Here is a 170,229-nt window from a genome sequence, read left to right as displayed (position 1 = left end):
GGGGGGCGGGGGGCGGGGGGCGGGGTTTGGTTGCTCGCGGAGAGCCAGGCTAGATCCAGGGCTTGGCCGGGCGGGTGGGACTGCGCAGGAGACGCTGCAAGTACGTCCATGTAAGCTCGATCGCCGCATCCATGCGGCTCACGCCCCTGCGCAGCCCCACCCACCCGGCCTCTGACACAGTCCGGCGGCTCCGCCCGCCACGGAAAGAAAAAAGAAGAGCAAGAGCAAAGGCAAAAGCTGCATTCCGGGTTGCTGCTGGCTGGACCAACCCCTACCCCACTTCGAACAGAGATATCTCATCCACGCATGGCGTGGATCTACCGCGTCGACCAAGGTCGACACCCACCGGGAATCGCGATTTACCCACCGTCACCGGGAAACTGTCGAAGGCGGGGAGGTGTGGGTTGGCAGGACCGTTGGCGCCATGGATGGCGCCATCGAGCCCCCAGGGGTGAGGGCGCTTTGCTTGCGAAGCACTGCTTCGCAAGCACCCGAACGCACAGCCGCCAGCGGCTGGGCCGGTCTGGGGGTTCACGGCGTGTCCTGCCAACCCACACCGCCCCGCCCAACCCGCAGAAACCCAGAGCCGCTTTGGCTTTGGACTTGCCGGCCAGCGACCGGCACTACCGTGGGTGCAGGGTGCAACCCTGCAAAGACAAAGGCCGCCTTTCGGCGGCCTCACTTTTCTTTACTTCAGCTTGATCTCGCGCAGGCGCTCCTCGAGGAAGCCGTGGGCGGTGATCGGCTCCGGGTACCGGCTCGGATTCTCCGGGGTGATGCACGAGGGCAGCACGTCGATCAGGAAATCCGGGTTCGGGTGCAGGAAGAACGGCACCGAGTAACGCGGCTGGCGGGCCAGCTCGCCCGGGGGGTTGACCACGCGATGGATCGTCGACGGGTACACATGGTTGGTCAGGCGCTGCAGCATGTCGCCGATGTTGACCACGATGGTGTCCGCGTCCGAGGTGAACGGCACCCACTCGCCCTCATGCGACTGCACCTCCAGCCCCGCGGCGCTGGCGCCGACCAGCAGGGTGATGAAGTTGATGTCGCCATGCGCGCCGGCACGCACGTTCGGGATGTCGTCGGTGGTGATCGGCGGGTAGTGGATCGGGCGCAGGATCGAGTTGCCGAAGTTGGTCTTGTCGGCGAAGAAGTCTTCCGGCAGGCCGATGTGCAGGGCCAGCGCGGACAGCACGCGCGAACCCAGGTTGTCCAGCGCTTGGTACAGGCCGTAGCCGCGCTCACGGAAGCCCTCGACCTCGGTCGGCCACAGGTTCGGTGCCATCACATCGCGGTACTTGGAGTCGTCGGCGATTTCACGACCGATGTGCCAGAACTCCTTCAGGTCGAAGTGCTTGGAGCCCTTGGCGGTTTCCACGCCGAACGGGGTATAGCCGCGGGCGCCGCCGCTGCCGGCCACGTGGTACTTGCGCTTGACCTCTTCCGGCAGGGCGAAGAAGGCCTTGAAGGCATCGTAGGCCGCGTCGATGTCGGCCTGCGGAATGCCGTGGTTGCGGATGCCCGCGAATCCCCATTGGCGGTAGGCCGCGCCCAGCTCGGCCACGAAGGCCTCGCGGTCGCTGTCGAAACGGGTGATGTCGAGGGTGGGGATCTGGCTCACAGCAATTCCTGGCTTGTCATTGGGTCTGGGGGGCCTGCGCATTCATGGCCCGCCTGAACATTGTGACAGATCACCCGGCGGACGCTACTCGATCCTCGGAAACAAATCGATACAATGCGCGACCTGCGCACAATTTAACGAATCCATCACGTTGGCAGCGCAAGCCCCGACCGCGCCTCCCCGACCCGACGCACCATGCCCGACGCCCCAGCCGCCATCGCCCTTCCCTCTGCGGGCCCTGCCCTTCGCTGGCGCCGGCTTGCGTGGTGGTCCCTGTTCGTCCTGGGAAATGCGCTGCTGGCGACGATGATCACCCTCGGCAACGTGCCGCTGTACGACAACCCGGGCGGCCACCAGGGCCTGGCCTATCTCGCGATTGCCCTGCCCGGGCACCTGCTCGCCTTCGGCGCGCTGGCCGGCGCGCTGCCACTGCTGCTGGGCCTGTGGCCGCGCAGCGCGCGCACGCTGAGCATCAGTGCGGTACTGCTGCAGGGCTTGTGGTTGTGCCTGCTGCTGGTCGACGCCAAGGTGTTCACCCTGTACCGCTTCCACCTCAATGCCATGGTCCTGAACATGGTGTTCGGCGGCGCCCTGCAGGACCAGGTTGCGTTGTCGTGGAAGACCTGGGTGCAGGTCGGCCTGCTGGTGGCGGCCATTTTCACCGCCGAGGGCATCCTGGCCTGGGCGTGCTGGAAGCTGCTGCCGGCCGCGCCCCGCCGGCGCACGGTGCTGCAGGCCTGGGCGGTGGTCGCCCTGCTGATGGCGAGCGGCCAGGTGGCCACCGCCTACTACGACGCACGCGGCGACCGTGACGTGATTGCCCAGTGGAACTACCTGCCCTGGGCCCAGCCGATCACCGCCAAGAGCTTCATGCGCAGGCTGGGCGTGGTCAGTGAACAGCAGGTCGGCCTGCCCGATCCTCGCCATGCGCAGCTGCTGTATCCGCTGCAGCCACTGCGCTGCCAGAGCCCACAGCGGCCCAATGTACTGATGGTCGTGCTGGAATCGCTGCGCCACGATGCGCTTACTCCGCAGATCATGCCGAACACCTCGGCACTGGCGGCCTCCGCTCGTGTCTACGACCGCCATTTCAGCACGGGCAACGCCACCCGCTATGGCCTGTTCGGCCTGCTCTACGGCCTGCCGGGCGGCTACTGGCAAAGCATGCTTGACGAACAGCGCGGCTCACAGCTGTTCAAGGTGCTGGGCCAGCAGGGGTACGACCTGCATCTGTACGGCAGCGCGCCGATGTACAGCCCGGAATTCGACCGCACTGCATTTGCGGACGTCCGCGACCAGCTGCACCAGGGCCCGCCCGGCCTGGGTTCGGAAGGCCGTGACAGCAGCATCGTAGCCTCGCTTCAGAAGGACATCCGTGCAAGCCAGGCAGCGCACACGCCGTGGTTCGGCTTCGTCTTCCTCGATTCCACCCATGCGCCCTACCACATGCCCGCAGGCTACCCGCCGCTGGCGACCCCGATGGCGCAGGAAATCGACTTCCTCAGGTTCGGTCCGGACCACGACCCGGCCCCGGAACTGAACCGTTACCGGACCGCCGTGCATTACGCCGACAGCCTCGTCGGCACCCTGCTGGACGATCTGCGCGCGCAGGGCCTGGATCAGAACACCATCGTCCTGGTCACCGGCGACCACGCCGAGGAGTTCAACGACCTGAAGCTGAACTACTGGGGCCACAACGGCAACTTCTCCGACTACCAGCTGCAGGTACCGTTCGTGCTGCACTGGCCCGGCCAGGCCAGCGGCCGTGAGACACGCACCAGTTCACATGAGGACTGGGTGCCGACGTTGATGCGCCACGCCCTGGGCTGCGAGAACGCACTGAGCGACTTCAGCACCGGCCAGGATCTGCTGGCCGAACCCGCAGGCGAGCGCGCACTGGTGGTGGAAAGCTGGTCACAACGCGCCGTCCGCCATGGCGGTGCCATCTACGTGTTCGACAAGTTCGGCAACGCCACCGCGCTCGACCGGCACTACCGCCCGCTGCCGCGCCAAGCCCCGGATGCCGGCGCCGTCCGTACCGCATGGGAAGCGCTGACCCGCTTCCGCAACCGCTGACCACAGAGGATGGATTCCATGAAACGCTCGCTGCGGATCCTGCATACCGAAGCTGCCCGGGGAATGGGCGGCCAGGAGATCTACATCTTCCGCCACATGCAGGTGATGCGTGCGCGTGGGCACCAGGTGTCGCTGCTGTGCCAGCCCGATGCCCGCCTGGCCCAACTCGCGCGCGACGATGGGTTCACTGTGCATACCCTGCGCATGGGCGGCCTGGCACGGCTGCTGCGCGGCATCTGGTCGGTGTCACGCCTGGTACGCCGCGAACGCTACGACGTGGTCAACACCACCAGCCGCCGCGACGCACTGATCGCCGCGGCCGGCGCACGCCTGGGCGGCACGCCACTGGTGGTGCGCTCGCGCCACCTGATGAGTCCGGTCAATTCGTTGCTGACCTATACCGGTCTTCCGCACCGGATCATCACCGTCAGCGATTTCGTCAAGCGGCTGCTGGTCGACCGCGGCATTGCCGCCGAGCACATCGGCATCGTGCCCCCCATGGCGACGCCGCCGCGCTGGGGCATGACCGAGCAGGGCGATCCCTGGGAGAACCTGCAGGCCACCCGCGCACAGGTCCGCGCCGAACTCGGTTTCGCCGAGCGCGACATCGTGGTCGGCTGCGTGGCCGTGCTGCGCGAGCCCAAGGGCCATGCCGAGCTGCTGCGCGCCATGGCGCCACTATGCAAGACCAATCCCGACCTGCACCTGGCCGTGGTCGGCGACGGCGAGCCGGTCATGGGCCGCCTGCAGGCCCTGCGCAGCGAACTCGGGCTGGAGCGCCAGGTGCACCTGCTCGGCTTCCGCAGCGACGCACACCGGCTGATGGCCGGTTTCGACATCTTCGCCCTGGCCACCCACAAGGAAGCCTCGGGGACCGTGTTCCTCGAGGCGGCGCAGGCGGCACTGCCGATCGTCTCGCATCGCGTTGGCGGTGTGCCTGAAATGCTGGTGGAAGGCAGCAATGCCATCCTCACCCGGCTGGGTGATGACGCCGCCCTCACTGGTGCGTTGCGGCTGCTGGTGGATGATCAGGAACGTCGCCGGCAGATGGGCCGCGCCGGTTGGGACTGGATCCGCAGCGCCAAGCAGTTCAGCGCGGCCGGTCACGGAGAGGCCACTGAAAACTACTACCTCCAATGGTTGAAGGAGCTGGGTCATGGCTAACGCCAGAACCGTACCGGTGCTGATGCACCACCATGTCAGCAACTCGCCGGGAATGATCACCGTATCCCCGGAGAACTTCGAGAGCCAGATCGCCTGGCTCGCACGGACCGGCTGGACCTCGCTGACGCTGGACCAGTACGCCGGCTTTCTCGCCGGGAAGCCGGTGCCGCGCAAATCGATCGTGATCACGTTCGACGACGGCTACCTGGACAACTGGGTCTACGCCCATCCGATCCTGCAGAAATACGGCATGCATGCGGTGGTCTTCGTGGTCACCGGCTGGATGCACGAAGGTCCGATCCGCCCGCATGCAGGCATCGAAGGCGCCGAGCTGCCGGCCACGCCGGAACATCGCGCCTGCGAGGACCTGATCTACAAGCAGGGCCGCAGCGACGAAGTGATGATGCGCTGGAGCGAAGCGCGTGCGGCAATCGAAGCCGGCACGTTCGAGGTCCACTGCCATACCCACAGCCACACCCGTTGGCTCAAGCGCGATGACCTGGACCGTGCGCAGCGCCGCGAAGGCATCAGCGGCGACCTGGCCATGGCGAAGCAGACGCTGCTGGAGAAGCTCGGCGAAGTCTCCGATACGCTGTGCTGGCCCTATGGTGACTTCGACGATGACTACATCGAAGTGGCACGCGAACAGGGCTTCCGCTACCTGCACACCACCCATCCCTTCGGCCGCAACGTGATTGGCGGCGATCCGGAGCGGATCTATCGCTTCGCGATCCGCAACCGGCCGGCCAGCTGGCTGCGCAAGCGCATCGCATGGAGCTACAACCCGTTGATCGCGCCGATCTTCAACGGCTTCAAGGCGCGGCAGAAGAAGATGGTGCCTGGCCCGTAGGAGGCCACGTTCATCTTGATCGCGGCAACACCCGGTTTTCGAATGGACTCAAAGGGACAGTGAAGGCAATGAACGTACTGGTGACCGGCGGTGCTGGCTACATCGGCTCGCATGCATGCGTGGAGCTGCAGCAGCAGGGGCACGGCGTGGTCATCGTGGACTCGCTGTGCAACAGCGACGCCAGCGTGGTCGAGCGCATCGGACGGATCACCGGCACGGCACCGGTGTTCGTGCAGGCTGACATCCGGGACCGGCCGCGCATGGCCGCCTTGATGCAGGAGCACGCGATCGATGCCGTACTGCACTTCGCAGCGCTCAAGTCCGTGGGCGAATCCCAGAAGATTCCACTGCAGTACTTCGACAGCAACATCAGCGGTTCGATTGCCCTGCTCGGTGCCATGCAGGATGCAGGCGTGCAGTTGCTGGTCTTCAGCTCTTCGGCAACGGTGTACGGCAACCAGGACCACTGCCCGGTGGCCGAGACCGCTTCAACCTGTGCGATGACGCCCTATGGGCGCACCAAGCTGGTGGTCGAGCAGCTGCTTGCCGACCTGGCGGCAACCGGCCAGGACCTGCATATTGCGACGCTGCGCTACTTCAACCCGGTCGGCGCCCACGCCAGCGCGCTGATCGGCGAGCTGCCGCATGGCACGCCGAGCAACCTGATGCCCTACATCGCGCAGGTCGCCGCCGGGCTGCTGCCGGAGGTCCAGGTCTTCGGGGACGACTATCCGACCCATGATGGTACCGGCGTGCGCGACTACATCCATGTGCAGGACGTCGCCAGCGCCCACGTGCTGGCCCTGCAGTTCCTTCGCGACCAGCGGCGCAGCATCACCCTCAACCTTGGCACCGGCCAGGGCCACAGCGTGCTGGAACTGATCCAGGCCTTCGAGCTCACCACCGGCGTGCGGGTTCCGTTCCGCATCGTACCGCGGCGCGATGGCGACATCGCGGTCAGCTTCGCCGATGCCTCGCTGGCGCTGCGCGAGCTGGGCTGGAAGGCGCGTCACGATCTCACCGACATGTGCCGGGACACCTGGAAGTGGCAGCGGGCGATGTCACGCGCCGCGCAAGGTGCAATGCCAGAGCACCTGCCCGCGCGCTGATGCGGGCAGGACCCAGCGGTCGGAAACGCCCGTACACGACGCGTCACAAGGTGCACAGCCGCAGCTGAACGCGATCGCGGGTCGCGCACGGTTGAGCCCCCCCCTACCAGAAAAGAACATGGCCGCAAACGCGGCCATGTCGGGTGCAATACGCGGTATTGCCACGCTGCTCAGGCAGCGGCTTCGCGCACCGCAGCGGACAAGCGATCGAGTGTCTCCTGCATCAGCGTGGCGTCATCGGCTTCGACGGTAACCCGCACCACCGGCTCGGTACCCGACGGGCGCAGGAACGCGCGACCGCGGCCGGCCACCGACTGCTGCGCGGCAGCCAGCGCGGCCTGCACACTGGCGGCCTGCACCGTGGCCTTGGCCGAGACATTGCCCAACCGCACGTTGACCGTTTTCTGCGGCACCCGCTCCAAACCCTTCAGCGCCTGGCGCAGGGTCTGGCCGCCGTTGCGCAGTGCCACCAGTACCTGCAGGGCACTGACAATACCGTCGCCGGTGGTCGCCCGGTCCAGGCACAGCAGGTGGCCCGAGGCCTCACCGCCAAGCACGCCCCCGCCTTCGACCAGCGCCTGGTGCACGTATCGATCACCAACGTTGCTGCGCACGAACGGGATCTGCAGATCGGCGAAAGCTTTCTCCACGCCGTAGTTGCTCATCAGCGTGCCGACCACCGGGCCGCGCAGGCGGCCTTCGTCCTTCCAGGCGCGGGCCAGGATGTACAGCAGGTCATCGCCGTCGACCGGGTTGCCCTGGTCGTCGGCCATCAGCACTCGGTCGCCATCACCATCGAAGGCGATGCCGAGATCGGCGCGGGTCTCGCGGACTTTGGCCGCCAGGTTGTCGATATGGGTGGAACCCACACCGGCGTTGATGTTGACGCCGTTGGGCTCGGCACCGATGCCGATCACCTCGGCGCCAAGTTCGCGGAACAGCAGCGGTGCGATCTGGTAGGTGGCACCGTGCGCGCAATCCAGCACCAGGCGCACGCCACGCAGGTCGAACGCGCGCGGCACGCTGGCCTTGCAGAACTCGATGTAGCGGCCGACCGCTTCGCGCGCGCGCGAAGCCTTGCCCAGCTTCTCCGACTCGGCGGTGGTGAACGGAACGTCCAGCGCCGCTTCCAGGGCCAGTTCGGTGGCGTCGTCGAGCTTCTCGCCCTGGGCGGAGAAGAACTTGATGCCGTTGTCGTAATGCGGGTTGTGCGAAGCGCTGATGACGATGCCGGCGTCCACGCCCAGCGTGCGGGTCAGGAACGCCACCGCCGGGGTCGGCATCGGCCCCAGCAGCTGTACGTCGGCGCCGGCAGCGACCAGGCCGGCTTCCAGCGCCGCTTCGAACATGTAGCCGGAAATGCGGGTGTCCTTGCCGATCACCACGATCGGCCGGCGCCCGTCCTGGCCGCGCTGGGCGACCAGGACACGGCCCAGGGCGTTGCCCAGGCGCAGCACGAAGTCGGCCGAGATCACGCCTTGGCCGACCCGCCCACGGATGCCGTCAGTACCGAAGTACTTGCGGCCTCCCATCAAGCCACCTCCGGCGCCGGCTGACGGCCCAGCATTGCCAGCAGATCGGACAGGCGGTCGCGCATCTCGCGACGGTCACAGATCTGGTCGATGGCACCGTGCTCCAGCAGGAACTCCGAACGCTGGAAGCCTTCCGGCAGCTTCTCGCGCACGGTCTGCTCAATCACGCGCGGACCCGCAAACCCGATCAGCGCCTGCGGCTCGGCGATATTGATGTCGCCCAGCATCGCGAACGAGGCCGACACGCCACCGGTGGTCGGGTGGGTCAGCACCGAGATGTACGGCAGGCCCGCTTCACGCAGCTTGCCCAGTGCGGCCGAGGTCTTGGCCATCTGCATCAGCGAGAACAGGCCTTCCTGCATGCGCGCGCCGCCACTCTGCGAGAAGCACACGTAGGGGGCACCGATTTCGACTGCGGTTTCGGCGGCCAGCGCGAAACGCTCACCCACCACCGAGCCCATCGAGCCGCCCATGAAGGCGAAGTCGAACGACGAGGCCACCAGTGCACGGCCCTTGAGCAGACCGCGCATGGCGATCAGCGCGTCGTACTCACCCGTGTTCTTCTGCGCGATCTTGATGCGCTCGCTGTACTTCTTCTGGTCCTTGAACTTGAGCAGGTCGGTCGGGCCCAGGCGCGCACCGATCTCGGTAGTGCTGTCGGCGTCGAACAGGGCGGCCAGGCGCGCACGCGCGCGGATCGCCATGTGGTGGCCGCACTTCGGGCAGACCTCCAGGTTCTCTTCCAGTTCCGGACGGTACAACGCGCTGCCGCAGTTGCTGCACTTTTCCCACAGGCCCTCGGGGACACTGCGCTTCTTGCTGGGGGTGTTGTCGGTGCGGATGCCGGACGGCATCAACTTGCTGAGCCAACTCATGCGGGAGGACACTTCCGTTCAGGGCGGCCCGAGGGCCGCAAAGGCGGACAGTCTAGCTCCGCTTTCCCTGCCCGTGCACCCCCTTGCCGGCCACGGAGCCGCCGGAAAAAACCATGCTGGGACGTACGTTTAGGTGCTGGGTCATGCCGGCCGCTGGCCGGCAGCCCGTACATGCAGACCCATGGGTAGTGCCGGCCGCTGGCCGGCAGCCCCCTACGTGCAGACCCATGGGTAGTGCCGGCCGCTGGCCGGCAGCACTTGCATGTGGCCGTCAAGCAGATGCCGGCCAGCGGCCGGCACGACCGTTACGCGTCCAGCGCCTGCCGCAGCGGGGCCAGGAAAGCTCCAGCGCGCTGCGCGGCCTCTTCAGCCGAGCCCGCTTCGGCCAGCACCGCCACCAATGCACTGCCGACCACCACGCCATCGGCCTGGCGCGCCATCGCCGCCGCACTGGCGGCGTCCTTGATGCCGAAGCCAGCAACCACCGGCACTGAAGCGCGCGCGCGCAGGGCCTGCAGGCGGGCACTGGCGGCATCGCTGTCCAGGCGTTCGGACGCGCCGGTGACACCGGCAAAGCTGACGTAGTAGAGGTAGCCACGGGCCAGCGCCAGCAGCTTGTCGGCCCGCGCTTCGCTGGTGGTCGGCGACGCCAGCAGGACCAGTGCCAGGCCGGCTGCATCGAAGGCCTGCTGCGCTTCAACCGCTTCTTCCGGCGGCAGGTCGACCAGCAGTACGCCGTCCACGCCCGCGTCGACGGCGGCCTTGGCGAAGGCCGCGTAGCCATGGATCTCCACCGGGTTGAGGTAGCCCATCAGCACCACCGGGGTCTGCGCGTCGCGCTCGCGGAACTGCGCCACGGCCTGCAGGACGTAGCGGCTGCCAGCCCCCCGTGCCAGCGCGCGCTCGGAGCTGCGCTGGATGGTCGGGCCATCGGCCATCGGGTCGGAGAACGGCACGCCCAGCTCGATCACATCGGCACCGGCCTCAACCAGCGCGTGCATGACCGGCACGGTGGCCTCCAGCGAGGGATCACCGGCAGTGATGAAGGGAATCAGCGCCTTGCGCTGCTGCTCGCGCAGGCGCTGGAAACAGGCATCGAGTCGGGATACAGGCATCTCAGGCACATCCTTCAATCAGTTCAATCGCATCACTGGTCCCCCAGTACATCCGGGTGACCTTCCCTTCAAACAGTTCCAGGCGGATGCCCAGGTCCGAACCCGGGTCCTGCCAGGTGAGGTACTCGCCCTGCTCACCATCGTAGGCATGCGGGCTGGACACAGGCGGCTTCGGGAACCGGGCAATCGCCTGGGCGCGGGTCATGCCGACGCGCAGGCCGAATGGCCCCGGCTGTTCAACCGGCAGTTCCGGCTCATCGCCCGGCTTCAGATCAAAACGGACCACGCGGTCGTCGTCGGTCATCATCGACACGCCCGGCGGCAGCCCCTTGCCGTCGTAGTACTCGCAGTCGCCTTCGAAGAACTCCTTCGCGCCCTGCGCCTTCCAGGGACCCAGCGCCTTCAGGTCAGTCATGTGCTGGCCAACCAGCACGTCACCGGCATGATCCAGCGCCACCGAAACCACCGCGGGCGCGTCATCGCCGCTCGTCCCTTCTTCGGAGGGGGCATCGACAATGGGCGTACGCGCCATCGGGTCAAGATCATCGTTGGCGGCCTGCTGCGCCGGCTGCATGGTGGCCTTGGCGGCCGGCGCCAGTACCGGTGGCTCCGGCGGCTGGCACGCGGCCAGCCCAAGCGCCAGCAGCAGCACGCCGCTGTTCCGCAGCCGCGCGCTCACAGCACCAGCCCTTCGCGCGCAGCGATGGTGTGCACGTCCTTGTCGCCACGGCCGGATAGATTGCAGAGCACGATCTGGTCACGCGGTCGCTCACGCGCCAGCTTGATCGCCTGCGCCAGCGCATGGCTGGACTCCAGTGCCGGCAGGATGCCTTCGGTATGCGCCAGCAGATGGAAAGCCTGCAGCGCTTCCTCGTCGGTGATGCCGAGGTAGCGTGCGCGACCGGTATCGGCCAGGAACGCGTGCTCCGGGCCGACGCCCGGATAGTCCAGGCCGGCTGATACCGAGTGGGTCTCGATGATCTGGCCGTCGTCGTCGCACAGCACATAGGTGCGGTTGCCGTGCAGCACACCGGGGCGACCGGCAGCGATCGAAGCGGCGTGACGGCCGGTGTTGATGCCATCACCGGCGGCTTCGGCACCGACGATTTCGACCTGGCGATCGTTGAGGAAGGCATGGAACAGGCCGATGGCATTGCTGCCGCCGCCCACGCAGGCGGTGATCGCATCGGGCAGGCGGCCGTACTCGGCCAGCATCTGCTCGCGCGCCTCACGGCCGACGATGGCATTGAAGTCACGGACCATGCGCGGATACGGATCCGGACCGGCGACCGTACCGATGATGTAGAAGGTGTCCTGCACGTTGGTCACCCAGTCGCGCATGGCTTCGTTGAGTGCGTCCTTCAGGGTGGCCGAGCCGGAAGTGACCGGCACCACCGTCGCGCCCAGCAGCTTCATGCGGTAAACATTGATCTTCTGCCGCTCGATGTCGGTGGCGCCCATGTACACCACGCATTCCAGGCCCAGCCGCGCGGCAACCGTGGCACTGGCCACGCCATGCTGGCCGGCCCCGGTCTCGGCAATGATGCGCTTCTTGCCCATCCGCGCGGCCAGCAAGGCCTGGCCGATGGTGTTGTTGATCTTGTGCGCGCCGGTGTGGTTCAGGTCCTCGCGCTTGAGCAGGATCTGCGCGCCACCGACGTGATCGCTCAGGCGCTGGGCGTGATAAATCGGGCTCGGCCGGCCCACGTAGTGCGCCAGATCGCGGTCATAGGCCAGCTGGAATGCGGGATCCTGGCGCGCCTGGTCATAGGCTTGGGCCAGTTCCTGCAGCGGACCGACCAGGGTTTCGGCAACGAAACTGCCGCCATAGCGGCCGAAGTGGCCCTGGGCATCCGGGAAGGCGTGATAGTCGGCAATGGGGGAGGCAGACATGGATACGACCGGTGGTTCAGACAGGTGGATACTCTAGCGCACGGGTCATGACCGGAAAATGGATATTATCTGGCGCATATCGTCAGGAAATCTCACATGAGCCGTTCCCTGCTGCCTCCCCTCAATGCGCTGCGCGCGTTCGAAGCGACGGCCCGCCTTGGCGGCGTTGGGCGCGCCGCGCAGGACCTGCACGTCACCCACGGCGCGGTCAGTCGGCAGTTGAAGCTGCTGGAGGATCACCTTGGCCTGGCGTTGTTCCAGCGGGCCGGCCGTGGCCTGCGCCTGACCGCTGCGGGCACGCGGCTGCAGGCAGCATGCAGCGAGGCCTTCAGCGACATCGAAGACTGCGTGCGCGAACTGCGGCGGCCGACAGCAGCCCCGGCGCTGGTACTGGGCTGCAGTGGCAGCGTGCTGGCGCGCTGGATGATTCCACGACTGCCAGCATTGCAGGCTGCCCTGTCCGGCGTGCGCCTGCAGTGGTCGGCACTGGATGGCAGTTTCACCGAAGCGCAGGCGGCGCTGGACGCGGTGCTGCTGCTGGCGCAGGGCCCGTGGCCACGAGGCTGGCAGGTACGCGAGCTGGCGCCGGAACGGGTCGGCGTGGTGGTGGCGCCGTCGCATCCGGCCGCGCAGCGCCTGCGGCATGCACCGCCGTCGGCGCTGCTGCAGGAGTCGCTGCTGCACACCAGCTCACGGCCGCAGGCATGGCCGGCATGGGCACAGGCGCACGATCTGGACGTGTCGAAGCTGCAGCTGGGCACCGCCTTCGAGCACCTGTACTACCTGCTGGAAGCCGCGGTAGCCGGGCTGGGCCCGGCGATCGCACCGGAGCCGCTGGTGGCCGAAGATCTGGCAGCAGGCCGGCTGGTCGCACCGTGGGGATTTACCGCCACCGGCGGCTTCTGGGTGCTGGCGCGGCCGGATGGCCCGGCCGATGCACGGGTGGACGCCTTGGCCGACTGGGCAGCAGCACAGCTGCGATGAGACAAGGCTCCGGGTGGCGTTCGCCCCCGAAGCCGGCAACACAAGCCTCAGCGACCGCCCATCGCGACCCGCTGCTGCTCCTCATGCACCTGCTGCTGGTGCGACGGATCTGCCAGCAGCTTGGCACTGGTCTGCTCCAGCGGCGGTGGCGCCTGAGCCAGATCGACGGCGGTGCGGAAGCCCGGCGTCGTGCCCATCACGAATGCCTTGCCATCCTGCACCGTGATGCTCTGCAGCTTGTCGGCCGCATCGATACCGTGATTACCTTCCGTTGGAAAACACGTCGAGCACGTCCGCACTGACCCAGCCCTGCGCGCAGTTCCCGGCGTAACGTCCCGGCGCCGCCACATGGCAGGCCTCGCCCCCCGTGTTCGCCAGGCCAGTGATCGGCCTGTCGCCATAGGTGTCACACAACGTGTTGCCCTTGCACTTGCCGACCGTTGCTGCGGGAACCGCCACGACGTAATAGAACAGCGGATTCTGTCCGGTACGCCCGATGCCCTGCACGCAGACCAGCTGCCCCTTCGACAGCTTTGCGGTCACGCTGGCCTTGCTGCCGGTGGATGGCACCGCATTCAACGTCTCCACGCCCTTGGCGTCGGCTACGCCCGCGAAGAAGCCCTGGTCGCCACAGTCCGGCGACAGTTCAACATCGTAGAAATCACCGCTGTCCACATCGCCGGCCGTGCAGCCGCTGCCCGTATTGGCGTTGCTGCATTTCACGCCACTGGCCTGGATCAGCGCCGCCAGGCCGTCGGCAGCCGGTGCTGCCGCCGGAACCGTCGCCGGTGCTGTGGCGGCTGCGCCTGCCGGTGTGGCAGCGGCCGGTGCCGATGCAGTCGGGGCGGACGAGTCACCGCCCGCACACGCGCCCAATGCAAGCAGCAGGCCGGGCATGATCGTCAGGCGGGCCAGGCGGATACGGTGGGAAGAGAGATGGGGCATATCCATTGCGTCCTCGTTCGAAAGCCAAGGCGCATCTCAGGGGTGCGGCCAGCGACACGCACACCGCATCGCACCCAGCCAGGTCAGGCCGGGCCCATTGTGTCCGATCAGATGCTCGGGGGTGTCGACTTCCTGGCGCTGGATCCTGAATTACCCGAAAGTGGGATGCTCACCGCATTCAGTAGACGTCCGCCTTCATGGCACGGCACGCGACAGGCAAGAACACAGACCCGGCGGAATGCACCGTCGGCGATGACGTTCCGGGTGCGCCCTCAGGGGGCGCGGATCACTCCAGGACCGTGCAGTCCGCGCGGCGCACTTCCTCGACGAAGGTGCGCATCCTGTAGCCGTCCTTGATACCCGGCTCCAGTTCGATGCCGCTGGACACGTCCACGCCCCAGGGAAGCGTGGCCAGCACAGCGTCGTAGACGTTTTCCGGGTTCAGGCCACCGGCCAGCAGGAACGGCCGGTGCAGGCCGGTCGGGATACGGCCCCAGTCGAAGGCCACGCCGGTACCGCCGCCGCCGCCGGGAGCGTGGCTGTCGAACAGGAACCCCGCCGCGCTCGGGTAACGCAGCTGCAACGTGCGCGCATTGACCTCTTCCCGGCCCCCCATGGCGATTGCCTTCAGATAGGGCATGTTGAAGCTGCGGCAGAAGCTCTCGTCTTCCTCGCCATGGAACTGCAGCAGGGTTGGCCGCACCGTGCGCAGCACCTCACGCACCTCTTCCTTGCTGTTGTTGCGGAACAGGGCCACCACATCGACCATCGGCGCGATCGCCTGGCGCATCGCGCGTGCTTCGGCAGGAGCAACCCTGCGGCTGCTCTCGCGGGCAAAGATGAAACCCACTGCGTCCACGCCCAGCTCACCGGCCAGGCGGACATCGCCGGCACGGGTCATGCCACAGAACTTGATGCGCGTGCGGTAGTAGGAGCGGCTCATAGCGTGACCTCGGCGGGCAGATGCCAGTTGTCGGGGTACAGGGGCCCAAGGAACACCAGGCCCTGCGGCGGTGCGGTGGGACCGGCTACGGTGCGATCGCGCCCGGCCAGCAGTTCGGCGATCCATTCCACCGGTTTTTCACCGCTGCCCACCAGGATCAACGAACCGACGATATTGCGGACCATGTGATGAAGGAATGCATTGCCCTGCACGGCCACTTCAATCACTTCGCCCTGGCGGCTGACCTGCAGTGATTGCAGCTCACGCCGCGCATGCAGCGCCTGGCACTGCACGGAGCGGAACGCGCTGAAGTCATTTTCGCCGATCAGGGCCTGGCCGGCGGCGTGCATCAGCGTCTCGTCCAGCGCCCGGCGCTCCCAGCTGAGGGTCTGCCGGTCCAGCGCCGGCCGCACCTCGCGGTTGAGCAGGCGGTAGCGGTAGCGGCGCGCGCGTGCCGAGAAGCGGGCGTGGAAATCGTCGGCCACCGGCACGCACCAGCGCACCGCGATCGAGCGCGGCAGGCGGGTGGTGGTGCCCAGCATCCAGGCGCGCGGATCGCGCACCACGTCGGTATCGAAATGGACGACCTGGCACTGGCCATGCACGCCGGCATCGGTGCGGCCGGCGCAGACCACCTGCAGCGGCGAATCGGCAACCGACGACAGGGCCTGCTCAAGGCTGGCCTGCACGCTGGGACCGCCCTCGCCCAGGTTCTGCCAGCCCCTGAAATCGCTGCCGTCGTATTCGACGCCAAGCGCGTAACGCATGTGCTACCTCGATATTGCGTATGGGGCGGCGCTCAGGCCGGATCGCGTTCGGACCAGACCGCCAGTTCGTTGCCACCGGGCTCGACGAACTGGAAGCGGCTGCCACCGGGGAAGGAAAATACCGGGCGCACGATCTCGCCGCCGGCGTCGCGCACGGCGGCCTCGACCGGTGCCAGTGCGTCGGCATACAGCACCAGCAGCGGTGCGCCGCTGTCGCTGGCCCGCTGCGGCTGGCCGCGGAAGAAGCCGCCCTGCAGGCGGCCATCGTCGAACGCCGTGTAGTCGCTGCCGTAATCGACGAACGACCAGCCGAACACCTTCTCGAAGAAGGCGCGGCTTGCGGCCGGGTCGCTGGAAGCGAATTCAACGTAGTCGATGCGACGCTCGCGGCTCATGGCAGGGTCCTTGTCGGCAGGTTCGGTCACGGCAGGCGGGCCAGCAGTTCGCGGGCCTGGGCCTGGCTGTGCAGGTCACCGCCTTCGGCGACTTCCAGCAACAGGGTGCGCGCAGTCTGCGCGTCGCCCAGATCGAGGTAGGCAATGGCCAGTTCCAGGCGCTCCTGGCCGGCACGCGGCGACCAGCCCGCGTCGCCGGCGGGCGCGGCCGCGCTCGGCGCGATATCGTCGGAATAAGAAGCGTCGACGCTGCCGTGGTCGATGCTGTCGATGGCCTCGGGATGTACGGTATCCGCCGGAGCCTCGTTCTCATGCGCATCAGCCGGCAGATCGAACACTCCGCGGAACTGCGGCTGCTGTTCGGCATGCAGTGCGTAGTCCGGCACCGCCACTTCGGCCGGCGCCTGCGGTACAACGCGTTCGTCCTGCAGCGGCTCGGCGACGACAACCTCGTCGCCGGTGGTTGCGGAATCGTCCCAGCGCGGCAGATCGGTCACCGCTTCGGGCAATGCCACCGCGTCCTCGTCGCGCAGTGTCTCGGCCTGCCATTCGGCCCGCACCGCGTGCTCGGCGACGGGTTCGGCGACCACCACTTCGTGTACTTCGGTTTCGGTCGCCCAGGCAGGCATCGCCGGTTCTTGGCGACCATTGTCGGCAACAGCCGACGACCACGAGGACTGCTCGGCCAGCGTATCCAGCGCCGCACCTGCCGGCACCGCAGCGGCCAGGCCGGCGGCATCGTCTTCCTCACGCAGCGGCGGCAGCGGCGACGGCTTGCGACGACGCAGCAGCCAGGCCGCGCCCGCCGCCAACAGCAGCACCGGCAGCCCCAGCCAGTACCACGGCGTTGCCGCATCACGGGAACCCGGCGCCTGTGCCAGGCGCTGCTGCGCGGCAGCCAGGTCGTTGTCCTTCATCGCGATCAACGACTGCTGCTGCTCCTTCAGCTTCTCCAGATCAGCCACGCGCTGCTTCAGTTCACCGATCTCGGCATCGCGGGTGGCGATGTCCTCACGCGCCTGTCGCAGTTGTTCGTTGCCCAGCATGTCACCCTCGCTGCCGGCAGCGGTGCCGGTGGTTGTGCCCGCGTGCGCGGCGTCGGACGCCAGCGCCGGAGCGATCTCAAGTCGTGCCCCGTTGGCGGCAGCCGGGGAAGAAGCGTTCGCGGTTGCCGCCTTGGCGGCCGGCGCGACCGCACCCGCCGGTTGCGGCACGGTGCGCGCCTGCCGCCATTGCGCGGCGTGCTCGCGTACCAGCGCGGTGGCCTCGGCGGCATCGACAGCGGCAAGCGCATCGCTGCCCGGCACGCGCAGCACCGCGCCCTGCTTGAGCAGATTGACGTTGCCACGGATGAAGGCTTCGGGATTGGCGCGCAGCAGGGCGATCATCGCGCGGTCGCGGCTGACCTGGTTGCCACGCGCCACCGCGCTGGCGATCTGCGACAGGGTCTGACCGCGCTGTACGGTGACGCTGCCATCGGCCGCCGGTGCAGCGACCGGCGCGGAGGCCGCACGCGGGCGTGCCGGTGCAGGCGCCACCGCAGGTGGCGGCGTAGTGGGCGCCTCTGCCGCTGGCACCGTTGCCGAAGCCGGTGCAGGTTCGCGCACGATGGTATTGGAGAGCGTGCCTGCCGGCGCGACGATCTCCGGCTCGGCCACGGCCAGCGCGCTGGACGGCGCGTCGACCAGCGCGGAGTACTCGCGCACCAGGCGGCCCTGGCCCCAGTCAGCTTCGATCAGGAAGCTCAGCGATGGCGTCTCCACCGGGGCCTGCGAGGTGACGCGCACCACCGCCCTGCCCTGCGCATTGCGGGTCAGCTCGAACTGCAGCTCGCTGACCAGCCCGGCCGGCCGTTGCAGGCCGACGCGTTCGAAGGTGACCGGCGAGGCCAGCGCCACGCGCAGGTTTTCCAGTTCGGACGGGTCCGCCGACACCACCGGGATTTCGGCCAGCAATGGCTGCCCCGGCTTGGACAGGACACGGATGTCTCCCAGGCCCAATGCGAGTGCCGAACTGCTGGCCAGGGCCAGCAGCACGGTGGAAAGATAGAGGAGCGGGCGCTTTGCGCCCCTGGCCCGTTTATTCATGGGCGACACTATAAAGCGTGCGGACCGGGGTCCGCACCCACCGGAAAGACCCTTGAGGTAGTGCCGGCCGCTGGCCGGCATGCACTCCGGCACATGGATCACGGCAATGCCGGCCAGCGGCCGGCACTACCGGTGAGGCAACCGCTGTGATCAGCGCTGCTCGGCGGCGACCAGCTCGGCCAGCTGCACGGCATTCAACGCCGCGCCCTTGCGCACGTTGTCCGACACGATCCACAGGTTCAGGCCGCGCGGGTGCGAGAGGTCCTCGCGGATGCGGCCGACGTACACCGCGTCCGTGCCCGAGGCGTGGGTGACCGGGGTTGGGTAACCACCGGCTTCGTGACGATCCACCACTTCGATGCCCGGCGACTGCTCCAGCAGCGCGCGCGCTTCGGCGACGGTGACCTTGTCGCGGGTCTCGATCGCCACCGACTCGGAGTGGCCGTAGAACACCGGCACGCGCACCGCAGTCGGGTTCACCAGGATGCTGTCGTCGCCGAGGATCTTGCGGGTTTCCCAGATCAGCTTCATTTCTTCCTTGGTGAAGCCATTGTCCTGGAAGTCGTCGATGTGCGGGATCAGGTTGAAGGCGATCTGCACCGGGAAGCGCTGCGGATCGATTTCCTGGAAGCTCAGCAGCTGGCCGGTCTGCTTGCCCAGTTCCTCGGTAGCCGAACGGCCGCCGCCGGACACCGATTGGTAGGTGGAGACGTTGATACGTTCGATGCCGTACTTGCGGTGCAGTGGCGCCAGCGCCACCAGCATCTGCATGGTCGAGCAGTTCGGGTTGGCGATGATGCCGCGCGGACGGTTGGCCACCTGTTCCGGATTGACCTCGGACACCACCAGCGGCACGTCATCCTCGTAACGGAAGGCCGAAGAGTTGTCGATCACCACCGCACCGGCAGCGGCGAACTTCGGTGCGTATTCCTTGGACACGCTGCCACCGGCCGAGAACAGCGCGATCTCGACGCCGCTCGGATCGAAGGTGGCCAGGTCCTGGACCGTGACCTTCTGGCCGTTGAATTCGATCTCGCCGCCGGCCGAACGCTCGGAAGCCAGGACGCTCAGGGTACCGACCGGGAAACCACGCTCGGCCAGGATCGACAACATGGTCTCGCCGACCGCACCGGTGGCACCGACGACGGCGACGTGGAAACTGCGCTGTGCATTGCTCATGGGGGAACTCTCACGAAAACGGGAATGGGGAAGAAACACGCACGACAGCTGGGTTCGGGGAACCTCCTCAAGCGGGGCGCGCGGAGGTTCCCTATCGTTTCCCGGTTTTTTTGCCCAGCGTCACGCGCGCGGCCATCGCCGCATCAGCGTTGATCGCGCTCGGCATGCGCGACGGGCCGCCGTCCAGGCCGAGCCCGGCAACCAGATTATCGACGGCCAGCTGTACCATCGCCGTGCGCGTGGCCAGCGAGGCGCTGCCGATGTGCGGCGTGAGCACGACATTGCGCAGCGCCAGCAGTTCGGGGCGCACCGCCGGCTCACCCTCGTAGACATCCAGGCCGGCAGCGGCCAGACGGCCTCGGGCAAGCGCGTCGGCCAACGCCAGTTCGTCGACGATGCCGCCGCGGGCGATGTTCACCAGGGTGGCTGAGGGCCTCATCTTCGCCAGCGCAGCCGCATCGATGATGTGATGCGAGGCCGGCGTGTAGGGCAGCACGGTGACCAGGTGGTCGGACTGCGCCAGCAGCGTGCCCAGGTCCACGTAGGTCGCGCCGAGCGCAGCCTCGGTCTCGGCCGGAAGGCGCGAACGGTTGTGGTACAGCACCTTCATGCCGAAACCATGCGCGCCGCGGTGGGCGATGCCCTGGCCGATGCGGCCCATGCCGAGGATGCCCAGCGTGCTGCCATGGATGTCTGCGCCGAGCATGGTCTGGAACGACCATTGCTGCCACTGGCCTTCGCGCAGCCAGCGCTCGGATTCGGTGATCCGGCGCGCGGTCGCCATCAACAGGGCGAAACCGAGATCGGCGGTGGTTTCGGTCAGGACGTCCGGCGTGTTGCTGGCGAGGATGCCGGCTGCGCTGAGCGCATCGACATCCAGGTTGTTGTAGCCGACGCCGACATTGGCGATCACCTGCAGCTGCGCGGCGTCGGCCACCTGGGCCGCACCGATGCGCTCGTTGAGGGTGATGATCGCGCCGTCGACGCCGGCCAGCTGTTCGGCGATCTGGTCGGGCGACCAGGCGGTGACCGCATCGGTGCTGCGCAGCTGCACGCGATCGCGCAGCGGCGCGATGGCCGCGTCGATCAGCGGCTGGCTCACCCACACGGTCGGCCGCGTGTCAGCCATCGATCTGCCCGGGAATGCGCGGGGTGATCGTGCCGACATCGCCGCACTGCGCGCGATGGCGCAGCGCCTGGTCCATCAGCACCATCGCCACCATCGCCTCGGCGATCGGGGTGGCGCGGATGCCGACGCAGGGATCGTGGCGACCGGTGGTGACCACCTCGACCACGTTGCCGGCGGTGTCCAGCGACGGGCCCGGCAGGCGCAGGCTGGAGGTCGGCTTCAGGGCGATCGAGGCAACCACCGGCTGGCCGGTGGAGATGCCACCGAGGATGCCGCCGGCGTGATTGCTGGCGAAGCCCTGCGGGGTCAGCAGGTCACGGTGTTCGGTGCCCTTCTGTGCGGCGCTGGCGAAACCGTCACCGATCTCAACGCCCTTCACCGCGTTGATGCTCATCAGCGCGGCGGCCAGTTCGCCATCGAGCTTGCCGTAGATCGGCTCGCCCCAGCCCGGCGGCACGCTGTCGGCGACCACGTCCACGCGCGCACCGACCGAATCACCGGACTTGCGCAGCGCATCCATGTACGCCTCCAGCTCGGGCACCTGCGCGGCATGCGGCCAGAAGAACGGATTGTCTTCCACCGCCGACCAGTCGAAACCAGCCGGAGTGATGTCGCCCAGCTGCGACAGGTAGCCGCGCACGGTGACGCCGAAGCGTTCGGCCAGCCACTTCTTGGCGACCACGCCGGCGGCCACGCGCATGGTGGTCTCGCGCGCCGAGGAACGGCCGCCACCGCGCGGGTCGCGGATGCCGTACTTGTGCCAGTAGCTGTAGTCGGCATGACCTGGCCGGAACTGCTGGCCGATGTTCACGTAATCCTTGCTGCGCTGGTCGGTGTTGCGGATCAGCAGCGCGATCGGCGTGCCGGTGGTCAGGCCCTCGTACACGCCGGACAGGATCTCGACCTCATCGGCCTCGCGGCGGGCCGAGGTGTGCCGGCTCTTGCCGGTCGCGCGACGCTGCAGGTCATGGGCGAATTCGGCCGCGTCCAGCGCCAGCCCCGGAGGGCAGCCATCGATCACGCAGCCGATGGCCGGCCCGTGCGACTCGCCGAACGTGGTGACGGTGAACAGCTTGCCGAACGAATTGGAGCTCACGGGCGCTGCGCCGCCAGTTCGGTGATGCGCGCGCTGTGGGCGATCAGCTCGCGGCACTCGACCGCGAAGATGCCCATCTGGCCGACCTTGAACTCGATCCAGGCGAAGTCGACTTCCGGCAGCAGCTTGATCAGGTGCTGCTCGGATTCGCCCACTTCGCAGATCAGCAGGCCGTCCTCGCTCAGGTGCAGCGGGGCGTCACGCAGGATCTTCAGCACCAGATCCAGGCCGTCGTCGCCGGCACGCAGGCCCATTTCCGGCTCGTAGGAGTATTCCTGCGGCAGGGCATCGGTTTCGTCGTTGGTGACGTACGGCGGATTGGTGACGATCAGGTCGTAGTGGCGGCCGGTCAGGCCGTTGAACAGGTCCGACTTGAGCAGAGTGACGTTGTGCGCCTGCAGGCGCTCCTTGTTTTCTTCGGCCAGCGACAGTGCATCGTCGCTCAGGTCGACGCCGTCCACTTCCCAGTTCGGGTAGTAGTGACCCATGGCAATGGCGATGCAGCCCGAGCCGGTGCACAGGTCCAGCGCACGGCTGACATCGCGGCCGGCCAGCCACGGCTCGAAGCCGCATTCGATCAGTTCGGCGATCGGCGAGCGCGGCACCAGGGCGCGCTTGTCGCTCTTGAAGCTCAGGCCGGCGAACCAGGCCTCACCGGTCAGGTAGGCGGCCGGGATGCGTTCGTCGATGCGACGCTGGAACAGCTCCAGCACGCGCAGCTTCTCGGCCTGCAGCAGGCGCGCCTGGCCATAGGCCGGGCCGAGGTCGTGCGGCAGGTGCAGGCTGTGCAGCACCAGCTGGGTGGCCTCGTCCAGCGCATTGTCGTAGCTGTGCCCGAAGGTCAGTCCGGCTTCGTTGAAACGGCTGGTGCCGTAGCGGATCAGATCGATGATCGTGTGGAGTTCGGCGGCCGTTTCAGCGGTCATGGCGGTACTGCGGGCAAAGTGGCCCCCGATTATAGGGGCTGGCGCCCGTGGCGGCATCCGTTGCGGCGGAAACGATTCGGGCCACAGCCGGTATGATGGGGCCCACTTCGCGCGGGAGCCCCCATGTTCAATCGCAACGCCGGCATCATCCTGCTGATCGCCCTGGCGGCGGGTCTCGGCCTGCTGGCCGCCCAGCAGCTGTTCGCGCCGAAGCCGCCGGCCAATGCCCCGGCCACCGAAGCGATCACGCTGTACCCGCAGCCGCGCGAACTGCCCGACTTCAACCTGGCCCAGTCCGACGGCACCCGCCTGATCCCGGGCGAACTGAAGGGCCACTGGACCCTGGTATTCCTGGGCTTCACCTTCTGCCCGGACGTCTGCCCGACCACCCTGGCCGAGCTGGCCGGCGCGCAGAACCAGTGGGAAGCCCTGCCCGACAGCCTGCGCCCACGCGTGTTGTTCATCTCGGTCGACCCCGACCGCGACAGCGCCACCCGCCTCGGCGAGTACGTGCACGGCTTCCACAAGGACACCCTGGCCGCCACCGCTGACGTTCCCTCACTGGAGCGCTTCGCCACCTCGTTGGGCTTCGTGTTCCAGAAGGTGCCGGGCAAGCATTTTGACGAGAACCCCGAGGATTACACCGTCGAGCATTCGGCCAGCCTGGCCGTGCTCGACCCGCAGGGCCGCCTTGCCGGCCTGGTACGCCCCCCGTTCAACGCGCCGGCCATTGCCCGCGACCTGCAGAAGCTGACCGAGAAAACCGCCCCATGAGCCTCACCACCGCCCTGACGTACGCCCTGCCACACCGCCTGCTGTCCTCGATGGCGCGTTCGCTGGCGTACTCGGACGATCCGCGCGTATCGCGCTGGCTGATCGACACGGTCACCCGCAAGTTCAACGTCAACCTGGACGAAGCGGCCAACCCGGACCCGCGCAGCTATGCGACCTTCAACCAGTTCTTCACCCGTGCGCTGAAGCCGGGTGCGCGCGTGGCTGACGCCGATCCGCGCAGCCTGGTGATGCCGGCCGACGGCCGCATCAGCCAGCTGGGGAAGATCGAGGCCGGCCGCATCTTCCAGGCCAAGGGCCAGTCGTTCACCGCTGCCGAACTGCTGGGCAGTGACGAGGACGCCAAGCCATACAACGATGGCCTCTACGCCACGGTGTACCTGTCGCCGCGCGATTACCACCGCGTGCACATGCCGTGGACCGGCACCCTGCGTGAGACCGTGCACGTGCCGGGGCGCCTGTTCAGCGTTGGTCCGGCGGCAGTGAACGGCGTACCGCGCCTGTTCGCCCGCAACGAGCGCCTGGTCTGCCACTTCGACACCAGCTTCGGCCCGATGGTCAGCGTGATGGTCGGTGCGCTGCTGGTGTCCGGGGTGGAAACCGTGTGGAGCGGCGAGGAGATTCCGCACTATGGCGACCGCATCACCCGCAAGGACTACCGCGGCCAGGGCATCAGGCTGGAGCGCTTTGCCGAGATGGCGCGCTTCAACTACGGCTCCACCGTGATCGTGCTGCTGCCGCCAGGCGTGGCTGACTTCGCCCCGCAGTTGGGCGCTGAAAGCCCGGTGCAGCTGGGCCAGGCGCTGGCGAAGCTGCGCTGAGGCTTCGGTAGTGCCGGCCGCTGGCCGGCATCTCCGCTGATCCAACGCGTCGAGCATTGCCGGCCAGCGGCCGGCACTACTACCGGTACGCGCGTTACTGCAGGGACGGGGCCGGACCGACGTCCATGCCGTCGTAGTCTTCCACGCCCTTCTCCGCGGCCAGCGCTGCGAATTCCTGGTTGCGGCGGTCAAGCGAGGCTTCGTCGTGGATCTCCACGCGCTCCACATGCAGCACGTGGAACGGCGCGCCGCCCTCTTCCGGATCCTGTTCGAACAATTCCACGAAGGTGTAACCCTGCGCCTGCAGGTGCTGCGCCAGTGCCTGCAACGGCTCGGCAGTGGAGTGCACGAAGAAGTACCCCCACAGCAACGGGCCGGTGATGTCCCAGTCGGTGTTTTCGCGGAGGTTGGCGAACAGGTTGCGGGTGTCTTCGAGGTCCATGCGGATTCCAGGGTCGGGGGGGATTACTTGTCGCAGCCCTGCAGCTTCAGCGTCTGGCCGTGGCGCAGGCTGTAGGCCGGGGCCTTCAGGCCATTGGCGCGGGCCAGGGTGGGCACGTCGCACTGGAACTTGGCCGCGATGGCACCCAGGGTTTCACCGCGGCCCACCTTGTGGCTGCGCACCGGCTTCGGGCGCGCCGCCGGGCGCGGCGTGGCCACCGGAGCAACCGGCGTGGTCGGCACGCTGGTGGACGCGGCCGCATCGGCCACCGGCACCACGCCGCCCACGGCCACGCTTCCGGTGTAGCTGGTCGCGGCCGGGCGCTTGATTGCTGCGTTCAGATCGGCGGTGATCAGCGTCCGGGCCAGGTCGGCACGCGGGCCACTGACGCAGTTGCGCTGGTACAGGCCGGCGATGCGGGTGGTGGCATTGATCAGCGTGCCGGCCGGGATCCAGCCATCGGCCTCATAGCGCGGGTTGAGGTTGCGCAGCGCGCGCATGTAGCCATCGCGGGTGCCGTGGCTGCCCAGGCAGATGGTCAGTTCGTAGATGGTGGTCGACTTGGCCAGGCGCAGCGTGGCCGGCTGCGCGCTGATCTTCGGGAACTCCACGCCGTACTGCTGCGGGTGCAGGAAGATCCAGGCCGCGGCGATCACCATCGGCACGTAGTCCTTGGTCTCGCCGGGGAACTGGTTGTAGACGCTGTCGGTCCAGAAGCTCTGCCCGGCGCTCTGCTTGAACACGCGCGCGGCGCGGCCTTCGCCACCATTGTAGGCGGCCACCGACATTTCCACGTTGTTGTTCAGTTCGCGCAGGCGTTCGTTGAGGTAGCTGGCGCTGGCCTCGGCCGCACTGCGTGCATCGAAGCGGGTGTCAAAGCCGGTGCCATCCGGGCCGAGGCCGAAGCGGCGGCCGGTGGCCGGCATGAACTGCATCAACCCGGCGGCGCCAGCGCGCGATGAAGCATGCACGCGGCCATTGGACTCCTTGGCCATGATGCCGAACAGCAGCGCTTCAGGCAGGCCACGCTTCTCCCACTCCGGCCACATCACCGCACGCAGGTTCTGGTAGTTCTCGTAGCTGGTCAGCAACGCCGGGCGCATGTCGGTCAGCCAGCGGCGGATGCCGGCCTGCACCGCCGGGTTGTATTCGACCATGCTGTCGAAGGCGTGCCGCTTGTCGTTCAGCAGCGCGGCAGCGCGCGCGGCCTCCGGTACGTCGGCGGTAAGCGGGCCGATGTGGTCGGGGTCGGCTTCCAGGCGGTCACCGCCCTCGTCGGCCACGTCATCGCTGGCGGCCGCGTCGGCGTCGTGCTTGAGCAGGCGCTTGTAGCTGGCCAGCAGGGTGCCCATCTGGCAGCCCTTCTGCTTCACGCAGTCGTTGAGGACATCTTCCATGTCCTCCAGCGCGGCGTCGGCTTCGTTGCTGCCCTTGGGGTCGGCATTGGCGACCAGCAGCAGCGCATCGCTGTAACGCTTCTCGGCGACGGTCATGCGCTGCTGCAGCGCATCCACCTTCACCTTGTCCCGGGCCGAAACCCGCTGCGCATGGGCGTCGGGCGCCAGGGAAACCAGGCCGGCCAGGGCCAGCAGCGGCCAACCGCGGGAAATCAGGACAGGAACGGGCATTGATGGCACTGTGTGCGAAACAGGCAGGCAGAGTAGCGGCGCCGCCAAGGTCCGGGCAAGCCGACCTTCGGACCGTCACCGCCGGCGGTTAACATTGGGCTATTCACCACAAGGGCTGGACCATGGATCCGATTCTGCTCGGCAAAGGCATCACCGACGATGTGGCCGTCACCCTGCTGCCGAAACTCGGCAACCGCCACGGCCTGGTGGCCGGCGCCACCGGTACCGGCAAGACCGTGACCCTGATGACCCTGGCCGAGGGCTTCTCGCGGCTGGGCGTGCCGGTGTTCCTGGCCGATGTGAAGGGCGATGTGTCCGGCCTGGCGGTGCCCGGCACCGGCGCCGAGAACCTGCTCAAGCGCGCCGCCGAGATCGGCGTGGCCGACTACGCACCGGCCGCCAGCCCGACCATTTTCTGGGACCTGTACGGCAAGCTGGGTCACCCGGTGCGCACCACGGTCAGCGAGATGGGCCCGACCCTGCTGGCGCGCATCCTCGAGTTGAACGACACCCAGTCCGGCGTGCTCGACATCGTGTTCAAGCTGGCCGACGACCGTGGCCTGCTGCTGCTGGACATGGACGACCTGCGCGCGCTGCTCGGCCTGGTGGCCGAGGAGCGCAAGGACATCTCCACCGAGTACGGCCTAGTCAGCGCGCAGTCCATCGCTGCGATCCAGCGGTCGGTGCTGCGCCTGGCGCAGGATGGCGGCGAGAACTTCTTCGGTGAGCCGGCCCTGGAACTGGCCGACATCATGCGGGTCAATCACGACGGCCGCGGCATGATCGGCATCCTTGCCGCCGACCAGCTGGTGCTCAAGCCGAAGCTGTATTCCACCTTCCTGTTGTGGCTGCTGTCGGAGCTGTTCGAGCAGCTGCCGGAGGTGGGCGACCTGGACAAGCCGAAGCTGGTCTTCATCTTCGACGAAGCGCACCTGCTGTTCGACGATGCACCGCCGTCGCTGGTGCAGCGCATCGAGCAGGTGGTGCGACTGATCCGCTCCAAGGGCGTGGGCGTTTACTTCTGCTCGCAGTTCCCTGATGACGTGCCGGGCAACATCCTCGGCCAGCTCGGCAATCGCGTGCAGCATGCGCTGCGTGCATTCACCCCGCGCGACCAGAAGGCAGTGAAGACTGCTGCCGAAACCTTCGTGCCGAACCCGAAGCTGGACGTGGCCAAGGTGCTCAGCCAGCTCGGTACCGGCGAAGCGCTGGTGTCCACGCTGCAGGACAAGGGTGTGCCGATGCCGGTGCAGCAGACGATGATCGCGCCGCCGCGCTGCCGGATGGGGCCGATCACCGACGCCGAGCGTGCCCAGGTGCGTGCCGGCAGCCCGGTCGGCAGCCGCTACGACACCGCGATCAACCGCGAATCGGCCGCCGAACTGCTGGCCCAGCGTGCGCAGAAGACCGTCGAACAGGCGCAGGCACCGGCCGCGCGCAGCCGCGAGCAGGACGAAGCGCAGGAAGGCGGTTTCGGCCAGGCGATCAAGGACGCGATCTTCGGCACCAAGCGCCGCCAGGGCATGATCGAAACCATGGCCAAGCAGACCACGCGCACCGTCGGCACCAAACTGGGCAACCAGATCGTGCGTGGCATCCTGGGTGGCATCTTCGGCGGCAAGCGCTGATCTGCCACTACTGGGGTCGGATCCCTTTCCTGCGGAAAGGATCCGACCCCATCGTTCCCCTGAAAAGAAGTCGCACCACATGTCGCGTTGGCGTCCCCCTGCAGAAAAGAGTACCGCCCTGATCACCGCCTCCGGCCACGCCCGGCTGAAGGCCGAACTGGATGACCTGTGGCGTGTGCGCCGCCCCGAGGTGGTGAAGGCACTGGCCGCGGCTGCTGCGGAAGGCGACCGTTCGGAAAACGCCGAGTACACCTATCGCAAGAAGCAGCTGGGCGAGATCGACCGTCGTGTGCGCTACCTGACCAAGCGGTTGGAATCGCTACGCGTGGTCGATACCACGCCGACCGATCCGCTGGCGGTGTTCTTTGGCGCATGGGTGGAACTGGAGAACGTGGACAGCGGTGAGACCAGCCGCTATCGCATTGTCGGCCCGGATGAGACCGATGCTGGGCTGGGTTGGATCAGCATCGATTCCCCCCTGGCGCGTGCGCTGCTGAAGAAGCGGCTGGATGATGAGTTCTCGGTGGAGCTGCCCGGCGGCCAGTTCACCTTTGCGGTGATCGGAGTGGAATACGAGCCGTTGTAGCGTCGACTGTCAGTCGACTACCGCGCCAAGCGCGGCACAAACCTCCGCAGCCGGACGGTAAACGCACCGCGCTCCTCATCGCGGTTGATGACTCGCCGAAGCCATCTGTCGGGCGTTCACGGCCTCGGAACGAAGAGCAGTCGACTGACAGTCGACTCTACATAGCCCTGTGCAGCGGCGGCGGGTACTGGCGGCCGGCCCGCAGCGGGCGGAAGTACGCGGCATCTGCATAGAAGGCGGCATCCTGTCCTTGGTGCCAGCCCGGGATTCCCGCCAGCGGCAGCGGACGCAACTGCAGGGGATCGGTCACTGCCCTGCCCTCGGCGATGGCCGCGGTCACTGCGTCAACGCAGGCATCATCGACTTCACCGTGCACCACCACGCACTTGCCGACCAGCAGGCGCCCCGGTAGCAGCGCCTGCTCCATCAGCGCGTGCCCGAATATCGCAGCGATAGCGATGTCACCACTCTGCCAGCGCGCAGGCTCGAACAACGCCGGCCAATCATGCACGTCCCATGCGGCCAACACGTCCTCATCGCGCACACGCACGATCACACCGGTTTCGTCGAACTGGGTCAGCGCGGCCTGCGCGCGATTGCGCTGCCCCGGCGGCATGGATGCGATATGCCTGCACTGCTGCACATTGAGCACCTGCTTGAGCTGCGGGTAACGGGCCCACACCAGTGCATTGAACAGGTCATGCCAGTTGTCGGCGCGGGTGGCGATGCGCCCCTGTGCGATGCGGGCTTCGTAGTGCAGGCCGTCGGCCAGCAGCGCGGCATCCTGCTCGACCAGGTGCTTGCCGGGCAGCGTGAGGCGTGTCTCGAGCGCTGCAATGGACGGCCACTCAGGGCTGGCCAGCAGGTCATGGACGTCGCGCAACCCGGCAAACACCGGGTGCGCGAACACCTGCGGATCGACCGCCGCACGCGGCGGCGGCACGAAGCGGCGCACACCGCTGCCGTCACCGGCGGCGGTCGTCGCTGCGGTCACAGCATCTTGAGATCGAATGCCGGGCGGGTAGCGGCCGGCAGCGCATCACCGTACAGGTCGTGCTCATCGCTCTCGGTGATTTCCACGTCGACGAACTCACCCACGCGCAGCGGCACCTGGTCGGCATTCTGGATGTGCACCAGGCCGTCGATCTCCGGCGCGTCGGCCTTGGAACGGGCCACGGCGATGTCACCTTCGATGGCATCGACCAGGCACTGCTGCACGGTACCGATCTTGGCTTCCAGGCGCGCGGCGGAAATCTGCGCCTGCTTCTCCATGAAACGGGCCAGGCGTTCCTGCTTCACTTCTTCCGGCACCGCATCGGGCAGATCGTTGGCGGTGGCACCTTCGACCGGTGAGTAGGCAAACGCACCGACGCGATCCAGCTGTGCCTCGTCGAGGAACGACAGCAGTTCTTCGAACTCGGCCTCGGTCTCGCCGGGGAAGCCAACGATGAAAGTCGAACGCACAGTGATGTCCGGGGCGATGCGGCGCCAGTTCTGCACACGCTCCAGGGTCTTCTCGACCGCACCCGGACGCTTCATCAGGCGCAGGATGCGCGGGCTGGCATGCTGGAACGGAATGTCCAGGTACGGCAGGATGCGGTTCTCGGCCATCAGCGGCACCACTTCGTCCACGTGCGGGTACGGGTAGACGTAGTGCATGCGCACCCAGGCATCGAGCTCGGACAGGCCTTCGCACAGCGCCTTCAGGCGGGTCTGGTAGGCCTTGTTGCGCCACATCCTCTCGGCGTACTTCACGTCCACGCCATAGGCCGAGGTGTCCTGCGACACCACCAGCAGCTCGCGCACGCCACCACGCACCAGGCGCTCGGCCTCACGCAGCACCTCGTCGACCGGGCGCGAGACCAGCTTGCCGCGCATCGACGGGATGATGCAGAAGCTGCACTTGTGGTTGCAGCCTTCGGAGATCTTCAGGTAAGCGTAGTGGCGCGGAGTCAGCTTGATGCCATAGTCAGGCACCAGGTCCACGAACGGATCGTGCTTGGGCGGCAGTGCTTCATGCACCGCTTCCATCACGCTCTGGTAGTCCTGCGGGCCGGACACCGCCAGCACGTTCGGATACGCCTCGCGGATCTGCTCCGGGCGCTTGCCCAGGCAGCCGGTGACGATGACCTTGCCGTTCTGGTTCATCGCCTCGCCAATCGCGTCCAGCGACTCGGTCACCGCCGAATCGATGAAGCCGCAGGTGTTGACCACCACCACGTCAGCCGAATCGTAGGACGGGACGATGTCGTAACCTTCCGAGCGGAGCTGGGTAAGGATGCGCTCGGAATCGACAAGGGCCTTCGGGCAGCCAAGGCTGACGAAGCCGACTTTGGGGTTCAGCTGGGACATGGAATCGCGGGACTCTGGGGGCCTGGGCCCCTGCCGTCGTGGCAGGGGTTCCTGGGGGCCGGGGCCTGAAAGGGCGCCAGTATACCGGGGTTGGCGGCCGGGCTCTGAACGGCCAGCCGCCCGATCGCGCACAGCCGCTGACACCGCGCTAACCGGCGCAGCACCGACAATGCAGTCCTGTCCCTGCAACGAGAGTAGATGACGATGGCCGAGTGGATCACCCTGGATACGCACCACGGCGCGGTACGGGCCTGGCAGGCACTCCCCGAGGGCGCCGCGCGAGGCGGGCTGGTGGTGGTGCAGGAAATCTTCGGCGCCAACCCGCACATCCGCAGCGTGGCCGAGCGCTTCGCCGCCGAGGGCTATGCGGTGCTGGCACCGTCGTTCTTTGACCTGGTCGATGGCCCCGATGCCGACCCGGATGCCCTGCCCTACGACGCCGACGGCGTGAAGCAGGGCCTGGAACGGGTCAGCGCGCTGGGCATGGAGAAGGCGCTGGAAGTGGTTCGCGCGGCAGCCACCCGGCTGGCCCCCTACGGCAAGGTCGGCACCGTCGGCTACTGCTGGGGCGGTACGGTAGCGATGCTGTCCGCAGTGCGCCTGGGCCTGCCCTCTGTCAGCTACTACGGTGCGCGCAACGTCCAGTTCCTCGATGAGACACCGAAGGCGCCGGTGATCTTCCACTTCGGCGCCCAGGACCGCAGCATCCCGCCGGAAGCGGTCCAGGCCCATCGCGAGAAGCTGCCGCAGATGGCCACCTTCGTCTATCCGGCCGACCACGCCTTCAACCGGGAGGTCGGACATGCGTATGATCCAGACAGCGCCGCCTGGCGCTGCAACGCACTCTGGACTTCTTCTCGGAGCATCTTGGATGAGCGAATTCGAACTCGATTCACGCCTGGCCACCGATAGCGTGCTGGTGGCCGAAGGACCGTTGTCGCAAGTGCGGCTGATGAACGACGAACGATTCCCGTGGCTGGTACTGGTACCGCGCCTGGCCGGGGTCACCGAGTGGATCGAGCTGGACGGCGAGCAGCAGGACAAGCTGCGCACCGAGCTCAACCGCGCCTGCAAGGCCCTGAAGGGCGCCGACGGGGTGGAGAAGATCAACATCGGCGCACTGGGCAACATCGTGCGCCAGCTGCACTTCCACGTGATCGGCCGCCATGACGGTGATCCGGCCTGGCCGGGCCCGGTCTGGGGCAGCGGTCCCGCGCACCGCTACGAAGCGGCCGCACTGGACCAGCATGTCGCCTACTGGAAGGAACGGCTAGGATATCCGGCCCACACCTGAGCCTTCGCCGACCCGATGCGATTCAACCTCGTTGCCGCCATCCTGCTGATCCTGATCGGCCTGTTCATGCTCGCCAGCAACCTCGGCTGGACGCACCTGAACCTGTCCAAGCTGCTGCTGACCTGGTGGCCGGTGGCGCTGGTGGGTGTCGGGATCGCGATGCTGTTCGGGCGCGGAAAATAACGAAGGCGGCGCATTGCGCCGCCCTCGTTCATGCAGAGCCGAGCCATGCTCGGCTGCCCCGCCTTGAAGCCGAGCATGGCTCGGCTTCACAAACCGCCTGCAATCTTCAGGTCCGCGGCAGGGTCACACCGGTCTGGCCCTGGTACTTGCCGCCACGATCGCGGTACGACGTCTCGCAGATGTCATCGGCCGCGGCCTGGAAGAACAGCATCTGTGCAACGCCTTCGTTGGCATAGATGCGAGCCGGCAGCGGCGTGGTGTTGCTGAATTCCAGGGTGACGTGGCCTTCCCATTCCGGCTCCAGCGGCGTCACGTTGACGATGATGCCGCAGCGCGCATAGGTGCTCTTGCCCAGGCACACCACCAGGGTATCGCGGGGGATGCGGAAATACTCCACGGTACGCGCCAGCGCGAAGCTGTTCGGCGGAATGATGCACTCGTCGGCGGTGATGTCGACGAAGCTGCCCGAGTCGAAATGCTTGGGATCGACGATGGTCGAGTTGATGTTGGTGAACACCTTGAACTCGCGCGAGCAGCGCACGTCGTAGCCATAGCTGGACGTGCCGTAGCTGACGATGCGCTCGCCGTTGGCCTGCTTGACCTGCCCTGCCTCGAACGGCTCGATCATGCCGTGCTGCTCGGACATGCGGCGGATCCAACGGTCACTCTTGATGCTCATGCTCTGTCCTGTTGAACGAGGGGGAATGGGGCTGCGCCCGAGGCGGCGATTCTACAGGTGGGTCGACTGTGCCGGCGATGCTTGCCCCTCGGTCCCGAGAGCCACTTCACGGCACCGCGCCCAAGACCGACGCCTCACAACAATGAATAACAAATGAGACTTATCGTCGCATTGCAGTTCAATTAGCATACATTTGTGTCACTTTAAATCATCTCGCCAGACACGAAACAAACCGAAACAAAAAATAAAATATCTTTTAATTCAATAACCTGAGAGGATTTTTCGACACCTCGCGCTTCATGAGCGCCAGATGAACATTGCGCAGGAAAGGCTTCATCGTTACGGTTTCATTCATCCTGAACAATTCGTTCAGGTCCGTTTGAATTGAACCGCTTCCCCTCTGCAACCGCAAAGGAACACGATGAATCTGAACTTCAATGGACGCGTCCTGAAGCGCACCGCTCTCGCGGTTGTCCTGGGCGCCCTGGCCGGCACCAGCTATGCCCAGAGCACTGCCGGTGACATCGTCGGTACGGCGTCCTCCGCCGACAAGGTCCAGGTCAAGAGTCTGGCCTCGGGTGCGACCCGCGAAACCAACGTCAGCAGCGACGGGCGCTTCCGCCTCTCCCAGCTGCCGACCGGCACCTATGAGGTGATCAGCTACAGCGGCGGCACCCAAGTAGGCAGCACCCGCGTCAATGTCGTCGCCGGTCAGACGGCCACGGCCACCTTTGCCGCTGGCAGCGCCACCTCGCTGGATACCGTCAATGTACGCGCGGCCGCCGTTGCTCCGATCGACCTGAGCAGCGTGGAAACCCGCACCACTTTCACCGCCGAGCAGCTCAACTCGCTGCCGGTTGGCCGCGATGTGACGAGCGTTTCGCTGCTGACGCCGGGCACCGTCTCCTCCAGCGGCTACTTCGGCCCGGCATCGTTCGGCGGTGCCTCGGCAGCAGAGAACAGCTACTACGTCAACGGTTTCAATGTCACCAACCTGTATGACAGCCTGTCCTTCTCGGAAATCCCCTACCAGGCGATCGACCAGCTGGACGTGCAGACCGGCGGCTATGGCGCGAAGTACGGCTTCTCCACCGGCGGCGTGACCAGCGTCAACGTCAAGCGCGGCACCAACGAATGGAAGGGCGGTTTCTCCTGGACCGGTGCGCCATCGTGGGGGCGTGACCACCTCCCGAACTCGCACCGCAATGACGGCGAGATCTTCCGCGATTACAGCCAGGCCGACAGCTCCTCCAACGTCTACTCGGCCTGGGCCGGTGGTCCACTGATCGAAGACAAGCTGTTCGTGTTCGCCATGGGCCAGTTCAGCAACTCCAAGAGCTCGGTCTATGGCGGGCGCTCGGAGTACACCGACGCTGCTACCGGCGGCACCTCGTACGATTACCAGGTCAAGACGCCCTACTGGCTGCTGAAGGTCGACTGGTACCTCAACGAGAACAATCACCTGGAATACACCGGGTTCGACAACGGCAACCGCTATACCTACGACTACTACAACAATGTCTATGACGTGGAAGCCGAACGTTCCAACCGGACCAGCTACAAGGGTCAGCTGATCGGCAAGCGCGGCGGCCAGACCGACATCTTCAAGTGGACCAGCTACCTCACCGACAACCTGACCGCCTCGCTGCAGTACGGCCAGATGCGCAATACCGCCTCTGAGTTCACCGTCGACCGCAATGGCGTGATGAGCTACTACAACGGCGACGTCCACTCCCCGGACGGTGCCTGCCCGTACGTCGTCTACAACGGCAACCCGATCGGTTGCTCGGTCGCCTCGTCGGTCGACATGATGGGCGGCAAGAACGAGCGCAAGGGCGGCAAGCTGGACTTCGAATGGCAGCTCGGCAACCACCGCCTGGCATTCGGCTACAGCGACGAGAAGTGGGAGTCCACCCAGGGCACGGCTTACTCCTCCGGTGCCTACTGGGTCGTTCGCCCGACGCGCGCGCGCCCTGACGCATACCGGATCAACTACCGCACCGGCGGCAGCGTCAGCATCGACCAGAAGTCGTGGTATGTGCAGGACAACTGGCAGATCACGGACAACTTCATGCTCTACCTGGGCATGCGCAATGATTCGTTCAACAACAAGAACACCGACGGCGTGAGCTTCGTCAAGCAGGACGACATCTGGCAGCCGCGCCTGGGCTTCTCGTGGGATGTCACCGGCGACGGCCGCAGCAAGCTGTTCGGTTCACTGGGCCGCTACTCGCTGCCGGTCGCGGCGAACGTCTCCCTGCGCGCTGCCAGCCCGTCGTACTACACCGTCGACTACTACGACTACCTGGGTTCCTACGACCCGGTTTCGGGCAAGCCCAATGTCGCAGCCACGCCTTACAACAGCCTGGTCTACAACGGCGAAAACGGCTCAACTCCGGACCCCAAGGCCGTCGCCAGCCGTGGCCTGAAGCCGTACACGCAGGATGAAGCCATCCTGGGCTACCAGTACCAGCTGTCCAGCGCCAATGATTTCTTCAATGACTGGACGGTCGGCATCAAGGCCACCTACCGCAAGATCCACAACGTCATCGACGATACCTGCGACTCCCGCGCCATCTACAACGCCGCCGTGGCCGCTGGCTACGACGTGTCGAGCTGGGACAGCGAATGGAGCGTGCCGGGCAGTCTGCCGGGCTGCTACCTGTTCAATCCGGGCCAGGATCTGAACATCTCCCTGGACGTCAACGGCGATGGCACTCCGGAAGACATCCACGTGCCGGGCAACGTGCTGGGGCCGAAGGCCAAGCGCACGTACAAGGCACTGACACTGAGCGCGGACAAGCGCACCGATCGCTGGTACGCCAGCCTGTCGTATACCTGGTCCAAGCTCGATGGCAACTATGAAGGCCTGGTCAAGAGCGCCAATGGCCAGGACGATACCGGCACCACGTCGGACTTCGACTTCGCCGAGATCATGTACGGCGCGGACGGCTACCTGTTCAATGACCACCGTCATTCGATCAAGCTGTTCGGTTCGTATGATTTCACGCCCGAGTGGCAGCTGGGCCTGAACATCCAGGCACAGTCCGGTTCCCCGATCAGCTGCTTCGGCGGCGGCACCGGCACCTTCGACACCGAGTACGGCTACGGCGCCGCCTTCCACTATTGCAATGGACAGTTGTCGCCGCAGGGCACCACCGGTCGCACGCCGTGGACGCTGAATGTCAGCCCGAGCCTGACCTATCGTCCGAACTGGCTGTCGGGCCTGAGCATCCAGGCATCGGTGCTCAATGCCTTCAACAGCATCAAGCCGCTGCAGGTCTATGAGGTGACCCGCGACGAAGACTACGACCGCACCTACAACAACGTGGGCGTGGGCAAGTACTACACCACTCCTCGCTACGTCCGCTTCCAGGTCCAGTACGACTGGTAAACGGTTCCCTCTCCAGGAACTCCTCGGATTGCCGCCGGCCTCGCGCCGGCGGCTTTTTCTTTGCGGCCGCGGTCAGAGCAGCGACGACAGGATCGGAATCGACGCCCGCGGGCGCTTGCCCACTTCCTCGATCAGGCGCTGCGCGGCATGGCGGTAGGCCTGCGCCGGCACCGAATCGGGCTGCGCCACGGTGATCGGGGTACCGCTATCGCCCTGCTCGCGGATGCCGATCTGCAGCGGCAGCGATCCCAGCAGCGGCACGCCGTACTGCGCGGCCATGCGCTCGCCACCGCCCTCGCCGAACAGATGCTCGACATGCCCGCAGTGGCTGCAGGTGTGCACGGCCATGTTCTCGACAATGCCCAGCACCGGCACCTCGACCTTCTCGAACATCTTCAGCGCCTTCTTCGCATCCAGCGTCGCGATGTCCTGCGGCGTGGTGACGATCACCGCACCGGCCAGCGGGATCTTCTGGGTCAGAGTCAGCTGGATGTCGCCGGTGCCCGGCGGCAGGTCGATCAGCAGGAAATCCAGGTCATCCCACAGCGTGTCGTTGAACAGCTGGGTCATTGCCGAGGTGGCCATCGGACCGCGCCAGATCATCGGCGTGTCCTCTTCGATCAGGTAGCCGATCGACATCGTGTCCACGCCGAACGCGCGCAGGGGTTCGATGCTCTTGTTGTCGGGGCTTTCCGGCCGCCCGGACAAGCCCAGCATGGCAGGCACGCTGGGGCCGTAGATGTCCGCGTCCAGCACGCCAACACGTGCACCCAGCTGCTGCAGCGCCACGGCCAGATTGACCGAGGTCGTCGACTTGCCCACGCCGCCCTTGCCGGAGCCGACCGCGATGACATTGCGGATGCGGGCATGTGGCGTCAGTCCCTTCTGGACCTGGCTGGCATGGGGGCGGCGGGGGGAACTGTTCACAACGGGCACCAGCTGTATCAGGGGGAATAACCCAACATCATACAAGCTGGACGTAGCCTGACTGAAATTCAGGATTGCTACAGATTCGTGCACAGATTGTTAAGTTCATGTTACGTTCCTGAAGCACTGTTTTGGGCTGCGAAGCTGGTTCCCAGCGCGCACGATGGCGCATGCGCAGTGCCGTTTTTGTTTTTGCTCTCTATTGGAACTACATGAAATACGCAAGCAACACCGCACGTCGCAACACGCTCGCCGTCGCCCTGATTTCCGCCCTGATGGCCGCCGCCCCGGCAATGGCCCAGGACAAGGCGACCAACCTGGACAAGATCACCGTCACCGGTTCGCTGATCCCGCAGACCCAGGTTGAAACCCAGACCCCGGTGATGTCCATCACCTCCGAAGACATCCAGGCACGCGGCTTCACCAGCGTGGCCGAAGTGCTGCAGCAGTCCTCGCTGACCACCGGCGGCCTGCAGGGTGGCCAGACCTCGGGTGCCTTCACCCAGGGCGCCGAAGCTTCCGGCATGTTCGGCCTGAACCCGGGTTACACCAAGTACCTGATCAACGGCCGCCCGATGCTCTCGTATCCGGCGCTGTACAACGGCAGCGAATCGTTCAACAACCTCAGCGGCATTCCGGTCGACATCGTCGAGCGCATTGAAGTGCTGCCGGGCGGCCAGTCCTCGCTGTACGGTTCGGACGCCATCGCCGGCGTCGTCAACATCATCCTGAAGGAGCGCATGGACGGCGGCACGATGACCGTCCGCGGCGGCACCTACACCGAAGGTGGTGGCAGCAACCTGCGCATCAGCGGCGCGCATGGCTTCACTGCCGTCGACGGGCGCTTCAACGCACTGGTCAACGTCCAGTACGAAAAGGGCAACCCGATCTGGGGCTACCAGCGCGACATCACCCGCCAGACCAACCCGGTCGGCTTCACCCCGCAGGCTCCGTCCAATGACTTCCTGGTCACCGGTGGCGGCAAGTACTACATGATGGACCCGAGCCGCTGCGCCAATGTCGCCGGCCTGTACGACGGCACCACCACCGTCGGCTTCCGTGAAGGCAAGGGCGAGTCCTGCGGCTCGATCTACAGCGCGGGCTACAAGACGCTGAAGAACTCCAAGGACAGCGGTCAGTTCTACTCGACCATGACCTTCGACGTGAACGACAACCTGCAGCTGTTCGCCGACGTGCTGTACAGCAAGGAAAAAACCGAGTTCACCTCCGGCTCCAGCGCCCTGTGGTGGGGCACGCAGTCGGGCATGGGCGGCTTCTACGACCAGGGCCTGGGCAAGGTCGTGAACCTGCAGCGCGCCTTCGCGCCGGAAGAAATCGGCGTCGGCGACTACAACAACATCCTCAATGCCGACCGCAGCCGTTCCTACCAGGTCACCCTGGGTGCGAAGGGCATGTTCGGTGACTGGGACTACAGCGCCAGCTTCACCCGTGGCGAATACCGCCTGGACCAGGACCGCTTCGTACGCTGGAAGGACAAGATCAACGGCTTCTTCGCCGATCGCGTCCTCGGCCAGCAGCTGGGCACCTACACCGACCCGAAGACCGGTGGCCAGTTCGGCATCTACAACCCGAACTATGCTGCGTTCTACTCGCCGATCACCCCGGAAGAGTTCGGCAGCTTCACCGGCTACGGCACCCACCACAGCAAGACCTGGCAGAACCTGGGCCGCGTGCAGCTGACCAACGGTTCGCTGTTCAGCCTGCCGGGCGGTGACGCCGGCCTGGCCGTGGTCCTGGAAGGCGGCAGCGAAGGCTGGAACTACTCGCCGAACCAGTCGTTCATCGACGGCAATGTGTGGGGCACCACCGCCGTGGCCGGCGCCGGCCACCGCAGCAGCTACGCGGTGACCTCCGAGCTGCGCATGCCGCTGCACGAAATGGTGACGGTCAGCGCTTCGGGCCGCTACGACGCCTTCAAGATCGCCGACAGCACCGTCGACAAGGCCACCTACAGCATCGGCGTCGAGTTCCGCCCGCTGGAAAGCCTGCTGTTCCGCGGCAAGTACGGCACCGCCTTCCGTGCACCGACCCTGTCCGACGCCTTCCAGGGCATGAGCGGTTCGTACGCGTCCAGCCAGAATGACTACTACCGCTGCAACCAAGCGGGCTTCGCGCTGAACGACGACCTCTGCCCGTACTACAAGAACACCTCGGTCTACAGCGAAAAGTCCGGCAACCCGGACCTGAAGCCGATCACCGCCGACGTGTGGAGCGCGGGCGTTGTGTGGGCACCGGTCAGCAACTTCTCGCTGTCGGTTGACTACTACAACTGGAAGATCAAGAACGAGGTCAAGACCCTGAGCAGCGACCAGCTGCTGATGGCCGAGTACGCCTGCGCCACCGGTGCCGTGAACAACACCTCGGCCAGCTGCCAAGATGTTGCCAACTGGATCACCCGTGACAACGCCGGTGCGATCACCCGCGTCTACACCCCGAAGCTGAACGTCGCCAGCCAGAACCTGGAAGCGGTCGCCGTCAGCGCCAAGTACCAGCAGGACATCGGCCGCTTCGGCTCGCTGAACTTCTCCGGCAACTACACCAACATGCTGAAGCGCGAGCTGCAGCCGCTGCCGGGTGCCCAGAAGATCGACCTGCTGAGCGATCCGTACAACATGTACTACTACGACAACTACGCCAAGGTGCGTGGTGACCTGTCGGTGGCCTGGAACATCGACAAGTTCACCACCACGGTGTACGCGAACTACGTCGGCAGCACGCCGAACTACGTCGCCTACCTGGGTCGCAGCTACGACTACACCAACCGCTACGGCGCCAAGGCCGGCAAGTGGGGCTCGTACACCACGTACAACCTGAGCTTCGCCTACCGCGCACAGGAAGACCTGACCCTGTCGCTGATGGTCAACAACGTCTTCAACAAGATGCCGACCGGCCAGCGCTACAGCTACGAGGGTACCGATGGCACCCCGTACAACAGCGCCTTCTACAGCATCTACGGCCGCTCCATCCAGGCCCAGATGAAGTACGACTTCGGCAAGTAATCCCGTCGTTTCCCGGACTTCGTGTCTGGATCAGGCCCCGCTTCGGCGGGGCCTTTTTTTTGGGACTGCGTCAGGCCGGCCGGAATCATTCAGCATCCAGACATGTTCAGCGGAACCCGAACAAAACAATAAAAATCAATAGGTTGTATCAATTTAGATCGAAACACACGGAGAGCAAAGAGGCTCCTGACCACAGCTTGATGACTCCCTTATGAACGTTTGACAGCATCAGTTAATGTCGTGTTAATCTCGAGTTACCGGCAGGTGAAGCCGGTAACGCCGGGAGGCGGCAGGGTACTGCCGGGACCGGGCACGGGGCACACGGAGACGCCCGCAAGGCAAGTCCCCGGTGTACGACGCAATCATTGGATTCAAGGGGATTTCAGATGATCAATCGCAAGTCGCTCGGCCGGCATCCGCTGAGCTTTGCCCTCGCTACCGCCGTGCTGCTCGCCGCAGCGGCGCCGGCGATCGCCCAGGATGGCGCCGCGACGCAGACCGCTGAGGAAGCGGCCAAGTCGAAGGCAACCAACCTGGACACGGTGACCGTCACCGGCTCGCGCATCAGCCGCGACGTGTTCAACTCGGTGTCCCCGGTCCAGGTCGTGACCCGTGAGGAAACCACGCTGGCCGGCTTCAACTCGACCACCGCCGCACTGCAGAGCACCGCGGTGACCGCAGGTGCATCGCAGATCAACAACGCCTACGGTGGCTACGTCACCGACGGCGGCCCCGGCGCCAACACCCTCGGCCTGCGCGGCCTCGGCCCGACTCGCACCCTGATCCTGCTCAACGGCCGCCGCGTCTCGCCGGCCGGTTCGCGCGGCTCGGTCGGCTCGACCGACCTGAACGTGCTGCCGAACTCGATCGTCGACCGCGTCGAAATCCTGAAGGACGGCGCCTCCTCGATCTACGGCTCCGACGCGGTCGCGGGCGTGATCAACATCATCACCAAGAAGAAGGTCGACGGCGTCACCTTCGAAGGCCAGCACAATGCGACCGACGGCGGCGGCGGCGACGAACGTCGCTATGCGCTGACCTTCGGCACCACCGGCGAGCGTTCGCACTTCTCCGGTTCGTACGAGTACACAGTGCGCAACGCACTTAACCTGGGCGACCGCGACTGGACCCGCTGCGCCACCGACAAGTATCGCGACATCGACGCCGGCGACTACTGGGGCAGCGGCGACTTCATCGATCCGCTGACCGGCAAGTCCAAGTGCTACACCCTCGACGGCGGCGGCGTGACCATCAACACGCTTGGCACCAACACCCGTACCGGCGTCGCCGCGCCGGGGGGCAGCGGCACCCGCTTCAACCGCTGGCGCCCGAATTCGTCGGTCACCACCGGCCTGGTTGGCTACGAAGGCGTGGGTGCGCTGAACCGCGACACCTTCGACCCGCAGATGCTCAACCAGTCGCTGATCTCGCCGGTCAAGACCCACACGGCCTACTTCCAGGGCGGCTTCGACCTCAACGCACTGGGCGACGCTGAGCTGTACTACGAGTTCCTCGGCAACCACCGCAAGTCGACCCAGACCGGCTATCGCCAGCTGACCCTGGACTATGCAGTGGGTAATCCGCTTATCCCGGCCAACCTCCGCGACAGCGTTGCGGGCCCGGCCACCGACCAAACCAATGGCGTGCCGATGGGCGTACGTGCCTTCATTGGTTTCGGCAACGACCAGAGCAAGCAGAAGGTCGACTTCCTGCGCTTCAACGCCGGCCTTCGCGGCCACCTGAGCTCGGAATGGAATTACGACTTCAACATCATGCATTCGCGCAGCGATGCGGACTACACCTTCCAGAGCTTCCTGACCAGCCGCCTGGCGCAGAGCCTGGACGTGGTCTCCAACGGCGCCGGTGGCTTCGTCTGCCGTGACGCCTCCAACGGCTGCGTCGCCGCCCCCCCGGTGAACAACAATACCATCGGCGGCCGCCTGCCGCAGGACTGGAAGGACTGGGTGTTCGTCCCGGTCACCGGCAACACGCTGTACAAGGAAACCACGGTCAACTTCAACGTCAATGGCCCGCTGTTCGACATGCCGTATGGCTCGGCCGGCGGCGCGTTCGGTGTGGAGTACCGCAAGGCCCGCATCGACGACAGCCCGTCGCAGTACTCCATTGACCAGGACCTGTACAACCTGACCGCTTCCTCGCCGACCCGCGGCAGCGACTCGGTGTTCGAAGCCTACGGCGAATTGGAACTGCCGCTGCTGTCCGGTGTTACCGGCGCTGAGGAGCTGTCGGTCAACCTGTCCGGCCGCTATACCGACTACAAGTCCTATGGTTCCGACGAGACCTACAAGATCGGCACCCTGTGGACCCCGGTGAAGTGGCTGTCGTTCCGTGCATCCTACGGCACCTCGTACCGCGCACCCGCCCTGTTCGAGCAGTTCCTGGGCGCCACCACCGGCTTCCTGCCGCAGTCGTCCGACCCCTGCGACAACTACATTGAGGCCCGCCCGGAATCGATGCGCTACCAGAACTGCGCGTCGCTGGGCCTGGATCCGGAGTTCACCCAGCTGCAGGGCATCACCGTCTACACCCAGGGCGGCGCGGAAAACAACCTGAAGGCTGAAACCTCCACCGCCAAGACCTTCGGCGTGGTGCTGCAGCCGGAGTTCGGCCCAGCCTTCGGCGATCTGTCGCTGGCCCTGGACTACTTCGACATCAAGGTCGAGAACGGTGTGCAGGACGCAGGCGGCGCCGCCATCCTGCGCAACTGCTACGGCAGCTCCACCGCAGACTTCACTGCGGGCAACGGCCTGTGCCGCCTGATCCAGCGCAACCCGCAGACCAACCAGCTGACGGTCACCAACGGCTTCATCAACGTCTCCACCAACAAGGTGCGCGGCCTGGACTTCACCCTGCGCTATGTGCGTGACATCGGCCCGGGCGAGTTCCGTGCCACGCTGCAGGGCACGCACTACTTCGAGCAGACCAGCCAGCTGTTCTCGGACGATCCGAAGGTCGACTCGGCCGGCATGATCGGCTCGCCGGAAAACACCGCCACCCTGGACCTGAACTACAAGTGGAAGAACTGGCGCGTCCGTTACGGTCTGGACTGGATCGACAACATGGACAGCTACGCCTACTACGAGGAGCGCAACCCGGGCCTGTTCGATCCGGCCACCAGCCAGTACAAAATGTACACCCCGAACTACTTCATCCAGGCAGCCTCGCTGCAGTATGAAGCGGACAAGTGGTCGGTCACCGGCGGCGTGCGCAACCTTGCCAACAAGAAGCCGCCGACCATTTCGCAGGGCGTGCTGAGCACGGTTGGCAACGCGCCCCTGTACAGCGGCTTCGATTACTTCGGCCGCACGTACTTCGTGAACATCACACGTTCGTTCTGATCCTGACGTTACCCACCGCCGCCCTTCGGGGCGGCGGTTTCGTTTCCGGCCCCGGCCTTGCGCCGGGATCGCCCTGAGATCGAGGCAAGCAATGAAGCGAACCCTGTTGCTGGCAGCCCTGGCCAGCATGTCCCCCTGGCTGCATGCCAAGCCTGTCGCCCCCACCGTCGAACAGCTGGCGGCCTTCCCTGCCATCTCCAGCCTGTCGCTGTCTCCGGACGGGCAGCACATCGCCGGCCTGCGCGCCAACGGCGAAGAACGCGTGATCGTGGTCTGGCGCACCGATGCGCTGGACAAGGCGCCCACGGTGATCGGTGCCAACCGGATGAAGTTCCAGAGCGTGTCGTTCATCAAGAACGGGCAGCTCGCCGTGGTGCTGTGGCAACCTTTCGACCTGCGCGCCGACCGTGTCACCAAGACCTTCGTCAGCAAGTTCTTCATCACCGACATCGAGGGCAAGCAGTGGAAGGAGCCCATTACGCCGCCGCGTGCCAGCAGCCGCAGCGAGGAACTCGAGCAGGCGCTGTCCAACCCGACGGTGCTGGACACGCTCCCCAATGATCCGGACCACATCCTGGTGATCAACGGCAGTGGCGGCAGCTCCGGCGATGTCTACAAGGTCGACCTGCGCAGCTTCACCTCGCAGCGCGTGCAGAAGACCGAAGAGCGTGTGGCCGGCTATGTCACCGACCTGGACAGCGAACTGCGTGCACGCCTGCGCCAGGACGTGGACGGTACCGGCGCCTATGTCGCCACCGAGTTCCGCAACACCGGCAGCGGTGCGTGGGAAGAGCACTTCCGCTCCTATGTGAAGAACCGCGACATCAACCAGGTGATCGGCTTTGCCGATGACCCGAACATCGCCTTCGTGCTGAGCAACGTCGGCCGTGACAAGGCGATCGTGTACGAGTACGACATCGCCGCACGCAAGCAGAAGGAAGTGCTGTACGAACACAAGCTGTTCAACGCCAGCTCGATGTCGATCAACCGCTATCGCAACGGCGCGATTCCGTTCGGCGAGATCCTCGGCATCCGCTATGCGGGCCCGCGCGGTGACGACCTGCAGTGGACGTCGCCGCGGATGAAGGCGCTGGACCAGGGCCTTCGCCAGGCTTTGGGCATCCAGCAGCAACCGCTGGAAATGGTCGACACCGCCAATGGCCAGCGCTTCACCACCAATTACGACACTGGCCGCAGCTACCAGGTGGTGGACTACACCCCCGACCTGTCCACCGTGCTGGTGGCCACGTCGGGCCCGTCCAACCCGCCCGAGTACCACCTGCTGCGCAACGGCAAGCTGACCCTGCTGGCCAAGACCTATCCGGACATCCAGCCTGCGGCCCTGGGCGATACGAAGCTGGTCTATTACAAGGCCCGCGACGGGCTGGACATTCCGGCATTCCTGACCACGCCCAACACCGAACTGTGTGGCGCCGGTCCCTGGAGGGCGGTCGTGCACCCGCATGGCGGTCCGTGGGCCCGCGATGGCATGGACTTCGATGGCTCGATGTGGGTGCCGCTGATGGCATCGCGATGCATGGCCGTACTGCGCCCGCAGTTCCGCGGCTCGGCTGACTGGGGCCGCAAGCTGTGGATGGCGGGTGACGCCGAATGGGGCCAGAAGATGCAGGACGACAAGGATGATGGCGCGCAGTGGATGGTCGACCAGAAGATCGCCCGGCCTGGTCACATCGCCATGTTCGGCTTCTCCTATGGTGGATACTCGGCGTTTGCCGCCTCGGTTCGCCCGAACGGCCTGTACAAGTGCGCGATTGCCGGCGCCGGCGTCTCGGACATCAAGAAAATCTGGTCGCGCTTCTACACCAATCCGTTCTTCCGCCAGGCGCAGGCGCCGACCGTTGCAGGCCTTAACCCGCTGGACAAGGCGGGCGAGATGAAGATTCCGTTGATGGTCTACCACGGTGACCGCGACCGTACCGTGCCCATCGAGCAATCGGAGTGGTTCGTGACCAAGGCCAAGAGCTCGGGGCAGCCGGTCGAGTTCCATGCCATCGCCGACTATGCGCACGGTCCGGCCTGGACTCGGAAGATCATGGCCGACCAGCTGCACCTGATCGACGACTATCTCGGCAAGGGCTGCGGCGGCGACGGCCTGTAATCGGTGCGTTACCCAAGCAAGGGCGCCCCACCGGGCGCCCTTGCTCGTTCTGGCCCTTGCGCCCGGCCATGACCTTCGACACCCTTGCGGGGCAGGCCGGCGGCGTATCGTTCGGCCCACGGCCGTCCCCGCGGCCCTTCCCTGACTCACTCGGCCTGGAGGCCATCAAAGTGACCCGTACTCCCAAGATCGTGCTGCTGACCCTGGCCGTTTCGGCCGCGCTGGTTGGCTGCGGCAAGAACGAAACCCCGGCCAAGGACGCCACCGCCTCCACGCCGGCTGCGGCCGAAGCCACCCAGTACACCCTGGACGAGAGCAAGCTGCCGGCCTACAACGCCTTCCAGCCTAGCGACCTCGATACCAGCAAGGACGCCTGCGGCGCCTTCGGCGACTACGTCAACAGCAAGTGGCTGGCCGCCAATGAAATCCCGGGCGACCGCACCAGCTGGGGCGCCTTCACCATCCTCGACGAGCGCTCGGTGGCCGTGCAGCACCAGCTGGCCGAGCAGGTGGCACAGGTGAAGACTCCGAACCACATCGAGAAGATCGTCGGCGACCTGTGGGCCACCGGCATGGACGAGGCCAAGATCAACGCCCAGGGCATCGAGCCGCTGAAGGCCGACCTGACCGCGATCGATGGCCTGCAGGACAAGGCGGCCATCGCTAATTACCTGCGCTCCAGCGCCGCCAAGGGTGACAACGTTCTGTTCGGCTTCGGCGCCGAAGCCGACTTCAAGAACTCGGCCGTGAACATGGCCTACGCCAGCCAGGGCGGCCTGGGCCTGCCGGACAGCACCTACTACACCGATGCCAAGAACGCCGACAAACTGAAGGCCTACCAGGCGCACGTCGCCAAGGTGCTGGAGCTGTCCGGCGTCGCTGCTGCCGACGCTGCCAAGCAGGCCGAGGACGTGGTCAAGTTCGAGACCCGCCTGGCCAAGGCGTCCAAGTCGCGCGTCGAACTGTCGCGCAACGTCGAGCTGTACTACAACCCGGTCACCGTGGCCGACGCGGACAAGCTGACCCCGAACTTCAGCTGGACCGAGTTCTTCAAGTCGCAGGGCGTGGCCGCACCGGAGAAGTTCTCGCTGGCCATGCCGGCCTTCCATGAGGAAGTGAGCAAGGCGCTGGGCGACACCGATCCGTCGGTGTGGCGTGCCTACCTGCGCTTCCACACCGTGGACAGCGCCTCGCCGTACCTGGCCGATGCCTTCGTGCAGGAGAACTACGAGTTCTACGGCAAGACCCTCAACGGCCAGAAGGAGCAGAAGCCGCGCTGGAAGCGTGTGCTGGGCACCATCGAGAATGACGCCGGTGAAGCCTTCGGCCAGCTGTACGTGAAGGTGGCCTTCTCGCCGGAAGCCAAGGCGAAGATGGAAGAACTGGTGAAGAACCTGGCCGCCTCGCTGAAGGACCGCATCCAGGGCCTGAGCTGGATGAGCGATGAAACCAAGGCCAAGGCCATCGCCAAGTGGGAAACCTTCACCCCGAAGATCGGCTACCCGGACAAGTGGCGTGACTGGTCGGGCCTGCAGACCCAGCGCGACAGCTTCCTGGGCAACGTGCGCGCGGCCAACGAATTCAACTACAAGTTCAACCTGTCCAAGATCGGCAAGCCGGTGGACAAGACCGAGTGGGGCATGACCCCGCAGACGGTCAATGCCTACTACAACCCGCTGCAGAACGAGATCGTGTTCCCGGCCGCCATCCTGCAGCCGCCGTTCTTCGATCCGAAGGCCGACGACGCACTGAACTACGGCGGCATCGGCGCGGTGATCGGCCACGAAATGACCCACGGCTACGACGACCAGGGCGCACGTTTCGGGCCGACCGGCAACATGGAAGACTGGTGGACCGCCGCTGACAAGAAGAACTTCGAAGGCCTGACCGGCAAGCTGGTCAAGCAGTTCGACCAGTACAAGGTCGACGGCCAGGCGGTGAACGGCCACCTGACCCTGGGTGAGAACATCGCCGACCTGGGCGGCCTGGCTACCGCCTACGATGCCCTGCAGAAGGCCAGCGCCGGCAAGGAAGACCCGAAGGTGGACGGCTTCACCCGCGACCAGCGCTTCTTCTTCAACTGGGCCACCGTGTGGCGCACCAAGTACACCCCGGAGAACGCCAAGGTCCGCCTGGCGACCGACCCGCACGCCCCGGCGCAGTTCCGCGCCATGGGTGCGCCGTCGAACCTGCCGACCTTCGCCGCCGCGTTCCAGTGCAAGGCCGGTTCGCCGATGGCCCGCAGCGGCGACCAGCAGGTGGTGATCTGGTAAGCCACGGCTGACGCCGCGGCAGACCTGCAGAGGCCCGGGAATTCCCGGGCCTTTGTTTTTCGGGGGTGTTTTTCGTCCACGCATGGTGTGGATCCAATGATCTCGGCGCTCCCCGCTAGCGGCCGACCCTGGTCGGCGAAAGCAGCGTGATGCGTGCATGCCGCGTCGATGCGCGGCTTGCTATAGTGCGCGCGCCCTCAATCCATCACGGATTCGTTCCACATGCCCAATTTCCGTCCGCTTGCCATCGCCCTGGGCATCAGCCTGGCGACCCTGGTCCCGACCCATGATGCGTTCGCCGCCGCCAAGAAGAAGGCCGCGCGCGCCCCGGCCGTCAGCGCCCAGTGCAGCGACTTCTATGACGCCACCAACGCAGGCTGGCTGAAGGCCAACCCGGTGCCACAGACCGGTGCCACCACCGCGCTGGGCCAGCTGGTCGACCGCAGCCGTCAGCAGCAGCGTGAACTGCTCGACGCAGCGATGAAGGCGCCGCAGGGCAACGTGCAGAAACTGCTGGGCGACTTCTGGGCCAGCGGCCTGGACGAAGCCGCCGTGGAAGCCGACGGATCCAATCCGATCGCCCCGCTGCTGACCCGCATCAACGCGATCAAGAAGGCCAAGGATGTGCCGGCCTCGATCGCCGCGTTGCACCAGGTCGGCATCCCGGTGGCCTTCAACTTCGGCCCGGACGTGGACCTGAAGGCGCTGGACCGCCACATCGGTTACTTCATGCAGGGCGGCATGGGCCTGCCGGACCCGGCGTTCTACACCCGCACCGACGCCGACACCGTGGCGCTGATGGGCCGCTACCGCGCCTACGTCAAGCAGATCCTGGCGCTGACCGGCACCCCGGCCGCCAAGCTGGATGCCGAGTCGCAGGCGGTGATCGCGCTGGAAACCGAACTGGCGCGCAATGCGCAGTCGCTGGCCGGCATCAACAACCCGTTCAACAACTACGCGCCGATCTCCACCAAGGAGCTCAACAGCCGTTACCGCAATCTGCAGCTGGATGCCTTCCTGAAGGCACAGGGCGTGGATGACGACCTGGTCTCGCTGGCCGACCCGGGCCTGTTCAAGCAGCTCGACGGCATGGTCACCAAGCTCAAGCCGGACCAGTGGAAGGCCTACCTGCGCTGGCGCGTGGGCGACTCGATGGCGCCGTACCTGTCCAAGGCCTATCGCGACGCCGAGTTCGAATTCCGTGGCCGCGTGCTGCGTGGCGAGGCCCTGCCGCCACAGCGTTGGGAAGACGTGCTCGATGCGATCAACGTGGCCGCTGGCCCGATGCTCGGCCGCGAGTACGCCGCCCGCTACCTGTCGGCCGAAGACCGTCGCCAGGCGGCGTGGATCGTCGACAAGGTGCGCGAAGTGCAGATCGAAGCGGTCAAGAACAGCAGCTGGATGAGTGCCGAGGCCAAGACCGAAGCGCAGGCCAAGCTGGCCGCGCTGAAGATCGAGATCGGCACCCCGCTGCGCGACCTCGACTACAGCGTGCAGCCGATGGGCCGCGGTTCGTTCGGCGGCAACATGCTGATTGCTTCAACCTGGCGCCATCGCGAGGAAATGAAGCGCATCGGCAAGGGCAACGCCGACCGCCGTTGGGACGTGCTGCCGCAGCAGCCTTCGCTGGCCTACGATCTGGCGCAGAACCGCCTGATCGTCACCGCTGCGATCCTGCAGGGGCCGGTGTTCAACGCCAAGGCCGACGCTGCCGACAAGTTCGGCAGCTTCGGTGGCCTGGTCGGCCACGAGCTGACCCGCGCGATCGATGCCAAGGGCGCGCTGGTCGACGCCAAGGGCGAACTGCGCAGCTGGTGGACCCCGGCCGACAAGACCGCCTGGACCCTGCTCGGCAATCGCGTGGCCGCGCAGTACAGCGCGTACGACTTCCCGGGCGTGAAGGGTGCCAAGGTCAACGGCACGCTCACCCAGGAAGAGAACCTGGCCGACATCGCCGGCCTGGAACTGGCTTGGGCCGCGTACACCGCGCAGGAGCCGAAGGCCAAGCAGGCACAGCAACAGGGCTTCTTCCGCGCGTGGTCGGCGTTGTGGGCGCAGCAGCTGTCGCCGAACGAGGCCGTGCGTCGCCTGACCGCCGACATCCGTGCACCGGGCCTATGGCGCAGCAACGGCACGCTGGCCAACCTGCCGGCGTTCGGTGCCACCTTCAGCTGCAAGGCCGGCCAGCCGATGCAGCGCAGCGAAGCCGAGCAGATCAAGGTCTGGCGCTGAGCCAACTGCTGCAACTGGCAATGCAGAGGGCGCCTTCGGGCGCCCTTCTTTTTGCGGGTGCAGCACGATCCCGGCTTAACACCGGGCGTGCTATCGCTGCGGCTTCGTCCATCGCGGAGCCCCGAAATGGCACACAAGAACACCATCTGTGTCTGGTACGACAACGGCGCGCTCGAGGCCGCCACCTTCTATGCCAGCCTCCTGCCCGACAGCGCGGTGACCGCCGTGCATCACGCACCTGGCGACTACCCCGACGGCAAGGAAGGCAATGTGCTGACCGTCGAATTCACCGTCTGCGGCATTCCCTGCGTCGGCCTCAACGGCGGCAGCGCGTTCAAGCACAGCGAAGCGTTCTCCTTCCAGATCCAGACCGAGGACCAGGCCGAGACCGACCGCCTGTGGAATGCGATCGTCGGCAACGGTGGCCAGGAGAGCCAATGCGGCTGGTGCAAGGATCGCTGGGGCATCTCCTGGCAGATCAGCCCGCGCATGCTCATCGAAGCGGTGACCAGCAAGGACAAGGCACTGGCCAAGCGCGCCTTCAACGCGATGATGCCGATGAAGAAGATCGACATCGCCACCATCGAAGCCGCGATAAAAAAAGGGGACGGAGGGTATTAAGTCGTTTCTGCCCATCGCTGCCGACCTTGTGCGAATTGCGACTTAATCCCCTCCGTCCCCTTTTTTTGAGGTGCTGATGTCCTGGGATGCAATCATCATCGGTGGTGGCCACAACGGCCTGGTCTGTGCGGCCTATCTGGCGAAGGCCGGAAAGAACGTGCTGGTCCTTGAACGGCGCGGCGTGCTCGGCGGAGCGGCGGTCACCGAGGAGTTCCATCCCGGCTTCCGCAACTCGGTGGCGTCGTACACGGTGTCGCTGTTGCAACCGAAGGTGATCGAAGACCTGCAACTGCATGCGCATGGGATGCGCATTGTCACGCGCCCGGCCAACAACTTCCTGCCATTGCCCGACGACCGCTACCTGTTGTCGGCACCTGGCCGCACCCAGGCCGAAGTCGCTGGATTCTCCGCTCGGGATGCACAGCGCCTGCCAGCGTACGAAGCACGCCTGGAGATCTTCGCCGATGTACTGCGCGCGTGGGCTCTCCGCGCGCCACCGGACATCGGCGTCGCCGGCGGCTGGCGCGGCCTGCCCGCACTTTGGCAGATGGGGAAGCTCGGCCGCGAACTGGCGGCGCTGGATGCACCGCTGCGGCAGGAGCTGCTGGACCTGTTCACGCTGTCGGCGGCGGAATACCTGGACCGCTGGTTCGAGAGCGAGCCGATCAAGGCGCTGTTCGGCTTCGATGGCATCGTCGGCAACTATGCCAGTCCATACACACCGGGCAGCGCCTACGTGTTGCTGCATCACGTGTTCGGCCAGTGCAATGGCGTGAAGGGTGCATGGGGCCATGCGATGGGTGGCATGGGCGCGATCAGCCAGGCCATCGCCAGCGCGGCGCGCGAGGCCGGGGCCGAGCTGCGCGTGGATGCCGGCGTGCGACGGGTACTGACCGAACAGGGCCGCGCCGTGGGGGTGGAACTGGCCAACGGCGAAACCCTGCGTGCACGCGCGGTGGTCGCCAACGTCAATCCGAAGCTGCTGTACGAACAGCTGCTGGAGCCGGCGCAGGTACCGGCTGCCACACGCGAACGCATGACGAACTGGCGCTGCGGTTCCGGCACCTTCCGGATGAACGTGGCGCTGTCGCGGCTGCCGGAGTTCCGCGCCCTGCCCGGTCCGGGCGATCACCTCAGTGCCGGCATCATCATGGCACCCAGCCTGGACTACATGGATCGCGCCTGGCTGGATGCGCGCCGCGACGGTTGGTCGCGCGAACCGATCGTGGAAATGCTGATACCCAGTACGCTGGACGATTCACTGGCACCGCCCGGGCAGCATGTGGCCAGCCTGTTCTGCCAGCATGTGGCGCCGGTACTTCCTGATGGGCGTCACTGGGATGACCACCGCGAGACGGTAGCCGACCTGATGATTGCCACTGTCGAGCGGTATGCGCCCGGCTTCACCGCCAGCGTGCTCGGTCGGCAGGTGCTGTCCCCGCTCGATCTGGAACGCACCTTCGGCCTGGTCGGCGGCGACATCTTCCACGGCGCACTGAGCGCCAACCAGTTGTTCTCGGCGCGGCCGATGGTTGGACAGGCCGGCTATCGCGGTGCCCTGCCCGGCCTGTACCTGTGTGGTTCGGGTACCCATCCCGGCGGTGGTGTTACCGGTGCGCCGGGGCACAATGCGGCGCAGGTGGTGCTGCGGGACCTGTAGCGGTGTGGCGACCAACGGTCGGCACCTACGGCGTCAAATGATCCTTCGGATCATTTGACGCTGCGCAGATGGTTCGGGCGCTTCGGGGGACCGGGCGGGCGACGCTTGTTGAACGGCGGCTGCCCGCGCCAGTAACGGATCAGCAACCAGCCGAACAGCATGCCGCCCAGATGCGCGAAATGGGCCACGCCCGGCTGCCAGCCGGTCATGCCCAGCACCAGCTCACCCACGCCGAACAGGATCACGAAGGTACGTGCCTTCATCGGGATCGGCGGGAACAGCAGCATCACCCGCTGGTTGGGGAACAGCATGCCGTAGGCCAGCAGCAGGCCAAACACGCCACCGGAGGCGCCCAGCACCGTCGCCGGGTTTTCCAGCAGCGTGCCCACCAGCAGCTGGCACACGCCGGCTCCGGCCACGCACACCAGGTAATAGAGCAGGAAGCGCTTCTCGCCCCAGGTCTGCTCCAGTGGCGCGCCGAACATGAAGACCGCCAGCATGTTGAAGAACAGGTGGCCGAAGCTGCCATGCAGGAAGCCATAGGTCAGCAGCTGCCACGGCTGGAAGTTGCCGCCCGGCGAGAACGCATCGAAGCCCTGCTGCAGCGGTTGCAGCATGAACGGCTCGAAGGTCTGCATGCCGAGCAGGAACGGCTGCTGCAGCAGGAACAGGATCGCATTGGCGATCAGCAGGGCCTTGGTGACGGTTGGCAGTCGCGGGAACATGGGAGTACCGGCATGGAACGGCCTCCATCATAGCCGCAGCACCGTGTCTTGTTGGCGGCCCTCAGGTCCGGCCTGTTCAGTCGCCAGCGGTGCTCATCCCGGGCCCCACACAGCGGCATCCAGTGCCGCTGCCGGATCAGCCGCCGGCATCCGCACCCGGCCGTTCTCCACCACTACGCCCTCCGCGCGCAACCGCTGTGACTGCTCGCGCCATCCGGCCGACCCTTCTTCCATGGCGATGCGCCCATCCGAGCGCAGCACGCGGTGCCAGGGCAGGTCCGGGTCGTCGTTCTGGCCCAGGATGCGCGCGGTCAGGCGTGCACGCCCGGGCAGGCCCGCGCGCATCGCTACCTGCCCATAACCCATCACCTGCCCTACGGGGATCGCGCGGATCACCGCCAGGATGCGCGCACGCGCCTGCTCCGGTGTCAGCGCCGCAGGCGGGTCACCAGCAGTACGCCGATCAGTACCAGCACGGTGCCGGCGATCTGCGCCGGCCCCATCGGTTCGTCGAGCAGCCATAGGCTCATCACGATGGTGGAAACAGGGCCCAGCATACCGACCTGCGCGGCCAGCGACGAACCCACGCGCTGCACCGCCAGCATGATCGCCAGCACCGGCAGCACCGTGCACACGGTGGCATTGACCAGCGACAGCCATTGCACTGGCGCCGGTGCCTGCCACAGGAACGGCAGCGGATGGGTCACCGCGAAATGCAGCAGCACCAGCACGCTGGCCACGCAGCTGGCATAGGCGGTCAACCGCACCGCGCCGATGCGTGCGACCACCTGCCCACTGCCGAACAGGTACAGCGCGTAGCTGAGCGCACTGCCCAGTACCAGCAGGCTGCCGACGATGATCTGCCCGCCCTCGCGCTGCAGATCGTGGCCGAAGGCGAGCAGCACGCCCAGATAGCTCAGCACCAGCGCGCCGATCTGCCACCGACCGGGCCGCTGGCGCGCCAGCAGCACGTTGATCAGCAGCACCAGGGTCGGGTTCAAGTAAAGAATCAGGCGCTCAAGGGTCACGCTGATGTACTGCAGGCCCTGGAAGTCGAGCAGACTGGACAGGTAGTAGCCGGTGAAGCCCAGCCACAACACGCGGGCACGGTCGGCCCAGGACAGCGGCTCGGCCCGGCGCGCGGCCCACAGTGCCATCAGCACGAACAGCGGTAACGCCATCAGCATGCGCAGGGCGAGCAGCGTGGTGGCATCCACGCCGTGACGCAGGCCGAGCTTGACGATGATGGCCTTGCCGGAGGCGGCGATGGCGCCGATCGCGGCCAGGCCGATGCCTCCCAGCGCGATGCGTGGGGAAGCGGTGGCGATACGGGAAGCGGGGCTGGACATCAGGACGACGGCGGGCCGCACGGGGCGGCCAGGGAAGGCGTAAGGGCGTCCATTGTCGCATGGGTGCGCCTGATGACCTGGAGAGCCGAGCATAGGCTCGGCTCTAAAACCGTCCAGCTCAGCGCATCAGCACCACTTCCTCGGCCGAGGTCGGGTGGATCGCCACGGTGTCGTCGAACTGGGCCTTGGTCGCGCCCATCTTCACCGCCACCGCAAAGCCCTGCAGGATCTCGTCGGCCGCTTCGCCCAGCAGGTGGATGCCCACCACCCGTTCTTCCGGACCGGCACAGACCATCTTGAACAGGCTGCGCTGGGTGCCATTGGCCAGCCCCTGCAGCATCGGACGGAAACGGCTGTGGTAGACGGTCACCTGATCGAACCGCGCGCGCGCCTCTTCTTCGCTCATGCCCACCGCGCCCAGCGGTGGATGCGAGAACACCACGCTGGCCACGTTCTCGTAATCCATCTTCGACTGCGGGCGGCCACCGAACAGGCGGTCCATCAGCCGCCGCGAAGCGGCCACCGCCACCGGGGTCAGGCCGACCTTGCCAGCGATGTCGCCCACCGCGTGCACGCTCGGCACACACGTGGTCTGCCATTCGTCCACCTGCACCTGCTGGTGTTCGCCGATACCGATGCCGAGCGCTTCCAGGCCCAGATCGCGGCTGTTGCCACGGCGGCCGGTGGCAAAGAACACCGCGTCGAACACGCTGTCGAGCGGGCCGTCATGGCCGAATGCACGTACGCGTTCGCCATCGCGCTGCAGTTCGCGCAGGCGATAGCCGAAATGGATGCGCACGCCCTGCTGCTTCAGGTTCTCGGCCAGCTGATCGGTCAGCTCGTAATCGAAGCGATCCAGCAGCCGCTGGCCACGCACCAGCAGGCTCACCTTGCTGCCCAGTGCCTGCAGCAGGCCGGCCAGCTCCACCGCGATGTAACCGCCACCGATGATCGCCACCTCGGCCGGTGCCGCGCGCAGATCGAAGAAATCATCGGAGACCAGGCCCAGTTCGGCACCGGGGATGTCAGGCCGCAGCGGGTGCGCGCCGGTGGCGATCAGGATGTGTTCAGCGCTGTAACGCACGCCATCGCTGCAGGCCACGGTATGCGCATCGAGCAGATGACCGCGCGCCGGAATGCGCACCACGCCGGTTTCGTCCAGGCGCTTGTGGTAGCTGGTGTGGATGTTGCTGATGTAGGCCTGGCGATGGATCACCAGCTCCTTCCACGACAATGCCGGGCGTGCCTTGACATCGAAACCCATCGCACTGGCCAGGCCGATGCGCTCGTGCAGGTCGGCCGCCAGCCACATGGCCTTCTTCGGCACGCAGCCGACGTTGACGCAGGTCCCGCCCAGTTCACCAGGCTCCAGCAGCGCCACGCGCTTGCCGTGCTGCGCGGCGCGGATCGCGCCAGCCAGGCCGGCGGAACCACCGCCAAGGACGATCAGGTCGTAATCATAGGGTGCAGTGCTCATCGGAATCGCTCGGGTCGGTAAGGGGCAGGATCGATCGCCGGCGTGCGGCCGCAGACGAGATCGGCGATCAGCTGGCCGGTGCCGGCGCTCATGCTGATGCCGAGCATGCCATGCCCCGCTGCAAGCCAGACGTGAGGATGCGCGGGCGCGCGGCCGATCAACGGCACGTCGTCCACGCTCATGGGGCGCCACCCGCACCACTGCTCCTGCAGCCGCGCACCACGTGGCGCGCGCAGGTAGTGGTCGGCGGCCTGCTGCAAGGCCTGCAGGCGGGTCGTGCGCAGCTGCGGATCGGCACCGGCGAATTCCATGGTGCCGCCCAGCCGCAGCGCTTCGCGCCAGGCGATCACGAACACGGAATGGTCCTTCAGCACGACTGGACGCTGCGGCACCTGCGCCGGTCGTGACCAGGTCAGCGAGTAGCCCTTGCCAGGTTGGATCGGCACGCGCAGATCCAGTTGCCGCGCCCAGCGCGGTGACCACGGCCCGGTCGCCAGCACCAGCTCGCGCGCCTGCAGCATGCGTTCACCGGCACGCACGCGCACACCCTGCGCGTCGGCGCTGAAATCCTCCACGTCCGACTGTTCTTCGATCACCACGCCCTGTGCGCGCAGCACGCGCGCCAGTTCGGCGGTGTAGCGGTCCGGACGCAGCTGGGCATCGCCGGGGAAGTGGATCGCACCGGCAAGGCGATCATGGAACGCCGGATTGTCGCGCGCGTAGTCGGTGCCATCGATGCGCGCCGAGGCAATGCCCTGTGCGTTCAGCGCCTCACACTCGGCAGCGTGGTGATCGAAATTGCGGGCGTCACCGAACACATAGTCCAGACCGCGCGCCTCGAACTCGCAGTCCAGCGCATGCGTCTGCACCCACTGCGCCAGGCGCAGCCGTGAATCATTCAACAATGCGCCGCGTGCCCGCGTGGCGTGCAGCCAGTCGCGTGCGTTGCAGCGCGCCCCGAACTGCAGCAGCCAGCGCCACAATGCTGGGTCCAGGCGTGTACGCACGTACAGCGGCGCACGCGGATCGAGCATCCAGCGCAGCGCGCGCAACGGCACGCCGGGCGCTGCCAGCGGTGGCGCGTGGCTGGGGGTGATGGTGCCGCAGTTGCCATGCGAGGTCGCGCCGCCGACACGCCCACGGTCGATCACGCGTACCTGCCGGCCCTGTGCACGCAGCGCGAGTGCGGCAGCCAGTCCAATGGCACCGGCGCCGACCACGATCACATCCTCGCGCGCGCCCTGCATCGATCAGCCCTGGCCGGCCTCGCGCCGCATCGGCGGCCACTGCCGATAGGTCATCGCGCGCCACAGCCATTCCATCGGCCCAAAGCGGAAGCGGCGCAGCCATACGTGCGAGATGCCCACCTGCACGGTGAACAGCAGCAGCGCGAACATCAACTGCACGCTGCGTGGCATCGTTTCGAACGCGCCCAGGCCGTAGTGGTAGAACAGCCAGGTGCACAGCAGCGACTGGCCGAGGTAATGGGTCAACGCCATGCGCCCGACCGGCGCCAGCCAGCCCAGCCGCGCGCGCCAGTGTACGATCCAGGCCAGGTAACCCAGGCACATCGGCAGGCCGCCGATCGTCACCAGCGCCATCGCCGCCGTAACCGGCAGATCGTAAGCGCCCGGCGCCAGATACGGCTTCCAGGCAACACCCAGCAGCGTGACCAGCAGGCCGAAGGGCAGCGCCCCCCAACGCAACACCGCATACAGCCGCGGGAAGCGATCCGGCGTGGCCAGCGCGCCGCTGCCGGCAAACCAGCTGCCGATCAGGAACATGCCCAGCACTTCCGGGCCGGTGATCAGCATCGCCCCCATCGACGTGCCGAACTCGCTCAGCCGCTGCGCATTGGCCTGCATCCAGCTGCCCTGCCCGTACACCAGGCGCTGCAGATCGATGCTCTGCTGCGCGTCGGTGAGCATCTTCCGCACGTCCTCCGCCGAAGCCATCGACACCATCGCGCCGACCAGCAGCATCATCGCCACACCGCCGAGATAGACCGTTACGCCCATCCACGGCAGCCAGCTGCGCGGCGCCTCGCGGCAGGCCAGCAACGGCAACGAGACCAACGCGTACATCACCAGGATGTCGCCGGACCAGACCAGCAGCGCGTGGCACAGGCCGATCAGCAGCAGGCCAGCGCTGCGGCGCAGGTAGAACGGGGTGAAGTCACGCCCGGCCGCCTCAGCGCGCTGCGCCATCACCGCGAAGCCGGCGCCGAACAGCAACGAGAACAGGGTGAAGAACTTCCCCTGCACGAATACGTAGACAAAGGCATCGGCCCAGTAGTCGATACCTTGCCAATGCACGTCGATGCCGGTGAAGGCCAGGTCCAGCGGTCCGCTGAAGGCCTCGATGTTCATCAGCAGGATGCCCAGCAACGCCGCACCACGCAGCACGTCCAGTAGGGCGATGCGTTCGCCGGAAGCCATCGGCTGCAGGGAAGGAGAAGCGGCGTTCACGGGGCATCCGTCAGGCAGGTCCGCCATTATGCCGCCGGCCCACACGCCATGGATGGCCGCGCCGTGTTCCAGAAACGCAACGGCCCGCCGAAGCGGGCCGTTGCTGCCATCACGATCGCGCTGCGATCAGTGGTGGTGGCCGCCGTCGCCGTGGACGTGGCCGTGGTCGATCTCTTCCTTGCCGGCTTCACGCACGTCAACGATTTCGACGTCGAAATGCAGGTCCTTGCCAGCCATCGGGTGGTTCAGGTCGACGTCGACGACGCTCATGCCGACCTTCTGCACGGTCACCGCACGCGGGCCGAAGTTGGTCTGCAGCACGACCTGCTGGCCGGGGGCCAGCTTGGTGTTGCCGAAGTGCTTCTTCGGCACGCGCTGGGACAGGCCCTCGCGGCGCTCGCCGTAGGCATCAGCGGCAGTGACGTCGACGCTGAAGGTCGCGCCGGCTTCCTTGTCCATCATGGCGTTTTCCAGGCCCGGGATGATGTTGCCGTGGCCGATCAGGATCGCCAGCGGCTCGCCGCGGTCCTTGGACGATTCGATCGGCTCCTGGCCGACTTCGGAAACGGTGTAGTGGAAGCGGACAACGCGGTCTTTTTCGATCTTCATGCGCAACTCTGTCTGGATCTGCCGAAGGCAGGCGGGTTGGGGCGGGTTGTCGCCCGGCGGGGACGCCGCCATCATGACGGCCAATCCCAAGGTGGCGCATTATCCGGAGAACATGCACATCACGCCAGTTTCGTCCGGCCTGCGCCGGCTCCTCGCCCCGGCCCTGCTGCTGGCCCTGCCCGTGCTGATGACCGCCTGCGGCGGCGGCAAGGCCACCCGCCCCGCTCCGCCCCCGCCGACCGCGAACTGGCCGAAGACCGTGCCGGACAACCCCGAGGCGGCCAACTCGGTGCTGATGCGTGCCATCAGCCTGGTCGGCATCCCCTACCGCTATGGCGGCAACACCCCGGATTCCGGCTTCGACTGCAGCGGCCTGGTGGCCTATGTCTATCGCGAGATGCTGGACCTGAAACTGCCGCGCACCTCGCGCGACCTGGCGGCGGTACAGGGTCCGAAGATCGATCCGCAGCGCCTGGCCACCGGCGACCTGGTGTTCTTCGGCAGCCGCGGCAGCGTCACCCATGTCGGTATCTATGTCGGTGAAGGGCGTTTCGTGCATGCGCCGAGCACCGGCGGCACCGTGCGCCTCGACTCGCTCAGCGGTCCCTACTGGAAGGACCACTACACAGGGGCGAAACGCGTCCTTCGCTAAAATGAACAGGCGATATGTTCAAAACTGTGACGAACATCACCATGCAACTAACGAATTACTAACGGAATTTTTAACTTATCCGCGCTTTTACAGGGCATGATGCCCCATCGTTTTTTTCCTGTGACCGACGCGTGACGACTGACGACCTGAAAAGCGAAGGCCAGACTTCCGTATCTTCACGTAGTGCCCGCCCGCTGTTGCTTGGCCTGGCACTGTGTCTGACCAGCCTTCCGGCCTGGTCGCAGACTTCTCCGAACCGTTCCGATGTGACCCCGGCCCCGGTGGCCGAGAGCACCGCCCGACCGGCCGCCAAGGCCGAGGCTGCCGCTACGCAACGCAGCCGCGTCGACGCCGCCGCCAGCGCTACCCTGGCCGCCCTGCTGCCTCACCTGGCCGCCAACGACACCATTCCGCTGATGGACCGCTCGGCCGTGGTGGCCGGTGACCTCAGCCGCCTCCTCGCCAACTACGACACCAGCAGCGCTGCCAATGGCAGCGTTGTCGGCACCGCGGCCGACAATGGCAAGGTGCAGTCGCTGCTGCGTCGCGCGATGACCCTGCTGGGCACCCCATACCGTTGGGGCGGCAGCAACCCGGACAGCGGCTTCGACTGCAGTGGTCTGGTCGGCTACGTGTTCCGCTCGGCCCTGGGCATTGAGCTGCCGCGCGTCTCGCGCGAAATGGCACACGACGACAACGCCGAACTGATCAACGACCGCACCGCGCTGGCCGCCGGTGACCTGGTGTTCTTCGGCCGCAAGGGCCGCGTCGATCACGTCGGCATCTATGTGGGTGATGGCCGCTTCCTGCACGCACCGAGCTCGGGCAAGGACGTGCGCGTGGACACCCTGCTCAGCGGCTACTGGGGCAACAAGTTCATGCAGGCCCGCCGGGTCGATCTCTGATCTGGCCGGTTGGCGCTACCACGCCGCCTGACACGAGAAAGCCGCTGCCCTGCAGCGGCTTTTTTGTTAAGCCCGCGCAATGGTGGGTAGCTGCCGATCTTGGTCGGCACCGCCTTCATCCACGCATGGCGTGGATCTACCGACCTCTGGTGGGTACTGACCTTTGGTGGGTTCTGACCTTTGGTGGGGCCGACCGTTGGTCGGCACCGCCTCCATCCACGCATGGCGTGGATCTACCAGGCCCGGCATGACCGCCACCGCGCCAGCCAGCTCCCAAACAAAAAGCCCGCCGTTCAGGGCGGGCCTTTCGTCTCCACACACCGTCAGCCGCGTGGCGGCGTCGGATCGGGGTCGTCCACACCCACATTGCTGGACGGATTGTCATACACCGCCTGGTCGAGCAGCCCGGTTTCCTTGGCCACGATCACCGGCACCAGCATCTGGCCGGTCACGTTCGTCATCGTGCGCATCATGTCGAGGATGCGGTCGATGGCATACAGGTAGCCGATCGTCTCCAACGGCAGGTTGGCCGCGCTCAGCACCACCGTAGCCATGATCACCGCGGTACCCGGAACACCGGCCGTACCGAAGCTGCCCAGCACCGAAGCGATCAGCACCACCACGTACTGTTCAGGGGTCAGCGGCACACCGCTGTACTGCGCGATGAACACCGCGCACAGCGCCGGGTAGATGGCACCGCAGCCGTCCATCTTGATGCTGGCGCCCAGCGGCACCGCAAACGAACCGTAGTCCTTGTTCACGCCCAGGTTGTGGGTGATCGAACGCAGTGCCACCGGCATCGCCGCGAAGCTGGAAGAGCTGACGAACGCAACCTGCATGCCCGGCGCCGCACCACGGAAGAACTTCAGCGGGTTCAGTCCGTGCGCCAACAGCAGTGCGCTGTAGACCACCACGATGTGCAGGGCGCAGGCCACGTACAGGGCCAGCACGAAATGCCCCAGCGGCAGCAGCTTCTCGAACCCGTAGCTGCCGACCAGGCCGGCGATCAGGCCAAAGGTACCGATAGGGGTGACTTCCAGCACGAAGCGGGTCACCTGGATCATGATGTCGCTCATCTGGCCGACCAGCTTGCGCGCCTCGGTCACCTTCTCGCCCAGCTTGACGATGGCGAAGCCGACCAGGCCGGCGAAGAAGATCACCGGCAGGATCGAGCCGCGACCGGCGGCCAGCACGGTCTCACCGGCCGCATTGACCTTGGTACCGATGCCGGACAGCGCGTAGAAGACATTGGCCGGCACCACGTCAAGCAGCACCTGCACCACGCTGGGCACTTCGCGCGGCACGTAATTGCTGGCCATCGTCAGCTGCAGGCCACCGGCGCCGGGCTGCAGCACGGTGCCCACGCCCAGTCCGACGCACACCGCCAACGCAGCAGTGATCACGAACCACAGGAAGGTGCGGCCACTGAGCGCGGCAACCGACTTCTGGCCGTGCAGCGACGAGATCGCATTGATCACCGCGAAGAACACCAGCGGCACGGCGATCATCTTGATCAGGGTGACGTACAGCTCGCCAAGCGGGCCGAACCACGTTTCCGCGGCCGGGCCGAGCGCCCAGCCGGCCAGCGCGCCGAGCACGAAGCCACCGACCACGCGCTGCCAGAATGGAATCCGCAGCCAGGCAGAGACCAGCTTCATAGGCAATCCAGAGGGAAGGAAGGGATGCTGGCACGATAGCCCATCAACGGCTGGGGAACGACCGCCCGACCGGCAAATCAGTGTGTCATCGGCGTGCCTTGCGAGGGCGGGCATAATGAACGTCCCGTTACAGTTTGTGAGATCCCAGCGTCCATGCGTCGTTCCGTCTCCCTGTTGGCCGCCTGCGCCACCACCCTGCTGCTGGGCGCCTGCGCCAGCACCCCCCCCGCCACTGCCCCGGCCGGCCTCAAGGTCGCCGTCGACCCCGTCGCCCACCCGGCAGGCGAGACCCCGCAGTGGTGGTACCGCAGTGGCGCCGCCCAGGCCGCCGCCAACGGTGCGATGTCCGGCAAGGCCAAGAACGTCATCCTGTTCCTCGGCGACGGCATGAGCCTGACCACCGTGGCCGCCTCGCGCATCTACGAGGGCCAGCAGAAGGGTGGCTCCGGTGAAGAGAACCTGTTGTCCTGGGAGCGCTTCCCGGCCACGGCATTCAGCAAGACCTACAACACCGATTCGCAGACGCCCGATTCGGCCGGCACCATGACCGCCATCACCACCGGCGTGAAGACCCACATGGGTGCGATCGGCGTCAGCGCCGGCAGCCGGACCGACTGTGCCGACAGCCTGTCCAAGGGCCTGCTGACCTGGCTGCAGCTGGCCGACAGCGCCGGTCTGGCTACCGGCGTGGTCTCCACCGCGCGCCTGACCCATGCCACCCCGGCCGCCACCTACGCGCACTCGCCCGAGCGCAACTGGGAAAACGACACCGACCTGACCGAAGCGGCCAAGGCGGCCGGCTGCAAGGACATCGCCCAGCAGCTGCTGTCGACCTCACGCTATGGTCGCGGCCCCCTGGTCGCCCTCGGTGGCGGCCGCGGTGAATTCACCACCGTGGAAGAGCGCGATCCGGAATACGACGACAAGGTCGGCCAGCGCCTGGATGGCCGCAGCCTGGTGCGGGAATGGCAGCAGGCGCACCCGCAGGGTGCCTACGTGTGGAACAGCAAGCAGCTGGCCGCCGCCGCCAACGCACCGGCCATCCTTGGCCTGTTCGAGCCGGACCACATGCGCTACGAGTACGAGCGCCCGCAGGATCCGGGCGGCGAGCCGAGCCTGGCCGAACTGACGGCCGCAGCGATCAAGAATCTGTCAAAGCACCAGGAAGGCTACGTGCTGATGATCGAAGGCGCGCGCATCGACCACGCCAACCACAGCGGCAATGCCTACCGTGCACTGACCGAGACCGTGGCCCTGTCCGACGCAGTGCGCGTGGCCAACGAACTGACCTCCGCCGACGACACCCTGATCATCGTCACCGCCGACCACTCGCACACGCTGAACTTCGTCGGCTACCCGGCGCGCGGCAACCCGATCCTGGGCAAGGTCAAGGACAAGGGCGGCGAAGATGGCGCCGGCAAGCTGGACTACGCGCTGGACGGCACCGGCCAGCCATACACCACGCTGAGCTACGCCAACGGCCCGGGCCACACCGGCAGCAGCAACCAGCAGCCGGCCGGCCCGAAGCGTTACCCGCACAACCCGAGCAGCTTCGAACCGGCCAACGGCCGCCCGAACCTGCGCGAGGTCGACACCGAGCATCCGGACTACATGCAGGAAGCACTGGTGCCGATGAAGTCCGAATCGCACGGCGGCGAAGACGTCGGTATCTGGGCACGCGGCCCGGGCAGCAAGGCGATCCGCGGCACGCTGGAACAGAACGCGATCTACCACATGATCGTGCAGGCCACCCCAGCCCTGCGCGAGCGCCTGTGCCAGGCCGGCACCTGCGATGACAAGGGCGTGCCGGTGCAGCTCCCGGCACCGACCGCGTTCGAGCGCAAGGCCGAGGCCAAGTGATCGCACGGCAGGCCCGCCCTGACGCTGCCAGCGGCCGCTTCGCGCGGTCGCTGGCCCTGCTTGGCATGCTGGTCAGCGCCACTGCAGCGGCACAGGCACCGGCATGCAAGCTGCTGACCGACGAGCACGGGTTGTGGCCGCTGCCCAACTGCGAGGTGATCGATCACCGGCCGAAGATCAGCGCCGACACGCTGAAGGACCTGAATTACGACGACCACGGCCTGGCAGTGGTGTACGCCGACCAGGGTTTCCACTACGTCGACCGCAAGGGCCGCAGCCTGCCGGTGCTGACCTGGGACAACGGCCCGGAAACGCCGCAGGAAGGCCTGCTGCGCGCCCGCGTAGGCAACCGCGTGGGTTACTTCGACCTGACGTTCCGCCAGGTGGTGCCCGGCACCTTCGATTTCGCATGGCCGTTCCAGGACGGCGTGGCCGAGGTCTGCAATGGTTGCCGTCGTGGTACGCCGGATGCCGATGGCCACACGCCGATGGAAGGCGGAGAGTGGTTCCGCATCGACCGTTCGGGTCGTCGGGTGAAGTAAAGTTTCGGCAGGGCTGCGCCCTGCACCTGCAGACGCCAAAGCAAGATCAAAAGCGGCTCTGGTTTTCTGTGAGTTGGGTGGGGCGATGTGGGTGGGCAGGACACGCCGTAAACCCATCCCTGGGGGCTCGATGGCGCCATCCATGGCGCCAACGGTCCTGCCCACCCACACCGCCCCACCCCCGACAGATTTCCGATGACGGTTGGACCATCCACGCCCTGCGTGGATGAAATCTGTCAAATATCGAAATAAATCGGGGTCAGATCCGTTTTCCGCAGGAAAACGGATCTGACCCCATGAGCAACCCGACAGTTCGCAGGAAACTGTCGAAGGCGGGGTGGGTCCGGTTGCGGGAGTGTCCGCGGCATGGATGCCGCGGCCAAGCCCCCAAGGACGGGTTTACGGCGTCTCCCGCAACCGGACCCACCCGGCCAACCTTCAGGAAACCAGCTTCTGCCGTTGCTGTTGCTGTTGCTCTGGCTCGTAGCGGGTGCAGGGCGCAGCCCTGCCAAGTAAACCCCACCCTATACTTGCCACCGTGACTGCCTTCCCTGCCCTTGTTCCGCTGGATGCGCCGCTGCTGGTGGGCTACAGCGGTGGTGTCGACTCCACCGTGCTGCTGCACTGGCTGTGGCGCTGCGCGCAGGCCTCCGGCAGTGCGCTACGCGCGGTGCACGTGCACCACGGCCTGCAGCCCGATGCGGATGACTGGGTGCTGCACTGCCAGCAGCAATGCGACGCCTGGGGCATTGAACTGGCCGTGCATCGTGTGCAGGTCGACAACCGCGCGGGCCTCGGCCTTGAAGGCGCGGCGCGACTGGCGCGACGCGCCGCGTTCGCGGCCGAACTGCGCGACGGCGAAACGCTGGCACTGGCGCAGCATCAGGACGACCAGGCCGAAACTCTCCTGTTGCGCGCCCTGCGCGCTTCCGGCGTCGATGGCCTGGCGGCGATGTCCACGCACAGCCGCCTTGGCGAACACCCCTTGTGGCGGCCGCTGCTGGCGGTCCCGCGCAGTGCACTGCTCGATTACGCGCGCCACCATGCGCTGCACTGGATCGAAGACCCCAGCAATGGCGACGACCAGGCGGATCGCAACTTCCTGCGCCTGCAGGTGCTGCCGCTGTTGCGCCAACGCTGGCCGCATGCCGCTGCGGCACTGGCGGGCAGCGCAGCGCATTGCGGGCAGACCCGCGAACTGCTCGATGAGGAAGACGCCGAGCTGATCGCACACCTGGAAGTCGCTCCACGCGTGCTGTCTCTGCAGCTGCTGCGCCAGGTCTCACTGGGTCGTGCCGCACGTGTACTCCGTGCCTGGGTGGCCGGCCACGGTGCGGCGCCGCTGCCGGCCACGGTGCTGCAACAGGCACTGGACGAGCTGCTGCCCGCCGGCAACGATCGTCAGGCCCGTGTGAGCTGGCACGATCACGCGATCCAGCAGTGGCGCGACCACGCCTACCTGCTGCCGGCCCGGCTACCTGCGCTTCCCCTCGAGTGGCAGGTCGAATGGGATGGACGCGCACCGCTGCCGCTGCCCGATGGCGGACAGCTGCGCCTGCAGGGCACCCCGGCCTTCGAACGCCCGCTGCAGGTCCGTGCACGCGTGGGCGGCGAGCGCATCCTGCTGCCGGGTCGCCAGCATTCGCACGCGCTGAAGGACTGCCTGCAGCGCGAGCACCTCGCCCCCTGGCGACGCGCGCAGCTGCCGCTGATCTTTGATGGCCCGCAGTTGCTGGCCGCCGCCGACGTGGTCATCGCCGCACCGCTGCAGGCCTGGTTGCAGGCGCATGACGCGCAGTTGCAGTGGCGCCCGGGCGGCTGGTGAATTGACCCCCGCGCTCGGCCCGTCCACACTTGCCGCATGGCCAAGAAGTCCCCCGAAAACGCCTCCCCCGTCGCCCAGTTCGAGCAGTCGCTCGAATCGCTGGAGCAGCTGGTGGAGCAGATGGAAACCGGCGAGCTGAGCCTGGAAGCTTCGCTCAGTGCTTACGAGCGTGGTGTCGGTCTGTACCGCCAGTGCCAGCAGGCACTGGAGCAGGCCGAACTGCGCGTGCGCCTGCTCAGTGATCCGGCGCAGCCGGAAGCCTCCGAGCCCTTCGATCCGCCCAGCCATGACGGCTGAGGTTCTGTTCGCGCGCTGGCGCGACCGTATCGAAAGCCAGCTCGATGCCGCCCTGCCCTCGCCTGCCGAGGCACCGCAGCGCCTGCATCAGGCCATGCGCTATTCGGTGCTTGGTGGCGGCAAGCGCATGCGGCCCCTGCTGGTCTACGCCAGTGGTCACCTGTTCGGTGCGCAGCCGGAAAGCCTGGATGCGGCGGCCATGTCCGTCGAGCTGATCCATGCCTATTCGCTGGTGCATGACGACCTTCCGGCGATGGATGACGACGCCCTGCGTCGCGGCAAGCCCACCACCCACATCGCCTTCGACGAAGCCACCGCGATCCTTGCTGGCGACGCCCTGCAGACCCGCGCCTTCGGCCTGCTGGCCGATGCGCCGGTGCCGGCTACCCTGCGCGTCGCCTGTCTGCAGACCCTGGCCCACGCCTCCGGCGCGTCCGGCATGTGTGGCGGCCAGGCGCTGGACATCGATGCCACCGGCCAGCAGCAGACGCTGGCGGCGCTGACCCGCATGCACGCGCTCAAGACCGGCGCGCTGATCCGCGCGGCAGTGCGCATGGGCGCGCTGTGCGGCCAGGCCCACGAACCGCAGCTGGCCCAGCTCGACAGTTTCGCCGATGCACTCGGCCTGGCCTTCCAGGTCCGCGATGACATCCTCGATGTCGAAGCCAGTTCCGAACAGCTGGGCAAGACTGCCGGCAAGGACCAGGCGCAGGACAAGAGCACCTTCCCCGCCCTGCTTGGCATGGACGGCGCAAAGGCCCAGCTGCACGAGCTCGCAGCGCGCATGCAGTCGATCCTGGCCGGGTATGGCGAGGAAGCCGACGCGCTGCGCGCGCTGGCGACGCTGGCGGTGGAACGCGATCACTGATCGCTGCACGCGGCCCGGCATTCCCCGCACACGAAAACGCCCGGCAGTGCCGGGCGTTTTCAGTTCCGCGTGCGGACGATCCTACTTGATCAGGCGCAGCGCGAACGGGTAGCGGTAGGCTTCGCCGTTGTTGGCCTTGACCGCAGCGATGATGCTGAACACCAGGCTGATGATGCCGACGATCGGGGCCAGGAACACGCCGATGATCACGATGGTGAGGATCATGCTGATGACCATGGCGATGGTCACGGTGATCTGGAAGTTCAGGGCTTCCTTGGCCTGGTCGGTCACGAAGGCCTTGCCAGCATCGTCCTTGTTGATCAGCCAGATGATCAGCGCGCCGATGAAGCCGGTGAAGATGCCCAGCAGGTGCGCGGCCAGGGCCATGGTGCGCTGGTCGGCCGGAACGTCGGCGGTGGCCGGTGGCGGCGGCGGGACGTTATCGAATTCACTCACGACAAAACTCCTTTTCATTGGGTGGTCTTGACCAACCAGCACCCAGCTGATTGCGTCAGGCGGGCATAGCTTACGCCATCGACGGCATCAATCATTGCCTGCGATGGTCATCCGCCCCAACAGGATCGAACCAGTCCGGATGTGCGAGCGGGGATCAACGTCGCTGCCGACCGCCTCGATGCTGCTGAACATCTCGCGCAGGTTGCCGGCGATGGTGATGCCGTCCACCGGGTACTGGATCTCGCCGTTCTCGACCCGGAAGCCACCCGCGCCACGCGAATAGTCGCCGGTCACGCCGTTCACGCCCTGCCCCATCAGCTCGGTCACCAGCAGGCCATCGCCCATCTGCCGCGCGATGTCCTGCAGCGGGCCGGCATTGGCGGCCAACTGCAGGTTGTGCACGCCACCGGCGTTGGCGGTGGTCTGAAGGCCCAGCTTGCGTGCCGAGTAGCTGCCCAGCACATAGCGCTGCAGCACGCCGTCGCGGACCAGAGCCGAGGCCCGGGTGGCCACGCCGTCGCCGTCGAAGGCGGCCGAGCGCAGGCCACGACGCAGGTGGGGCAGTTCCTCGATCTGCATCCAGTCCGAGAACAGCTGCTGGCCAACGCTGTCCAGCAGGAAGCTGGCCTGGCGATACAGAGCACCGCCGGACACCGCCGACAGCAGGTGCCCGACCAGGCTGCGCGCCACTTCCGGGGCGAACAGCACCGGCATGCTGCCGGTGGCCAGCGATCGTGGCTGCAGGCGGGCGACAGTACGCTCGGCGGCACGACGTCCGACCAGGCCGACGTCCTCCAGGTCCTCGCGAGCCAGCGCACTGGTGTACCAGCCGTCACGCTGCATGCCATCGCCCTGCCCGGCGATCAGCGCACAACCGACCGAATGGTGGGTGCCGCGCTCACGGCCGATGAAACCATGCGAATTGGCATAGACCGACAGGCTCTGCATGCTCGACACCGAGGCGCCGTCGGAATTGCGGATCTGCGCATCGGCCTCACGGCCTGCGGCTTCGCAAGCCAGGGCCAGGTCCACCGCCTCGTCGGCCTGCAGCGCCCACGGGTGCCAGCCGTCCAGGTCCGGGAAGTGGGTGGCCATCAGCGCCGCCTCGGCCAGGCCGGCGGCCGCATCATCTTCGGTATGCCGGGCGATGGCGCAGGCCTGCTCGACCGTGGCCGCCAGGCTGGCCTCGTTCAGGTCGCCGGTGCTGGCGCTGCCCTTGCGTTGGCCGAAATACACAGTGACGGCGATGCCGCGGTCGCGGGTGGACTGCACGGTTTCGACCTCGCCGAGGCGGACATTCACCTCCAGCCCACGGTCTTCGCTGCAGCTGACTTCAGCCTGGCTGGCGCCCAGCGCGCGGGCGCGGTCGAGCAGCTGCTGGGAGAGGTCGGCCAGCCGTTCCAGCCGGGCCGGGCTGTCGTCGCCGACGGCGGCTTCAGGGGCGATCACGTTCAATGCTTTATCCTGTACGGGTTGGGCCCGGCATCACGCCGGGCGACTTTTTTTGAAATCAGGTATGGACGATGCGCGGACGCGACGAAGAAACCGGTGAATTCCACGACAAGAGCCGCAGCCAGAACCGGCGCGACGCGCTCGACGTCCTGGCCCTGGGCGAAAAACTGGTGTCGCTGACACCGGCCCAGCTGGCGCGCCTGCCGATCCCGGAAGACCTGCTGCCGCACATCGCCGAGTGCAAGCGCATCACCGCGCACATCGCCCACAAGCGCCAGCTGGCGTTCCTGGCCAAGCACATGCGCCGCGAAGAAGAAGCCACGCTGGATGCGATCCGCGATGCGCTGGATGCCAACAGCGAAACCGGCCGCCGCGAAGTGGCGATGATGCACCGCGTGGAAGACTGGCGCGAGCGCCTGCTGGCCGAAGGTGACAAGGCGCTGGCCGCCCTGCTGGACGATTACCCGCAGGCCGACCGCCAGCAGCTGCGCACGCTGGTGCGCAATGCGCAGGCCGAGAAGGCGAAGAACAAGCCGCCGCGTGCCTATCGCGAGATCTACCAGGTGCTGCGCGCACTGATGCTGCCGGCGGCGCTCGGCCTGAAGGCCAGCGCCGAAGACGCTGGCCACGTCGAAGCCGACGAGGCCGACGAGGACTGAGTCCGCGCTGGAGCGGGCGGTGGCGCTGGCCATCGCCCGGCTCAGGCCTGGGTACCGCCGACGGTGATGCCCTCGATCAACAGCGACGGCTGGCCGACACCCACCGGCACGCTCTGCCCGTCCTTGCCACAGATACCCACGCCCTCGTCCAGGGCCAGGTCGTTGCCGACCATCCGCACCTTCTGCATGGTTTCCGGACCGTTGCCGATCAGGGTCGCCCCCTTCACCGGTGCGGTGATGCGGCCATCCTCGATCAGGTAGGCCTCGGTGGCCGAGAACACGTACTTGCCGCTGGTGATGTCGACCTGGCCGCCGCCGAAGTTCACTGCATACAGGCCCTTCTTCACCGAGCGGATCATTTCCTGCGGGTCGTGCTGGCCGGCGCGCATGTAGGTATTGGTCATGCGCGGCATGGTCAGGTGCGCGAACGATTCGCGACGCCCGTTGCCGGTCGGTGCCATGCCCATCAGGCGTGCATTGAGGCTGTCCTGCATGTAGCCGACCAGGATGCCGTCCTCGATCAGCGTGGTGCACTGGCTCGGGTGGCCTTCGTCGTCGATGTTGAGCGAACCGCGACGCCCGTCCAGGGTTCCATCGTCGACGATGGTCACGCCCGGTGCCGCCACGCGTTCGCCGATGCGGCCGGCATACACGCTGGTGCCCTTGCGGTTGAAGTCGCCTTCCAGGCCGTGGCCGACCGCTTCATGCAGCAGCACGCCGGGCCAGCCAGGTCCCAGTACCACCGGCATCACGCCGGCCGGCGCGGGCACGGCGTCCAGGTTCACCAGCGCCTGGCGCAGGGCCTCGCGCGCAAGCGCTTCCGGGCGGCCATCAGCGAACAGTTCCCCGTAGCCATAGCGGCCACCGCCACCGGCATAGCCCGACTCGCGGCGGCCGTTGTGTTCGACGATCACCTGCACGTTCAGGCGCACCAGCGGGCGCACGTCAGCGCCCAGCACGCCGTCGCTGCGCGCGATGAGCACCGTGTCCACGCCGCCGGACAGGCTCACCATCACCTGCTTCACGCGCGGGTCGGCGGCACGCAGGTAGCCGTCCAGGCGCTTCAGCACCTCGACCTTTGCCTCGTTGCCGACGCCATCGATGGGATCCAGCGCCGGATACAGCGCGCGTGAATTGCCGCGCAGCAGCGAGCGCCCGGACTGCGCGCCACCCTCGCGCGAAATCGCACGCGCCGACTGCGCCGCGGCCAGCAGCGCGTCGGCATGGATGTCGTCGGAGTAGGCGAATCCGGTCTTCTCGCCGGACATCGCCCGTACGCCCACGCCTTGCTCGATGGAATGGGCACCGTCCTTGACGATGCCGTCTTCCACGCTCCAGCTCTCGCGGCGGGCGTGCTGGAAATAGAGGTCGCCGAAGTCCACACCGGGGCCGAGCAGCTGGCCGAAGGTGCGCTCCAGGCCATCGGTATCCAGCCCGCCGGGGCGCAGCAGGCGATCTTGGGCAAGCGTCAGGGCGATATCAGTCATGGTTCTCGATCTGGGGGTGCTGGGGCGCTCAGGCAAGCCCCGTGAACAGGAGGTCCACGCTCAGCGTGAGCGTGGCAGGTCGGTAACGGGCGGCGGAACGGCCGGGGCCGGGCGCGGCGCGGGCGCTGGCGCTGGCGCTGGCGGGGTCTTGTCGCGGCTGCGTTCGATCACTTCCACCTTCGGCTCCTTCCATGGACCGGTCACCTTGTAGGTGCGGGCGCCGATCTCGCCGAGCGGTTTGGACAGTACCGCATTGGTGGCCGCGCCGAGCGCCGCGCCCACCGGGCCACCGGCCACCGCGCCGACCACCGTCAGCAGGTTGCCGGCGCGCGGGTTGACATCGATGGTCTGGTCGAACCGCTGGTTGCGCAGGTCGGCCTGGCCGCGGATGGTGATGTTCGCCGCCGGGCCTTCGATCAGTACCTTGTCGGTGCGGGCCATGCCCTGCCCGAACTGCACGCTGCCGTCGACCTGGTTGAACGCGAAGCCCTTGGAGAAGAAGTCGCGGAAGTCGAACATCAGGCGCCGCGGCAGCTGGGTCACGCTGAGCAGGCCCAGCACACGGCCAGCGCCAGGCTCCAGCTCCAGCAGCTGGCCATTACGCGCGTGCAGATCAAGGCTGCCCTGCAGATTGGCCAGCTGGAAGTCCGACGGCCCCCCGCTCCAGGAGGCCTGCAGCTGCGCCTGGCCAGAGCCGCCACGCAGCTGGCCGCCGTAGTCGAGGTTCTGCATCAGGCCGCCCAGGTCCTCGCTGCGCACCTGCGCGGTCAGCTCGGTGCGGGCACCACCGGTGCGACCCAGCCAGCGACCGCTGATGTCGATCTCCTGATCGGGCGCGCGGAAGCGCAGCTCGTCCACGTTCAGGCCATTGGCCAGCGGCCGCGTACGCAGCACCGCCTGGCCCAGCACCACCTTGCCGAACTTCAGGTCGGCGATGTCCAGCGCGAACGGCGGCAGCTTGGCCGGGTCCATGTCGTTGGCGCCGGCCTGCACCCGGGCTGGCGCGGCCGCGCCCGGCGCCGGCGGCAGCGACTGCCAGTGCACACGGTCGAGTCGGCCACTGATGGTGCCTCCTTCGGCGTTGGGTACGGTCAGGCGACCGGCCAGCGAAGGTCCATCCAGGCGCACGTCCAGCGCCTGCGGTCCCGGCTGCAGCTGCAACCGGGTCTGCTCGAAGACGCCGCCGATCAGCATCAGCTTGCCGACCTGCACGTCCACTGCACGCAGCGGCATGCCGTCATCGTCGTTGCCACCACGGGCCAGACTGATCCACTCCAGCGCATCCAGAGTCGGGCTGCGGCCATTGACGGACAGTCCGCTGGGCGGCGGCTCGCGATCGGCATGGTCGCTGCCCAGGGTGACCTGCACACCGGTGCGGTTGTTGTGGCTGCGCGCGGCCAGGGCGAGGCGCTGGCCAAAGGCCACATCGATGCGACCAGCGCCCATCGGCAGCTGCGCGGCCACCGTGGTCGCCAGCGGCTCGGTGGCCGGCTTGTCCAGCGGTGCCGGCAAGTCCAGGCGGGTTCCCACCAGATCCGAACTCAGGCGCAGTTCGCTGGGCGGTGCGGGCGCTCCCGGTGCGACTTTGGGCAAGTTGACCGCGATGGTCCAGGGCGAGTTACCCGCGATATAGGGCTTGAGCCACGCCATTTCCGGGGCGCGGTCAATCAGCACACCGGCGTCGAGGTTGGCCGTCAGCTGCGACTCGAACGCCAGCCTGCTGTCGTGCACGTAGCCGCCGGCACGCAGGCTCAAGCGGCCGTCCTGACCGAGGTGGCGCACCGCCAGTTCCTCGGCACCGAAGCCGCCATTGCTGTAGCGCGCCTGCCCATGCATGTTGTCGAAGGCCAGCTGGAAGCGCTTGTCCACCAGTTTCACACCATTGAGGTCGACCGTGCCCTGCAGGTGACCGCCGCCTTCATCGTGGTGCAGCGGCTGCAGCAGGTCGAAGGTCACATGCGCCGGGCCCGCAGCCGTGAGGTTGTCCAGGGTGTCGCCATAGTCCTTGTGCAATGGGCTCTGCCGCAGCATTGCCAGCAGTCTGCCGGCCTCGCTCTGCGCATCGGCACGCACGTACAGCGGCTGCTGCCCGAAGTCCTGGATGCCCGCCTCGAATCTCTGCACCGCTACACCGGCCAGGTCCCCGCGCCCATGCATGTCGAAGCCGGGGCCGATGAAAGCGATATCGGCGTCGACCTGGCGCATCAGCGGCCAGTCGTGCTGGAAGCGGATGTCGCCGTTGGTGATATGGCCGGTGGCCTCGAAGCGGCCATCGTTGTTGTCGAACGGCCAGTCGTCCAGGTCACCGCTGACCAGGCCGACGCCATTGCGCACCTGGCCGCCGGCCAGCGCCATGTCCAGCCAGTCGGTGGCGCCCTTGCTCATCTTGGAGTGGATCCAGAAGCGCTTGGCCGCCGTCATCGGCACATTGTCCAGCTTGGCCGCCAACTGCAGCCAGGGCCGCGTGCCGTCGCCCTGGAACCAGACACCACCGCGCACATCGGCCGCGTAGTCGGTGCCTTCCACGCGCATCGCCGCAGTGCCGATACGCCAGCCACTGGCCTCGTCACGCCAGCCCACTATCTGGCCCGCCAGGTGCAGGTCGTGCCGCACGCCGAAGCCGGTGGGCCAATCGAACTGCAGCTGCCGTTGCGGATGCAGCTGCAGGCTGAAGCCATCGGCGTCGCCCTCGAAATGTCCCCCCAGGCCGCGCAGACCCGGAGAATTGCCAACGCTGGCAAAGCCCAGCGACTGCAGCTCGCCCTGTGCCCGCAACGGGCCATCACGTTCGCCGGCCAGTTGCAGCTCTCGCACATCCAGCTGCGGTTTGGACAGGAACAACCAATGGCGCAGGCCTGGCTCGAGGCGATCACTCAGCGCCAGCGCACGCAGCGCCGTACCGGCCTGTACTTCGCCGGAACTCACCCGCAGCTGCCTGCCAACCTGCAACTGCAGGCCATCGAGCTGTTGTTCGCCGTCTTCGGTCTTCAAACGAAGGCGCGGTACCTGCAGCGCCCAACCGTCGGCCTGGCGCTGCCAGCGCAGGCGCGCCTGCAAGCGCTGCAGCTGCAACCGCGGCGTTGCCACGTCGGGCATCGGTGCACCGTCGACGCGCACGTCACGCAGGTCCGAATCGGTGGTCAGCGCCACCGGCGCGAAGTCGCGCAGGGTCAGCCACAGGTTCAGCTCACCCTTGCCTTCGCGCAGGCGCACGCCACCAGCTGCCAGCAACGGCGACCAGGCATGGAAATCAACAGGATCGGCACCCAACCAGGCCTGCCCGTTGCCGCGCGCGCGGTCCACGTCCAGCACTGCGGTCAGCGGCAGGGCATCGGTCTGCGCCCAGGCACGCACGCCCACACGCAGGCGGTCGCCATTGACGCGCAGGCGCAGATCGATACGCGGCAGGGTGGTATCGATACCCAGTCCCGGTGCATGCACACCCAGGCGGCCATCGATCACCTGCAGCTCGCCCAGCCGGCGCAGCGCGTCCAGCGGGTCACCGCCGGTGTTGGACTGTGGCAGGCCGCGCACCGACCAGCGGCCGTCCTCGCCCTGCTGCAGGTCCAGCGCCAGGCCACGCAGGCGCAGCTCGGTCAGCGAGCGACCAGGCAGCATCCCGCTGTACATTGACACCAGCACTTCGGCCTCGCCGATGGCCAGGCCCTGACCGGCGCCGATGCGCAGGCCCTTCAGCTGCAGCAGCGGACCACGCCGGGTCCAGGCCGTCTGCAGCTGGTCGAAATGCACCGGCTGGCCGGCACGCTCACTCAGCCAGGCGGCAATCCTGTCGGGGTGACGCTCGGCCAGCGGCAGCAGCTGGCTGAGGGTACCCACCAGCAGTGCCAGCCCGACCAGGCCTACCGCGCAGGCGGCAATGAAATGACGGCGGATCCTTCGCAGTCGCAGGCGCGGCGGCGCGCTCATCGGCCACCGCCGGCCTGCGGCCGGCGAGGATCAGAGCAGAACGACATCGAATTGCTCCTGCAGGTACTGCTCGTCCGCCTGGAAGCGGATGCTCTTGCCGAGGAATTCCTCCAGCTCGGCCACCGCCGAGGATTCCTCGTCGGTGATGCGCGCGACCACCTTGGTCGAGGCGATCACCAGCAGGCGTGCGGCATCGAACTGGCGCACGGCACGGGTGATCTCGCGGAAGATCTCGTAGGTCACCGTTTCGGTGGTCTTGATGCTGCCACGGCCACTGCACTGCGGGCACGTTTCCGACAGCTGGCGCTCCAGGCTTTCCACCGTGCGCTTGCGCGTCATCTCCACCAGCCCCAGCGGCGAGAAGTCGTACACCGTGGTCTTGGCATGGTCGCGGGCCAGCGCCTTTTCCAGGGTGCGCAGCACCTGGCGGCGATGCTCGGCATCGTCCATGTCGATGAAGTCGATGATGATGATGCCGCCCAGGTTGCGCAGGCGCAGCTGGCGGGCCACCGCCTGTGCCGCTTCCAGGTTGGTGCGGAACACCGTCTCTTCCAGGTTGCGCTGGCCGAGGAACGAACCGGTATTGACGTCGATGGTGGTCATCGCCTCGGTCTGGTCGATCACCAGGTAACCACCGGATTTCAGCGGCACCTGCTTGTCCAGCGCACGGCCGATCTCGTCCTCCACCCCGAACATGTCGAAGATCGGGCGATCGCCTGAATACAGTTCCAGCTTCTCGGCCAGCACCGGCATGTACTTGGCCACGAACGCCTGCAGCTGCGCGAAGGTTTCCTTCGAGTCCACCTTCACCTTGTCCACGTCCTTGCGGATCAGGTCGCGCACCGAACGCAGCGGCAGGCTCAGGTCTTCATAGATGTTGCTGCACGAGGCCGCTTCGCGGCCGCGGCGCTCGACCACGTTCCAGACCCGCGACAGGTAAGCGATGTCCTCGGCGATGGCCTCGGCCGGCTGGCCCTCGGCATTGGTACGCACGATGTAGCCGTAGCCGCCATGCTGCGCAGACAGCTCGGTCACCAGGGCCTTCAGGCGGGCGCGCTCGGCTTCATCCTCGATGCGCGCGGACACCCCCACCACCTTGGATTGCGGCAGCAGCACCATGTAGCGCGACGGAATGCTGATCTGGGTGGTCAGGCGTGCGCCCTTGGTGCCGATCGGGTCCTTCACCACCTGCACCACGATGTCCTGGCCGTCACGCAGCAGCTCGACGATGGGCACGCTGGCCGGCGGCGGCAGGGTCGTGTTCTCGGTGTCTGCACTGGCCACCGGGGCCGGGCGCACCACGTCGTTGGCGTGCAGGAACGCGGCGCGCTCCAGGCCTACCTCGACGAACGCGGCCTGCATGCCGGGCATGACCCGCTGCACCTTGCCCTTGTAGATGTTGCCGACCACACCCCGGCGCCAACCGCGCTCGATGTGCAGTTCCTGCAGCATGCCGTTCTCGATCACCGCGACCCGGGTCTCGCGCGGGGTCACATTGACCAGGATTTCCTCAGACATCGGCAGCCTCCCTGGCGGCATCGGCAGTGGGGGCCAGCACGCCACAGCGCGCCAGCAGACGATCGGTATGCAGCAATGGCAGCCCCATGACGCCGGAGTAGCTGCCGGAAAGATGTTCGATCCAGCGCTCGGCCCCGCCCTGGATGGCGTAGGCCCCGGCCTTGTCCAACGGCTCGCCGGTGGCGACATAGGCGGCGATGTCGGCGGCGGCGATCGGGGCGAAGGTCACTTCGGAAATGACCAGTTCGCTGTCCAGCCCGTCGGCGCCGACCACCACCACCGCAGTCATCACCTGGTGGGTGCGCCCGGCCAGGCGCGCCAGCATCGCGCGGGCGCCGGCGGCGTCGGCCGGCTTGCCGAACACTTCACCGTCCAGCACCACCTCGGTGTCCGAGCCGAGCACCCGCGCCTGCGGATCATCGGCCAGCACCCGGGCCAGGCCGGCGCGCGCCTTGTCGGCGGCGACCCGGCACACATACTGTTCGGCGCTTTCAGCGGGCGCGCGCTGCTCGACGACCTCCAGGTCCAGGGCCTGGAAGGGGCGTCCGAGTCGGGCCAGCAACTGGTTGCGTCGGGGGGAGCGGGAAGCAAGATAGAGCATCGGCACAGCATAACCTGAGGCCGCCACCTGAATCGTCGGCAACCCGTCCCGGAACGCGTTCAACCCCGAACGGGCTCACAGCGCGTTCATCGCTACGACACCACCCTCAACGGCACAACAAGGAGTTCTCCATGCGCCTGACCGCCACCCCGCTGCTGCTTGCCCTGTCCCTCGCCCTTGGAACCTCGATGACTGCCCATGCCGACCCGTCGTCGCCGTCGATCGCCGCCGCGGCCGAAGGCACGCTGCTGAACATTTCGGCCAATGCCGAAGCCACCCGCGTGCCGGACGTGGCCACCCTGTCGGCCGGTGTGGTCACCCAGGCCGCCGATGGCAACAGCGCCATGCGCCAGAACGCCCAGCAGATGGACAAGGTACTGGCCGCGATCAAGGCCGCCGGCATCGCCGAGCGCGACGTGCAGACCAGCGGCGTCAGCCTCAATCCGCAGTACCGCTATGCCGACAACGAAGCGCCGAAGATCACCGGCTACCAGGCCAGCAACACGGTCAGCCTGAAGGTCCGTGACATCGCCAAGCTCGGCAAGGTGCTGGACGCGCTGGCCGCTCAGGGCGCCAACCAGATCAACGGCCCCAGCTTCGAGATCGACCAGCCGGAACCGGTCTATGACGAAGCGCGCCTGGCCGCGCTGAAGAAGGCCCAGGCCCGCGCCCAGACCTATGCCAAGTCGCTCGGCCTTCAGGTGCGCCGCATCGTCAGCATCTCCGAGAATGCCGGCGGTGGTTACCGCCCGATGCCGATGATGCGGACCATGGCCGCCGGCGCGGCGATGGACAAGGCCACGCCGGTCGCCCCGGGCGAATCCACTGTCTCGGTCAACCTGGACGTGGTGTTCGAGCTGGGTCGCTGATCCCATCCGTTCCGGTAGACAGAGGCGGGTCCCGCGGGGCCCGCCTTTTTCATGGGCCAGGGCGCCTGGCTGAAGGCCAGCCCAACGATCCTGCCCCTGCCTCTAGGCAGTGGCCGGGGCCTGGCGTTAATGATTGGCTGCCAGCCGCGTGCGGCAACCCCGCCACGGGCCCTGGTGCGTTGAGGACTTCGTCACTGGCATGGAGGTGGACCATGGTTCGTACGTATCCCGTTGCATCCCCACACTTCGACCCCGCCCGCGTTACCGCCTGGAGCGCGGCCATCGCCCTGCACCTGCTCGCGTTCCTGTTGCTGCTGATCCCGGCGACCTACCAGGCCGTGCAGGTCCCGCGTGACAAGACCACGGTCAGGCTGATCGAGAAGATCCCGCCAACGCCGCCCCCACCGGTGCTGCAGGAACCGAAGGAAATCGCCCGGGTCGTGCCGAAACCGCAGGCACAGCCGGCGACACCGCCACTGCCGGCCCCAACCGCGACCGTGGAGGAAACGCAGGGCATCATGCTGCCGGCCGCCGAACAGGCCCCGCCGCAACTCGCGCCGAGCATCGACACCCATGCACCGCTGGCCGGCGCCCAGCTGCAATACCGCAGTGCCCCGCCACCGGCCTATCCGGTCGCCGCACTGCGCAACCATGAGCAGGGCACGGTGCTGCTGCGGGTGGAGGTCGACAGCAGCGGCCAGCCGGTCGCGGTCAGCATCGAGCGCAGCAGTGGCTCGCGCCACCTGGACCAGGCTGCACGCCAGCAGGTGCTCAAGCGCTGGCGCTTTGAACCGGCCCAGCGTGATGGTGTAGCGGTACCGGCCATCGGTTTGGTGCCGGTGCAGTTCTCGTTGCCGGACTGACGACCCGGGCCGGTCCGACCGCCTGTCGGACCGGCCTTCGGGACCGAACTGCCAAACTCGGCAAAGTTCCAGTTCAAACGTTACGGATTAAGCAAAATTTCACGACTTCGTCACCCGTCGGAAACCTAGATTGGCCCGTCCCGGACACTCCGGAGACAGCCCTCAACGCTACGGTTTTCCAGTTAGGAGAGAAGCTGTGAAACACCTGATCCAACGGCCCGCCAGCCGCCGCCGCTGCACCCTGGCATCGTCCATCACCCACATCCTTACCGGCGGCACATTGCTGCTGGTTGGCGCCGTGGCTTCCACCTCCGCCTTCGCGCAGGAGAAGGCCACCAACCTGGACCGCATCACGGTTACCGGTTCGAACATTCCGCGCACCAACACCGAAACACCGTCCCCGGTGCAGGTGGTGACCCGCCAGGAAATCGACCGCACCGGCAAGACCACGGTTGCCGAATACCTGCAGACCATCACCGCCAACGGCGCCGGCTCGATTCCCAAATCATTCGGCAACGGCTTCGCCGGCGGTGGCGCCGGCATCTCCCTGCGCGGCCTGGGCGCGGGCTCGACCCTGGTCCTGTTGAACGGCCGCCGCATGGCGACCTATGGCCTGGCCGATGATGGACAGAAGGTCTTCACCGACCTGAGCACCATCCCGCTCGACGCCGTTGAACGCGTGGAAGTGCTGAAGGACGGCGCCTCGGCGATCTATGGCTCCGATGCCATCGCCGGCGTGGTCAACATCATCCTGCGCAGTGATTTCCAGGGCGCCATCCTGCGTGGCTCCTATGGCGTCTCCGGCGACGGCGACGGCGATACCCGCAAGGCGACCCTGACCGCCGGTACCGGCGACATGGCCACCGACGGCTGGAACGCCTTCTTCAGCCTGGACGTCGGCAAGAGCGACGCGATCAAGATCAGCGACCGCAAGAACCGCAAGTGGATCGGCACCGGCGACACCCGCCAGTGGGGCTACGGCAACAATGCACAGTTCCTGGGCGGCGCCTTCCTCAGCGGCAGGACCCGTGGCGGTGTCGGACCGAACGGTTCGGTGTATGACGACCGCAATGTCACCGAGACCAATCCGGCGACGCTGGTACCGCTGCCGGGCTGCCAGGGCCTGACCACCATTGGTGGCCAGACCGATGCTTCGGTGGCCGCGCAGGGCTGCCTGTGGGATCCGGCGCAGCTGTACCGCGACATTTCGCCGGAAGAGAAGTACGTCAACGTGTTCGGACGTGCCAGCTTCGCCTTCGGCGAGGGCGGCGAGATCTACACCGAGATCGGCTACTCGAAGAAGGAAACCACCTTCAGCAACACGCCGTCCGGTGTTTCCGGCGGCTGGGGCTACCCGGGTGGCCCGGTCAACGCCAACAGCGGCGACGGTGCCGTGGTGCTCGGCCCGAATCATCCTGACCGGCCTGCCGGCCTGGGCAACGGCCCGTTGCGCCTGCGCTACAGCGCCTGGGATGTCGGCCCGCGCGTGACCGACAACACCAACGAGTTCAACCGCTTCCTGGTCGGCGTCAAGGGCAACTGGGGCGACTGGAGTTATGACACCGCCTACCTGCATTCGGGCACCGACCTGGTCAACGAGCGCACCGGCTTCCTGCGCTACAGCGCCGTGAAGTGCGCGCTGGGCGACGCGAACTGTGCCGGTGGCGTGTGGCGCATCGGTGACAATGCCAACCTGAACTCCAAGGCACTGTACGACTACATCTCGCCGAAGATCAGCGCACGCGCCAAGTCCAGCCTGGACATGTTCGACTTCACCGTGTCGCGCAGCCTGATGGATCTGAAGGGGGGGCCGCTGGGCCTGGCGATCGGTACCGAATGGCGCAAGACCAGCAACAGCCTGACCCCGCAGACCTACACCGACACGGGTGACATCATCGGCCTGGGCTACTCGGCCTATGACGGCACGCAGAACGTGTACGCCGGTTACGTCGAACTGTCGGCACCGGTGCTGGAGCAGTTGGAACTGTCCGCTGCACTGCGCTACGACAAGTATGAAAGCGGTGAAGGCAAGGCCACGCCGAAGCTGGGCGTGAAGTGGACGCCGGCCGACTGGATCGCCTTGCGCGCCAGCTACGCCGAAGGCTTCCGTGCACCGAACCCGGCCGAGAACGGAGACGGTGGCCTGGCCGCCTTCTCCACGGCCTCGGATCCGATCCGTTGCCCGGACGGTGAAAACCCGGCCCCGGGTGCTTCGCCGGACGACTGCGGCTCGCAGTCGGTTGCGATCATCACCCGTCCGAACAAGGACCTGAAGCCGGAAGAGTCGAAGAGCTACTCGGTGGGCATCGTATTGCAGCCCACCAGCTCCACCTCGCTGACCGTCGATGCCTGGGAAATCAAGCGCACCAACGAGATCGCCCAGGGCGATACCGATGACGCGATCCGTGCCGGCAATGTCCTGCGCGACAACAACCTGCTCAACGGCGTCGCAGGCACCGGCAGCATCCTGGCCGTCAATACCGCCTACATCAACGCCAGCTCCTCGCGCGTTCGCGGCATCGACACCGACATCCGCCAGACCTTCGACATCGGCCCGGGCCAGCTGGAGATGGATCTGCAGTGGAGCCACCTGCTGAAATTCGAGCGCACCAGCGGTGGCAGCACCGATGACTTCCTGGGCACGCACGGCAACTGCGACGTGACCAACTGCATCGGTACGCCGAAGGATCGCATCAACTTCGGTACCACCTGGAAACAGGGTCCTTGGAGCGTGAGCGGCGTTGCCAATTACATCTCCAGCATGGACAACACCGACAAGCGTGGCGGCAAGTACCAGTTCTTCTACTTCGACGGCACGCCGGTGAAGAAGATCTCCTCGTTCACCACCTTCGATCTGTCCGGCCGTTGGGCTGTTACCGACGAGTTCGAGCTGAGCGCTTCGGTCGAAAACGTGTTCGATCGCATCGCTCCGCTGGATCCGCTGACCTATGGCGGCGTGAACTACAACCCGATGCACTTCAGCGGCGCCATCGGTCGTTACTTCACTGTCGGCGCCAAGTACACCTTCAAGTAATACCGCTCAACGCACCACCGTCGAAGGCCCGGGCACCTGCCCGGGCCTTCGTCGTTGCGGCCCCTTGCGTGCATGTTCACGGGCACACCGCTACCGTGGGTCAGCGGCATCAGCGCCGCAGGGGACATCATGGCCGCGACATCACAACGCCTCGGGCTGCCCGCGTTGACCGCACTGGTGGTCGGCTCGATGGTCGGTGCCGGCATCTTTTCATTGCCGCAGAACGTAGCGCGCAGCGCCGGTCCGGCGGCGGCGCTGCTCGGCTGGGCGGTCAGCGGCGCCGGCATGCTGATGCTGGCCTTCGTGTTCCAGGCCCTGGCCAACCGCCGGCCGGATCTCGATACCGGCATCTACGCATACGCGCGCGAAGGCTTCGGCAACTACATCGGCTTCTCCGCCGCGTGGGGCTACTGGGTTGCCTCGGTGCTCGGCAACGCCAGCTTCTTCGTGCTGATCTTCAGTGGCCTCGGCCACTTCATGCCGGTCTTCGGTGAAGGCAATACCCCGGCCGCCGTGGCCGCTTCGTCGCTACTTCTCTGGACCGTGCACCTGCTGGTGCTGCGCGGCCTGCGCACCGCCGCCATCGTCAACGGCCTGGTGACGGTGGCCAAGCTGCTGCCTATCACGTTGTTCCTGATCCTGGCCGCCGGCGCCTTCCGCATGGATGTGTTCCGTGCCGATTTCCTTGGCGCGCCCGCGCTCGGCGATCTCGGCCAGCAGCTGCGCGGCATGATGCTGGTGACCGTGTGGGTATTCATCGGCATCGAAGGTGCCAGCATCTACTCGCGGCGCGCGGCCCGTCGCGCCGATGTCGGCCGCGCCACGGTGATCGGCTTCCTCGGCGTCTGGCTGCTGCTGGTGCTGGTCAGCCTGCTGTCGATGGGCGTGCTATCGCAGGCCGAACTGGCGGGGTTGCCCAATCCGTCGATGGCTTACGTGCTGCGCGCCATCGTTGGCGAGTGGGGCGCGACGGTGATCATCGTCGGCTCGATCATTTCGGTACTCGGCGCGCTGCTGGCCTGGGTGCTGCTGTGTGCCGAAGTGCTGTACGCCGCTGCAGGCGACGGCACCATGCCGGCCTTCCTGGGACGCGAGAATGCGCGCGGCGTGCCCGCCAACGCGCTGTGGCTGAGCAATGGCTTGATCCAGCTGTTCCTGCTGCTGGTGCTGGTCAACTCCGGCAGCTACACGGGCCTGGTGCTGCTGGCGGCCTCGATGAGCCTGGTGCCCTACTTCCTGTCCACCGCGTTCGGCGTGCAGCTGGCGTGGCGCGGGGACGCCTATGCGGGTGAACCGGGCGTGCGCTGGCGTGACTTCGCGGTGGCGCTGCTGGCCAGTGCCTACGCGTTGTGGCTGGTGTATGCAGGAGGCCTCGACAACCTGCTGCTGTCGGTGCTGCTGTATGTGCCCGGCGTGGTGGTGTTCGCACTGACCCGGCTGCAACGCGGTGAGCAGGTATTCACGCGTTGGGAATGGGTGTTGTTCGGCGCCATTCTGGTGGTGGCCATCGCTACGCTGGTAGCGTTCTCCAGCAGTGAGCTGGCACTGTAGAGTCGAGCGCGGGCTCGGCTCTACAACAACGCAAAAAAAAAGACCTGCATCTTGCGATGCAGGTCTCTTCAAGGTGGCGCCCGAAGTTGGACTCGAACCAACGACCCCCTGATTAACAGTCAAGTGCTCTAACCGGCTGAGCTATTCGGGCAGACGACTAGTATAACCACTCTTCACGCGCGATGGTAGGGGTGATTCGCAATCATTGCGGCGGCCCGGTACAACTGCTCGGCCACCACCAGGCGTACCAGCATGTGCGGCAGCGTCAATGGTCCAATCGACCACTTTTCGTCGGCCAGCGCGGAAACTTCCGGCGAATGCCCTTCCGGGCCACCGATCAGGAAGGCAAGGTCCCTGCCCTGCCCACGCCAATGCTCCAGCCGCTGCGCCAGCTGTTCGGAACTGAGCTGGCGGCCCGGCACATCCAGCGCCACCACATAGGCATTCTTCGGCAGTGCGGCGATCACGCGCCTGCCTTCGTCTTCGGTGGCGCGGCGCGCATCGCGGCCCTTGCCGCGCAGGCCGGGCTCGATTTCCACCAGATCGAACGGCAGCCAGTGCGACAGCCGCTTCTGGTACTCGGCGAAGCCCTGCGCCACCCAGCTGGGTGCGCGTTCGCCGGTAGCAATCAGGCGGGCTTTCATCAACGGTCCTCCAAAACGTCGACGGCGCCATCGGCGCCGTCGAAGGGATGCATCAACGTGCGGCTCAGGCCACTTCGTCGTCGCTGGACGGCGGCTGGTCGCCAACGGTCCACAGGCGCTCCAAGGCATAGAACTCACGCACGCGCGGCAGCATCACATGCACGATCACGTCGCCCAGGTCGACCAGTACCCACTCGGCTTCGCGCTCGCCTTCAACACCCAGCGGCATCACGTCGAGATTCTTGGCAAAGCGCACGACTTCATCGGCGATCGACTTGACGTGGCGGGTCGAGGTGCCCGAAACGACGATCATGTAGTCGGCAACGCTGGACCGGCCGCGCACATCGATCTCGACCAGGTCCTTGGCCTTCAGGTCTTCGGTGGCTTGGCGGACGCTGGCCAGCAGTTCCGGCACGGACGGCGGCGGGCTGGGCAGATCGACCTTGATGGTCTGGGGCTGGGTCTGGTTGCTCAAAGTGGATCGACTCGATAAACGTGGGGGCGATTATACGGGCAAGCCGGGGCGGCGGCATTCACGGCGTAGGGGAGCGGTACAGGCCATGGGCGGCCACATAGTCGGCCACGGCCGGCGGCAGCAACGCCCGCCAGGGGCCGCCGGCGGCGATCTGCGCACGCACGGCACTGGCCGATTCCTCGCGCAGCGGATGATGCAGGCGCAGGATGCGCCCGGCCGGACTGGCGAACAGGGCCTGCTCGTTGTCGGCCCAGCGCCCTTGAAGGGCGCGGCCAAGTTCGCCATCCACCGAGGCCTGAAGGGGGCTGCCCGGGCGCTCGGCCACCACGAAATGGGCCAGCCCGAACAGTGCCTCCCATTCATGCCAGCGGGTCAGGCCCAGCAGGCTGTCGGCCCCGACCAGCCAGGCCAATGGCCGGCTGGGGCCCAGCTCGCCGCGCAGTTCGCGCAGGGTGTCGACGGTGTAGGACGGGCGGCCGGGAAAGCGTATGGTGCGGTCCAGTTCACGATGGTCCAGCAGCAGGCCAGGCTCATCGCCGATGGCCAGCGAGAGCATGGTGAAGCGCTGGTCAGCGGTTGCGCCCGGCACCGCGCGATGCGGCGGATCAGCCGCCGGCAGCATGCGTACAGCGACCTGCAGTTCGTCACGGGCAGCACGCGCGATGGCGAGGTGCCCGAGGTGCACCGGATCGAAGGTGCCCCCGTAATAGATCCGCAGGCTCATCACTCAGGCCCGCGCCAGCAGGCGCACGGCACGCGGTTCGGCCACGGCCACCAGCAGGCGCTCCAGCGCCAGCCAGGCATCACCGTCGGCGCGCCCCTTGGCGATGCGGTCGACCAGTCCGGCCTCGGCCACGAAACGCTCCCAGCGCTTGCCCTCGGGGTGCCGCTGCAGCGCACGCTTGTAGGGCGCTTGTCGCGATTCCCAGATGCCGCGCGATTTCATTTCGGCGGCCAGATTGCCGCCACGCGCCTGTACCCGGGCCAGGCCGGCACCAGCCAGCAGCTCGCGGATCACCATTGGCATCAGTGCGGCCACCGCCTCGCCTTCGCCGCGCAGGCCCGCCAGCATGCGCAGCACCGCCGGCGGCTGGCCGGAGAACGTGGCTTCCAGCAGCCGGAAAACGTCATAGCGGGCGGCGTCGGCCACCAGCGATTCCATCCGTTCCACGTCCAGCGGCTGGCCGTCGGCCAGCAACGCCAGCTTGTCGATTTCCTGCGCAGCGGCCAGCAGGTTGCCCTCGACCCGCTCGGCCAGGCGCTGCACGGCGGCCGGATCGGCACGCAGGCCCTTGCCACGCAGGCGGCGCTCGATCCAGTCCGGCAGTTCGTGCGGCTTGATCGCCCACGCCACCGACAGCACGCCGATGCGATTGACTGCCTCGGCCCACTTGCCCTGGTGGGCCTTGCTCCATTCGTTGGCGGTAATCATCAGCACCACGTCCGGCGCCGGGTTGGCGCAGAACTGGCTGATCACCTCGGCCCCGTCCTTGCCCGGCTTGCCGCTGGGCAGGCGCACCTCGACCAGGCGGCGGGCACTGAACAGGCTGGGCGCGTTGAAGCTGGCGTCGAGCTGGTTCCAGTCGAAATCACGCCCATCGGCGTCGAACACTTCCCGCTCGGCGATGCCGGCGGCGCGTGCGCGTGCACGGATGGCGTCGGCCGCCTCAAGCACGCGCAGGGTTTCCGGGCCGGCAATCAGGTAGACCGGCGCCAGCGGGGTGTCAGCGCCCTGGCTGGCCAGCTGCTCCGGACGCAGTTCCATCGTCGCGACTCAGTGCTTGGCTGCGGGAACCGGCTCGACCGGCTCCGCCCCTTCGATCGGCTTGGCCTTCGGCGCCGTCAGGCTGCCGCCCTTCTCGATCTCGGCGCGCACCACGCTGTCGATGCGGCGGATGATCGACGCGGACATTTCCCGTCGCAGCTCATCGGCCAGGATTTCGCGTTCGGTGGTGGTACCGGTGGCGTCGGTCGGCGGCGACACGTAGTCGCGCGACAGTTCGATCACCTGCTGCGGCACCAGCTCGCTGCCATCCTCGCGACGGAAGATGAAGATCACCGCATAGCGCAGGCTGTACTCCTGCGCACGGCCCTGCGAGTCGATGGCGATCGGCAGGTCGCCCCAGCGTTCGGACAGCACCTGGAGCTGGGTACTGGGCCCCTTGCTGTCCTCGTCGGCCAGCTTGGCACCGGAAGCCAGCAGGCTGCGATTGAGCAGCTTGACCAGTTCGCTGTATGGCGCGGTGGAGACCACCTTCACCGGCGCCGTGTCGGTCGGCAGCATCAGCTTGTTGCGCAGATGGAAACCGCAGCCGGCAAGGCCGAGGACAAGAACGAGGGCAAGCAGGATTCGGGTCATGGAGACAGTCTGGCGGAGCCGGGCGATCACGGCAACACACAGCCTGCCCGAAGCCGCGTGAATGCAGGGCCATCAAGTGCATGGCCCCGCATCGGGAAGGTACCGGCCACCGCGTGGGTGACCGGCCCAGGATGCATCAGGCAGCGACGATGTTCACGATCTTGCCCGGCACGATGATGATCTTGCGCACGGTCAGGCCTTCCATGAACTTGGCCGCATTCGGCTCGGCCAGAGCCAGTGCTTCGACCTGCTCGCGTGCAGCATCGGCGGCCACCTCGATGGTGCCACGCAGCTTGCCGTTGACCTGCACGGCCAGGGTCAGCGCGTCGCGCACCAGCGCACCGGCGTCGGCCTGCGGGAACGGCTGGTCTTCCAGCAGCGTCTCGCCATGGCCCAGCACCTGCCACAGGGCGTGGCTGGCATGCGGGGTGATCGGGTTCAGCAGCAGCACGATGGCCTGCAGCGCTTCCTGGCGCACCGCACGGCCCTGCTCGCTGCCGTCCTCGAACTTGGCCAGCGCGTTCATCAGTTCCATCACCGCCGCGATGGCGGTGTTGAAGCTGTGGCGACGGCCATAGTCGTCACCGACCTTGCCGATGGTCTCGTGGGTCTTGCGACGCAGTGCCTTCTGGTTGGCGTCCAGCGCGGCAACGTCCAGCGCCGGGGCGGCACCGTCGGCGGCGTGCTTCTGCACCTGGGCCCACAGGCGGCGCAGGAAGCGCGCCATGCCGTCCACGCCGGCTTCGTTCCACTCCAGCGACTGTTCCGGCGGGGCGGCGAACATCGAGAACAGGCGCACGGTGTCGGCACCGTACTTGTCGACCATCGCCTGCGGGTCCACGCCGTTGTTCTTCGACTTGGACATCTTTTCAGTGCCACCGACCACCACCGGCTGGCCGTCGGCGATCAGCGTGGCGCCAGTGATGCGGCCGCGCTCGTCGCGCTGCACTTCCACATCGGCCGGATTGATCCAGTCCTTCGAGCCGTCCGGGTTCGGGCGGTAGTAGGTCTCGGCGATCACCATGCCCTGGCACAGCAGGTTGCGTGCCGGTTCGTTGCTGTCCACCATCCGCGCGTCGCGCAGCAGCTTGTGGTAGAAGCGGAAATACATCAGGTGCAGGATCGCGTGCTCGATTCCGCCGATGTACTGGTCGACCGGCAACCAGTAATTGCCGCGCTTGTCGACCGCATCACGGGCACCCGGCGAGGTGTAGCGGGCGTAGTACCAGCTCGACTCCATGAAGGTGTCGAAGGTGTCGGTCTCGCGCTCGGCCGCGCCGCCGCATTCCGGGCAGGTGGTCTTGCGCCATTCCGGATCGGTCTTGATCGGCGAACCAGTCCCCGAGAACGCCACGTCCTCCGGCAGCACCACCGGCAACTGCTCTTCCGGCACCGGCACCGCACCGCACTTGTCGCAGTAGATCACCGGAATCGGGCAACCCCAGTAGCGCTGGCGGCTCACGCCCCAGTCGCGCAGGCGATAGTTGACGCGGCGCTGGCCCTGGGCCTTGCGCTCGAAGCGTTCGGCCAGGGCTTCGAAGGCGCCCTGGAAATCCAGCCCATCGAATTCGGCCGAGTTGACCAGCTCGAAGGCACGGTTCTTGTCGCTGTACCAGTCCTGCCAGCGGGCACCATCCCAGGTGCGCTCGTCGTCGTTGCGCGGATCCTTCAGCGCGATCACCTGCTTGATCGGCAGGCCGTACTTGTTTGCCACTTCATTGTCGCGCTGGTCGTGGCCCGGAACAGCCATCACCGCACCGGTGCCGTAGCCCATCAGCACGAAGTTGGCGACCCACACCGGCACCTTTTCGCCGGTGACCGGATGGATGGCACGCAGGCCGGTGTCCATGCCGCGCTTTTCCTGGGTTTCCAGCTCGGCCTCGGACACGCCACCCTGCTTCATTTCCGACAGCAGCGCAGCCAGTTCCGGGTTGTTCTTCGCCGCATGCAGGGCCAGCGGATGTTCGGCGGCGATCGACACGAAGGTCACGCCCATCACGGTATCCGGACGGGTGGTGAACACGCGCAGCGGATCCAGCGCACTGCCGTCGACATCACGCACGTCGAACTGGATTTCCAGGCCCTCGGAGCGGCCGATCCAGTTGCGCTGCATGGTCTTGACCGAATCCGGCCAGCCGTCCAGTTCATCCAGGCCGTCCAGCAGTTCCTGGGCGTAATCGGTGATGCGCAGGAACCACTGCGGGATCTCGCGCTTCTCGACCAGCGCGCCGGAACGCCAACCACGGCCATCGATGACCTGCTCGTTGGCCAGCACGGTCTGGTCGACCGGATCCCAGTTCACCACCGCATTGCGGCGGTAGGCCAAGCCCTTGCGCATCAGGCGCGTGAACATGCGCTGTTCGTGGACATAGTAGTCCGGGCGGCAGGTGGCGAATTCGCGCGACCAGTCCACCGCATAGCCCATGGCCTTGAACTGGCCACGCATGTGCTCGATGTTCTTGTAGGTCCAGGCCGCCGGTGCGGTCTTGTTCTTGATTGCCGCGTTCTCCGCAGGCAGGCCGAACGCGTCCCAGCCCATCGGCTGCAGTACGTTGTGGCCGGTCATGCGCTTGTAGCGGCTGATCACGTCGCCGATGGTGTAATTGCGCACGTGGCCCATGTGCAGCGCACCGGACGGGTACGGAAGCATCGACAGGCAGTAGTACTTCGGCTTGTCCGAAGTCTCGTCGACTTCGAAGGCACGGGTGGCGTCCCAGTACTTCTGGGCGGCGGATTCAACCTGCTGCGGGTCGTAGGCGTTGGTTTCAGCGCTGGTCATGGAACACGCGGATGCGGCGGCAAAGCGGTACAGCGTACCGCAGTGCGGCAAACGTCTCCAATCCTGCCCGCCGACCGCCGGCGTCGCCAGCGCCCGGAGCCGATCTCAGCGCGGTCGCGACAGAGGCAGGGCCAGCGCCAGCCAGACCGCCCAGCAGGCGAATGCAAGCCGTTGTGCCAGCGGCGCCGGCAGCACGCCCTGCAGCGCAAAGGCAGCCAGCGCCGCCAGCACGCCACAGGCGAGCGCCACCCCGCCCAGGGCGCGGCCGTGCGTCTGGCGCAGCTGCGAGATGCCCAGCAACAGGGTGCCGGCGACGAAGCCCAGCACCCAGATCATCCAGGCACTGGCGTGCAGCTGGCTGGCCGGCCCGTGCAGATCGTCCACATCCAGCGGCATCAAGCCCATCGCGGTGAAGGCCAGTCCGCCCAGCAACAGCATCTGGCTGCCCACCCGCGGCGCCCAGCCAGCACTGGCCGGCAGCTGTCGGCGCAGGCACTCGGCCACTACCACCGCCAACAGGCCCGGCAGTACGAAGCCCAGCAGATTGAAGGCCAACGCGTGCGGCACGCCGTGTGCGCCCAGCAGGGCCACCGGGTGCCGCGCCTGTGCATAACCTTCCAGGCCGGTGCCGAAGCCCAGCACCGCCAGCACGAACAGCAGTGCGGCGGCGGGGCCGGACAGACGCAACAGGGAAGACGGGGAGGTCATGCAGGCTCCAGGAGCAACGGCGGCGGGAACGACGCATTGTCGGGCATTTGCCGCAGTCCGGGTTGAGACTGGCATCGATCGTCACCATAGAATCGGTCTCCAGACGCCAATCGATGCCTCCCCCATGACCGAGACGACCTACGTATTCGACGCCACCACTGCGACCTTCGAGGCCGAAGTCCTGCAGAAGTCGCTGCAGACGCCGGTGCTGGTCGACTTCTGGGCCACGTGGTGCGGCCCCTGCAAGACCCTGGGCCCGATGCTGGAAAAACTGGCCGCCGAATACAACGGTGCCTTCGAGCTGGCCAAGGTCGATGTCGACAAGGAACAGCAGATCGCCGCCGCCTTCCAGATCCGCTCGGTGCCGACCGTGTTCCTGGTCAAGGGCGGCCAGCTGGTGGACGGCTTCCCCGGCGCCATCCCGGAAGGCCAGCTGCGTGAGTTCCTGGCCCAGCACGGCATCGTGCCGGCCGACGTCGGCGACACTGCCGCCGAGGACGAAGCGCCGTTGGATCCGCAGGCACAGGTGGACGTACTGCGTGCGCAGATCGCCGCCGAGCCGGACAAGGACGAGCTGAAGCTCGACCTGGCCCTGGCCCTGCTGCAGATCGGCGGCGTGGACGAAGCCGGTACGCTGATCGACGGCCTGCCCGCCAACCTGGCCACCGACGACCGCGCCGTGCGCGCCCGCGCCCGGCTGTCCTTTGCCGCCGCCCTGAAGGACGCCCCGGCCGCCGAGGTGCTGGACGCGCGCATCGCCGCCAACGGCAATGACCTCAAGGCCCGCCACCTGCGCGGCGTGCAGCTGCTGCTCGGCGGCCATGACGAAGCCGCGCTGGCGCAGTTCCTGGAAATGCTGCGGATCGACCGGAGTTTCGAGGAAGGCCTGCCGCGCAAAGCGCTGATCGATGCCTTCAATGTGATCTCGGACGAGGACCTGGTCGGCCAGTACCGCCGCAGGATGGCCTCCCTGCTGTTCTGAACGGAAGCCGGGTTCGTTCAGAATCCCTGCACTGGACGCGGGCAATAATGCGCACGATGGCGGCCGTAGGGCCGCCACGATCCGTTCGGGGGGATGAGGTCGGGGCCATGGGGTCTTGCAGCTGCACCCCCGCATTGCCGGGATTGCAAAACTGTGACCTTCGTCCGCTCGCTGTTGTTTGCCATGCGCTTCCAGGGCGCCCTGCTCTGTGCCCTCCTTCTGCTGCCGGCCATCGCCGCCGCGCAGGACTGGAACTACCGGGTCCGCCCCGGCGACACCCTGTGGGATCTGGGTGGCGTGTATCTGAAACCCTCGGTGCGCTGGCAACAGCTCCAGCAGCACAACCGAATCGACAATCCCTACCGGCTGCCGCCCGGCCAGCTGCTGCGTTTCCCCATCAGCTGGCTGCGCATCGAACCGGCACCGGCGCGGGTGCTCTCGGTCCGCGGCAAGGTCGAACTGTCCAGTGGAGACGGCAGCGCCAGCCGCGCCATCCAGGCCGGCGAGCAGCTGCATATCGGAGACACCGTACAGACCGAGGGCGAATCCAGCGTCACGCTGGAATTTGCCGATGCGTCGCGCCTGCAGCTGCGTGAGTACTCGCGCCTGCGCCTGGACCAGCTCAGCCGCTATGGCCACACCGGCATGGTCGACACCCGCCTGCGCCTGCAGCAGGGCCGCGCCAGCAATCGGGTGACGCCCGCGCGCGGCCCGGCATCGCGCTACATCATCGACGCGCCCACCGCCACCAGCAGCGTGCGCGGCACCGTCTTCCGGGTCAGTGCCGGCGACGGTCGTGATGTCGCGGCCACCGAGGTCCTGCAGGGCAAGGTGCAGGTCGGCAACGCCCATGGCCAGCGCATGGTCCAGCCCGGACAGGCCACCCGCAGCGCCAGCGCAGACGCCGCTCCGGACGCAGTCACCGTACTGCTGCCGGCACCGCAGCTGCGCAACGATGAACTGCGCCTGGCCCCGTTGCCGACGCTGCTGGCATGGACTCCGGTCACCGGCGCCGCGCATTACCGCGTTGAAGTGGTAGAGGCAGCCACGCCGGAGATCCTGCTGTTCGCTGCCACCACCCCCGATACCCGCCTGGCCATCGGCAATCTGCCGCCGGGCCAGCTGCGCATCCTGCTGCGCGCGGTCGATGCGCAGGGTGTGGAAGGCATCGACGCCAGTGCCGACTTCGAACTCAGCGACCAGCCTCCACCGCCGCTGACCCTGGCCCCGCTGCATGGACAGACAATCAACAGCGACCGCCCGCGTTTCCGCTGGAGCCAGGCCCCCGGTGCGCGCAGCAGCGTGCTGCAGATCGCGGCTGATTCCACCTTCGTACAGCCACTGCAGGAACAGACCAGCACTGGCACCGACCTGCGCCTGGCGCAGCCATTGCCGCCGGGTCACTACTTCTGGCGGATCGCCTCCCGCGGTGCCGATGGGCACCAGGGGCGCTATGGCCAGGCCCTGCCACTGCAGCTGAGCAACGAGCCGGTCGATCCTGCGCTGCAACCGCCCGAGGCCGCGCACGGTGAACTGACCCTGCGTTGGCAGGCCGGCAGCGAAGGCCAGCGCTATCGCGTGCAGGTCGACCGCCGCGGCGACTTCAAGGCACCCCTGGTCGACGAAACCGTGGCCGAACCGCAGGTCAGCTTCAAGCGTCCGTGGCGCGGCACCCTGCATGTGCGCGTGCAGTACATCGACGATGACGGCCATGCCGGCGAGTTCTCGCCTGCCCAGCAGATCGCCCTGCCGTGTCGCCTCTGCTATGGCACCGGCGGCGGTGCCCTGCTGCTGTGGCTGCTGTTGTGAGGCGCTCGCCGCTGCCGTGGTCGAAGCGGATCCTGCTGGCCATGCTGGCCGGGATACTGACCCTCGTCGCCAGCCAGGGCCAATGGCTGTGGCGGCAGGACGAGGCCACCTACGACGCGATGGTCGGCAACTGGGACTATCGACCCGACCCGAGCGTGCTGATCGTGGCCATCGACGAAGGCAGCCTGCAACGCATCGGCCAATGGCCGTGGCCACGCTCGGTCCACGCCCGGTTGCTGGATCGCCTGACCGATGCCGGTGCCGAACGGGTCGCGCTGGATCTGATGCTGTCCGAGCCGGACCGCCGCGACAGCCGCCAGGACGAGGCGCTGGCCGCGGCCATCCGTCGCAATGGCCGGGTGGTGCTGCCGGTGCTGGCCGCACCGGCAGCCGGTGATCGCATGGCCGAGGAAATGCTGCCGGTTCCGCAGATCGCGGCCAGTGCCGCCGCCATCGGCCACACCGACGTTGAGGTGGACAGCGACGGCGTCGCCCGCGGCATCTACCTGCATGCGGGCATCGGCAAGGCGCATTGGCCGGCGCTCGGGCTGGCCCTGACCGGCCTGCCCGCGGGCGCGGTGCGCGGGCTGCCCGACCCTGATCCCGAGGTGGGCTCGCCCTATCAATGGCGGCGCAACGACTACGTGCGGGTGCGCTATGCCGGACCTCCCGAGCAGTTGCCGCAGGTTTCCTACGCAAACGTGCTCGATGGCCACGTGGACATGGCGATGCTGCATGGCCGCCGCATCATCGTCGGCATGACCGCCAGCGGCATCGCGCCGCGCCTGCTGACCCCGACCACCCGCGAGTTCTGGATGAGCGGCAGCGAGTACCAGGCCAACATCGCCTCGATGCTGCTGCAGCACAAGCAGATCGAGGTGCTGCCCCGCTTCTGGCAGCACACCATCAGCGCTGTGCTGGTGGCGCTGTGCGTGATCCTGCTCGGCCTGCGCCTGCCGTGGCTGGCGGCGCTGAGTTCGCTGCCGCTTGCCCCTCTGCTGAGCTGGTTGCTGTTGCGCACCAGCAACCTCTGGTGGGCGCCAGCCACCGCCCTGCTGGGCGTCCTGCTGGTACTGCTGGCCTGGGCGATCTGGCGGATTTCGGCCTGGCACCGGCAGGCCAACCGTGACGCACTGACCGGCCTTGGCAATCGCCTGCGTTTCGAACAGGCGCTGCAGCAGGAATGCGACGCCGCACGACGCAACGGCAAGCCACTGAGCCTGGCGCTGATTGATGTCGACCACTTCAAGCGCCACAACGACCGCCATGGCCACCAGGTCGGCGACCGCGTGCTGCGGGACGTCGCCCGGTTGATCGGCGCGCATGCGCGGCGTCCGCGCGACATGGCCGCGCGTTACGGTGGCGATGAATTCGCGCTGGTATTGCCCGATACCCCGGCCGAAGGCGCGCGGCTTGTCATCCAGGACCTGATCGACTGCGTACGTGCATTGCCGGTACACGGTGACGGCAGCGACGATCGGGTGACGCTCACCATCGGCGTGTTTACCCGGGTACCGGAAGGCGAGCTGCAACCGCATCATTTCGTCGAAGGGGCCGACACCGCGCTGTACCAGGCCAAAGCGAATGGACGCGACGGGTATGTGATCGACGGCGGCGCGTGACCGGTGCCACCGGGTGCAACATACGCATGCGAATGGTTAGACTGGACACCTCGCCCAGCGCCCCCGGATCCGCATGAACGCCCGTCTGTTCCGCTTCGGCATCAACCTCTGGCCGCCGTTCCTGTTCACCGGCATCCACGTCACCCGTATCACCCCCGACTACCGGCAGATCGATGTCGAGCTGCGCCTGCGGCCATGGAACCGCAACTACGTCGGCACCCACTTCGGCGGCAGCCTGTTCGCGATGACCGATCCGTTCTGGATGCTCGGCCTGCTGCACATCCTCGGCCGCGACTACTACGTGTGGGACCGCGCCGGCGCCATCGACTTCCTCAAGCCGGGCCGTGGCATCGTGCGGACGTCGTTCCGCATCGACGACGCGCTGCTGGATGAACTGCGCGCCGAAGCGGCCAGTGGCGAGAAGGTGCTGCGCTGGTTCAGCAACGACGTGATCGATGAAAGCGGCGATGTGGTCGCCCAAGTCCGCAAGCAGGTCTACCTGCGGTTGAAGCCACACGCACGCTGAGCGCGCCTCAATCGCGCGCCAACGCAGTCGAAGCTGGCTCCGCCTGCAGCGGCACCGACAGCCACGGGCTTTCGTCGTTGCTGCGGGACGGCGAGCGGCGTGGCACCTGTAGATGGCGGCCATCGGCGGACAGCTGCGGTGACCGCACCGGCGAGCGGAACTGTGCCGGCAACCGCTGCAGGGCATCCACCGGATCCTCCGGCTGCTGCCGCAGCCAGCGCTGTGCACCCAGCAGGCGCAGCATCGCCGCGGCGTCCTGGGTGCGCGACGAATAGGCCGGATAGACCGGACCCGCAATGTCGGTCAGCAGGCAACCCATGACGTTCGACAGGCAACCAAAGTCACGCTGCGGCGGCGCCGGTGCCGGCAACGGACGGTCCGCCTCCAGCGCAGCGGTCGCCGTCGCGCCACAGGCCCAACCGAGATTGCCGGCCGCACGGGCCAGGGTGCTGCTGCGGTCCAGTACCAGCGCGCCGCCGAATTCCCGCGCCGAGGTCTCGATCGCCACCCGGTTCATCGCATACTCGCCCTGCATCGCACGGCACAGGCTCTGCTCGTCGGCCCGCATCGGCTGCATGGCCTGTTCGCATTCGGCCGGCAGCGGGTGATCGGCAGGCAGTTCGACCAGCATGTCGGCCAGCAGCTGCGCGTTGGCCTGTACCAGGCTGGCGCCGATGATGCTTTCGACCAGATAGCTGCCACCGGGCACCAGCCGCCGGCCCAGCTGCACTCCCCGGCAGCTGCCGCGCAGGGCACCATCGATGTCACCCTGTACGAACGCCAGCGCGCGTGCGCTGGTGGCATCGACCACCAGCCCGTAGGTCGGCATCGGCACCAGGATGCCCTCGCCCTTCGGCTGGAACGGCGATACGAAGTAGTCTGCTTCGGCGAGCTGATCCAGCCGCGCGTGCAACTGCTGGTGCCCGGCATGGGCCTCCACGAAGCGTTGCGGGTCCGCGCGGACCTGGGCGAGGCAGCCGCGGGCGGCCGGCCCGCAACTGGCACCGGGCCGCGAGCGCAGCTCGGCATGGTTGGCCACCAGGTGTGTCTGGCCGCCGCTGCTGCCCCGCAGGTCGGCCTCCCAACGGCGCACGTCCTCGGCCAACGCCTGCTCGCGCTGGCGGGCATCCAGATCGTCGAACGGCAGCGTCCACAACAGGGCATAACCGTTGCGCCCGCTCGCCGGCAGCCGCGCTTCCAGCCGTTGCTGCGCCTGCAACCGCGATTCCGGCACCGGCCACATGCGTGAGGCGCACCACACCACGATGGTCAACAGCAGCAGGCCCGCCAGGGTCCAGCCCAGTCCGCGCAGAATCTTCAACACAGCTTCCCTTCCATGGCTCGTTGCCGCAGTCGATCCACCAGCGTAATCGACCGGCAGTGACCGCTACAATGCGCACATGTCGCTCGAAGCCCCCGCCCTGGTCCCCCGCCCCTCCCTGCAGCGCCTGTTCCTGACCGGCCTGCTGACCCTGCTGCCGATCTGGCTGACCTGGGTCGTGGTCAAGTTCGTGTTCGTGCTGCTGTCGGGCATTTCCAGCCCGCTGGTGGTACCGCTGTCCGAGCAGATCGCGACAAGCTTCCCGCACTACCTCGGCTGGGTCCGCGCCGAATGGATCCAGGACACCATCGCCCTGCTGGCCACCCTGCTGGTGATCCTGGCGGTGGGCGTGGCCAGCCGCCGCGTGCTCGGCCAGCGCCTGCTGCGCTGGGTGGGCGCGGTCATCAAGCGCATTCCGCTGGCCAGCATCATCTACGACAGCGCAAAGAAGCTGCTGGACATGCTGCAGACCGAACCGGGCAGCACCCAGCGCGTGGTGCTGATCGACTTCCCGCACCGCGACATGAAATCGGTCGGACTGGTCACCCGCGTGATCAAGGAACACGGCACCGACCGTGAGCTGGCCGCGGTGTATGTACCGACCACGCCGAACCCGACCTCGGGCTACCTGGAAATCGTGCCGGTGGAACTGCTGACCCCGACTGACTGGACCGTCGACCAGGCCATGAGCTTCATCATTTCCGGCGGCGCCGTCGCGCCGTCCAGCGTGCCGTTCACCCGCGCCGGCGAACGCACCGAATGACCCCGGCGCCGATCGAGCGCCCGCTGCAGGACCGCGCTGTCCTGCTGTTCATCGTGCTGGCCGCGTTCTTCTGCGGCAATGCGGTGCTGGCCGAGCTGATCGGGGTGAAGATCTTCGCGCTGGAAGACACGCTGGGCATCGCCCCGCTGAACTGGAACCTGTTCGGCCAGACCGGCTCGCTCAGCTTCACCGCCGGTACCCTGCTGTGGCCGGTGGTGTTCATCATGACCGACACCATCAACGAGTTTTTCGGCAAGCGCGGCGTGCGCTTCATCTCGTGGCTGGCGGTGGTGCTGATCGGCTACGGCTTCCTGTTCGCCTTCGCGGCCATTTCGCTGGCGCCGGCCAGCTGGTGGGTCACGTCGATGGATGGCCACGGTGTGCCCGACTACCAGGCCGCGTTCGCAGCCGTGTTCGGCCAGGGCATGTGGACCATTGCCGGTTCGCTGGTGGCCTTCCTGCTCGGCCAGCTGATCGACGTGGCGGTGTTCCACCGCATCCGCCAGGCCACCGGCGAACGCCACGTGTGGCTGCGTGCGACCGGATCGACCGCGATCTCGCAGGTGGTGGACAGCTTCGTGGTGATCTGGATCGCCTTCGTGCTGGGCCCGCAACACTGGCCGACCTCGCTGTTCCTTGCGGTCGCCAGCGTCAACTACGTGTACAAGATGGGCTTTGCGGTCGCCCTGATTCCGTTGCTGTACCTGATGCGGCGTGCCATCACCCGCTATCTGGGCGCCGATCGCGCGGCGGCACTGCGTGCCGCCGCTGCGGCTGACTGAAGCCCCAGCGCCGCCAAGCTGACTGCGTCTTCACGCTGGCCGTACGCGCGCGGATCGTGCAAGCTCCACGATCTGTGTTCCACGGAAGCTTCTTGATGCCGTATTCCCCCCGCGTCCTGGCCGCTGCCATTGCCGCGTTGTTCCTGTTCAGTGCCGTGCCGTCGGCCGAAGCAGCGAAGAAGAAGGCCAGCCGCCCTGCCGCTGCGCAGACCCGCCAGGCCGCCAAGCCCAAGGCCAGGCCCGCCCGTGCCACCGCACCGGCCCGTGGCAGTTCGGCGCGCCGCGCTGCGCCGCGTCCGGTCGCACCGGCCCGTGCCGTGCCCAAGCAGGTGCAGCTGGAACGGCTGTACGACGAATACTGGGATGCCTCGATGCGGTTGAACCCGCTGCAGGCCACGTTCCAGGGCGAACCGCGCTACAACGACCAGCTGCCCAACATCCTGTCCGCCGCCTGGCGCCAGCAGTCGCACGACTTCACCACGCAGTGGCTGGGCAAGGTCGAAAAACTCGGCAGCGATGGCCTGCAGGGCCAGGACCTGCTCAGTTACGAGATCTTCGTACGTGACGCGCGCGCCTCGCTGGCTGCCGAGCGCTACCCGAGCTGGATGATGCCGATCAGCCAGTACTACAACATCGGCAGCATCATGGCGATCCTCGGCTCCGGCGCGGGCGCGCAGCCGTTCAACACCGTGCAGGACTATGACACCTGGTCGCGCCGCTCGCTCGGCATTCCCGAACTGTTCGACCAGGCCATCGACAACATGCGCCAGGGCATGAAGGCCGGCGTGGTGCAGCCGCGCGACCTGATGGAGAAGGTGCTGCCGCAGCTGGATGCAGTGATCAAGCCGACCGCTGAAGAGAGCATCTTCTGGTCGCCGATCCGCACCATGCCGAACACAATTGCGGCCGAAGACAAGGCGCGCATCAGTGCCGAGTACAAGCGCATGATCGAACTGCGCATCATGCCCGCCTACCGCGCCCTGCGCGGCTTCATCGCCACCGAGTACCTGCCGGCCACGCGCGCCAGCAGCGGCATGGGCGCGCTGCCCGACGGCCAGGCCTGGTACGCCAACCTGATCGTGCAGACCACCGCCAGCGACCAGACCGCCGCGCAGCTGCACGCGCTGGGCGAGCAACGCGTGCAGGAACTGCAGGCACAGATAGCCACGGTGATGAAGGACGCCAAGCTGCGTGGCACGCCGGCAAAGCTGCTGCGCAGCATGCGCAACGATCGCCAGTTCCAGTACAGCGATGCCAATGCACTGATCAGCCGCTACCGCCAGGTGCAGCAGCAGGTCAACGCGCGCCTGCCGCAGGTGCTCGATACGCTGCCGAAGTCCGCGCTGGAAGTACGCGCAGTGGAACCGGAACGGGCGCTGACCGCCGCCGCTGCCGCCTACCAGCCGTCGCCGCCCGGGCAGCCCGGCGTGCTGTACATCAACACCCGCGACCTGCCCAGCCGCAAGCGCTGGAGCGTGCCGGTGCAGTACCTGCATGAAGCGATTCCCGGCCATCACGTGCAACTGGGCCTGCAGCAGGAGCTGGCCAAGCTGCCACGCTTCCGCCGCCTCGGTGGCGATCTCGCCTTCGTCGAAGGCTGGGGCCTGTACGCCGAAACGCTGGGTGAAGACCTCGGCGTCTACACCGATCCCTACGACCGTATCGGCTACCTGTACTCACGCCTGCTGCGCGCCGCGCGCGTCGTCGCCGACACCGGCGTCAATGCACAGGGCTGGAGCAAGCAGCAGGCCGTGGCCTACCTGCAGAAGACGGTGGACATGAGCAGCGATGACGCCAACGCCGAAGTCGAGCGGATCATGGCCCAGCCCGGCCAGGCACTGTCGAACGTCGCCGGCCTGACCACCATCGTTGCCTTGCGCGACAAGGCCAAGGCACGCCAGGGCGCAGCCTTCGATCTGCGCCGCTTCCATGCAGAACTGCTGAAAGACGGCTCGATGCCTCTGGACGTGCTGGACCGCAAGATGGAGCGCTGGATGGCACAGCCGGCCAGCGCTGCGCCCACACCTTCGCCCTGACGCTTCCGGAGCCACCATGCGCCCTGCCGTCGCCCTGTTCGCCGCCGTGCTGGGCCTGCTGCCTCTGGCGGGCGCCGCCGCACCGGTGCTGACCCCACCGGATGCCGGTATCGACGGCCTGATGCAGGCCTACGATGGCCAGGTGCCCGGCGCCGCAGTGCTGGTGCTGCATGACGGGCAGCCGGTGTTCCGCCGTGGCTACGGCCTTGCGGTGGTCGAAGACGGCACCCCGGTCACAGCCGCCAGCAACTTCCGGCTGGCCTCGGTCAGCAAGCAGTTCACCGCCGCGGCGGTGCTGCTGCTGGTGGAAGACGGCCGGCTCGGGCTGGACCAGCCGGCCCGGCAGTGGCTGCCCGAGCTGCCACCGGCTGCAGCGGGCATCACCCTCCGCCACCTGCTCTCGCATACCAGCGGTCTGCTCGACTACGAAGACCTGATGGACCCGGCAGACACGCGGCAGGTACACGATGCCGATGTACTGGCCCTGCTGTCGCGCCAGGACCGGCTGAACTTCGCGCCGGGCACGCAGTACCGCTACAGCAACAGCGGCTATGCACTGCTGGCACTGATCGTGGGCCGCGCATCCGGCCAGGATTTCGCCGCCTTCCTGCAACAACGCATCTTCCGCCCGCTGGGCATGACGCATACCGTGGCCCACCAGGACGGCGTGGACACGGTCGCCGCACGCGCCTATGGCTACAGCAGGATCGATGGCCGCTGGCAGCGCACCGACCAGAGCACTACCAGCGCTGTACTGGGAGACGGCGGGATCTACTCCTCGCTGGACGACCTGGCCCGCTGGGATGCGGCGCTGTACGACGACCGCCTGCTGTCGAAGGCTTCGCGCCGGGCGATGTTCAGCCCCGCCACACCGACGCCCGAACCGGATGTGCCGCACTACGGCTTCGGCTGGCGCCTGAACGGCCCGGTGCAATGGCACAGCGGCGAGAGCATCGGCTTCCGCAACGTGATCGTGCGCCACCCGGAGAAGCACCTGACCGTGATCGTGCTGACCAACCGCAACGACCCCGAACCCTATCCGCTGGCGCAGAAGATCGCCCAGCGCTGGCTGGACACCCTGCAATGACCCCCGGTTCCGACGCCCTGCTGGGCATCCACCACGCCGCACTGATCTGCAGCGACTACGCACGCTCGAAGGACTTCTACGTGCGCATCCTCGGCCTGCGCGTGCTGGCCGAGAACCACCGCGCCGCACGCGATTCCTGGAAGCTCGATCTGGCCCTGCCCGACGGCGGCCAGCTGGAACTGTTCTCCTTCCCCTCGCCGCCGCCCCGTCCCAGCCGCCCGGAGGCCCAGGGTCTGCGCCACCTCGCGTTCCGGGTGACTGCACTGGAACCCTTCATCCACCGCCTGGCCGCGCATGGTGTCGCCTGCGAACCGATCCGCGTGGACGAATACACCGGCCGACGCTTCACCTTCTTCGCCGACCCCGACGACCTGCCACTGGAGTTGTACGAGATCGCGTGAGCGATTTTCAATCGCGGAGGCCCATCCACGCATGGCGTGGATCTACGTGTCGACCAAGGTCGACACCCACCAAGAGCAGGCCGTGGCATTCCAACAGATCGCGGAGACCTGTCGAAGGCGGGGTGGGTCCGGTTGCGGGGGCGTGAGCCGCATGGGCCCGAGGCATGCCTCGGGCGGGTTGGGCAGGACGCCCAACCCCGGTCTTGCCGTGTGCGCAGGACTGCGCCCACGAGCAAGCGGCGACCGAGCTTACATGGGTGAGGGCGCTTTGCTTGCGAAGCACTGCTTCGCAAGCGCCCGAACGCACAGCCGCCAGCGGCTGGGCCGGGCCCCGGAGGGGGACTTGCAGCGCCCCCCGCAACCGGCCCCACCCCGCCATCCCACGGATAGCCCGCTGTTGCTGTTGCAGTTCCTGTTGCCCCCGCGGGTGCAGGGCGCAGCCCTGCAAAGCCCCCCTTCCCCATACCCCGCCGAATGGGTATACAGTCGACCCGTACCGGCATCGTGCCGGAATGAACCCTGGGAGGGGACCATGCGCAAGAACTTCAAGACCCTGCTGCTGGCACTGCCGCTGTGCCTGGCCGCGCTCTCGGCGCAGGCCGCCGATGGCGCCGCCGGCCGCTGGAAGACCATCGACGACAAGACCGGCAAGGTGAAGTCGATCGTCGAGATCACCCAGGCCGCCAACGGCACCCTGACCGGCAAGGTGGTCGACATCCTGCACTCGGACAAGGGCCCCAACCCGGTCTGTGACGGCTGTGAAGGCGCCAACAGGAACAAGCCGGTGAAGGGCATGACCATCCTCTGGAACCTGAAGGCCGACGGCGCCAACAAGTGGTCCGGTGGCACCATCCTCGATCCGGCCAATGGCAAGACCTACAAGTCGAAGATGGAACTGCAGCCCGGCGGCACCCGGCTGGACGTGTCCGGCTGCATCGCCTTCATCTGCCGCGCGCAGACCTGGCAGCGCGAATAAGCGCCCCGCTCCCCGCTTCATCCCCGTGACCCGGCCTCGGCCGGGTCACCTCGTTGCGGGCATGCGATACTCTGCGGTTCCCCTCGGCTTCACCCCGCGACCATGACCCGTACCGCGCTCGTCACCACCGCCCTGCCCTACGCCAACGGCCCGCTGCACCTGGGCCACCTGGTCGGCTACATCCAGGCCGACATCTGGGTGCGTGCGCGGCGAATGAGTGGCGGCAAGGCCTGGTTTGTCTGCGCCGACGATACCCATGGCACGCCGATCATGCTGGCCGCGGAAAAGGCCGGGGTCACCCCGGAAACCTTCATCGCCAACATCCAGGCCAGCCACGAACGTGACTTCGCCGCCTTCGGCGTGGCCTTCGACCACTACGACTCGACCAATTCGGCGGCCAACAAGGCGCTGACCGAGCAGTTCTACCTGAAGCTGGAAGCGGCCGGCCACATCAGCCGCCGTTCGGTGGCGCAGTTCTACGACCCGGCCAAGGGCATGTTCCTGCCCGACCGCTACGTCAAGGGCATCTGCCCGAACTGCGGCAGCCCCGACCAGTACGGCGACAACTGCGAAGTGTGCGGCGCTACCTATGCGCCGACCGACCTGAAGGAACCGCGTTCGGTCATCTCCGGTGCCACGCCGGAAATGCGCGATTCGGAGCACTTCTTCTTCGAGGTGGGCCACTTCGACGCGTTCCTGCGCGAATGGCTGGCCGGCGACGTCGCCCTGCCGGGGGTGAAGGCCAAGCTGGGTGAGTGGCTCAATGCCGAAGGTGGCCTGCGCGCGTGGGACATCTCGCGCGATGCGCCGTACTTCGGCTTCCAGATTCCCGGCCAACCGGGCAAGTACTTCTACGTCTGGCTGGATGCACCGATCGGCTACCTGTCCAGCTTCCAGACCCTGTGCGGCAGGATCGGCGAAGACTTCGAAGCGCACCTGCGCGCCGGTACCAGCACCGAGCTGCACCACTTCATCGGCAAGGACATCGTCAACTTCCACGGCCTGTTCTGGCCGGCGGTGCTGCACGGTACCGGCCACCGCGCGCCGACCCGCCTGCACGTCAACGGCTACCTGACCGTGGACGGTGCCAAGATGAGCAAGTCGCGCGGCACCTTCGTGATGGCGCGTACCTTCCTCGATGCCGGCCTGGAGCCGGAAGCGCTGCGCTACTACTACGCCGCCAAGTCCGGCGGTGGCGTCGACGATCTCGACCTGAACCTGGGTGACTTCATCGCCCGCGTCAACGCCGACCTGGTCGGCAAGTTCGTCAACCTGGCCAGCCGCTGCGCCGGCTTCATCAGCAAGCGTTTCGACGGCCAGCTGGCCGCGCAGCTGCCCGATGCAGCGCAGTACCAGCGCTTCGTCGACGGCTTGGCGCCGATCCGTGAAGCCTACGAGCGCAACGACCCGGCCGCGGCGATCCGCCTGACCATGGCCCTGGCCGACGAAGCCAACCGCTACATCGACGACGTCAAGCCGTGGGTCATCGCCAAGCAGGAAGGCGCCGACGCGCAGCTGCAGGCCGTGTGCAGCCAGGGCCTGAACCTGTTCCGCGTACTGGTCACCGCCCTGAAGCCGGTGCTGCCGGCCACCGCCGCGCAGGCCGAAGCCTTCCTGGCCGCGCCGGTGAACGACTGGACCGAACTGGCACAGCCGCTGCTGGGCCACCGCATCACCGACTACACCCCGCTGTTCACCCGTATCGACCCGAAGAAGATTGACGCCATGATCGACGCCTCCAAGGACACCCTGCAGCCGGCCGCGGCCGCCGCTGCCGCCCCCGCCGCCAGGACCGAAGCGGCCAAGCCGGCTGCACCGGCACCGGCCAAGGACGACGCAAAGAGCGCCGATGTTCCGACCTACATCGGCATCGACGATTTCGCCAAGCTCGACCTGCGCATCGGCAAGGTGCTGGTCTGTGAGTTCGTGGAAGGCTCGGACAAGCTGCTGCGCTTCGAACTGGATGCAGGTGAACTGGGCAAGCGCCAGATCTTCTCCGGTATCCGCGCCAGCTACGGCGAGCCGGAGAAGCTGGTCGGCCGCAGCGTGGTGTTCATCGCCAACCTGGCCCCGCGCAAGATGCGCTTCGGCCTGAGCGAAGGCATGATCCTGTCGGCCGGTTTCGACGGCGGTGCGCTGGCGTTGCTGGACGCCGACAGCGGCGCGCAGCCGGGCATGCCGGTCCGCTGATGCCCGCAGCGGGCGTGGCCTCGGCCGCGCCCGCCGGCAGCACCGGCCACCGGAGGCAACGCGATGGGAGGCAACGGAATGGAACTGGCGCTGTTCGACTTCGACCACACCGTGACCACCTGCGATACCTATGGCCGTTTCCTGCGCCGCGTGGCCACCGCCGAACAGCTGGCGCAGGCGTGGTGGAAGGTCGGCCCGTGGCTGCTCGCGTACAAGCTGAAGCTGATCTCGGCCGGACGCATCCGCGCGCGCGTCACCCGCCTGACCTTCAGCGACCGCCACAGTGACGACATCGCCACCCTGGCCGCCGGCTTCTCGCGTGAGTTCCTGCCCGATGTGGTGCGCCCGGAAATGCTGGAGCAGATCCGCTGGCACAAGGAACAGCAGCACACCGTGGTGATCGTGTCCGGCTCGCTGGACCTGTACCTGCGGCCGTGGTGCGAGCAGCTGGGCCTGCAGTTGATCTGCAACCGGCTGGAATGTCAGGACGGACGCCTGACCGGCCGTTACGCCGGTGGCGACTGTGGCCCGCGCAAGGTCGAGCACATCCGTCGCCAGTTCGATCTGTCGCGTTACGTGCGCATCCATGCCTACGGTGACAGTTCCGAAGACAAGCCGATGCTGGCGCTGGCCCACGAGCGCTGGTTCCGCGGCAAACCCCTGAAGTAACCCGACGCGCAGCCTTCGCCACGCATGAGCCTGATCCCACCCCTGACCGAACGCCTCGACCGCCTGTTGCCGCAGACCCAATGCGGGCAATGCGGCTACGACGGTTGCCGACCGTACGCGCAGGCGATGGCGCGCGGCGAGGCAGGCGTCGACCGCTGCCCACCCGGTGGCGATGCCGGTACACGCGCGCTGGCCCAGGTTCTGCGCGTACCGGCGATTCCTTTTGATCGTTCGCGCGGCGAGCACAAGGCGCCGCAGGTGGCGTTGATCGTGGAAGCCGACTGCATCGGCTGCACCAAGTGCATCCAGGCCTGCCCGGTGGACGCCATCGTCGGCGGCGCCAAGTACATGCACACGGTGATCGCCGATCTGTGCACCGGCTGCGAGCTGTGCATCCCGCCGTGCCCGGTCGACTGCATCGAGCTGGTGCCGGCCTAGCCACCGGACCAACCGGCAGAGCGGCGGAGCGGCGGAGCGGCGGGGTAGAGTCGACTGTTAGTCGACTGCTCTTCGTTCCGGCGGCGCAAAACCCCGCGCTGCGCGCGATAGTCGACTAACAGTCGACTCTACCCCCTCCTCCACTGCTGGGAGGTGACCTTGCCGTTACGGCACTGCCGCCGTCACCACGATCTCGACCTTCCAGTCGGCGTGGGCCAGCTTGGCCTCGACCGTGGCGCGCGCCGGGGTCGCACCTTCCACCACCCACTCATCCCATGCCTTGTTCATGCCATCGAAGTCGGCCATGTCGGCCAGGAACACTTCGGCGCGCAGCACGTGCTGGCGATCACTGGCCACCAGCGCCAGCAGCTTGTCGATCTCGGCCAGCACCTGCCGGGTCTGCCCGGTGATGTCCTGGCTGGTGTCTTCCGGAATCTGGCCGGAGAGATAGGCGACCTTGTTGTACACGGTCATTTCGGACATGCGCGGTCCGACGTCGTAACGCTCCATCATGGGCGTGGCTCCTGCGGGTGATCAGACCTGCATTGTCCTCCAAACCGGTCAACGATGGGTGCAGGGCAGCCTTCCACACATGGTCACTACCGGCTTCCGACAGCGACGCTGGTCAAATGCCAGCGACAGGCGCACGATGCGCCACGGCTGCATTGACACCGCCCTCGCCCTCCCTGACGCACCCTTGCGCCGATGACCGAAACCACCGACCCCGCCACCGCTCCCTCCACCCCGGCATGGAAGCGGGTCCTCACCATCGTCATCCCGCTGCTGATCCTTGCGCTGGCGCTGCACGGCCTGGCCAACGAGTTCGATGAGAACGGCTACCGCGCCATACGCCATGCCTTCCACCAGCTCAGTGGCACGCAGATCGCGCTTACTGTCGTGCTGGGCCTGGCCAGCTATGCCTGCCTGATCGGCTTTGATGCCATCGGCCTGCGCCGCAGCGGCATCCGCGTGCATCCGGCGCGCATCGGCATCACCGCGTTCCTGGCACACACGCTCGGCCAGACCGTGGGCTTTGCCGCGCTCACCGGCGGTGCGGTGCGCCTGCGCGGCTACCGTACCGCCGGCCTCGACCTGGCGCAGATCGGCCAGGTCGTGCTGATGAGCACGCTTGGCTTCGTGTTCGGTGCGTGGCTGCTGATCAGCGTGGCGCTGTGCATGGAACCGGCGGCAGCGGCGCTTGCCCTGCCGCTGGACCCGGATGCGGTGCGCGTGGTCGGCATCGTCGCGCTGCTGGCCTATGCGGCCACCCTGCTGCTGGTCGGCCGCGATGGACGCCAGTTCAGCGTGTTCGGCCATGCGCTGTGGCTGCCCGACCGGCGCACGATGATCGGGGTGACCGTGCTCAGCGTGATCGAGCTGGTGCTGGCCAGTGCCGCGTTCTATGTGCTGCTTCCGGACTCGACGCCGACCGGCCTGCCCGGCTTCGTCGGCCTGTACCTGGTCGCGGTGCTGGCCGGCCTGGTTTCGACCGTGCCCGCCGGCCTCGGCGTGTTCGAATGGAGCCTGCTGAAGCTGCTGCCACAGGTGGCACCGGCTGCGGTGCTGGCGGCGGCGTTGATCTACCGCGTCACCTACTACGTGCTGCCCCTGCTGCTGGCCACCCTGCTCGCGCTTGCACCCGCGCTGCGCCAGCCGCTGCAGGCCAGTGCCGGGGCAACCCGTGCCGGCTGGAACGCGCTGCGCCCATGGTTGCCGCAGATCATCGCGCTGGCGGTGTTCAGCATCGGTGCTGCGCTGGTCATCGACGGCACGTTGCCCACGCCGCGCCGTCACCTGGTCAACGCATCACTGCCGATCCTGGAAACGTCCCATCTGATCGGCAGCCTCAGCGGCGTCGCCCTGCTGCTGATCGGCCAGGGCCTGGCCCGGCGCAGCCATGCCGCATGGATGCTGGCGATGGCCGTGTGCGTGATCACCCCGTTGCCACTGTGGCTGCGCGGTGGCCAACCGTTGATCGCGGTCTCCGCCCTTCTGGTGGCGATGGCGCTGTGGGCCGCACGCCGCGAGTTCTACCGCCAGGGCGCGCTGCTCGATGAAGCATGGTCGTGGCCATGGCTGCGCAACCTCGGCCTGGTACTGGTGGCGGTCACCTGGCTGTTGTTCTTCACCTACAGCCATGTCGAGTACCAGAACGAGCTGTGGTGGCAGTTTGCGATATCCGGCAACGCACCGCGTGCGCTGCGTGCGCTGCTGGTGGTGGCGATCGCGCTCGTGATGTTCGGCCTGGCGCGGCTGCTGCACAGTACGCGCAGCCCGCTGCCAGCCGCCGACGAGGCCACGCTGCAATCATTGGCGCCGGTACTGGCCGGTGCCACCGATACCCAGGCCTGCCTGGTACTGACCGCCGACAAGGCGGTGCTGCGCGATGATGCGAAACAGGGCTTCGTGATGATGCAGCGCTACGGCGGTTCGCTGATCGCGATGGGCGATCCGGTCGGCCCGCCTGATGTGGCGCGCGCGCTGATATGGCGCTTCCGCGAGGAAGCTGACCGGCTCGGCCTGCGCCCGGTGTTCTACCAGGTGGGCGAGACCTACTGGCAGACCTATCTCGACCTGGGCCTGGGCCTGGTCAAGCTGGGCGAGGAAGCGATCGTGCCCTTGCACGACTTCAGCCTGGAAGGCCGCGAACGCGCCGATCTGCGCCAGGCCTGGAACCGTGGCAAGCGCGGGGGCCTCTCGTTCCGCGTGGCACCGGTGGAAGAGATTCCCAGCCTGCTTCCCCGCCTGCACGCGATCTCCAACGCGTGGCTGGAAGACAAGGCCGGCGACGAGAAGGGTTTCTCGCTGGGCAGCTACGATCCGGATTACCTGGCGCGCTTCCCGGTGGCACTGGTCGAAGCCGAGGGCCAGATCGTGGCATTCGCCAACCTGTGGCAGGCACCGGCCGGTGCCGAGCTGTCGGTGGACCTCATGCGCCACGTCAACGAGGCACCGAAGGGCACGATGGACTTCCTGTTCATCGAGCTGTTCCTGTGGGGCCGCGCTCAGGGCTATGCGCGCTTCTCGCTGGGCATGGCGCCGCTGTCCGGGCTGGCCCAGCATCGCCTTGCTGGTCGCTGGAACCGACTGGCCGGCCTGCTCGCGCGGCATGGCGAACGCTTCTATGGCTTCAGTGGCCTGCGCCGCTTCAAGTCGAAGTTCGACCCGCAGTGGCGACCGCGCTATCTGGCAGCACCCGGCGGCATGCATCTGCCGGCCGCGTTGCTGGATGCCACGCGCCTGATCTCTCTGGACCCGCGGCGTAACTGAAGCCCTGAGCCGCCGGGCATGGCCCGGCGCTGCAAGCCACCCGGTAGGTGTCGACCTTGGTCGACACGGCGGCGACAGCGTTCGGGCGTGGCCCGGCGCTACGCCCCGCCCTTGAGGATCACTTCGGCCAATCGGTCGTAATCACCATTGAAGTGATGGTCGCCCGGCAGCTTCACCTTCTGCACGCCGTCGTTGGCCGGCAGGCCGGGGCACAGCGCGTCGTCATCCTTGTCGCCATACACGCAGAGGGTCTTCGCCGCCGGCAGCTTCGCCACTTCCGGCGCGATCGGCAGACCATCGCCGCCACCACCCAGCCAGTTGCTGACGTGGAATTCAAAGTCGGCCTTCCTGCCTACCGACAACAGCACGATACGATCCAGCGCTGCGCGGGTATCGGCATCGAGCTGGTTGATGGTGGCCGGCAGCACGTCGGCACCCTGCGAGAAACCGATCAGCATCACCTTGTCGCGATGCCACTGCTGGCGGTAGTGATCGATGATCTTCTGCAGGTCAGTGGCAAATCCCTTCGGCGTGCGTTCGCTCCAGAAGTAGCGCAGTGAGTCGATGCCGACCACGGCCACGCCATGCTCGTTGAGCGACGATGCCACGTCCTTGTCCAGGCCGGCCCAGCCGCCATCGCCGGAAACGAACACGGCCAGCGTGTCGCCATTACCGGCAGCGGGTACTTCCACTATCGGCAGGCCCTTCAGCGCGGCTGGTGGCGGTGCCAGGCTGACGCCGGCCTGCGCGCCGATCACCCGCGCCGCCGCCACCAGGCCGGGTGAAGCATCGCCGCGCGCGGTGCGCTTGAACTCGCGTGCCATCGCCACCTGCTGCACGAAGCGACTGGCCTCGCCAACCTTGCAGCCATGGTCGCCGGCGGCGCTCAGCCACGGGGAATTCAACTCGGCAGGCTGCAGCTTGTTGTGCTTCACGCCATCGCCGCAGACCATGCGCTCGTGACTGTGATCCGGGCAGAAGCCGGTGGTCAGCAGGCCGGCGAACACCTGGGTGTCGGCCTGTGCGGCCAGCGTGTAGGCCATCTCGGCGCCTTCACCATCACCACCGACCAGCGGCAGGTGGTAGCCAGGTAGGTGCAGGGAGGCCTGCAACCAGCGCGAGAAGTTCTCGACGTCGCCGGAACCGAACGAACAGGTCGGATTCCCCTCGCGCTTGAGGACGCTGCGCAGATGCGCGATGTCCACGGCAGCCACCATCGCGCCATCGGCACGCAGGGCCTCGATCGGAAGGCGGCTGGTATCACCACCGGAGGTGGGTTCATGGAACCAGATCACCACACGCTGCGGCGTGCCAGCCGGCATGTGCACCGGAATCTGCTCGAACCGCCCGTGGCTGAACTGCTGCACGTTGGCCGCCGCCATTGCCGGCAGTGCTGCCAACGCCAGAACCACACCCATTGCCCTGCCCAGCCCTGCACGCTTCATGTCGCATCCCCGATGGAATGCGCACACGATACGCCGCCGCCGCGTGCACGGCACGTACCGGCGCAGGCCGTTGGGGATTCAGTGGGCTGCGGCCCGACGGCTGCGCCGGTACAGGGCCATCGCCAGATACAGCAGCCAGCCAACGATCACCGCGATCACCACTTTCTGTCCCAGCCCACGCGGTGGTCCACCACGCCACAGCACATGCAGCCACAGCAGCACGAAGGCCAGCCATGCCCAGCCCCAGAGCAGGCCCGCGGCGGACTGCCAACCCGGTTCGCGGCGCAGGTACCAGGCCTGCAGCAGCATGCCGACGCTGGCACACAGGAACGCGGTGTTGGCTGCCAGTCCATGGATGAACGGTGCCAGCAGCGGGGTCGCTTCAGGCAGCCAGCTGTCACCGATGGCGACCGTCGCCAGCCCCAGTGCAGAGACAGTGAACAACAGCGGCGCCGCCGCACTGCGGCGCGGACCGATGCTGCCGCGATACAGCGCAATGCCAAGCGCCGCAATGGCCAGCGCCAGCAGGCAGTAGGCAGCGCGCAATGCCAGGCTCCACGGCCCGTGCAGGTACAGGCTCAAGGTTGCGCGCACCCAGTCCAGATCACTGCGCGCGACCTGGGTCCACAGCGCGGTGGTCACGAACAGCAGCAGCGCCACCAGTGCCAGCACCGCCGCCGGACGCGCACGGCTCATGGCGTTGCCTCCGGATGCCGCGTCTTCCACTCGGCCAGCGCCTTGCGATAGCGCTGCAGCTCATCGGCATACAGATCCAGCACGCACAGCGGACAGCCGCTGCCACAGCACTCGTTGGGACCGGGCTCTTCGGGGGGCAGCGGGCGGGGGTCGGGATCAGGGACGGACACAGTGGGAAGCGACAATCGGTGAGAGCAGGCCCAAGTGTACCGGTCCAGCTCAGCGGGCCAGCTGTCGACGCAGGTTTTCCCGAGCCGCCGCATCCAGGCGCTGGTGGAAGAAGTCACTGAGGAAGATGCGCGGCGCCCGCAGCAGCCCCTGCAGGAAACGGCGACGCCCGGCGCGGTACAGGAAGCCCGGCACGACCCCTTTGTACTCTTCGGCCACGCCACGATCATAGGCGGCGAACACTGGCTCGGGCGCGGCCAGGATCGCCATGTCGCAGTCCAGGAACAGCGCGGCCTCGGCATCAACGTCGTCCGGGCCCAGATCGCCATGGCGGGCTGTCAGCAGGATCAACTGCTCGACCCGCGCGGCGTCGACGCCGGCCAGCTCCGGGGCCCGTGCGATTGCCTGCAGGGCCAGCGCCGCCGAATGCACTTCGTTGTCCTTGCGGCCCGCCACATAGATCGCGTCGTGGTAGAGCACGGCCAGATACACCTCGGCGGGCCTCTGCCAGCCCGGGCCGTCAGCCACGTCCTGGCAGTGCTGCAGCACCGCGCGTACGTGTCCGAAGTGGTGGTAGGCGCGGGGCGGCGTTGCGTAGCTGTCCTGCAGCGCCTGCCACTGCGCAGGAGCCAGCGTCAGCGGAGAGAAATCCATACCCGGATCATCCCGCCTGCGCAGCCCCGCGGCAAGCTGATGGTTTTTTCACCACATACTCACAACGCTTGCCCGGTGAGGCCTGGACGCGGTTGTCCACAGCTTTGTCGAGCGCTGGTCCACATCGGTTGTGGATGAAACGCCGTACCGGCCACGCGCCGACCAGCGGTCACTGCAGCGCGGCGCCGCCGGGTCTACACTCGCTGCAGGCGGGAGCGCCCGCCGCTGCCGGGAACTGTCATGTACCGCCCTGCCGCCCGCATCTTCGTCGTGGTCCTGGCCGCTTTGATGGCCGCGCCGCTCTGCGCACAGGACCACCCGCGCACCGATGCACTCCCGCCCATCGGAAGCGTCACCCCGGTGGAGGTCCCCTCACCGGAACAGGTCTTCGCGATTCCTCCCGCAATGCGCGCGATGCTGCAGGCGCAGGTGATCGACCGCAGTTCATCGCGCGAGCAGCGGCTGCAGGCACTGGTGGAAATGATCTTCGGCCGCCAGGGGCTGGACCTGCAGTACGACGCGAACGCGACCTACACCGTGGACGAAGTCTGGCAGCAGCGCCGCGCCAACTGCCTCGCCTTTACGCTGATGTTCGTGGCACTGGCGCGCGAGGCTGGCATCCAGGCCCGCGTTCAGGAAGTCGGCCAGGTCGTGTCCTGGTACCAGGACCAGGACGCCGGCGTGGTCTACAGTGTGGGCCACGTCAACGCGGGCGTGGAGATCGCGGGGCGTTACGCCACGGTCGACCTCGATCGCAACGTACTCTACGACCGCCACGGCCCGCAGCCGGTCAGCCGCGCGCGTGCACTGGCCCATTTCTACAACAATCGAGGTGCCGAACGCATGGCCGAAGGAGACCTCGTCGGCGCCCGCGCGTTCTTCGATGCCTCGGTCGTGCAGGATCGCGCATTCCCCTCGGTCTGGAACAACCTGGGTGTGCTCGACAACCGTGAGGGCAACACCGATGCGGCGCGGCAGGCACTGGACCGCGCCCTGCGCCTGGACGGTCGCCAGGATGCGGCGCTGACCAATGCCAGCGCGCTGTATCGGCAGCTTGGGCTGGATGCGCAGGCCAAGGCCCTGGAGCGACGCTTGAAGTCGGTGCAGCGTGAGGACCCGTTTGCGCAGTACATGCTGGGCACGCAGGCCGAGCAGGCCGGAAAGCTGGCCGAAGCCATCCGCTATTACCGGCAGGCCGTGCGCCTGTATGACACCGCGCACCAGTTCCACTTCGGGCTGGCGCGCGTGTATTTCGTGTCCGGGCAGCTTGAACGCGCCGACCGTGAACTGACCCGCGCGCAGCTTCTGGGTGGTGCAACGGAGCAGGCACGCTACCAGGCCAAGCTCGACAGCCTGGCCCGCTGGCGCGCGCAGCAGCAGGCCAGGCGCTGAGACCGATCAGGCCTTCTTGAGGAAGCAGGTCTTCAGGACCAGGCCCTTGATCTTGTCCGAGTTGCCTTCGATGTGCTCGGCATCATCTTCGACCAGGCGGATGTTGCGGATCACGGTGCCCTGCTTCAGCGGGATCGAAGACCCCTTCACCTTCAGGTCCTTGATCACGGTGACGGTGTCGCCGGCCTGCAGGGTATTGCCGTTGCTGTCACGCACGACCAGGGTCGAACCGGCACTTTCCTCGGCGGTCCATTCGAAACCGCAATCGGCGCAGATCCACAGCGCGCCATCGGCATAGGTGTTTTCCAGGGTGCACTGCGGGCAGGCGGGAACAGACGACATCGGCAAGTACCTCAAAGTGAATCAACAGCCGCCATTGTAACCGCCCGGTCCGGGGCCCCGGCTCCCTGGCAGGTGCCCGGCCGCCGCCATGACCGCGGCTGGAGCAGCCGTGACGCTGGAACTTGCAGTCGGCGACGAACTGCAGCAGAGTGCGCGGCCCCTGACCGCCCCCGGAACTCCCCATGCGCCTCGGCATCGACTTCGGTACCAGCAACTCCGCCGCCGCCATCGTGCATGAGGGGAAACTGCTGCCGATCCGTTTCGGTGACGCCGAACAGTTCCGCACCAGCGTGTACTTCCCCGGCGTGGTGCCCGACCCGGACGACTTCCAGCTCGACGACGGCCAGGAACACCAGCTGCAGCAGATGATCGATAGCGCCGCGCGTGCAGCCCGTGCCGCCGGCCAGGAACGCACCCCGCAGGCGCTGCGCCGTGAAGCCCTGCGCGCCCTGCGCCGTGAATGGATGGAGGCCCGCGCCGGCAAGGAACGCAGCGCCAGCGACCTGCTGCAGAACGCGGTCTACGGCGACGACGCGCTGGAAGCCTATTTCGAGGAACACGAAGGCAACCTGGTGCAGAGCCCGAAGTCGATGCTGGGCTACAACCTGCACCCACGCGCGAAGCAGACCATCACCGGCATCGCCGCGCACATCCTCGAACACATCCGCCTGACCGCCAGCGCCCAGCTTGGCCAGCCGCTGCGTGCCGCTCTGCTCGGCCGCCCGGTGCAGTTCCGCAGCTCGATCGGCGCGGCCGGCAATGACCAGGCACTGGATATCCTGCGCGAGGCCGCCACCCAGGCCGGCTTCGACCAGATCGACTTCCTCGAAGAACCCGCCGCGGCGGCCATGCACTACCACGCCGAAAGCCGCGAGCGGCACCAGGCGGTGATCGTCGACATCGGCGGCGGCACCACCGATATCGCGCATGCCGAAGTCGGTGGCGACGACGCCCCGCGTATCCACCGCGCGTGGGGTATCGCCCGCGGCGGTACCGACATTGATCTGGCGCTGAGCCTGTCCAGCTACATGCCGCTGTTCGGCCGCGGCATCACCCGCGTGCCCGCCCACCACTATGTGGAAGCAGCCACCGTGCAGGACATGACGCGCCAGCGCGACTTCCGCCAGCACAAATACGATCACATCGACGAGCCGTGGGGCGGGCGCCTGCAGGCCCTGCAGGACACCGGCAATACCGCCCGCCTGTACCGCGATGTCGAACGCGCCAAGATCGCCCTCAGCGCCGCCAGCGAGCACCGCAGCACGCTGGACTACATCGCCCGCGACCTGCATGCCGACAGCAGCGCCGATGGCCTGGCCGCCGCCGCCCACGGCTACCTGGAGCAGATCCGGGAACTGCTGGCCCAGGTCCGCAGCGACATCGGGGGCGACCCGGATGCGGTGTTCCTGACCGGCGGCATGTCCCGTGCCGGCTACCTGCGCCAGGCCGTGGCCGAGGCCTTTCCGGGGGCCCGCATGGTCCACGGCGAGCCCTCGCTGGGCGTGGTCCAGGGCCTGGCGTTGGCGGCAGCCAGCCAGGATTAACAAAACGTTACGCGGTCTAAGTTACTCTTGGTCGGCTAGAACCCTGCTGCACCTTCCACCGGCCACGCCGGTGTGTGTCCACGGTGCAGCCTGGCCCGCCCTGCGGGCCTAGCGGCCATGCCTTCCTGGCTCGTTCATGGTCCGCGCAGCACCTGAGCCGCCATCGAGACCCGCTTTGGGCACCCGCCAGGCCCCTGTGGCCTTACAACCTGACGCAGCACCTGCACCCATCGACTGCCGCCGTTGTGACGCGGTCTGTTGTCGTCTGCCCGTGCTGCTGCAGCCCGGCGACCACGTGCCTGGCCAGTTCCTGTCACGCGACACCCACGGCCGTGCCGTGATGGCGCGCAACGAGGAAGGCTGGTGCGCGGCGATCGATCCCTATCACCTGCGCTGCACGATCTATTCGCAGCGCCCGGCGATCTGCCGCCAGTTTTCGATGGGCGGCGATGACTGCCGCCGCGAGCGGCAGGACTACCTGCGCCAGGCCGACGCCTGGGCGCTCTCCTCCCCTTCCACCTGACAGGAGCAACCATGCCCCGCAAGGCAAAGACCCCCGCGAAGGCCAGCAACAGCATCCGCAGCGAACGCAAGGGCGCGGCCGCCAGCACCGTGGTCAGCAGCGATTCGATCGCTTCGGACCTGGCAGCGTTCCGCAAGGCCGGTGGCAAGATCGAAGTCCTCGGCACCACCTGGGCGCTGAAGAAAGCCAGCTGACCCAGTACCGACCGCGGCGGCGCTGCCGCCGCGGCCTGCCGGACCGTGCTCAGCGATCCAGGCGTACCCGCACACTGCCCGAATGCGACTGGATGCGGATGTCTCCATCGCCGCCCCCCAGACGCGTATCGAGATGGCTGCCCGGCCCGTAGCGCGGCCGCTCCACCTGACCGGCGTCGCTGTTGATCGAGCCGCTGAAGCTGTTCACCGACAGCTGTGCCGACACCGTGCGTGGCAGGCTCAGCGTGACCGAGGCACTGACCGATTCGACATTGATGCGGCCGCCGGGCGCCAACCCGGCCGCTGCCAGATCGATGCTGCCCGAAACGGTTTCCACCGCCAGTCGCTGCACGCGCCCGGCGTCGACCTCGACCCGTCCGGACACCGTCTGCGCACCGATATCACCGGACACGCCGCCGCCGGCCTCGATGCGGCCACTGACGGTGTTCACATCCAGCTTCGGCGTCTGCAGGCGTGCGCTGACGCTGCCACTGACCGTGTTGAGCTTGCTGTCGCCACTGCGGCCAGCCGCGCTCAGGCTGCCGCTGACCGTGTCGGCCTGCAGCCGTCGCACATCGATACCACTGATGTCCTGGCTGGCGCTGACCGTGCTCAGCAGCAGCTCCACCGATCGCGGCACGTTCAGCACCAGCGTTGCACCACCGCTGTTGCTGCGGCGCGGATATTCGATCTCCCAGCGCACACGGTTGGCGCTTTTTTCCTGGCGCAACTGCAGGCCGTCGCTGAGCGTGCCGGTGAGCTGCACGTCATTGCGGTCCCAGCCACGCACGGTCACCTTGCCGGCCACGTTGCTCAGCTCGATGCGACCGCCCGCAGCCAAGGTGTGGCGCTCGTCGATGCGGGTGTCGGCCAGTGCCACGGCAGGGGTCAGCAGCAGCGCGACACAGCAGGAAATCAGGGTTCGGGTCATGGGGGTCTCCTCAGGTCGTCAAGCCGGACTCGGCGGCATAGGCCGCCTGCCGGGTCAGTTCCAGCCGCAGCGCATAGGTGCGCTTGAGCTGGCCAAGCAGGTGCGGCGCACGCGGGTCCTGCGCCAGGGCGGCACGGATCTGCGCCGCGCTTTCATCCAATTCATGCAGGGCCGGCTGCCATTCCGGCGCCCGTCCATCGGGCAGCGCGGCCACGGCCTGCTGGTACTGCTCGGTCATCGCCGCGGCCTGCAGCTGCAGGGCGGACGGCGCCGGCATATCCGGCTGCGCATGCCGCCACGGCGCCACCGCATACAGTGCCAGGCTGGCAGCCAGGGCAGCGCCGGCCGGCAACCACCAGCGGCGCCGCGAACGCACCGGCAGGACCACCACGTTGTCCGTTGGCGCGGGTGCTGCCTGCGATTCACGCGGCGGCAGCCGGGCGGACAGGCGTGCCCAGCCATCGGCGGGTACATCGCGCTCGTTCGGCAGCGCGCGCAGCCGGGCCAGCAGGTCGTGATCGGAATCGTGTTCGTGTGTACTCATGTCATGTCTCCCAGCCGTGCGCGCAACAGGCCGCGCGCACGATGCAGCTGTGCCTTGGAACTGCCGACTGCCATCTGCAGCTGCTCGGCGATTTCCTGGTGTTTCCAGCCTTCGATATCGTGCAGCACCAGTACCGCACGCGCCCGTGGTGGCAGTGTCGACAATGCGCGCTCCAGGTCACGCTCGGTACCCGCGCAACGGTCATGCACCGCCAGTTCCTGCAGGCCGCCATCGACATCCTCCAGGCTGTCGTGATCCTGCCCTGCGGCGCGACCGCGCAGTTCCATCAGTGCGGCGTTGACCCCCAGCCGATGCAGCCAGGTGGACAGGCTGCTCTCGAAACGGAACCCTGGCAGGGCTTTCCAGGCCTGCAGGAAGGCCTCCTGCAACGCATCCTCGGCACGTGCCTGCTGGCCGCCACACAACCGCCACAGGACAGCGAATACACGCGGCGCGTGACGCCGGTACAGCAGTTCGTAGGCAGCGGTGTCGCCGGCGGCCGCCGCCCGCACCAGGGCGGGTTCGTCGACGGCGTCGTTGGCGGCAGGCAGCGCGGGCATGGTGGTGTCGAGCATATCGCTTGGATGCGGCGACCCGGGAAAAGGTTTAGAGCCGATCGACGGCCGATGCCATGCAACCTTTTCGACGGCTGCTGCATCCATGGAAGGTCCTTCGCGAATCTGCCGTCCGGGAGTCCTGCCATGTCCAGCCCTTCCTGCGCCGCCCTGCTGGTGATCGCTGCCTGCGTCCTGCTGCAGGCGCTGGGCCTGTCACTGCAGCTGCGCCCCGACAACGGCCGCGCCTGCCTGCAGCAGCACCGCCAGGAGCTGGTCTGCCTGGCCTGGACCCCGGCGGTCGAATCCCCCGCACGCGCCGGGTAACATCGAGGGCCGTTATTGCCACCCGTCGTCGCCCCCATGATGTTGTCGCTGAAGGATCACCTGCCGGCCTGGACCTACCCTTGGCTCCACGACGCGGGTATCGCCGTGAAGATCCTGCTCACCCTGCTGGCCGCGTGGCTGCTGCGGGTGCTGGCACGGCGCTTGATCCGCCGCTTCGCCGAGCACTACACGCTGCCACCGGAAATGGTGATGGGCGCGCGCCGGATCACCAGTTTCGTGGTCTATTTCAGCGCAGTGCTGTACATCCTCAGCCTGCTCGGCGCATCGCCGTCGGTATTGTGGACCGCGTTCACCGGCTTCGCGGCGGTGGGCGCGGTGGCCTTCTTCGCGGCCTGGAGCGTGCTCTCCAACATCTTCTGCACGCTGCTGATCTTCACCACGCGCCCGTTCCGCCTGCATGACTACATCGAGGTGCTGGAGAACGGCGAGAAACCGGGCCTGAAGGGGCGGGTGATCGACGTGAACCTGATCTACACCACGCTGCAGGAGACCGGCGACGGCCACGAGGGGACGGTGCTGCAGCTGCCGAACAACCTGTTCTTCCAGCGCACGGTGCGGCGCTGGCGCGACCCGGCGCAGGCCCCCGGCGGCATCCAGGGCGACGGCTGAGGGGGGCTTCCTTTGCAGGGCTGCGCCCTGCACCTGCAGAGGCCGAAGCCGAAGCAAGATCAAGAGCGGCATTCCGTGGGATGGCGGGGCGGTGTGGGTGGTCAGGACACGCCGTAAACCCGTCCATGGGGGCTCGATGGCGCCATCCATGGCGCCAACGGTCCTGCCCACCCACACCGCCCCACCTCTGACAGATTCCGCGCACTGTTGGTGGGTGCCGACCGTTGGTCGGCACATCTGTCAGATATCGATAGTCAAAATTGAATCCGACCCCGTGCCGACCAACGGTCGGCATCAGCAGCGGGTTCCAACAGATCGCGGAAATCTGTCAGAGGCGGGGCGGTGTCGGAGTGCGGGGTGTCCGCGGCATGGATGCCGCGGCCAAGCCCCCATGGACGGGTTCACGGCGTCCCCGCACTCCGACACCGCCCTGCCAACCCACGGAATGCCAGCCTTTGATGTTGACGTTGCTTCTGCAGGTGCAGGGCGCAGCCCTGCAATAAAACACCCCTTACCTCAGCTGGCTGTCCTTGCTGCCACGCCGGTTGTAGCCGGCATGCGCCTGTTCTTCGTCGTCATGCGCCTGCTGGCACGCCACGCACAGTCGAACACCAGGCACAGCCTGGCGCCGCGCCAACGGGATCGGCGCGTCGCATTCCTCACAGTGGTCCAGACCCGGGCCCTGCCGCAGCTGGCGCCGCGCGCGGGCGATCGCATCGTCGACGGTGGCGTCGATCTGGTCCTGGACCGCGCCGTCTCCCGCCCAACCGGTAGCCATGGCCATCCTCCGCAGGTGTGTCGCCTGATATGGGGACGATACACCCGCGCACAAAGGAGCAGACCTGTGTTGAGCCGAGCCATGCCCGGCTGATCTTCAGCAATCTGAGCAGAACGTGGAGGGCTTCAATCAGGTCGATCGCGACTTAATCCCCTCCGTCCCCTTTTCGCTTACCAGACCAGGTCGTCCGGCACCTGGAACTGGGCGTAGTAGGCGTCGTCCTCGGCGTTGCCGGTGGAGATCTCCGCGGTCGAGCCCGGCTGGCCGTGGTCGACGATGATCGCTTCCGGGGCGCGCTCACGCACCTTCTCGGCAGCAGCACGTGGCAGCAGCGCGTAACCGTCGCCGTGGGCAACGATGACCAGCACGCCCACCGACAGCGCCTTGCGCAGCTTGGGGTCGATCAGCAGGGTGCGGATCGCCGTGCCATCGCTGAAGCGGTACTCGTCATCGCCCTTGTGGGGCACGGCATGGGCCGCGATGATCTGCTTCGCCTGCGCCTTCTGTTCAGCCTGCCTGGCCTGCGCATTGCGCTCGGCGGCCAGCGCGCGGTCGCGCTCGATCTTCTCGGCGCGGACGCGTTCAGCCTCGCGCTGGACCTCGGCCGAGGTCGATTCGGCCTTGCCCTGGCGGGCCTTGGCCTGCTCGCGCGCGGCGGCGCTGGCCTGCGACTTCTTGGCCAGGCCGGCCTTGAGCAATTGTTCCTGCAGCGCGTTGGGCTTTGCCATGGTCGGTGCGTACCGCGTGTAATCTTGGATGCCCCATTCTACCGACGCCCCGCCGCCCCTGCATGGCAGTCCTGAAGTACCTCACCGGCTATCCCGAACCCCTGGTCGCCCAGGTCAGCGAACTGCTGGCGCAGGGCAAGCTCGGCCCCTGGCTGCAGCAGCGCTACCCCGACCCGCATGAAGTGCGCAGCGACCGCCAGCTGTACGACTACACCCAGGAGCTGAAGGACCGCTACCTGCGCAAGTCGGTGCCGCTCAACAAGGTCTGCTACGACAACACGCTGGAAGTGATCAAGCACGCGCTGGGCACTCATACCGCCATTTCCCGCGTGCACGGCGGCCGCCTCAAGGCCAGCCGCGAGATCCGCATCGCCACCGTGTTCCGCCAGGCACCGGCAGCGTTCCTGCGCATGATCGTGGTGCATGAGTTGGCCCACCTGAAGGAAGTCGACCACAACAAGGCCTTCTACCAGCTGTGCCAGCACATGGAGCCGGAGTACCTGCAGCTGGAGTTCGATACCCGCCTGTACCTGACCGAGCTGGCCAACCGCGGCCAGCGCTGACCGGCCGCAGCAGCTACACTGCGCGCCCCCTGCCCGACCTTGCCGCCATGGAACCGATCCGTCTCGACAAACGCCTGTCCGCCCTGCTCGGCATCCCGCGCGGCGAAGCGCGACGCTACATCGAAGGCGGCTGGGTCACGGTCAACGGCGACGTGGTGGAGCAGCCGCAGCGCCCGGTCGATGACAGCGCGGTGATCGTCGTAGCCGCGCAGGCCAGCGATGAAAAGGCCGAGCGGGTCAGCATGCTGTTGAACAAGCCGGCCGGCGTTGCCGCTGAGACCCTGTGTGCGCTGGTCAGCAGTGACAGCCGCAGCGAACTCGATGCCAGCGACATCCGTCCGCTGCAGCGTCACTTCCATGGCCTGCAGCTGGCCGCCTCGCTTCCGGCCAGCGACAGCGGCCTGGTGGTGGTCAGCCAGGATCCGGCCGCGCTGGCCCATCTGCAGCGCAATCTGGGCCGCACCGAGCAGGAATACCTGATCGAAGTGGCCGAAGGCGGCCCGGAGCGTGGGCCATGGCTGATGGCGCGTCTGCAGCAGGAGGCCGGCGGCGGCAAGGTCAGCTGGCAGAGCGAACAACGCCTGCGCTTTGCCGGCAAGGGGCTTACCGCCAAGGGCCTGCGTGCAGCGGTGACAGCCGCCGGGCTGCAGGTGACCGGGGTGCGCCGCCTGCGTATCGGACGCGTGGCGCTGGGGCCGCTGCCGCCGGGGCAGTGGCGCTACCTGGGCAGCGACGAGCGGTTCTGAGGTGTGCGGGTCAGAGCCCTTTCCTGTGGAATGGGATCCGCCCCCATCGGTGACGCCCCCTCGGGGTGGGATCCCGTGCCGAAGGCAAGGGCTCTGACCCCCTGTCGATCCTGCAGGCATTCCTTCACGCATGGCGTGGCTCTACCATCGGGGCATGAGCCTGCCCAAGCCGCTGTGGCGACGCCTGCTGCGCATCGCTGCAATCATTCTCGCTGCGCTGGTGCTGCTGGTGCTGTCCGGCCTGCTGCTGGCCGACCACCTCACGCCGCAGGCACGGGGCACGCCTTCGCATGTGCTGCCACTGCAGCCGGCGCAGACCCGCATCGACCAGCAGATCGTGCCATTGCAGGAGGCCCATCCCGGCCAGTCCGGCGTGGCCTTCCTCAGTGATGGCATGGATGCCTTCGCCGCACGCGCGATGATCACCACGCACGCAGGCCGCAGCCTGGACCTGCAGTACTACATCTGGCACGACGACCTGATCGGCCACCTGATGGCCAAGGCGCTGTATGACGCCGCCGAGCGCGGCGTGCGCGTGCGCATCCTGCTTGATGACATGAATGCCAAGGACAAGGACGCGCTGATGATGGCGCTCGATGCGCATCCGAACATCGAGATCCGCCTGTACAACCCGTTCCGCAACCGGACCGGCATCCTGCGCATGGTGGAGATGGTGCAGCGCTTCTTCAGCGTGAACCACCGCATGCACAACAAGAGCTGGATCGCCGATGGCCGCGTCGCGATCGTCGGTGGCCGCAACATCGGCGAGGAGTATTTCAGCGCGCGCACCGATGTGAACTTCCAGGATCTGGACCTGCTGGTCGCCGGCCCCGCCGTGGAGCAGGCCAACCGCATCTTCGACGACTACTGGAACAGCGAAACCGCCATTCCGGTATCCGCGCTTGCCTTCCATACCGACGCACAACTGCGCCTGCTGGTGCGCGAATCGGACCATGAGGCGCAGCGGGACGTGGCCCGGCCGTACCTGGCGCGCGTGGCCGAATCGCGCAAGCGGCAGCGCCCGAGCCCCGAGCCGCTGCGCTGGAGCGGTGCAGTGCGCATCGTGTCCGACCCGCCGATGAAGCACCGCAAGGACGATCGCGCTGCCTGGCTGGTGTCGACCCTGATCAGCGAGCTGCAGGCCGCCAGGCACAAGGCCCTGTTGATCTCGCCCTACTTCGTTCCCGGCAAGGAGGGCCTGGATGGCTTTTCGGCCATGTCCGGGCGGGGCGTGCAGGTCGGCGTGGTCACCAACTCACTGGCCGCCAATGACGTCGCCGCCGTACATGGTGGCTACATGGGCTACCGCGTGCCGTTGCTCGAAGCCGGCGTCCACCTTTACGAACTGAAGGCACAAGGGCAGTCCGGCGATGCCGGCGTGTTCGGCAGCAGCGGCGCCAGCCTGCATACCAAGGCGTTCCTGGTCGATGACCGCCGCGGTTTTGTCGGTTCGTTCAACCTCGACCCGCGCTCGGCCTATCTGAACACCGAGATGGGCGTGCTGTTCGACGACCCGGTGCTGGGCGCACAGCTGCGGGACGAGTACCTGCGCCTGGCTGATCCCAGGCACAGCTGGTGGCTGGCGCTGGATGACCGTCGCCGGTTGCGCTGGCTGGAGCGCGAACCGCCACCGCACTGGGTGGAGGCGGAGCCGGGGGCAACAGCGCGCAAACGCTGGTTGTCGCGGGTGATCAGCTGGCTGCCGGTCGAATCGCAGCTGTAGCGCTCAGGGCGTTGGACCCGCCTCTTCCTGTCCGGCCTCATCACGTGTTTCCACGCTGCGTCCATGCAGGCGCCGCCAGATCCAACGCAGGGCATGCGGCGGCGCTGAAGGCAACTGTTCGAGCAGGGCCAGCATGCGGCTCTGGCTGGCATGTCCATGCCGGCACAGCAGGCTGGCTGCCGCCGCAGCGCTGGCCAGACGCAGGCTGTCGGCGAGTGGGCCATCGGCCTCCGGCGCCAGTGCCTGGTGCACGGGCTCGGGCAGCTCCCAGGCTGCAGCCACGCGTTGTGCCAGCGGCAACGACCATTGCTGGAGCAGTTGCAGGGCCAGCGCCGGCTCCACGGTTTCGTCGCGTGCCTGCGCTTCCTGCAGCAGCTGGCGCATCACCAGCGCTGACCCCAGCCCCTGCACCAGGCCCAGCCACTGCGCAGCGAAGGCATCACCGAAGGTGACCGTGCGCGCATGATCGGCGGCCGCACGCGAAGCCAGCAGTGCGTGCTCCCAGATGATCGTGCTGAACTGCGGAAACATGCCGCACTGCACCTGCATCACCGGCTGCACCAGCACTGCGCTGATGATCTGGCGCACGCCCTCGGTACCGACCAGGGTCACCGCACGCTGCAGGCTTTCCACTGGCCGCTCATGCACCTTGTAGGCCGGGCTGTTGGCGATGCGCAGCAGATTTCCGGTCAGCACCGGGTCCTGGCCGATGATCGCCGCCATCACCCGTGCCGAGGCGGCATCGTCGTTGACGGTCTGGATCAGCTGCGGCAGCAGTTGCGGGCGCCGTGGCAGGTGCCGGGCGGCCCAGTCACGGTCCTGCAGCGCGCGCGCCACCGCTTCGCCGAGTGCCGGATCCTGCACGGGGGCAGGCTCGCCAGCCAGCCGTGGGTACAGGGCAAGTGCATGCAGGCCGCGCTGCAGGTGGGCGGCGATCTCACCGGCCTGCAGCGCCTCGCCCTGAAGGCTGGCTGCGGCAGCAGCGACCGCCTGTCGCGATACGGCCGCCAGGCGCAACGGAGCCGCCCCGGTCGAGCGCGCCAGCCAGCCGCGCAGCGATCGCCACCAGGCCGGCGTCATCGCCGCCTGCCCTGTCGTTGTGGTGCCCTTGCCGTCACTGACCGCCCTGCCTCTTCACGCGAATCCGGCCACCCGCCGTCGTCGCAGCATCGGCCGCACTTTCATCTTCTTTAACCGGAAGGGCGGCGATGTCGACGGCAGCGACCGGGGGAATGGACTAGAATGGCGCCGCGCGACCCGTCCCCCTGCACTGACGACGTCGCTTTTTTTGTTTTGGGACCCTACCGTTCACTGGCCGTTCGCTGCAGTTCGCCGCTGTTCGCGCCATCGGAGACGCCATGCTATTCGAAACCCTCGCCACCACCGGCCACGAACAAGTGGTGTTCTGCCACAACCACGATGCCGGCCTGAAGGCGATCATCGCCATCCACAACACCACCCTGGGCCCCGCCTTGGGCGGCGTGCGCATGCGCCCTTACGCCAGCACCGACGAGGCGCTGGCCGATGTGCTGCGGCTGAGCCGGACGATGACCTACAAGAATGCGCTGGCCGGGCTCAACGTGGGCGGCGGCAAGGCGGTGATCATCGGCGACCCGAAGACGGACAAGACCGAGGTACTGTTCCGCGCCTTCGGCCGCTACGTCGATTCACTGGGCGGCCGCTACATCACCGCCGAGGACGTTGGCACCGACGTCAACGACATGGAGAACATCTACCTGGAGAGCCAGTTCGTGACCGGCGTGCACCAGGTCCATGGTGGCTCCGGCGATCCGGCGCCTTTCACGGCCTACGGCGCACTGCAGGCGCTGATGGCGTCGATGCGCTTCAAGTTCGGCCATGAGGAAGTAGGCAAGACCAGCATCGCGGTGCAGGGTCTGGGCCACATCGGCATGGAACTGGTGAAACTGCTGCGTGACCGCGGTGCCAAGCTGTATGTCACCGACCTGGACAGTGCCCTGGTTGATCGTGCAGTCAGCGATTTCGGCGCCGAGGCGGTCAAGCCGGACGAGATCCACGAAGTGAACGCCGATGTGTTCGCACCGTGTGCGCTGGAAGGCGCGATCAACGCCGACACGCTGCCGCGGATCAAGGCCAAGATCATCTGCGGCACTGCCAACAACCAGCTGTCGAGCCTGGAGATCGGCGACGAACTGCATGCGCGCGGCATCCTCTACGCCCCCGACTACGCCGTCAACGCCGGCGGTGTGATGAACGTGTCGCTGGAGATCGACGGCTACAACCGCGAACGCGCGATGCGCCTGATCCGCAGCATCTACCACAACCTCACCCGCATCTTCGAACTGTCGCAGCGCGAGAACATCGCGCCGCAGCGGGCCGCCGATCGCATTGCGGAAAGCCGCATCCTGTCGATCGGCAAGCTGAAGATGCCGCTGGGCCGCAGCACTCCGCGACTGGGCAACCTGCGCGGCGGCTGAGGCTGCAGACGTCGCGCCGGGAGCCTTCCCGGCGCGACCGATTGCTCAGAACCCGGTGCTGTAGCGCAACGCAGCCTGCCGCGCGCCCTCGCCACCGATACGCTGGTCGAAACCCAGGCTCAAGCGGCCATTGCGGCCCCACCACGATTCCAGCGCGACGCCGATCAGCGCACTGCCGCGCGGCGCATTCCAGCCTGCCAGCGGCGCCCAGGCATCCACGCCGACAAAACTGGCCTGCCAATCGGCGTCACCGCCGTCCAGCCGCTGCTGCCACTCGGCGTGTCCGCGCAGGTTCCAACGCCCCCAGCCCCGCTCGCCACGGATGCCGGCCAGCATCTGGCTGCGCTGCGCGCGGGTGGCATCACCCCGCAGGCCGAAGCCGAAACCGCCCAGCTCATTGAACGCATCGGTATCGACACGCGTGGTGCTGGCACCGAGGTAGGGCGTCACCGAAGCCCCTGCGCGGCCCAGGCGATATCCGCCTTCCACGCTGGCGCTGCTGAAACGCCCGCCGTAACGCGCCGAGACACCATAGGCGCCCGCACCCAGCAGCAGCTGGCGATCCAGCGCGCGGGTGAACTGGCCACTGCCGAACTGGGCCAGCGCATAGCCACGCCCCAGGCTCCAGCCAGCGTACAACTGTGCCTGCGCCTGGCGGTCGCGCCCGCGATCACCGCCGAAGCTGCTGCCTCCATTGCTGCGGGTCTCGCCGAAGGCGACGCCCATCAGGCCGTTGCCGCCCAGAGGCAGATCCTGGCCGGCCATCCAGCCCCGGCTGTCGGCGGCGTTGCCGGCGAAGCTGCCCTGCCCCGCCTCACCCAGCGCGCTCTGCCAGCTCCCGCGCAGGCGCGGGGTGGCCTGTACACGATCGAAGCGCTCGGCAATCGCACGCCGCGACATGTCGATGCTGTCGAAGGTGGCGGCCTCGGCGCGGGCATGCGCCTGGCCGGACAGGCTCTGCAGGCTGTCGGCCAGGCCCTGCTGGCCGCCTCCGGCCCACTGCAGCGCACCGGCTGCCGCACCGAAGGGCGATCCCTGCAGGCCGGTGTTGCCGTCGAGCACTGCGAATGCGCCTTCCAGTCGCTGCGCTGCGGCTTGTGCGGAGGCGCTCAGGCCACTGGCTGCGGCGGTGACGCTGACCTGGTTCACGTTCAACCAGGCGTTGTTGCTGTCGTAGCCATACGTGGGTGCCACCAGGGTCAGCCCCTGCAGGCCGGTAGAAGTGGCTTGGGTACTGAAGGTGCCGTTCAGGCCACCCGCGGCGTGGATGAGGTCCTGGCGCGTTCCGTTCTGCGGCACATAGCCGGAGACGAAGCCGTGCACACGCACACCGCCATTGATCGTTGCGTTGCCGGTGACCTGAAGTGCGTTGGCACCGAGCGCGATCATCAGCTGCGCGCCGGGCTGCTGGGTGTAGTTGCCCTCGATGGTGCCGGTGGTGTTGCCGGTGGTGAGGAACACGCTGCCGCCGTTGACCACATCGCCGATCACCCGCGGCGTGCCACCGTTGAACTGCAGACCGGTGGAATCCGGGTCGGGCTGGGCGAGGATCGTCACATTGGAACGGATCACGCCACCGTTCTGCAGCGTCAGGATGCCGCGCTCGATGCGGGTGGCGCCGGAATAGCTGTTGTTGCCGGCCAGTACCAGCTTGCCTCCGCCCTGCTTGACCAGGCCACCGCTGCCGGTGATGTCGTTGCTCCACATCGAGTTGGTCGAGCCGGCATCAACGTTGGCAACCACATCGCCCCAGTCGAAGCGGCCGGGACCGTTGATCGCGCGACCGATGTCGAGCAGGCCATAGCCGAACACCGGATCCACGCCGGGCGCACCGATGTCCTTGGCAGTGCCCAGCAGGGTCTGCCTCACCAGATCGTTGTTGAAGTAGGGGAAGCGCTGCCAGACCAGCGCCGCCGCACCGGAGACCAGCGGCGCGGCGAACGAGGTGCCGTAGTTCCAGTAGTAGCTGCCACCGTTGGCATCCGGGTAGACCGCGCTGCCCGGCGCTGCCAGGCAGTAGCGGGCCGCCTGGCCGCAGGCATTCGAATAGCTGGCCAGCGCGCCCGGCGTAAACGGGTCCACCGCCGTGGCCACCAGCCAGCCGCGCTCCAGATCGGCCGCCGGAAGCGTGCCTGCCACGCCCTTCTGGCTGGGCAGCGCGGCCAGGCTGCTCGGCTCGCTGCGGCCGTCATTGCCGGCGGCGAACACCACCAGGCCACCGTGGTTGATCACGAACGGCCGGTATTCGGCGGCTACCTGCGCGGTGGTCGGCAGGTCGGTCCAGTACAGGCCGCCCCACGAGTTGTTCATCACCTTCACGTTGTAGCTGATCAGGTCCTGGTGGACCTGGGCCACGCCCAGCGGCCCACTGAAGGCATTGCCCTGGCCACTGCCGTCATCGGTCGGCGGCTTGTCGGAAATGATTCTTGCCGAGACGATCTGGGCGCCTGGCGCGATACCGCCCGGCCAGGTCCCCACTGCTGCGCCGGCGGCGAGGCTGGCCACGGCGGTGCCATGCCCGACCACGTCATCAACCGCCAGGTTGTTCCTGGCGGGATCGATGTAATTGAAGTTGGCCAGCACGCGACCATTCAAGGCCACCGCGTTGCGCTGCACGCCCGAATCGACGATGCCGATGCGCACGCCCTGCCCGGTCAGGCCGGCGGCCTGTGCGGCACGCGCGTTGGTGACTGAAAGATGCGCGTCAAAGGCCGGCTCCTGCGGCTTGGCCGGCGGTGGTGTCGTCGGCGGAGGCGTGGTTGGAGGGGTCGGCGTGGTCGGGGGCGGGTCGACGCGCACGTTGCTGCCGCCTCCGCCGCCTCCACCACAGGCCGTCAGCGCCATCGCCAGCGCGGTTGCCAGCACAGACCTCACCATCATCGTTCGCTCCATCGATTCCTTCCCGTGAACGTTGGCCTGCCTTCATCCCGGCAGGCGTTCGGCGCCGCACAGCGGCAGCCCTCCCCGACCCTCTATACTTGGGCCGACCCCCACGCAGTCTGCCGGGAAACCGGGGCGCATCCAACGGCCTCCGGTCTCCTTTCCGAACATTGCTTACGCATCAACGAGATTGCCATGTCCAACATCGTCATCGCCGCCGCCAAGCGCACCGCCATCGGCTCCTTCCTCGGCCAGTTCAACGGCGTGCCGACCCCGACCCTCGGCGCTGCAGCCATCGCCGCCGCGCTGGAACAATCGGGTGTCCCGGCCAGCGACGTTTCCGAAGTCCTGATGGGCTGCGTGCTGCCGGCCAACCTCGGCCAGGCGCCCGCCCGCCAGGCGGCGATCGCCGCCGGCATCCCGCTGTCGGCCGGTGCCACCACGCTGAACAAGGTGTGCGGCTCGGGCATGAAGACCATCATGCTCGGCCATGACCTGATCAAGGCCGGCTCGGCCAGCATCGTGGTCGCCGGCGGCATGGAATCGATGTCCAACGCCCCGCACATGCTGCCGAACTCCCGTACCGGCAACCGTTTCGGCAACTTCCAGGCGGTCGACCACATGGCCCACGATGGCCTGGTCAACGCCTATGACGGCAAGGCCATGGGCGAATTCGCCGAGTGCGCGGTGGACAAGTACCAGTTCAGCCGCGAAGAGCAGGACGCCTATGCGATCGAGTCGGTCAAGCGCGCGCAGGCTGCCCAGGCCAATGGTGCGTTCGCCGACGAGATCGTCGCGGTGAAGGTAGCCACCCGCAAGGGTGACGTCGAGGTCGCCACCGACGAGCAGCCGGGGCGCTCGGACATCGCCAAGATCCCGACCCTGCGTCCGGCCTTCAAGAAGGACGGCAGCGTGACCGCCGCCAGTTCCTCCAGCATCTCCGACGGTGCCGCCGCGGTGGTGCTGCTGACCGAAGAGGATGCCGCCGCGCGAGGCATCACGCCACTGGCCCGCATCGTCGGCCACGCCACCCACTCGCAGGAACCGGAGTGGTTCACCACCGCGCCGATCGGCGCGCTGCACAAGCTGCTGGGCAAGACCGGCTGGTCGCTGGACCAGGTCGATCTGTTCGAAATCAACGAAGCCTTTGCCGTGGTGGCGATGGCCCCGATGCGCGAACTGGGCATCCCTCACGACAAGCTCAACGTGAATGGCGGCGCCTGCGCACTGGGTCACCCCATCGGTGCCTCCGGCGCACGTCTTGTGGTGACCCTGGTCAACGCTCTGCGCACGCGTGGTGGCAAGCGCGGCATTGCCACCCTCTGCATCGGCGGCGGCGAAGCAACGGCAATCGCCATCGAATTGATTTAAAAAGATTTAACGATGATTTCGCAAAAATGAATGCGGGATCGCTTGACACCCAATCTTGGCTTGTCATCATGTTGTCGGCGCGCAGCATGCGCGTTGCCTAATTCTAACGACGAGGATTTACACAATGAGCATCAACAAGCTGCTGGTCGCGATGTCCCTGGCTCTGGCCCTGGCCGCCTGCTCGAAGCAGGAAGCTGCCCAGGACGCCGCTGCTTCGGCCAACGAAGCCGCCACCGAAGCCCAGGCTGCTGCCGACCAGGCCGCCGCTGCTGGCGCCCAGACCGCCGACGCTGCCCAGCAGGCCGCTGACACCGCCGCCACCGCTGCTGACGCCGCCACCGACGCCGCTGCCCAGACCGCCGGTGCTGCCACCGACGCTGCTGCCGGCGCTGCTGCTGACGCTGCCAAGGCTGCTGAAGGCACCGCTGAGAAGGCCAAGGACGCTGCTGAAGAAGCCAAGAAGTAATAACTTCTTTCTTCACGCTGTTCTGGAAAAGCCGCTGGTTCGCCAGCGGCTTTTTCTTTGCGTGGATGCCGGCGATCAAGCCCCTGCATCGCGACCCGGTCTTCACAACGGCATGAATAGGCTGGCGTCCCCATCCATTGCAGTGCCGGAGACCGCCATGAAGATTCGTCCGATCACCACCACCCTGCTGGCCGCCTCCCTGCTGCTGGCCCTGGCCGCCTGCAAGGGCCCGGAAGCCGAACAGGCCAAGCAGGACGCGCAGCAGGCGGCCGACAGCGCCGGCGCTGCCGCCCGCGACGCCGTCGACAAGGCTGCTGCCGCCACCCGCGAAGCCGCCGACAAGACCGCCGCCGCTTCCGAGCAGGCCGCCGCCGATACCCAGCAGGCGCTGGACAAGGCCGCAGACGCCACTGCCAACGCCGCCGACAAGGCCAAGGACGCCGCAACCGACGCCGCCGCGCACGCCAGCGACGCCACCGCCGACGCCGCGCAGAAGGTCGCCGACAAGGCCCGCGATGTCGCCAATGACGCCAAGGCCAACGCCGCCAAGGAAGAAGCCAAGCACTAAGCCTTACCGGCAGCCGAGCACCGGCTCGGCTCCACAGGAAAAGCCGCGGCACTGCCGCGGCTTTTCTGCTTTTCGCTCCCTGCTTCTTCTGTTGATTCCGTGGTGTGCGCCCACGGAAAGTGTCCAAGGACGCGCGGGTAGGTGGCGCAGGGGCGTAAGCGCCATGGATGGCGCGCCCCAGCCTACAAGGACGTATTCACGGCGCCCCCTGCGCGACCTACCCGCGCGGCCCACCCATCAGTATCAGCGCCCACCACGAGGGGCTCCGCCGTTGGCCGCCCCTACGGCAGCGCGCGCGCCAGCATCGCCGTCAGCTCCAGCCCCGCCGGCAGCGTCCCGAACGCCAGCCCATGCTCCCCTTCCAGCCGGCTACGCACGAACGCCTCCGCCATCGGACTGCGCGCACGCAGCAGCAGCGCCGCCTGCAGCAGCAGCGCAGTGCGCTCGCAGAACAGCCGCGCCTGCGCTTCCTCCGGTGGCGGCGCCGCTGCCCAACGCTGCAATGCTGCTGCATAGCGCGCATCACGGTCAGCCACCGACGCCAGCTCACCGCGCAACGCCGCCATCGCCTCCGGTTCACGCGCCAGCGCACGCAGCACATCCAGGCACTGGATGTTGCCGCTGCCCTCCCAGATCGAATTCAACGGTGCCTGCCGGTAAAGGCGGGGCAGCATCGACTCCTCAACGTAGCCGGCACCGCCCAGGCATTCCTGCGCTTCATTGACGAAGGCCGGCGCACGCTTGCACAGCCAGTACTTGCCCAGCGCCGTCCCCAACCGCGCCATCGCCGCTTCATTGGCATCCACACCGGCACGATCCACCGCGCGTGCGATGCGCATCGCCAACACCGTGGCTGCTTCCGACTCCAGCGCCAGATCAGCCAGCACGTTGGTCATCAGCGAGTGCTCCACCAGCAGCTTGCCGAAGGTGCGCCGATGGCGTGCATGATGCAGCGCCTGCGCCAGCGCCATGCGCATCTCCGCGGCCGCACCCAGCATGCAGTCCAGACGGGTCATCATCACCATGCCGATGATGGTCGCCACGCCACGCCCTTCTTCGCCCACGCGCCATGCCTGCGCGCCACAGAACTCGACCTCGCTGGACGCATTGGACCAGTCACCCAGCTTGTCCTTCAGCCGCATCAGCCTGAATGCATTGCGGTCGCCATCGGCCAGCCGGCGCGGCATCAGCAGACAGGTCAGCCCGCCCGGTGCCTGCGCCAGCACCAGGAAGCCATCGCACATCGGCGCGGAAAAGAACCACTTGTGGCCGACCAGGCGGTAACGTTCGCCATCGATCGGCTCGGCGCGCGTGCTGTTCGCACGTACATCCGAGCCGCCCTGCTTCTCGGTCATGCCCATGCCCAGCGTGATGCCGATCTTGTCCGCCACCGGCACGTCGCGCGGGTCATAGACCGGCGCGGCGGCCTTGCGCGCCCATTCGGCCAGGTGCGGCTGCGACTGCAGCACTGCCACCGCCGCATGGGTCATGGTCAAGGGGCAACTGGTGCCGGCTTCGGCCTGGTGGTGCAGGTAGCTCAGCGCCGCACGCGCGACGTGTGCGCTGGGCTGCGGCTCGTGCCAGGACAGACCCGCCACGCCATGCTGCTTCGCTGCGGACATCAGCTGGTGGTACGCAGGGTGGAACTCGACCGTATCAATGCGGTGGCCCTGCGCATCGTGCGTACGCAGCCGCGGGCGATCACGGTTGGCATCGAAGCCGAGCCGGTACAGCTCGTCGCCGGCCAAGGCCCCGTACACGGCCAGGCGTGGCGCTAAGGCACCGGCACCCTCGCGATGCACCGCCTCCGCCAACGCCACATCGTCGGTCCACAGCTGGCGGCCCGCGAACGGTGGCGGCTGGTTCAGCACCACATGGGTTTCAAACGGCGCGTTGCTGCTGAAGCTGGGTCCACTCATCCGGTCCATCCTGGCGGCAAGAGGTATGCGGTCCGATTGTGCCGCATGCCCCGCCAAGCCCGTGTTCAGGCCGGTTCTCACCGCCTGCACGAAGCGCAGGCCACAGTGGCCGCATGGAAGGCAATGACGATCTGGTGGTGCTGCGTCCGGAGGGGCTGTACTGCGCCGCAGGAGATTTCCACATCGATCCCTGGCGCCCGGTGCCGCGCGCGGTCATCACCCATGGCCACGGCGACCACGCGCGCCCGGGCATGGGCGAATACCACTGCAGCGAAGGAAGCCTGCCGATCCTGCGCTGGCGGCTGGGCGATGTTGGCGTGCAGGCACACGCCGAGGGGGTGCGGTTCCGCTTGGGCCGGGTGCAGGTATCGCTGCATCCGGCCGGTCATGTGCTCGGTTCGTCGCAGGTGCGCATCGACGATGGTGAACGGGTGTGGGTGGCGTCCGGCGACTACAAGCGCCAACCCGACCCGACCTGCACGCCCTTCGAAGTGGTGCCCTGCGATACGTTCATTACCGAAGCGACGTTCGCGCTGCCGATCTATCGCTGGCCGGACACCCCGGCGGTCGCCGCAGAGATCGTGGCGTGGCGCCGCGAATGCGAACAACGTGGCGAAGCGGCGATCCTGCTGTGCTATGCACTCGGCAAGGCGCAGCGGGTGCTGGCCGAGTTGTTGCCACTGGACGACCGCCCCGCGTGGCTGCACGGCGCCATCGCCAATGGCGTGTCGGTCTACCGGCAGGCCAACATCCCGATGCTGGAGACGCTCACCGTCGCCGAACAGGGGCGTCAACCCGATGCCGCCGGCCAGTTGATCCTGGCCCCACCCTCGGCCGCAGGCACGCCGTGGATGCGCCGCTTCGGGCCGCATCAACTGGGGTTCGCCTCGGGGTGGATGCAGCTGCGCGGCAACCGGCGGCGCCGCAACGTCGACCGGGGCTTCGTCATTTCCGATCACGCTGATTGGCCCGCGCTGCTGCAGACCATCGAACAGACCGGCGCGCAGCGGGTCATCGCCACCCATGGCAATACCGATGCATTGATTCCGTTCCTGCGCGAGCGCGGCGTGGCGGCTGAAGCCTTTCGCACCGACTTCGGGAGCGAGGAATGAAGGCGTTCGCCGCGCTCTACCAGCGCCTGGACCGCAGTACTGCGACGCTGGACAAGCGCGCCGCACTGGTCGACTACTTCCGCCACGCAGCGGCGCACGATGCGGCGTGGGCGCTGTACCTGCTCAGCGGCGGCAAGGTCGGCGGCACACGTCGCAGGATCGCCGCCAGTGGTGAGCTGCGCAGCTGGATTGCCGAGGAATCCGGACTGCCCGCCTGGCTGGTGGAAGACAGCTACGCTCAGGTCGGCGATCTGGCCGAAACACTGACACTGCTGCTGGATGACCCCTTGCATCCCGCCGCCGACCGGCCGTTGTCGGACTGGATCGAGCAGCATCTGCTGGCGGTGGCCAACCAGCCCGAAGTGGTGCGCCGTGCGGCGGTCGTCGCCGGCTGGCGGCAGCTGTGCAGCGGCGAGCGCCTGGTGTTCAACAAGCTGCTCACCGGCGCGCTGCGCGTGGGTGTCTCGCAACGGCTGGTGCAGCAGGCGCTGGCAGAATGGTCCGGCCTGGACATCGCGCGCATCGCCCAGCGCATGCTCGGCGAGTGGGTGCCCTCTCCCGCGTTGCTGGGGCAGCTGCTGTCGCCGGATGAACTGCCACTGGACCGGCAGCAGCCGTACCCGTTCTTCCTGGCCTCACCGCTGGAGGGCGAACCGGGCGAACGGCTGGGTCCGGTCGAAGACTGGCTGCTGGAGTGGAAGTGGGATGGAATCCGTCTGCAGCTGCTGCGCCGACGCGGTGAAGTGGCGCTGTGGTCACGTGGCGAAGAACGGCTGGATGGCCGCTTCCCGGAAATTGAACAGGCCGCGATGGCGCTGCCCGACGGCTGCGTGCTGGACGGAGAACTGCTGGCCTGGGACGAGAGCGACGACCTGCCACGCGCCTTCACCGCGCTGCAGACCCGCATCCAGCGTCGCAAGCCCGGTGCAGCGACCTTGCGCAACACCCCGGTGCGCGTGCTTGCCTACGACCTGCTTGAACGCGATGGCGAGGATCTGCGCGGGCTGCCACTGCAGCAACGGCGTGCACAGTTGGCCGAGGTCATCGGTGCCCTCGGCGATACGCGCATCCAGCTGTCGCCCGACGTACCCGCTGGAGACTGGCTGCAGGCGGCCACGTCGCGGGAGGCCGCCCGTGAGCGGGGCGTGGAAGGGTTGATGCTGAAACGCCGGACGTCCGCCTACCAGTCAGGGCGACGGCGCGGCGACTGGTGGAAATGGAAGGTCGACCCCCTGACCATCGATGCCGTGCTGCTGTATGCGCAGGCCGGCCATGGACGGCGCAGCACGCTGTACACCGATTACACCTTCGGCGTCTGGGACGGCGATACGCTGGTGCCGGTGGCCAAGGCCTATTCGGGCCTGGATGACAAGGAAATCCTGGCCCTCGATCGCTGGATCCGCGCCAACACCCGTGAACGGTTTGGCCCGGTGCGCAGCGTGCGTGCCGAACAGGTGTTTGAACTGGGCTTCGAGGCAGTCAACCGCAGCAGCCGGCACAAATCCGGCATCGCCGTGCGCTTTCCCCGCATCCTGCGCTGGCGCCACGACAAGCCCGCCGCCGAAGCCGACCAGCTGGCCACGCTGCAGGCGCTGGCGCGATGAACCGCCGCGAGGCGTTGCGCCGGCTGGAAGACTGGTTCGCTGCGCGCGGCTGGCGCTCATTGCCGTTCCAGCGCGCGATGTGGCGGCACTATCTGGCAGGCGACTCCGGGCTGCTGCACACCCCCACCGGCAGCGGCAAGACGCTGGCCATGTTCGGCGGCCCGCTGCTGCAGGCGATGCTCGATCCACCGTCGGCACCGCGCCGGGCCAGCGCGGTGCGGCCGCTGCAAGTGCTGTGGGTGACGCCGCTGCGGGCATTGGCCAGTGATACCGCACGTGCACTGCAGGCAGTGGTCGACGGGCTGGGCTTGGGCTGGCGGGTCGGCCTTCGCAGCGGCGATGCCAGCAACCGCGAGCGCCGGCAGGCCCGCGAAGGCCGCGTCGACGTACTGGTGACCACGCCGGAATCGCTGGCACTGCTGCTGAGCTATCCCGACACACTGCCACGCATGCGCCAGCTGCGCTGCGTGGTGGTGGACGAATGGCATGAACTGCTGGGCAACAAGCGCGGCGTCCTGCTGCAGCTGAACCTGGCGGTGCTGCGCGACGCCGCCCCTTCCCTGCAGCTTTGGGGACTGTCGGCCACGCTGGGCAACCTGCCGCAGGCCCGCGACGTGCTGCTGCCTGGCCAACAGGATGCACCGATCGTACAGGGCGTTCGTCCGCGCGCGATCAGCGTGCGCAGCCTGCTGCCGGAACCGGGTGAACGTTTCCCTTGGGCGGGGCATCTCGGCCTGGCGCAGCTGCCGCGCGTGCTGGACGCGCTGATGGCCGTACGCAGCAGCCTGCTGTTCACCAACACCCGCGCGCAGGCCGAGCTGTGGCACCAGGCGCTGGCTGCGGTATGGCCGGAAGACGCGGACACGCTGGCACTACATCATGGCTCGCTGGATCCAGCACTGCGCCAGCAGGTGGAAGACGGCCTGCGCGCAGGCGCGTTGCGCTGCGTGGTGGCGACCTCCAGCCTCGACCTCGGCGTGGATTTCCCGGAGGTTGAACAGGTACTGCAGCTGGGCAGCCCCAAGGGCGTGGCGCGGCTGCGCCAGCGCGCCGGGCGCGCACGCCATCGTCCCGGCGCCGGGGGGGCCATCGTCTGCATACCCAGCCACGCACTGGAACTGGCCGAATATGCAGCGGTGCGCCGCGCACTGCACGAAGGCGTGGTCGAAGCGCGTCGACCGCCGACGTTGTCACTGGACGTGCTGGCACAGCATGCGGTCAGCCGCGCCCTCGCTGGCGGCTTTGACAGTGATGCGCTGCTGGCGCAGGTGCGTCGCACCCATGCCTTCGCCACGCTGGGCGATGAACAATGGCGGGCCGTGCTGGACTTCATCGTGCAGGGTGGGCAGGCGCTGGCGCAGTACCCCGATTTCCACAAGGTCGTGCGCGATGCCGATGGCAGCTACCGCATGCACGATCGCCGCCAGGCGCTGCGGCACCGCCTGTCGATCGGCACCATCAGCAGCGATGGCAGCGTGCGCGTGCAGTTCCTGCGCGGTGGCGGGCTTGGTGCAGTGGAGGAGCAGTTCGCCAGCCGCCTGCGTCGCGGCGACCGTTTCCAGTTCGCCGGGCGCCTGCTGGAACTGGTGCAGCTGCGCGACATGACCGCTTTCGTGCGGCTGGCACGAGGGCGCGATGATGGTGTGGTGCCGCGCTGGCAGGGAGGCCAGTTGCCGCTGTCGATGCCACTCGGCCGTGAGCTGGAGTGGGTGCTGTCCGGCGCCGACGACAGTGCCGAATCCCGCTGGTTGTCACCGTTGCTGGCACTGCAGCAGCAGCTGTCGGCGCTTCCCGGCCCAGAGCACCTGCTGGTGGAAGAGGTGCGGCGCCGCGAAGGCCAGTTCATGTTCGTCTACCCCTTTGCCGGCCGCCACGTACACGAGGCACTGGCCGCGCTGTTGGCGCTGCGCTGCACCCGCCAGCAACGCAACAGCATTGGCTATGCGGTGAACGATCATGGCCTGGTGCTGGCGCCGGCGCGGCCGATCGATCTGGATGAGGCGCAATGGCGTGCGTTGTTCGGCAATGACCGGTTGCTGGCCGATCTGCGCGAGGCAGTGAACCTGGGCGAGCTGGCGCGACGTCAGTTCCGGGGCATCGCACGCGTAGCAGGCCTGCTGGTGCCCAGCCTGCCCGGTGGCATGCCACGGTCGCTGCGCCAGCTGCAGGCGTCCGCGGGCCTGCTGTACGACGTGCTGCGCGAGCACGATCCGGAACACCTGCTGCTGGCGCTGGCGGAACATGAAGTGCTGTACGACAGCCTCGACCTGCCGGGCGTGCAGCAGGTACTGGAGCGGATCGGCACGCAGCAGCTGTCGCTGCAGCGACCGTCATCACTCACGCCGCTGGGCTTTCCATTGTGGGCCGAACGCCTGCGCGGTCAGTTCAGCAATGAAGACTGGCGTATGCGCGTGCAGCGCGCGGCCGAGCAACTGGAGCGCCGCCATGACCGATGAATTGCCGCTGCTGCTCGCTGGTGAGCCCGTGGTCCTGGTGGGCGCGCGTGCGCTGTACTGGCCCGCGCGGCAGGCACTGCTGATCGCAGACCTCCACCTGGGCAAGGCCGATGTGTTCCGTCGCGCCGGCATCGCGTTGCCCAGCGGCGGCACTGGCGAAGACCTGCAACGCTTGCAGCGGCTTCTGGACCTGCATGCCTGCCGCGAGCTGTGGATCCTGGGCGACATCCTGCATGGGCCGGCGCATCGCGCTGCGTGGTACCAGCAATGGCTGGGATGGCGTGAACGCAATGCTTCGCTGGACGTGCATGTCCTGCGCGGTAATCACGACCGCCAGCTGCCGCATGCGCAGTTGCAGGTCCAGATCCACGATGAAGTACGACTGCGGCCGTTCCTGCTTCGGCATGAGCCGATGCCCGATGCGGCGCTGCATGTGATCGCCGGGCATCTGCACCCGCAGGTTGCCTTGAGGCCACTGCGACGGCGCTTCCCCGCGTTCTGGCTGCGTGACCGGATGACGGTCCTGCCGGCCTTCTCCGCATTCACTGCAGGCATCGTGCCTGCCCCCGCCCGCGGCGAACAGATGATCGCCTGCGTGGAAAGCGGCCTGGTGGAACTGCCGGTCGCCTGACTCAGGCCGGGCCAATGCCCAGCTGCGGCATCAACTGGAAATCAGGGGTGTCATTCTCACGCCGCCGCGGCAAGGCCTGGATTGCCGCCAGCATCTCCTGCGCGCAGGTACGGATGCGTGCGTGGTGTTCCGGCGACGCATGGCTGACCAGGCTGCCGACATGGAACTCGAATACATCCTCCAGTACGTCGGGCTGGTCCTCGTGCAGCATCTGCAGCAGTCCACGCAGCTTGCAGATTTCCGATTCCAGCTCTTCGACCGCGAACAACATGGCGTCCTCCTGTTCAACATCAAGCGGCACGTCCGGGCCGCAACAGGCCGCAACAACAGCGCTGCCCGGGCCACGCGCGATGTTGATCACGGAAAGGAAAACGGGCGACGCGCAGTCGCGTGCAACCTACTTCTCGCACATCCGCGGTGAGGCAACCGTTAATTCACGTGACGGCACGCTTCACGCGCCGGCCGTGATCGCGTTGCTGCGAGGTATCTCCATCGTCGTCGCCAATGCGTCGATAAAGGCCGGATCCAGCGTGAGCGAACCGAACCACCCCTGCTGCGTGCCGCTGAGCACGCGCAGCATGTGGCCACGGCCTCCGGGCAGGCGCCCCATCGGGCCCAGCAGCACGTCGCGCGTCTTCGCCCAGGCATCGCGATCGGACTGGAACAGCGGCGTCAGCCAGCGACTCCAGCGCTGGTAGACCGCCACGTGGGCCCTGCGTTGCGCCTGGTAGGCCTGCAACGCTTCGGCACCACCGCCATGCGCGCGCACCGCATCGCGCAGCGCCAGCGCATCGAGCAGCGCCATGTTCACCCCCTGCCCCAGCTGCGGGCTCATCGCGTGCGCCGCATCACCTGCCAGCACCATGCGGCCCTGGTGCCAGCGCGTCATCACTGCATCGCGATAGACCGCGCGCGCCAGCTGGCCGGCATCGCGCAGGTGGGCGAAGCGCGCACTGGCCTGCGGCCACAGCGCATGCAGCTCGTCCAGCCAGAGCGTCATGCCATCGGCCTGCCAGCGCTCGAAGTCGGTGCGTGGCAGGCTCCAGAAGAAACTCAGGCGCGGCGTGTCATCGCCGGGGCGCGTGCCGACCGGCAACAGGCCGATCATCTTGCGCGCGGCCACGTAGCGCTGCCGCAGCTCCTGCACATGCGGCCAGTCTTCGGCCGGCAACAGGCACCACAGCGCTCCCCACGGATACACGCGGTCCAGCCCGGCACCGCCGGCAATGGTGCTGCGCAGCGTAGAGGCCGCGCCATCGGCGGCCACCACCAGGTCGAACGGGCCATGCAGGCGCCCTTCGCTGTCGCGCAGGCGGCCCTGCTCGGCATCCACGGCGGCGATGGTGACGCCCGCATGCAGATTGCCTGCCCCCCCGCGCGCCTGGTCCAACAGCGAGAACAACGCCCCACGCTGCATGCCCAGGCCATGCAGGCGCGCATCCAGACCGTCGTAGCGCATGTCCATCACCGCGCGCTCGCATGGCGTGTCGCCATACAGGCGGTGCACCGGCGCGGCATGCGCGCGCACCGCATCCAGCAGGCCCATCTGCCACAGCACCTGCAGGCCGCTGGGCTGCAGCAGGAAACCGGCACCCACCGGTCCCGGCGTCGGCACGCGCTCGAATATCTCTACCTCGTGGCCGTCACGGGTGAGGAGGATGGACACTGCCTGTCCAGCGGTGCCGTAGCCGATCACGGCGATACGCAGTCGTTCCGTCATGGCCACATTGTGCCCGAGGCGGGTGGACCGCGAACCGGCCGCGGGCACGCCACGCAAAAAAAAACCCCGCCGAAGCGGGGTTTTCAACGCACTGTCGAGTGGATCACTCGGCCGGCGTGATGTTCGAAGCCTGGGCACCCTTCGGGCCCTGGGTCACGTCATAGGTGACACGCTGGCCTTCCTGCAGGCTGCGGAAGCCCTTGGAGTTGATGGCGGAGAAGTGCGCGAACACGTCGGCGCTGCCATCCTCCGGCGAGATGAAGCCAAATCCCTTGGCGTCGTTGAACCACTTGACGGTACCGTTCGGCATGGTGATGCGAGACCTTATGCAATGAATGGGTGGTGTACGCTGAACCCGCGCACAAGCTGAGTATGCAAAGCTTGCTCGGGGAAGACAATCACCCCCGCGCCAATTCGCCCACCAGTTCCGGAAGTCCGTTGCTGGCCGCCTGTACGTTGGCCAGCACTTCGGCCATCGTAATCTCCTCGCCATCACCACAGCCGGCAGCCCAGTTGGCGATGATCGCCAGGCAGGCGTAATCCAGCCCCAGTTCGCGTGCCAGCGCGGCTTCCGGCATGCCGGTCATGCCCACCAGGTCGCAGCCGTCGCGGCGCATGCGGGCGATTTCAGCGATGGTTTCCAGGCGCGGGCCCTGCGTTGCGCCGTAGCAGCCACCGTCATGGACCGTGACGCCGGTCACTTTGGCCGCCGCCAGGATCTTGCTGCGCAGCATCGGCGTGTACGGGTGGCCGAAATCGACGTGGACCACATCGGTGCCCTCTTCTTCACAGATGGTGCTGATGCGGCCCCAGGTGTAGTCGATGATCTGGTCCGGGCAGGCCAGCACGCGCGGGCCGAAGTTCTCGGTGATGCCACCGACCGTGTTCAACGCCAACACGCGCTGCGCGCCCAGCTGCTGCAGCGCGGCCAGGTTGGCGCGGTAGTTGATCTTGTGCGGCGGCAGCGAGTGGCCTTCACCATGGCGCGCCAGGAACGCCACGCGATGGCCGAGCAGCGTGCCGACGCGCACCGGACCGGACGGGCGGCCGAAGCGGGTGTCGACCTCGTGGGTCTGCACGTCGTCAAGCTTGGCCAGGTTGTAGACACCGGTACCGCCGATCACGGCCAGGGCGATCTGTTGCATTCGAAGCACTCCATGAAAAGACGAACGCCGGCACCCGAGGATGCCGGCGGCAGAAGAAGACGCGCCGCGGGCGGCTGCGCCGTTATTCCTTCATCGCGTAGATGGCCGGCACGCAGCGCAGGGTTTCGTTGACGTCCATGCCGAAGCCGAACACGTAGCGGTCCGGCAGTTCGATGCCGGCGTAGTCGGCGGTCACGTCCGGCAGCGCGCGGTCGTGCTTCTTCACCGTCATCGCGGCGATGCGCACGTCGGTTGCGCCCTGTTCCAGGCACCAGGTGCGAACGCCCTGCAGGGTGTAGCCCTCGTCAAGGATGTCGTCGACCAGCAGCACGCGGCGGCCGAACAGCGAGGTGGCCGGCTTGTGCTTCCAGACCAGGTCGCCACCGGTGGTTTCACCGCGGTAACGGGTGGCGTGCAGGTAATCGAACTGCACGTCCTGGCCGCGCGCGCCCAGTTCCAGCGCCAGCTGGCCGGCGAACGGCAGCGCGCCGTGCATGATCGACAGGAACAGCGGCACCTCGCCCTTGTAGTCGCGCGCGATGGCGTCGGCGATACCAGCGATGGCCTTGTCGATGGTGGGGCGGTCGACCAGCAGGTCAGCCTGGGCCAGGGCCTGGGAAATGGTGAGGTTGGGCATCAGACGGTTCTTCCAAGGGTTTCAAGCAGACGGGTTTGGGTGTCGCCATGGCGGGCATCGGCCAGCAGGCCATCCCAGCCAAGCGCGCCGCGGCCGATCAAGCCCAGCAGCGCAGCGGTATTGAGGGAGCGCCCCTGCACCGCGTGCAGGGCTTCATCGACCAGCTCCGGGTGGCAGACCAGCACCACGTCGCAGCCGGCGTCCAGATGGGCGTGCACGCGCGCCGGCACGCCGCCGGCGCTGTGCGAGGCGGCCATGCCGATGTCGTCGGAGAACACCACGCCACGGAAGCCGAGCTCGCCGCGCAGGATGTCCTGGATCCAGCGCGGCGAGTAACCTGCCGGTTCAGGCGCAATCTGCGGGTAGATCACGTGCGCCATCATCACCGCATCGGCACCGGCAGCGATGCCGGCCTGGAACGGCACCAGGTCCTGCGCGCGCAGCTCGTCCAGCGCGCGCGGATCGATCGCAGTATCGACGTGGGTGTCTTCCAGCACGGTGCCGTGGCCGGGGAAATGCTTGAGCGTGGCGGCCATGCCGACCGAGTGCATGCCACGCACGTAGGCGGCGGTGAACGCGGCCACCACCTGCGGGTCTTCACTGAAGGCGCGGTTGCCGATGGCACGGTTGCCACGGCCAAGGTCGACCACCGGCGCGAAGCTCAGGTCCAGGCCGCTGGCGCGTACTTCGCTGGCCATCAGCCAGGCGTGCCGTTCGGCCAATGCCAAGGCCTGCTGCGGGTCGGTGGCATACAGGGCACCAATGTCCTGCAGTGGCGGCAGATCGCTGTAACCCTCGCGGAAACGCTGTACGCGACCGCCTTCCTGGTCCACGCAGATCAGCTGCGGGCGCGGCGCGGCGGCGCGGATCGCCGCGCTCAGATCGGTCACCTGCTGGCGGGAGGCGAAGTTGCGCTTGAACAGCACCACCCCGGCCACGGCATCGTGCTGCAGCCAGTCACGTTCCTGGGCGGTCAGTTCGGTGCCGGCAACGCCGATCAGCAGCATGGTCGATCTCCACAACGCGCGCCCGCATGGCGCAGTGCCGCATTGTCGCAGAACCGGCCGACAGGCGCAGTGGTCAGAAAAAGGGGAGTGTGCGGTCAGAGGCCCTGCGGGGGGTCGGATCCCCGCAGGGGCCCTGACCCCGATCTGCTCAGACCTTGCAGCCGTCCGGGCCGCAGGCCTCGTCGTCGCCAGCCGGGGTGGCCGGAGCGCCCTGTTCGGCGGCAATCTGGCGCAGGGCGTTGGCGAAGGCCTCGGGGGGCTGCGCCCCGGAAATGGCCCACTTTCCATCGATGACGAAGGTCGGCACCGAGGAGATGCCCAGCGCATGCGCCTCCGCCAGCTTGGCTTCGACCTCGGCCAGGCCGCGGTCGGAGGCCAGCATCTGCGCGATTTCGCCGCCGTCCAGGCCGCCCGCCACACCGGCCTTGATCAACACCGCGCTGTCCGCCAGGTTCTGGCCAAGCTCGAAGTGGGCGCGGAACAGCGCCTCCCCGACCGCGTCCTGCACGCCGTGCTGGCCGGCCAGCCACAGCACCCGGTGCGCCGGCAGCGTGGTCACCCGCACCTGGCCCCGGCTGAAGTCCATCGGCAGGCCTTCCGCACGCGCCGTGGTCTGGGTCTGGCCGAGGATCTGCTCGGTGCGCTCGACGCCGCCGAACTTGCGCACATAGGCCTCACGCAGCGGCACCGGGGTTGCGTCCGCGTCCGGGTCCAGCTGGAACGGCTGCCAGTGGATATCGAGTTCAGGCGCATCGGCGCCCAGCAACTGCACGCCCTGCTGGAAACGATGCTTGCCGATCCAGCACCAGGGACAGACCACGTCGGAGTAGATGTCGATTCTCATCCCCCCGACATGGGGCCCGCCCCCGCCGAAAAAAGGGGACGGAGGAGATTAAGTCGCTTTCCGCACAGGCGGGGTAAAGACGACTTAATCCCCTCCGTCCCCTTTTCAGGGTTTCACCACTGTGAATAGGGACGACTGGCGAGCGCGACGTTGTAGTAGCGGGCGTCGTCGGTGACTTCCGCGCCGGCCCAGTCCGGCAGCTGGATGGCCTGGTCGGCGCTGTCCAGTTCCACCTCGGCCACCACCAGGCCGGCGTTGTCGCCGAGGAACTCGTCCACTTCCCAGGTCAGGCCGGCGTGCTCGACCAGATGGCGGCGCTTGTCGATCAAGCCACCCACGCACAGCGCCAGCAGCGCGCGCGCGTCCTCCACCGGAATCGGGTAATCGAATTCCTGCCGGGTGTGGCCGATGGTGCGCGACTTCAGGTTCAGCGCAGCATGGTCGCCCTCGATACGCACGCGCACCGAGGCGTTCTGGGTACCGCGATCCAGCGCGCCCATGTCGTTGATGTAGCCCTGCGCCATCGGGATCACCCGGTGCGCAGCGGATCGCCAGCCATCGTTGATGACCAGGAATTTGCGTTCGATTTCAATGCCCATGGCGCGATTATGCGCCATGGGTGATGACAGCCGCTCAGCGCTTCTCGAACACCGCGATGCTTTCCACGTGCGCGGTGTGCGGGAACATGTCCATGGCACCGGCGCTGACCAGGGTGAAGCCCTGTTCATTGACCAGATAACCGGCATCGCGTGCCAGCGAACCCGGGTGACAGCTGACATAGACGATGCGCTTGAACTGCTTCAGCGGCAGCTGCTGCAGCACTTCGATGGCGCCCGAGCGCGGCGGGTCCAGCAGCAGCTTGTCGAAGCCCTGGCGCATCCACGGCGTGCTGCGCTGGTCCTGGGTCAGGTCGGCGCTGAAGAACTGGGCGTTGGCCAGGCCGTTGCGCACGGCATTCTCACGGGCACGCGCGACCAGGCCGGCATCGCCTTCCACACCCACCACTTCGCGCACGCGGCGGGCCAGCGGCAGGGTGAAGTTGCCCAGGCCGCAGAACAGGTCAAGCACGCGTTCGTCCTCGCCCGGCTCAAGCAGGTCCAGAGCGTGGGCGATCATCTTTTCGTTGAGCTTGGCGTTGACCTGGATGAAGTCCAGCGGGCGGAACGCCAGTTCCACGTCCCAAGGCGCCAACCGGAACGACAGCGGTACCCCCTGCCCGTCCAGCGGCTGCACGGTGTCCACGCCGCCGGATTGCAGGTAGATCACGAAACCATGCTGCTGGCCAAAGGCGGCCCAGGCGGCGCGGTCGGCATCGCTGAGCGGCTGCAGGTGACGTACGGTCAGCACCACCGCCTGATCGCCGGCGATGAACTCGATCTGCGGGATGTCGCGCTTGCCATCGAGCGATTCGATGAAGGTCGACAAGGCCTCGACCTTGGTACCGATCTCCGGGATCACGGTCAGGCACTGGCTGAGATCGGCGACGAAACGCGGGTCCTGTTCACGGAAACCGACCAGGGTCTTGTCCTTCTTCTCGACCCGGCGCACCGAGAAGCGGCCCTTGCGGCGATAACCCCAGCTCTCGCCGACCAGCGGCGCCAGCACCTTGCCCGGCTTCACATGGCCGATCCGCTCCAGGTTGTCCATCAGCACGCGCTGCTTGGCGACGATCTGCTGGTCTTCGTCCAGATGCTGCAGCACGCAGCCGGCGCAGGTACCGAAATGCGGGCACTTCGGGGTCACGCGCTGGGGCGAGGCCTGCAGCACTTCCACCGTGCGCGCCTCGTCGAAATGGCGGCTGCGGGCGGTCTGTTCGGCCATGACCACCTCGCCCGGCAGGGCGCCGCTGACGAAGGTGACCTTGCCGCCCTCGCCTTCACGGCGGGCGACGCCGCGACCATCATGGCTGAGGTCGAGGATCTCGGTCTGGAACGGGGTACGGTCGATGCGGGAGCGGGATCGGGCCACGTGGCAACAGGCTGCGGGCAAAAATGGGGGCACATTGTCGCAGATCCTGACTGGCAGGGTCCGGACCCGCTTGCGCCCGCCGCCGCCGTGCTTGATGATTGCAGCAGCTGACATGGAGGCAGCCCTGATGCAGATGACCCCGCGGGCCAGCCGGCCCCGCTTCCTGCTTGTCGAGGACGACATCATCAGCCGCGGTTTTTTCAAAGCGGCGTTGGAAACGTTACCGGCGGACGTGGACACCGCAGATTCATTGGCCAGCGCGCTGGCCAGCGCCGAGCCCGGCGCGCATGACCTGTGGCTGATCGACGTCAACCTGCCGGACGGCAATGGCGCGCAGCTGCTGCGTGAACTGCGCCGTTCACACCCCGATACCCCGGCATTGGCGCATACCGCCGATGGCGACACCTCCATCCATGCCCGCCTGCGCGAAGCTGGCTTCAGCGACACGCTGGTCAAGCCGCTGGGCCGCGACCAGTTGCTGAAGGCCGTGCGCCGGGCACTGGTGAACAGCCCGGCGGGGATCTCCGTTGCCCCGGCTCCGGCAGCGGTCGAGCTGCAGGTACAGGACTGGGACGAGACCGCGGCACTGGCCGCGCTCAATGGCCAGCGCAACCACTTGATCGCGCTGCGCGAGCTGTTCCTGGCCGAGTTGCCGGGCGTACGCGATGCGGTCGAGCAGGCCGTGGACCAGCACGACGAGCGACAGCTGCGCAGCCAGCTGCACCGGTTGCAGGCGAGCTGTGGGTTTGTCGGCGCGGCACGGCTGGGACGGGCGGTGCGGCAGCTGCATCATGCGCCCGAGTCCGGGCAGGCCCAGGCGGGGTTCCGCGACGCGGTGGCGGCCCTGCTGCATTGAGGGTTGGTCGGCAGGGCTGCGCCCTGCACCCGCAGAGGCTTCAAGCCAAGGCAACAGCAAAAGCAAAAGCTGGCATTCCGTGGGGTGGCGGGGCGGTATCGGAGTGCGGGGACGCCGTAAACCCGTCCATGGGGGCTTGGCAGCCGCATCCATGCGGCTGACACCCCGCCCTCCGACACCGCCCCACCCCTGACAATTTCCCGGTGTCTGGTAGATCCACGCCGTGCGTGGATGAATCTCTGTCAGATATCGAAATCAATCTGGGGGTCGGATCCGTTTTCCTGTGGAAAACGGATCCGACCCCATGCCATTCCGACAGCTCGCAAGAATCTGTCGAAGGCGGGGTGGGTCCGGTTGAGGGGGCGTGAGCCGCATGGGCCCGAGGCATGCCTCGGGCGGGTTGGGCAGGACGCCCAACCCCGGTCTTGCCGTGTGCGCAGGACAGCGCACACGAGCAAGCGGCGACCGAGCTTACATGGGTGAGGGCGCTTTGCTTGCGAAGCACTGCTTCGCAAGCGCCCGAACGCACAGCCGCCACGGCTGGGCCGGACCCCGGAGGGGGACTTGCAGCGCCCCCCGCAACCGGACCCATCCCGCCATCCCACGGAATGCATGCTGTTGTTGTTGCTGTTGCTTTGGCCTCGGCAGGTGCAGGGCTGCAAGCCCTGCCGAACACCCCCTACCTGCGGGGCGCGAGCTGCTCGAGCATTTCCCAGGACTTCAGGCCGCGTGGCCCGAGGTGATGGGCCAGCACCCGCCGCATCGGCAGGCGCAGGCTGGCCAGGTCGGCGGCAGCGGGCTCTTCGTCGGCCGCCAACGCCAGCAGCGCCGAGCCAGTGGCCGCCGCCCGGCGTTCCCCACCACGCTCACTGAGCAGGCGCTGCGCGCCTTCCTGTGGGTCCAGCTCGTAGCGCGCGGCCGGGTCGATCGGCTGGCCGTCGCTGGCACTGTCCAGTTCGAAACCCAGGCCCAGCGCGGTCAGCAGCTCGCGCTCGAAACGACGCAGCGTCCAGGCCAGGCCGGCACCGACCGCCAGCCGTGCGCGCGCTTCGCCATAGGCCAGATACAACTCAGGCAACGGATCCTGGCGAGGTGCCAGGCGCAGGGTCAGTTCACTCAGATAGAAGCCGGCCAGCATCGCCTGGCCGACCAGGCGCGGGGCCGCATCCAGCGCTTCAGCGCCGCGCAACTGGGCCAGTTCACCGCGCTGCTGGGCGCTGAAGCGGATCCACTGCAATGGCTGCAGGGCAGCGCGCAGCACCTGGCCCTTGGCGGTTGACACACCACGCGCGAGCAGGCCGACGCGGCCATGCTGCGCGCTCAACACCTCGACCAGCAGGCTGGTCTCGCGGTAGGCCCGCGCATGCAGCACGAAGCCGGTGTCGTCCTCGATCATCATCGAAGCGACCGCAACGGCTTACTCGTAACCGAAGGCCTTCAGCGCGGCCTCGTCATCGGACCAGCCTTCACGCACGCGCACCCAGGTCTCAAGGAACACCTTGGCCCCGAACAGACGCTCCATCTGCAGGCGGGACTTGGCGCCGATCTCCTTGAGGCGGGCGCCGCCCTTGCCGATCACGATGGCCTTCTGGCCTTCGCGCTCGACCCAGATCACCGCGCCGATGCGCAACAGGTTGCCGTCCTCGGTGAAGCGCTCGATCTCAACGGTGGTAGCGTACGGCAGCTCTTCGCCGAGCTGGCGCATCAGCTGCTCGCGTACCAGCTCGCCGGCCAGGAAACGCTGGCTGCGGTCGGTGATCTCGTCCTCGCCGAACATCGGCGGCGCTTCCGGAAGCAGCTTCAGCACGTCGCGCACCAACGCTTCCAGGCCATTGCGCTTCTGCGCCGAGATCGGATGCACGGCAGCGAAATCACGGCCTTCGGTCACCTGCTGCAGGAACGGCAGCAGCGCGCCCTTTTCCTTCAGGCGATCGATCTTGTTGACCACCAGCACCACCGGAATGCCGGCATCGCGCAGCACATTGAAGGCCAGGCTGTCTTCTTCATCCCAGCGACCGGCCTCGATCACCAGCAGGCCGGCATCGACGCCCTCCAGCGAGCCGCGCGCGGCACGGTTCATCACCCGGTTCATCGCCCGCTTCTGCACCTTGTGCAGGCCGGGGGTATCAACCAGCACCAGCTGGCCTTCCGGGTAGGTGGCGATGCCCAGCAGGCGATGGCGCGTGGTCTGCGGACGGTTGGAAACGATGCTGACCTTCGCACCGACCAGGCCATTGGTCAGGGTCGACTTGCCCACGTTCGGGCGGCCGATGACGGCCACGCTGCCGCAATGATGAGGAGTTTGTTCGCTCACTTGGAATCCAGTTGTTCTAGGACGGCCGCAGCCGCCTGTTGTTCGGCAAGCCGCCGCGAGGCGCCTTCGCCCTCGGTGCTGGCGGCCGGGTCGGCTACGTTGCAGCGTACCCGGAAGTGCTTGGCATGGTCGTCACCGGATTCTGACACCAGTTCATACTGCGGCAACGCCTTCTGTCGGGCCTGCAGCCATTCCTGCAGGCGGGTCTTGGGGTCCTTCTCGGGACGGCCGGAGGCCGGCAGCGCCTCGATCGAAGCGCTGAACCAGGGCAGTACCACCGCCCGGCAGGCCTCGAAGCCGGCATCCAGGTAGATCGCAGCCACCACGGCTTCCACTGCGTCGGCCAGGATCGAGTCGCGGCGATGACCGCCGGACTTCATTTCGCCCGGGCCCAGGGTCAGCCGCTCGCCCAACTGCAGGGTGCGCGCGATCACCGCCAACGCACCTTCGCGCACCAGCTCGGCACGGGCACGGGTCATCGCCCCTTCGTCAGCCTTGGGCCAGCGTCGGTACAACGCCTCGGCCGCCATCATGTTGACGATGCTGTCGCCGAGGAACTCCAGGCGCTCGTTGTGCGGCGCACCGGCACTGCGATGCGTCAGCGCCTGCTTGAGCAGGGCCGGGTCGCTGAAGGCATGACCGATCAGGTCGCCACGTTGGATGAATTTACTGGGCACCGCTTCGTGTCAGGTCCTGGGAAGAATCGAATTTGCCAACCACATCGAGGTTGCCGATCAGCTGGCGACGCACTTCGTAGTTGACCTTGAGGGTCCAGCCATTGTCGCGACGGTCGAACTTCACGTTGGCCGGCTTCACATTGTCCGAGTAGTTGATGTACAGGCGCTTGAAGAACAGGTCCTGGATCCGCGACGGCTCCATGCTGCCCACGCCCGGCTCGTTGGCCAGGCTCTTCATCGCCGAGCGCACGGCGTAGTACTCCTGGTACATCGGGAACAGTTTCATGCCGATGTAGAGGAAGAAACCGACCACGATCAGGACCGTCAGGAACGAGGTCAGGGTCATGCCGCGCTGCGTGTTCATCGTCTTCATTGCGTTCTCCCCAGATACGCGTTGGATGTGAAGGTACTCAGTTGATGCCCGATCAGTTGATGCTCGAGCCGATCCGCGACGGCTCGAAGCCATCCTTGCAGAACCAGCCCTGGCAGTTCAGCCAGATCAGGAAGGCCTTGCCGCGCAGGTTCTCCTCCGGCAGCAGGCCCCAGAAACGGCCGTCGTCGCTGTTGTCGCGGTTGTCGCCCATCACCAGGTACTTGCCGGCCGGCACCGTCCACTGGCCCTGGCCGCGCGGGTAGTCGGTCTCCAGCACGGTGTGGGTGCGGCCCGGCAGGTGCTCGACCAGCAGGTTGGCGCCTTCGCCCTGGCCCTTGTGGCCGGCGTAGATGCCCTTGTTGTCGTACTTCAGCGGCTCGCCATTGAGGATCACGCCGTCGCCTTCGAAGACCACGGTGTCACCCGGCACGCCGATCACGCGCTTGATGAAGTTCTCGCCCTTGGCCGGGTCGTTGTCGCTGTGGCCGGGGAAGTGGAATACCACCACGTCGCCACGCGAGGGCTCGCCGAACGGCACGATCCTGGTGTTGCTGATCGGCAGGCGCAGGCCGTAGGAGAACTTGTTGACCAGGATGAAATCGCCGATCAGCAGGTTCGGCATCATCGAGCTGGACGGGATCTTGTACGGTTCGGCAATGAAGCTGCGCACGATCAGCACGATCGCCAGCACCGGGAAGAATGCACGCGAGTAATCCACCAGCACCGGCTCGGAATCGAGCAGGCCGGCGCGCTGGGCGCGACGCTTGGCGAGGTACAGCTTGTCCGCAAGCAGGATCAGGCCCGAGGCCAGGGTCAGCACGACCAGGAGGATCTCAAACAGTTTCATTCAGGGTCCTTTGCAACGTCACCGGACGACCGGCCCCGCAGGGCCGGTGCGGGATTACTTGTTGTCCATCTGCAGCACGGCCAGGAACGCTTCCTGCGGGATCTCCACGCGGCCGACCTGCTTCATGCGCTTCTTGCCTTCCTTCTGCTTTTCCAGAAGCTTCTTCTTGCGCGAAACGTCGCCACCATAGCACTTGGCCAGCACGTTCTTGCGCATGGCCTTGACCGTGGTACGGGCGATGATCTGCGAGCCGACCGCAGCCTGGATGGCGACGTCGAACATCTGGCGCGGAATCAGGTCCTTCATCTTCTCGCACAGCTCGCGGCCACGACGGTCGGCATGGCTGCGGTGCACGATCAGCGACAGTGCGTCGACCTTGTCGCCGTTGATCAGCACGTCCACGCGCACGAACGGGCCGGCGTCGAAGCGCACGAAGTGGTAGTCCAGCGAGGCGTAGCCACGGCTGACCGACTTCAGCTTGTCGAAGAAGTCCAGCACCACCTCGGCCATCGGCAGCTCATAGCTGATCTGCACCTGGCTGCCCAGGTAGTTGATGCCGATCTGGCTGCCGCGCTTTTCTTCGCACAGCTTGATGATGTTGCCGATGTACTCCTCGGGAGTGAGCACGTTGGCACGGATGATCGGCTCGCGGATCTCCTCGACCTGGTTCACCGGCGGCAGCTTCGCCGGGTTGTCCATGTTGATGATCGAGCCATCGGTCTTCAGGACTTCATACACCACCGTCGGCGCGGTGCTGATCAGGTCCAGGTTGTACTCGCGCTCCAGGCGTTCCTGCACGATTTCCATGTGCAGCATGCCCAGGAAGCCGCAGCGGAAGCCGAAGCCCATCGCCTCGGAGCTTTCCGGCTCGAAACGCAGCGCGGCATCGTTCAGGCGCAGCTTGTCCAGCGCTTCGCGCAGGTCCGGGTAATCTTCGGCATCGACCGGGAACAGACCGGCGAACACGCGCGGCTGCATTTCCTGGAAGCCCGGCAGCGGCTTCGGTGCCGGGTCGCCGGCCAGGGTCAGGGTGTCGCCGACCGGCGCACCGTGCACGTCCTTGATGCTGGCGGTGACCCAGCCCACTTCACCGGCACGCAGCGCAGGCAGCACTTTCCGCTTCGGCGTGAACACGCCGACGTTGTCGACCTGGTGATTGCGGCCGGTGGACATCACCTGCAGCTTGTCACCGGCCTTGATCTCGCCCTGCATCACGCGTACCAGCGAGACCACGCCCAGGTAGTTGTCGAACCAGGAGTCGATGATCAGCGCCTGCAGCTTCTCGGTGTCGCGCGGTGTCGGCGGCGGGATGCGATGCACGATCGCTTCCAGCACGTCCTGCACGTTCAGGCCGGTCTTGGCACTGACCGGCACGGCGTCGGAGGCGTCGATGCCGATCACGGCCTCGATCTCGGCCTTGGCGCGCTCGATGTCGGCGGTCGGCAGGTCGATCTTGTTGATCACCGGCACCACTTCCAGGCCCTGCTCCACCGCGGTGTAGCAGTTGGCCACGGACTGCGCTTCCACGCCCTGGGCCGCATCGACCACCAGCAGCGCGCCTTCGCAGGCGGCCAGCGAGCGACTGACTTCATAGGAGAAGTCGACGTGGCCGGGGGTGTCGATGAAGTTCAGATGGTAGGTCTGCCCGTCCTTGGCCAGGTACGGCAACGACACCGACTGCGCCTTGATCGTGATGCCGCGCTCGCGCTCGATCGGGTTGGAGTCGAGCACCTGCGCTTCCATCTCGCGGGCCTGCAGGCCACCACAGAGCTGGATGATGCGGTCGGCCAGCGTGGACTTGCCGTGGTCGACATGGGCGATGATGGAGAAGTTGCGGATGTTCCGCATCGAATCAGAAGACATAGGTGGCGGCGGCGCGCGGCGTCGTCAGGGTAACGGTCGATTATCGCATGCCCGGCGCCCCACCGCGAAAGCGGACTGCTCGGGCCCCGCCCGGAAAGGCCGAAGCCCCGCCAGGGCGGGGCTTCAGGGGAGACACAGGGGCCGCCGAAGCGGCCCCGGCGGGCCTTACTGGCCGGCCTTGACCGCCACGAAGGCGCTGTTGCCGTTGCCGGTGCGCACCAGCAGCATCACCACGTCGTCCTTCTTGTAGCTGGACAGCGCCCGGTTCAGGCTCTCCACGCTGCCGACCGGGGTACGGCCGACCTGCAGGATCACCATGCCCGGGGACAGGCCGGCATCACGCGCCGCCTGGCCCTTGACTCCGGTGATGCGCACGCCTTCGTTGCCATCCAGGCCGAACTGCTTGCGCTGCGGTGCGGTCAGGTCGCTCACGTCCAGCCCCAGCAGGGCATTGGCGCCGGCCTGCGGTGCCGCATCGGGCCTGGCGGCAGACGCCGCACGGGCATTGCCCTGACCGTCTTCGCTCAGCGCCGTGAGCGTGGCGCTGAGGTCGCGCGGCTTGCCGTCGCGGATCACCCCCAGCGTGACCCGGCTGCCCGGTGCCATCGCACCGATCAGCGGCGGCAGGTCGGACCAGCTGTTGACCGGGCTGCCGTTGACCGAACGCACCACGTCGCCGATCTGCACACCGGCCTTCTCTGCGGCACTGCCGGCGACGATCTGGTTGACCAGCGCGCCACGGCTGTCGGGCAGGCCCAGGCCCTGCGCCTTCAGCGCATCGATCGGCTCGACCACCGCACCCAGCTGGCCACGGGTGACCTTGCCACTCTTTTTGATCTGCTCGACCGCGCTCATCGCCAGGTCGATCGGGATCGCGAAGCTGATGCCCATGTAGCCGCCGGAGGCGGAGAAGATCTGCGAGTTGATGCCGACCACTTCGCCGCGGGTGTTCAGCAACGGACCGCCGGAGTTGCCCTGGTTGATCGCCACGTCGGTCTGGATGAACGGCACGTAGCGCTGGTCGGCGCCACCCGTGCTACGCCCCAGTGCACTGACGATACCGGCGGTGACCGAATGGTCGAGACCGAACGGCGAGCCGATCGCGACAACCCACTGGCCGGGCTTCAGCGTATTGGAATCACCCACGCGCACGGTCGGCAGGTTCTTGCCATCGATCTTCAGCAGCGCCACGTCGTACTGCTGGTCGCTGCCCACCACCTTGGCGTTGAACTCACGGCTGTCGCCCAGCTTGACCTTCACGTCGCTGGCATCGGCCACCACGTGGTAGTTGGTCAGCACATAGCCATCGGGCGAAATGATGAAGCCCGAGCCCATGCCGCGGCCCTTGATGCTGGGGCCACCGTCCGGGCCGCCCGGGCCCTGCCCCGGCATCGGGAAGTCCGGGCCGAAGAAGCGACGGAAGAACTCCGGCATGTCGTCGTCACCGCCCATCGGGCCCCGCGAAGCCTGGCGGTTGGTGCGGACGATGGTGGTGTCGACGTTGACCACACCCGGCCCGACCTGTTCAACAAGGTTGGTGAAATCGGGCAGGCCGGTAACCAGCGGCTGTGCCGGTGCCCTTGGCGCGGTGGCTGGAGCAGCCTGGGTCGGGGCGGCCGGAGCCGGTGCCTGCGCGCAGGCCACCAGCGGCAGGGTCAGGGCCAACAGGCCCATGGCCTGCGTGCGGAGTCGGGGAGTCATCGGACGGCAACCTCCGGATCGGATGGAAAGAGGAATACGGGCCCCGCTGACGGCGGGGCGTGAAAGCGCCCGGCTCAGTCGCGCGGGCGCGGCGGCACCGGCAGGTCGTCCTGCAGGCGCGGCTCGAACGGGTAGAAGGCGGCGCCACCGGTATGGGCCGGGAAGCTGGCATTGAGCGCGCCGCCGGCGGCAGGCGCCAGGCTGGAACGCGGCCACGGCCGCGCCTGCAGCCCACCGACCTCGCCAAACGGCATGTTGCGGCTGCCATTGGCCGGTATGGTCGGGGTCAGCGGCGCCTGCGCAGCAGCCACCGCGCGTTGCGGCACGTCCTCACGCTGGGCGGCACGCGCGGCCTGCTGGCTGCGGGTGGCACTGGCGCGGCGGGTGTCCTGGCGGCGACCGGCAGTGGCCATCGCCAGGGCGGGAGCCGCCGCCACAGCCATCGCGGCCGTGTCTGCAGAGGCTTCGGTAACCGGGGCAGGATCGGTCGGCACGGTCGGCAGCTCCGCCTGGCTGGCGATCACCTGAGGTGCCAACGGCTCGCCCGGGGTGGCTTCCTTCAGCTTCTCACCGCCCATGAACAGCGCCACCGCTGCCACTGAAGCGGCCAGTGCGGCACCACCGCCCCAGGCCCGCCAGCCACTGCGACGCACCTGACGGCGCGGCTCGGCCTGCGGCGCAGGCTCGGCGGCGATGGCAGCAGCCACGGCGGAACTGAACCCGGCCGGGGCCAGTGCCGACGCCTGCCCACGCATCACGTCGCCCAGCAGCTGCCAGCGCTCCTGGCAGCCGGCCAGTTCGGGGTCATGCTCCATCCGCCGCAGCAGGAAGCGCGCTTCATCGGCGCCCAGCTCGCCATCGACCAGGGCCGACAGCTGCTCGCGATGGCGCTGGTCCAGGCGCTGCCCGGCGGGCGATTGATGGTTCTGCGATTCGTTGAACGGGTTACTGGTCATACGCGGCTCTTCTCACGGGTGGCGCTGCCGATATCCAACAGCGGCCGGAGTTCGGTGTCGATCGCCTCGCGCGCCCGGAAGATCCGTGAACGCACGGTGCCGATCGGGCACCCCATTTTCTGCGCGATTTCCTCGTAGCTCAGGCCTTCCACCTCGCGCAGGGTGATCGCCGACCGGAGCTCTTCCGGCAGCGCGTTGACGGCCTTCATCACCGTCTGTTCCAGCTCCTGGCGCATCAACTCGCGTTCGGGCGTGTCGGTGTCGCGCAGGCGCGTACCACTGTCGAACTGTTCGGCATCGCCGATGTCGATGTCATCGGTCGGTGGCCGTCGATTGTGTGAAGCCAGGTAGTTTTTGGCGGTATTCACGGCGATTCGATGCAACCAGGTTGAGAACTGGGCGTCGCCACGGAAACTTCCGATCGCGCGATAGGCGCGGATGAAAGTGTCCTGGGCGACGTCCTGACATTCGCTCCAGTCGGCGATGTAGCGGCCGACAAGGGCCACCACGCGATGCTGGTACTTGCGCACCAGGACATCGAACGCGGCGCTCTCGCCGTGCTGCACGCGCCGGACCAGTTCCAGATCCAGCTCCTGTGGTGTATCAACCTCGGCCATGAGGGGCCGCACTCCTGTCAGCCCAACCGACGTCGGGCAATGAGACTGCCAATCCCGGGAAAAGTTCAGTCGCCGATCACCCGGCGCCGCACCAGCTTTTAACCACCGTTCCGTTAGCGTTCCGGTCCACGGCCATGGATCCGGGGTCGCCACTCCCCTGCTATTGGGATTTGACGCGGGGGAAACAACCTCTGGATCATAGCCGCTTCTCCATACACAACCGGATGGAACGTCCATGCTCTCAGGCTTCGATGGTCTCCGCTTCAGCCACTGGCACCCCGAGATCCGCGACGACGGCGTGGTGGTCCTCTCCCTGGATCGCCAGGACAGCAGCGTCAATGCCATGTCGCAGGATGTGCTGCTGGAACTGGGTGACCTGCTTGAGCGCATTGCACTGGACCCGCCCAAGGGCGTGGTGATCCAGTCGCTGAAGAAAGCCGGCTTCATTGCCGGGGCGGACCTGAAGGAGTTCCAGGAGTTCGACCGTCGCGGCACCGTCAACGACGCCATCCGCCGCGGCCAGGCTACCTACCAGAAGCTGGCCGAGCTGCCCTGCCCCACCGTGGCGGCCATCCACGGCCATTGCCTGGGCGGCGGCACCGAGCTGGCGCTGGCCTGCCGCTATCGCGTGGCCTCCAATGACAGCAGCACCCGCATCGGCCTGCCGGAAACCCAGCTGGGCATCTTCCCGGGCTGGGGCGGCAGCGCGCGCCTGCCGCAGCTGGTCGGCGCGCCAGCGGCAATGGACATGATGCTGACCGGCCGTACGCTGTCGGCCTCGGCCGCGCGTGGCATCGGGCTGGTGGACAAGGTGGTGGCACCGGCCGTGGTGCTCGACACCGCCGTGGCGCTGGCGCTGTCCGGCACCACGCGCCCGTTCAAGCAGCGCGCGACGGCCTGGGCCACCAACACCTGGCTGGCACGCACGCTGCTGGCACCGCAGATGGTCAAGCAGGTCGCACGCAAGGCCAAGAAGGACCAGTATCCGGCGCCCTACGCGCTGATCAGCACCTGGCAGCGCAGTGGCGGCAAGCCGATCCAGGCGCGTTTGGACGCCGAGCGCCGCGCGGTGGTGAAGCTGGCCAGCACCCCGACCGCGCGCAACCTGATCCGCATTTTCTTCCTCACCGAACGCCTGAAGGGCCTCGGTGGTGGTGATTCCGGCATCCGCCACGTGCACGTGGTCGGCGCCGGCGTGATGGGCGGTGACATCGCCGCCTGGGCCGCCTACAAGGGCTTTGAAGTGACTCTCCAGGACCGCGAGCAGCGCTTCATCGACCCGGCCATGGAGCGCGCGCAGGCGCTGTTCGCCAAGAAGGTGCGCGACGAGAGCAAGCGCCCCGCCGTGGCCGCGCGCCTGCGTGCCGACCTGGAAGGCAACGGCGTGGCCGAGGCCGACCTGGTGATCGAAGCGATCATCGAGAACCCGGAAGCCAAGCGTGCGCTGTACCAGACGCTGGAACCGAAGATGAAGCTGGACGCGCTGCTGACCACCAACACCTCGTCGATTCCGCTGGTGGAACTGCGCGACCACATCCAGCGCCCGGCGCAGTTTGCTGGCCTGCACTACTTCAACCCGGTGGCGCAGATGCCACTGGTGGAGATCATCCACCACGACGGCATGGCGCCGGAGACCGAGCGCCGCCTGGCCGCGTTCTGCAAGGCGCTGGGCAAGTTCCCGGTACCGGTGGCCGGCAGCCCGGGCTTCCTGGTCAACCGCGTGCTGTTCCCGTACATGCTGGAAGCCGCCACCGCATATGCCGAAGGCATTCCGGGCCCGGTGATCGACAGGGCCGCGGTGAAGTTCGGCATGCCGATGGGCCCGATCGAACTGATCGACACCGTCGGCCTGGACGTGGCCGCCGGCGTCGGCCGCGAACTGGCGCCGTTCCTGGGCCTGCAGATTCCAGCAGCCTTGCAGACGGTGGAGCCGGACAAGCGCGGCAAGAAGGACGGCCAGGGCATCTATACCTGGGAAAACGGCAAGCCGAAGAAGCCGGACGTGGCCAGCGATTACCAGGCCCCGGCCGATCTTGAGGACCGCCTGATCCTGCCGCTGTTGAACGAGGCGGTGGCGTGCCTGCACGAAGGCGTTGTGGCCGATGCGGACCTGCTGGATGCCGGCGTGATCTTCGGTACCGGCTTTGCCCCGTTCCGCGGCGGTCCGATCCAGCACATCCGCGCAGTGGGAGCCGATGCGATCGTCGAACGGTTGAAGGCATTGCAGCAGCGCCACGGCGACCGTTTCGCCCCGCGCCCGGGCTGGGACAACCCCGCCCTGCGCGAACCAGTGGTTTGAGTTTATCGGCCGGGCCTGCGGCCCTGCGCCCGCGGTAGTGCCGGCCGCTGGCCGGCAACCTCAAAAGCCAGAGCCGGAGCAACAGCCGGCTCTGGCTTTTCTGTTTGTTGGGCGGGACGGTGTCGGGTTGCGGGGACGCCGTAAACCCGTCCTTGGGGGCTTGGCCGCGGCATCCATGCCGCGGACACCCCGCAACCCGACACCGCCCCACCCCTGACAGTTTCCCGGTGACGGTGGGTGAACTGCGATGGCTGTAGGTGTCGACCTTGTTCGGCACGGATCATTACGAACTGGTGGGTGTCGACCTTGGTCGCCACCAGGAGCGAAGCGACCGGCGTTTGATTTTGATTTTCTTTTTTCTTCTCCGTGGCTGGACGCACACGGAAACTGTCAGAGGTCGGGCGGGGTGGATTCGCGGGGGTGTCCGCGGCATGGATGCCGCGGCCAAGCCTCCACGGACGGATTCACGGCGTCCCCCGCGAACCCACCCCGCCCGGCCAAGCGCGGCTTTTGCTTTACGCGACCAACCCCACAGCCACGAGGGGCTGCGCCGTTGGCTGGAACACCCTGTTACCCATACGGGGCATGTGCCCGTCACAGCTGCATGCGATGCTGACCGCCTGATCCCTGCCAGCGAGAACGCCCGCATGACCACCATCATCGCCCCGCGCGTGCACGACATCGGCGGACTCGAAGTCCGTCGCGCCGTCCCCACCCTGCAGGCGCGCAGCATCGGCTCGTTCGTGTTCGTCGACCAGATGGGCCCGGCGCTCATGCATCCCGGCACGGCCATCGACGTGCGCCCGCATCCGCATATCGGCCTGGCCACCGTCACCTACCTGTGGTCGGGCGCCATCGGCCATCGCGACACACTCGGTTCGGACCAGGTGATCCGCCCCGGAGACGTCAACTGGATGACCGCTGGCCGCGGCATCGCCCATTCCGAGCGCACGCCGCAACCGGACCGCGATCACGACAACCCGATCCACGGCATGCAGACCTGGGTGGCGCTGCCGAAGTCACATGAAGAGATCGAGCCGGCGTTCTACCACCACGCCGCGGCCACCCTGCCCGAGCAGCGCCGCAACGGTGCCTGGCTGCGCGTCATCGCCGGCCGCGCCTATGGCGAGGAATCGCCGGTGAAGGTGTTCGCCGACACCCTCAACGTGGCAATCGATCTCGACCCGGATGCGGAGATCGATATCGACGACGGCCACCGCGAGCGCGCGCTGTACATCCTCGAAGGCGACGCACAGCTGGATGGCGTGGACATCCCTGCACAGCATCTGGTGATTCCCGAAGCCGGCGCACGCGGCCGCCTGCGCGCGAAGACGCCGGTGAAGGCGATGCTGTTCGGTGGCGAGCCGCTGGATGGCCCGCGTCACCTGTGGTGGAACTTCGTGTCCAGCTCGAAGGAACGCATCGAGCAGGCCAAGCACGATTGGGAGGCCGGCCGCTTCGGGACCATTCCGGGCGACGACAAGGAATTCATCCCGCTGCCGCAGTACTGAACATCGCGTGTTGCACACGTCCGAAGGTGTATGCCTGCACCCGGCGTTGACGCTACAGTCACCCGCTGATCATTGAAATGTGACATAAATCACACTTTCGACCGTCAAAGGAGTGCAACACATGAGCATGGGTAAACGCTTGTCCGCCGAATTCCTCGGCACGTTCTGGCTGGTTCTGGGTGGCTGCGGCAGTGCGGTGCTGGCCGCCAAGTTCGGCGGTGACAGCAATCCGCTGGGTATCGGGTTCCTCGGCGTGGCGCTCGCCTTCGGCCTGACCGTGGTGACCGGCGCCTATGCGTTCGGCCATATCTCCGGCGCGCACTTCAATCCGGCGGTCAGCGTCGGCCTGTGGGCCGGTGGCCGCTTCCCGACCAAGGACCTGGTGCCGTACATCATCGCCCAGGTGGCTGGTGGCCTGTTGGCCGGCTTCATCCTGCTGCAGATCGCCTCGGGGGCCAGCGGCTTCGCCATCGACGGCAGCCAGGCCGGTGCGTTCGCCAGCAATGGCTATGGTGCGCTGTCGCCCGGCGGCTACAGCGTGGCGGCGGCCTTCCTGTGCGAAGTGGTGCTGACCGCCGTGTTCCTGATCGTGATCATGGGCGCCACCCACGGCAAGGCACCGGCTGGCTTCGCGCCGCTGGCGATCGGCCTGTCGCTGACCCTGATCCATCTGATCAGCATCCCGGTCACCAACACCTCGGTGAACCCGGCCCGCTCCACCGCCGTGGCCTTCTTCGCCGGCAGCGGGGCGGTCAGCCAGCTGTGGCTGTTCTGGGTCGCCCCGCTGCTGGGCGGTGCGATCGGCGGCATCATCTACAAGTGGCTCGGCAACGACCGCTGAGGCCTGTGCGGACCATTGCGGCCGACCTTCGGCCGCAATGGTTACGCTTGTAACCGCAATTTGTGCGATCGCTCACGTTCCGTTAAGGTTGAGTTGACCGTCCGTGCACATGCCGGCCGGCGGGGCATCCGGGGATGGGATGCCAAGGCCGCCGGTCCATCCGACGGAGCCACGACACACCACCTTGGGGGATGCATGAAGTTCGCGCCTGTAGTGTTGTCGAGCCTGCTGTTCGCTGCGGCCCAGGCCGCCGCGCAGGCTCCCACCGAATGTCCTTCATTGCCGGCCAACAGCGGCCTGCAGTGGCAACAGCAGGCACAGGCCGATTTCCTGGTCTGCCGCGCCAGCACCAGCGATGGCCGCGAGGTACTGAGCCTGATGCTCAGTGCACGCGATCCCAACCTTCCATTGAACCGCTCGCTGCGCCACGAAAAGGGCAGCTTCGGCGGTGAATCACTGTACTGGTACCAGCCCGATCTGGGAGGCCAGCAGCCGCCCGGTTATGCCGAGCGCCGCATCAGCGTGGTCAAGCTCGACAAAGGGCGTTACGCGCAGATTTCGCTGTATCCGGACAGCGCGCAGGAACTGGGTTCGCTGCAACAGCTGGCGCAGGGGATGAGCCTGACCCCGTCGGCCGTGGCTGCCGGGAACTGACGATGGCGGGGATGACTGCCTTGCAGCATCCCCGCAATGCGAGCCGACCTGACGGTAGTGCCGGCCGCTGGCCGGCACCTCGATCCGCCGTGACCGCAGGCAGTTGCCGGCCAACGGCCGGCACCGCCTCAGAACTTGCCTTCCTGGAAATCGACGAAGGCCTGCATCAGTTCCTGCCGCGTGTTCATCACGAACGGGCCATGGCGCATCACCGGTTCTCGCAACGGACGACCAGCCACCAGGATCAGCCGCGCACCCTCGCTGCCGGCCGACAGATGCAGCTGCTCGCCACCGCCCAGCACCGCCAGTTCCTGGCGGGCGACGTCGCGCGCCGCGTCCTGCTCACCCACCGTCACCGCACCTTCGAACACATACGCGAAGGCGTTGTGCCCTTCCGGCAAGGCATAGGTCCAGGCGCGATCCGGGGCCAGCGTGATGTCCAGGTACAGCGGATCGGTGGCCGGCTGCACGATCGGGCCCTGCGTGCCATCCACGTTGCCGGCGATCACCTTCACTTCCACGCCGGCGTCCGGCCGCACCACGGGAATGCGCTCGGGTGCGAACTCCTGGTACTTCGGCTCGGTCATCTTCTCTTTCGCCGGCAGGTTCACCCACAGCTGGAAGCCGCGCATCTGACCGCTTTCCTGCTCGGGCATTTCCGAATGCACCAGGCCACGGCCTGCGGTCATCCACTGCACGCTGCCCGGGGTAAGCAGGCCCTCGTTGCCGTGGTTGTCGCGATGCCGCATGCGCCCGTCGAGCATGTAGGTGACGGTCTCGAAACCGCGATGCGGATGCTCCGGGAAGCCGGCGATGTAGTCCTCGGCACGGTCGGTGCCGAATTCATCGAGCAGCAGGAACGGGTCCAGGTCAGACAGCGTCGGGCCGCCGATGACGCGGGTCAGGCGCACGCCGGCACCGTCGGAGGTGGGCATGCCACGGATGGTCCGCAGTACGCGGACCGGTTCGGGAAAGCTCATGGCGACTCCTGTTGGATGGATGTCACTGAAGATGGACGCCACATGGCCGCACGCCAATGGACGGCGCCGCAACCGATTGTTCCATCCCTGATGTTCGCTGCATGTCAGCACAACAAGCGTACGACCAAAGTACTACCGCCGATTCGTCCTGTGCCAATTGACCCTGCCGAGGGCACGCGGGACTCTTTGACTGTCTTTCCGGGAGAGAGCACCTCATGAAAGGGTTTTCCAAAATAGGCTGGGCGGTACTCGCCCTGCTCGGCGCCTTCTGTCTGGGCACCGTGGCCCTGCGCCGCGGCGAACACATCAATGCCCTGTGGATCGTCGTCGCCGCCGTTTCGCTGTACCTGGTGGCCTACCGCTTCTACAGCCTGTTCATCGCCAACAAGGTGATGCAGCTGGATCCGACCCGGGCCACCCCGGCGGTGATCAACAACGATGGCCTGGACTACGTGCCGACCAACAAGCACGTGCTGTTCGGTCACCATTTCGCCGCCATTGCCGGTGCCGGCCCGCTGGTGGGACCGGTGCTGGCCGCACAGATGGGCTACCTGCCCGGCCTGCTGTGGCTGGTGGTGGGCGTGGTGCTGGCCGGCGCGGTGCAGGACTTCATGGTCCTGTTCCTGTCCAGCCGCCGCAACGGCCGCTCCCTGGGCGATCTTGTGCGGGAAGAGATGGGCCAGGTGCCCGGCACCATCGCGCTGTTCGGTGCGTTCCTGATCATGATCATCATCCTGGCGGTGCTGGCGATGGTGGTGGTCAAGGCGCTGGCCGAAAGCCCGTGGGGCATGTTCACGGTGATCGCGACGATGCCCATCGCGATCCTGATGGGCGTGTACATGCGCTACATCCGCCCCGGCAGGATCGGCGAGATTTCGGTGGTCGGCCTGATCCTGCTGCTGGCCGCGATCTGGTACGGCGGCAAGGTCGCCGCCGATCCGGTCTGGGGCCCGGCCTTCACCTTCACCGGCACCCAGATCACCTGGATGCTGATCGGTTACGGCTTCGTCGCCTCGGTGCTGCCGGTGTGGCTGCTGCTGGCCCCCCGCGATTACCTGTCGACCTTCCTCAAGATCGGCACCATCATCGCGCTGGCCGTCGGCATCCTGATTGTGATGCCGGAACTGAAGATGCCGGCGCTGACCCAGTTCGCTGCCAGTGGTGATGGCCCGGTGTGGAAGGGCGGCATGTTCCCGTTCCTGTTCATCACCATCGCCTGCGGTGCGGTCTCCGGCTTCCACGCGTTGATTTCCTCCGGCACCACGCCGAAGCTGCTGGCCAATGAAGCGCACATGCGCTACATCGGCTACGGCGGCATGCTGATGGAATCGTTCGTGGCGGTGATGGCGCTGGTGGCGGCCTCGATCATCGATCCGGGCATCTACTTCGCGATGAACAGCCCGGCGGCGGTGATCGGTGCCGATGCGGCCTCGGCGGCGCACTACATCACCAACACCTGGGGCTTCACCATCACGCCCGAGCAGCTGACCGCGACCGCGGCGGCCATTGGCGAGCCGACCATCCTGCATCGCGCAGGTGGCGCACCGACACTGGCGGTGGGCATCGCGCAGATCCTGCACGAAGCGATTCCCAGTGGCAGCGACGCGATGATGGCGTTCTGGTACCACTTCGCGATCCTGTTCGAAGCGTTGTTCATCCTCACGGCAGTCGACGCTGGCACCCGTGCCGGTCGCTTCATGCTGCAGGACCTGCTGGGCAATTTCGTGCCGGCCCTGAAGAAGACCGAATCGTGGACCGCCAACATCATCGGTACCGCCGGCTGCGTGGCGCTGTGGGGCTACCTGCTCTACACCGGCGTGGTCGATCCGTTCGGTGGCATCCAGACGCTGTGGCCGCTGTTCGGCATCTCCAACCAGATGCTGGCGGGTATCGCACTGATGCTGGGCACGGTGGTGCTGTTTAAGATGAAGCGTGACCGCTATGCGTGGGTGACGGCCGTGCCGGCCATCTGGCTGCTGATCTGCACCACCTACGCCGGCTTCATCAAGATCTTCGACAGCAATCCGGCGCAGGGCTTCCTGGCCCAGGCACACAAGTTCCAGGCCGCCCTCGCCAGCGACACCATCACGGCACCGGCCAAGTCGGTGGTGCAGATGAAGCAGATCGTGGTCAACGCCTACGTCAACACCGGCCTGACCGCGCTGTTCCTGCTGGTGGTGGGCGCAGTGCTGGTGTATTCGATCAAGACCATCCTGGCGGCCCGCCGCAATCCGCAGCGCAGCGACCGCGAGACCCCGTACGTGGCGCTGAAGCCGCATGAAATGGTGGATCTGTGATGAGCACGCAACTGGTTCCCGCCGGCCAGTACCAGGCACACCGCCGTATCTGGCGGCGCCTGGTGCAGACCGCACGACTGTGCTGTGGCATTCCTGATTACGACAACTACGTCCGGCACATGCTGGAAAAGCATCCGGACCAGGAGCCGATGGATTACAAGACGTTCTTCCGCGAGCGCCAGGAAGCGCGCTACGGCGGACGCAACGGTGGTCGCTGCTGTTGAGGGTTGGGTGTGGGTGCCGGGCTTGCAGCCCGGCGCCCGCAGAGGCCGGAGCAACGGCAACAGCTGAGGCGTCGGCTCTGGGTTTCTGTGTGCTTGGCGGGGTTGTGTCGGATGGCGGGGACGCCGTAAACCCATCCCTGGGGGCTTGGCCGCGGCATCCATGCCGCGGACACCCCGCCATCCGACACCACCCCACCTTCGACAGATTTCCGGTGACGGCGAGATGCATCAGGGGTCAGATCCGTTTCCTCCGGGAAACGGATCTGACCCCTTCCATGTTCATGGAGGCCCATGAAATGCATCCACGCATGGCGTGGATCTACGCAGGCATGACGCCGGGGCGGCCCGGACTCAACCGTTGGCCATCCACTTCAGGATCAGGCCAGTGACATAGGCCAGCCCGGTGCCGGTGGCGTAGCCCACCGTGCCCAGCAGCACGCCCACCGGAGCCAGCGTCGGATGGAACGCCGCAGCCACCACGGGGGCCGAAGCGGCTGCGCCGATGTTGCCCTGCGAACCGATCGCGAAGAAGAACAGCGGCGCGCGCAGCAGCTTGGCCACCACCCACAGCACCAGCACATGCGTGGCCATCCAGATCGCGCCGAGCAGGAACAGCCACGGCCGGTCCAGCAGCGACAGCAGGTTCATCTGCATGCCGATGCAGGCGATCAGGAAGTACAGGAACACCGTGCCCAGCCGCGAAGCGCCCGCGGCTTCCAGCCGGCGCGCACGGGTGAAGCTCAGGCCCAGGCCCATCGCGGTGGACAGCAGGATCACCCATACGAACTGGCTGTCCAGGCTGAACTGGCTGGCCCAGCTGACATTGGCCTTGAACCAGCCCGCCAGCGGTGCGGCGATGGCATGGGCCAGGCCGACGCCGCCCAGTGCCACGCCGACGATCACCATCAGGTCGGTCATGCTGGGAATGCGCGCGTTCTGCGCCTCGTAGGCACTGATGCGCGCCTTCATCTCGTCGATGGCACGGGTATCGGCACCGTTGCGGGTATCGATCTGCTGCGCGCGGTTGGCCAGGAACAGCAGGATGGCCATCCACAGGCTGGCGCAGGCCACGTCGACCACCGCGAACTGGCCGAAGGTGGTGGCATCGGTGCCGAACACTTCACGCATGGCCACCATGTTGGCGCCGCCGCCAATCCAGCTGCCGGCCAGCGCCGCCATGCCGGCCCAAGTATCACCGGCCACGGTTTCGGGGTGGATCAGCTTCATCAGCTGGAACGAGACGATGGCGCCGAGCATGATGCCGGCGGTACCGGCGCAGAACACGATCAGCAGTTTCGGGCCGAGCTTGGCAATACCCTTGAGGTCGATCGACAGGGTCAGCAGGACCAGCGCGGCCGGCAGCAGCACGTCACGCGCGACCGGGTTGTACAGCGAGGTGTTGTGGCCGTCGATGACACCGGCAGTGTTGTAGATGGCGGGGACGAAGTAGCACAGCAGCAGCGCCGGCACCCAGGCGAAGATCTTCTTCAACAACGGGGTCGGGCCACTGGCAGCCCAGAAGATCAGGGCCAGGGTGGTGGCAATCAGGCCCAGGCCAACGATGTCGTTGCTGATCAGGGCAGTAGCGGGTTCGGTCGGCATGGGATCCTCTGTCGATCGAAAGAGCGGGAAAAAAAAGCGCCGCATGAAGCGGCGCACCCCGAGATTAACATTGTCTTCACGCCGGGTCATGCTGCAGTGCCGGCTGCCCTTTCCAGGAGCCACTCCCATGCAGCTCGGCGCCTTCTCCGTCAGCCTCTCGGTCAGGGACCTGGCGGCCTCCCGCAGCTTCTACGAAGCACTGGGCTTCTCGGTGACCGGTGGCGAGCCGGCGCAGAACTGGCTGGTGATGCGCAACAACGGCGTTGTCATCGGCCTGTTCCAGGGCATGTTCGAGGGCAACCTGCTCACCTTCAACCCGGGCTGGGACCAGCACAAGCAGGAACTGCCCCACTTCCAGGATGTACGTGAACTGCAGGCGGAACTGGATGCGAAGGGCATTGAACTGGCGGTGCGTACCGACCCTCATGGGCGGGGCACCGGCTACCTGCAGTTGGCCGATCCCGACGGCAATGTGATCCTGATCGACCAGCATGTGGCGCGACCGAACGGCTGGTAATGCGAACGGACATTGCGTGGGCAGGCGTCGACCTTGGTCGACGGGCAGCATGCCAACCAAGGTTGGCATCTACCAGGACGGCCGGTTCAGGTCGGACGTGAAGCGCTGAAATCGAGCGTGGCGCGCGTGCCACGCGGCTCGCAGGGCTGCAGCTGCAGGGTCCAGCCAAGGTGCTCGCAGAGCCTGGCGATCAGGTCCAGGCCGATGCCGCCGCCACGGTCGGCGCGCCCGCCACGGGCCATCCGCGCGTGGATCGCCGCAATCTCCTCTGGGCTCATGCCATGTCCCGGATCCTGCAGGGTCAGCACCGCCGACGAGCTCAGGCGCAATTCAATGTGGCCACGCCCGCTGTTCTCGATGGCATTGCGCAGCAGGTTGCCGATCGCGGCCTGCACGACGGCCAGCGGCGCGACAATATCCACCGGGGCCGCCTGGATGCCGATGCTCAGGTCCTTGTCACCGAGCAGGTGGCGATGGTCGTCGACGATTTCCGGCAGCAGCTGGTCCAGGGCGATGCGCTCGGCGCGTGCGGCCAGGCGCGCCGGGTCACGCGCCAGCACCAGCAGCAGTTCGATCAGCTGCTCCACGCTCTGCGCGGTGCGCAGCACGCGTTGCATCTGCTGGCGCGCGCGCTCGGGCAGGCCCGGCTGTTCCAGTGCCAGCTCTGCGGCACCGGTCATCACCGCGATCGGCGTGCGCAGCTCGTGGCTGGCGGTGCTGATGAACACCCGCTCGCGTTCGACAAACTGCTCGTTGCGGTCCAGATAGTCGTTCAGTGCATCGGCAATGGTGTGCAGCTCGGAGCTGCCGCGCGGGTCGACCTCGATGCGCTGGCCCTGGACGCCCGGCCGCAGCGCGGCGATGTGCTGCGCCAGCAGGCTCAACGGGCGCACCATGCGTTCCATGCCGAACGACGCCATCAGCACGGTGACGAAGATCATGATCACCCCGGCCAGCATCACCCAGCGCGTGGCGAACTGTTCCAGGTCATGGAAGTCGGAAATGTCCAGCGCCAGCGCCACCCGCCCCATCGAGCCGGTGTCACGCACCATCACCGCAGTCTGCCGCCCCTTGATCGGCACCCCGTCATGCAGCCCCGGGTGCAGCATGCGCAGGCTTTCCGGCATGTTGCCTTCATCGAAGCGGAACAGGCTGAGCGTGTCCGAGTCCTGCCAGCGATAGTGCGGCTCGTGCTCGGTGTGCTCGACGATGCTGTCCAGTTCGGAATTGAGCAGCGCGCGCCAGGCAGCGTGCTCCGCATGTTCATGCACGTAGTTGCCGACGCTGAACACCGCGATCGACAGCAGCGCCAGATAGCCCAGCAACCACCACACCACGCGCCGGTACAACGGCCCCGGCTTACTCGCCTTCATCATCATCCTTGCCGGCATCGCTGGGCGTGGTCACGGCCAAGCGGTAACCCACCCGCGGCAGGGTATGGATCAGTTTCTCGGCGAACGGTCCGTCCACACTGCGGCGCAGCTCGTAGACATGCGAACGCAGCAGGTCGCCATCCGGCGGTTCGTCGCCCCACAGAGCGAATTCCAGCTGCTGGCGGGTCACCGCGCCGGGGCTGGCTCGCATGAGCACTTCCAGCAGCTTGCGGCAGGCCGGGTACAGGTGCAGCACCTGGGTGCCGCGCTGGG

General features: G+C 67.1%; 149 protein-coding genes, 1 tRNA gene and 2 pseudogenes (1 of these 152 cut by a window edge). 71 read left to right on the top strand and 81 right to left on the bottom strand.

Annotation, left to right across the window (positions count from 1 at the left end; genetic code table 11):
* Nucleotides 1–688: 688 nt before the first annotated feature.
* Nucleotides 689–1,666: an isopenicillin N synthase family dioxygenase gene (locus AC5P99_RS02960; protein WP_005410467.1), complete on the bottom strand. Its 978-nt coding sequence runs from the start codon at nt 1,664–1,666 to the stop codon at nt 689–691.
* Nucleotides 1,667–1,819: 153 nt separating this feature from the next.
* On the opposite strand from AC5P99_RS02960, the gene AC5P99_RS02955 reads away from it, so the two are divergent.
* The 4 genes from AC5P99_RS02955 to galE all read left to right on the top strand — a co-directional run bounded on the left by AC5P99_RS02955 (nt 1,820) and on the right by galE (nt 6,823).
* The gene (locus AC5P99_RS02955) at nt 1,820–3,700 is read left to right on the top strand and encodes a DUF3413 domain-containing protein (RefSeq protein ID WP_088435908.1); all 1,881 of its coding nucleotides are present in this window, start codon (nt 1,820–1,822) and stop codon (nt 3,698–3,700) included.
* An 18-nt stretch (nt 3,701–3,718) separates the two neighbouring features.
* Nucleotides 3,719–4,864: a glycosyltransferase family 4 protein gene (locus tag AC5P99_RS02950; protein WP_005410469.1), complete on the top strand. Its 1,146-nt coding sequence runs from the start codon at nt 3,719–3,721 to the stop codon at nt 4,862–4,864.
* Nucleotides 4,857–5,714 (top strand): polysaccharide deacetylase family protein, encoded by an 858-nt coding sequence (locus AC5P99_RS02945; protein ID WP_005410470.1) that lies wholly within the window; start codon nt 4,857–4,859, stop codon nt 5,712–5,714. Before AC5P99_RS02950 ends, AC5P99_RS02945 begins: the two co-directional genes overlap by 8 nt.
* Nucleotides 5,715–5,782: 68 nt before the next feature.
* Nucleotides 5,783–6,823, top strand: a complete 1,041-nt coding sequence (galE, locus tag AC5P99_RS02940; RefSeq protein WP_033834842.1) for a UDP-glucose 4-epimerase GalE — start codon at nt 5,783–5,785, stop codon at nt 6,821–6,823.
* A gap of 170 nt (nt 6,824–6,993) precedes the next feature.
* Here galE and glmM read toward each other — a convergent pair whose 3' ends face one another.
* From glmM to trpB, 5 genes are all read right to left on the bottom strand, one after another.
* Nucleotides 6,994–8,355, bottom strand: a complete 1,362-nt coding sequence (gene glmM, locus AC5P99_RS02935; protein WP_049397008.1) for a phosphoglucosamine mutase — start codon at nt 8,353–8,355, stop codon at nt 6,994–6,996.
* Nucleotides 8,355–9,230, bottom strand: coding sequence for an acetyl-CoA carboxylase, carboxyltransferase subunit beta (accD, locus tag AC5P99_RS02930; RefSeq protein WP_005410473.1), 876 nt, complete (start codon nt 9,228–9,230; stop codon nt 8,355–8,357). The genes glmM and accD overlap by 1 nt, the downstream gene beginning before the upstream one ends.
* A 305-nt stretch (nt 9,231–9,535) precedes the next feature.
* The gene (gene trpA / locus AC5P99_RS02925; RefSeq protein ID WP_005414082.1) at nt 9,536–10,345 is read right to left on the bottom strand and encodes a tryptophan synthase subunit alpha; all 810 of its coding nucleotides are present in this window, start codon (nt 10,343–10,345) and stop codon (nt 9,536–9,538) included.
* Nucleotide 10,346: 1 nt separating this feature from the next.
* Nucleotides 10,347–11,024 (bottom strand): hypothetical protein, encoded by a 678-nt coding sequence (locus AC5P99_RS02920; RefSeq protein WP_495212878.1) that lies wholly within the window; start codon nt 11,022–11,024, stop codon nt 10,347–10,349.
* Nucleotides 11,021–12,238, bottom strand: coding sequence for a tryptophan synthase subunit beta (gene trpB, locus AC5P99_RS02915; protein ID WP_005410476.1), 1,218 nt, complete (start codon nt 12,236–12,238; stop codon nt 11,021–11,023). The genes AC5P99_RS02920 and trpB overlap by 4 nt, the downstream gene beginning before the upstream one ends.
* 96 nt (nt 12,239–12,334) lie before the next feature.
* Between trpB and AC5P99_RS02910 the strand changes: the two genes are divergently transcribed.
* Nucleotides 12,335–13,222 carry a LysR family transcriptional regulator gene (locus AC5P99_RS02910; protein ID WP_495212877.1) on the top strand — a complete coding sequence of 296 codons (888 nt, stop codon included), beginning with the start codon at nt 12,335–12,337 and terminating at the stop codon, nt 13,220–13,222.
* Nucleotides 13,223–13,269: 47 nt separating this feature from the next.
* On the opposite strand, the pseudogene AC5P99_RS02905 reads toward AC5P99_RS02910, so the two are convergent.
* The 10 genes and pseudogenes from AC5P99_RS02905 to prmB form a co-directional block, all read right to left on the bottom strand.
* Nucleotides 13,270–13,482: pseudogene (locus AC5P99_RS02905) on the bottom strand (peptidoglycan-binding protein); the annotation flags it as partial.
* A 1-nt stretch (nt 13,483) separates the two neighbouring features.
* Complete coding sequence (locus AC5P99_RS02900) at nt 13,484–14,173, bottom strand: hypothetical protein (protein WP_495212876.1); 690 nt, start codon at nt 14,171–14,173, stop codon at nt 13,484–13,486.
* A gap of 280 nt (nt 14,174–14,453) precedes the next feature.
* Nucleotides 14,454–15,110 carry a phosphoribosylanthranilate isomerase gene (locus AC5P99_RS02895; RefSeq protein WP_005410480.1) on the bottom strand — a complete coding sequence of 219 codons (657 nt, stop codon included), beginning with the start codon at nt 15,108–15,110 and terminating at the stop codon, nt 14,454–14,456.
* Nucleotides 15,107–15,877 carry a tRNA pseudouridine(38-40) synthase TruA gene (gene truA / locus AC5P99_RS02890; RefSeq protein ID WP_005410481.1) on the bottom strand — a complete coding sequence of 257 codons (771 nt, stop codon included), beginning with the start codon at nt 15,875–15,877 and terminating at the stop codon, nt 15,107–15,109. The genes AC5P99_RS02895 and truA overlap by 4 nt, the downstream gene beginning before the upstream one ends.
* A 32-nt stretch (nt 15,878–15,909) precedes the next feature.
* On the bottom strand, nt 15,910–16,272 hold the full coding sequence (locus tag AC5P99_RS02885; protein ID WP_005410482.1) for a VOC family protein: 363 nt from the start codon (nt 16,270–16,272) through the stop codon (nt 15,910–15,912).
* 26 nt (nt 16,273–16,298) lie between these two features.
* The gene (locus AC5P99_RS02880) at nt 16,299–18,359 is read right to left on the bottom strand and encodes a FimV/HubP family polar landmark protein (RefSeq protein WP_329769327.1); all 2,061 of its coding nucleotides are present in this window, start codon (nt 18,357–18,359) and stop codon (nt 16,299–16,301) included.
* Nucleotides 18,360–18,509: 150 nt separating this feature from the next.
* Nucleotides 18,510–19,538 (bottom strand): aspartate-semialdehyde dehydrogenase, encoded by a 1,029-nt coding sequence (locus AC5P99_RS02875; protein WP_285309683.1) that lies wholly within the window; start codon nt 19,536–19,538, stop codon nt 18,510–18,512.
* 91 nt (nt 19,539–19,629) lie between these two features.
* A complete protein-coding gene (locus tag AC5P99_RS02870; RefSeq protein WP_495212875.1) occupies nt 19,630–20,667 on the bottom strand; it encodes a 2-hydroxyacid dehydrogenase in 1,038 nt (345 codons plus the stop codon).
* A complete protein-coding gene (gene aroC, locus AC5P99_RS02865) occupies nt 20,660–21,763 on the bottom strand; it encodes a chorismate synthase (RefSeq protein WP_111189605.1) in 1,104 nt (367 codons plus the stop codon). Before aroC ends, AC5P99_RS02870 begins: the two co-directional genes overlap by 8 nt.
* Nucleotides 21,760–22,689, bottom strand: a complete 930-nt coding sequence (gene prmB / locus AC5P99_RS02860; protein ID WP_005410487.1) for a 50S ribosomal protein L3 N(5)-glutamine methyltransferase — start codon at nt 22,687–22,689, stop codon at nt 21,760–21,762. Before prmB ends, aroC begins: the two co-directional genes overlap by 4 nt.
* Before the next feature lie 123 nt (nt 22,690–22,812).
* Between prmB and AC5P99_RS02855 the strand changes: the two genes are divergently transcribed.
* The gene (locus tag AC5P99_RS02855) at nt 22,813–23,463 is read left to right on the top strand and encodes an SCO family protein (RefSeq protein WP_005410488.1); all 651 of its coding nucleotides are present in this window, start codon (nt 22,813–22,815) and stop codon (nt 23,461–23,463) included.
* Nucleotides 23,460–24,302: an archaetidylserine decarboxylase gene (gene asd, locus AC5P99_RS02850; protein WP_005410489.1), complete on the top strand. Its 843-nt coding sequence runs from the start codon at nt 23,460–23,462 to the stop codon at nt 24,300–24,302. Before AC5P99_RS02855 ends, asd begins: the two co-directional genes overlap by 4 nt.
* Nucleotides 24,303–24,396: 94 nt before the next feature.
* Here the strand turns inward: asd and AC5P99_RS02845 are convergent, their stop codons facing one another.
* Together AC5P99_RS02845 and AC5P99_RS02840 are read right to left on the bottom strand one after the other, a co-directional pair.
* Nucleotides 24,397–24,744: a ribonuclease E inhibitor RraB gene (locus AC5P99_RS02845; RefSeq protein ID WP_495212874.1), complete on the bottom strand. Its 348-nt coding sequence runs from the start codon at nt 24,742–24,744 to the stop codon at nt 24,397–24,399.
* Nucleotides 24,745–24,767: 23 nt separating this feature from the next.
* Nucleotides 24,768–26,372, bottom strand: coding sequence for a transglycosylase SLT domain-containing protein (locus AC5P99_RS02840; protein ID WP_024958305.1), 1,605 nt, complete (start codon nt 26,370–26,372; stop codon nt 24,768–24,770).
* Between the two features lie 122 nt (nt 26,373–26,494).
* Here AC5P99_RS02840 and AC5P99_RS02835 point away from each other — a divergent pair, with 122 nt between their 5' ends.
* Together AC5P99_RS02835 and greB are read left to right on the top strand one after the other, a co-directional pair.
* Nucleotides 26,495–28,000 carry a helicase HerA-like domain-containing protein gene (locus tag AC5P99_RS02835; protein ID WP_012480897.1) on the top strand — a complete coding sequence of 502 codons (1,506 nt, stop codon included), beginning with the start codon at nt 26,495–26,497 and terminating at the stop codon, nt 27,998–28,000.
* A 79-nt stretch (nt 28,001–28,079) separates the two neighbouring features.
* Nucleotides 28,080–28,586 carry a transcription elongation factor GreB gene (gene greB / locus AC5P99_RS02830; protein ID WP_111108561.1) on the top strand — a complete coding sequence of 169 codons (507 nt, stop codon included), beginning with the start codon at nt 28,080–28,082 and terminating at the stop codon, nt 28,584–28,586.
* A 157-nt stretch (nt 28,587–28,743) separates the two neighbouring features.
* Here the strand turns inward: greB and AC5P99_RS02825 are convergent, their stop codons facing one another.
* Nucleotides 28,744–29,580: a DUF3025 domain-containing protein gene (locus AC5P99_RS02825; RefSeq protein WP_043034816.1), complete on the bottom strand. Its 837-nt coding sequence runs from the start codon at nt 29,578–29,580 to the stop codon at nt 28,744–28,746.
* Nucleotides 29,577–30,938, bottom strand: coding sequence for a 30S ribosomal protein S12 methylthiotransferase RimO (gene rimO / locus AC5P99_RS02820; RefSeq protein WP_099479351.1), 1,362 nt, complete (start codon nt 30,936–30,938; stop codon nt 29,577–29,579). Before rimO ends, AC5P99_RS02825 begins: the two co-directional genes overlap by 4 nt.
* A gap of 204 nt (nt 30,939–31,142) precedes the next feature.
* On the opposite strand from rimO, the pseudogene AC5P99_RS02815 reads away from it, so the two are divergent.
* From AC5P99_RS02815 to AC5P99_RS02805, 3 genes and pseudogenes are all read left to right on the top strand, one after another.
* A pseudogene (locus tag AC5P99_RS02815) lies at nt 31,143–31,813 on the top strand (dienelactone hydrolase family protein).
* Nucleotides 31,810–32,232: an HIT domain-containing protein gene (locus AC5P99_RS02810; protein WP_005410497.1), complete on the top strand. Its 423-nt coding sequence runs from the start codon at nt 31,810–31,812 to the stop codon at nt 32,230–32,232. The pseudogene AC5P99_RS02815 and the gene AC5P99_RS02810 overlap by 4 nt, the downstream one beginning before the upstream one ends.
* Before the next feature lie 15 nt (nt 32,233–32,247).
* Nucleotides 32,248–32,415, top strand: a complete 168-nt coding sequence (locus tag AC5P99_RS02805; RefSeq protein WP_005410498.1) for a LiaI-LiaF-like domain-containing protein — start codon at nt 32,248–32,250, stop codon at nt 32,413–32,415.
* A 106-nt stretch (nt 32,416–32,521) separates the two neighbouring features.
* On the opposite strand, the gene dcd is transcribed toward AC5P99_RS02805, so the two are convergent.
* Nucleotides 32,522–33,094: a dCTP deaminase gene (gene dcd, locus AC5P99_RS02800; RefSeq protein WP_005410499.1), complete on the bottom strand. Its 573-nt coding sequence runs from the start codon at nt 33,092–33,094 to the stop codon at nt 32,522–32,524.
* Nucleotides 33,095–33,515: 421 nt separating this feature from the next.
* Between dcd and AC5P99_RS02795 the strand changes: the two genes are divergently transcribed.
* Nucleotides 33,516–36,488 (top strand): TonB-dependent receptor, encoded by a 2,973-nt coding sequence (locus AC5P99_RS02795; protein WP_088435896.1) that lies wholly within the window; start codon nt 33,516–33,518, stop codon nt 36,486–36,488.
* 72 nt (nt 36,489–36,560) lie between these two features.
* Here AC5P99_RS02795 and apbC read toward each other — a convergent pair whose 3' ends face one another.
* A complete protein-coding gene (gene apbC / locus AC5P99_RS02790; RefSeq protein WP_088435895.1) occupies nt 36,561–37,415 on the bottom strand; it encodes an iron-sulfur cluster carrier protein ApbC in 855 nt (284 codons plus the stop codon).
* A gap of 212 nt (nt 37,416–37,627) precedes the next feature.
* Here apbC and AC5P99_RS02785 point away from each other — a divergent pair, with 212 nt between their 5' ends.
* The 7 genes from AC5P99_RS02785 to AC5P99_RS02755 all read left to right on the top strand — a co-directional run bounded on the left by AC5P99_RS02785 (nt 37,628) and on the right by AC5P99_RS02755 (nt 52,699).
* Entirely contained in the window at nt 37,628–40,435 is a 2,808-nt protein-coding gene (locus AC5P99_RS02785) for a TonB-dependent receptor domain-containing protein (protein WP_088435894.1), read from the top strand.
* A gap of 386 nt (nt 40,436–40,821) precedes the next feature.
* Nucleotides 40,822–43,794, top strand: coding sequence for a TonB-dependent receptor plug domain-containing protein (locus AC5P99_RS02780; RefSeq protein ID WP_049451979.1), 2,973 nt, complete (start codon nt 40,822–40,824; stop codon nt 43,792–43,794).
* A gap of 91 nt (nt 43,795–43,885) precedes the next feature.
* Nucleotides 43,886–45,913 (top strand): alpha/beta hydrolase family protein, encoded by a 2,028-nt coding sequence (locus AC5P99_RS02775; RefSeq protein WP_088435893.1) that lies wholly within the window; start codon nt 43,886–43,888, stop codon nt 45,911–45,913.
* A 170-nt stretch (nt 45,914–46,083) separates the two neighbouring features.
* Nucleotides 46,084–48,186 carry a M13 family metallopeptidase gene (locus AC5P99_RS02770; protein WP_005414104.1) on the top strand — a complete coding sequence of 701 codons (2,103 nt, stop codon included), beginning with the start codon at nt 46,084–46,086 and terminating at the stop codon, nt 48,184–48,186.
* A gap of 222 nt (nt 48,187–48,408) precedes the next feature.
* Nucleotides 48,409–50,418 carry a M13 family metallopeptidase gene (locus tag AC5P99_RS02765; RefSeq protein ID WP_495212873.1) on the top strand — a complete coding sequence of 670 codons (2,010 nt, stop codon included), beginning with the start codon at nt 48,409–48,411 and terminating at the stop codon, nt 50,416–50,418.
* A gap of 126 nt (nt 50,419–50,544) precedes the next feature.
* The gene (locus AC5P99_RS02760) at nt 50,545–51,039 is read left to right on the top strand and encodes a VOC family protein (protein WP_012480908.1); all 495 of its coding nucleotides are present in this window, start codon (nt 50,545–50,547) and stop codon (nt 51,037–51,039) included.
* A 76-nt stretch (nt 51,040–51,115) separates the two neighbouring features.
* Nucleotides 51,116–52,699 (top strand): phytoene desaturase family protein, encoded by a 1,584-nt coding sequence (locus tag AC5P99_RS02755; protein ID WP_088435890.1) that lies wholly within the window; start codon nt 51,116–51,118, stop codon nt 52,697–52,699.
* A gap of 50 nt (nt 52,700–52,749) precedes the next feature.
* On the opposite strand, the gene AC5P99_RS02750 is transcribed toward AC5P99_RS02755, so the two are convergent.
* From AC5P99_RS02750 to AC5P99_RS02720, 7 genes are all read right to left on the bottom strand, one after another.
* Entirely contained in the window at nt 52,750–53,424 is a 675-nt protein-coding gene (locus AC5P99_RS02750; protein WP_005410509.1) for a rhomboid family intramembrane serine protease, read from the bottom strand.
* Between the two features lie 93 nt (nt 53,425–53,517).
* Entirely contained in the window at nt 53,518–53,946 is a 429-nt protein-coding gene (locus AC5P99_RS02745) for an MGMT family protein (RefSeq protein WP_407073026.1), read from the bottom strand.
* A complete protein-coding gene (locus AC5P99_RS02740; RefSeq protein WP_049451974.1) occupies nt 53,853–54,773 on the bottom strand; it encodes a DMT family transporter in 921 nt (306 codons plus the stop codon). The genes AC5P99_RS02745 and AC5P99_RS02740 overlap by 94 nt, the downstream gene beginning before the upstream one ends.
* A 118-nt stretch (nt 54,774–54,891) precedes the next feature.
* Nucleotides 54,892–56,250 (bottom strand): glutathione-disulfide reductase, encoded by a 1,359-nt coding sequence (gene gorA, locus AC5P99_RS02735; RefSeq protein ID WP_049451973.1) that lies wholly within the window; start codon nt 56,248–56,250, stop codon nt 54,892–54,894.
* Nucleotides 56,247–57,497 carry an NAD(P)/FAD-dependent oxidoreductase gene (locus tag AC5P99_RS02730; protein ID WP_088435889.1) on the bottom strand — a complete coding sequence of 417 codons (1,251 nt, stop codon included), beginning with the start codon at nt 57,495–57,497 and terminating at the stop codon, nt 56,247–56,249. Before AC5P99_RS02730 ends, gorA begins: the two co-directional genes overlap by 4 nt.
* 3 nt (nt 57,498–57,500) lie before the next feature.
* A complete protein-coding gene (locus AC5P99_RS02725) occupies nt 57,501–58,745 on the bottom strand; it encodes a DUF418 domain-containing protein (RefSeq protein WP_088435888.1) in 1,245 nt (414 codons plus the stop codon).
* Nucleotides 58,746–58,844: 99 nt separating this feature from the next.
* Entirely contained in the window at nt 58,845–59,327 is a 483-nt protein-coding gene (locus AC5P99_RS02720; protein WP_010482989.1) for an FKBP-type peptidyl-prolyl cis-trans isomerase, read from the bottom strand.
* A 73-nt stretch (nt 59,328–59,400) separates the two neighbouring features.
* Here AC5P99_RS02720 and AC5P99_RS02715 point away from each other — a divergent pair, with 73 nt between their 5' ends.
* Nucleotides 59,401–59,979 carry a C40 family peptidase gene (locus tag AC5P99_RS02715; RefSeq protein WP_495212872.1) on the top strand — a complete coding sequence of 193 codons (579 nt, stop codon included), beginning with the start codon at nt 59,401–59,403 and terminating at the stop codon, nt 59,977–59,979.
* Nucleotides 59,980–60,110: 131 nt separating this feature from the next.
* Nucleotides 60,111–60,884: a C40 family peptidase gene (locus AC5P99_RS02710; protein WP_088435887.1), complete on the top strand. Its 774-nt coding sequence runs from the start codon at nt 60,111–60,113 to the stop codon at nt 60,882–60,884.
* Between the two features lie 323 nt (nt 60,885–61,207).
* Here the strand turns inward: AC5P99_RS02710 and AC5P99_RS02705 are convergent, their stop codons facing one another.
* A complete protein-coding gene (locus AC5P99_RS02705; protein WP_005410518.1) occupies nt 61,208–62,542 on the bottom strand; it encodes a dicarboxylate/amino acid:cation symporter in 1,335 nt (444 codons plus the stop codon).
* A gap of 153 nt (nt 62,543–62,695) precedes the next feature.
* Here AC5P99_RS02705 and AC5P99_RS02700 point away from each other — a divergent pair, with 153 nt between their 5' ends.
* The 5 genes from AC5P99_RS02700 (at nt 62,696) to AC5P99_RS02680 (ending at nt 67,934) form a co-directional block, all read left to right on the top strand.
* Nucleotides 62,696–64,402, top strand: a complete 1,707-nt coding sequence (locus tag AC5P99_RS02700) for an alkaline phosphatase (RefSeq protein ID WP_061201643.1) — start codon at nt 62,696–62,698, stop codon at nt 64,400–64,402.
* Nucleotides 64,399–64,944 (top strand): WG repeat-containing protein, encoded by a 546-nt coding sequence (locus tag AC5P99_RS02695; protein WP_049433610.1) that lies wholly within the window; start codon nt 64,399–64,401, stop codon nt 64,942–64,944. Before AC5P99_RS02700 ends, AC5P99_RS02695 begins: the two co-directional genes overlap by 4 nt.
* A 538-nt stretch (nt 64,945–65,482) precedes the next feature.
* The gene (tilS, locus tag AC5P99_RS02690) at nt 65,483–66,769 is read left to right on the top strand and encodes a tRNA lysidine(34) synthetase TilS (protein ID WP_171039711.1); all 1,287 of its coding nucleotides are present in this window, start codon (nt 65,483–65,485) and stop codon (nt 66,767–66,769) included.
* A 36-nt stretch (nt 66,770–66,805) separates the two neighbouring features.
* A complete protein-coding gene (locus tag AC5P99_RS02685) occupies nt 66,806–67,066 on the top strand; it encodes an exodeoxyribonuclease VII small subunit (protein ID WP_005410522.1) in 261 nt (86 codons plus the stop codon).
* Nucleotides 67,056–67,934 carry a polyprenyl synthetase family protein gene (locus AC5P99_RS02680; protein ID WP_088436161.1) on the top strand — a complete coding sequence of 293 codons (879 nt, stop codon included), beginning with the start codon at nt 67,056–67,058 and terminating at the stop codon, nt 67,932–67,934. The genes AC5P99_RS02685 and AC5P99_RS02680 overlap by 11 nt, the downstream gene beginning before the upstream one ends.
* Before the next feature lie 81 nt (nt 67,935–68,015).
* Here the strand turns inward: AC5P99_RS02680 and AC5P99_RS02675 are convergent, their stop codons facing one another.
* A complete protein-coding gene (locus tag AC5P99_RS02675; RefSeq protein ID WP_005410524.1) occupies nt 68,016–68,390 on the bottom strand; it encodes a DUF4870 domain-containing protein in 375 nt (124 codons plus the stop codon).
* Nucleotides 68,391–68,477: 87 nt separating this feature from the next.
* On the bottom strand, nt 68,478–69,845 hold the full coding sequence (pmbA, locus tag AC5P99_RS02670; RefSeq protein WP_495212871.1) for a metalloprotease PmbA: 1,368 nt from the start codon (nt 69,843–69,845) through the stop codon (nt 68,478–68,480).
* Between the two features lie 68 nt (nt 69,846–69,913).
* Here pmbA and yjgA point away from each other — a divergent pair, with 68 nt between their 5' ends.
* Nucleotides 69,914–70,501 carry a ribosome biogenesis factor YjgA gene (gene yjgA, locus AC5P99_RS02665; protein ID WP_005414121.1) on the top strand — a complete coding sequence of 196 codons (588 nt, stop codon included), beginning with the start codon at nt 69,914–69,916 and terminating at the stop codon, nt 70,499–70,501.
* 41 nt (nt 70,502–70,542) lie between these two features.
* On the opposite strand, the gene tldD is transcribed toward yjgA, so the two are convergent.
* From tldD to AC5P99_RS02645, 4 genes are read right to left on the bottom strand one after another with little or no spacing between them, the layout of a single operon-like run.
* Nucleotides 70,543–71,988 carry a metalloprotease TldD gene (gene tldD / locus AC5P99_RS02660; protein WP_495212870.1) on the bottom strand — a complete coding sequence of 482 codons (1,446 nt, stop codon included), beginning with the start codon at nt 71,986–71,988 and terminating at the stop codon, nt 70,543–70,545.
* Between the two features lie 60 nt (nt 71,989–72,048).
* A complete protein-coding gene (locus tag AC5P99_RS02655) occupies nt 72,049–75,915 on the bottom strand; it encodes a YhdP family protein (protein WP_495212869.1) in 3,867 nt (1,288 codons plus the stop codon).
* A gap of 30 nt (nt 75,916–75,945) precedes the next feature.
* Entirely contained in the window at nt 75,946–77,433 is a 1,488-nt protein-coding gene (gene rng / locus AC5P99_RS02650; protein ID WP_005410529.1) for a ribonuclease G, read from the bottom strand.
* On the bottom strand, nt 77,426–78,034 hold the full coding sequence (locus tag AC5P99_RS02645; protein WP_012480925.1) for a Maf family nucleotide pyrophosphatase: 609 nt from the start codon (nt 78,032–78,034) through the stop codon (nt 77,426–77,428). Before AC5P99_RS02645 ends, rng begins: the two co-directional genes overlap by 8 nt.
* 131 nt (nt 78,035–78,165) lie before the next feature.
* Here AC5P99_RS02645 and AC5P99_RS02640 point away from each other — a divergent pair, with 131 nt between their 5' ends.
* The 4 genes from AC5P99_RS02640 (at nt 78,166) to AC5P99_RS02625 (ending at nt 84,351) form a co-directional block, all read left to right on the top strand.
* Nucleotides 78,166–78,903: an SIMPL domain-containing protein gene (locus AC5P99_RS02640; RefSeq protein ID WP_049451963.1), complete on the top strand. Its 738-nt coding sequence runs from the start codon at nt 78,166–78,168 to the stop codon at nt 78,901–78,903.
* A 212-nt stretch (nt 78,904–79,115) separates the two neighbouring features.
* Entirely contained in the window at nt 79,116–79,766 is a 651-nt protein-coding gene (locus tag AC5P99_RS02635; RefSeq protein ID WP_329753660.1) for an energy transducer TonB, read from the top strand.
* Between the two features lie 196 nt (nt 79,767–79,962).
* On the top strand, nt 79,963–82,800 hold the full coding sequence (locus tag AC5P99_RS02630) for a TonB-dependent receptor (RefSeq protein WP_005410533.1): 2,838 nt from the start codon (nt 79,963–79,965) through the stop codon (nt 82,798–82,800).
* Nucleotides 82,801–82,929: 129 nt separating this feature from the next.
* Complete coding sequence (locus AC5P99_RS02625) at nt 82,930–84,351, top strand: basic amino acid/polyamine antiporter (protein WP_495212868.1); 1,422 nt, start codon at nt 82,930–82,932, stop codon at nt 84,349–84,351.
* Between the two features lie 74 nt (nt 84,352–84,425).
* Here AC5P99_RS02625 and AC5P99_RS02620 read toward each other — a convergent pair.
* From AC5P99_RS02620 to AC5P99_RS02585, 8 genes are all read right to left on the bottom strand, one after another.
* Nucleotides 84,426–84,502 (bottom strand) — tRNA-Asn (locus AC5P99_RS02620).
* 22 nt (nt 84,503–84,524) lie between these two features.
* Nucleotides 84,525–84,995: a 23S rRNA (pseudouridine(1915)-N(3))-methyltransferase RlmH gene (gene rlmH / locus AC5P99_RS02615; protein WP_005414126.1), complete on the bottom strand. Its 471-nt coding sequence runs from the start codon at nt 84,993–84,995 to the stop codon at nt 84,525–84,527.
* Nucleotides 84,996–85,059: 64 nt separating this feature from the next.
* Entirely contained in the window at nt 85,060–85,470 is a 411-nt protein-coding gene (gene rsfS, locus AC5P99_RS02610) for a ribosome silencing factor (protein ID WP_005410536.1), read from the bottom strand.
* A 58-nt stretch (nt 85,471–85,528) separates the two neighbouring features.
* Nucleotides 85,529–86,197 carry a nicotinate-nucleotide adenylyltransferase gene (gene nadD, locus AC5P99_RS02605; protein ID WP_495212867.1) on the bottom strand — a complete coding sequence of 223 codons (669 nt, stop codon included), beginning with the start codon at nt 86,195–86,197 and terminating at the stop codon, nt 85,529–85,531.
* Nucleotides 86,198–87,235, bottom strand: coding sequence for a DNA polymerase III subunit delta (gene holA / locus AC5P99_RS02600; RefSeq protein ID WP_005410538.1), 1,038 nt, complete (start codon nt 87,233–87,235; stop codon nt 86,198–86,200).
* A 9-nt stretch (nt 87,236–87,244) separates the two neighbouring features.
* Nucleotides 87,245–87,829 (bottom strand): LPS-assembly lipoprotein LptE, encoded by a 585-nt coding sequence (locus AC5P99_RS02595; protein ID WP_049459674.1) that lies wholly within the window; start codon nt 87,827–87,829, stop codon nt 87,245–87,247.
* A gap of 136 nt (nt 87,830–87,965) precedes the next feature.
* Entirely contained in the window at nt 87,966–90,608 is a 2,643-nt protein-coding gene (leuS, locus tag AC5P99_RS02590) for a leucine--tRNA ligase (protein WP_005410540.1), read from the bottom strand.
* Nucleotides 90,609–90,713: 105 nt separating this feature from the next.
* Nucleotides 90,714–91,316 carry a DUF998 domain-containing protein gene (locus tag AC5P99_RS02585; RefSeq protein WP_049451959.1) on the bottom strand — a complete coding sequence of 201 codons (603 nt, stop codon included), beginning with the start codon at nt 91,314–91,316 and terminating at the stop codon, nt 90,714–90,716.
* A gap of 124 nt (nt 91,317–91,440) precedes the next feature.
* Here AC5P99_RS02585 and trxA point away from each other — a divergent pair, with 124 nt between their 5' ends.
* The 4 genes from trxA (at nt 91,441) to AC5P99_RS02565 (ending at nt 96,255) form a co-directional block, all read left to right on the top strand.
* Entirely contained in the window at nt 91,441–92,298 is an 858-nt protein-coding gene (gene trxA / locus AC5P99_RS02580) for a thioredoxin (protein WP_005410542.1), read from the top strand.
* 153 nt (nt 92,299–92,451) lie between these two features.
* The gene (locus tag AC5P99_RS02575) at nt 92,452–94,107 is read left to right on the top strand and encodes a FecR family protein (protein ID WP_495212866.1); all 1,656 of its coding nucleotides are present in this window, start codon (nt 92,452–92,454) and stop codon (nt 94,105–94,107) included.
* Complete coding sequence (locus AC5P99_RS02570; RefSeq protein WP_495212881.1) at nt 94,104–95,729, top strand: CHASE2 domain-containing protein; 1,626 nt, start codon at nt 94,104–94,106, stop codon at nt 95,727–95,729. The genes AC5P99_RS02575 and AC5P99_RS02570 overlap by 4 nt, the downstream gene beginning before the upstream one ends.
* A gap of 73 nt (nt 95,730–95,802) precedes the next feature.
* Nucleotides 95,803–96,255 (top strand): DUF4442 domain-containing protein, encoded by a 453-nt coding sequence (locus tag AC5P99_RS02565; RefSeq protein ID WP_495212865.1) that lies wholly within the window; start codon nt 95,803–95,805, stop codon nt 96,253–96,255.
* 7 nt (nt 96,256–96,262) lie between these two features.
* On the opposite strand, the gene AC5P99_RS02560 is transcribed toward AC5P99_RS02565, so the two are convergent.
* Nucleotides 96,263–97,579, bottom strand: coding sequence for a hypothetical protein (locus AC5P99_RS02560; RefSeq protein WP_495212864.1), 1,317 nt, complete (start codon nt 97,577–97,579; stop codon nt 96,263–96,265).
* 76 nt (nt 97,580–97,655) lie between these two features.
* Between AC5P99_RS02560 and AC5P99_RS02555 the strand changes: the two genes are divergently transcribed.
* The 9 genes from AC5P99_RS02555 to rnfB all read left to right on the top strand — a co-directional run bounded on the left by AC5P99_RS02555 (nt 97,656) and on the right by rnfB (nt 106,918).
* Entirely contained in the window at nt 97,656–98,339 is a 684-nt protein-coding gene (locus AC5P99_RS02555) for a DUF502 domain-containing protein (protein WP_054172268.1), read from the top strand.
* Nucleotides 98,336–99,121 (top strand): queuosine precursor transporter, encoded by a 786-nt coding sequence (locus AC5P99_RS02550; protein ID WP_012480937.1) that lies wholly within the window; start codon nt 98,336–98,338, stop codon nt 99,119–99,121. Before AC5P99_RS02555 ends, AC5P99_RS02550 begins: the two co-directional genes overlap by 4 nt.
* A 95-nt stretch (nt 99,122–99,216) precedes the next feature.
* Complete coding sequence (locus AC5P99_RS02545) at nt 99,217–101,157, top strand: DUF885 domain-containing protein (RefSeq protein WP_059035031.1); 1,941 nt, start codon at nt 99,217–99,219, stop codon at nt 101,155–101,157.
* A gap of 16 nt (nt 101,158–101,173) precedes the next feature.
* A complete protein-coding gene (locus AC5P99_RS02540) occupies nt 101,174–102,244 on the top strand; it encodes a serine hydrolase domain-containing protein (RefSeq protein ID WP_285311953.1) in 1,071 nt (356 codons plus the stop codon).
* Complete coding sequence (gene gloA2 / locus AC5P99_RS02535; RefSeq protein WP_495212863.1) at nt 102,241–102,645, top strand: SMU1112c/YaeR family gloxylase I-like metalloprotein; 405 nt, start codon at nt 102,241–102,243, stop codon at nt 102,643–102,645. Before AC5P99_RS02540 ends, gloA2 begins: the two co-directional genes overlap by 4 nt.
* A gap of 532 nt (nt 102,646–103,177) precedes the next feature.
* Entirely contained in the window at nt 103,178–103,621 is a 444-nt protein-coding gene (locus tag AC5P99_RS02530; RefSeq protein WP_495212862.1) for a DUF2147 domain-containing protein, read from the top strand.
* Between the two features lie 102 nt (nt 103,622–103,723).
* A complete protein-coding gene (metG, locus tag AC5P99_RS02525) occupies nt 103,724–105,811 on the top strand; it encodes a methionine--tRNA ligase (RefSeq protein ID WP_495212861.1) in 2,088 nt (695 codons plus the stop codon).
* A gap of 78 nt (nt 105,812–105,889) precedes the next feature.
* Nucleotides 105,890–106,480: an HAD family hydrolase gene (locus tag AC5P99_RS02520; RefSeq protein WP_049451011.1), complete on the top strand. Its 591-nt coding sequence runs from the start codon at nt 105,890–105,892 to the stop codon at nt 106,478–106,480.
* Nucleotides 106,481–106,504: 24 nt separating this feature from the next.
* Nucleotides 106,505–106,918, top strand: a complete 414-nt coding sequence (rnfB, locus tag AC5P99_RS02515; RefSeq protein ID WP_495212860.1) for an Rnf electron transport complex subunit RnfB — start codon at nt 106,505–106,507, stop codon at nt 106,916–106,918.
* 165 nt (nt 106,919–107,083) lie between these two features.
* On the opposite strand, the gene AC5P99_RS02510 is transcribed toward rnfB, so the two are convergent.
* Entirely contained in the window at nt 107,084–107,431 is a 348-nt protein-coding gene (locus AC5P99_RS02510) for a RidA family protein (RefSeq protein WP_005410556.1), read from the bottom strand.
* A 192-nt stretch (nt 107,432–107,623) separates the two neighbouring features.
* Here AC5P99_RS02510 and mprF point away from each other — a divergent pair, with 192 nt between their 5' ends.
* On the top strand, nt 107,624–110,188 hold the full coding sequence (gene mprF / locus AC5P99_RS02505) for a bifunctional lysylphosphatidylglycerol flippase/synthetase MprF (protein ID WP_049451010.1): 2,565 nt from the start codon (nt 107,624–107,626) through the stop codon (nt 110,186–110,188).
* A 98-nt stretch (nt 110,189–110,286) separates the two neighbouring features.
* Here the strand turns inward: mprF and AC5P99_RS02500 are convergent, their stop codons facing one another.
* The 4 genes from AC5P99_RS02500 to AC5P99_RS02485 form a co-directional block, all read right to left on the bottom strand.
* Nucleotides 110,287–111,633 (bottom strand): virulence factor family protein, encoded by a 1,347-nt coding sequence (locus AC5P99_RS02500; protein WP_495212859.1) that lies wholly within the window; start codon nt 111,631–111,633, stop codon nt 110,287–110,289.
* Between the two features lie 78 nt (nt 111,634–111,711).
* The gene (locus AC5P99_RS02495) at nt 111,712–112,329 is read right to left on the bottom strand and encodes a DUF998 domain-containing protein (RefSeq protein WP_088436151.1); all 618 of its coding nucleotides are present in this window, start codon (nt 112,327–112,329) and stop codon (nt 111,712–111,714) included.
* Nucleotides 112,326–112,499 carry an oxidoreductase-like domain-containing protein gene (locus AC5P99_RS02490; RefSeq protein ID WP_050550426.1) on the bottom strand — a complete coding sequence of 58 codons (174 nt, stop codon included), beginning with the start codon at nt 112,497–112,499 and terminating at the stop codon, nt 112,326–112,328. The genes AC5P99_RS02495 and AC5P99_RS02490 overlap by 4 nt, the downstream gene beginning before the upstream one ends.
* A 49-nt stretch (nt 112,500–112,548) precedes the next feature.
* Complete coding sequence (locus AC5P99_RS02485; protein ID WP_495212858.1) at nt 112,549–113,151, bottom strand: HD domain-containing protein; 603 nt, start codon at nt 113,149–113,151, stop codon at nt 112,549–112,551.
* Nucleotides 113,152–113,391: 240 nt separating this feature from the next.
* On the opposite strand from AC5P99_RS02485, the gene AC5P99_RS02480 reads away from it, so the two are divergent.
* Nucleotides 113,392–114,543: a transglutaminase-like domain-containing protein gene (locus AC5P99_RS02480; RefSeq protein WP_088429613.1), complete on the top strand. Its 1,152-nt coding sequence runs from the start codon at nt 113,392–113,394 to the stop codon at nt 114,541–114,543.
* Nucleotides 114,544–114,549: 6 nt separating this feature from the next.
* Here AC5P99_RS02480 and AC5P99_RS02475 read toward each other — a convergent pair whose 3' ends face one another.
* Nucleotides 114,550–114,885 carry a zinc ribbon domain-containing protein YjdM gene (locus AC5P99_RS02475; RefSeq protein ID WP_005414225.1) on the bottom strand — a complete coding sequence of 112 codons (336 nt, stop codon included), beginning with the start codon at nt 114,883–114,885 and terminating at the stop codon, nt 114,550–114,552.
* Between the two features lie 182 nt (nt 114,886–115,067).
* Between AC5P99_RS02475 and AC5P99_RS02470 the strand changes: the two genes are divergently transcribed.
* From AC5P99_RS02470 to AC5P99_RS02460, 3 genes are all read left to right on the top strand, one after another.
* The gene (locus tag AC5P99_RS02470) at nt 115,068–116,429 is read left to right on the top strand and encodes an Hsp70 family protein (protein ID WP_495212857.1); all 1,362 of its coding nucleotides are present in this window, start codon (nt 115,068–115,070) and stop codon (nt 116,427–116,429) included.
* Nucleotides 116,430–116,658: 229 nt separating this feature from the next.
* Nucleotides 116,659–116,952 carry a YkgJ family cysteine cluster protein gene (locus tag AC5P99_RS02465; protein WP_053462562.1) on the top strand — a complete coding sequence of 98 codons (294 nt, stop codon included), beginning with the start codon at nt 116,659–116,661 and terminating at the stop codon, nt 116,950–116,952.
* 11 nt (nt 116,953–116,963) lie between these two features.
* The gene (locus tag AC5P99_RS02460; protein WP_005410566.1) at nt 116,964–117,146 is read left to right on the top strand and encodes a hypothetical protein; all 183 of its coding nucleotides are present in this window, start codon (nt 116,964–116,966) and stop codon (nt 117,144–117,146) included.
* A 49-nt stretch (nt 117,147–117,195) separates the two neighbouring features.
* Here AC5P99_RS02460 and AC5P99_RS02455 read toward each other — a convergent pair whose 3' ends face one another.
* From AC5P99_RS02455 to AC5P99_RS02445, 3 genes are read right to left on the bottom strand one after another with little or no spacing between them, the layout of a single operon-like run.
* Nucleotides 117,196–118,077 carry a DUF4097 family beta strand repeat-containing protein gene (locus AC5P99_RS02455; protein ID WP_005410567.1) on the bottom strand — a complete coding sequence of 294 codons (882 nt, stop codon included), beginning with the start codon at nt 118,075–118,077 and terminating at the stop codon, nt 117,196–117,198.
* A 10-nt stretch (nt 118,078–118,087) separates the two neighbouring features.
* Nucleotides 118,088–118,621 (bottom strand): hypothetical protein, encoded by a 534-nt coding sequence (locus tag AC5P99_RS02450; protein WP_049451001.1) that lies wholly within the window; start codon nt 118,619–118,621, stop codon nt 118,088–118,090.
* A complete protein-coding gene (locus AC5P99_RS02445) occupies nt 118,618–119,196 on the bottom strand; it encodes an RNA polymerase sigma factor (protein WP_005414221.1) in 579 nt (192 codons plus the stop codon). Before AC5P99_RS02445 ends, AC5P99_RS02450 begins: the two co-directional genes overlap by 4 nt.
* Nucleotides 119,197–119,322: 126 nt before the next feature.
* On the opposite strand from AC5P99_RS02445, the gene AC5P99_RS02440 reads away from it, so the two are divergent.
* Nucleotides 119,323–119,502, top strand: a complete 180-nt coding sequence (locus tag AC5P99_RS02440) for a hypothetical protein (RefSeq protein ID WP_005410570.1) — start codon at nt 119,323–119,325, stop codon at nt 119,500–119,502.
* A 36-nt stretch (nt 119,503–119,538) separates the two neighbouring features.
* Nucleotides 119,539–120,132, top strand: a complete 594-nt coding sequence (locus tag AC5P99_RS02435; protein ID WP_005410571.1) for a mechanosensitive ion channel family protein — start codon at nt 119,539–119,541, stop codon at nt 120,130–120,132.
* Nucleotides 120,133–120,643: 511 nt separating this feature from the next.
* On the opposite strand, the gene AC5P99_RS02430 is transcribed toward AC5P99_RS02435, so the two are convergent.
* Nucleotides 120,644–120,910 carry a DksA/TraR family C4-type zinc finger protein gene (locus tag AC5P99_RS02430; RefSeq protein ID WP_049451018.1) on the bottom strand — a complete coding sequence of 89 codons (267 nt, stop codon included), beginning with the start codon at nt 120,908–120,910 and terminating at the stop codon, nt 120,644–120,646.
* A 170-nt stretch (nt 120,911–121,080) separates the two neighbouring features.
* A complete protein-coding gene (locus tag AC5P99_RS02425) occupies nt 121,081–121,638 on the bottom strand; it encodes a DUF2058 domain-containing protein (protein ID WP_005414218.1) in 558 nt (185 codons plus the stop codon).
* Between the two features lie 62 nt (nt 121,639–121,700).
* Between AC5P99_RS02425 and AC5P99_RS02420 the strand changes: the two genes are divergently transcribed.
* The 3 genes from AC5P99_RS02420 (at nt 121,701) to AC5P99_RS02410 (ending at nt 124,670) form a co-directional block, all read left to right on the top strand.
* Nucleotides 121,701–122,201, top strand: a complete 501-nt coding sequence (locus AC5P99_RS02420; protein ID WP_049451000.1) for a M48 metallopeptidase family protein — start codon at nt 121,701–121,703, stop codon at nt 122,199–122,201.
* Nucleotides 122,202–122,248: 47 nt separating this feature from the next.
* On the top strand, nt 122,249–122,947 hold the full coding sequence (locus AC5P99_RS02415; RefSeq protein ID WP_049450998.1) for an RNA pseudouridine synthase: 699 nt from the start codon (nt 122,249–122,251) through the stop codon (nt 122,945–122,947).
* Nucleotides 122,948–123,077: 130 nt separating this feature from the next.
* Nucleotides 123,078–124,670, top strand: coding sequence for a phospholipase D family protein (locus tag AC5P99_RS02410; protein WP_088436168.1), 1,593 nt, complete (start codon nt 123,078–123,080; stop codon nt 124,668–124,670).
* A gap of 3 nt (nt 124,671–124,673) precedes the next feature.
* On the opposite strand, the gene AC5P99_RS02405 is transcribed toward AC5P99_RS02410, so the two are convergent.
* A complete protein-coding gene (locus tag AC5P99_RS02405; protein WP_005410577.1) occupies nt 124,674–125,750 on the bottom strand; it encodes an HDOD domain-containing protein in 1,077 nt (358 codons plus the stop codon).
* A gap of 278 nt (nt 125,751–126,028) precedes the next feature.
* Between AC5P99_RS02405 and AC5P99_RS02400 the strand changes: the two genes are divergently transcribed.
* On the top strand, nt 126,029–127,126 hold the full coding sequence (locus tag AC5P99_RS02400) for a Glu/Leu/Phe/Val dehydrogenase dimerization domain-containing protein (protein WP_005410578.1): 1,098 nt from the start codon (nt 126,029–126,031) through the stop codon (nt 127,124–127,126).
* 45 nt (nt 127,127–127,171) lie between these two features.
* On the opposite strand, the gene AC5P99_RS02395 is transcribed toward AC5P99_RS02400, so the two are convergent.
* Nucleotides 127,172–130,018 (bottom strand): autotransporter serine protease, encoded by a 2,847-nt coding sequence (locus tag AC5P99_RS02395; protein ID WP_099605967.1) that lies wholly within the window; start codon nt 130,016–130,018, stop codon nt 127,172–127,174.
* Between the two features lie 183 nt (nt 130,019–130,201).
* Between AC5P99_RS02395 and AC5P99_RS02390 the strand changes: the two genes are divergently transcribed.
* From AC5P99_RS02390 to AC5P99_RS02380, 3 genes are all read left to right on the top strand, one after another.
* Nucleotides 130,202–131,377 carry a thiolase family protein gene (locus tag AC5P99_RS02390; protein WP_033834339.1) on the top strand — a complete coding sequence of 392 codons (1,176 nt, stop codon included), beginning with the start codon at nt 130,202–130,204 and terminating at the stop codon, nt 131,375–131,377.
* Nucleotides 131,378–131,501: 124 nt separating this feature from the next.
* Complete coding sequence (locus tag AC5P99_RS02385; protein WP_005410581.1) at nt 131,502–131,843, top strand: hypothetical protein; 342 nt, start codon at nt 131,502–131,504, stop codon at nt 131,841–131,843.
* Nucleotides 131,844–132,000: 157 nt separating this feature from the next.
* A complete protein-coding gene (locus AC5P99_RS02380) occupies nt 132,001–132,411 on the top strand; it encodes a hypothetical protein (RefSeq protein ID WP_005410582.1) in 411 nt (136 codons plus the stop codon).
* Nucleotides 132,412–132,692: 281 nt separating this feature from the next.
* Here AC5P99_RS02380 and AC5P99_RS02375 read toward each other — a convergent pair whose 3' ends face one another.
* Nucleotides 132,693–134,330, bottom strand: coding sequence for an acyl-CoA dehydrogenase family protein (locus AC5P99_RS02375; protein ID WP_476470642.1), 1,638 nt, complete (start codon nt 134,328–134,330; stop codon nt 132,693–132,695).
* A 113-nt stretch (nt 134,331–134,443) separates the two neighbouring features.
* Between AC5P99_RS02375 and AC5P99_RS02370 the strand changes: the two genes are divergently transcribed.
* The 4 genes from AC5P99_RS02370 to pdeM are packed head-to-tail and all read left to right on the top strand — an operon-like array spanning nt 134,444 to nt 140,133.
* Complete coding sequence (locus tag AC5P99_RS02370; protein ID WP_495212856.1) at nt 134,444–135,442, top strand: ligase-associated DNA damage response exonuclease; 999 nt, start codon at nt 134,444–134,446, stop codon at nt 135,440–135,442.
* A complete protein-coding gene (locus AC5P99_RS02365) occupies nt 135,439–137,046 on the top strand; it encodes an ATP-dependent DNA ligase (RefSeq protein WP_495212855.1) in 1,608 nt (535 codons plus the stop codon). Before AC5P99_RS02370 ends, AC5P99_RS02365 begins: the two co-directional genes overlap by 4 nt.
* Nucleotides 137,043–139,502 carry a ligase-associated DNA damage response DEXH box helicase gene (locus AC5P99_RS02360; protein WP_495212854.1) on the top strand — a complete coding sequence of 820 codons (2,460 nt, stop codon included), beginning with the start codon at nt 137,043–137,045 and terminating at the stop codon, nt 139,500–139,502. Before AC5P99_RS02365 ends, AC5P99_RS02360 begins: the two co-directional genes overlap by 4 nt.
* The gene (gene pdeM, locus AC5P99_RS02355; RefSeq protein ID WP_495212853.1) at nt 139,492–140,133 is read left to right on the top strand and encodes a ligase-associated DNA damage response endonuclease PdeM; all 642 of its coding nucleotides are present in this window, start codon (nt 139,492–139,494) and stop codon (nt 140,131–140,133) included. Before AC5P99_RS02360 ends, pdeM begins: the two co-directional genes overlap by 11 nt.
* A gap of 1 nt (nt 140,134) precedes the next feature.
* On the opposite strand, the gene AC5P99_RS02350 is transcribed toward pdeM, so the two are convergent.
* From AC5P99_RS02350 to rlmD, 9 genes are all read right to left on the bottom strand, one after another.
* The gene (locus AC5P99_RS02350) at nt 140,135–140,404 is read right to left on the bottom strand and encodes a hypothetical protein (RefSeq protein WP_024958257.1); all 270 of its coding nucleotides are present in this window, start codon (nt 140,402–140,404) and stop codon (nt 140,135–140,137) included.
* A 180-nt stretch (nt 140,405–140,584) separates the two neighbouring features.
* The gene (locus AC5P99_RS02345) at nt 140,585–141,853 is read right to left on the bottom strand and encodes an FAD-dependent oxidoreductase (RefSeq protein WP_495212852.1); all 1,269 of its coding nucleotides are present in this window, start codon (nt 141,851–141,853) and stop codon (nt 140,585–140,587) included.
* A 103-nt stretch (nt 141,854–141,956) separates the two neighbouring features.
* On the bottom strand, nt 141,957–142,163 hold the full coding sequence (locus AC5P99_RS02340) for a cold-shock protein (protein ID WP_005410590.1): 207 nt from the start codon (nt 142,161–142,163) through the stop codon (nt 141,957–141,959).
* A gap of 88 nt (nt 142,164–142,251) precedes the next feature.
* A complete protein-coding gene (locus AC5P99_RS02335; protein ID WP_005410591.1) occupies nt 142,252–142,998 on the bottom strand; it encodes an S-methyl-5'-thioinosine phosphorylase in 747 nt (248 codons plus the stop codon).
* Between the two features lie 82 nt (nt 142,999–143,080).
* The gene (locus AC5P99_RS02330; RefSeq protein WP_005410592.1) at nt 143,081–143,635 is read right to left on the bottom strand and encodes a hypoxanthine-guanine phosphoribosyltransferase; all 555 of its coding nucleotides are present in this window, start codon (nt 143,633–143,635) and stop codon (nt 143,081–143,083) included.
* Nucleotides 143,635–144,642, bottom strand: coding sequence for a beta-N-acetylhexosaminidase (gene nagZ, locus AC5P99_RS02325; RefSeq protein WP_005414204.1), 1,008 nt, complete (start codon nt 144,640–144,642; stop codon nt 143,635–143,637). The genes AC5P99_RS02330 and nagZ overlap by 1 nt, the downstream gene beginning before the upstream one ends.
* A 148-nt stretch (nt 144,643–144,790) precedes the next feature.
* Entirely contained in the window at nt 144,791–145,486 is a 696-nt protein-coding gene (locus AC5P99_RS02320; protein ID WP_033834348.1) for a DsbA family oxidoreductase, read from the bottom strand.
* Nucleotides 145,487–145,599: 113 nt separating this feature from the next.
* Nucleotides 145,600–146,085 (bottom strand): CYTH domain-containing protein, encoded by a 486-nt coding sequence (locus AC5P99_RS02315; RefSeq protein WP_495212851.1) that lies wholly within the window; start codon nt 146,083–146,085, stop codon nt 145,600–145,602.
* A 34-nt stretch (nt 146,086–146,119) separates the two neighbouring features.
* Nucleotides 146,120–147,454 carry a 23S rRNA (uracil(1939)-C(5))-methyltransferase RlmD gene (gene rlmD / locus AC5P99_RS02310; RefSeq protein ID WP_005414201.1) on the bottom strand — a complete coding sequence of 445 codons (1,335 nt, stop codon included), beginning with the start codon at nt 147,452–147,454 and terminating at the stop codon, nt 146,120–146,122.
* A 127-nt stretch (nt 147,455–147,581) separates the two neighbouring features.
* Between rlmD and AC5P99_RS02305 the strand changes: the two genes are divergently transcribed.
* Nucleotides 147,582–148,310 carry a response regulator gene (locus AC5P99_RS02305; protein ID WP_005410597.1) on the top strand — a complete coding sequence of 243 codons (729 nt, stop codon included), beginning with the start codon at nt 147,582–147,584 and terminating at the stop codon, nt 148,308–148,310.
* A gap of 679 nt (nt 148,311–148,989) precedes the next feature.
* Here the strand turns inward: AC5P99_RS02305 and recO are convergent.
* The 9 genes from recO to rpoE form a co-directional block, all read right to left on the bottom strand.
* A complete protein-coding gene (gene recO, locus AC5P99_RS02300) occupies nt 148,990–149,709 on the bottom strand; it encodes a DNA repair protein RecO (protein ID WP_005410598.1) in 720 nt (239 codons plus the stop codon).
* An 18-nt stretch (nt 149,710–149,727) separates the two neighbouring features.
* A complete protein-coding gene (era, locus tag AC5P99_RS02295; protein WP_495212850.1) occupies nt 149,728–150,624 on the bottom strand; it encodes a GTPase Era in 897 nt (298 codons plus the stop codon).
* Entirely contained in the window at nt 150,621–151,301 is a 681-nt protein-coding gene (gene rnc, locus AC5P99_RS02290) for a ribonuclease III (protein ID WP_005410600.1), read from the bottom strand. The genes era and rnc overlap by 4 nt, the downstream gene beginning before the upstream one ends.
* Complete coding sequence (locus tag AC5P99_RS02285; RefSeq protein WP_005410601.1) at nt 151,291–151,674, bottom strand: DUF4845 domain-containing protein; 384 nt, start codon at nt 151,672–151,674, stop codon at nt 151,291–151,293. Before AC5P99_RS02285 ends, rnc begins: the two co-directional genes overlap by 11 nt.
* A gap of 52 nt (nt 151,675–151,726) precedes the next feature.
* Nucleotides 151,727–152,521: a signal peptidase I gene (lepB, locus tag AC5P99_RS02280; RefSeq protein WP_005410602.1), complete on the bottom strand. Its 795-nt coding sequence runs from the start codon at nt 152,519–152,521 to the stop codon at nt 151,727–151,729.
* 54 nt (nt 152,522–152,575) lie between these two features.
* Nucleotides 152,576–154,369: a translation elongation factor 4 gene (gene lepA / locus AC5P99_RS02275; protein WP_005410603.1), complete on the bottom strand. Its 1,794-nt coding sequence runs from the start codon at nt 154,367–154,369 to the stop codon at nt 152,576–152,578.
* Nucleotides 154,370–154,549: 180 nt separating this feature from the next.
* Nucleotides 154,550–156,085, bottom strand: a complete 1,536-nt coding sequence (locus tag AC5P99_RS02270; RefSeq protein WP_005410604.1) for a DegQ family serine endoprotease — start codon at nt 156,083–156,085, stop codon at nt 154,550–154,552.
* A gap of 74 nt (nt 156,086–156,159) precedes the next feature.
* Nucleotides 156,160–157,041, bottom strand: a complete 882-nt coding sequence (locus AC5P99_RS02265) for a sigma-E factor negative regulatory protein (protein ID WP_049402273.1) — start codon at nt 157,039–157,041, stop codon at nt 156,160–156,162.
* Complete coding sequence (gene rpoE / locus AC5P99_RS02260) at nt 157,038–157,658, bottom strand: RNA polymerase sigma factor RpoE (RefSeq protein WP_005414197.1); 621 nt, start codon at nt 157,656–157,658, stop codon at nt 157,038–157,040. Before rpoE ends, AC5P99_RS02265 begins: the two co-directional genes overlap by 4 nt.
* A 235-nt stretch (nt 157,659–157,893) precedes the next feature.
* On the opposite strand from rpoE, the gene AC5P99_RS02255 reads away from it, so the two are divergent.
* The 4 genes from AC5P99_RS02255 (at nt 157,894) to AC5P99_RS02240 (ending at nt 162,963) form a co-directional block, all read left to right on the top strand.
* Nucleotides 157,894–159,957, top strand: a complete 2,064-nt coding sequence (locus AC5P99_RS02255) for a 3-hydroxyacyl-CoA dehydrogenase NAD-binding domain-containing protein (RefSeq protein WP_043034534.1) — start codon at nt 157,894–157,896, stop codon at nt 159,955–159,957.
* Between the two features lie 647 nt (nt 159,958–160,604).
* Complete coding sequence (locus AC5P99_RS02250; protein WP_005410608.1) at nt 160,605–161,468, top strand: pirin family protein; 864 nt, start codon at nt 160,605–160,607, stop codon at nt 161,466–161,468.
* Between the two features lie 121 nt (nt 161,469–161,589).
* Nucleotides 161,590–162,309 carry an aquaporin Z gene (gene aqpZ / locus AC5P99_RS02245; protein ID WP_005414195.1) on the top strand — a complete coding sequence of 240 codons (720 nt, stop codon included), beginning with the start codon at nt 161,590–161,592 and terminating at the stop codon, nt 162,307–162,309.
* Nucleotides 162,310–162,504: 195 nt separating this feature from the next.
* On the top strand, nt 162,505–162,963 hold the full coding sequence (locus AC5P99_RS02240; RefSeq protein WP_005410610.1) for a hypothetical protein: 459 nt from the start codon (nt 162,505–162,507) through the stop codon (nt 162,961–162,963).
* A 128-nt stretch (nt 162,964–163,091) separates the two neighbouring features.
* On the opposite strand, the gene AC5P99_RS02235 is transcribed toward AC5P99_RS02240, so the two are convergent.
* A complete protein-coding gene (locus AC5P99_RS02235) occupies nt 163,092–163,943 on the bottom strand; it encodes a pirin family protein (protein ID WP_495212849.1) in 852 nt (283 codons plus the stop codon).
* A gap of 215 nt (nt 163,944–164,158) precedes the next feature.
* Between AC5P99_RS02235 and AC5P99_RS02230 the strand changes: the two genes are divergently transcribed.
* A complete protein-coding gene (locus tag AC5P99_RS02230; RefSeq protein ID WP_495212848.1) occupies nt 164,159–166,240 on the top strand; it encodes a carbon starvation CstA family protein in 2,082 nt (693 codons plus the stop codon).
* The gene (locus AC5P99_RS02225) at nt 166,240–166,464 is read left to right on the top strand and encodes a YbdD/YjiX family protein (protein ID WP_005410613.1); all 225 of its coding nucleotides are present in this window, start codon (nt 166,240–166,242) and stop codon (nt 166,462–166,464) included. Before AC5P99_RS02230 ends, AC5P99_RS02225 begins: the two co-directional genes overlap by 1 nt.
* 351 nt (nt 166,465–166,815) lie before the next feature.
* Here AC5P99_RS02225 and AC5P99_RS02220 read toward each other — a convergent pair whose 3' ends face one another.
* Nucleotides 166,816–168,066: a DUF819 family protein gene (locus AC5P99_RS02220; RefSeq protein WP_282256396.1), complete on the bottom strand. Its 1,251-nt coding sequence runs from the start codon at nt 168,064–168,066 to the stop codon at nt 166,816–166,818.
* Nucleotides 168,067–168,193: 127 nt separating this feature from the next.
* Here AC5P99_RS02220 and AC5P99_RS02215 point away from each other — a divergent pair, with 127 nt between their 5' ends.
* Nucleotides 168,194–168,583, top strand: coding sequence for a VOC family protein (locus tag AC5P99_RS02215; RefSeq protein WP_495212847.1), 390 nt, complete (start codon nt 168,194–168,196; stop codon nt 168,581–168,583).
* 86 nt (nt 168,584–168,669) lie between these two features.
* Here AC5P99_RS02215 and AC5P99_RS02210 read toward each other — a convergent pair whose 3' ends face one another.
* Both AC5P99_RS02210 and AC5P99_RS02205 read right to left on the bottom strand, forming a co-directional pair.
* Nucleotides 168,670–169,956, bottom strand: a complete 1,287-nt coding sequence (locus AC5P99_RS02210) for a sensor histidine kinase (RefSeq protein ID WP_495212846.1) — start codon at nt 169,954–169,956, stop codon at nt 168,670–168,672.
* Nucleotides 169,943–170,229, bottom strand: partial view of a response regulator transcription factor gene (locus tag AC5P99_RS02205; RefSeq protein WP_005410617.1) — the 3' end only. 427 nt of this gene lie beyond the right edge of the window; only the last 287 of its 714 coding nucleotides appear in the window; the start codon falls outside the window, past its right edge; the stop codon is at nt 169,943–169,945. The genes AC5P99_RS02210 and AC5P99_RS02205 overlap by 14 nt, the downstream gene beginning before the upstream one ends.

This window comes from Stenotrophomonas sp. YJH_SMC_80 (genome assembly GCF_059372495.1).
Note: the sequence above shows the minus strand (reverse complement) of the source record. Positions and strands in the feature narration are given on the sequence as shown.

What these genes read in the sequence shown, in the direction of transcription:
- AC5P99_RS02960 (WP_005410467.1), bottom strand. Translation starts at nt 1,666, where the DNA reads ATGCGCAGGCCCCCCAGACCCAATGACAAGCCAGGAATTGCTGTGAGC.
- AC5P99_RS02955 (WP_088435908.1), top strand. Translation starts at nt 1,820, where the DNA reads ATGCCCGACGCCCCAGCCGCCATCGCCCTTCCCTCTGCGGGCCCTGCC.
- AC5P99_RS02950 (WP_005410469.1), top strand. Translation starts at nt 3,719, where the DNA reads ATGAAACGCTCGCTGCGGATCCTGCATACCGAAGCTGCCCGGGGAATG.
- AC5P99_RS02945 (WP_005410470.1), top strand. Translation starts at nt 4,857, where the DNA reads ATGGCTAACGCCAGAACCGTACCGGTGCTGATGCACCACCATGTCAGC.
- galE (WP_033834842.1), top strand. Translation starts at nt 5,783, where the DNA reads ATGAACGTACTGGTGACCGGCGGTGCTGGCTACATCGGCTCGCATGCA.
- glmM (WP_049397008.1), bottom strand. Translation starts at nt 8,355, where the DNA reads ATGGGAGGCCGCAAGTACTTCGGTACTGACGGCATCCGTGGGCGGGTC.
- accD (WP_005410473.1), bottom strand. Translation starts at nt 9,230, where the DNA reads ATGAGTTGGCTCAGCAAGTTGATGCCGTCCGGCATCCGCACCGACAAC.
- trpA (WP_005414082.1), bottom strand. Translation starts at nt 10,345, where the DNA reads ATGCCTGTATCCCGACTCGATGCCTGTTTCCAGCGCCTGCGCGAGCAG.
- trpB (WP_005410476.1), bottom strand. Translation starts at nt 12,238, where the DNA reads ATGTCTGCCTCCCCCATTGCCGACTATCACGCCTTCCCGGATGCCCAG.
- AC5P99_RS02910 (WP_495212877.1), top strand. Translation starts at nt 12,335, where the DNA reads ATGAGCCGTTCCCTGCTGCCTCCCCTCAATGCGCTGCGCGCGTTCGAA.
- AC5P99_RS02900 (WP_495212876.1), bottom strand. Translation starts at nt 14,173, where the DNA reads ATGGATATGCCCCATCTCTCTTCCCACCGTATCCGCCTGGCCCGCCTG.
- AC5P99_RS02895 (WP_005410480.1), bottom strand. Translation starts at nt 15,110, where the DNA reads ATGAGCCGCTCCTACTACCGCACGCGCATCAAGTTCTGTGGCATGACC.
- truA (WP_005410481.1), bottom strand. Translation starts at nt 15,877, where the DNA reads ATGCGTTACGCGCTTGGCGTCGAATACGACGGCAGCGATTTCAGGGGC.
- AC5P99_RS02885 (WP_005410482.1), bottom strand. Translation starts at nt 16,272, where the DNA reads ATGAGCCGCGAGCGTCGCATCGACTACGTTGAATTCGCTTCCAGCGAC.
- AC5P99_RS02880 (WP_329769327.1), bottom strand. Translation starts at nt 18,359, where the DNA reads ATGAATAAACGGGCCAGGGGCGCAAAGCGCCCGCTCCTCTATCTTTCC.
- AC5P99_RS02875 (WP_285309683.1), bottom strand. Translation starts at nt 19,538, where the DNA reads ATGAGCAATGCACAGCGCAGTTTCCACGTCGCCGTCGTCGGTGCCACC.
- AC5P99_RS02870 (WP_495212875.1), bottom strand. Translation starts at nt 20,667, where the DNA reads ATGGCTGACACGCGGCCGACCGTGTGGGTGAGCCAGCCGCTGATCGAC.
- prmB (WP_005410487.1), bottom strand. Translation starts at nt 22,689, where the DNA reads ATGACCGCTGAAACGGCCGCCGAACTCCACACGATCATCGATCTGATC.
- AC5P99_RS02855 (WP_005410488.1), top strand. Translation starts at nt 22,813, where the DNA reads ATGTTCAATCGCAACGCCGGCATCATCCTGCTGATCGCCCTGGCGGCG.
- asd (WP_005410489.1), top strand. Translation starts at nt 23,460, where the DNA reads ATGAGCCTCACCACCGCCCTGACGTACGCCCTGCCACACCGCCTGCTG.
- AC5P99_RS02845 (WP_495212874.1), bottom strand. Translation starts at nt 24,744, where the DNA reads ATGGACCTCGAAGACACCCGCAACCTGTTCGCCAACCTCCGCGAAAAC.
- AC5P99_RS02840 (WP_024958305.1), bottom strand. Translation starts at nt 26,372, where the DNA reads ATGCCCGTTCCTGTCCTGATTTCCCGCGGTTGGCCGCTGCTGGCCCTG.
- AC5P99_RS02835 (WP_012480897.1), top strand. Translation starts at nt 26,495, where the DNA reads ATGGATCCGATTCTGCTCGGCAAAGGCATCACCGACGATGTGGCCGTC.
- greB (WP_111108561.1), top strand. Translation starts at nt 28,080, where the DNA reads ATGTCGCGTTGGCGTCCCCCTGCAGAAAAGAGTACCGCCCTGATCACC.
- rimO (WP_099479351.1), bottom strand. Translation starts at nt 30,938, where the DNA reads ATGTCCCAGCTGAACCCCAAAGTCGGCTTCGTCAGCCTTGGCTGCCCG.
- AC5P99_RS02810 (WP_005410497.1), top strand. Translation starts at nt 31,810, where the DNA reads ATGAGCGAATTCGAACTCGATTCACGCCTGGCCACCGATAGCGTGCTG.
- AC5P99_RS02805 (WP_005410498.1), top strand. Translation starts at nt 32,248, where the DNA reads ATGCGATTCAACCTCGTTGCCGCCATCCTGCTGATCCTGATCGGCCTG.
- dcd (WP_005410499.1), bottom strand. Translation starts at nt 33,094, where the DNA reads ATGAGCATCAAGAGTGACCGTTGGATCCGCCGCATGTCCGAGCAGCAC.
- AC5P99_RS02795 (WP_088435896.1), top strand. Translation starts at nt 33,516, where the DNA reads ATGAATCTGAACTTCAATGGACGCGTCCTGAAGCGCACCGCTCTCGCG.
- AC5P99_RS02785 (WP_088435894.1), top strand. Translation starts at nt 37,628, where the DNA reads ATGAAATACGCAAGCAACACCGCACGTCGCAACACGCTCGCCGTCGCC.
- AC5P99_RS02780 (WP_049451979.1), top strand. Translation starts at nt 40,822, where the DNA reads ATGATCAATCGCAAGTCGCTCGGCCGGCATCCGCTGAGCTTTGCCCTC.
- AC5P99_RS02775 (WP_088435893.1), top strand. Translation starts at nt 43,886, where the DNA reads ATGAAGCGAACCCTGTTGCTGGCAGCCCTGGCCAGCATGTCCCCCTGG.
- AC5P99_RS02765 (WP_495212873.1), top strand. Translation starts at nt 48,409, where the DNA reads ATGCCCAATTTCCGTCCGCTTGCCATCGCCCTGGGCATCAGCCTGGCG.
- AC5P99_RS02760 (WP_012480908.1), top strand. Translation starts at nt 50,545, where the DNA reads ATGGCACACAAGAACACCATCTGTGTCTGGTACGACAACGGCGCGCTC.
- AC5P99_RS02755 (WP_088435890.1), top strand. Translation starts at nt 51,116, where the DNA reads ATGTCCTGGGATGCAATCATCATCGGTGGTGGCCACAACGGCCTGGTC.
- AC5P99_RS02750 (WP_005410509.1), bottom strand. Translation starts at nt 53,424, where the DNA reads ATGTTCCCGCGACTGCCAACCGTCACCAAGGCCCTGCTGATCGCCAAT.
- AC5P99_RS02745 (WP_407073026.1), bottom strand. Translation starts at nt 53,946, where the DNA reads ATGGCTGCTCGACGAACCGATGGGGCCGGCGCAGATCGCCGGCACCGT.
- AC5P99_RS02740 (WP_049451974.1), bottom strand. Translation starts at nt 54,773, where the DNA reads ATGTCCAGCCCCGCTTCCCGTATCGCCACCGCTTCCCCACGCATCGCG.
- gorA (WP_049451973.1), bottom strand. Translation starts at nt 56,250, where the DNA reads ATGAGCACTGCACCCTATGATTACGACCTGATCGTCCTTGGCGGTGGT.
- AC5P99_RS02730 (WP_088435889.1), bottom strand. Translation starts at nt 57,497, where the DNA reads ATGCAGGGCGCGCGCGAGGATGTGATCGTGGTCGGCGCCGGTGCCATT.
- AC5P99_RS02725 (WP_088435888.1), bottom strand. Translation starts at nt 58,745, where the DNA reads ATGGCGGACCTGCCTGACGGATGCCCCGTGAACGCCGCTTCTCCTTCC.
- AC5P99_RS02720 (WP_010482989.1), bottom strand. Translation starts at nt 59,327, where the DNA reads ATGAAGATCGAAAAAGACCGCGTTGTCCGCTTCCACTACACCGTTTCC.
- AC5P99_RS02715 (WP_495212872.1), top strand. Translation starts at nt 59,401, where the DNA reads ATGACGGCCAATCCCAAGGTGGCGCATTATCCGGAGAACATGCACATC.
- AC5P99_RS02705 (WP_005410518.1), bottom strand. Translation starts at nt 62,542, where the DNA reads ATGAAGCTGGTCTCTGCCTGGCTGCGGATTCCATTCTGGCAGCGCGTG.
- AC5P99_RS02700 (WP_061201643.1), top strand. Translation starts at nt 62,696, where the DNA reads ATGCGTCGTTCCGTCTCCCTGTTGGCCGCCTGCGCCACCACCCTGCTG.
- AC5P99_RS02685 (WP_005410522.1), top strand. Translation starts at nt 66,806, where the DNA reads ATGGCCAAGAAGTCCCCCGAAAACGCCTCCCCCGTCGCCCAGTTCGAG.
- AC5P99_RS02680 (WP_088436161.1), top strand. Translation starts at nt 67,056, where the DNA reads ATGACGGCTGAGGTTCTGTTCGCGCGCTGGCGCGACCGTATCGAAAGC.
- yjgA (WP_005414121.1), top strand. Translation starts at nt 69,914, where the DNA reads ATGCGCGGACGCGACGAAGAAACCGGTGAATTCCACGACAAGAGCCGC.
- tldD (WP_495212870.1), bottom strand. Translation starts at nt 71,988, where the DNA reads ATGACTGATATCGCCCTGACGCTTGCCCAAGATCGCCTGCTGCGCCCC.
- AC5P99_RS02655 (WP_495212869.1), bottom strand. Translation starts at nt 75,915, where the DNA reads ATGAGCGCGCCGCCGCGCCTGCGACTGCGAAGGATCCGCCGTCATTTC.
- rng (WP_005410529.1), bottom strand. Translation starts at nt 77,433, where the DNA reads ATGTCTGAGGAAATCCTGGTCAATGTGACCCCGCGCGAGACCCGGGTC.
- AC5P99_RS02645 (WP_012480925.1), bottom strand. Translation starts at nt 78,034, where the DNA reads ATGCTCTATCTTGCTTCCCGCTCCCCCCGACGCAACCAGTTGCTGGCC.
- AC5P99_RS02640 (WP_049451963.1), top strand. Translation starts at nt 78,166, where the DNA reads ATGCGCCTGACCGCCACCCCGCTGCTGCTTGCCCTGTCCCTCGCCCTT.
- AC5P99_RS02635 (WP_329753660.1), top strand. Translation starts at nt 79,116, where the DNA reads ATGGTTCGTACGTATCCCGTTGCATCCCCACACTTCGACCCCGCCCGC.
- AC5P99_RS02625 (WP_495212868.1), top strand. Translation starts at nt 82,930, where the DNA reads ATGGCCGCGACATCACAACGCCTCGGGCTGCCCGCGTTGACCGCACTG.
- rlmH (WP_005414126.1), bottom strand. Translation starts at nt 84,995, where the DNA reads ATGAAAGCCCGCCTGATTGCTACCGGCGAACGCGCACCCAGCTGGGTG.
- holA (WP_005410538.1), bottom strand. Translation starts at nt 87,235, where the DNA reads ATGGAACTGCGTCCGGAGCAGCTGGCCAGCCAGGGCGCTGACACCCCG.
- AC5P99_RS02595 (WP_049459674.1), bottom strand. Translation starts at nt 87,829, where the DNA reads ATGACCCGAATCCTGCTTGCCCTCGTTCTTGTCCTCGGCCTTGCCGGC.
- leuS (WP_005410540.1), bottom strand. Translation starts at nt 90,608, where the DNA reads ATGACCAGCGCTGAAACCAACGCCTACGACCCGCAGCAGGTTGAATCC.
- AC5P99_RS02585 (WP_049451959.1), bottom strand. Translation starts at nt 91,316, where the DNA reads ATGACCTCCCCGTCTTCCCTGTTGCGTCTGTCCGGCCCCGCCGCCGCA.
- trxA (WP_005410542.1), top strand. Translation starts at nt 91,441, where the DNA reads ATGACCGAGACGACCTACGTATTCGACGCCACCACTGCGACCTTCGAG.
- AC5P99_RS02565 (WP_495212865.1), top strand. Translation starts at nt 95,803, where the DNA reads ATGAACGCCCGTCTGTTCCGCTTCGGCATCAACCTCTGGCCGCCGTTC.
- AC5P99_RS02555 (WP_054172268.1), top strand. Translation starts at nt 97,656, where the DNA reads ATGTCGCTCGAAGCCCCCGCCCTGGTCCCCCGCCCCTCCCTGCAGCGC.
- AC5P99_RS02550 (WP_012480937.1), top strand. Translation starts at nt 98,336, where the DNA reads ATGACCCCGGCGCCGATCGAGCGCCCGCTGCAGGACCGCGCTGTCCTG.
- AC5P99_RS02545 (WP_059035031.1), top strand. Translation starts at nt 99,217, where the DNA reads ATGCCGTATTCCCCCCGCGTCCTGGCCGCTGCCATTGCCGCGTTGTTC.
- AC5P99_RS02540 (WP_285311953.1), top strand. Translation starts at nt 101,174, where the DNA reads ATGCGCCCTGCCGTCGCCCTGTTCGCCGCCGTGCTGGGCCTGCTGCCT.
- gloA2 (WP_495212863.1), top strand. Translation starts at nt 102,241, where the DNA reads ATGACCCCCGGTTCCGACGCCCTGCTGGGCATCCACCACGCCGCACTG.
- AC5P99_RS02530 (WP_495212862.1), top strand. Translation starts at nt 103,178, where the DNA reads ATGCGCAAGAACTTCAAGACCCTGCTGCTGGCACTGCCGCTGTGCCTG.
- metG (WP_495212861.1), top strand. Translation starts at nt 103,724, where the DNA reads ATGACCCGTACCGCGCTCGTCACCACCGCCCTGCCCTACGCCAACGGC.
- AC5P99_RS02520 (WP_049451011.1), top strand. Translation starts at nt 105,890, where the DNA reads ATGGAACTGGCGCTGTTCGACTTCGACCACACCGTGACCACCTGCGAT.
- rnfB (WP_495212860.1), top strand. Translation starts at nt 106,505, where the DNA reads ATGAGCCTGATCCCACCCCTGACCGAACGCCTCGACCGCCTGTTGCCG.
- AC5P99_RS02510 (WP_005410556.1), bottom strand. Translation starts at nt 107,431, where the DNA reads ATGATGGAGCGTTACGACGTCGGACCGCGCATGTCCGAAATGACCGTG.
- mprF (WP_049451010.1), top strand. Translation starts at nt 107,624, where the DNA reads ATGACCGAAACCACCGACCCCGCCACCGCTCCCTCCACCCCGGCATGG.
- AC5P99_RS02500 (WP_495212859.1), bottom strand. Translation starts at nt 111,633, where the DNA reads ATGAAGCGTGCAGGGCTGGGCAGGGCAATGGGTGTGGTTCTGGCGTTG.
- AC5P99_RS02495 (WP_088436151.1), bottom strand. Translation starts at nt 112,329, where the DNA reads ATGAGCCGTGCGCGTCCGGCGGCGGTGCTGGCACTGGTGGCGCTGCTG.
- AC5P99_RS02485 (WP_495212858.1), bottom strand. Translation starts at nt 113,151, where the DNA reads ATGGATTTCTCTCCGCTGACGCTGGCTCCTGCGCAGTGGCAGGCGCTG.
- AC5P99_RS02480 (WP_088429613.1), top strand. Translation starts at nt 113,392, where the DNA reads ATGTACCGCCCTGCCGCCCGCATCTTCGTCGTGGTCCTGGCCGCTTTG.
- AC5P99_RS02475 (WP_005414225.1), bottom strand. Translation starts at nt 114,885, where the DNA reads ATGTCGTCTGTTCCCGCCTGCCCGCAGTGCACCCTGGAAAACACCTAT.
- AC5P99_RS02470 (WP_495212857.1), top strand. Translation starts at nt 115,068, where the DNA reads ATGCGCCTCGGCATCGACTTCGGTACCAGCAACTCCGCCGCCGCCATC.
- AC5P99_RS02460 (WP_005410566.1), top strand. Translation starts at nt 116,964, where the DNA reads ATGCCCCGCAAGGCAAAGACCCCCGCGAAGGCCAGCAACAGCATCCGC.
- AC5P99_RS02455 (WP_005410567.1), bottom strand. Translation starts at nt 118,077, where the DNA reads ATGACCCGAACCCTGATTTCCTGCTGTGTCGCGCTGCTGCTGACCCCT.
- AC5P99_RS02450 (WP_049451001.1), bottom strand. Translation starts at nt 118,621, where the DNA reads ATGAGTACACACGAACACGATTCCGATCACGACCTGCTGGCCCGGCTG.
- AC5P99_RS02445 (WP_005414221.1), bottom strand. Translation starts at nt 119,196, where the DNA reads ATGCTCGACACCACCATGCCCGCGCTGCCTGCCGCCAACGACGCCGTC.
- AC5P99_RS02440 (WP_005410570.1), top strand. Translation starts at nt 119,323, where the DNA reads ATGTCCAGCCCTTCCTGCGCCGCCCTGCTGGTGATCGCTGCCTGCGTC.
- AC5P99_RS02435 (WP_005410571.1), top strand. Translation starts at nt 119,539, where the DNA reads ATGATGTTGTCGCTGAAGGATCACCTGCCGGCCTGGACCTACCCTTGG.
- AC5P99_RS02430 (WP_049451018.1), bottom strand. Translation starts at nt 120,910, where the DNA reads ATGGCTACCGGTTGGGCGGGAGACGGCGCGGTCCAGGACCAGATCGAC.
- AC5P99_RS02425 (WP_005414218.1), bottom strand. Translation starts at nt 121,638, where the DNA reads ATGGCAAAGCCCAACGCGCTGCAGGAACAATTGCTCAAGGCCGGCCTG.
- AC5P99_RS02420 (WP_049451000.1), top strand. Translation starts at nt 121,701, where the DNA reads ATGGCAGTCCTGAAGTACCTCACCGGCTATCCCGAACCCCTGGTCGCC.
- AC5P99_RS02415 (WP_049450998.1), top strand. Translation starts at nt 122,249, where the DNA reads ATGGAACCGATCCGTCTCGACAAACGCCTGTCCGCCCTGCTCGGCATC.
- AC5P99_RS02410 (WP_088436168.1), top strand. Translation starts at nt 123,078, where the DNA reads ATGGCGTGGCTCTACCATCGGGGCATGAGCCTGCCCAAGCCGCTGTGG.
- AC5P99_RS02405 (WP_005410577.1), bottom strand. Translation starts at nt 125,750, where the DNA reads ATGACGCCGGCCTGGTGGCGATCGCTGCGCGGCTGGCTGGCGCGCTCG.
- AC5P99_RS02400 (WP_005410578.1), top strand. Translation starts at nt 126,029, where the DNA reads ATGCTATTCGAAACCCTCGCCACCACCGGCCACGAACAAGTGGTGTTC.
- AC5P99_RS02395 (WP_099605967.1), bottom strand. Translation starts at nt 130,018, where the DNA reads ATGGAGCGAACGATGATGGTGAGGTCTGTGCTGGCAACCGCGCTGGCG.
- AC5P99_RS02390 (WP_033834339.1), top strand. Translation starts at nt 130,202, where the DNA reads ATGTCCAACATCGTCATCGCCGCCGCCAAGCGCACCGCCATCGGCTCC.
- AC5P99_RS02385 (WP_005410581.1), top strand. Translation starts at nt 131,502, where the DNA reads ATGAGCATCAACAAGCTGCTGGTCGCGATGTCCCTGGCTCTGGCCCTG.
- AC5P99_RS02380 (WP_005410582.1), top strand. Translation starts at nt 132,001, where the DNA reads ATGAAGATTCGTCCGATCACCACCACCCTGCTGGCCGCCTCCCTGCTG.
- AC5P99_RS02375 (WP_476470642.1), bottom strand. Translation starts at nt 134,330, where the DNA reads ATGAGTGGACCCAGCTTCAGCAGCAACGCGCCGTTTGAAACCCATGTG.
- AC5P99_RS02370 (WP_495212856.1), top strand. Translation starts at nt 134,444, where the DNA reads ATGGAAGGCAATGACGATCTGGTGGTGCTGCGTCCGGAGGGGCTGTAC.
- AC5P99_RS02365 (WP_495212855.1), top strand. Translation starts at nt 135,439, where the DNA reads ATGAAGGCGTTCGCCGCGCTCTACCAGCGCCTGGACCGCAGTACTGCG.
- AC5P99_RS02360 (WP_495212854.1), top strand. Translation starts at nt 137,043, where the DNA reads ATGAACCGCCGCGAGGCGTTGCGCCGGCTGGAAGACTGGTTCGCTGCG.
- pdeM (WP_495212853.1), top strand. Translation starts at nt 139,492, where the DNA reads ATGACCGATGAATTGCCGCTGCTGCTCGCTGGTGAGCCCGTGGTCCTG.
- AC5P99_RS02350 (WP_024958257.1), bottom strand. Translation starts at nt 140,404, where the DNA reads ATGTTGTTCGCGGTCGAAGAGCTGGAATCGGAAATCTGCAAGCTGCGT.
- AC5P99_RS02345 (WP_495212852.1), bottom strand. Translation starts at nt 141,853, where the DNA reads ATGACGGAACGACTGCGTATCGCCGTGATCGGCTACGGCACCGCTGGA.
- AC5P99_RS02340 (WP_005410590.1), bottom strand. Translation starts at nt 142,163, where the DNA reads ATGCCGAACGGTACCGTCAAGTGGTTCAACGACGCCAAGGGATTTGGC.
- AC5P99_RS02335 (WP_005410591.1), bottom strand. Translation starts at nt 142,998, where the DNA reads ATGCAACAGATCGCCCTGGCCGTGATCGGCGGTACCGGTGTCTACAAC.
- AC5P99_RS02330 (WP_005410592.1), bottom strand. Translation starts at nt 143,635, where the DNA reads ATGCCCAACCTCACCATTTCCCAGGCCCTGGCCCAGGCTGACCTGCTG.
- nagZ (WP_005414204.1), bottom strand. Translation starts at nt 144,642, where the DNA reads ATGCTGCTGATCGGCGTTGCCGGCACCGAACTGACCGCCCAGGAACGT.
- AC5P99_RS02320 (WP_033834348.1), bottom strand. Translation starts at nt 145,486, where the DNA reads ATGAGAATCGACATCTACTCCGACGTGGTCTGTCCCTGGTGCTGGATC.
- AC5P99_RS02315 (WP_495212851.1), bottom strand. Translation starts at nt 146,085, where the DNA reads ATGGGCATTGAAATCGAACGCAAATTCCTGGTCATCAACGATGGCTGG.
- AC5P99_RS02305 (WP_005410597.1), top strand. Translation starts at nt 147,582, where the DNA reads ATGCAGATGACCCCGCGGGCCAGCCGGCCCCGCTTCCTGCTTGTCGAG.
- recO (WP_005410598.1), bottom strand. Translation starts at nt 149,709, where the DNA reads ATGATGATCGAGGACGACACCGGCTTCGTGCTGCATGCGCGGGCCTAC.
- AC5P99_RS02285 (WP_005410601.1), bottom strand. Translation starts at nt 151,674, where the DNA reads ATGAAGACGATGAACACGCAGCGCGGCATGACCCTGACCTCGTTCCTG.
- lepB (WP_005410602.1), bottom strand. Translation starts at nt 152,521, where the DNA reads ATGAAACTGTTTGAGATCCTCCTGGTCGTGCTGACCCTGGCCTCGGGC.
- lepA (WP_005410603.1), bottom strand. Translation starts at nt 154,369, where the DNA reads ATGCGGAACATCCGCAACTTCTCCATCATCGCCCATGTCGACCACGGC.
- AC5P99_RS02270 (WP_005410604.1), bottom strand. Translation starts at nt 156,085, where the DNA reads ATGACTCCCCGACTCCGCACGCAGGCCATGGGCCTGTTGGCCCTGACC.
- AC5P99_RS02265 (WP_049402273.1), bottom strand. Translation starts at nt 157,041, where the DNA reads ATGACCAGTAACCCGTTCAACGAATCGCAGAACCATCAATCGCCCGCC.
- rpoE (WP_005414197.1), bottom strand. Translation starts at nt 157,658, where the DNA reads ATGGCCGAGGTTGATACACCACAGGAGCTGGATCTGGAACTGGTCCGG.
- AC5P99_RS02255 (WP_043034534.1), top strand. Translation starts at nt 157,894, where the DNA reads ATGCTCTCAGGCTTCGATGGTCTCCGCTTCAGCCACTGGCACCCCGAG.
- AC5P99_RS02250 (WP_005410608.1), top strand. Translation starts at nt 160,605, where the DNA reads ATGACCACCATCATCGCCCCGCGCGTGCACGACATCGGCGGACTCGAA.
- aqpZ (WP_005414195.1), top strand. Translation starts at nt 161,590, where the DNA reads ATGAGCATGGGTAAACGCTTGTCCGCCGAATTCCTCGGCACGTTCTGG.
- AC5P99_RS02240 (WP_005410610.1), top strand. Translation starts at nt 162,505, where the DNA reads ATGAAGTTCGCGCCTGTAGTGTTGTCGAGCCTGCTGTTCGCTGCGGCC.
- AC5P99_RS02235 (WP_495212849.1), bottom strand. Translation starts at nt 163,943, where the DNA reads ATGAGCTTTCCCGAACCGGTCCGCGTACTGCGGACCATCCGTGGCATG.
- AC5P99_RS02230 (WP_495212848.1), top strand. Translation starts at nt 164,159, where the DNA reads ATGAAAGGGTTTTCCAAAATAGGCTGGGCGGTACTCGCCCTGCTCGGC.
- AC5P99_RS02225 (WP_005410613.1), top strand. Translation starts at nt 166,240, where the DNA reads ATGAGCACGCAACTGGTTCCCGCCGGCCAGTACCAGGCACACCGCCGT.
- AC5P99_RS02220 (WP_282256396.1), bottom strand. Translation starts at nt 168,066, where the DNA reads ATGCCGACCGAACCCGCTACTGCCCTGATCAGCAACGACATCGTTGGC.
- AC5P99_RS02215 (WP_495212847.1), top strand. Translation starts at nt 168,194, where the DNA reads ATGCAGCTCGGCGCCTTCTCCGTCAGCCTCTCGGTCAGGGACCTGGCG.
- AC5P99_RS02210 (WP_495212846.1), bottom strand. Translation starts at nt 169,956, where the DNA reads ATGAAGGCGAGTAAGCCGGGGCCGTTGTACCGGCGCGTGGTGTGGTGG.